The sequence below is a fragment of the Streptomyces sp. NPDC002817 genome, from assembly GCF_053592055.1.
The window spans coordinates 1-224,967 of sequence record NZ_JBSFUY010000009.1; the positions used below are offsets into that span (position 1 = coordinate 1).

A 224,967-nucleotide genomic window follows, 5' to 3' on the forward strand; every position below is an offset into this window, starting at 1 on the left:
CCCCGATCTTCGACCTCGTCGACTACGGCGTCGTCGGCGACCTCTTCGACGTCGTCCCCGCCCTCACCGAGGAGATCAACACCCGCAAGGGCTGACGTGGTTGCACCGAGGGGGTGGCTGCGGCATCCGTCAGCCACCCCCGGGCGGTGATCTCGGCGGACGGGCGAATCCCCTGCCCGGGAACGTACGCGACAAGAACCGCCGTCTCGACACGCTGGACTCCATGGTCGCCGTCCCCTCCCGGCCGGCGCTCACGGCCGGGAGGTCGCGATGCGCTGCGCGCGCGACGTCCCGTGACGTGTCAGTACGATCTGGGCAGTCCCAGCACGTGCTGGGACACGTAGTTGAGCACCATCTCCTGGCTGACCGGGGCGAGCCGCAGCAGCCGGGACTCTCGGAAGTACCGCTCGACGTGGTACTCACGGGCGTAGCCCATGCCTCCCAGGGTCTGCACGGCGCGGTCGGTGGCCTGGAAGCCCGCGTCGGCGCACAGGAACTTGGCCATGTTGGCCTCGCGTCCGCACGTCAGGCCCCGGTCGTAGCGCCAGGCCGCGTTGCGGGCCATGAGCCGGGCCGCGTCGAGCCGGGTGAGGGCCTCGGCGAGAGGGAAGGCGATGCCCTGGTTCTGGCCGATGGGGCGGCCGAAGACGACGCGGTCGCGGGCGTAGCGGGTCGCGGCGTCCAGTGCCGCCCTGCCGAGGCCGAGGGCTTCGTGGGCGAGCAGGATGCGCTCCGGGTTGAGCCCGTCGAGCAGACAGCGGAAGCCCTCGCCCTCCTCGCCGATGCGCGCGCCCACCGGGACGCGCAGTCCGTCGATGAAGATCTCGTTGGACGCCACGGCGTTGCGGCCCATCTTGGGGATCGGCCGGATGTCCATGGCCGTGCGGTCGACGTCGACAAGGAAGACGGAGATGCCCTTGGTCGGTTTGTCGACCTCCTCGCGCGGGGTGGTGCGGGCGAGCAGGACCATCTTCTGGGAGTCGCCGGCCTTGGTGATCCAGATCTTGCGGCCGTCGATCACATAGTGGTCGCCGTCACGGCGGGCGAACGTGGTGATGCTGGTGGTGTCGGTGCCGGCGTCGGGTTCGGTGACACCGAAGCAGACGTGCAGGTCGCCCGAGGCGGCGTGCGGCAGGACCTCGCGGCGGAGTTCCTCGCTGCCGTGCCTGGCCAGGACGTTGAGGCCGAAGATGGTGAGGTGCATGGTGCTGCAACCGTTCATGCCGGCGCCTGAGGCCGCCACCTCTTCGAGCAGCAGCGAGGCCTCCAGGACGCCGAGTCCTCCCCCGCCGTACTCCTCGGGGACGGCGATGCCCAGCCAGCCGGCCTTGGCGAAGGCGTCGTAGAAGCTCCAGGGGAACTCCGCGCGCTCGTCCCGTTCGGCCCAGTACTCGGGACCGAAGGAAGCGGCGAGTTCGCGGACGCCCGCCTGGATGTCCTCCTGTTGCTCGGTGAGCTCGAAATCCACGGACGCTCCCTGGAGAATGAGGTTTCCCTGTAAGTAGAATATCGTTCGCGCTCGTCGAGAAAGGAAGACCTCGTCTTGAACATCGCGATGTTGCTCGACATGGCCGCGGTCGGCGATCCGGACCGGGTCGCGGTCGGACCGCGCGACTCCGGTATGACCTGTGCGCGGCTCCGACGGGCCGCCTCGGGGGTCGCGACCGTCGTCCACCGCACCGGCGCCCGGGAGTTGGTGTTCGCGGGGGTCAACGGACCTGCCCTCACCGTGCTGTTGTTCGGTGCCGCGCTGGCGGGTGTGCCGCTGGTTCCGGTCAACTACCGGCTTTCGGCGGAGGCGTTGGCCGGTCTGCTCAAGCACACCGAGCGACCTCTGGTGATCGCCGACGAAGCGCTGGGCGAGGCGTTCCCGGGGCTCGAGGTCCGTACCCCCGAAGCCCTTGTGACCCAGGGGCTGGCGGCGGAGCCGGCCGAGGGCCTGGAGGCGGACGCGGACGACCCTGCCGTGCTGCTGTTCACGAGCGGGACGACTGCCGCACCGAAGGCGGCGGTGCTGCGTCATCGGCATCTGAGCAGTTACGTCCTGCAGACCGTGGAGTTCGGCTCCGCGTCCCCGGACGACGCCGTGCTGGCCAGTGTCCCGCCGTACCACGTGGCGGGCGTCGGATCCGTGCTCAGCAACCTCTACGCGGGGCGGCGCATGGTGCATCTCGGCACCTTCGAACCCGGGGCCTGGCTGCGGCTGGTGCGCTGCGAAGGGGTCACGTCCGCCATGGTCGTACCGACCATGCTGGCCCGTGTCGTCGAGCATCTGGACGGGCGGCCGGCCGAGGTTCCGACGCTGCGGTCGCTGGCGTACGGCGGGGCCCGGATGCCGCACACCGTGCTGGAGGCCGCCCTGCGGACCTTCCCGGACACCGGGTTCACCAACGCCTACGGCCTGACCGAGACCAGTTCGACCATCGCGCTGCTGGGCCCCGAGGACCACCGGGCCGCCCTGTCCTCCGCCGATCCGGCGGTGCGGGCACGACTGCGGTCGGCCGGGCGCATGGTGCCGGGGGTGGAGGCGGAGATCCGGGACGCTTCGGGTGCCGCCCGACCTGCCGGTGTGGCGGGCGAGTTGTGGGTGCGCGGGCCGCAGGTGTCCGGGGAGTACAGGGGGGACGCCGCGCTCCCGGCGGCGGACGGCTGGTTCCACACCCGCGATCTCGCCCACTTCGACGACGCCGGCTATCTGTTCATCGAGGGCCGCGCCGACGACACCATCATCCGGGGCGGGGAGAACATCGCCCCGGCGGAGGTCGAGGACGTGCTGCTGCGGCACACCGCCGTGCGCGAGGCCGCGGTGGTCGGGGTGCCGGACGAGGAATGGGGCGAGCGGATCGCCGCGTTCGTGGTCACCCACGCGGGGGCGACCGTCGACGCGGAAGCGCTGCGCGCCTGGGTGCGCGCCCGTCTACGGGGCTCCAAGACACCGGACGTGGTCGTCTTCCGCGACGAACTCCCGTACAGCCCCACCGGAAAGCTCCTGAGGCGCCGGCTGCCGACGACGCTACCGAAAGGCTGATCGCCCATGACCTCCTTCACGGAACTCCATGACCTGACCGGCAAGGTGGCCGTGGTCACCGGCGGGTCGCGCGGCATCGGCCGGGCCATCGTGCAGACCCTCGCGGAGGCCGGCGCCGATGTCGTCGTCGCCTCCCGCAAGGCCGAGGCGTGCCGGGCGGTGGCCGAGGAGGTGCGGGCGTCCACCGGACGGCGGGCGGTGGGCGTCGCCTGCCATGTGGGCCGGTGGGACGACTGCGAGCGGCTGGTCGCCGAGACGATCGAGGAGTTCGGCGGGCTCGACGTGCTGGTCAACAACGCGGGCATGTCGCCGCTGTACGAGAGCCTCGACACGGTCAGCGAGGAGCTCTACGACAAGACCCTCGCGGTGAATCTGAAGGGACCGTTCCGGCTCGCGGTACTGGCCGCCAAGCACATGGCGGAGCACGGGGGCGGGTCCGTGATCAACATCGGCACCGCGGGGTCGCTGCTGGCGAGCGTCCACGAACTGCCGTACGTCTGCGCCAAGGCGGGCCTCAACGCCCTCACCATCGGTCTCGCGGAGGCCTACGCACCCAAGGTCCGGGTCAACGCGATCCTTCCGGGGCCGGTCCGCACCGGTGCGCACCAGGAGTGGGAGGCGGCGGACTTCGACGCGTCGTTCGTGCCGCTGGGGCGGCTGGGGCGCCCGGACGACGTGGCGCCGCTGGCGTTGCACTTCGCCAGCGGCGCCTCGAGCTTTACGACCGGAGCAATGGTGCGGGTGGATGGGGGGATCACTCGCAAAGTGTGAGTGGGGGCTCTGCGCGACGGCGGCCGCGGGTTCGTTGTGGCCGGTCGCGCGGTTCCCCGCGCCCCTAAGGCCGGTACACGTGACCGCCCTTCATCACGAACCGGACGTCTTCGGTCACTCCGATGTCCGTCAGAGGGTTGCCCGGGACTGCTATCACATCAGCCAGTAGGCCCGGCTCCAAGCGGCCGCGGTCATCCGCGTCTATGAGGTCTGCTGCTGTCGTCGTGGCCGCGCGGATGGCTGCCAGGGGGGTCATCCCGCGATCCACCAACGCGATCAGCTCCTTCGCTCCCCTGCCGTGCGGGACCGCCGGGGCGTCCGTGCCGCAGGCTATGCGGACGCCGCGTTCGATGGCGCGGCTGATCGTCGCCTTGGCGCGGGGGAACACGTCGGCGGCCTTGGCCTGGAGTTCGGGTGCTGCTTCGGAGACGTCCATGCCGTCGGCCATGTACGTGGTGGCCACCAGGAACGTGCCCCGCTCCACCATCAGGTCCAGGACCTCGTCGCTCGCCAGGAAGCCGTGCTCGATGCAGTCGACGCCCGCGTCCAGCGCGGCCCGGACCGCCTGGTCGCCCATGCAGTGGGCCGCCACCTTCAGACCGGCCCGGTGCGCCTCGTCGGCTATCGCCCGCAGTTCCTCGGCGGAGTACTGCTGGGCGCCGGCCGGGCCCGTGTGGGACATGACGCCGTTGGACGCGCACACCTTGATGACCCGGGCGCCGTGCTTGATCTGGTAGCGGACCGCCTTGCGCACCTCGTCGACGCCGTTGGCGATCCCCTCCTCGACGGTGAGGGGCATGATGTGCGGGGCGAACGCCTGGAACATCGTCGGGTCCAGGTGACCGCCGGTCGGGGTGATGGCGTGGCCCGCGGGGACGACCCGCGGCCCCTCGATCCAGCCGAGGTCGATCGCCTTCTTGAGGGCCACGTCCAGCAACAGCCCACCCGTCTGCACGAACAGACCGAGGTTCCGTACGGTCGTGAAGCCCGATCGGAGCGTCCGGCGGGCGTTGGCCACGGCACGGAGGGTGCGTACGGCCGGGTCGTCCTGGACCGCGTTCAGGGGGCTGCGGTGGTCGGGGCCGCCGAGCAGGAGGTTGACCTCCATGTCCATCAGGCCCGGCAGGAGCGTCAGGTCGCCGAGGTCGATCTCCACGGCGTCCTCGGGGACCGTCGTCGGGGCGATCGCGGTGATGCGGTCGCCCTCGATCAACAGGTCACCCGGCTCGACGAGTTCACCCTTGTCGACGTCGAGCATCCGGGCGCTGCGGAGACGGACGGGTGGCTGAGGGGTGCGGGGGCGTGGCATCAGACGGCCGGCTCGACCACGGCGTCGATGCTCGCGGGTCCGGTGTCGGGGACCTTGGGCTGACGCCATGCCTCCACCGAGAAGGCGACGGTCACCAGCGCGCAGAACAGCCACAGCAGACGCTTGTCCGGCTCGGAGATGTCCCGCATCGACACGTTCCGGAGATACTCCGTGCCGTCCTTCAGCAGCGGGAACGCCGTGTCGTAGAAGGCGTCGAGCTCATCCATGGTGGAGGCGATCCGCTTGGCGTAGCGGGCCTTCTCGGTCGGTACCGCCCAGTCGGCGAACGGCTCCAGGGCTGCGAACTCGGGCGGGAAGACGGCAGTGGGCATGGTCGGTCTCCTCAAGACGCGGTGCGCTGCTCGTGGTCGCTGACGTACTGGCGGGCGGTCTGGTGCAGATGCCGGAGCAGGACTTCCTGGTCGTTGAGCGGGAACTCCCGCACCGCGCGCGACTCGAGCATCGTCTGCGTCGCCTCCAGGGTGTTGCCGTCCTGCAGGCCGTACTCCTTGAACGAGACGACGGCCAGCTCCTGCTGGAGGCGCTGGAAGGCGTTCTCCGGGGGGACGAAGTAGCAGGTCGCCTCGAAGATGTGGGTGTTGTGGGCGGTCGGCCAGTAGTGGTACGTGAGCACCCAGTTGGGCCGCCAGACCAGCAGCATGAAGTTGGGGAAGAAGACGAAGGAGTCCATGCCCCAGCGCTTGTCGCGGGTCGGGTTGATGGCCGGCGGCAGGTCCGCCGTCTCGATACCGATGTCCGGTGCCTCCCACGGGCCGAACAGACCGCTGCGCAGGGCGCCTTCGATGGGCTTGACCATCGCGCGGTCGTGCGGCGGGGCGATGCCGCCCCAGGAGGAGACCATGCTGTGCGGGCCGTCGATGTCGTAGTGCAGCGCCTCGTAGCCGTACTTCTGGATCTTGCGGGCCTCGTCGGAGGTGTACTGGCCCGCGTGCAGGATCGGCGCGTGGTAGAACTCGGCGAACGCGTCGATGAAGAGCTTCCAGTTGGCGCCGATCTCGGCCCGGTACTTGTGGGCCTGCGTCATCTTGTGGAACGGATAGCCCTCGATGCCGTGGGCGAACTCGCCGAGGTACTCCCGGAGCGGGGTGGTGTTCTCGGGGTCGAGGTTCACGAAGACGAACCCCTCCCACACCTCCGCCTGCACCTGCTTCAGCCCGTACCGCGACTTGTCGAGGTCGAAGAACTCCTGCTCCTGCTGGACGAAGGCGAGCTTGCCCTCCAGGTCGTAGCGCCAGGCGTGGTACTTGCAGGTGAACTGGCGGCAGACCCCGCTGGTCTCCTCGCGCGGGAAGTCGTTCCACACGAGCTTGTTGCCGCGGTGCCGGCACACGTTGTGGAAGGCGCGCACCTCGTCGTCCGTGCCGCGGGCGACGATGACCGAGGTGCGGGCCGCGTCCAGCTCCTTGGTGAAGAAGCTGCCCCGCTTGGGGAGTTGCTCGACACGGCCGACGTTCAGCCAGGTCCGCCGGAAGATCGCGTCCCGCTCGCGTTCGTAGTGCTCGGGCGAGATCGAGTCCTCGTAACTGACCGGCTCCGTGCCGATCTTGAGGTGCTCGGTCCAGCTGCCCGCTTCGGGCTTCTTGAAGTGCGCCATGGGGTCTGGTCCTCCAGTCGGCTGTACGGAGAGAGTGATAATCTCAGTCTCTCCGTATGAGAATGCTATTCTCGCCTGCGTCGGAGCGTCAAGAACCCTCCACGTACGGATAGATCCGGGTGAAGTCGGCACCCGGCTCGACCTGCGCGAACCGCTCCCACACCGCCCCGACCGCGTCCCCGATCGCCCCCGGGCCGGCGCCCGCCTCCCGCAGATAGAGCTGTACGTCCTTGCACATCAGGGAGTTGGCGAAGCCGGCGGCGTAGCGGCCGGTCAGGACATGGCGGGGGAACTTGTCCTCGGTGGCGGCACTGCGGCCGCTCGATCCGTTCAGCACCTCGAGCATGGTGGCCATGTCGAGGCCGGCCGCCAGTCCGAAGGCCACGGCCTCACTGGTGGCGGCGAGGGTCGTCGCGGACAGGAAGTTGTTGGCGAGCTTGAGCGCCTGGGCCATGCCGGGGCGCGCGCCGACCCGGTGACGGCGGTCGCTCAGACCGGCCAGTACCTCGTCGACCTGGGCGCAGTCGTCGTCGGAGCCCGCGTACATCACGGTGAGGGTGCGGGCCCGCGCTCCGGCGACGCCACCCGACACCGGGGCGTCGACATAGCCCACCTCCTGCTCGGCGAGCAGTCCGGCCAGGGCCCGGGCCGCGCTCACGCCGACGGTCGAGGTGTCCACGACGTGGCGGACACGTCGGCCCTCGGCGGCGAGGAGCTCGCGGGCGACCTGCTCGCAGGCGGTGCCGTCGGGCAGGCTGAGCACCAGCGCATCGGCACCGCGGGCGACTTCGGCCACGCCAGGGGCGTAGGCGGCCCCTTCGGGTGCGCGCCGCGGGCCGAGGGCGTCGTGGGCCACCACGTCATGGCCCGCGGCGACGAGGTTCGCGGCCAGGACGCCGCCCATGTTGCCGAGGCCCACGAACCCGACGGTCACCTCTGCCTCCGTACGGCCGCGACGACCCGGCGGGCGGAACTCCCCGCCGGTACACCGGCGTAGGCGGCGATCTGGAACAGCAGCTCGTCGACCTCGGCGTCCGTCACGCCGGCACGGGGGGCGCTCTCCGCGTGGATGCGGAACTCCTCCATACGGCCGAGTGCGGCGGTCATCGCCAGGACGAGGAGGCTGCGATCACGCGAGCTCAGGCCACCGCGGGTCCAGACTCCCCACGCCGTCGCGGTGAGGTAGTCCTGGAACTCGCCGGCCACGGGGTCGGGGTCGGCGTTGGCGCCGTCGACATAGGCGTCGCCGAGCACCGCACGACGCATACCGCGGGCGGCGCTCAGCGCCTCGGACTCTTCCATGGGTCTCCCTGGATCGCCGTATGAGAATGCCGCTCTCAAAAACGTACATCCAAGATTCCAGCAAATGGAGAATTGTGCTACCGTCCCTCGACGTCAGGGCCCTGACCGACAGAGAGCCGAGCAGACGTGGACGACTTCGAGGCGATCGACTTCTTCCGGGACGAGGCTCTCGTCGCGGACCCCTATCCCTACTTCGAGGCGCTGCGCGGGCGGTGTCCCGTGCAGCGCGAGAGCCATCACGACGTGGTGATGGTGACCGGGTACGAAGAGGCGTTGCAGGTCTACAACGACACCGACGCCTTCTCCGCCTGCGTCTCCGTCAGCGGCCCCTTCCCGGGCTTCCCGGTGCCGCTGGAGGGCGACGACATCAGCGGGCTCATCGAGCGGCACCGCCACGAGCTCCCGATGAGCGACCAGCTGCCCACCCTCGATCCGCCCACGCACACGGACCACCGTGCGCTGCTGATGCGGCTGATCACGCCGAAGCGCCTCAAGGAGAACGAGGCGTCCATGTGGCACCTCGCCGACGGCCTCCTGGACACGTATCTCGCCCCGGGCGAAGGGGAGTTCATCGGCGGATTCGCCGGACCCTTCACCCTGCTGGTCATCGCCGACCTGCTCGGCGTGCCCGAGGAGGACCGCCGTGAGTTCATGGCGAAGCTCCAGCGGCGGCCGCAGGACGAGGCCGGGATCGGCAGCACGGGCGACGACACCATGGGCCACTCCCCGCTGGAGTATCTGTACGGCCGCTTCACGACGTACGTCGAGGAACGCCGCCGCGAACCCCGCGCGGACGTGCTGACGGGTCTGGCCACCGCGACCTTCCCGGACGGCTCGACACCCGAGGTCGCCGACGTGGTCCGGGTCGCCGCCAACCTTTTCGCGGCCGGCCAGGAGACCACCGTCCGCCTGCTCAGCGCGGCACTGCGACTGATCGCCGAACAGCCCGACCTGCAACGGCTGTTGCGTGCCGAACGCGACCGCATCCCGAACTTCATCGAGGAGACCCTGCGCATCGAGAGCCCGGTCAAGGGCGACTTCCGGCTGTCGAAGGCGGCGACGACGGTCGGCGGCGTCCAACTCCCGGCGGGCACCACGGTGATGGTGCTCAACGGCGCCGCGAACCGCGATCCGCGCCAGTTCGAGGACCCGGCCGCGTTCGACATCACCCGGACGAACGTACGGCGGCACATGGCCTTCGGCCGCGGCGTCCACGCCTGCCCGGGCGCCCCGCTGGCCCGCGCCGAGGCCCGGGTGACCATCGAACGGCTCCTGGACCGCACCTCCGACATCCGGGTCTCGGAGCGTGCGCACGGCCCGGCCGACGCCCGCCGCTACCAGTACGTCCCGACCTTCATCCTGCGCGGACTCACCCACCTCGGCCTGGAGTGGAGCGAGGCCCGATGAAGGTCACCGTGGACGACGACCGCTGCCGGGGACACGGAGTGTGCTGCTCGCTCTGCCCCGAGGTGTTCGACATCGGCGACGACGGCTACGCCGTGGTCGAGACCCCGGACGTCCCCGCCGAGTGCGAGGACGTCGTGCGCTCCGCCGCCGGGATGTGTCCCGAGCGTGCCATCACCGTCAGCTGACTTCGAGCGTCGAGGAGAGCCATGCCGAAGGCGTACGTCATCGTGACCGAGGCCATCAAGGACCCGGCCGGCATGGCCGCGTACGGCCGCGCCGCAGGGCCCACGCTGGCCGCGAGCGGGGCCGCCGTGCTGGCCGCCGACCCCTCGCCGCAGGTCCTCGAGGGCGAGTGGCACGGTGACCGGACCGTCGTCCTCGAATTCGCGTCGGTGGAAGCGGCCCGCGCCTGGTACGAGTCGCCCGCGTACGAGAAGGCGAAGCCGCTGCGGCAGGCGGCCGCCGAGTCCCACGCCGTGATCGTGACCGGCTTCGTCATGCCCGGCGCGTAGCCAGGGCCGCGCACACCCCGCCGTCCACGAGCACGTCCACGCCGGTCAGGAACGACGCCTCGTCGGACAGCAGGAAGGCGACGACGGAGGCGAGTTCCTCGGGGCGGCCCTCGCGGCCGAGCGCCGAGCCGTCCACGAGGGCCTTCATCGAGGGGTGATGCTCCGCCTCCTGCCGTCCCTGCGGGGTGGCGACGATGCCTGGAGAAACCGAGCAGACGCGGGCGCCGACGGGGCCGACGCGCATCGCTTCCCGCTGGACGAAGCGGTGCACTCCGCGCTTGGCCCAGGAGTAGGCGACGCCGGAGTCCTCGACGGCCGGGCCGAGGGCGGCCTGGAGGCGGTCCAGGAAGTCTGAGGCGAGCGGGTCCGCCACTGCCGCGTCCGCCGCCGGATTCGGCTCCGGGATGCCGATGTGTGCCGCCATCGAGGCGAAGCACACCGACGCCGTCCCGGCGGTGGCGAGCGGGCGCAGTGCCTCGGCCAGCCGGGCCGTGCCGACGAGGTCCACGGTGAGGATGCGGCGCCAGTCGGCCATGGTCGGCGAGATACCGGCGGCGTGGGCGACGGCCCGGAGCGTGCCGAGCTCGGAGGCCCGAGTCGCGAGACGCGCGAGCCCCTCGCGGTCGGTGATGTCGAGGGCGTACGGCTCGACTGCCGCGCCCTGTCCCGAGAGCGCGTCGGCCGCCTCGGTCACCGTCTTCTCGTCCAGGTCGACGAGGAGCAGCCGGTCCACCGTTCCGGTGAGCCGTCGTGCGCACTCCAGCCCCATGCCGCGTCCCGCCCCGGTGACGATCCCCACCGTCGTCATGACGCCGCCCCTCCGTTCCCCCAGAACTGCTCCAGCACCGGCTGGAGTTCACGGCTCACCAGCTCGACGAGCGGTCCGGCACCACTGCGATGGAAGGCCCAGTACGGAGTCCCGTCGGGCCGCTTCCCGACGGCCTCGGCCTCGTAGCCGTGCCGGGCGAGCTCGGCGGAGTCGGCGGCCACATCGTCGGACCAGTAGCCGAGGTGATGGACGCCCGCACCAGGGGCCCACAGGGTGCCCGGGATGCTCCGCACGAGCTCCAGGCGGGGTGTGGTCGTGGAGTACAGGTTCTTCAGGTCGAGCACGGTGTCGCCGGCCGGCAGGGTCACCTTGACTTCCGCGCCCGTCTCGGCGCACCACTCGTAGCCGAACACGGCCGACAGCTCGGCCGCCGCGGCGGCGAGGTCCTCGACGACGATCCCGATGTGGAACTGGTCGGCGGCCTTCACGGGCCCACCTCCTGATCGACGGTACGGAACAGAAACCGTGTGATGTGGTCGACGTCGGCCGCCGTGGGCCGCTCCCGTCGCCACAGGTGGTCCGCGAGCCGGCCCACGGTCGCGTGGGCGGCCAGGGACGCGTCCAGGTCCGGGTCGGTGCTGCCGAGTTCGGCGTACGGCTCCCGAAGCGGCGTCGCCAGCAGGCCGGCGGCGGTCGGGGGTCCCGCGAGGAAGCCCTCGGCCACCGTGCCGGCGTTCCACATCACGGCGAGCGTCGTCGCCGCCGTGTCCTCGTCCATGGCCTGGGAGAGGACACCCTCGACCCAGCGGCGCACCTTCTCCCGGGGCGTGGACTCCTTGGCCATCTGGTGGGCGATGTAGCCGCACAGCCGCTCGGCGCCGTCCTCCATGAGCGCGGCGACCAGGGCGTCCTTCGAGCGGAAGTGCCGGTAGAACGCCTCGTTCGACAGTCCGGCCGCCGCCACGATGTCCGCGACCCGCGGCCGCGAGGCCGTGCCGCAGGCGCGCATCACCTCCAGTGCCGCGTCGAGGAGCGAGCGCACCTCGGTCGCGTAGTGGGCTCCCCGACTCACCAGCGCACGCTGCGCGATGCGGTCGGCAACGCTGTTCCGTGAAAAGGGAATTGTGTTCTCGTTCATGAGAACGCTATTCTGACAGCCGCCGGAAGGAGACACAATGTCGTGGGACTTCGAAACCGAACCCGAATTTCAGGCACAGCTCGACTGGGCGGACCGCTTCGTGCGGGAGGAGGTCGAACCCCTTGATCTCCTGTGGGACGGCCTGCAGTTCACCCCGCCCGACGAGAACCTCCGCCGGGTCCTGGACCCGCTGAAGAAGGAAGTGCGCGCCCATGGACTGTGGGCGACCCACCTCGGCCCCGAGCTGGGCGGCGAGGGACACGGACAGGTCAAGCTCTGCCTGCTCAACGAGATCCTGGGCCGCGCCTCCTGGGCCCCGATCGTCTTCGGCTGCCAGGCCCCGGACACGGGGAACGCCGAGATTCTCGCCCACTACGGCACCGAGGCGCAGAAGGAGCGGTATCTGCGGCCGTTGCTGGAGGGCGAGATCTTCTCCTGCTACTCGATGACCGAGCCGCAGGCGGGCGCCGACCCGAAGGAGTTCACGACCCGGGCGGTGCGGGACGGTGCGGACTGGGTCGTCGACGGCTGGAAGTACTTCTCGTCCAACGCCAGGACGGCCGCGTTCTTCATCGTCATGGCGGTGACGGACCCCGAGGGCGACCCGTACAAGAGCATGTCGATGTTCCTGGTCCCGGCCGGCACCCCCGGCATCGTCATCGAGCGGAACGTCGCTCTCGCCGGTGAGCCGCAGGAGCGCGGCTCGCACGCGCTCGTGCGCTACGAGGGCGTACGGGTCCCGGCGGACGCGCTGCTCGGTGGCGAGGGACAGGCCTTCGTGATCGCCCAGACGCGGCTCGGCGGCGGGCGCATCCACCACGCGATGCGGACGATCGGGCTGGCGGGCAAGGCCTTCGACATGATGTGCGAGCGGGCCCTGAGCCGGCACACCCAGGGCAGTGTGCTGGCGGACAAGCAGTTCGTGCAGGGGCACATAGCCGACTCGTGGGCACAGCTCCAGCAGTTCCGACTGGCCGTGCTGCACACCGCGTGGAAGATCGACAAGTACAACGACTACCGCAAGGTCCGCAAGGACATCGCGATGGTCAAGGTGCTGCTGCCGGGCGTCCTGCACGACATCGCGCACCGCGCCATCCAGGTCCACGGCGCCCTCGGTGTGAGCGGCGACATGCCCCTGTTCCGGATGCTGCTGGGCGCGAGCGTCCTCGGTATCGCCGACGGACCGACCGAGGTGCACAAGGTGACGGTGGCCCGGCAGGTGCTGCGCGACCACGAGCCGAGCGACGATCTGTGGCCCAGCGCCTACCTGCCCAGGCGCGTCGAGGCGGCACGCGCGAAATACGCCGACTTCCTGGAGGCCTGATGATCGACGTCGAGCGCCTGGCGGGCTGGCTGGACGAGTCCGGGCTGCCCGGGAAGGGCGAGCCGATCGAGCACCGTTACGTCTCCGGCGGCGCCCAGAACGAGATCTACGAGATCCGCCGCGGCGAGCTCCACTGCGCCCTGCGCATCCCGCCGACCACCGCGCCGGCCGCCCGCGACGAGGGCATCTTCCGGGAATGGCGGATCATCGAGGCGCTGAACGGCACGGACGTCCCGCACACCGAGGCGATCGCCGTCTGCGCGGACCCGTCCGTCCTGGGCCGCACCTTCTATCTCATGGAGTTCGTCGACGGCTGGTCGCCGATGAACGTGGGACGGGGCTGGCCGGCCCCCTTCGACTCGGACCTGGCGGCCCGGGCGGGGCTGGCGTACGCCATGGCGGAGGGGGTGGCCCTGCTGTCCCGGGTGGACTGGAAGGCGAGGGGCCTGGCCGACCTCGGCCGCCCCGACGGCTTCCACGAACGCCAAGTCGACCGCTGGACGCGCTACTTGGAACGGGTCAAGGGACGCGAGCTGCCCGGATTCGAGGTCGCGGCGGGCTGGCTGCGCGCCCACGAACCGCTCGACTACGTCCCCGGCCTCATGCACGGCGACTACCAGTTCGCCAACGTCATGTACCGCCACGGCGCCCCCGCCCGCCTCGCCGCCATCGTCGACTGGGAGATGGGCACGGTGGGCGACCCCAAACTGGACCTCGCCTGGATGCTCCGCGGCTGGCCCGAGAACACGAACGCCCCCGAGGCGGCGACGGCGTCGTACGTCGACCTGACCGGCATGCCCTCCCGTGACGCCCTGATCCAGCACTACTCCGCGGTCTCGGGCCGCCAGGTCGACGACATGGACTACTACGACGTCCTGGCCCAGTGGAAGCTCGGCGTGGTCCTGGAGCAGGGGTTCCAACGGGCCGGGGACAACGAGAAGTTGCAGGCGTTCGGGCCGATGGTGCTGGACCTGATGAGGAGCGCGGCCGATCTGGCGGAGACGACGCGCTACGGGGCCTGACGTATCGGCCTATAGGGTGCCGCCATGATCGTTGACGAAGACGGGGTGAGGATGCCGCGTCTGCGGCTGAGGGATGTGGTGCGGCGCGGCGCCCTGTTCGGACTGGGTGCCGCCGCCGTGCTCACCGTCGGGATGCTGTTCATCGCGGACAACCACGACCGCACGGAGTTCCTGTCGGTCGTAGGAGGAATCTCCCTGGTCCTCGCCCTGGTCCAGCTTGTCTTCGGGGCGCTTCTCTGGGCGGTCGCCGGCGGTGATGTCCGGCGCTGGCGGGACGCCAAGACGGTCACACGCCAGACCGGCGCCGTGTCCATCATGGCGCCGACCTGTGTGCGCCTGGGCATGGCCGGGCTGATCCTCGCCCCGATCGCGATCGGCCTCTACAACCTGGTGGACCAGGCCGCATACGACAGCTGGCTCCACGGCCGGTGATCCTCACAGCCCCAGCGACTTCGCGATGATCACCTTCATCACCTCGCTGGTGCCCGCGTAGATGCGGGTGATGCGGGCGTCGGCGTACAGGCGGGAGATCGGGTACTCCGCCATATAGCCGTAGCCGCCGAAGAGTTGGAGGCAGCGGTCGACGGCGCGGGCCTGCATCTCCGTGCAGAAGAGCTTCACCCTCGCGGCGTCCGCGCCGGACAGTTCGCCCGCGACGAGTCCGAGGACCGCGCGGTCCAGCATGGCTTGGGCGGCCTCGATCTCGGCGGAGACGGCGGCGAGTTCGAACTTCGTGTTCTGGAAGGAGGCCACCGGCTTCCCGAAGACCTCGCGCTCCCTGACGTACTCGATCGTCGTGTCCAGCGCCGCACGAGCCTGGGCGACCGAGCCCACCGCCACCGTCATCCGTTCCTGCGGGAGGTTGTGACCGAGGTGGCCGAAGGCCGCGCCCTCCTCCCCCAGCCGGTTGGCCACCGGGACGCGTACGTCGTCGAAGGCCAGCTCGACGGTGTCCTGGACCTTGATGCCCATCTTGTCCAGGACCCGGCCGCGGGTGAAGCCGGGCATACCGTCCTCCACGACCAGCAGGGTCAGGCCCGCCCGGCGGTCACCGGGGTCGGTCGAGGTGCGGGCGACGACGATGACCAGGTCGGCGAGCAGGCCGCCGGTGATGAAGGTCTTCGACCCGTTGAGGACGTACGTCTCGCCGGCGCGTACCGCCGTCGTGCGGATGCCGGCCAGGTCCGAACCCGTTCCCGGTTCGGTCATGGCGATGGCCGTCAGCAGTTTCCCCGCCGCCAGACCGGGCAGCCAGCGGGCGCGCTGTGCGTCATCGGCGTAGGCCAGGAAGTACGGCAGGATCACGTCGAGTTGGGTGCGGACGGTGCCGAGGGTCACCAGGGCACGGGCGGCCTCCTCCTGGAGCACCACGTTGTAGCGGTAGTCGTCGCGACCCGCTCCTCCGTACTCCTCCGGGATCGCCATGCCCAGCACGCCCAGGGAGCCCAGCTGTTCGAAGAACGAGCGCGGCAGGCGACCGTCCTGCTCCCATGCCGCGTACCGCGGTACCACCTCCCTGGCCACGAACTCCCGTACCAGCTTGCGGAAGTCCTCATGGTCGCCGTCGAAGACATCGCGCCGCATCACACCCCCAGGAGTTCGAGAACCGTGGCGTTGGCCGTGCCGCCGCCCTCGCACATGGTCTGCAGGCCGTAGCCGATGCCGTGGGCGCGCATGTGGTGAATCATGCGGGTCGCCAGCACGGCGCCGGACGCGCCGAGGGGGTGGCCCAGCGCGATGGCGCCCCCGAGCGGGTTCATGAGGGCCGGATCCGCGCCCGTCTCGGCCAGCCAGGCGAGCGGGATCGGCGCGAAGGCCTCGTTCACCTCGAAGACACCGACGTCGGCCAGGCCTACGCCTGCCTTGCGGAGCACCTTCTCCGTCGCGGGAATCGGCCCGGTGAGCATCAGCACCGGGTCGGCACCCACGACCGCTCCCGCGCGGTAGCGCACCAGAGGGGGCAGCCCCAGTTCCCGCGCCTTCTGCGGTGTCGTCACCAGGAGTGCCGCCGCGCCGTCGGAGATCCGGGAGGAGTTGCCGGCGTGGATCACCCCGTCGTCGCGGAAGGCGGGCTTCAGCGCGGCCAGCTTCGCGACGGTACTGTCCCGTCGTACGCCTTCGTCCGCCCCGGTCGACTCCACGGGCGTGATCTGCGCGTCGAAGGCACCCAGGTCCTGTGCGGCCGCGGCCCGTTCGTGCGACAGCACGGCGTACTCGTCGAGCCGCGTCCGCGGGAATCCCCACTTCTCCGCGATCCTCTCCGCGGAGATCCCCTGGTTGAACGAGAAGTCGCGATAACGGGCGAGGACCTTCGGCCCGTACGGCGTCCCCGTCGCCCGCGCCGCGCCCAGCGGCACCCGGCTCATCACCTCGACCCCGCCCGCGACCACCACGTCCTGCTGGCCGGACATGACCGCCTGCGCGGCGAAGTCGAGAGCCTGCTGGCTCGAACCGCACGCCCGGTTGACCGTCGTGCCCGGGATCGACTCGGGCCAGCCGGCCGCCAGGACCGCATAGCGGCCGATGTTGCTCGACTGGTCTCCCACCTGGGAGACACAGCCCCACACGACGTCGTCCACGACGGCCGGATCGATGCCGGTCCGCTCGACGAGCGCTTGCAGGACCACGGCGGAGAGGTCGGCCGCGTGCATGCCGGACAGGCCGCCGTCGCGCCTGCCGACCGGTGTGCGGACGGCCTCGACGATCACTGCTTCGCGCATGAAGGGTCCTCCGAGGGTCGGTGCCGGCGGCCGGTGAAGCGCGGTTCGCGTTTCTCCGCGAACGCCGCGTACGCCTCCGGTACGTCGGTGGTGGCGAAGTTGACCGCCTGTGCGCGGGCCTCCCCGGCGAGCGCCTCGCGCAGGGTGCGGCCGGTCCCCTCGTCGAGGAGGGCCTTGGTCTGGGCGAGGGCCACGGGCGGGCCGGCGGCCAGCCGGTCGGCGAGGTCGGTGACGTACTCGTCGATCCGCTCGCCCGGCACGACCCAGGTGACGAGGTTCAGCGACCGTGCCTCCTCCGCGTCGATCATGTCGGCCAGCAGCGCGAGCCGTTTCGCCTGTTGCAGTCCCGCGAGCTTCGGCAGCAGCCAGGTGCCGCCGCAGTCCGGGGAGAGCCCGCGGCGCGTGAAGATCTGTGAGAAGCGGGCCTGCGGGGTGGCCACGACCAGGTCGCAGCCGAGGGCCAGGTTCCAGCCCGCGCCGACGGCCACGCCGTCGACCTTGGCGATCGTCGGGATCGGCAACTCGTGCAGGAGAAGGGCGACTTCGTTGAGGGCGCGGAGTTTGTCGAGCGGGTGCCTGGTGTCCACGGTCCTCAGGTCGGCGCCCGAGCAGAAGGCTCCCCCGGCACCGGTGAGGACGAGAGCCCGCACACCGTCGTCGGCCGCTCGGGTGAGCGCGTCCCGCAGGGCGCCCCACAGCTCGGGGTTGATCGCGTTCTTGCGGTGCGGCCGGTTCAGGGTGAGGGTCCGTACGCCTCCGGTGTCACTCGACAGCAGTACGGTCACCCGGTGATCTCCCCTTCTGTCAGGCCGAGTTCGGCGAGCACCTTCACCGTGTGCTCGCCGAGGCCCGGGACGGCCCCCATGGGCGGGTCGTACCCGGCGATGACCGGCGGCGGCAGGAGGGCGGGGATCGGACCGCCCGGGGTGTCGACGGTGCGCCAGCGGTCGCGGGCGGCCAGGTGCGGGTGGGCGAGGACGTCGCGCGGCGTGTTGTAGCGGGAGTTGCCGATGCCGGCCTCGTCCGCGCGCCGCTGGACGCGGGCCAGGTCGTGCCGGGCGCACCAGGCGCCGATCGCACTGTCGAGCAGTCCGCGGTGGGCCACCCGACCGGGGTTGGTGCGCAGCCGCTCGTCGTCCGCCAGGTCGGGACGGTGCAGCAGGTCCCGGGCCAGGCGCTGCCATTCGCGGTCGTTCGTGGTGCCGAGGACGACCGTCTGTCCGTCCGCCGTGCGGTAGGCGCCGTACGGGGCGACGGCGGGCGAGCCGAGACCGATCGGCTGCTGCTCCATGCCCGAGTGGCGGGTGTAGGTGAGCGGATACCCCATGAGCTCGGTCATGGTGTCGAAGAGGCTCACGGCGACGGCACCGCCGCGACCGCCCCGACGCTCCCCCGCGTACAGCAGGGCCACGATGGACAGTGCCGTGTACAGCCCGGTGCTCGCGTCCGCGATGGGCGGGCCCGGCTTGGCCGGGGCGCCGGGGTGTCCGGTGATCGCGCAGACTCCCGACTCGGCCTGGACGAGAAGGTCGTAGGCGCGTTTGTGGGAGAGCGGGCCGCCCTGGCCGTAGCCGTCGATCTCGACCGCGATCAGGTCGGGGTGGCGGGTTTCCAGGTCGTCGGGGGCGAGGCCGAGCTTGGCCGTGGTTCCGGGGGTGAGGTTGGAGACGAGGACGTCGGCGCGGTCGAGCAGCCGGTGCAGGACCGCCATCCCCGCCTCGGACTTGAGGTCCAGCGTCACGGACTCCTTGCCGCGGTTGACCCAGACGAAGTGTGCGGCCTGGCCGTTCACGACGTTGTCGATGTGCCGGGCGGAGTCGCCGCCGTCCGGGTTCTCCACCTTGATCACCCGGGCGCCGAGGTCGCACAGCACCCGGGTGCACAGCGGGGCGGAGACGGCCTGTTCCAGCGCCACCACCGTGACCCCGGACAGCGGCCCCTTCCGTTGCGGGGAACGCATCAGATCACCAGGCCGCCGTCGACCGGCAGCACCTGCCCCGTGACGAAGGAGGCCGCGTCCGAGGCCAGGAACACGAAGGCACCGGCGACCTCCTCGGGCTCGGCCCAGCGGCCCAGCGGGATACGGGCCAGCATGGTCGCGGCGAACTTCTCGTGGGTGCGGATCGTCTCGGTCATCACGGTGGCGGCCAGCGGCGCCAGGGCGTTGACCTTGATCTGCTTACGGGCCAGCTCCCTCGCCAGGGACTTGGTCATGCCGATGACCGCGGCCTTGGCGGCGGAGTAGTCGACCTGGCCGAGCGTGCCGGTCAGGCCCGCCGACGAGGTGACGTTGATGATGCGTCCGGTGCCGTCGACGGGCAGGTACGGGAGCGCGGCCTGGGAGCAGGTGAAGGTGCCGAGGACATGGATGTCGAGGAGTCGGCGGAAGCTCTTCTCGTCCAGATCCGCGAACATGGCCGGCGCGGTGATGCCGGCGTTGTTCACCAGGATGTGCAACCGGCCGTCCGAGAGTGAAGCCGCCTTGGCCACGGCGGCGTCGGCCGCGCCCCGGTCCCGTACGTCCAGCGTCGCGCTGTCCGCCGTACCGCCCGCGGCCGTGATCTTCCCGGCGACGGCCGCGGCGGCGGAACCGTCCACGTCGGTGACGAGGACGGCGGCGCCCGCCTCGGCGAGGGCGTGGGCGACCGCCGCGCCGATGCCGCCCGCCGCTCCCGTCACCAGCGCCGAGCGGCCCGTGAGGTCGAAGAGTCCCGTCACTGGGCGGCCGCCGCGGCCGCCGCGCGGGCCTTGGACCGGAACGACGCCAACTTCTCGGCGGGCTCGACGAGTTGGTGGCTGCGCGGGCGCACGCTGACGTCGTGGCCCTCGGCCGCCTGGCGCAGTGCGCCCACCGTGGCCCGCTCGCGCGGGATGTGCGCGAAGGGGTCGAAGGAGTACCAGCGCATCGCGTTCTCGTATGTGATCTTCGAGGCGTCGGAGTCGGGGACGTCGCAGGACTCCAGGACGTCGTGGAGCTGTTCCGGCGCGTCCGGCCACAGGGAGTCGCTGTGCGGGTAGTCGCCCTCCCAGCAGATGTTGTCGATGCCGATCTCGTGACGCAGCCGTACGCCGAGCTTGTCGGTGATGAAGCAGGTCAGGAAGTGCTCGCGGAAGACGTCGGAGGGGAGCTTGCCGCCGAAGTCCTGGAGGGTCCACGTCGAGTGCATCTCGTACGTGCGGTCCAGGCGCTCCAGGAAGTACGGGATCCATCCCGTGCCGCCCTCCGACAGGGCGATCTTCAGGTCGGGGAAGTCCTTGACCGGGCGGGACCACACCAGGTCGGCGGCGGCCGAGACGATGTTCATCGGCTGGAGCGTGATCATCACGTCGGGAGGCGAGTCGGCGGCGGGGATCGCGAGACGGCCCGACGACCCGATGTGCACGGACATCACGGTGTTCGTGTCGGACAGGGCCCGCCACAGCGGATTCCAGTAGTCGTCGTGGAAGCTCGGGTAGCCGAGCACGGCCGGGTTCTCCGTGAAGGTCAGCGAGTGGCAGCCCTTCTCGGCGACCCGGCGGACCTCGGCCGCGCACAGTTCGGCGTCCCAGATGGCGGGCAGCGCCATGGGGATGAAGCGACCGGGGTAGGCGCCGCACCACTCGTCGATGTGCCAGTCGTTGTACGCCCGGACCAGGGCGAGCGAGAAGTCCGTGTCCTCGGTGGCGAAGAGGCGGGCCGAGAAGCCGGGGAAGGAGGGGAAGTTCATCTGGGCGAGGACACCGCCCGCGTTCATGTCCTTGATCCGCTCGTGGACGTCGTAGCAGCCGGGCCGGATCTCGTCGAGGCCCTGCGGTTCGACGCCGTACTCCTCCTTGGGGCGGCCGGCGACCGCGTTCAGCGCGGAGTTGGTGATCGTGACACCCCTGAACTGCCAGACATCGGTGCCGTCGTCGCGGTGCACGAGTTGGGGGGCGTCCTTGCGGTACCGCTCCGGGAGGTGGTTCACGAACATGTCGGGCGGCTCGATGATGTGGTCGTCGACGCTGATCAGGATCATGTCGTCCTTGAGCATCTGCCGTGCCTTTCGGTCTTCAGTCGGAGGCCGGGAGGGGTTTGGCGGCCTTGAGGGTCATGGGGACGCCGTCGCTGGCGAGTTCACCGACGCCGGCGCTGGTGCAGAGGAGTTCGAGAGTGCCGCCGGCGTCGACGTAGCGCTTGCCGAGGAGGATGTCCGGCTCGGCGTTCGTGGCGGGCGCGGGCGGTGCCGTGGCCGCGGGGATCATCGGGGTGCCGCCGCAGGTGATCTCCGGGCGCCGGTCCGCGGGAGCACGGACGACAACCACCTTCGTGGTGCTCTGCGCGCCCGCCAGCTGGTCACCGGGGCGCAGCGTCGGTGCTGGTGAGGTCATGGTTCGGATCCCTTTCACACAGGCGGTCGGCGAGCACGGCGAGGTCGTGGGACTGGCGGGCCATCCAGAACCGCAGGAAGCCGGTGAGCGAGTGGCGCAGGAACAGCGCGGCGCCGACGACGGTCGCGGCGATGCCGCCGAGGCCCAGGGCGAGGCCGTCGCGCTGGTCGAGGGGGTTCTGGGTGTTGTGGGTGACGAAGTAGGCCGACAGTGCGAGCACCAGCCCTACGACCATCAGGGCGCCGCCGACGCGGAGCCACAGGGCGGAACGGGCGGCGGCCGGGTCGGGGACCCTGAGCTCGGCGAGTTCGCGGACGAAGCGATCCGCACGGGAGTCGTTACGTGGCTCGGTGGGTGTCATGCGGAACTCCCCAGGTAGAGGGCGGACAGTTCGTCGCGCAGGCCGTCGTCCGGGCTGCCCTGGCGTCGGACCCGGCCGCGTACGAGGACGGCGGCGTGGTCGGCGATGCCGAGGACGGCCGCCGCGAACTGCTCGACGACCAGGACCGCCACGCCCTGGCGGGCGATCTCGGCGACCTGTTCGTAGAGGCGGGAGACGACCAACGGAGCCAGTCCCATGGACAGTTCGTCGAGGAGCAGGACGGCGGGGTCGGTGGCCAGTCCGCGGGCGAGGGCGAGCATCTGCTGCTCGCCGCCGGAGAGGGTGCCGGCCGCCTGCCCGGCGCGCTGGGCGAGGACCGGGAAGCGGCCGAACGCGGTCTCCTCGATCTCCTCGCGGCCACGGCCGGTGAAGGTCATCATCAGGAGGTTGTCGCGGACCGACAGGTTGGGGAACACCCCACGCCCCTCGGGGATGAGACAGATGCCCGCCCGGGCGAGGTCGCGCGGATCGGCTCCGGTCATGTCCCGTCCGCCGAGCAGGAGTTCGCCGGAGAGTGCGGGATGGATTCCGGCGGCGACCCGCAACGTGGTCGTCTTCCCGGCGCCGTTGGGGCCGAGCAGCGCCACGACCTGGCCCGCCGCGACGGCCAGGTCCACTCCGTGCAGGACGGTGATGCCCTCGTGGGCGGCGCGTACGGCGCGCAGTTCCAGCAGGGTGTTCACGCGTCCCCCAGATAGGCCGCCAGCACGGTCTCGTCGGCGCGGATCACCTCGGGCGGCCCCACGGCGATGACCTTGCCGAGGTCGAGCACGTACACCTCGTCGCACACGCCCATCACCAGTCCCATGTCGTGCTCGACGAGGACGACGGCCGTCCCGTCGTCGGCGAGCGAGCGCAGCAGGGCCGCGAACCGCTCGGTCTCCTCGCCGTCCTGTCCGGCGGCGGGTTCGTCGAGGAGCAGCAGGCCGGGGCGTACGGCGAGGGCGCGGCCGACCTCGACCAGGCGGGCCACTCCGGTGGGCAGGGTGTCGGCGCTCGCGTCGGCGATGCCGGTGAGGCCGAGGCGTCCGAGGATGCCGTCGGCGCAGGCGTGGGCCCGTCTGCGGTCGGGGCCGAGTTCCGCGGCGACGAGGAGGTTGTCTCGGACGCTCAACCGGCCGAAGAGTTCCAGGCGTTGGAAGGTGCGGGCCAGTCCGTGCCGGGAGCGACGGGCCGGGCCGAGACGGGTGACGTCCCGGCCGTCGAGGACGACCTTGCCCGTGGCGGGCCTGCGCAGCCCGGACACCACGTCGAACAGGGTGCTCTTCCCGGCCCCGTTGGGTCCGATGAGGCCGGTGACTTGGCCGCGTTCGGCTTGGAGGCCTACGCCGTCCAGGGCGCGGTTGCCGCCGAAGGCGACGGTCACTCCGCTAACGTCCAGCAGTGGCACGGGCCAGCACCTCCCCGTCCTGAGGGCGCCAGGGACGCCGTACGCCCCACCACTCGACCGGCACGTCCGGCTCGGTCCGCGGGGTGTGGCGGGCGGCCGCGTACCCGCGCAGGGCGTATGCCAGGGCCAGTGAACCGAGCAGGAACGTCCAGCCGTTGATGACGTCGGTGAGCCGCAGCGCCCAGCCCGGTGTCAGCCCGCCGAGCAGCGCGGGCAGGGCGATCCGGTCCCGGCCGAGCGGCTCCCATTCCTGGCGGAACCTGGTGATGATGCCCTGGGGGCTGTGGCCGAGGCCCATGCCGGCCAGGGCGGGCAGGACGCTGACGATGTTCTGGGTCCAGGAGGCCAGGCCGATCAGGAGGTTCGGGCCGACGAAGGCCGTGCCGGCGAACAGGCCGTTGCCCACCGCGCCGAGGCCGCCGATCACGGCGACCAGGAAGATGGGCAGTCCGGCGACGAGGCTGAACTGCTCGGCGGTGATGGACCGTTGCTGCATGCCGTAGAGCGCGCCGCCGAGTCCTGCGATGCCCGCCGACAGGGAGAACACCAGCACCTTGGTGATCAGGAGGTTGCCGCCGAGCGTCGCGTACGCCGCCTCGCTGTCCCGCAGCGCGATCAGCCGGCGCCCGAATCCGCTGCGGCGCAGACGGCCGACGCCGAGGGAGGCGAGGCCCAGACAGACCGCGGCCAGGATCATCAACTCGGCCTCGGAGTCGAGTCGTAGGCCGAAGAGGCCGGGGCCCGCCATCTCCACCGATCCCTGGTCGAAGAGCGCGATCCGCACGCCGAGCACCTCGAAGGAGGGCAGGGTGAAGATCCAGCGGTCGAGGACCACCGCGAACGCCGCGGTCCCCAGGGCGAGATACACGCCGGAGAAGCGGAGTGCGGGTATCGCGATCAGCGCGCCGGCCGCCGCCGACACGGCGATCGCGGCCGCCAGCGCCCACAACTCGCCGTGTGCGCCGAGGTGTCCCCAGACGACGGCGCCGATGCCGGCCATGCTCAGCTGGCACAGGGAGATCTGTCCGGCGTACCCGGCCAGGGGGATGTAGGAGAGGGCGACGATGCCCAGGGAGAAGATCGGGCCGTAGGTGACGAGGTCCGCCTCGCCCAGGGTGGTGGCGAGGACGACCGCGAACGCGACGGTCGCCAGCGCGAAGACCGCCGTGCCGCGCAGGGTCGGGGCGGGTACCTGGACGAGTCGGTGGCCCCGGCCGCGCAGACGGGGATGGCGAAAGACGAGCAACGCCAGGAAGAGGAGGAGGGCGGGGGCCGCGAGGCGCAGGCCCGGCAGGTAGTCGTTCTGCGGGAGGTAGCCGGTGAGGTAGCTTTCCAGGCAGCCGACGACGATGGCGCCGACGAAGGTCAGGGGGAGGCTGCGGAGCCTGCCGAAGACGGCGGCGGTGTAGGCGCTGACGATGAGGAGGGAGAGCTGGGAGGCGTCGAGGGCGACGGTCGGGGCGATCAATATGCCGCCGACAGCGGCGAGTTGGGTGCCGAGGATCCAGGCGGCGCGGCTGGCCCGGACCGGGTCGGCTCCGGTCAGCTGCACCAGTGCGCGGTCGTCGACCGTGGCGCGCATCTCGGCGCCGGTGCGGGTGCGGTTGAGGAGGAACCACAGGCCCGCCGCGACGGCCACGGCGACGGTCATGGTGAGTGCCTGGTGCCAGGTGACGGTGGCGGGGCCGAGGTGGAAGGGCTTCCGGTCGGCGAAGAAGACCCCCAGCGGGCGCGGGACGTTGGGGTCCCAGATCCAGCGGGCGGCGGCGATGGCGCCACTGAGCAGCGCCACTGTCATCACCAGCCGTTCGGCCTCGCCGAGGCGCTGCACGGGCCGCATCAGGACCCGTTCCACGGCGAGGCCGAAGCCCGGGGCCAGCACCAGGAGCACCAGCGCCAGGGCGACCGGGACCGGCCAGCCCCAGCCGACGGTGAACTGCCAGTAGCAGAACGCCGCCAGCATGCCCGCCGCCCCGTGCGCGAAGTTGAACACGCCGGTGGTGACGTAGGTGAGGACCAGGCCGCTGCTGATCACCGCGTAGATGGCCGCGGTGCTCAGGCCGACGATCCCGAAGGTGAGGAACTGTTCCATCAGTTCACGTCACTTCACATCGCTCATGCTCTTGCCGACGTCGGCCAGGGTCAGGGGCTTGCCGTAGTCGCCCTTGAACTTGTAGGCGGGGGCGTCACAGCGGTAGGCGCCGTCGGTCGGACCGAAGTCGGCGGGCTGCCAGCCCTTGGAGGTGGCCTTCTCGATGTTGAAGCAGGTCAGTGCGGCATCCGAGGTGGTCAGGTCGACCGGGGCGAGCAGTCCGCCGCCCGTCCAGGTGGACTCCTTGCGGGCCGCCTCGTAGACGCAGGTACGGGTGAGGTCGTCGCCGCAGCTCTTGGCGGACTTGGCGAACAGCAGCCAGGACGCGAAGCCGCGTACCGCCGGCAGGGTGACCTGGGCCTTCGGGGCGTACTGCTTGAAGAGGGCGACGACCTGCTCGGTGGCGGGGTTGTCGGCGGCCTTCTCCAGCGGGTGCACGCCGCTGAGGTCGGCCAGGTTGTTCTGGAGGTCGAGGGACTTGCCCGCGAGTTGGAGGAAGGCGGGGCCGTAGGAGTTGTTGTTGGCGTCGATCCAGTCGAGCTTGTAGTTCATGCCGGTCAGGACCTGTTCCAGCTTGGCCAGGCTGACGAAGTCGCCGTTGAAGACGAGGCCCTTGACGCCCTTGCTCTTGATGGCCTGGGCATAGGGCGTCCAGTCGGACACCCCCTGGGCTGGGTAGAGGTCCTTGTAGATGATCTTCGCGCCGGCGGCCCGGAGACCTTCCTGCGACTCGGCGTTGATGACCTTGGTGACCGGAACGTCGCCGCCGATGGTGCCGATGGCGTCCGCGGAGCCCGGATAGCCCTCCTTCAGGAGCCATTCGTAGTAGCCCGCGTAGCGGTTGTAGGACGCGCCGCCGGTCGCGTTGAGCTGCAGGTCGGATCCGTTGTTCTGGATCTGGCTCACCTGGCCGGGGAAGTCGGGCAGGGTGCACTCCAGCCGGTCCTTGACGCCGAGGGCGTCCAGGGCCGCGCCGCCGCCGACGAGCGCGAAGTCCTCCTTGCAGGCCTCCAGCATGCGCTGGCGGACCTCCATCAGCTTGGAGTCGCGGGTGGTGGCGACGAGCTTGCGGCCGTTGATGCCGCCGGCCTCGTTGCACCAGGAGGTGAACACCTTCGCGGCGTCCACGAACTCGGACTTCTTGGTGAAACCGATGTCGGAGAAGACTCCGAGCTTGATCTCGTCGGCGGTGACACCCTGTGCGGGCGCGCTCTTCGCCGTGCCGGATCCGCAGACGCCCTTCAGATCGCCGAAGTCGCCGGAGGCCGCCTGCTGTGCGGCCTTGGTGGGGGCGCCGTCGCCGCTGTCGGACTCACCGGCGTCGTCGTGACCGCCGCATCCGGCCACGGCGAGCAGAGCGGCCGCCAGCAGGGCGGCGGGGATTGCCTGGACTTTCACGAGGTTTCCTCCTCGGTGCCGTCCCCGGCTACTTGGCCGGGACGCCGAATGTCTTGAGCTCGAGGAACTCCTCCAGCCCCGCCACACCCATCTCCCGTCCGATGCCGGACTGCTTGAAGCCGCCGAACGGGGCGTCGGGGCCGAAGAACATGCCCCCGTTGATGCTGAAACTGCCGCTGCGGATCCGACGCGCGACCGCGATCGCCCGGTCGTCGTCGGCGCCGAGCACCGCTCCGGACAGGCCGTACACCGAGTCGTTGGCGATCCGTACGGCGTGGTCCTCGTCGTCGTAGGGGATGACCACCAGGACGGGTCCGAAGATCTCCTCCTGGGCGATCTCGGAGCCGGGATCGACGTCGGTGAGCAGCGTCGGTTCGTAGAAGAAGCCCTCGCGCTCAGCGGGCCGGCCGCCGGTGACCAGGCGGGCCCCGGCGGTGACGGCGCGCTCGACCAGGCCGTGCACCGTGGTCCGCTGCCGTTCGCTGATCAGGGGTCCCATGTGGGTGGCGGGGTCCGTCGGGTCGCCGTAGGTCACCCGGGCGAGCATGGCGGCGACCAGCCGGACCGCCTCGTCGTGGCGGGCGCGCGGGACCAGGAGCCGTGAGGTGATCCCGCAGCCCTGGCCCGCGTGGGTGCAGACGGTGAAGGCGGCGAACATCGCGGCCTGGGCGAGGTCGGCGTCGTCGAGCACGAGCATCGCCGACTTGCCGCCGAGTTCCAGGAACACCTTCTTCAGCGTGGCCGAGGCGGCCGCCATGATGGCCCTGCCGACCGGGGTCGACCCGGTGAAGCTGATCATGTCGACGTCGGGGTGAGTGGTGAGCAGCTCACCGGTCTCGGGCCGTGACGAGGTGAGGACGTTGACGACCCCGGCGGGGATGTCGGTCTCCTCGGCGATGATCCGGCCGAGGGCGAGTGTGGTCCACGGGGTGTCGGGGGCGCCCTTGAGGACGATCGTGCAGCCGGCTGCGAGGGCCGGGGCGAGCTTGGCGAGGGCGAGCTGGTTGGGGAAGTTGTACGGCAGGATCGCGGCGACCACTCCGGCCGCCTCCTTCTCCACCCAGCGGCGGTGCGGCCGGCCCCGGCTCTCCACCAAGGCGAGTTCTTCGCGGAACTCGTAGCGTTCCAGGAGGTCTGCGTACCACTTGACCAGCTCGATCGGCTCGTCGAGCTGGGTGCCGTGGGTCAGCGAGCGGGGTGCGCCCACCTCCGCGATGGTCAGCTCGCGCAGCTCCTCGCGGTGCTCGATCAGCGCCTGGTACAGCTGGCGCAGACAGCGCAGTCGCAGCTCGCGGTCGCGCATCCAGTCGGTGGTGTCGAACGCCCGGCGGGCCGCGGCGACGGCCGCCTCGACATGTGCGGCCTGTGCGTCGGACGCCGTGCCCAGCACCTTTCCGGTGGACGGATCGACGGTCTCGAAGCTGTGTCCCGCGTGGACGAGTTCACCGTCGATCAACAGCCGGTCCTCATGGAAAAGACTCACGGCTCCCCATCTCTTCCGGGTGACGCGGGGTCCTGCTTGCCACGGCCCCGCCTGCGGTGGAAAGTAGCTTCTCACTAGAAGAGAAGCAACCATCCGTGCACGAGAATTAGGCATTCATCGAAGAGCGGGAGGAATCATGCCCGGTCAACGCAGGGGCACGAAGATCGCCATGACGGACGAGGAGCGGAACGCCTTCCTGCGCGCCCAGCCGGTGTGCCGGGTCGCGACGGCGGGGCCGGGCGGCCGCCCGCACACGAGCGCGCTCTGGTTCGTCTGGGACGGGACGGCATTGTGGCTCAACTCCCTGACAAAGAGCCGACGATGGGCTGACATCGGCAAGAATCCCGACATCAGCGTGCTCGTCGACGACGGAGGCTTCGACTTCCTGCGGCTGCGCGGAGTGGAACTGACGGGAAGTGCCCAGGTCGTGGGCGAGACACCCCGCAGAGGCGAGCCACTGGACGAACTCTCCGCCCCCGAGCGGTTGTTCGCGGACAAGTACGCGGGCGGGCGTGCCTTCCAGTACGACGGGCGGCACGCATGGCTCAGGATCCGGCCCGAGAACGTCGTCAGTTGGGACTTCGCCAAGCTGCGCACCTGACGGTTGACGCCCTCACCACCGACATGGAAACCTTCAGGTCGCATGGAGAGAATGTCATTCTCTCCTCGGCCCAAGGGAGTTACGGATGCGCCTTCCCCCGCTGCCGGACGAGGAGTGGGACAACCGCACGCGCGAGGCGCTGTCCGCGCTCCTCCCCAGGAGGATGCGCAACGAGCACGACGCCGGCCCGGCGATGTCCAGGCTGGCCCGCCATCCCGATCTGACGGAGGCGTTCCTCTCCTTCAGCACCTACATCCTGTTCCGCTCGACGCTGCCGCCCCGGGTGCGCGAACTGGCGACACTACGCGTGGCCGGGCGCAGGAACTGCGCGTACGAGTGGGCCCACCACGTGAAGCTGGCGCGGGAGGCGGGGCTGACGGAGGCCGGGATCGAGGCGGCGGGCCGGGGCAAGGCGGACGAGCCCCTGGACAGCCTGGTCCTGACCGCGGTCGACGAACTGGAGGACCACTCCCGTCTGTCCGACCGCACCTGGGAGGCGCTCTCCGAGCACCTCGACGAACGCCAGCGGATGGACCTGGTGTTCACGGTCGGGACGTACGCCGTGCTGGCGATGGCGTTCAACACGTTCGGCGTAGAGCCCGTCGCGGAGGAGAACGGCCATGACCACTGACGACCTCGTGGAGATCCAGCAGCTCCTGGCCCGCTACGCGGTGACCATCACCCGGGGCGACATCGACGCACTGCTCACGGTCTTCACCCCCGACGGCACCTACAGCGCCTTCGGCGACACCTATCCCCTCACGGAGTTCCCGGCGCTGGTGGCGGCCGCCCCCAAGGGACTGTTCCTCACCGGGACACCGGTCGTCGAGGAGACGGACGGCGACACGGCGAAGGGCACCCAGCCCCTCTGCTTCGTCGACCACGCCACCCACGACCTGCGGATCGGCTACTACGACGACACGTACGCGCGCACACCGGAGGGCTGGCGGCTGCGGACGCGTGCCATGACGTTCATCCGCCGCAGCGGCGCCCACGACTCGGGCCGCCCGCACGCCTTCGACCGCCCGGCCGTATGAGCGCCCACGCGACCGTGGCGGAGTTCCGCTCCGCCCTCCAGGACTGGCTCGCGGAACACGACCTCTCCCCCGGCCCCGACCACTCCCTGGACGCGCAGGTCGCCCAGCTCGGCCGGGTCCGCGGGGCCCTGTTCGACGCGGGGTGGATGCGCTACGGCTGGCCCGCCGAGGTGAGGGGGCTCGGCGGGCCGGCCGTGTTCCGGGCGGTGCTCGGCGAGGAGGTCGCCACCCGCGGCCTCGCCGAGCCCGGTATCTACTCGATGGTCGAGGTCCTCGTCCCGACGCTGATGTCGTACGCGTCTCCCGAACTGGCCGCCGAAATGGTCCCGTTGCTGCTGAGCGGCCGTGAACAGTGGTGCCAGGGCTTCTCCGAACCGGGTTCGGGCAGCGACCTGGCGTCCCTGACCACCCGGGCGGCCCGCCGGGACGACGGCACCTGGGTGGTGAACGGCCAGAAGGTCTGGACGAGCCTCGCCCAGTACGCGGCCCGCTGCGTCCTCCTCACCCGCACCGCACCCGGCCACGGCGGCATCACCGCCTTCTTCGTCGACATGGACACCCCGGGCGTCACGGTCCGGCCACTGCGCACGATGCACGGCGCCGACGAGTTCGCCGAGGTGTTCTTCGACGACGTCACCGTCCCGGCGGACCGGATGCTCGGCCGCCCCGGGGACGGCTGGCGGCTGGCCATGGACCTGCTCCCGCACGAGCGCTCGACGTGCTTCTGGCACCGGGTGGCCCATCTCTACACCCGCCTCGACCGGCTGTTGGAGGAGACGGCGGAGCGGGACGACACGGCGCTGGGCTCCGCGTACCTCGCCCTCCACACGATCCGCTGCCGCTCCCACGCGACTCAGCGGCGGCTCGCCGAGGGGGCCCGGCTCGGTCCGGAGACCTCGGTGGACAAGGTGCTCCTGGCCACGGCGGAACAGCGACTGTTCGACACCGCGCGGGACCTGCTGCCGGGGGTACTGGAGCTCGGCGACTCGGCCTGGCGCACCGAGTACCTGTACGCACGGGCGGCCACGATCTACGGCGGTACGGCCGAGATCCAACGGAACATCATCGCCCGCCGGCTGCTCGACCTCGGGAAGGAGTGAGGCATGGACGCGGCCGAGGTGGAACTGCTCACCGGGACACTGCGCAGGACGATGACGACGACACCCTCGGGGCCCGCGCTGGACGCCGCACTGGCGGAACTGGGTTGGCATGAACTGCTGGCGGAGTACCCGGAGTCGGCGATCCGGACGGTGTTCGGCCTGCTCGGCGAGACGGGGGCGCACGCCTCGTCGCTCAACGACGTGATGGGTGGCGGTACTCCGGCGTTGCCGTACGCCGGTGGGGCGTGGGTGGTGTGGTCGCCCACCGGACCGGGGACGGCTCTCGACCCCGAACTGCCCTTGCTGACAGTCCCGCCGGGGCGGCCCCTCCCTCTCGCCGCCGGGCACCGCGCCCTCGGCTGGTGGCTGGTGGGCACGGGGCGGGCCATGTTGACCCTCGCCAGGGTCCACGCCCTGGACCGCGTCCAGTTCGACCGTCCCCTCGCCTCCTTCCAGGCGGTCCGCCATCGCCTCGCCGAGACCCTGGTCGGCTTGGAGGGAGCGGAGGCCACACTGCTCGCCGCCACCGACCCGTTCGGCTCCCTCCTGGCGAAGGCCGCGGCCGGCGAGGCGGCGCTGACAGCGGCCCGGCACTGCCAGCAGGTGCTCGGGGGAATCGGCTTCACGGCTGAGCATCCCTTGCATCGGCACGTGCGCCGATCCCTCGTCCTGGACGGACTGCTGTGCAGCGCACGGGAGTTGACGCGGGAGGCGGGGGCCAGGCTGCGAGCGGAGGGGTCGGCGCCGAGACTGGTGCACCTCTAAAGATGTGATGATCAAGGACATGAGCGAACGACCACTCTCCCGGCTGTGGGAGGAGCACATGCGCGCACCGTTCCCTGCCGGCTTCCGCGGTGTGGACATCGAAGGGGTGGAGCTGATCCTGCTCGACGCGGATGTCGCCGGGCTCGTCCAACAGGAGCTCGACAGCGGGCTCGATCACAGAGGTGTCGAGATCCTCTGGTGGTGCATCGCGGGCCTCGACAAGGTCCTGCCCCTGATCGCCGACGACTACTGCACGTCCTACTACACGCACCTGCGGACGATGGCCGGAGTCGTGGCAGAGCGATACACCCCCAGCGCGACCTAGCGCAGCTTCTCCTTCATCTCGTCCAGCTTCGCCAGAATCGGATAACCGCTGACGCTCAGCGCATTGCCGTGTCCGGTCTGATGCACATCGAAGACGGACTGGACGGCGGCGTAGAACCCCTGAACGTCCAACGTCTGGTTCACGGCCCGCTTGGCCTGCCGAAGCCCGAACGCCGGCATCTTCGCGATCTGCTCGGCGAGTTCACGAGTCTCCGCGTCCAGCTGATCCCGGGGAACAACCCGGTTGACCATGCCGACCCGCTCCGCCTCCTCGGCGGTCAGCGGACGGCCCGTGAACAGGATCTCCTTCGCCTTCCTGGCACCCAGCTCCCAGGTGTGACCGTGGTACTCGACACCCCCGATTCCCATGGTCACCACCGGATCCGAGAACAACGCGTCTTCCGCCGCGACGATCAGATCGCAAGGCCAGCACAGCATCAGCCCACCCGCGATACAGCGCCCCTGCACGGCGGCGATCGACGGCTTCGGCACGTTCCGCCAGCGCAGCGTGTAGTCGAGGTACCGACGATTCTCGGCCCGGTAGATCCACTCCAGGGTGATCTCGTTCGGGGCGGGCCAGCGGTCCTTGAGGTCGTGCCCGGCGGAGAAGTGCCTGCCCTCGGCGCGCAGGACCACGACCTTCACGTCCTCGTCCTCCGCGGCCCGCGTCCACGCCGCGTCGAGCTCGTCGAGGAGGGCCATGTTCTGGGCGTTGGCGACCTCGGGGCGGTTCAGGGTGAGGGTCGCGATGCGGTCCTTCACCTCGTACAGGATGTGCACGGCGACTCCTCAGCGTCGGGGCAGGCCGAGCACGCGCTCGGCGATGATGGTGCGCTGGATCTCGGACGTACCGCCGGCGATGGTCGCGCCGAAGCTGCGGGCGTAGCGGTGGAACCAGCTGGCGAAGTTGTCGTCGTAGGTCATGTGGTACGCCGGTGCCGTGGTCGCCGGGTGGATCAGACCGTCGGGACCGGCCGCCTCCAGGACCTTCTCCAGGGCGCGTTGGGAGGCCTCTGAGCCGAAGACCTTCAGTACGGACAGGGCCGGTACGTCCTGTTCGCCGCGGGCGGCGCGGGACAGGGCGGCCGAGCCCAGCAGGCGCAGCGCCTGGAGGTCCATGACGAGGGTGGCGTACCAGTCCTTCTCCAGCGGCCCCGAGGGCCGGAAGTCCCGCACGATGTCGCCGAGCCGTTCGGCCTCGCTCACCCACATCAGGGTGCGCTCGTGGCCGAGCGAGCCGTTGGCCACCCGCCAGCCCTCGTTGAGCGGGCCGACGAGGTTCTCCGCCGGAACGCGGACGTCCTCGAAGAAGACCTCGTTGAAGTCCTTGTCCTCCGGGTTGGTGTACGAGGCGAAGGGGCGGCGGGTCAGGCCGGGGCTGTCGGTGGGGATCAGCAGGACGCTGATCCCCTTGTGCTTGGGGGCGTCCGGTTCGGTGCGGACGAAGGTCAGCAGGATGTCGGCGTCGTGGGCGCCGGAGGTCCACACCTTCTGGCCGTTGACCAGGAAGTGGTCGCCCTTCGGTTCGGCTCGGGTGCGCAGGGAGGCGAGGTCGGAGCCGGCGCCGGGTTCGCTCATGCCGAGGGCGGCGGTGAGTTCGGCGCGCAGGATCGGCACGGCCCAGCGCCGTTTCTGCTCCTCGGTGCCGAAGGTGAGCAGGGAGGCGGCGATGATGCCGACGCCCTGCGGGTTGAAGCTGTGGAAGACGCGGCGCCGGGACAGCTCCGCCATGTGGACGTACTGCTGGAGCACGGTGGCGTTGCGGCCGCCGTACTCCGGTGGGTTGCCCGGCAGCAGCCAGCCCTCGTCGAACTGGAGCCGCTGCCAGCGCCGGGCCCAGTCGGGGAGGTGCCCCGTGGAGCGGGACCGCTCGCCGGCCTCCGCCTCGGTGGGGAGATGGGCCTCCAGGAACGCCGCGAACTCGGCGCGGAAGGCCTCGACGTCGGTGTCAAAGGTCAGTCGCATGGCACTCCTCGGCTATCAGCGCCCGGTGTTCGGCGGCGCCGCCGAGCAGCAGCTCGCCCGCCTTGGCCCGTTTGATCGCGAACTGCAGGTCGTTCTCCCAGGTGTGTCCCATCGCCCCGAACAACTGCACGGCGTTGCGGAACACCAGGGCCTGGCATTCGCCCGCCGCCGCCTTGGCCATCGCGGAGGCCAGCCGGCGCCGGGGGTCGTCCTCGGCGATCGTCAGTGCCGCGAAGTAGCCGAGGGCGCGGGCCCGCTCGACAGCCACGTGCATGTCGGCCGCCTTGTGCTGCACCGCCTGGAACGAGCCGATGGGGGCGCCGAACTGGTGCCGGGTGCGGGCATGGTCGAGGACCAGGTCGAGGGCGCGCCGGCAGGCGCCGACCATGGTCAGGGCCAGACCGGTCAGGGCGTGGTGGCGGGCGCGTTCGGGGTCGGCGGCGCTGCGGCTGCGGGCGGGCACGCGTACGTGGTCGAACAGGACGTCGGCGATGTGCAGAACGGGGTCGAAGACGGCGGACCGTACGGCGGTCACGGCGGTGGCGGGTACGACGAAGACTCCTCCCGCGGTCACCACGGCCAGCTGCTCGGCCCGGTCGCCGTCCAGTACATGACGTCCGACGCCTTCCAGAACCCAGTCGCCGTTCTCGGCGCGGGCGGTGACGCCGCCGTACACGGCGGTGCCCGACCGTGCCGGTTCGGCGAGGTCCGGTGCGAGGGGGGCGAACTGGGTCGTCGTCGCGAGGTAGGGCGTGGGGTCGGTGGCGCGGCCCAGCTCCTCCAGGACGATCGCCAGCTCGACGGCGTCGGCGGGGTCGGTCAGTTCGGTCCAGCCGAGATCGGTGTAGACCCGCCACAGGGGTTCCGGGTCGGCGCCTTCGTCGGCGATTCGGCGGATCAGGGCCGGTGGGCACTCCTTCAGTACGGCCTTGTGCACGGTGTCCTGCCACAGCCGCTGCTCGGCGTCGAACTCCAACAGCATGGGGCCTCCCCTGCCCGTGTACCGGCACATCGCGATGTCGCGGCGAGAATAACATTCTCGCTCAGAGAAATTAAGAGTCTCGTCAGAGGGAGAGGAGGCGTCCGACCTGGCCGGTAGGCCTGTTGTCGCTACACTGCAGTAAAGTTCTCCCCATGGCACAGAAGGCGGACCAGCCCTTGAGCACCCCCACCGAAGAGCCGGCCTGGAAGCAGCGCGCGGTCGAGCGTTCCACCCAGGCGGCCAAGCGCCGGGCCGAGCAGCGGGTGGAGCGGTTCCTCGAAGCGGCCCAGGCGATCATGGCGGAGAAGGGGACGACCGACTTCACCGTGCAGGAGGTCGTCGACCGCTCCAAGCAGTCACTGCGCAGCTTCTACCAGCACTTCGACGGCAAGCACGAGCTGCTGCTCGCCCTGTTCGAAGACGCCATGAGCAAGTCGGCGGAGCAGTTGCGCACCGCCGCGGCCGAGCACTCGAACCCGCTGGACCGGCTCAAGGTCGCCGTGCAGACCCTGTTCGAGAACTCCTGCCCCGACCCGGCCGCGAAGCGCCCGCTCTTCACCGACTTCGCACTGCGTCTGCTGGTCTCGCACCCCAACGAGATGCGGGTCGCGAACGCACCGCTGCTCGCCCTGCTCACCGAGCTGATGACGGACCTCGAGGAGGCCGGCCTGCTGCGCGAGGGCTTCAAGCCCCGCCGGGTGGCGGCCCTCACCATGCAGACCGTCATGTTCAACGCGCAGTCCAGCGGCCAGACGGGCTCCCACCCGATCACCGCCGACGAGATCTGGGACTTCTGCGCGAAGGGGTTCACGCTCAGCTGAGTCGCCCCCCAGGGCCGCAGAGCCGCGGCGAGAACAGCATTCTCATCACAGGAAATCTCCCTTACTCTCGCTGGCATGCCCCTTGCCACGAGTGAACTCTGGGACGACCTGCTCTCCTGCCTCGACCTGCGCACTTCCCCGGGCGGCACGGTGTACGAGGCCCGGAACCAGCGACTGGGCCACCACCGGCTGTTCGGCGGCCAGTTGCTCGCCCAGTCCGTCCGGGCGGCCCGGCTGAGTTGCCCGGACAAGGCCGTCAAGTCACTGCACGCCCTCTTCCCACGGGCGGGACGGCCCGAGGAATCCGTCCGCTACGAGGTGGAGCGCCACCATGAGGGCGCCACCTTCGCCACACTGACGGTCGTGGCCCGGCAGACGCACGGCGTCGTCGCCACCGCCTCCGTCTCCCTCCACGCCACCGAGGACGGGCCCGCCCACCAGGCCGGCCAGCCGGTCCCGGCCGTCCTGGGCCCCGAGCACCGGATCGAGCTCCATCCGCTCCCCTGGGAGACCCGCACCACCGCCGACCTGGACTCTCCCGACACGGGCCCGCCCGAGCTCGACCTCTGGATGCGCACCCCGTCGGCCGACACCGAACTGGCCCCGGCGCTCACGGCGTACGCCACCGATCTGACCCTCGTCGGAACGGCACTGCGCCCGCTGGAGGGCCTCGGCCAACGCGACGCGCAGAAGGCGTTCACGTCCGCCGTCACCTCGCACACGGTGTGGTTCCACCGCCCCTTCCGCGCCGACGACTGGCTGCTGCTGCGCCAGCACAGCCCGGTCCTCGCCCACGGCCGCTGCTTCGGCCGGGGCGACGTCTTCACGAAGGACGGCTCGCTGGTCGCCTCCTACGCCCAGGAAGCCCTGCTGCGTCTGGCCCGGGGGGCGGCATGAGTCCGTACCGCGTCGTCCAGTGGGCCACCGGAACCATCGGTAGCCGCTCGCTGCGGGCCGTCGTCGAGCACCCCGACCTGTCGCTGGCCGGGGTGTACGTCCACTCGGCCGGCAAAGCGGGGCTGGACGCGGGCGAGTTGTGCGGTCTCACGACGACCGGGGTGAGCGCCACGCGGGACGTCGGGCACATCGTGGATCTCGGGGCGGACTGCGTGCTGTACATGCCGCTCGTGTGCGAGCTGGACGCTGTGTGCCGGCTGCTGGAGTCGGGGGCGAACATCGTCACCACGCGCGGGGAGTTCCACCATCCGGGGAGCATGGACCCCGTCGTACGCAAGCGTGTGGAGGCCGCCTGCGAGCGGGGCGGAACCTCGATCCACAGCACCGGCAGCAGCCCCGGGTTCATCACCGAGGCGGTGCCGCTCGTGCTGACCTCGATCGCGCGGCGGGTCGAGAGGGTGATGATCGACGAGTACGCCGATCTGTCCCGACGTCCGTCGCCGGACCTGCTGTTCGGGGTGATGGGGTTCGGTGTCGCGCCCGCCGAGTTCGACGAGGCGCGGCTGTCGCGGGCCCGGACGAGCTTCGGGCCGTCGCTGCGGCTGGTCGCGGACGCGCTGTCGTTGCCGCTGGACTCCCTTGAAGCCGGCGGGGAGTTGGCGACGGCCCGGCGCCGGGTGCGGATCGCCGCGGGCGAGTTGGCGGCGGGGACGGTGGCCGCGCAGCGTCTGACGGTGTCCGGCATCCACGCGGGCCGTCCGCTCCTGCGGTTCCGCGCGACCTGGTACTGCACCACCGACCTCGAACCGGCCTGGGATCCGCACGACACCGGCTGGCACGTCACGGTCGACGGTGACGCGCCGCTCGACGTCGGCATCCGGCTGCCGGTGCCGCTGGACCGGATGGCGGAGGTGTCGCCGTCGTACACGGCCAACCGGGCGGTGAACGCGGTGCCGTTCGTGTGCGCGGCGCAGCCCGGGATCCGTACGACGGCGGACCTGCCGCAGATCACGGCGACCCTCAGCTGACCTCCACGACCATCGCGGAGCCCATCCCACCGCCCGCGCACATGGATGCCACGCCGATCCCGCCGCCGCGCCGCCGCAGTTCATGGACGAGGGTGACCAGCATGCGGGCGCCGGTGGCGGCGACGGGGTGGCCGAGGGAGCAGCCGCTGCCGTTGACGTTGACCGTTTCCGGGTCGAGGTCGAGGAGGCGGACGGCGGCGACGGTCACCGAGGCGAAGGCTTCGTTGATCTCGAACAGGTCGACGTCGGAGGTGGTGAGGCCCGCGCGGGACAGCGCCTTGGGGATCGCCTTCACCGGGGAGAGGCCGGTCTCGGCGGGATCGACGCCGACGGACGCCCAGGAGCGCACGGTCGCCAGGGCGGGCAGTCCCTCGCCTGCCGCGACCACCTCGCTCGCGACCACCAGGGCGGCGGCGCCGTCGTTCCCACCGCAGGCGTTGCCCGCGGTGATGCTGAAACCCTCGATCTCCGGATGCAGCGGCTTGAGCGCGGCGAGCTTCTGCGACGAGGTGTCCCTGCGCGGGTGTTCGTCGACCGAGAAGAGCCCGTGCGGGGTCTGGATGGGGACGATCTCGGCGTCGAAACGCCCCTCGTCGATGGCGCGCACGGCGTTGCGGTGCGAGCGCAGCGCCCACGCGTCCATCTCCGCACGGGAGACGCCGGCCCGCTGGGCCACGTTCCAGCCGATGCAGACCGACATGTCGGCGTTGGGCGCGTCCGGCCGGTCGGGGTGGGTGGGCGGCATCCACGGATCGGCCCACTCCCCGTCGACCCGGAAGCGCGACCTCGGCGCCGTGGACGCCGAGTTGACCCCTCCAGCGACGACCAGCCCGTCCATCCCCGCCCGCACACTCCCGGCCGCGCCCGCCACGGCCTCCAGGCCCGCCGCGCAGTGCCGGTTGCAGGCCGCGCCGGGAACGGAGGTGAGCCCCGCGGTCAGCGCGGCGTGACGGGCGATGACGCCGCCGCCGTAGAGGCCCTCGCCGAGGATCACGTCGTCGACGCGGTCCGGGTCGAGCCCTTGCGCCGCGGCGCCGACGATGTGGTGGGCCAGGTCGAAGGCGGTGGTGTCGCGCAGGGTGCCCTTGACCGCGGTGCCGACGGGGGTGCGCAGGGCGGACACGATGACTGCCTCGGGCATGGACGCCTCCAACTCGGTCACACCAACAGGTGAGAATGATACTCTCGCAAAACTAGAACATGACTCGCAAGGGAGCTGTCGTGCAGATAGCGGGGTCGTCCGCGGTCGTGGTCGGCGGAGCGGGAGGGCTGGGCGAGGCGACGGTCCGCCGGCTCCACGGGGCGGGTGCGGCGGTCGTCGTCGCGGACCTCGCCGACGACAGGGGCAAGGCCCTGGAGAAGGAGCTGGGAGTGCGCTACGTGCGGACCGACGCCACCAGCGAGGACGACGTGCGCGCGGCCGTCGGGGCGGCGGAGGCGCTCGGCCCGCTGCGGATCTCGGTGGACACCCACGGCGGTCCCGCGAGCGGCGGCCGGCTGATCGGCCGGGACGGCGAGCCGCTGGACCTGGCCGGGTTCCGGCAGACCGTCGACATCTATCTGACCGGCGTCTTCAACGTGCTGCGTCTGACCGCCGCCGCCATGGCCCGGCACGAGCCCGTCGACGAGGACGGCGCCCGCGGTGTCGTCGTCAACACGGCGTCGATCGCCGCGTACGAGGGCCAGACCGGCCAGCTCCCCTACGCCGCCGCCAAGGGCGGGGTGGCCGCCATGACCCTGGTCGCCGCCCGCGACCTGTCCCCCCTCGGCATCCGCGTCGTCACGATCGCACCCGGCACCTTCCTGACTCCTGCCTACGGCAAGGCCGGTGACCAGCTGGAGGCGTACTGGGGGCCGCAGGTCCCCCATCCCCGGCGCATGGGACGCTCCCCCGAGTTCGCGTCCCTCGTCCAGCACATCTGCGAGAACGACTACCTCAACGGCGAAGTCGTCCGCCTCGACGGGGCGTTGAGGTTCCCTCCGAAGTGAGCCGCCACCGCTCTGACTAGAGTGGTGATCATGCGTATGAAGATCGTTGCGGCAGCAAGTCTCGTCGGCCTGATGGCCACGGGATGTGCCGACGGGGGAACGGACTCCACCGACGCCGAGCCGTCGCCGGCGGGCACCCTGCTGCCCCAGAAACTGACGAAACCGAAATCCGACCCGGACCTGGAGCCGACGCCTTCGCCCGCCGCGGACGCGTCCTTCGCCGAGCAGTTGGAGTACGAACTCCGCCTCAGAACACTGAAGATGGCGCAGGCCGAGGGGAAGACCACGGTCGAGTGCCCCGACCTGGCGTCCACGAAGGGCCAGCAGGCGACCTGCAAGGCCACGTACGACGGCCTGAAGCTCGACTGGTACGTGTCGATCGGCGACAACGCCGCCTGGTCCGACGACTACGTGCAGTACGAGGCGACCCCCAGCTCGGGCATCCTCACCCGGGACGGGGTCGCGAGGCTTCTCTTCGGCAACTACCAGAGCCTCGACTACGCGCTCTGCAACGACATCCCCGAGGCGGTGCTGTCGCCCCTCGACACGCAGTCCGAGTACAAGTGCGAGACCGTCTCCCAGGGCAAGAAGCCCTTCGGGTACGCCGGTACCTCGCTGCGGGCCACGGACGCGGGACCGCGCGCCTACTGACCGGTCAGCCGCGCGAGGGTCGAGCGGAAGTCCTCCGTCCGGAAGGACTGTTCCTCGGCCGTCGTCGCGAAGTCGATGGTCGCGAGGACCGCCCGTTCCAGGTGCAGGTTGAGAAGCCTTTTGGTGCTCTCGACGGCCTGCCTGGGCAGTCCCGCGATCCGCTTCGCGCAGGCCGTCGCCTCGGCCAGGGGGTCGGCCACCACATGGTTCGCGAGGCCCATGGCCACGGCCTTCCCGGCCGGGATACGGGCGCCGGTCAGGGCGTACTCCTTGGCGAGGAGCAGGCTGGTGTGCAGGGGCCAGGTGAGCGGGCCGCCGTCGGCGGCGACGAGGCCGACCTGGACGTGCGGGTCGCACAGATAGGCGGACTCGGCGATGTAGACGGTGTCGCTCAGGGCGACGAGGCTGCACCCCAGGCCCACGGCGGGCCCGTTGACGGCGGCGACGACCGGAACCCGGCAGCGGACCATGCCGAGGACGATGTCCCGGCCGTGCGCGATGGTGCGGGCGCGCAGGTCCGCGTCCTGCCGGATCTCGTCGAGATAGGCGAAGTCGCCGCCCGCCGAGAACGCCTTGCCCGCGCCGGTGAGCACGGCAGCGCGGGCGTCGCGGTCCTCGCCCAGGCGGGGCCACAGCCGGGCGAGGCCGGTGTGGAGCGAGTCGTCGACGGCGTTGAGGGCGTCGGGCCGGTTCAGGGTGATGATCCGCAGCGGGCCGTCCGCCCGGACCTGGATCTCCTCCGGCATGCCGTACAGGTTCTCCGTCACGTCAGGCTCCCAGTCCGAGGATGCGCGAGGCGATGATGTTCTTCTGGATCTGCGAGGTGCCGCCCATGACGCTCTGCGCCCGGCTGTAGAGGTACGCGTTCAGCAGCTCCGGGTCCCCGGTGCCGCCGACCGCGAGGGCCGCGTGCCCGACCGTCTGTTCCGTCCAGGTCATCAGCAGCTTGTCCAACGACCCCTGCGGGCCGTGCGAGACCCCGTCCAGCCGCTCGGACAGCCGCCGCCGTACATGCAGGCGCAGCATCTCCGTCTCCACGACGGCCCAGGCCAGCTCCGGTGGCGCGGCGCCCGGCGTGCGGGCGGCGAGTTCGCGCACGAGCTTGCCGTACCGGGCCGAGAAGCCCAGCGTCGCGGGCTCCCGCTCATGCCCCACGACCGTCATGGCGAGCGCCCAGCCCTCGCCGGGCGCTCCGACCATCTGGTCCGCGGGCACGGTCGCGCCGTCGAAGAGAACCTGCCCGAACTCCTTGGTCACCCCGCTCATCATCGTCAACGGGCGCTGCTCGATGCCGGGTTGGTCCATGGCGATCACGAACGCCGAGAGGCCCCTGTGCCGGGGTACGTCCGGGTCGGTACGGGCGAGAAGCAGGCACCAGTCGGCGACGTCGGAGTAGCTGGTCCAGATCTTGTGGCCGCGCACGACGTAGGTGTCGCCGTCGCGGGTGGCGGTCGTGGTCAGGGACGCGAGGTCGGACCCGGCACCGGGTTCGCTGAAGCCCTGGCACCAGCGCTCGGTGCCGTCGATCATGCCGGGCAGGAACCGGCGGCACAGCTCCTCGCCGCCGTGCCGGCCCAGGCCCTGTACGAGGTAGCCGAGGCTGGGGCGGGCCGGGGTCCCGGCGCGGGCCAGTTCCTCGTCCAGGATGACGTCGTAGACGGGCGGCAGTTCCTGACCGCCGTACGCCTTGGGCCAGGACAGTCCGAAGAAGCCGGCCGCATGGAGCGCCCGGTGCCAGTCCCCCTGCCGCGCCCAGTACGCGTCGCCCGAGGTCGGGAACTCCCCGGCCCGCTCGGTCAGCCAGGTCCGCAGCCGTTCCCGGAAGGCGGCCTCCTGCGGGGAGTCACGAAAGTCCACGGTCGATCTCCTCCAGGCGTACGGGGAACAGCTCGGTGGACGCCAGGGCGCGGCGCAGATGGACGTGGGCGAGGCACTCCCAGGTGTTGCCGATGCCGCCGTGCACCTGGATCGCCGTCTCGCAGACGGTGCGGGCGGCGCGGGCGCAGTAGAGCTTCGCGATCCGGGCCGCCCTGATCGCCTCTTCGGGCGTGAGCTCGTCGACCGCCCAGGCCGCGTGCCGCAGCACGCTCACCGATCCCTCGATCGAGGCCAGTCCCTCGGCGAGCAGATGGGCCACGGCCTGGTAGGTGCCGATCGGCCTGCCGTACTGCTCACGCAGCTTGGCGTGGGCGACGGCGAGCGTGTGGGCCCCGCGGGCCGTGCCGACCAGGTCGGCGGTGGTGGCCACGAGGGCCAACGCCCGTCGGCGGGCGGCGGTTCCGGCGGTCAGGGTGCCGATCGGTTCCGGCGGGCCGGTGACGGAGGCGTGATGGCGCGTGAGGTCGGCGCCCGGGACCAGGGGGCCGATGCCGACGGCCAGCACACGGCCCTCTTCGACGAAGACACCCTTCCGCAGGCCCCGCGCGTCCCGCGCCCGGCCGTCCACGACGACGGTGGCCGCCGAGAGCCCCGGGGCCAGGTCGTCGGCGAGTACGGGACCCAGCAGCGGTACGTCGACCAGGCCTCGCCCGAACTCCTCTACCACCAGGGCGACTTCGACCCCCGACGCCCCGTCCGAGCGCAGGGTCCGCCAGCCGGTGGCCTCGACGGCCTTCTCCAGCCGCGCGATCCGGTCGCCGTCGTCCAGGTCGAGGACGGAGCCGGGACCGAGGTCGTCGGCCAACCGGGCTGCCGCTGCGCGCAGTTGACGTTGTTCAGCTGTCAGACGTACATCCATGGCGCTCCTTGAGGACCCGGCGCAGGACCTTGCCGGACGGCAGGCGGGGGATCTCGGGCACGAACTCCACATGGGTCGGCCGTTTGTAGGAGGCGAGCCGCGCGCCGACCAGTTCGATGAGCTCGGCCGCCTCCACCGGGCGGGTCGTCCGTACGGCCGCGACGACGGCCTCTCCGTCGGCCGGGTCGGGGACGCCGAACACCGCGCAGTCGGCGACCGCGGGATGGCCGTGCAGCACGGCCTCCACCTCCGCGGGCGCGACCTGGAACGCCCGCACTTTGATCATCTCCTTGGAGCGGTCGGTGAGCCGCAGCCAGCCGTCGGCGTCGAGACTGCCGACGTCCCCGGTCCGGTACCAGCCGTCGTGCAGCGCTTCCGCCGTCGCCTCGGCGGGCAGATAGCCGGCCATCAGGGAGTCGGAGCGCACCTCGATCTCGCCGCTCACCCCCGGCCCGACCGGTCTCCCGGTCTCCAGGGAGACCACCCGCGCGCTCACCCCCGGCACGGGCCGTCCCGGGGTGTCCAGGCGTGCCCCGTCGAGCGGGTTGCAGGCGATGACGGGCAGTTCGCTGGCCCCGTAGGCGGGCACCCAGCCGACCCCGGTGCGCCGGGTGACGGTCTCGGCGACGCTCGGGGTGACCGGTGTGGCGCCCCACATGATGTAGCGGAGCGACGACAGGTCGTACGACTCCAGCCGCGGGTGCGAGGCGATGGCGAGTGCGATGGGGGCGACGGCCATCTCGACGGTGATGCGGTCGAGTTCGATGTGCCGGAGCAGCCGGTCGAGGTCGAAGCGGCGATGCAGCCGCAGCCAGGCGCCCGCCTCCAGGGCGGTGACGATGTTGAGCAGGCCGAGGATGTGCGAGGGGGGTGTGGCGATCTGGATGCGGTCCCGTGACGTCAGTCGCAGGGCGTCCCGCCAGTGCCGCACGGCGGCGGCGAGGGATGCGTGGGTGTGCCGTACGGCCTTGGGCATCCCGGTCGTGCCGGAGCTGAACACCAGGACGGCGTCGGCCTGTTCGGGGGGTCGCGCGAAGGAGCCCGGCCCGGGCGGGATCGGTTCGTCCAGGTGCCGCATCGGCATCAGTTCCGCCAGCACCGGATGGTCACCCACGGCGTGCGTCGCCCCGGTGATCTCCAGGGCGTGTTCCACCTCGCCCCGCTTCCAGGCCGGACTGAGCAGCACGACCGCCGCGCCGAGCCGCCACACGGCCCGCACCGCGACCACGAACTCGGGCCGGTTGGACGACATGAGCGCGACCCGCTCCCCGGCCCGCACGCCTCGCCGCTCCAACTCGCCGGCCAGACCGTCGGCGAGGCCCTCCAGTGCGGCCAGGGTGTACTCCCGGTCCTCGAAGACCAGCGCGGCCCGTTCGCTCATCTTTCGTCCCCGCCTGTTGAGAGGGTCCCATCTACTTGATGAGAATAGTATTCTCGCAGCGATAGAACCTTGATACCAGAGCCCGAGGAGGGTCGTCCATGGCGAGCCCCGCCCTGTTCCGGCGCGCGACCGTCGTCAAGATCGTCCACGAGACCCCCGACGCCCGGACCTTCGTCCTCGACCCGCACGACGGCCCGTTCGCCTACCGGGCAGGGCAGTTCTGTGTCTTCCGGGTCCGGGTCGACGGCAAGGACCTGCTGCGCTCCTACTCGATGTCGAGCGCTCCGGAGACGGACGCCGAGCTGATGACGACGGTCAAGCGCGTCCCCGGCGGCAAGGTCTCCAACTGGCTGCACGACCATGTCGGCGAGGGCGACGAGGTCGAACTCACCCAGCCGCGAGGCCTGTTCTGTCTGCGCCCGGCCGAGACACCGCTGCTCGGCTTCAGCGGCGGCAGCGGCATCACCCCGATCCTCTCCCTGGCCAAGAGCGCGCTGGCCGCGACCCGCCGGCCGGTGCGGCTGCTGTGCGCCGACCGGGACCGGGCGTCGGCGATCTTCGACGCGGCGCTGGCGGAGCTGGCCGCGGAGTTCCCGGGCCGGCTGACCGTCGTACGGCATCTCGATGCCGAGCGGGGGCTCCTCGACGCGGACGCGATACGGGAGTTCGTCGGTGCGGACGGCGGTGCGGACGCGTATGTGTGCGGGCCCGAGCCCTTCATGGAGCTGGTGGAGACGGTGCTGCCGGGGCCGGGCCGGGTGTTCAGCGAGCGGTTCGGCAGCGTCCCCGAGCCGCCGCCCGTGGCACACCCCGTGGATGACGGCACCGTCACCATCGTCCTCGGCGCCAAGCGCGCCACCGTCCCCAAGCGACCGAACGAGACGCTTCTGCAGAGCGCCCGGCGGGCGGGCCTCACTCCGCCCTTCTCCTGCGAGGCGGGCAACTGCGCCACCTGCATGGCCAGGATCACCGAGGGCAGCGCCACCATGCGTGTGAACGACGCCCTGGCGGAGGACGAGGTGGCCGAGGGCTATGTCCTCACCTGCCAGGGCGTGCCCGACGAGGGATCAGTCACCGTCCACTACGAGTGAGCCCAGCTCGGGCGGCGGACCGTAGGCGGGCTCGTATCCGGCGATCCTGATGGGACTGCCGACCAGCCTGAAGTCGCCGGCCCGCACGATCACCTCGGGTGTCGCCTCCAGGGCCTCGGGCAGCGTGCGGACGGCCGCCGCCGCGATGCCGAGCGGCCGCAGCCGGGCCTCCCAGCCCTCGGCGGTGTCGGAGCTCAGCGCCCGCGTGACGACGTCGAGGACCTCGTCCCGCCGCTCCGCCCGCTCCGCCATCGTCGGGAAGCCCTCGACACCGGTCTCCGCGGCGAAGGACTTCCAGAAACCGTCGTGCGTGATGAACAGCGCCAAGTGGCCCGCCGCCGTGGGGAAAAGCTGGGCCGGCACGTAGTACGAGTGCGCGCCGAAGGGCAGTCGGCGCGGCTCGACCCCGTCGTTGAGATAGGCGGAAGCCCGGTAGTTGAGCTGGGACAGCATCACGTCCCGCAGCGCCACGTCGACCTGCCCGCCGCGACCGGACACGATCTGGGCGAGCAGGCCCAACGCGGCCGTCAGGGCGGCGGAGTTGTCGACCGAGGAGTACCCGGGCAGGGTCGGCGGACCGTCGGGGTCGCCGGTGAGGGCGGCGACGCCGGTGGCGGCCTGGATGACGTAGTCGAAGGCCGGGTCGTCCCCGGCGTCCAGGCCGTAGCCGGTGACGGCCACGCAGACGATCCGCTCGTTGTAGCGGCGCAGACGGTCGTACGTCAGCCCCAGCCGTCGTATGGCCGACGGCTTGAGGTTGACCAGCAGGGCGTGCGCGTCGGCCGCCAACTCGCCCAGGCGTTCCTGCCCTTGGTCCGTGGTGAGGTCGAGGCAGATGCTGCGCTTGCCGCGGTTGATGCTGGCGAAGTAGGCGTCGCCGACCTGCCGCGACAGGTCCCCGCCGGGCGGCTCGACCTTGGTGACGTCGGCGCCGAGGTCGGCGAGGACCATGGTGGCGAACGGGCCCGCGAGGATGTGACCGACTTCGAGGACGCGCAGGCCTGCGAGGGGGCCGGGGGTCACCTGAACTCCGCCGCGAGGTTCGCGATCATCTCCCGGGTCCGGCGCTTGGAGGCGACGAGTTCGTCGCGGCCCTCGCCGATCGGCAGCAGGCGTACGGAGAGGTCGGTGACGCCGGCGTCCGCGAAACGCCGGAAGCGCCGGAGGACAGCCGTCTCGTCGCCCGCCGCGCACAGGTCGCCGACGTCCCTGGCGTCGCCGTGGTCCAGCAGCCGCTGGTAGTTGGGCGAGATCTCGGCCTCGCCCAGGATCCGGTTGGCGCGCTCGCGGGCGGCGTCGACCTCGGACGGGGCGCACAGACACACCGGGATGCCGGCGACGACGCGGGGGGCCGGGCGTCCGGCGCTCTCGGCGGCCTTCGTGATGCGCGGGACGACATGGTCGGCGACGGCACGTTCGTCGGCCATCCACAGCACGGTTCCGTCGGCACGCTCCCCGGCGAGGGCCAGCATGACCGGGCCGAGGGCGGCGAGGAGGATCGGCAGCGGGGCCACGGGGGCGAGGTCGAGGGGGTTGTGGACGGTGAAGGTGCGGTTCTCGACGTCGACGGGGCCGGGTCCGCGCCATGCCGCATCGAGGACGTCCAGGTAGTCGCGGGTGAGGCCGGCCGGGCGGGCGTAGGGCAGGCCGAGCATGTCCTGGATGATCCAGTGGTGCGAGGGGCCGACGCCGAGCGCGAGCCGTCCGCCGGTGGCCGCCTGGGCGGAGAGGGCCTGACGGGCCAGGGCGACGGGGTGCTGGGCCTGGAGGGGGACGACGGCGGTGCCCAGCTCGATCCGGGTGGTCCGGGCCCCCATCAGCGTCACCGCGGTCAACGCGTCGAAGTCCGTGGGGACCTGGGGGATCCAGGCCGTGTCCAACCCGGCCGACTCGGCCCACTCCACATCCGCGAGCATCCGCGCGGCCTTGCGCGCCGAATCCCCCCGCTCGGGCCCGATCATGACTCCGATCCGCACGTTGCCTCCAGGTGTCAGGGCGAGGTGAGGGCGCGTACGTCCGCCACCACGACGTCAAGGGGTGTGCCGGTGGGGAACACGGCAGCGGCGCCGGCGGCTTTCAGGCGCGGCACGTCCACTGGCGGGATGGTCCCGCCGACGACGACCGTGATGTCCCCGGCGTCCGCGGCCCGCAGGCCCTCCACGGTCCTGGCGGTCAGCGCCAGATGCGCGCCGGAGAGCATGCTGAGGCCGACCATCGCGACGTCCTCCTGGACGGCGGTCGCCACGATGTCCTCGACCTTCTGCCGGATGCCGGTGAAGACGACCTCGAACCCGGCGTCGCGCAGCGCCCGCGCGACGATCTTGGCGCCTCGGTCGTGGCCGTCGAGGCCGGGCTTGGCGATGAGGATCCGGGTGCCCATCAGAACACCACCGGCTGCTGGAACTCGCCCCACACGTCCTTGAGGGCGGTGACCATCTCCCCCACCGTGCAATAGGCGTTGGCACAGTCGACGAGCGGTCCCATGAGGTTGTCGGTGCCCTCGGCGGCGCGCTCGAGGGCGGCCAGGCGAGCGCGGACGGCGGCCGGATCACGCTCGGCCTTGACCCGGGCGAGCCGTTCCAGCTGTGTCGCGCGGCCCTTGGCGTCGAGTTCGTAGGTGGCGACGTCGGGGGCGGGCTCGTCCTCGTCGACGTACCGGTTGACGCCGATGACGGGCCGTTCGCCCGCCTCGACCGCCCGATGGACACGGTAGGCCTCGTCCGCGATGAGCCCTTGCAGATAGCCGTCCTCGATCGCCCGGACCATGCCGCCGTGCCGCTCCAGATCCGCCATGATCTCGACGATCCGCTCCTCGGTCGCGTCGGTGAGCGCCTCGACGAAGTACGAGCCGCCGAGCGGGTCCGCGACCCGGGCGACGCCGGTCTCGTGGGCGAGGATCTGCTGGGTGCGCAGGGCGAGCGTGGCCGACTCCTCGCTGGGCAGCGCGAAGGGCTCGTCCCAGGCGGCCGTGAACATCGACTGGACACCACCGAGTACCGAGGCCAGCGCCTCGTAGGCGACCCGCACGGTGTTGTTGCGGGCCTGCGGCGCGTACAGCGAGGCACCGCCCGCGACACAGCCGAACCGGAACATCGCCGCCTTGTCGGAGCTCGCCCCGTAGCGCTCGCGGACGATGGTCGCCCAACGCCTGCGTCCCGCCCGGTACTTGGCGACCTCCTCGAAGAACTCGCCGTGCGTGTAGAAGAAGAAGGAGACCTGCGGGGCGAACTGGTCGATCGTCATGCGTCCGCGTTCCAGCACGGTGTCGCAGTACGTCACGCCGTCGGCGAGCGTGAACGCCATCTCCTGCACGGCGTTGGCCCCGGCGTCGCGGAAGTGCGCGCCGGCGACGGAGATCGCGTTGAACCGCGGCACCTCGGCCGCGCAGAACTCGATGGTGTCGGCGATCAGCCTGAGCGACGGCTCCGGCGGCCAGATCCAGGTCCCGCGGGAGGCGTACTCCTTGAGGATGTCGTTCTGGATGGTCCCGGTCAGCTTCGCCCGCGGCACGCCCCGGCGCTCGGCGGCGGCCACATAGAAGGCGAGCAGGATCGCCGCCGTCCCGTTGATGGTGAAGCTGGTGCTGATCCGGTCCAACGGAATGCCCTCGAAGAGCACCTCGGCGTCGGCGAGGGTGTCCACGGCGACACCGACCCGCCCGACCTCCTCGCTCACCTCGGGGTCGTCGGAGTCGTAACCGCACTGCGTGGGCAGGTCCAGGGCCACCGACAGTCCGGTACCACCCTGCTCCAGCAGATACCGGTAGCGGCGGTTGGACTCCTCCGCGGTGCCGAACCCCGAGTACTGCCTGAGTGTCCACAGCCGACCCCGGTAGCCGGAGGCGTAGTTGCCGCGCGTGAACGGGAAGTCCCCGGGTTCCGGCGGCTCGACGACCCGGTCCGCCGGTCCGTAGACCGGCTTGAGCGGGATGCCGGACGAGGTCTGGGCGAAGTCATTCATCGTACGGATACGCTACTTGCACAAAATGAGAATGCCAATACCACTACGGAGAATAGGATCCCGTCTACGCTCACCGCATGGAACAGCTGGACCTCGACGACTGGCACACCGCAGATCCGACGCGCGTCGCGGAGGCCGCCGCCCGGGTGGCCGACTCCCTCCCGCTCACCATCGGGATCGCGACGCGGCGGCCGCCGGAGCGGTTGAGGCCGCTGGTCCAGGCTCTGACGCTGACACTCACCGGCCCACAAGCGGACGCCCCCGACCTTGAGTCGGTCCCCGTGGCGGACCCGTGGAAGGCCTACGCCGAACTGGCCGAGGTCGGCGACCGCCGCCCGCAGGCCACCGTGACGCTGGGCCGGCTCCTGCGGCAGACCCCCTCGCTCGGCACCCTCGACGGGCTGGCCGCGGAGGCGGCGGCCTACTCGATGCTGTTGGGCGGGACGGAGTTCGCCGCCTGGCTCGCCGAACGGGGCCCGCGGGCGGCGGCCGCCGACGGCGAGTGCGTCCGGCTGTCCCGGGACGGCGCCAGGCTGTCGATCCTGCTGGACCGCCCCGAGCGGCGGAACGCGTTCGCCTTCCGGATGCGTGAGGAGCTCTACGACGCCCTTGAGGTCGCCGCCCTCGACGACACGGTCGAGGAGGTGGAACTCACCGGCGCGGGACCGGTGTTCTGCAGCGGAGGCGACCTGGCCGAGTTCGGCACCGCCCGCGATCTCGTGGCCGCGTATCTGGTACGGCTCGACCGGGCACCGTGGCGGCTCGTCGACCGCCTCAGGGACCGGGTCACGGTACGCGTGCGGGGCGCCGCCGTGGGCGCCGGCATCGAGATGGCCGCGTTCGCCGGGCGCGTGGTGGCCTCCCCTGGCGCCTTCTTCCAGCTGCCGGAGGTGGAGATGGGGCTGGTGCCCGGCGCGGGCGGCACGGTGAGTGTGCCGCGGCGGATCGGGCGGTGGCGGGCGGCGTGGCTGATGCTGAGCGGCGCCCGGTTGGATGCCGGGACCGCCTTGCGGTGGGGGCTGGTGGACGAGGTCGACGACCATGAGCGGTGACGTGCTGCTGCGGGGCGTGTCGGTGCGGTCGTGGCAGGGGCGCCCGGTCGACTGCCGGGTCCGTGGGGGTGTCGTGACGGAGATCGGCCCTCGACTGCCTCCGGGGGACGACGAGTTGGTCGTACGAGGTGATGGTGGCGCTCTGCTTCCGGGGCTGGCCGACCACCATCTGCACCTGACGGCCATGGCGGCGCGGGAGTCGTCGCTCGACGTGTCCGGTGTCTCCCGCGACGGTCTGGCCGAGGCGATCGCGCGGGCCGTACCGGGCGAGGACGGGTGGGTGCGGGCCGTCGGGTACGACGAGGTCGTCCACGGCGAGCTCGACCGGGATGTCCTCGACGCCTGGAACCGGGTGCTGCCGGTGCGGGTGCAGCATCGTTCCGGTGCGCTGTGGGTGGTCAACTCGGCGGGGCTGGAACGGCTCGGGGACACGGGTGTCGAGCGCGGGCTGCTGTGGCGCGCCGATGCCTGGCTGCGCGAGCGGCTCGGCGCCCGTCCGCCGTCCCTGCGGGCGGTGGGCGCACGGCTGGCCGCCCTCGGGGTCACCCATCTCGCGGACGCCACCCCGGACGAGGGGGCCGCCGAGGTCGTGGCAGACGCGGTACGGCGGGGCGAACTCCTCCAGCACGTCATGGTGATGGCCGCCGGCAGCGGCCCGGTGGATCATCCCCGGCTGAGCGTCGGCCCGGTGAAGCTGGTGGTCGCGGACCACGCGCTCCCCGACATCGGCGACCTCACCGAGCGCATACGGCGGGCCCACGCCGCCGGTCGCCCGGTCGCCGTGCACTGCGTGACCCGCGTGGCCCTCGCCCTGACCCTGGCCGCGCTGGACGGGGCCGGCGTCCTGCGGGGCGACCGCGTCGAGCACTGTGCCGTCGCCGACGCCTCCCTGGCCGAGGAGTTGGCGGTGCGCGGGATCACGGTGGTCACCCAACCGACGCTGGTGGCCCGGCGCGGTGACGACTACTGGGACCGCGTCGAGCCCGAGGACCGGCCGGACCTGTGGCCGTACGCCGGTCTGCTGCGGGCGGGCGTACGGGTGGCGGCGAGCAGCGACGCGCCGTACGGGGATCCCGACCCCTGGGCCTGTCTGCGTGCGGCGGCGGAGCGGCTCACTCCCTCCGGGCGGGTGCTCGGCCCCGGTGAGCGCGTCCCGGCCGCCACGGTCCTGAGCGGCCTGCTGTCCCCGCTGCTCGATCCGGGCGGCCCGCCGCGGCGCGTCGCACCGGGGCAGCCCGCCGACCTCGTGCTTCTGGACCGGCCGCTGAGCGAGGCCCTGCGCGCGCCCGACGCCGGGCAGGTGCGCGCCACGTTCATCGCGGGGCGGATCGCGCACGGATGAGGGCGTTGTCGGCGCCCGTCTCGGCTGCGGGGCCCGCCGCGTCAGGTGGCCGCGGCGGGCAGACCTGCTGCGTCCGGCCGAGCAGCGGGCAGCTGACGGTCCACCCGTCGCCGCCGTCCGGTCGTACCGGATGCGGGCCGTGCTCCGTCTCCCGCGCCCCGGCGAAGGCGGCGGCCACATCGCGCATCGAGACGTCGATCAGCTCCCCGCCGCCCCGGGCCAGGGCCGTGAAGGCGCCCAGTGCGGCGGCCACTCCCGTGAGCGGGTCGGCGATCGCGTCGCCGCAGAACACCGGGCCGTGGTCCGACCGCGCCACCAGTGCGCCGGCCACCGCGGCGTCGTCACCGAAGGCGACCCGGTCGGGATGCCCGCGGCCGTACCCGGTGATGGCGACCCACACCTTGCCCGCACGATGGTCGAGGCGCTCGGCGGCCAGCCCCAGCTGCGCGAGCGCACGGGGCCGGGACGCCTCGATCACGACGTCCGCCTCACCGACCAACTCCCTCAGCGCCGCGCGTCCTTCGGTCGTGGTGAAGTCGACGGCGACGCTCTCGTGCCCGGCGTGCAGCCAGTCGTAGAACCGCCGGTTCCCGGCCCGGGCGCCGTCGGGGCGCCGGGTGCTCTCGACCTTGACCACGCGGGCGCCGGCCCGCCCGAGCAGTTGGGCGCACAGGGGGCCGGCCCAGAGGGAGGAGAGGTCGACGACGAGGGTGCCGTCGGGCTTCGGGGCCTTGGCGGGTGCGGCGATGCGGGAGGCGCGGTACGGAGTGTCGACCGGTGCGCCCCGCTCGGCCGGGAGTGCGGCGGCGGGGACCCCGAACATGCGGATGCGCGTGACGAGTTCGCGGGCCTTGGTGGTGCGGGCGGCGGTGGCGAGGTCGTCCCACGGGGCGTGGACGTCGGGGCGGCCGAGGATCGCGGGGAGGAGGTCGAGGTCGTCGGGGCGGGCCAGGGTCACGGCACACCATCCGTCGGCGGTCGGCAGCAGGCGGGTTCCGCCACCCGCGGAGGTACGGCCGTGCCGGGTCAGGCCCATGGCGCCGGCTCGGGCGCCGAGGAGGAGCGCCGGGTCGATGTCGACGGGGAGCGCGCCGCGGATCCGGTTCAGCAGGTGCATCAGCCCGCCGGGCGCGAGGAGGGGCGGGCCGTCCGCCTCGCCGGTGAGCGCCATGGCGCCGGACGCGGCCCAGTCGAGGTGCGGACATTCGGGGCCGGCGAAGCTGCCGGGGCTCCGCCTCACGGCCCCGGCGGCACGGGCCCGCCACTGCCCTCTCTCATCGCACCCTCCACCGACTTCCGGTCGTCCGACTGCGGTTCGGCAGGACGATAATGGCACCCCATGCCGAAAGGAAGAGTGGCGACCGGTGGACGCGAGGCCCGAGCCGAGGCTGATCCTGGAGTTCGGCTTCCGGGCGCGCTCCGCGCGGCACGAGAAGCGGCTCGGTACGAACTCGCCCTCTTCGACGAACCGCCGCCCGGGACGTGAGCGCACCGCTCTCAGGGGCGCGAGCCGCGCTGATCGAGCCTCTTCAGGGCGGTCTCGCCCCACTTGAGGTTCGACCGTTCGAAGGCCATGCCGCCGAGCAGGGTGAGGTAGGGCCCGATGCGGTCGGCCTCGGCGAAGTACTCGTCCTCGGTGCGGCCGGCCAGCATGCGCTCCCGCATCCGTTCGTACCGGGCCAGCTTGGCGGTGGACCGCTCCACGCGCTCGACGATCGCGGTCCGTACAGCGTCGGCGTCACCGATGTCGACGCACTGGACCTTGACCATCAGCTCGTCGCGGATGGCGGTCGGCTTCGCGGGCACGTCGGCGATGTACGCGCGCAGGATCTCCAGACCGGCGTCGGTGAGGGAGAACAGGCGCTTGTTGGGGCGGCGTTCCTGCTGGACCACGCGGGCGCGGACGAGGCCCTCGGCCTCCATGCGCTCCAGCTCGCGGTAGAGCTGCTGCGGGGTGGCCATCCAGAAGTTGGCGACGGAGGCCTCGAAGCCCTTGGCGAGGTCGTATCCGGAGGCCTCGCCCTCCAGGAGGGCGGCCATCACCGCGTTGCGCAGAGCCATGGGCTCAACCTAATTGATTAGTCAATGGGGTGCATAGTCGCAGGCCGGGGCATCGAAAGCAGCTCGGGCCGCTTGGCCCGCCGGCCGTCGCCGGACGACCGGCCACGGACCCGCCGTACGAGCCAGGGGCCGAGGAAGGAGCCGACCCAGCGCAACTCGCCGCCGATGGCCCGCAGGCCGGAGGCCGCCCGTGGGTCGGCGGGCAGCGGGCGGGTCCAACCGTCGTCGCTGCCCGGCAGGTCGAGGGCGTCGGCCACGGCGGCGGCGATCCGGGCATGGCCGAGCGGGCCGGCGTGCAGCCGGTCGGGGCTCCACAGGCGCGGGTCGGTCACGACCGGATGGTGGGCGGTCTCGGCGACCACGACTCCGTGCCGGGCGGCGGCCTGTCGGATGCGGTCGTTGAGGGCGATGATCCGGGGGCCGATCGGGCGGGCCAGCGGGGTGATCCGGGCGACGTCGGGGAAGGTCACCGTCGCCACGCGGGCGCCCTGCGCGGTGAGGGCGGCGAACATCGCCTCCAGGTGCGCGGCCACCTCGTCGGCGTCGAACCGGGGCCGCAGCAGGTCGTTGACCCCGGCGACGACCGTGGCGAGGCCGGGCTCCAACGCGAGGGCGGGCGCGAGCTGTTCGTGCCGCACCTGCCCGGCGAGACGGCCGCGCACGGCGAGGTTGGCGTAGAGGAGCTCCGGTGTGTCCCGGGCGAGGTGCTCGGCGAGCCGGTCGGCCCATCCGCGCAGTCCCCGTACGTCGTCGCCGTCGCCGCACCCTTCGGTCTGGCTGTCGCCGAGGGCGACGTACCGCAGGGGTCCGTTCTCCGTCATGGCCGATCGCCTCACTTAGCCAAATAGACACCTACTAACATTGTTGACTATAGCCGCGCGGCCGTCACATCCCAAGGGCCGAGAACGACCCCAGAACCGCTTGCCCGTCCGCGGGGATGGTGGATGCAATGTCCGGCATGATCACCTCGGTGCACCCACCCCGGCGAGACGGACCGTCCGTCCGGATCGGCGTCCTCGTTCCGCTCACTCGCCCTGGCTGGGTCGAGGCGGGCCGGCACGTGCTCGCGGGCCTCGAACTGGCCGCTCGGGAAGTCGACGAGACCGGCGGGATCGCCGGCAGACCCCTGGAACTGGTGGTCCGGGACACCGCGGCCGATCCGGAGAAAGCCGCGGCGGCCGTGGACGAGTTGGCTCGCCTGGGTGTGGCCGCCCTGGCCGGGGAGTACCACAGCGTCGTCGCGCGGGCCGCCGCCGGCCGTGCCGACGCCCTCGGGGTGCCGTTCCTGTGCTCGTCGGCGGTGCTCGACGCGCTCACGGAACGGCCGACGGACTGGGTCGCACGCCTCTCGCCGCCGCAGTCCCGTGGCTGGCGGATCTACGCGGACTTCCTCCTCGGCGCGGGCCACAGCCGTGTCGCCGTGGCGACGCAGCCGAGTGTCTACTGGGCATCCGGGACCCGCATCCTGCGGGACCACCTCGCCGAGCGCGGCGGCACCGTCACCGAGATCGACATGAGCGCGCTCGCCCCGGCGGCGGTGTGCGACGCGCTCGTCGAGCAGCGCGCGACAGCCCTCCTTCTCCTGGTCGGACACCCGGAGCCGGCCGTCCCGATCGTCGAGTCCGTCCGCCGCGACCGACGTCTCGCCGAGGTCCTGATCGGTGCGCCGGCCGGGCAGCCGGAGTCGGCCGAATGGGCGGAGCTGCTGGGCGAGGACGGCGCCGGGGTCCCGTTCCTGCGCTATCTGCCCGATCGCCTCACCCCGCTCGGTGCGCAAGTCGAGACGGCCCTTCGCGAACGGCTGGGCGAGGCGCCCTCCTTCGTGGCCTTCGAGGGCTACGACACGGTCGCCGTCCTCGCCGATCTGCTGCGTACTCACGGCACGGACCGGGCGCGCATCGCCGGATCCTGGCCGCGCGTCGCGGTCGAGGGCACCCGCGGGCGGATCGGGTTCTCCCGCATGCCGGGCATCGGAGTGTGGCAGTGGGCCTCGCCACCGGTCCAGGTCGTCGATCGCGATCCGGCGGAACCCGGCCGCTTTCGCATCCTGCACACGGGCTGAGGGTGCGAGGCCGTACGAGCGGAGAGAGCCGGGCCGTACAGGTGGAGAGGGCAGGGCCACACGGGCTGAAAGCGCAGGGCGGCGCCCCGTCGAGGAGCGCCGCCCGCGTCCTGCCTAGGCGGCGTGCTCGTGCTCCACGACCGCCGACCGTCCCGCGAGCAGCAGTCCGCCGGCGACCAGCCCCGAGGCGAGCCCCAGGACGCCGACGGCGGTGGCCAGGCTCCCGACCACGGACTCCAGCCCGATCAGGATCAGCGGGCACACGAACTCACCGAAGAAGAAGGCCGCCGTCCACAGTCCGGTACCGCGCCCGCGGTCGGCGTACTCCAGCCTCGACATCGCGACGGTGAGCAGGGACGGCAACAGGACGCCCGTACCGAGGCAGTTGAGCACCGCGCCCGCGATCAACAGCACGGGACCGCTCGCCAGCGCCATGACCACGAACCCGGTGCCGCACAGCGCGAACACCACGGGCAGCCGGCTCACGGGGGTGCCCGGCAGCCTGGTGAACGCGATCGACCCGGCCACCGTGGCGGCACTGGCGAGGGCGGTGGCCAGGCCGATGACGCCGGTGGAGGTGATGCCCAGATCGTCGAGCAGATAGGCCGTTTCGACGGGCACGGTGTAGAAGACCATGGCACCGAACACCGTCAGCGCGCAGATGCCGGCCAGCCGTCGCACGGGGAACGGGCGTGAGTCGGTGGTGCGTTCTTCGGAGGCGTCGTCCTGGCGGAGCCTGGGCAGGGCGGTCGCCATGAGGGGGGCCAGCAGCAGGCCGACCGCGTAGATCCAGAAGGGTGCGCGCCAGCCCGCCGAGCCGGCCGCGCCGCCGATCACGAAGAACGCGGTGGCGGAGGCGGAGGCGCACATGGTCTGCAGGGCGAGATAGCGGTCCCGGACACGGCCCGTGTAGTAGTCGCCGATCAGTGTGGTGCAGCAGGTCATGATCGCGGCCTCGGTGATGCCGACCAGGACCCGCGAGGCGACGATCGCGCCGAGCGAGTCGAGCCAGAGCGGGGCGGTGCCGAAGAGCGCGTACAGCACGGTCGCCACGACCAGCAGGCGTCTGCGGCCCAGCCGGTCGACGATGACGCCCGCGAAGGGTGCCAGCAGGGCGAGCGCCAGCGCCGGGACGGTCAGGACCACGGGGACGAGCGTCTTGGCACCGGGCACCGAGTCGAAGTGGTCCTGCATCTTCGGCAGCACGGGGGCGATCAGGACCGCGCCGAGGACGGGCAGACAGCTGCCGGCCATCAGGAGAGGGGCGCGCAGGGGGACGGATCCGGGCATGGCGGGGCTCCACGTAAGGGGGCAGGAGGTGCGGCGACTGCGCACCGGAGACGCTGCGCCCGAGCGGCGGGCGTCAGGAACTGCCCCGACTATGAACCGGCGCGCCCACCACGCCTACCCCTCAGCCGATCGATCTCCCGGATCGGGATCATCCACCGGCTGGATGCCCTGCTCCTGGGCCGCCTCGACGTCGTGTCCCGTCACCGAGGCCCCGACGCGTGCCGCCGTCTCGCGCAGCCACATGTGTGCGGCGTCGTGGGTGTGCACCGGATGCCACCACAGGGCTTCCTGGAGAGGCACGGACTCGTAGGGCGCCTCCATGATCCGCACGGGGGCCACGCCGCGCAGCCGCTCGGCGAGGAGCGCCTGGACCAGGGCGATACGACGGGTCCCTGCGACCAGGAACGGCAGCACCGTGAAGCTGTCGACGGACACCTCGACCTTGGGTTCGATGCCGAGCATGCCGAGCTGGCGGACCGCCGGGGCGTCGTAGGTGCGCTGGTACGTCACCCAGGGCAGCCGCGCCACATCGTCCCGGGTGAGCCGCTCGCCCACGTCCGGATGGTCGTCGGCGACCAGGAAGACCCACTGGTCCCGGTAGAGCTCGGTGGTGGGGAAGCCGCTGATGATGCCGTGCGGCATGAGCAGTCCGTCGGTGGTGCTCAGCAGGGTCCCGGTCTGCTCGACGATGCCGGGCGGGGTCTGGACGAAGCGCAGCCGGATACCGGGGGCCTCCTGGTGGACCGTACGGGCGAGTTCGGCGCCGAAGACGGCGACCGCGTAGTCGGAGGACACGATCGTGAACTCCCGCTCCTCGACCGCCGGATCGAAGTCCGCCTGGCTGGTGAAGAGGCGTTCCAGCAGATCGCAGGCGGTGGAGGTGCGGTCGAGGAGGACCTGGCCGAGCGCGGTCAGCTCGTAGTGGCCGCCGACGCGGGAGAGCAGGTCGTCGTCGAAGTGGCGGCGCAGCCGGGCCAGGGACGCGCTCATCGCGGGCTGGCTCAGACCGACCCGGCGCCCGGCGCGGGTGACGTTGCGTTCCTCCAGAAGGGCACGCAGGGCGACCACGAGGTTGAGATCGAGGCTGGCCAGGTTCATCGCGCGCCCTTCGGTTGTCATAACTCGCATGGATGATCCGCATCCACGGAATCGATTTCCCAGATTACGAGAGCAGGGCCCAGATTAGTCACATCGCCATCAGGAGGACACGCCCGTGAAATCTGCAGCCTTCTCCGGACCGTTCGCACTCGGTACCTTCTCCGCCTCTGACCAGGCCTCTTTCCCCGGCCTCCTGGTCCCCGAGGGGCGGGTGCTGGACCTTCGGACGGCTCTCGACGAGCCCGTCCTGACGACCCGTTCGGTCTTCGAGCGCTGGACCGAGCTGCTCCCCCGCCTGCACGAGCTGGCGGCGGACCCGAAGGGCGACCGCCGGCCCTTGGAGGGCCTGCGCGTCCACGCTCCCGTCGAGCCCCGCCAGGTCTTCCAGTCCGGCGCCAACTACCGGCAGCACGTGATCGACCTGGAGGTCGCCCACCGCTCCCCCGACGATCCGCGCACGGTCGAGGAGGCGCGGGCCGAGATCGCCGAGATCATGGATCGCCGGGCCGCCGAGGACCTGCCGTACGTCTTCATCGGGCTGCCGAGCGCGATCACCGGCCCGTACGACGACGTCGTGCTCCCGTCCTGGGCGGAACAGCCGGACTGGGAACTGGAGTTGGCGGCCGTGATCTCCCGGCCCGCCTACCGGGTGTCCGTCGAGGAGGCCTTGGAGTACGTCGCCGGGTACACCATCGCCAACGACCTCACCGACCGCGCCACCGTCTTCCGCCGGGACATGAAGGCCATCGGCACGGACTGGCTGCGCTCCAAGAACGCGCCCGGCTTCACCCCGCTCGGCCCGTGGATCGTGCCGGCCGGTTCGCTCTCCGACCCCGGTGACCTGCGGGTCACGCTCCGGCTGAACGGCGAGACGATGCAGGACGAGTCGACCAAGGACATGCTCTTCGGCGTCGCGCGGATCGTGTCGTACACCTCCCGGACCGTTCAACTCCTCCCCGGTGACCTGGTGTTGACGGGCTCCCCGGCCGGAAACGGCATGCACTGGGGCCGGTTGCTGCGGGACGGCGACGTGATGGACGGGTCGATCACGGGTCTGGGCGCCCAGCGCACGCGCTGTACCGCGGAGGTGCCACGGTGACGCTCGACCGGACCGACCCCGAGGGCGCGATCGCCGAGGCCGCCAAGGCGTACTCCAACTGGGGGCGTTGGGGCGAGGACGACGTGCTCGGCACGCTCAACTTCCTCGACGAGGCCAAGCGGCGCGAGGGTGCCGCGCTCGTCCGGCGCGGCGTGAGTTTCTCCCTCTCGCAGTCCTTCGACATGAACGGCCCGCAGAAGGGCTGGCGGCGGCGCACCAACCCCGTGCACACCATGCTCGACACCGGCACCGACGCGGCCCTCGGCAACCAGGGCTTCCCTCATGGCATCGGCGGCGCCGACGACGTGATCGCGATGCCGTTGCAGTGCTCGACGCAGTGGGACGGGCTCGGGCACATCTTCGACCACGGCGATGCCTGGAACGGACGGCGGGCCGAGAAGGTCGTCACCTCCGACGGTGACCTCGTCACCGGCATCGAGCACATGGCACCGCATGTCGCCGGCCGGGGCGTGCTCCTCGATGTGGGCCAGGTGATCGGCACGGACGGCGAGTTGCCCGACGGTTTCGCCGTCACCGAGGAGCACCTGACCGCGACCGCCGAGGCCCACGGCGTGAGTGTCGGCCGCGGTGACATCGTCGCCGTCCGCACCGGACGCCTCGCCCGGGCCCGGCGCGAGGGCTGGGGCGACTACGCGGGCGGCGGCTCCGCCGGACTGTCGTTCACCACGGCCGGCTGGCTGCACCGCACCGAGATCGCCGCGATCGCCACCGACACCTGGGGCTTCGAGGTACGGCCCAACGAGTTCGAGCATGCCTTCCAGCCGCTGCACCAGGTCGCCATCCCGCACATCGGCCTGCTGATCGGCGAGATGTGGGACCTCGACACGCTCGCCGCCGACTGTGCGGCGGACGGTGTGTACGAGTTCTGGCTCACCGCCGCGCCCCTGCCCATCACCGGGGCCGTCGGCTCCCCGGTCAACCCGATCGCCGTCAAGTAACCGGCGGAACAAGGGAGTTCCCCATGAGCACACCTCGCAGAGTCCTCGTCATAGGCGGCGGTGCCTCCGGCAACGCGGTGACGATCCTGCTGCGCCGCGCCGGCCTCGCCGTGGAGCTGATCGAGGCGAGGCCGGACTGGAACGCCACCACCGGCTCCGGCATCACCCTCCAGGGCAACGCCCTGCGCGTGCTGCGCGAACTCGGCGTGTGGGACGAGGTGTCGGCCTCCGGGTACGCCTTCGGCTCGCTCGGCGTGACCATCCCCGACGGCACCGTGATCCACGAGAACGAGGACATCCGCACCGGCGGCGAGGACCTGCCCGCCACGCTCGGCATGCAGCGGCCCCGGCTCCAGCAGATCCTCATCGACGCGGTCCGCGCCTGCGGAGCCACGGTCCGGCTGGGCACCACGGCCGGGACCCTGGAGCAGGACGCCGACGGTGTCTCGGTGCGCTTCAGCGACGACACGACCGGCCGCTACGACCTGGTGATCGCCGCCGACGGTCTGAACTCCACCACGCGCGCCGCGATCGGCATCGCCGACAGACCGGAGCCGACCGGCATGGCCATCTGGCGCACGCCGGCCCCGCGCCCGGGGGGCGTCACCCGCACCGACCTCGCCTACGGCGGCCCGGCCTACATCGCCGGCTACTGCCCGACCAGCGAGAACACCATCTACGCGTACGTCGTCGAGGCCAACCGCGACCGTGCCTCGATCCCACCGGAGACCTACGCCGACGAGATGCGCCGGCTCGCGCGGGCGTACGGCGGTGTCTGGCCGGAGATCGTCGAGCACATCACGGACCCGGCGAAGGTCAACTACACGTGGTTCGACAAGCTGCTGGTGGAGGGCTCCTGGCATCGCGGCCGGGTCGTCCTCGTCGGCGACGCCGCCCACTGCTGCCCGCCCACCATCGCCCAGGGCGCGGCCCAGTCCCTGGAGGACGCCTCCGTCCTCGCGGAGCTGCTCACGAGCGGGCGTGACTGGGACGACGACCTCTTCCAGGCCTACTACGAGCGCCGCATTCCCCGGGTGCGGACCGTCGTCGAGGCGTCCCTGCAGATCGGGCAGTGGCAGCTGGACGGCGTCCGTGACGCCGACGTGCCCGGGCTGATCGGCCGCACGATGACCATCCTCAAGGAACTGCCGTGACCGCACCCACCGTCGACATGCACGCCCACCTCCTGGTCCCCGAGGTCGAGGAGACCGTCGCCGGTCTCCCCGGCCTGGCCGAGGCCAAGGCGCTGGACGCCCGCCGCAACGGCGCCGCGTCCCTCGCGGTCAGCGGCCCGATGGTCCGCTCCATCGTCCCGAAGGCGACCGACGTCTCCGTGCGGCTGGCCACGATGGACGCCCAGGGCGTGGACGTCCAGCTGGTCAGCCCCTCCCCCTCGCACTACCACTACTGGGCGGACGAGGAGACGGCCGAGAAGGTGTACCGCCTCGCCAACGAGGCGACGGCCGCGCACTGCGCGCAGGCACCCGACCGGCTCCGCGGGCTGGGCATCGTCCCGCTGCAACATCCCGGACAGGCGGTGCGTGCCCTCGCCCACGCCCTGGACCAGGGCCTGTCGGGAGTGGAGATCTCGTCCCACGCCCCCGGCAGGGAACTCTCCGACCCGGCCTACGCCCCCCTGTGGGCCCTGGCCGAGACGACCGGCGCGATCCTCTTCCTGCACCCCTTCGGCTGCACCCTCGACGAGCGCCTGGACCGGTGGTACCTGTCCAACGTCGTCGGCCAGCCCGCGGAGAACGCCGTCGCGCTCTCGCACCTCATCTTCTCCGGGGTGCTGGACCGCCACCCCGGCCTCAAAGTCGTCGCCGCGCACGGCGGCGGCTATCTGCCCACCCACATCGGCCGCTCCGACCACGCCTGGTCGGCCCGCTCCGACGCGGGCACCGGCTGCGCACACCTGCCCAGCAGCTACCTCAGGCGGATCTGGTTCGACTCCCTCGTCCACGACCCGCACGTGCTCCGGGAGTTGATCCGGGTCGCCGGCGCCGACCGAGTGGTGCTCGGCTCCGACTTCCCCTTCGACATGGGTACCGAGGACCCCGTCGGCGCCCTGCGCGCGGCCCGGCTCTCCGACCCCGACTTCCACGCAGTACGGGGCGGCAACGCCGCCGCCCTCCTCCGGAAGGACTGACCTCATGCGTCTGCTCACCCACCTGCGGCACGTCGACCTCGCCGTGCCCGACTACGACAAGCAGCTCGACTTCTACGCCGGCGTCTGGGGCCTGACCAAGGTCGCCGAGGACTCCGGGATCTCCTTCCTGGCCGCCGAGGGCTCGCCGGAGCAGTACGTCGTGCGGCTGCGCAAGGCCGAGGAGAAGCGCCTGGACCTGGTCTCGTACGGGTCCGCTTCCGTGGCCGACGTGGACACCCTCGCCGAGGAACTGCTCGCGGGCGGCGTGCCGTTGATCTCCCAGCCCGGCAAGGTCGACACACCCGGTGGCGGGTACGGCTTCCGCTTCTTCGACGTCGACGGCCGCACCATCGAGGTCTCGGCGGACGTCGAGGTCCGGCAGCACCGCAGGATCGAGGAGAAGGAGGCGATCCCGGTCAAGCTGTCGCACGTCGTCCTCAACTCCCCCGATCTCAACGTCACCCGTGAGTGGTACGAGCGCCACCTGGGCTTCCGGCTCTCCGACACCCTCATGCACCCGCGCATGGGCGAGGCCATGCACTTCATGCGGATCAGCAACCAGCACCACTCCATGGCCATCGCTCAGGGCCCGCACACCGCCCTGCACCACGTCTCCTTCGAGATGCGCGGCATCGACGAGTACCTGCGCGGCTCCGGCCGGGTGATCCGGGCCGGCCACACAAAGCTCTGGGGCCCGGGCCGGCACACCGCGGGCGACAACACCTTCACGTACTTCCTGGACCCGCACGGCAACACGGTCGAGTACACGACGGAGTTGGAGCTGCTGGACGAGGACACCTGGCACCCGCACGTCTACGACTTCTCCCAGCCCGAGATCGCCGACCAGTGGGGCACCGCCAACCCGATGAACGAACTGGTCGCCAAGGAGTCGTTCAACGACGTCGACCGCGGCGTGTTCGTCGCCCCGCCGGTGTGAGGTCCGCGTGCGTATAGCCACCTATCTCCACGAAGGCCGCCGTCGGGTCGGTGTCGTCGAGGACACCGTCGTACGTCATCTGCCCGACGGCACCTCACCGGTCGAGGCCGCGTTCGGCGTGCGCCCGGCCGGAACCGCCGTGCCGCTGGCCGACGTACGCCTGCTGGCACCTCTCCAGCCCCCCACCGTCCGGGACTTCGTCACCTTCGAGGAACACGTCGAGGGCGTACGGCGCTCGATCGACGGCGACGCCGGGGTACCGGAGGCCTGGTACGACGGCCCGACGTTCTACTTCACCAACCCCTACGCGGTCATCGGGCCCTACGACGACGTGCCCGTGCCCCCGGGTTCGCGGGTCCTGGACTTCGAGCTGGAGGTCGCCGCGGTCATCGGCCGCGAGGGCCGGGACCTCACGCCCGAGCAGGCCCGGGACCACATCGTCGGCTACACGATCCTCAACGACTGGTCCGCCCGCGATCTGCAGTCCCGTGAGATGCAGGTCAACCTCGGCCCCTGCAAGGGCAAGGACACGGCCGCCACGCTCGGGCCCTACCTGGTGACCGCCGACGAGTTGGAGCCGTACCGGGACACCGACGGGTTCCTGCGGCTGTCCCTGACGGCCTCCGTGAACGGTGAGGTCATCGGCGAGGACCTGCTCTCCAACATGAGTTGGACCTTCGAGGAGATGGCCGCCTACGCCTCACGCGGCACCGTCGTCCGCCCCGGTGACGTCCTCGGCTCGGGCACCTGCGGCAACGGCGGCTGTCTGGCGGAACTCTGGGGCGTGAAGGGCCGCCAGGACCCGCCGCCGCTCAAGCCCGGCGACACCGTGACGCTCACCGTCGAGGGCATCGGCACCGTCTCCAACACCGTGGTCGCCGGTGTCGACCGGGTGCCGCTGCCGACCGGCCGTCGCCGCGCCCGGGAGCGGCCGTGAAGCGGCTGAAGGCCAAGGTGGTGGTCGTCACCGGCGCCGCTCGCGGCCAGGGCGCCGCCGAGGCCGAGACCCTCACCCGGGAGGGCGCCCGGGTCGTCGCCACCGACGTCACGGACGCCCCGGGCTGTCGCCGCCTCGACGTCACCAGCGACGAGGACTCGGCCGAACTCGCCGCGGAACTGCGGGAGTCGTACGGTCAGATCCACGGCCTGGTCAACAACGCGGGCATCGCCGCCGAGCGGCCGTGGCCGCGCGCGCCGCCGTCACGGCTTGCGGCCCACACCCCCGAAGTCGTCGACCTCCGGCCCTTCGCTCCCGGCGGGCCCCGGGCGCCAGCGGGACACCGAGACCACCCCGGGGTCGACCAGCTCCAGGCCGTCGAAGAAGCGGGCCAGCTCCTCGGGGCTCCGGTTGACCCGCGGGTTGTCGCCCGCCTCGTTCCACTGCTCGATCATGGTGCGCATGGCCTCGGGGTCGAGCACCTCGGTGTCGTCGCAGAGCACGACGTGGCTTCCGGAGGGCAGCGCCTCGACCAGGCGCCCGACGATGTCGTACGCCTGGTCGTCGACGATGTGGGCGGTGATCCCCAGCAGCACGAGCGCGATGGGCTGGGTGAAGTCCAGCGTCTCGGCGGCGGTCCGCAGGATGCCCTCGGGGTCGCGGATGTCGGCGTCGATATAGGCGGTCACGCCCTCGGGCGAGCTGGTGAGCAGCGCCTCTGCGTGGGCGAGCACGACGGGGTCGTTGTCGACGTAGACGATTCGGGTCTCCGGGGCGATCCGCTGGGCGACCTCGTGGGTGTTGTCGGCGGTGGGCAGGCCCGTGCCGACATCCAGGAACTGGCGTATGCCCACCTCGCGGACGAGGTGTTCCACCGTACGGACGAGGAAGGCCCGCTGGGCCCGGGCTATGTCGAGGATCTGCGGGTTCGCCTCGACGATCTGGTCGCCGACGAGGCGGTCTATCTCGTAGCAGTCCTTGCCGCCCAGCCAGTAGTTCCAGATCCGGGCGGAGTGGGGCACGTCGCTGTTGATGAGCTTGGCGTCAAGTGGCATGCGAACTCCCGGAGTTGATCTGATCTGGCCTCACCTCACCGCCTGCCGGTACGGCACGTCAAGCGCTGCCCGGAAACGACCGGGTCGGGAGTGCGGGCCACGCATCAATGGCACACTCTCGAGCATCAACCCAAGTTGCACATCGATGGGCAATCAGCTGTCCGAGGTGTCGGCGCCGGTGGGCCCTGATGGCGCTCTGTCTGAGCCTGCTGATCGTCGTCATGGCGAACACGTCGCTGATCGTGGCCGCCCTCGACATGGCCCCGCACCTGGTCGGCGGACAGCTGCCGCACGACGCGCTGGAGACGGCCAAGGACTCGGTGGGCGGCGGCCTCGGGGGCGCGGAGCAGGTCGCCAGGGCCCCGGGTGCCACTCCGCAGCAGGCGCAGGCCGTGCTCGACGCCGTGCACGATTCCTTCGCCCACGGCGTCGCCCGGACCAGTCTCGTCGGCGGGATCGTCCTGGCCGCCGGCATGCTGATCGTCCTCGCGGTCCTGCCGGGCCGGCGCGGACGGCCGGACGGAGCCGCAGGAGACGCGGACCGCGCCGGAGGAGCGGGCGGGCACCCGAGGGGACACCCGGCACCGTCCTGTTCCGCCGTCGCCCGCTGATCGCCGCTCCCGGGCGATCGATACGCTGCGACCGTGGGGAACAGGACCGAGACAGCCTGCCGGATCTGCGGATACGACGACTCCGACGCACTGTTCGACCAGCACGGCGTTCCGCAGTACGTCATCTGCCCATGCTGCGGCAACGAGTCCGGCATCGGCGACGACTCCGTCTCACAGGTGCGCGAACTGCGCGGGCTCCGGGTCGCCACCGGTGCCCGGTGGGCCGAGCCCGGGATGAGGCCGGACGACTGGGATGTGCTGCGGCAGATGACCGCCGTCCCACCACCGTGGCGCTGACACCGCCGGGCACCCGGTGACTCCCGGGCTCACGAGCGTGACTCCCGGCTCACGAGCGGCTCAGGTGAGCGGTGAACCGGGCTCGCCGGGCCGGATGCGGCCGCGCCAGGCACCGGACTCGCCGCCGCGGTGCTCGATGTAGTCCTTGAAGCGCCGCATGTCTCCCTTGATACGGCGGTCGAGCACACCCAGCATGTCCGCGCTCTTCTCGGCGACACCGCTGGGCTCGACGTCCATCGTGAGCTCCACGCGCGTGTGCGTCGGGTCCAGCTCCTGGAACCTGACCGTGCCGCGCTGGCGGACGTCGCCCTCGACGACACGCCAGGTGATCCGGTCGTCCGGGAGCTGGTCGACGATCTCGGTGTCGAACTCGCGCCGCACCCCGCCGATCTTCGTCGTCCAGTGGTTGTGCTTGTCGTCGAGCTGCCGCACCTCCTCGACGCCCTCCATGAACTGCGGGAACTCCTCGAACTGCGTCCACTGGTTGTAGGCGGTGTGGACGGGGACCTCGACGTCCACCGATTCCTTTACCGTGCTCATCAGCTCTCCTCCTCAACTCTCGTCGTCCGCCCCGGGTACCCAGCGGAAACGGAGCGAAGACCGCCGGTGCGTATGAGTGCTCAGAGGCTGTGACTTCCACGGTCGGTGCCCGGCTGCGGATGCTGCCGCCCGCCGTGGTACCGCTGAGCGCGTCTGGCGTCGGCGGCGACCGGGGAGCCCGTACGGACCGTGCTGCCCTGCAAGGCCACGGAATGGGGCTGGCGGGACGCGACGACGGTCTTCGAGCCGCTGGAGCAGCACGGTTTCGCGCCTCGGCACGAGAGCGAGGCCGTCGTGCTGGGCAACTGTCCGTTCCACACGCCGGCCCGCGACCACACCGGGACGGTGCGCGGCATGAACCTCCACCTGCTGTGCCGGGAACCCGCCGCCCGACCCGCCTCTGGAATCCGGCCTCACGGTCGACGTCGACGTCGACGTCGTCGGTGGCGGCATCGCGGGCCTCGGCACCGCCTGGGAACTGGCCCGCGCCGGCCTCACCGGCGTACGCGCGCCTGTCGTGTGGGCCCGCCTTCGACGGGGCACTCGGGACCGCGGGCGGCCGTCCGGGCCGCCGTGTTCAGGGAGGTGAAGGACATGGGCCATGGTGGGAACGTCATCGACGAGCTGATGACCGATCATCGGGAGGTCGAGGAGCTCTTCGGCCGGATCGACGGTCTCGCGCCCGGTGACAAGGACCGCAAGCTCTACGCCGACCAGGTCACGATGGAACTGGTGCGGCACTCCGTGGCCGAGGAGGCCTATCTCTATCCGGCCGTGCGCGAGCACGTGGCGGACGGGGACGCCCTGGCCGACCAGGAGATCGAGGACCATGCCCGGGCCGAGCGGCTCATGAAGGAGCTGGAGGGCTGCGACGCCGGGGATCCCGAATTCGACCGGCTCATGACGATGCTGATGACCGAGATCCGCTCGCATCTGGCCGACGAGGAGCAGAACCTCTTCCCCAGGCTCCGCGCGTCCTGTCCCCCCGAGGCCCTCGACGCCCTGGGTGACAAGGTCCGCCAGGCCAAGAAGGTCGCCCCCACCCGCCCGCACCCCTCCACACCGAGCACGCCCCCGGCCAACAAGCTGCTGGCACCGGGCGTCGGGATGATCGACCGGCTGCGCGACACCCTGACCGGACGCGGCAAGAAGGACTGACCCGCCCGGGACGGCCCCTTGGGGCGGCGGGCCTGCCCTTGCCGGGCGTGTCCTCACGAGCCCTGAGTCTGGACGCCTCGGCCGGCGGGATCAACCGGGCCTCGGTCGGGCCGACATGCGCCAGGGCGAGCCCGGGGACGATGGAGCCGGCCTCCGTGCCGAGCACGCCGCCGAGGACGGCCCGCAGACGGTTCTTCACGCACGCGAACACGTACGCGAGGCCCTCGCGCCGGGTGCCCGGAGCATGGGAACCGCCACGATCGCCGCGTGCTCAGGGGGCAGCTCGGAGGGGCCGCTCCGCGAGTCGCCGGCCCACCGACCCCGCCGTCGATGACGTGCCCCGTCGGCCGCTACCCGGACGCCGCCCGCCTGCCAACACACGCGCGCCGCCACCGAGGTCGCCCACGGTGCCTGGCGCCGCGGCATCCGGTTCGTCCCGGACGGCCTGTGCACGAAGGCGCCGGCGGTCATGAGCCGCCCCGGTCAGCCCTCCTCGGCCGACGGGAGCGCGGTGGGACGAGCCAGGCCCGCCGTCCACTTCTCCTCGATCCGGCCGACCTTCCACACCAGCCAGGCCACCGCCCACGTGGCGAAGAACAGTGCCACGACGACGTAGCCGATGATGTTGAGGTCGAGGCCGGAGACCCGGTCCCAGAACGGGCCGTGCAGGTCGGCCTGTTCGGCGATGAGGCCGAGCAGTTCGACCGTGCCGATGAGGAGCGCGACGGCGACGGACAGTCCGGTGATGGTGAGGTTGTAGTAGACCTTGCGGACCGGCTTGGAGAACGCCCAGCCGTAGGCGAAGTTCATGAACGAGCCGTCGATCGTGTCCAGCAGGGACATACCGGCCGCGAACAGGACCGGCAGACACAGGATCGCGTACCAGGGCAGCCCGGAGGCGGCGCCCGAGCCGGCCAGCACGAGCAGCGCGATCTCGGTCGCCGTGTCGAAGCCGAGGCCGAAGAGAAGACCCAGCGGGTACATCTGCCACGGCTCGGTGATCGACTTCATCAGACGGCCCAGCAGGCGGTTCATGAAGCCCCGGTTGTTGAGCTGCTCCTCCAGGGCGGCCTCGTCGAAGTGGCCGGTGCGCATCTGCCGGAAGACCTTCCAGATTCCGGCCATGATCACCATGTTGATGATCGCGATGAGGTACAGGAAGGTCCCGGAGACGGTGGTGCCGATCCAGCCGGTGACGCTGTGCAGTGCGGAGCCGTCGTCCGCGACCGGTCCGGCCAGCGCCTTCACCCCGAGCGAGAGCAGGAAGGCGAGCGCGAAGACGATACTGGAGTGGCCGAGCGAGAACCAGAAGCCCACCGACAGCGGCCGCTTCCCCTCGCTCATCAGCTTCCGGGTGGTGTTGTCGATCGCGGCGATGTGGTCGGCGTCGAAGGCGTGCCGCATACCGAGGGTGTAGGCGGTGACACCGATGCCGATCCCGAAGCTCTTCGCCCCCAGGCTGTAGTGCTCCGGCGCGACGATCACCACCAGCGTGAACCAGCCGATGACATGCAGCGCCAGGATGAACGCGGCCATCCCGCCGAGACTCGCCCACTCCTTCCGGGTCATCGAGGTGCGGATGCGGTGAGCGGTGGTCATGGGGGCGCGGGCCTTACTCGTCGACGAACGGCCGTCTTCAGCCGCGCCCCCCAGGCTTCTGCGAATGATGTGCAGGTACAACCAGACAGCGGCAAAGCCCGCGTCAGGTTTCAGCCGCCACCCACGTCAAGTATTGGCAATGATTTTCACATGGATCGGATTCGGCCATACTTCTGACATTCATTTTCATCTAGCGTGGCGTGTGTCCCCTTGCTCCACCCCCTCGCGGAGGATCCATGTCCACGTTCCCGTCCCGGCGCCTGGCCGCCCTGATCACCGGCGCCTCGCTGGTCGTCCTGGCAGGCTGCGGCAGCTCGTCGGACTCCGACAGCGGCGGGAGCGCCTCGCAGAGCCCGGCCGCCGCCTCCGCGATACCGGTCGTGACCTCGACGAACGTCTACGGCGACATCGTCGGGCAGATAGGCGGAACGAAGGTCGATGTCACCTCGATCATCAGCGACCCGGACCAGGACCCGCACTCCTACGAGGCCAACACCCAGAACCAGCTGGCCCTGTCGAAGGCCAAGGTCGTCGTCGAGAACGGCGGCGGCTACGACGACTTCGTGGACCGGATGCTGAAGAGCGGCAACTCCTCCGCCGAGGTCGTCAACGCCGTCAGGATCTCCGGCAAGACCGCGCCGCAGGGCGGCGAGCTCAACGAGCACGTCTGGTACGACTTCCCCACCGTCTCCAAGATCGCCGACAGCATCGCCGCCGCCCTCGGCAAGGCCGACCCGGACGACGCGGCCGGCTTCACCAAGAACGCCGAGGCCTTCAAAGCGAAGCTCCAGCCGCTGGAGGCGAAGGAGGCGCAGATCAAGAAGGAGCACGGCGGTGAGGCCGTGGCCATCACCGAGCCCGTGCCGCTGTACATGATCGAGGCGAGCGGGCTGAAGAACGCGACGCCCGCGGAGTTCAGCGAGTCCATCGAGGAAGGCAGCGACGTCTCCCCCAAGGTCCTCCAGGCCGCGCTGGCACTGTTCTCCGGCAAGAAGGTCGAGGCGCTGGTCTACAACGCGCAGACCTCCGGCCCGCAGACCGAGAAGGCCGAGGCCGCGGCCAAGGCGGCCGGCATCCCCGTCGTCCCGGTGACCGAGACCCTGCCCAGCGGCAAGGACTACCTCGGCTGGATGACCTCCAACGTCGACGCGCTCGCGGGCGCGCTGGACAAGTGAGGGGCCCAGGCCGGATCCCGGCGCAGGGCGGAACCGGTGCGGTCATCAGCCTGCGCGGGGCCGCCCTGTCGTACGGCGAGCGGGTCCTCTGGAGCGACCTCGAACTCGACATACGGCCCGGCGAGTTCGTGGCCGTGCTCGGGCCGAACGGGGCCGGCAAGACCAGCTTCGTCAAGGCCCTGCTGGGCCGGCAGCCCCTGTCCGCCGGGACGCTGACCGTCCTGGGCCGCTCTCCCCGCGAGGCGGCACGGCAGCTCGGATACGTACCCCAGCAGGCGGAGTTGTCGGCGCAGGCCATGCTGCGCGCCCGCGACCTCGTACGCTTCGGCATCGACGGGCACCGCTTCGGACCACGGCTGCGCACAACCGCCGTCCGCCGCAGGGTCGACGAGATCCTCGAGTCGGTCGGGGCGTCGGCGTACGCGGATGTCCCGCTCGGCATGCTGTCCGGCGGAGAACGCCAACGCGTGCGCATCGCGCAGGCGTTGGCGACCGATCCGCGGATCCTGCTGTGCGACGAACCGCTGCTCTCGCTCGACCTGCACCACCAGCGGGCCGTCACCGAACTGGTCGACGCCCGCCGCCGTTCGCACGGCACGGCCGTGGTCTTCGTGACCCACGAGATCAATCCGGTGCTCGGCCTGGTGGACCGGGTGGTGTACCTGGCCCGGGCAGGTCACCGAGTCGGTGCGCCGGAGGACGTCCTGACCTCCGCGGCCCTGTCGGAGCTGTACGGCACACGGGTCGACGTCGTCCGTGTCCAGGGGCGGGTCGTGGTCGTCGGTGCCCCCGACGAGACGGCCGCGCCGCCTCATCACAGCCCTGAGATCCAGGAGGTGCGCTCATGACGGCCGACGGGGTCTGGCAGCAGATCTTCAGCTTCGACAACTACGGCGAACTCCTCGCGCTGGTCCGCAACTCGCTCGTCGCCGGAGCCGCCCTCGGACTGGTCGGCGGTCTCGCCGGGGTCTTCGTCATGATGCGTGACCTGCCGTTCGCGGTGCACGGCATCAGCGAGTTGTCCTTCGCGGGGGCGTCGGCGGCACTGTTGCTCGACGCGAACATCGTGGTGGGCTCGATCGTCGGCTCGCTGCTCGCGGCCGGCACGATCGGGGTCCTGGGGGCTCGGGCGCGGGACCGCAACTCGGTGATCGGCATCATCATGCCGTTCGGGCTCGGGTTGGGCGTGCTCTTCCTCGCCCTCTACAAAGGGCGGGCGGCCAACAAGTTCGGTCTGCTGACCGGGCAGATCGTCGCGGTCGACACCCCGCAGATGGCCTGGCTGCTGGGCACTTCGGCGCTGGTCGTGGTCGCGCTGGCGGTCATGTGGCGGCCGCTGTCCTTCGCCAGCGCCGACCCGGACGTCGCCGAGGCACGGGGGGTGCCGGTGCGCGCGCTGTCGTTCGCGTTCATGCTCGTGCTGGGGCTCGCGGTGGCCCTGTCGGTGCAGGCCGTCGGTGCACTGCTGGTCCTGAGCCTCGTCGTCACGCCGGCCGCGGCCGCCGCTCGCGTCACGGCGTCGCCGGTGCTGCTCCCCGCGCTGAGCGTGCTGTTCGCGGTCCTCTCGATCGAGGGCGGCATCCTGCTCGCGCTCGGCAGCTCCATCCCGATCAGTCCCTATGTCACCACCGTGTCGTTCACGATCTACGTCGTCTGCCGCGTGACGGGCAGGCGGCGCGAACGCCGGTGGGGAGCGCGCGGGACGGCCCTGGCCTCCTAGGCGTCGGCCGCGCAAGGTACTTCCATGTCAGGGGCGGTCCCGCGGGACCGCCCCTTCGGGCATCGCCCAGGACCGGCCCGTCGTACCGGTCGCCGGCAGGCCGCTGACCACGAGCGTCGCCGGCGATTCCGCCGTGGCCGTGAGCTGTTCCGGTGAGGCGGCCTCGGGCCGCCCGACAGCTCCTACGCCGCCCCCATCATGCCGCCGCTGATCGTCGCCGGCCGCGGCGGGGCGTTCAGGACCGTGGTGTGACCAGGCCCGCGTCGTACGCCACGATCACCGCCTGGATGCGGTCGCGCGCCCCGACCTTGGCGAGCACCCGGCTGACGTGCTTCTTCACCGTGGACTCGGTGAGCCTCAGCCGCTCGGCGATCTCCGTGTTGGTCCAGCCCCGGCCGATGGCGACCAGCACCTCGTGCTCGCGTCCGCTGAGCGCGGCGACGCGCGGGTCCGGGGCGGCGGTGGGCGGCGGGGCGACCTGATGGACGTAGGTGTCCAGCAGACGTCTGGTCAGGCTGGGGGCGACGACCGCGTCGCCCGTCGCGACGGCGTGGATACCGGCGATGAGTTCCTCGGGCCGGGCGTCCTTGAGCAGGAAACCGCTGGCTCCCGCGCGCAGGCCCGCGTAGGCGTACTCGTCGAGGTCGAAGGTGGTGACGATGAGGACGCGGGTGCGGCCGCCGGCGGCGACGATGCGGCGGGTGGCCTCGATGCCGTCCATGCCGGGCATCCGGACGTCCATCAGGACGACGTCGGGGCGCAGTTCGGCGGCCATGCGCACCGCCTCGGCGCCGTGTTCGGCCTCGCCGAGGGGGGTCATGCCGGGGGTGCCGGTCAGCAGCATGCGGAAGCCGAGGCGCTGCAGGGGCTGGTCGTCGGCGATGAGGACGGTGGTCATGAGACGCGCTCCCCGGGTTCGGGCCTGGCCGGGGCGTCGAGCAGGACGTCCACGACCCAGCCACCGGTGCCGTCGCGCGGCCCGATGGTGACGACCCCGCCGTACAGCGCGGCCCGCTGCCGGATGCCGACGACACCGTGTCCGGGCTCGGTCGCCGGCCGCGGGCCTTCTCCGTGCCGTGGCCCGCTGTCGGTCACCCGGACATGGACTCCACCGTCCTCCACGGCGACGGTCACCTCCGCCGCGGCTCCCGCACCGGCGTGCTTGAGCGTGTTGGTGAGGGCTTCCTGGACGATGCGGTACACGGTCAGCTGAACGCCGTCGCCGAGCGCGGCCGGATCGCCGCCCGTGCGGTACGTGACCTTCAGTCCCGCCGCGCGGACGCGCGTGAGCAGCGCGTCCAGGTCTTTGATGCCGGGCAGCGGGCTGAGCGAGGCGTCCTCCGGCTGGTCCCGCAGAACGCCGAGGGTGCGCCGGAGCTCGCCCATCGCCTGCCGCCCGGTGTCGCCGATGAGGCGCAGGGCTTCCACGGGTTCCCGCCCACCGTGTGCGGCGAGGGTGGCGGCGCCGTCGGCGAGGCCGACCATGACGGAGAGGTTGTGGCCGACGATGTCGTGCATCTCGCGGGCCACGCGCGAGCGTTCGGTGGCGGCCATGAGGCGCTCGCGCTGCTCCCGCTCGATCTCCAGCCGCTCGGCCCGGTCCTCCAGCGCCGCCATGTAGAGCCGGCGCGTGCGGAAGGTCAGGCCCAGGGTCACCGCGGCCGTCGTGGTGCCCAGCAGGAAGAACAGGCCGACCAGCGGCCGGTCCACCGGCACCAGGACACAGACGGCCAGGGTCGTCTCCAGGACGATCAGTCCGGCCGCCCAGGCGAGCGTGCGCAGCGAGCCGCGCAACGCCAGGCTGTAGAGGGCGACGAGCAGGCTGACTCCGGCCTGTTGCCAGATCCCCAGCGACCACTGGACCAGTGAGATCAGCGAGATCACGAAGAAGGCGACGGCCGGCGCCCTGCGCCGCCACCACAGCGGCAGGACGAGGGCGATCGCGCCGACTGCCATCCCCCAGGTCGGCACGTCGGACCCCTGCCGGGCTCCGCCGAACGGGCCCTCGTCGCCGCCGGTGAACACATCGGGCAGGCTGACGGCGGCCACGGCCAGGACCACGACGGTGTCGAACAGCCAGGGATGACGTCGGTCCAGGCCCTGCTGGCGCCGCTGCCCGCGCAGCAGCCGGCCCAGCACCGGGTGCGCCCATGCGGCGTCGAGCCCGGAGGACGGTGACACCACCGCCTTCGGGCCCTGGTCCGTCTGCCGGGCTCTCATGCGTCCCATTGTCGGGTCTGCGTCGATCAGACGTCGGTCCGCGCCAGCCGGTACGCCGCACCGGCGAGCGTCAGCGCCACCCACCCGACGAAGACCGCGAGGCCCGCCCCCGGGCTGAGGGAGTCCGAGGCCTCGTGCAGGGCGTAGACGGCACTGCCGGCGTTGCCCGGCAGGTACGGCGTGACGGTGTCCTCCCAGGAGTCGGGCAGCAGAGTGGCCAGGCCGCCCAGGATGAGCAGTACGCCGACCAGGATGGCGATGCCTCCGGCGGTGGACCGCACCAGCGCGCCCAGGGCCACGCCCCACACGGCCACCAGGCCGAGGTAGAGGCCGGCACCCACGAGGCTGCGCAGCACACCGTCGTCACCGAGGGACAGTGCGATCTTCTCGCCGTCCAGGCCCAGACCGCCCAGCGTGAAGGCGGCCAGTGCGGCCACGGTCGTGATGACGAGGGCGACGGCCCCGAAGACGGCGCTCTTCGACCACAGCACCGGCAGTCGCCTGGGCACCGCTGCCAGGGTGGAGCGGATCATGCCGGTGCTGTACTCGCCCGCGGAGACCAGCACGCCGAGCACTCCGATCGCCAGCGAGGCGAAGGTCAGTCCGGTCAGGGCCAGGCTGACGGCGTCACTGGCACCGCCGCCGCCCGGTCCGGGCGGACCGTCGCCCGCGACCGCGTCGGGGCTGTAGGTGGCGGAGGCGATCGCGCCGATGGCGACGAGCAGGAGCAGGGCGACGCCCAGGGTGATCCAACTGGAGCGCAGCGACCAGAACTTGGCCCATTCGGCGCGCAGGACACGCGGGCCGGTGACCTTGTAGGGAGGGCGTACGACGGAGAGGGTCGGGGCGGTCATCAGCCGGCCTTCCGGGCGGTCTCGGCCGGGGCGCTCTGGTACTCGACCTCGTCACGGGTGAGCTCCATGAACGCCTCCTCCAAGGAGACGGACTGGGGGGTGAGTTCGTACAGCGGCACACCGTGCCGTGCGGCGATGAGGCCGATCTCGCGGGAGCCGCGTCCGGAGACCAGCAGTTCCTCCGTGGCGCCGGAGGAGATGAGGACGTCCGGTCCGGCCAGCAGCGCTCGCAGTCTCGCCGGCTCGGCGGTGGCGACCTTCACTCCGCCGCCCCCGGCCTCCCGGGTGAAGTCGTCGACGGTGGTGTCCGCGAGCAGCCGGCCCCGGCCGATGATCACCAGGTGGTCGGCGATCAGTGCGGTCTCGCTCATCAGGTGCGAGGAGAGCATCACGGCCCTGCCCTCGTCGGCCAGGTTGCGCAGCAGGTTGCGTACCCACAGCACGCCTTCCGGGTCGAGGCCGTTGACGGGTTCGTCGAGCATGACGACGGCCGGATCTCCGAGCAGGGCGGCGGCGATGCCGAGCCGCTGGCCCATGCCGAGCGAGAAGGCGCCGACGCGCTTTCCGGCCACGCTGGTCAGCCCGGCCAGCTCGATGACCTCGTCGACCCGGCGGCGCGGGATGCCGTGGGTGTGGGCCAGGGCCATGAGGTGGCCGACGGCCGAGCGGCCCGGGTGGACCGACTTGGCCTCCAGCAGGGCGCCGATCTCCTGGAGCGGTGCGGAGTGTTCCGCGTAGCGGCGGCCGTTGACGGTGGCCGTGCCGGTGGTCGGCGCGTCCAGACCGATGACCATGCGCATGGTCGTGGATTTTCCGGCGCCGTTGGGGCCGAGGAATCCGGTGACCTCGCCGGGCTTGACGGTGAAGCTCAGTCCGTCGACGGCTGTCTTGTCCCCGTACCGCTTGGTCAGGTCGCGTACTTCGATCATCGGGAGTCGTCTTTCGCGTCGCACCGCCACGGCGGACCCGTGACGTCTCTCCTCACTCACGCTAGGGGCGCCCTCGTTCCCGTCTCTGGGCCCGCGGATGTCACTTCGTGCCGCCACTGGTACCGCGGTACCAACGGCAGGTCAGCCTGGAGGATGACCTCGCCGGGACGCGCGGGATGCCCGGGGTGCCGGGGGTGCCCGGAACCGGCCGACCTGCGCGGAATCCTTTCTTCGTCGCGTGTGGCGTAAGTATGGTGATCTCGTGAAGGCACTCCTGTCGTCCGGTGGCTCAGGTACCCGTCCGCGCCCCATCACCCGTATGCCGGCCGAGCACCCCGTGCCGGTCGCGGTCCGGATCTCGTCGTGACGAACCCTTCCCTCTGCACCCACCCTGGTGGGGCGACGCTTCCAGCTCTGTTCGAGAAGAGAGGCCCATCCCGATGAGTTCCAGGATCCAGCCGACCGCCCAGGTCGACGAGACGGCCACGATCGGCGACGGGACGACGGTCTGGGACCTGGCCCAGGTTCGGGAGGACGCCCGGCTGGGCAGCGGGTGCATCGTGGGCCGGGGGGCGTATGTCGGCCCGGGCGTGCGGATCGGCGACAACGTCAAGCTCCAGAACTACGCGCTGGTCTACGAACCAGCGGTGCTCGCCGACGGGGTGTTCGTCGGCCCCGCGGCGGTCTTCACCAACGACTACTTCCCGCGCTCGGTGGACCCGGAGGGCCGGCTGAAGCGCGGCGGCGACTGGGAGGCCGTGGCGGTGGTGGTGGCCGAGGGGGCGTCGATCGGGGCCCGTTCGGTGTGTGTGGCGCCGGTGCACATCGGCCGCTGGGCGCTCGTCGCGGCGGGCGCCGTGGTGACCCGGGACGTGCCCGACTTCGCGCTCGTGGCCGGCGTTCCGGCGCGCCGGATCGGCTGGGTCGGCCGGGCCGGCGTACGACTGGCCGCGCGGGAGGGCGAGTCGGGCGTGTGGGAGTGTCCCGAGACGGGCGAACTGTTCGACGAGAAGGACGGCGAGCTCGTCGAACGCTCGTGACTCCCGTTCCCGTTGTTCCCTAAAAACGCAAATCATCGAACATCTACAGGCATAACGTGTGTGCGATCTGTGCAGACCGAGCACAATGGGCACACGAACCAGTAGTGCCCAGGGGGGGTTACGGGGTGGGGACACCTATGCCTGCTGCCAGGAGCGACGACCACTCCGGCGCCTGACGTCCACCTTCTTCCGCCGTATGGCCATCCGTGCCAGCGGCGATCCCAGTCTGCACAAAACAGGACCCACAGGGGGGTTGGTGTGCCCAAAAGATGACCAACACACGCCTGGCGGCACTCGGTCATGAGGAACCGCCACTGCTCTCGCTCGCCCAACGGCTTCTGTCGGTAGCCGAGTTGGGGCTCCCGGAGATGCTGCTCCCGGGTGGTGAAGCCTTCTCCTTCACCATGTCCGGGCGCAAAGCCTCCGACGGTTCCTGGACCCTGGACCGGCGCGGGACCAGCACCCGGTACGCGGCCATCACCGCGCTGGGAGTCGAGTTCCTCCCCGAGGACCGCCAGCGCGCGGTGCTCGCGGGACGCACCGCCCAGGAGTTCACGGGTCTGCTGATCGAGTCGCTGCCCGCGGTGACCAATCTCGGTGACGCGGCGCTCATCGCCTGGGCCGCCGCCGAGACCGGGCACCCCAAACTGTCCGACGCCCTCGCACGGGTCGAGGCCCTGGACGAGGAGGGCCGGCCCCAGTACACCGTCGAGGCCGCATGGGTGCTGTCCGCGCTCGCGGCCGCTCGCGGCACGGTCGACGTGGAGAGACGTTTCACCTCCGCCCGCGACCGTCTGCTGCGGGCCCGCATCGGCGACAGCCCGCTGTTCCCGCACGCCACCGGCCCCGGCCTGGTGCCCTGGTACCGGGCACATGTGGCCTGCTTCGCCGACCAGACGTACCCGCTGCAGGCCCTGGCCCGCGCCCACGCCAGCGACGACCAGGGCGGCGACCCGGAGGCCCTCGCCGCGTCCGAGGCGTGCGCGAAGCGCATCTGCGAGCTTCAGGGCGACGGCGGGCAGTGGTGGTGGCACTACGACGCGCGCACCGGCGCCGTCGTGGAGGGCTATCCGGTCTACAGCGTCCACCAGCACGCGATGGCACCGACCGCCCTGTTCGACCTCACCGACGCCGGCGGCAGCGACTTCGGCGCGGCGATCCGCAAGGGCCTGCGCTGGATGTCGGACGTACCCGAACTGGGCGCCGGCCATGAGCCGTTGATCCTCGACGAGCTCGGCGCCACCTGGCGCAAGGTCTACCGGGGCGACCCGAAGAAGGCCGTACGCGCCGCCCGGGGCCTCGGCACCCGGGTCGTACCGGGCCTGCGGCTGAAGCCCCTGGACCGGGTGTACCGCCCCCTGTCCGTGGACCGCGAGTGCCGCCCGTACGAGTTCGGCTGGATGCTCCACGCCTGGCAGGGGGGCCGGATATGAGCGAGCGCCGGACCCTGTTCGGGGTCGAGCTGGACCCGCTGACCATGGACGAGACCGTGCAGCGCTGCCTCGACGCGGTCCGGGACGGCCGCCAGCTGGAGATCGGGGTGGTCAACGCCGCGAAGCTGGTGAACATGCGGCGCGACCCCAGGCTCGCCGAGGCCGTGTCCGGGTGCGATCTCGTCGTCGCCGACGGACAGGCCGTGGTCTGGGCCGGCCGGGTGCTGCGCGCCCCGCTGCCGGAGCGGGTGGCCGGGATCGACCTCTTCCTGCGGCTGCTGGGCGAGGCGGAGTCGGCGGGCATCTCGGTGTACTTCCTCGGCGCCAGGCAGGAGGTGCTGGAGGAGATGCTGCGCCGGGTGGCCGTCCGCTTCCCCGGTCTCAAGGTCGCCGGCAGCCGCAACGGCTACTTCGACGACTGCCAGCAGGAAGCCATCGCGGACACCATCGCGCACAGCGGCGCCCAGATGCTCTTCCTTGGCATGACCTCGCCGAAGAAGGAGATCTTCACCGCCGCCCACGGCGCGCGCACCGGCGCCCGGGTCGTGCACGGCGTCGGTGGCTCCTTCGACATCCTGGCCGGGATCACCAAGCGGGCCCCCGCCGCCTGGCAGCGGATGGGGCTCGAGTGGCTCTACCGCACGCTGCAGGAGCCGCGGCGCCTGGGCCGGCGCTATCTCACCACCAATGCCGCCTTCGTCCTCATGACGGCGCGCGAGTTCATCCGGCTCTCCCCGCAGGCCGCTTCCGCGAACAGGAGTCACTGATGCGTGTCGTCGTGGTTGGACAGGGATACGTCGGCCTGCCGCTGGCCATCCGCGCCGCCGAGGTCGGACACGAGGTGATCGGCTACGACGTCGACGCCCGGCGGATCAAGAGCCTGGCCGCCGGCGAGTCCTTCGTCGAGGACGTCTCCTCCGAGCGGATCCGCGCGGCGCTGGACAACGGCACCTACAGACCGAGCGAATCGGCCCGCGACTGCGGCGGGTTCGACATCGCCGTCGTGACCGTCCCGACCCCGCTGCACGAGGGCACCCCCGACCTGCGGTACATCAAGGAGTCGGCGGTCACCCTCGCCCGCTATCTGCGCCCCGGGGCCACCGTCGTCCTGGAGTCGACCACCTATCCCGGTACCACCCAGGAGCTGTTCGGCCCGCTCCTGGAGGACGGTTCGGGCCTGGCCGCGGGCGCCGACTTCCACCTCGGCTACAGCCCGGAGCGCATCGACCCCGGCAACGCCGTCTGGGGCTTCCAGGAGACCCCGAAGGTCGTCTCCGGCGTCGACGCCGCCTCCCTCAAGGCAGTTCAGGACTTCTACGCCGAACTCGTCGACACCACCGTGCCGGTGAGCTCGCCCAAAGAGGCCGAACTCGCCAAGCTCCTGGAGAACACCTTCCGTCATGTGAACATCGCCCTGGTCAACGAGATCGCGATGTTCGCCCACCACCTGGACATCGACGTCTGGCAGGCCATCGAGGCCGCCTCCAGCAAGCCGTTCGGCTTCATGAAGTTCACGCCCGGACCGGGCGTCGGCGGTCACTGCCTGCCGATCGACCCCTCGTACCTGTCCTGGCGGGTGCAGCGCGAACTCGGCCAGAGCTTCCGGTTCGTGGAGCTGGCCAACGACATCAACAACCACATGCCCGAGTACGTGGCGCGCCGCATCAGCGACCTGTTCAACGCCAGACGCCGTTCGGTGAACGGCTCGCGCATCCTGCTGCTCGGCCTGGCGTACAAGAAGAACACCGGCGACGCCCGGGAGTCGCCCGCCCTGCGCATCTCCCAACTGCTGCTCGACATGGGGGCCCAGGTCAGGGCGGCGGACCCGCATGTGGTCGAGAGTCTGCCGGTGGACACCCGCCTGGTGCGGGTCGAGCCCACCCCGGAGGAGCTGTCGGCCGCCGATGTGGTGGTCCTGCTCACCGACCATGACGGCTTCGACTACGAACTCGTCGCCGAACACGCTCCCCTGGTCCTGGACTGCCGCCGCCGGCTGCCGTCGGCACCCACGATCGAGGTGCTCTGAACCATGCCGCGCATCGTCTGCGTCGCCGGGGCCCGCCCCAACTACATGAAGATCAAACCGGTGATGGACGCCCTGGAGAGCCGGGGCGCCGAGGTCGTCCTCGTCCACACCGGCCAGCACTACGACCCGGCGATGAACGACGTGTTCTTCGCCGACCTCGGCATCCGGCCGCCCGACCGCTTCCTCGGGGTCGGCTCGGGCAGCCACGCCGAACAGACCGGCCGGGTGATGACCGCCTTCGAACCGCTCCTGGACGAGGTGAAGCCGGACATCGTCGTGGTGGTCGGCGACATCAACTCCACGCTGGCCTGCGCCCTGGTCACCGCCAAGGCCGGGCCGCTGCTCGCCCATGTCGAGGCCGGTCTGCGCAGCCGCGACTGGGGCATGCCCGAGGAGGTCAACCGCGTCGCCACCGACCGCGTCAGCGACTACCTCCTGGCCCCCTCGCCGGACGCGGTCGAGAACCTGCGCGCGGAAGGGTACCGGGAGGACCAGATCCACCTCGTCGGCAACGTCATGATCGACACGCTGCTGACCAACCTGGAGCGGGCCAGGGCCTCGGACATCCTCGACCGATACGGCCTGACCAGAGGCGAGTTCGGCCTGGTCACCCTGCACCGACCCGCCAACGTCGACGACCCCGAGGTCCTCGCCGGGCTCCTGAAGGCCCTGGGCGAGATCGCCGGCCGCTGCCCGCTCCTGCTGCCCGTGCACCCGCGGGCGGCGGAGCGGCTTGCCGAGATCGGTGTCCCCGGGGGCATCAGGCTCGTACCGCCCGCCGGATACCTGGACTTCATCGCCCTGCAGGACTCCGCGCGGGTCGTGCTGACCGACTCGGGCGGGGTGCAGGAGGAGACCACCGCGCTGGGCGTGCCGTGTGTGACCCTGCGCGACAACACCGAGCGGCCCATCACCGTCGAGCAGGGCACCAACGCGCTGGCCGGCCGGGATCCGGCACGCATCGTGGCCACGGTGAACCGCGTACTGGACGCGCCTCCCGCGCCGCGCCGGCCCGAACTCTGGGACGGCCGCGCGAGCGACCGCATCGCCGAGGTGCTGCTGGCCGGAGGCACCGCGAACACCCGCCCCAGACCCACTGATCAGCCGAGACCCGGTGACCCATCACTCCCCATATGATCCGCCTGAAACATATGCTCGTCGAACATCTGGTCGCTAGGGGGGACCGTCATGGATCTCGCTGAGATCTTCCGGGTCATGCGCAGGCGTTGGTACATCCTGCTGCCCGGGCTGCTGCTGACCGTGGGCCTGACGGTCGCCGTGACGCTGGTGGTTCCCGTCACGTACCAGTCGCAGAGCACGGTGATCCTGCTCAACTCCGAGAAGGCCACCGAGGCTTACGACGGCAACCCGTTCCTGAGCACCCAGACCTCGCTCACCGGCATGGCGGACAGCCTGGCCCGCAACCTCAACTCCGACGACTCCGTGCGCGAGCTCAAGTCCCGCGGCGCGACCGGCACGTTCGAGGCCAAGCTCGCCGACAACGCCCAGGGGCCGCTGATGTGGCTCACCGTCACGGGCACGGACCAGCGAGCCGTGCTGGCCTCGGACAAGATCCTCACCTCGTACGCGAACGAGCGGCTGGGGCAGTTCCAGGAGGACCAGTCGGTCGCCACGAAGGCCAGGATCCGGCTGACGACGATCGTCGCCCCGCAGCCGCCGGTGGCGCAGACCAAGACCCGGCTCGAGTACATGATCATGGCCGGAGGCCTGGGCCTGGTACTGACCCTGGTCGCCGTCTTCTACGTGGAGGCACGCCGCCGGTCGCACCCACGGGAGGCCGCGGAGTCGGTCGAAGCCTCGGAGCCGACGACCGAATCCCGCGCCCCCGCTCCCGCTCCGGCCTCCGAGGAGTCGGTCGTGGAGCAGACGATGGCGCTGCGCACACCGCCCGCCTGGGCACGGTCCGCCGGGAACAGACCTGCCGCGGAGACGAAAGCGGGGCGGTCCGCCGTCGTCATGGCACCCGCCGCCGAGCCGCTCGACGAGGAGTCGACCAGTGGACAGCGTTCGCACACCGGACAGCGGGACCGCTGAGCCGAGCGACACCCCCGCTCCTCCGGCTGCCGCCTCCCTCGGCAAGAAGGTCCGTTCGGCGGCCCGTTGGAGCTTGATCAACACCGTTGTCATGCGCCTGGGCAACTTCGCGACCGGCATCGTGCTGGCGCGCTTCGCCCTGGGCCCCGCCGAGTGGGGCGTGTACGGCATCGCCCAGACCGTGCTGCTGGTCCTGCTCTCCGCGAACGAGCTAGGTGTGAGCCTGGCCATCGTGCGCTGGGAGGGGGACCCACGGCGGTTCGCGCCGACCGTGCTGACCCTCAGTACCCTCTCCAGCGGCCTGCTGTACGTGGCACTGTTCGCGGCGGCACCGACGGTGGCGGACCTGCTCGGCTCGCCGGACGCCGCCGGCGTCCTGCGAGTGATGTGCCTGTGCGTGTTGATCGGCGGGGTGGCGGCGGTGCCCGCCCAGTTCCTCACCCGTGACTTCGCCCAGGGCAAGCGGATGATCATCGACGGACTCAACTTCGTGATCAGCACCTCGCTCACACTGCTCCTGGCCTTCCAGGGCTGGGGCGCGATGAGCTTCGCCTGGGGAGCCGTGACGGGGAACTTCGTGACGCTGATCGGCTGCTGCCTGGCCGCACCGGGCACCCTGAAGTACGGCTGGGACCCCGGGCAGGCCCGGGAACTCCTGAGGTTCGGGCTTCCGCTGGCAGGGGCGAGCCTTCTGGCCCTCGCGGTGGTCAACGTCGACACCATGGTGGTGGGCGCGACGCTGGGCAACGTGGCGCTGGGCTTCTACGTGCTCGCCTTCAACATCTCCGGCTGGCCGGTGCGGATCATCTCCGAGGCCGTGCGCCGGGTCTCCTTCGCCGGTTTCTCACGCCTCGCCGAGTCGCCCAAGGCGCTCGCCCAGGGCTTCAGCCGTGCCCTGGGCGTGGTGGTCACCGCCACCGTCCCGCTGTGCGTCCTGCTGGCCGGCCTCGCGGGACCGGCCATCGAGCTGATCTACGGCCGCCACTGGGCGCCCGCCGCCGCGGCACTGCCCTGGCTGATGGCCCTCGGTCTGATCCGTATCGGCAGCGAGCTCGCCTACGACTGTCTGATCGCGATCGGACAACGCCGCTCGCTCTTCATGGTGCAGGGCCTGTGGCTGGTGACCCTGATCCCGGTACTCCTCGTCGGCGCCCGCCTGAACGGCATCGTCGGCGCCGCCCAGGCCCATGTCCTGGTCGGCGGCGGCATCGTGGTGCCCGTGTTCCTGTACGCCCTCAGCCGTGGTGGTGTCGGTGTCGGCCTGATCGCCAGGGCCTGCGCGTGGCCCTTCCTCGGCGGGGCCGTGATGACCGCGATCATCCTCGGCCTGGAGCGCCCGTTCGGCGACGGTCCGTTCGCGCTGCTCGCCCTCAGCACGATCGCCCTGGCCGGCTACACGCTGTGCGTCCTGCCCAGCCGCGACTTCCTGCGCGGCGTTCGCAGCGGCGACCGGCCCCAGCGCGGCCGCCACCGGTCCACCGCACCGGTCGGCCCACCCAACAGGACTTGAGGTGAACCCGATGTCACGGCGCATCAGCCGTAACTCGCTCACGGGACTGCTGTTCGCGGCCTTGGTGGCCGTCTTGTGCGCGGCCTGCTCGGGCTCGGGCTCGGACCGGGCCGCGTCGTCGAAGTGCCCGGGGGACGGGCCGACCTGTCGTACGAGCGGGTCCCCGGCATCGCCGGGCACCGCCGCGTCGACCGCCGTCGGCAAGGCGACGGACCGCCCTGCCGCCTCGCCCTCCCCCTCGTCCTCCCCGACGAAGAAGCCCACCGCGACCGCGAGCGCCGGCGGCGCGTCCGGCGCCCCCGCGTCCAGGGTCGACTGCGCCTCACCCGGCGCCTGTGGGTTCCCCGACGCCGACACCACCGGTCCGCGGATCGCCCTCAAGCCCAAGAAGACCGGGTACTGGGCGATCCGTACCGACGGCCTCGTCATCCGGGGCCAGGACATCACCGGCTCGCTCGACATCTACGCGAACAACGTCACCGTCATCGACTCCAAGATCACCTCGGACAGCTGGTGGGGCATCAACCTGCGCCCCGGCTTCAGCGGCCTGAAGGTCCTGCACTCGGAGATCACAGCCGTCCCCGGCAAGGGGCCGGACAACGGCGGCGTGGACTACGCGGTGTCGAACATGGGGGGCAGCTCCATCGAGGTCGGCTGGTGCGACGTCTCGGTGTTCGGCGACGCCCTCTCCATGGGACAGGGCAATCTGCACGACAACTACGTGCACGACATCGAGCCGTTCATCAACCTGGGCGGCGAGTGGCAGCACACCAACACGGTGATCAGCGGCGGCGGCAACACCGGCCATCTGATCATCCGCCACAACACCCTCCTCAACGCGACCAGCCTCAAGCAGGGCGCCTCGGGAAGCATCGGCCTGTTCGCGGACACCGGGGTGGTCCGCAACGTCACCGTCGACGACAACTGGATCGCCGGCGGCGCGTACGCCCTGTACGGCGGTTCCACGGGCGCCACCGGGATCAAGGTCACCGACAACATCTTCTCGACCGAGTACCACCCCGCGTCCGGTGGATACGGCGTGGTCGCGCACTGGAACCACAGCGGCGCCGGGAACGTGTGGCGCAACAACCGGCTGTCCGACGGCCGCCTGGTCAAGCCGGAGCCCGCCTCGTGAGCGCGGTCGTGCGCCGGGTCGCGCGGGCGCCCTGGACGCTGCTGAAGGCGGTGTTCGGCTGGCTGGTGCTCTTCGAAGCCAGGAACAAGGTCCTGCTGGCCCCCTCCGCGGTGCGGCTGCGCCGGATCGAGGACGCCGAGACCAGACGGCTGGCCGCCGCCCTGCCGGCACCGCCCTCGGCGCTGGTCGCCACCGTCATCGCCACCCACCGACGCCCCGAGGCACTGCGTGCCGCGGTGCGCTCGGCCCTGGACCAGACCGTCCGCGACCAGGTCGTCATCGTGGTCGACGACGGCGCCGGACTGCCCGGACTCCCCGACGACCCCAGGCTGTTCGCCGTCTCGCTGGCGCACAACACCGCGGTGGCCGGCGTCGTGCGCAACGTGGGCATCCGCCTCACCCGCTCCCGGTACGTGGCGTTCCTGGACGACGACAACCTCTGGGAACCCGACCACCTGGAACGGGCGTTGGCGGTCCTGGACTCCCCCGCCGGGCCCGACGGCGTCTACACGGCACTGCGCCGCGTCCTGCCCGACGGCACCGAGAACGACGTCCTGTCGGTGCCCTACGACCGGCGCCACGCAGCCCGCGAGGCCTTCCTGGACACCAACGCCTTCGTCGCCCGCCGCAATCGCTCCCTGCACTTCAGCCGGCTGCGCCGCACGCCGGAGGTGCTGCCCCGCGAGGACTGGGAGCTGATCCGCCGGTACGGCCGCCGGTACCGGGTGCGCCATGTGCCGCACCCGACCGTCCGATACCTGATGAACCCGGCCAGCTTCTACACGCAGTGGCGACAGCCCAGTTGAGCGCTTGCACCTTCTACCCAGACACTCCGCTCCGACCACAGGTGGTTGATCCGATGCCCCGATCCCGGGCCCTCAGAAACAAGTTCGTCGACGCGCCCGGCTCCCTGGGCGAACGCATGCGCGTCGCCCGCTGGGAGCGGTTCCGGCGCTGCTTCCCCGGCATCGAGAACATGAGCGTCGTGGACCTGGGCGGCACGGCCGACATGTGGCTGCGCGCACCGGTGCGCGCCAAGCACGTCCACCTGATCAACCTGGAGGAACATCCCTCCGAGGTGCCCGACTGGATCACCACCGAGGTCGCCGACGTCACCGACCCGCGGGTGGCCGCCGAACTGAGCGCCAAGGGCGGCTACGACCTGGTGTTCTCCAACTCGACCATCGAGCACGTGGGCGGCCACAGCCAGCGGCGGAAGTTCGTCGCCGCCGTCGAGCAACTGGCCCCGCTGCACTGGATCCAGACCCCCTACCGCTACTTCCCCGTCGAGCCGCACTTCGTGGCACCCGGTTTCCAGTTCCTGCCGCTGGCCGCCAGGGCCCGCCTCGTACGGCGCTGGCCGCTGGTGCACAGCCGCCCCGACAGCCCGGAGTCGGCGATGAACGCGGTGATCAACATCGAGCTGCTGACCCGCACCGAAATGCGCTACCTGTTCCCCGACTCGGTGCTCCTCAGCGAGCGGGTGCTCGGTGCCCCGAAGTCGCTCATCGCCGTACGGACGGAGCGCTGATGCTGAACAACCTCGTCAACAGACATGACGCGGACCGGCTGCTGCGCAAGGTGCGGAAGCTGGACCTGGACCCGGTGCTGGCCAAACTCCGGGTGCGCGGCGGCGCGCGCGTGGTCCAGCACTGGTCCCAGGTCGACCCGTCACTGACCGAGTGGTGGGCGATACCGGCGGTCGTCAAGCGGTGGAACCTGCTGATGACCGGCGACGCGGACACGTCGTTTCCCCAGTACGTGGCCGCCAAGCACTTCGCGCCGCGTACCGATCTGCGCGGCCTGTCCCTCGGGTGCGGCACCGGCGGCAACGAGCTGCTCTGGGCGAGGACCGGCGCGTTCTCCCTCCTGGAGGGCGTGGACGTGGCGCAGCAGCGGATCGACTTCGCCACCCGGGCCGCCGCCGAGGAGGGCCTCTCCGACGTCCTGCGTTTCCGGGTCACCGACGTCAACCGAATGGCCGCCGACGGGGAACGCTTCGACGTGCTGCTGGGTCTGCAGTCGCTGCACCACTTCGACAACCTCGACGAGACGCTGCCGCGGCTGTCCCGACTGATCGAGCCCGATGGGACATTCGTGGTCGACGAGTTCGTCGGCCCGACCCGGTTCCAGTGGACCGACGGCCAACTGGACGCGGCGAACGCTCTGTTGGCTCAGCTCCCCGAGGAGCGGCGGCGGCTGGCCGACGGGCGGGTCAAGCGGCGTGTGGTGCGGCCGAGCAGGCTGTCGATGGTGCTGGACGATCCCTCCGAGGCGGTCGACGCGGCGGCGTTGCTGCCGGGGTTGCGGCGTGAGTTCGATGTCGTCGAGGAGCGGCCGTACGGGGGGACGGTGTTGCACATCGCGTTCTCGGGGATCGCGCACAACTTCCGGGATCAGGAGCCGGAGACGTTGGCGTTGCTGGAGCGGTGCTTTGCTGCGGAGGACGCTGCGCTGCCGGAGGTGGGGCACGACTTCGTCGCCATGGTGTGCCGGCCGCGGAGTGTGGACTGAGGGGGTGCCGCGGTCTGCTCGTTGTCGGCTGCGGCGCCGTTGTGGCTGGTCGCGCAGTTCCCCGCGCCCCGGGCGGCGATCCGGCGGGCGCTCGCTATCAAGGGCCCGGCGTCCTGCGCAGGCTGCCCGGCCGGGCGAGGGCCGCGGCAGCCGCTCGGCTGGCCTTGCGGCCCAGCGCTGCGCGTGACGTTTCGCGGAGCAGGACCGCTGTGCGGAAGGCTGCCGTGGCCAAGGCGCCGTGGCGTTGGCGGTACAAGCGGACCCGGTTGAGGGTGAGGAGGGTCCACAGGCGGGGGGACACCTGGGAGTCGCCTCCCAGGTGGACGGCCTCGGCCGTCGGGTCCAACTGCGTGGCGTGTCCCCTGTCCCTCGCCCGCAGGCAGTACTCGGTCTCCTCCGAGTAGAGGAAGAAGGACTCGTCCCACGGGCCGCACGCGGCCAGGCAGTCCGCCGATATCGCCATGAGCGCGCCGGTCGCCCAGTCCGCGCGGGTGGGGTGCCGGTAGGCGGCGGGGTCGGTGACGAGTTCACTCAGGGCGGGGAAGCGTCCGGCCCGGGTGTTGCCTATCACGGCCTCACCGAGGGCCCGGAGCACGGTGGACTCACGGCGCAGTGAGCGGTGGGGCGTGTCGCTGCCCTCTTCGTACAGGAGGGGTACGGCGATGCCGACGCCGTCGCCGAGGTTGTCGACGAGGCGCTTGGCGCAGCCCTGCCGCATCCGGATGTCGGGATTGCAGATCAGCACGGCGCTGTACTCGCCGGCCGCTCCCAGTGCCGCGTTGATCCCGGCCGCGTACCCGGCGTTGCGGCCGGTCTGGACGATCGTGGTGTCCGGCGCCAGCTCCCGCAGCACGTCGACGGTGTCGTCGGCGGAGTCGTTGTCGGCCACGACCAGCCGCCAGTCGAGGCCGGCCATGCCCTCGGGAAGTGCGGCGACGAACCCGGGGAGCACCGAGGCGCTGTTCCAGGTGACGACGATGACGGCGACGGGGCTCATCGGGACTCCACGAGTTCAGGGAGCTGGGCTTCGGACGGCTTACGGGGAGCGGGGGCCTCGGCGGCGACCGCCGCCGCTGCGGCCTCGCGGCGGACGAAGCCGAGGTAGCTGCCGCCGGCCCCCAGGGTCAGGAAGAACATCCCGGCGTACATGGGGAAGCTGAGCGCGTCGAAGGTGGCGCTGATGACCAGCGCGACCAGCGCCGAGGCGAGGAACGCCTGCCCGAGTTCGCGGTCAGAGTCGGTGCGGGCGAGGCGGCGGATGGTGCCGCCGGTGTGTATTCCGGTGATGAACAGGGCGAGCAGCGCGACCAGCCCCACGATGCCCATCTCGGCCAGGGTCAGCATGTACTGGTTGTCCGTGAAGAAGTACAGGTCGGGCGTGAAGGTCCCGAATCCCCGCCCGAACCATGGGTGTTCGTCGAGGTAGGGGACGATCGCGCTGTACTTCACGGTGCGTGCCTGGGTGCTGCTGTCGGAGCCGGACAGGAAGCTCGCGAACAGGTTGGTGATGGTTCCGATCAGTCCCGGAATGATCACCTTGAAGCCGGCGACCGACCCCATGATGATGGCGATGGCGGCCCAGCGCCGCTGCGGCTTCCAGCGGGGCACCATCACCAGGATCACGATGAGTGCGCCGATGATGGACGTCCTGGACACCGTCAGCGGCAGCGCGCCCGCCATGATCGCCACCGGGGCCCAGCGGCGCAGCGCGCCGGCGTGCCGGCGTACCGGATCGAACGCCTGGTGGACGGCGAAGGGAACGAGGATGGCCAGCATCCCGCCGAACTCCAGCGGATGGGCCGTGGTCGAGCGCGGCCGGGTGAAGGAGCCGCGGTCCATGGCGCTGATCCCCGCGGTGCTCGACTGGAGGCCGGGGATGTGGATGGAGTCGGCGATGTTGGTCGCGGCGAAGAAGTCGTAGTAGCCGATGAGGGCGACCACCGTGCCCAGGACGACGAGTCGGCGCATCAGGGTCTCCAGCCGGCTGCGTTCCTGGATGCCGGCCGATGCCAGCACCACCAGCGCCACCCAGACCCCGAGCCCGATGAGCCCGCGGTCGGCCCCGAGGACCTCCTCGTGCGTGCTGTTGCGGGTCGCGTCGGCGATGTAGGACAGCAGCACCGCCACGGCGAGCAGGCACATCGCCACGCGCGGCAGCCTGGTGCCCTCGGCCGGACGGATGCGGCCGCCGAGCCAGGTCGCGAGGTACCAGAGAAGTCCCAGCAGGGCGAAGACGTTGGCCGGGGTGCCGACGCCGCCGAGCGCGGGCAGGGTGAGGTTCGACGGGACGAAGAAGGCCAGCGCCAGATAGCCGGTGAGGATCGTCGTGGCGTCCAGTCTCCGTGTCAGCAGGCCCTTGGGCGCCCGCTCCGGGGGCTTGGCGCGATGGCGCCGGGGGAGGTATCCCTCCCGGGCCCGTCCCCGGCGGCGGACCACCGCGACGCCTTCGGCCAGGATGGACAGCAGGAACGCGCTGACGACGCCGACGATGACGACCGACGCGATGTTCTGGTACCGGGCTTTCGGCTGCGAGACCGGGGTCTGGGGCAGCACGACCGGCGCGGCCTGCACGAGGTACCCGGTCGGCACCTTGGACGCGGCCTGCAGGGCCTTGAGCTGCTCCCCGGTGAACTTGGTGAGCGTGGTGGTCTCCTGGAGCACCTTCTCCCGGTCGGTTCCGGTGACGCTCAGGGTGAGCAGCGGGCTGTCGGCGGCCGGTGCGAATCCGACCGTGTACCGGTCCGTGACGCCTCGGGAGTGCAGTTCCTTGGCCGAGTCGCTCGACTGGAGCGTCCTGATCAGTACGTCGGCCGTGACGACCAGTGAACCGCCCGCGTTCGAGATGGGGTTGCCGAAGGTCGGCGCCAACTCGGCGACCGCCGTGGAGTCCAGCAGTGTGACGGAGCTCTGCGACTGGTAGGAGACCGGGACGGTCCGGTACAGATAGCCGCCCGCGAGAAGGCTGAGCAGGGTGAGGGGCACCATGAAGTACCAGCGCCTGCACATGATCGCCCAGATGTCGCCCAGGCTCATGAGAACTCTCCCCGGTGTGATTCGGTAGCGGCCCGCCCCGGCGCCTGCGAGGATCGAGGCCGACGGAAGGAATCCCTGTGTCGCCTCGTGACGTCGCCGAAGCGCTGCTCCGCCGCTGGTACGTGTTGGTGCTCGCGCTCCTGCTGACGGCTGCCGGAGCCTATCCGGTGCTCCGCCCGACCCCGGAGTACCTGAGTTCGGCGGTGGTCGTCCTCAAGCCTCCGGCGACGGGCAACCAGCCGAACCAGCTGACGAATCTGCAGCCGCCGCTCGCCACGCTCTCGTACGGCGTCATCCAGCAACTCGAATCGCCCGGCGGACGCGAGGAGTTGTCCTCCGCCGGCGTCCACGGCACCTATCAGCTGATCCCGCGCAACAGCGGCACCAGCGCGACGCCCCGCTATCTGATCCCCTCGGTGCAGGTACAGGCTCGCGGGGGCGATCCCGCCGCGGCCGACACCGCGGTCCGCCGGATCATCGACGTCTACGCCGGGCATGTGGCGGACGTCCAGGAGGCGCAGGGGATCGCGCCGGAGTCGCGGATCAACGCATCGGTCCTGGTCACCCCGAGCGCCGCCCAGGTCCAGGGCACCAAGAGCCGCGCGCTGGCCGGTACGGCCCTGCTGGGCGGGCTCGCCGGGATCCTCGGCGCGCTGTGGTTCGACCGGTACGCGCTGCGTCGTAGGGGCAGGCAGGAGTCCTCCCCGGAACCGCTTCCCCACGTCGGCGGGGTTCCGGTGGCGGGCTGAGCCGCCGGGCGGTGGGCCGGGGCGGCCGGTCGCGGCCCTCGGGTCGGACATGGTCATCAGATACCGCGGCGCTTCCAGGACTCCCACCACAGCCACTCCCGCCCGCGCTCGGCCACGGCCGACCACACCAGCGGTTGCAGATACGGCATCGTCTTCGCTCCGATCCGCTGTCTCAGGCGTAGCGCGCGGTACTCGGGCAGCCGCGCGTAGCCCGGCAGGCACTCCTGCGCGAAGGCCACGAGTTCGTCGACCGGGACGACGTCGGTGCGCCCCCGGTCGTAGGCGCGGTAGGCGCGGCGCAGCGCGAAGCGGGCGAGGCGGGTGTGCACGGAGCCGGCCAGTCGGTCGGCCTGCGGCAGCAGGTCGGAGCATTTGTCGAGCACGGAGTCGTACGCCACCAGGCGCTGGCGGAGGTCGTCGAGCTGACCGCCGAAGTCGGTGGTGGACATGTTGTTGCCGTGGACGCGGTAGTAGGCCTGGTCGGCGCCGCGTACGTGGCCGACGTCGGCGCGGGCCGCGAGCCGCATCCACATCTCGATGTCGCCGGCGTGCGGAAGCGCGGGGTCGTAGCCGCCCACCTCACGCTGGAGGCTGGTGCGGACGACGACCTCGGGCGAGGTGATGCAGCCGGTGCCTTCGCGGAACCGGCGCTCCAGCCACCAGTGCCCGGGGTAGACGACCGAACCGGTGCCGCTGGTGCGGGCCTTGGGCAGCGGGCCGCCGTGCTGGAAGCGCAGGGGACGGCCGTAGGCGAACCCCGCCTCCGGATGGGCGTCGAGGAGCGCGGCGGCGCGTACCAGTGCGCCGGGGACCAGGCGGTCGTCGGCGGAGAGCAGTGCCACGTAGTCACCGTCGGCCCACTCGAGGAGGCCCTCGTTGTAGGTGGCGATGTGGCCCTTGTTGGTCTCGTGGACGCGGACCTCGATCCGCGGGTCGGAGGCCGCCAGCTTGCGCGCGGTCTCCGCCGAGTCGTCGGGCGAGGCGTCGTCGATGATGAGGACCCGGACGTCGACGCCCTCCTGCTCGTCCAGGACGCTGCTGACGCAGTCGGCGAGGAAGTCGCCGTACTTGTAGCAGGGGATCACGACACTGACGGTGGACATCGGTGATGAGGCCAATCCCCGGTGCCGGCCTCCGCGGAGGCCGGCACCGGTGCGCACTAGTGCTTCTTACGGACGGTCTTGCTGGTCAGGGTCCAGTCACGGGACTTCACCGTGTGGTGCTTCTTGTCCCGGGCCGTGACCGTGATCTTGAACCGCGTGCCGTCCGGCAGCGGGGCGGACAGATGGACGGACACCTTGTGGGTGGCCCGGTCGTAGTTGAGGACGGCCTTGACGTGGAGCTTCCTGGCGACCGCCGCCTTGGCGCCCGGCAGGATGGTCACCGTCGCCTTCACCGACCCGACCTTCGTCGCGCTGGGCAGCGTCGTGACGAGCGGGTGCGCCGCGTCGGCGGTGCGCGCCAGCAAGGAGGCGGTCTCCTCCGACGTGGTGCCCGACGTCAGCGACCCGGACGGGTCCTCGGCGGTGAAGAGCGGCCCGACCCAGTAGTTCGCGGATCCGTAGGAACCGTTGGGGAAGGCCACGTCACTGCCGTACCGGTAGAGCCCGTTGCGGGCCGTGCTGATGTCGGCGGTGGCGGTCAGCGGATACGACTTGTGGGCCGACGCGAAGTAGCCGCCGTCCACCGCGTAGTTGCCGTTCGGCGCGTGGTAGGAGACGACGTACGCGGTGTCCGCGCTGATCGCCACCGGGGTGGCGAAGGTCATCGTCTGCCAGCCGGAGGCGGACTCGCTGGTGAAGGTCCCGGAGGCGAGGAGCGTGCCGTCGGTGGACCAGAGGCTGCCCGTGTGGGTGCCCGTGTTGGTCGCTCCCTTGTAGAAGGTGACACCGGTGACCCAGCCGCTCGCCGAGGACTGGAACCGGGTTCCCAGTTCGAGGGAGTTGGGGTCGTCGGTGACGGCGGTCCTGGCCGGCACGGTGTTGGAGTTCCACAGTGTGCAGGGGCAGGTGACCGCGGGCGGGGAGGAGCTGGTGGTGAACGTCCAGGTCACCGGGGCCGCCATGGCGTTGCCCCACAGGTCCTCGACCTGGACGGAGGCGGTGTAGGTGGTGTGCAGCTCCAGTTCCGTCGACGGGGTGAAGGTCGCCTTGTTCGCCGCGGGCAGCGTCTTGGCGCCCGGCACGGTGTTGCCGTTCGGGTCCTTCACCGTGAACGTCAGCGTGTCGCCGTCGATGGCGTGGTCGAAGACGGCCGACACCGGTGTGGTGATCGCCGCGCCGGTGGCCCCCGAGGTCGGGGACGTCGAGGTGACGGCGGGCGGGGTCGTACTGGCCGTCGCGGTGTCCAGCACCACGTCCACCCAGTAGTTGCTGCCCGAGGACGCCGAGGACGGGAAGGCGCTGGTGGAGCTGTAGCGGTAGACGCCGTTGCCACCGTCGGTGCCGGACTTCAGAGCCGTGAGCGGGGCCAGCCCTGCGGAGTTGTTCGAGAAGTAGCCGCCGTCGTAGGAGTAGCCGCCGTTGGGGGCGAAGTACGAGGCGACATAGGTGGTGTTGGCCTTGACGGTCACCGGGGTGGCGAAGTTCAGCTGCTGCCAGCCGGAGGCCGTCTCGTTGGTGAAGGTGCCGGTGGCCAGGCGGGTGCCGGAGGCGCTCCACAGGCTGCCGGTGTGGGTGCCGGTGTTGGCGGGTGACTTGTAGAAACGGACACCGGTGATCGAACCGGCCACCGTGGTACGGATCTTGACGCCGAGCTCGAGCGGACCGGCGTCGCCCGCGTTGAGGGTGCCGGGGACGGCCGTGGCCGGCCAGATGGTGCAGGGGCAGGCCTGGGGGCCGACCGTCAGCGGGATGGTGGTGACGGCGCCGATGTTGACGCTGTCGTCCACCGCGCGCACCTTGATGGACGCCGTGCCCGGTGTCGTCGGCGTCCAGCTGTAGGTCCAGGACGTCAGTCCGGTGGCGGCGTTCCAGGTGGTTCCGCCGTCGGTGGAGACCTCCGTGCGGGCCACCACTCCCCCGCCGGAGTCGCTGGCGGTGCCGCTGATGGTGACCGGCTTCAGCGCCGGGACGGTGGTCCCGGAGGCCGGGCTGGACACGGTGATGGTCGGGCCGGTGGTGTCGGTGGAGGCCGTGGCGGAGGTGAGGTTGCTCTGCAGGTTCTTCGGCTGGACGCCCATGTCGGCGAGGACGTTCACGGTCGCCTGCTGCATGCGGACGTCCTCGGTGACCACGACGTCGTCGGGGTCGTACGTCGGCAGGTTGGTCAGACCCCACGACCACTGCACGGTGCCCGCCCCGAACACCAGGGCCCCGGAGTCCTGGTCGCGGAACTCGACGAGATTGTGCGTCGCCGTCCCGTTGCCGTACATGTTGCCCCAGTCCAGGCGGTACTTGCCGTCGTCGATGTCCACCGTCGTGGACGACAGATGGATCGCGCCGGCGGGCCTGGTGCTGTTGACGATGTCGCTGTCCCACTCGTAGCCGAGGGTGCCCGTCGGGAACGTGGCGGTCTGGCTCGACGTGAGGTTCGCGATGGAGGTGTTGCGCCACATCCGGTTCTTGCCGTACGAGCCGGGGACCGTGATCGCGTCGGCGCGGTAGCCGTTCACCGTGAACATGGAGCCGGTGAGGATGTTCGGCGGCTGGTAGTCCATGCCGTACTGGGTGCTGGTCGGGTCCATCCAGGTGCCGGTCCATTGACCGCTGGGGTCGGCGATGCCGTTGCCCTGCACCATCTTCGTCATCTTGTAGCAGGTCAGGGTGCGGTTCGAGGTGCTGGTGCCGTCGATGCTCGGGGTGAGCCGCGTCTTCCAGAAGACCTCGTTGCCGCTGAAGTAGGCCTGCCGCACGCCGGCCTTCCGGGCCGCCAGGACGTTGTCGTACTGGCTCTGTGTCCAGTACTCGTCATGCCCTGAGGACAGATAGACGTCGTGGTTCTCCAGCAGGGTGTCACCACGGGTCGACACGTCCACGCCGGACAGATAGCTGACGTCGTAGCCGTTGCGTTCCAGCCACGACAGCATCATGAACTCGGAGCCGTAGATGCCGTTGTCACCGCCGATGTCCAGCGGCCGGTTGTAACTGACCTCGTAGGCACGGCCGTCCGGCGCCGGCCCGGTGCCTCCGTAGAGGTCCTGACCGCCGTAGTCGTTGTACGCCTGCCAGGTCTGGTCGCTGGTCTGCACGACGATGTCGGAGGTGCTGGAGTCCTTGCGGACGACGAACGGGTACGGCATCAGGCCGTCGCCGTCCGTCTGTGTCAGGTTCGCGATGTACAGGCCGGACACGGCGTCGCTGGGCACGGTCCAGTTCACGGTCACGGGCCAGTTGCCGCAGTCGACCAGGCCGGTACTCGCCTTGGTGGTGCAACTGGCGGCGTTGGTCGTGTAGTTGGCCGGATAGGTCACGGCGGCCTGGGCCGCGGTCGACATCAGGCGCGCGCCGTCGCCGCCGTACCAGCCCAGTCGGTAGATCTCCACGCGGTACGTGACCGGCGACTGGATCTTGAACTGGACGGTGTCACCGGCCTGGACGCTCTCCTTGGTGGTGAACCCCTTGATGTCACCGTAGGAGTTGGGCGAGTACCAGTCGGACATCGGGCTGCCCGTCTTGGAGTTCTCGCAGACGACGGCGTTCGACCCTGTTCCGCAGGGATCGGACACCGCCGCCTGGGCGGGTACGGCCTGCGGGAGCACCGCCCATATCAATGCTGCTGCGACGGCGAGGCGCCCGCCCCGGAGCCGTCTGCCCCATCTGTTCATGTGTACCTCTCAGCGGTGCTGTGCAGGAGCGCCCCGTGACGTGGGGGTGGAGCGTGTTCGGGAGCCGGTCAGCCGCGGAGCGCGTGGGCGAGGGTGTCCACGACTCGTTGCTGCTGGTCGGCGGTGAGGTGCGGGTGGAGCGGAAGCGACAGGATCCGGTCCGCCGTCGTCTCGGCGTTGGGGAAGTCGCCCCGGGCGTGGCCGAGATGGCGGTACGCCGGTGTGAGGTGGACCGGGGCGGGATAGTGCACTCCGGCACCGATGCCCTCGGCGTTGAGCTTGCCGACGATGTCGTCGCGGTCCGCGCCGGCGACCTGGACGACGTACAGGTGCCAGACATGGACGTTGCCCGTGTCCGTCGTCGGGAGCACCACCTGGCCGCCGGCCGCCAGGTCGGCGAGGAGCGTGTCGTAACGGGCCGCGGCCGCCCGCCGGGCGGCGTTGCCGTCCGCCAGCCGGGCGAGCTTCGCCCGCAGGACGACGGCCTGGAGCCCGTCCAGCCGGCTGTTGAACCCCGGGACGTCGTGGCGGTACTTGGCGACGCCGCCGTGGTTCGCGATCGCGCGCACCAGGTCGGCCTGTTCGCCGTCTTCGGTCAGCACCGCGCCCGCGTCGCCGTAGGCGCCGAGGTTCTTGCCCGGGTAGAAGCTGGTGGCCGCGATCAGGCCGCTGCCCGGTGACCGGCCGTCGCGGGTGGCGCCCTGGCACTGGGCGGCGTCCTCGACGATCCGAACGTGACCGGGCAGCCGGCCGGACAGGGCCGTCACGTCGGCCATCTGGCCGTAGAGGTGCACGGGGACGATCGCACGGGTGGCCGGACCGACGGCGTCCAGTGCCGCCTGGGGGTCGAGCAGATAGGTGTCGGGCAGGCAGTCCGCGAGGACCGGTGTCGCACCCGTCCTGGCCACCGCGCCGGCGGTGGCGATGAAGGTGTTGGCGGGTACGACGACCTCGTCGCCGGGCCCGACTCCGCTGACGCGCAGGGCGAGTTCGAGGGCGTCGGTGCCGTTGGCGACGCCCACGCAGTGCGCGACCGAGCCGAAGTCGGCGTACTCGCGCTCGAAGTGGCGGACCTCGTCGCCGCCGACGAACGCGGTGTTGGCCAGGACCCGTTCGAATCCGGTCCGTACCTCGTCGGCGACGTCCTCGTGGGCCGCTTTGAGGTCCACCAGCGGAATCTGGTTCATGTCAGTGGTCCCCCCACTGTTCGTGGCGCGAGCCCTGCTCGCGTCGCAGTTCGTCGAGCGCGGGCGCCTCGGCCGCGCGAAGTCGTCGGGCCGGGCTCCCCACCCAGACCTCACCCGGCGGAACGTCGCCGAGCACGCTGCTCCCCATCCCGATCTGGGACCAGGCACCGACCGTCGTGCCCTCCCTGACCAGAGCCCCGGAGCCGACATAGGCGCCCCGCTCCAGCCGTACGCCCCCGCCGAGACGGACTCCGGAGGTGAGCGTGGCGTAGTCCTCGACCACGTCGTCATGGGTGAGGATCACATGCGGCATCACCGCGACCTGCGCGCCCACCCTGACGGCAGCGGTCAGGACGCAGTGCGCGAGCAGGACCGAGCCGGGGCCGACCTCGGAGGTCGCCGACACCACCGCCGTCGGATGGACCACGGTGGCGTAGCGGTCCGTGGGCAGGCCCAGTCGGCGGACCAGCCGGGCGCGGGCCGCGTAGTCCCGGGGGTTGCCGACGCAGATCACCACGCGGGCCTCGGGCAGACCGCGGACCAGGTCGCAGTCGCCGAGGACGGGAACACCGTCGACTTCCGTGCCGTGCAGGGCGGGGTTGTCGTCGAGGTGTCCGAGCAGCTTGAGTTCGCCCGCGTCGTGTACGGCCTGTGCGGTCTCCCGGGCGAAGCCGCCCGCGCCGATGATCACCAGTTCGTTCATCTACGGGCCTGCTCGCGCAGGGCCGCCACCACACGGTCCTGTTGGGCCTCGGTCATCGTGTGGAACAGCGGCAGGATCAGTGAGTCCCGGGTGATCCGCTCCGTGACCGGCAGCGGCACGCGGGGGTGGCCCGCGTAGGCGGGTTCGAGATGCGAGGCCATGATCCCGCGCCGGGCGGAGACACCGGCCCCGGCGAGCGCGGCGAGCAGGTCGTCCCGGCCGACGGGGAAGTCCCCGTCCAACAGCACCCAGTAGGACTGGAAGTTGCTCTGCCCGTGCGCGGGGTCGCGCACGGGGGTGAGGCCGGAGACGTCCCGCAGCAACTCGTCGTAGCGGGCCGCCAGTTCGCGGCGGCGCGCGATCATCGCGTCGAGTTTGCCGAGCTGGACCAGACCGATCGCGGCCTGGACGTCCGTCATCCGGTAGTTGTAGCCGACCTCGAGGTAGCTCTCCAGGACCGGCTTGTCGCTCGCATGGCGGTCCGCCGCGGAGGCGTTCATGCCGTGCTCGCGCAGCCGGCGCAGCCGTGCCGCCCACTCGGCGTCGTCGGTGGTGACCATGCCGCCCTCGCCGGTGGTGACGAGCTTGCGGGGGTGGAAGGACCACGCGGCGATCAGCGCGCCGTGTCCGACGGGCTTGCCGCCGACGGTGGAGCCGATGGCGCAGGCCGCGTCCTCCACGAGGGGAAGGTCCCAGTCGGCGCAGGCTGCGCGCAGGGCGTGCACATCGGCCGGTACGCCGCCCTGGTGGACGGCGAGCACGGCTCTGGTGCGAGGGGTGCGGACCGCGTCGACGGTGGCCGGGGTGAGGTTGCCGGTGGCCGGGTCGACGTCCGCGAACACCGGCTCGGCGCCGACGTACCGTACGGCGTTGGCGGTGGCGATGAACGACAGCGAGGGCACCACGACCTCGTCGCCGGGGCCGAGGCCGAGCGCGACGAGCGACAGGTGCAGGGCGGTGGTGCACGAGCTGACCGCGACGGCGTGCTCGGCACCCACCCGCTCCGCGAAGGCCCGCTCGAACTCGGCGACCCGGGGGCCCTGGGCGACCCATCCGGACAGCACCGCGTCGGAGGCGGCCTTGGCCTCCTCCTCGCCGAGCCAGGGGATCATCACGGGGATGCGGTCGGTGCTCACTGGGCCGCCTCCCGCTCCGCGCGCCACCACTCCACCAGGTCCTTGAGCCCCGTACGCAGATCGATCTGCGCCGTGAACCCGAGCCGCTCGGCGGCCTGCGAGGTGTCCGCGAGCCGCCGGCTCACCCCGTTGACGGCGCGGGCGGGTCCGTGCACCGGCTCCAGACCGGACGCGCCCATCGCCTCCAGCAGACCGTCGGCGAGTTCGCGCAGCGAGGTCTCCGTACCGGACGCGACGTTGAACACCTCGTCGGTGAGATCCGACTCGGCGGCCAGCACATTGGCCCTGGCGATGTCGCGGACGTCGACGAAGTCCATGGTCTGGGTGCCGTCGCCGAGGATCAGCGGCGGCTCGCCCGACTCGATGCGCTCCATCCAGCGGATGAGCACCTCGGTGTAGAGGCCGTGGATGTCCATCCGCGGGCCGTAGACGTTGAAGTAGCGCAGCGCCACGTAGTCCAGGCCGTACATGGCGTGGAAGCTGCGCAGCATGCCCTCGTTGAAGGCCTTCGCGGCGCCGTAGAACGTGTCGTTGTTGTACGCGTGGTGGCGCTCGGTCGTCGGGAAGGCCTCGGCCATGCCGTAGACGGACGCCGACGACGAGGCGACGACCTTGGTGACGCCGGCCGCGGCCGCCGCCTCCAGAACGTTGAACGTGCCGTCGACCAGCACCTCGTTGGCGAGCCGGGGCTCCTCCGCGCACTGGGTGATACGGATCGCGGCGAGGTGGAACACCAGGTCGGCGCCCTCGGTGACCTTCTTCACGGTGTCGATGTCCCGGATGTCGCCCTCGACGACCTCCACGACACCGCTGGGCAGGGCCCGGGCGAGGTTGGCCCGCCGTCCGCGCACGAAGTTGTCCAGCACCACGATCTCGCGGGCGCCGCCTTCGGCCAGGAGGTCGACGAGGTTGGAGCCGATGGTGCCCGCTCCCCCGGTGACCAGGATCTTCTTGCCTCGTACGCTGCTCAACTGCACTTCCTTCTCACCGGGCTTCTCAAGGAATGTCTCCATGCGTGCGGACGGTCAGTGGCCGGTGCGCAGACCGACGACCGCACCGCGGAACTCCAGGCTGCGGGAGGCCGCTTCGAGGATGTCCAGCACCCTGAGGCCGGCCCGGCCGTCGGTCAGCGGCGCCCGGCGCTGGCGGATCGCGTCGCCGAACTCGTCGACCATGCTGCGCAGCGCCTCCTTCTCGCCGATGGCGGGGGCGACCATGTCGCCGGAGCGGTACGAGACGAGCATGTCCCGGCGTTCGTCCGCGCCGATCTCCTGGGGCGAGGCCAGGTCCACGCCCCGGTCGAAGATCGCCACGCGCTGGGCGGGGTTGAGGTCGTCCCAGACCAGGGTGCGCTTGGAGCCGCCCACCATGGTGGTCCGCACCTTGGTCGGCGACAGCCAGTTGACGTGCACGTGGGCGATGGCACCCGTGTTGAGCGTGAGCGTCAGATAGGCCACGCAGGCCTGTCCTGCGCCGATCGGGTCGGCCCCGTGGGCGGCGACGGCGACCGGCTCGACGGTGTCGGGGAGGATGAAGTCCAGGATCGACAGATCGTGCGGGGCCAGGTCCCACAGGACGTCGATGTCCTTCTGGACGAGCCCCAGGTTGATCCGGACGGAGTCGACGAAGTGGATCTCGCCGAGTTCGCCGGAGCGGACCAGCTCCCGGATGCGGCCCACCGCGGGCGTGTAGCAGTAGGTGTGGTCGCACATCAGGGTCAGCCCGCGCTCCTCCGCCTCGGTCACCAGGCGCAGCCCGTCGGCGTAGGTCGCCGCGAGGGGCTTCTCCACGAGGACGTGCTTCCCGGCGCGCAGGGCGGCCAGGGCGATGTCGAGGTGGGTGCCGGCGGGTGTGGCCACGGCGACGGCGTCGACGGAGGGGTCGGCGAGGACGGCCGCGTAGTCCGCGGTGGGTTGGACGGTCGAGTAGCCGCCGAGGACCCGCTGGGCCCGCTCCACGTCGAGGTCGCACAGCCAGCGCAGCCTGAAGCGCTCGCTGGCCTGGAAGTTACGGACGAGGTTGGGACCCCAGTAGCCGGCCCCGACGACTGCGACTCCCAACGGCTCCGCGGTCTCGGTCACTTGGTTCCTCTTCTTCCGGTCCATCAGTAGGCCCCCGTTCCGCGCACCACCGCGGAGCCGGTGCGCGCCAGGATCGACAGGTCCAGGCCCATCGACCAGTTGTCCACGTATCCGAGATCGAGCCGGACCGCCTCGTCCCAGGGCAGATCGGAGCGGCCGCTCACCTGCCACAGCCCGGTGAGGCCGGGTTTCACGAGCAGCCGCCGCTTGACCTCCGAGGGGTACTCCTCCACCTCCTCGGGCAGGGACGGGCGGGGGCCGACGAGCGACATGTGGCCGCCGATCACATTGAGCAGCTGCGGCAGTTCGTCGAGCGAGGTGCGGCGCAGGAAGGAACCGACCCGGGTGATCCGCGGGTCTTCCTTCACCTTGAACAGCAGTCCGTCGCTGTTCTGGTTGAGGTGTTCCAACTCGGCCCGCAGGGCCTCCGAGTCGGGTCGCATCGTGCGGAACTTGAACATGGTGAAGTGATCGCCGAACCGGCCCACCCGCTGTTGTCTGAAGAGTGCGGGGCCGGAGCTGTCCAGCCGGACGATCAGGGCGATCGCCAGCATGGGCAGGGCGAGGAGGAGCAGGAGCAGCGCCGCGAGCGCGCGGTCCAGGAGTTCCTTGGGCAGCCGGGAGACCCGGGAGAGGTTCGGCGCCTGGATCCGCATCAGCGGCACCCCGTTGGTGGGCCGCACGGTCAGCCGGGCGGCGGAGACGTCGGCCAGCACGGGGGCCAGCAGGAAGTCGACGCCCTGCACGGCGGCCGTCCAGGAGATGCGGCGCAGTACGGAGGCGTCGTACTCGGGCGCGGGCAGCACGACGACGGTGCCGATGCCCAGGGCCCGGATGACGTCGTCCATGGTGTCGACCCCGCCGAGGACCGGGAGCCCCAGCCTGCGGATCTCCGCCGCGTTCTGCGGGTCGCTCAGACACACCCCGGCGGCCTGCAGTTCCTGGACTCCGCCGCGCCGCAGCACGGCGACCAGTTCCACGATGCCGTGCGACGGACCGACCAGGAGCGTCGCGCTCCCGCCCCGCTCCCGGGCCCATCGCCGGTGCAGCCGGCGGCGCAGGGTGTACCGGACCAGCAGGGCGAGAGCGGCGGCCGGCACTGCGGCCATGGTCATGTCATGGAAGAGGCCCGGGTCGTGGGTGAACGTCCAGTGCGCGACGGCGGCCAGTGCCGGCAGCGCGACAGCGCCCCGGAGCACGCGCCGGTACTCCTCGGTCCCCAGCCCCAAGGCCCTGCGGTCGTAGGACCGGTGGGCCGCCATGGCCGCGAGCCACACCGGGGGCAGCACCAGGGCCACCGCCCAGCGGCCGTACACCGCGTGGATCACCAGGGCCGCGACGACGGCCGCGAGGCCGTCCGCGACCAGCAGGACTATCCGGTACTTCTGTTCCCAAGGTCTTCGGCGGCCTTGTGGAGTCCTGCGTTCCACATCCAGTTGCTCATGCGTGACCTCAATGGTCATGCGCCCCCCACCACGTGCGCGGTTACCCCTGACCGAACACCGATGTGCCCCCGGCACAACGGCAGATGAAAGAAAGAAGCCTCAGCGGTTCCCCAACCGCCGCATGTCCCCTACATGTTGGCCTGTGCCTCGCGGCCTCGCATTCCCCACCCAAACCGGCTCGGCGGCCCTCAATCTAGACCACCGGACACAGTCACGGGAACAGTTGGACGAAACACACATCGCATTAGTGACATCGACTGCATACTGCCCAGGTGACGAGCATCGTGATCCCGGCCCACAACGAAGCGCAAGTCATCGCCCGGCTACTGGATTCACTTCTGGCCGATTCCGAATCCCGCGAGGACGAAACCGACATCGTGGTCGTATGCAATGGCTGCACGGACGACACCGCGCGGATCGCGGCCGCCCGCGGCCCACGTGTGCGGGTGGTCGAGATCCCCGTCCCGTCCAAGCACGCCGCCCTGCGGGCAGGTGACGATCACGCACTCGGCTTCCCCCGCGTCTACGTGGACGCCGACGTCGTGATCACGGGAGCCGATGTACGAGCACTGACCGAACCCCTGGACGACGGTGCCTCGGGCATCCTCGCCACCGCGCCCGAACGGCGGATCCCCCTGGACGGCTGCGCCTGGCGGGTGCGGGCCTACTACCGGGTGTGGCAGCAACTGCCGGTCGTGCGCGAGGGGTTGTTCGGCCGGGGTGTCATCGCGGTCTCCAAGGCCGGACACGCCCGGATCGCCGCACTGCCGCCGCTGATGGCGGACGACCTGGCGGCGTCGCTGGCGTTCGCCCCCGCGGAGCGGCTCGTGGTCGGCGCGGCCGGAGTCGTCGTCCGTCCGCCGCGTACCTGGCCGGATCTGATCAATCGGCGGATCCGGGCAGCGGTCTCCACCACCCAGGTCGAGCAGCACCGGGGACCGGAGGAGGCCACCGCCCGCACGAGCAAGGCGGATCTCACAGCCCTGCTCCGCAGGGAGCCGAAGCTCCTCCCGGCGGTCCTGGTCTTCGTCGCCGCGGCGGTCGTCGCCCGGCGCAAGGCCAAGAAGGCCGTCAGGGCCCGGGACTTCGGCACCTGGCTGCGGGACGAGAGCAGCCGGCAGAACTGAACGCAGCACCTGGAGTCCTGGACATGTACCTCACCGACCGCTCCGCACCCGCCGGGGCGGACACCGAGCGGGGCCGAAGACGCGGCCTGCGGCCCAAGGTCGCCCCGGTCGTGCTCGTGCTGGGCACGGTCAGCCTGATCACCGACATCTCCTCGGAGATGGTCACCGCCGTCCTGCCGCTCTACCTCGTCACCACGCTCGGCTTCAGTCCACTGGGATTCGGCGCCCTCGACGGTGTCTACAACGGTGTCAGCGCGCTGGTCCAGCTCACCGGCGGTCACCTCGCCGACCGCGTCCGCAACCACAAGCTGATCGCCGGGCTCGGATACGGCCTGTCCGCGCTGTGCAAACCGCTGCTCCTGCTCACGAGCAGCATCGGCGCGCTCGGCACGGTCCTCGCCCTGGACCGCACCGGCAAGGGCCTGCGCACCGCCCCGCGCGACGCGATGATCTCCCTGTCCACACCCTCCGACCGCCAGGGCCGGGCCTTCGGCATCCACCGGGCGATGGACACCACCGGCGCGATGCTCGGCCCGCTGGCGGCGTTCCTCATCCTGAACGCGGCGGCCGACGGCTACGACGCCGTGTTCGGGGTGAGCGCGTGCGTGGCCGTGCTCGGCGTGGTCGTCCTGGTGCTGTTCGTGCCGGGCAGACGGCAGGACACTCGGCCCGACGCGGCGGACGCACGGCTGGACACGGCGCCCGACAGCGCAGCCACACGGCTGGACGCCCCGCGCGACGGCGCGGCCACGCGGCAGGACATCGCGCCGCCCAGGGCGGGCACAGGCCAGGACACTCCGCCCGCTGGAGCGGGCGCGCCGCAGGGCAGGCCACCCGTCCGCGTCCGCGAGGCGCTCGCCCTGCTCCGTCTGCCGCGGCTGCGGGCCCTCGCCGGCTGTGCCGCGCTGCTCGGCCTGACCACCGTCAGCGACGCCTTCGTCTACCTGCTCCTGCAACGGCGCGCGGGCCTCGCCGAGGAGTGGTTCCCGCTGCTGCCCCTGGGCACCGCCGTCGTCTTCCTGCTGCTGGCCGTACCCCTCGGCGCGCTGGCCGACCGGGTCGGACGGCACACCGTGTTCCTCGCCGGGCACATGGCCCTGCTCACCGCCTACGCGCTACTGCTGTGGGCCCCGGCCACACCCGCCCTGCCCTTCCTCGTCCTCGCCCTGCACGGCGTGTTCTACGCCGCCACCGACGGGGTGCTGCCCGCCGCCCTGGCCGCCACGGTGCCCGAGCATCTGCGCGCCAGCGGTCTCGCCATCGTCGGCACCAGTCAGGCGCTGGCCCGGTTCTGCTGCTCGCTGGGGTTCGGCGCCGCCTGGACCATGTGGGGCTACGGCCCGGCGCTGGCCGGCTCCGCGGTCGGGCTGCTGTGCTGCGCGGTCGTCGCGGGCCTGGTGCTGAGGCCGACGGGCGGCACCCGATGACCACCACGGCGAAGGGGGACCCGATGACGACTCCAGCGAAGAGGAACCAGATGACACCGCTCCGCCGCCGCCTGATCGTCCTCGTCACGGCGGTGCTGCTGCTCGCGGGGCTGGGGACCGGCATGGTCCTGCGCGCCGCCGACCGCGCGGACCGGGCCGACCGGCCGCAGGCGGGCGGCCCCGCCGTCAGCGGGGGCAAGGTGACGCTCGGCCAGAAGGACCGGCTGATGTTCGTCAACGCGGCCGCCGGCCCGCACCGCACCGCGGTCGCCTCGGTCCCGTCCACCGAGCCCGAGAGCGGTCGGACCGCCTCGGATCTGAAGTGCGCGCGCTTCTACGCGGCCGCCGGCACGGGCGTCTGCCTCCAGTCCGACACCGGCATCCTCAAGCAGAACAACCGGGCCCTGCTCCTGGACGCCGACCTCCGTACCCGGCACACCTACTCGCTCGCGGGCACCCCCAGCCGGGCCCGGGTCTCCCCCAGCGGCCGCTTCGTCGCCTGGACCGTCTTCGTCTCCGGCGAGTCCTACGCGTCCGCGTTCTTCTCCACCAGGACCTCGATCCTGGACACCCGCACCATGAAGCTGATCCCCAGCCTGGAGACGTTCGCCATCGATCTGGACGGCAGGTCCTACAAGGCGGCGGACGTCAACTTCTGGGGTGTCACCTTCGCCGAGGACGACGACACCTTCTACGCGACCCTGAACACGGACAACAAGACCTACCTGGTGCGCGGTTCGGTCTCCCGGCAGGCGGTGACCACCCTGATCGAGAACGTGGAGTGCCCGTCCCTCTCCCCCGACGGAACCCGGGTCGCCTTCAAGAAGCGTGTGCTGTCCCGTACCGACCTCTGGCGCGAATACGTCCTCGATCTGCGCACCCTGAAGGAGACGCCCCTGGCCGAACGCCACAGCGTCGACGACCAGGCCACCTGGCTGGACGACAAGACCGTCGCCTACGCGCTGCCCGCCGAAGGCAAGGTAGGCGCCAGCGACCTGTGGAGCGTGCCCGCGAACGGCACGGGCACGCCCCGTCTGCTGATCGCCGGTGCCTCTTCCCCGGCGCCGCTCTAGCTCCCGGGGCTCAGGCCCAGGCGGTCACCGGGGTGAAGGAGCTGTCCGTCCGGAAGAGATCGGTGCCGTTCGAACGCTCCACCCGCAGCTGGTAGTTGTAGTGGCGCAGGTAGTACCCGGGGTAGTTGTACGACTCGAAGCGGATCGAGCCGCTCGTGCTCCCCGTGCGGGCGACGAACGTCGCGTCCTTGGCGAACGTCGACGTGCCGTCGTTCGCGTCGAAGCGGGCGCGGAAGTCCCAGTGGCGCAGGTAGTTGCCGGAGGAGTCGCGGAACGAGTAGCCGTTGGAGTCGGCGAGGCCGGCCACGACGGTGAAGGTCGACGCCGTCTTCTCGGCGGTGGTGCTGGAGCTGGTCACCACCGGGAGGTTGAGCAGGGAGGACTGCGTCTGCCAGTAGCGGGTGGAGTAGTTGGCCGACTGGAAGGAGCGCGTGACGTTCTTCGCCAGGCTCGGGCCGCCCGTCACCGTCTCCTTGATCACCGTGAAGTGACGGGCCGTACCGGAGACCACGGGCAGGGCCGCGGGGGCGGACCAGGTCGCGAAGGTGTCGTAGCTGTCGCTGTAGTAGTAGTTGCCGTCGCCGTAGCCGTCGAAGAAGAGCCGCCAGGCGCCGTTGTCGAGCTGGACGAGCGCCGGGCCCTCGCGGTAGCTGCCCCAGCCGGCCCAGTCGCCGGTCCTGGAGATCGTGTAGGGGCCGGTCAGCGAGGAGGCCGTCGCGTACTCGATGTACTTGGTCGTCTCGTTCTTCGTGAACGCGTGGTAGGTCGAGCCGATCTTCACGAGGAACGTGTCGATGTGGTTCGCGCCGATGCCGGAGAGGGCCACCGGTGAACTCCACGCGGTGAGTGCGGAGTTCGTCGCCTTCAGCAGATACGGCGTGAAGATCCACTCGTCGCTGGTGACCGAGCAGGACACGATGACGTTCACACTGCCGTCGCTGTCGACGAACCACTCCGGCGCCCACGCCCGGGACAGGTTGGTGATCGGGACCGTGTAGTCGTACAGGAAGGTCCAGTTGACCCGGTCGGAGCTGCGGGCGAAGCCGATCGTGGTGCTGGCGTCCTGCCAGGTGTGGGTGGTGTAGGTGATGTAGTAGTAGCCGTTGGTGTGCTTGAAGATGCTGGCGTCGCGGATTCTGTTGCTCGGCGGGGTGTAGGCCGAGGACTTCAGCAGCCGGAAGTCGAGGGCGTCGTCCGACTGGTAGACGTTGACCGTGCCGTCGTTGCTGTTGAGGAACGGCACGATGGTGTAGCGGGTCGCGGAGCCGCTCGGCGGGGCGGCGGCGAAGGCCGCGCCGGGCAGGCCGCCCATCAGCACGGCCGAGACGGGCAGGGCCGCCATCGCACGCAGCAGGGTACGACGGGACGGTGCGGGGGGTCGTGTGGTCACGGGCGGCTCTCCCTCGGACAAACAAACAACGCGGCTCTGGTGTCCGACATGCCGAACAAGGTTCGGAAAGTCGATCAGAAGGTAGGGGCGAGGCCGAATCGCGTCAATGCTTTGCGCACGACCTGGTGAGCCCTGTGGGACAGCTGTGCCGCGCACCGGACTTCCGCCCCCGCCGCGAGCGTTCCGGGACAGCGCTTCCACAGGTTACCGTTCGGTAGACAACGCGCTCCCAAGGCGGAGGGGTTCACATGGCGCTCGACCGTGCCGCAGGCCTGGCGGAGTCGGCCCGCGCCCTGGCCGACGGGGAGGTGACCTCCCGGGCCCTCGTGGAGCAGGCCCTGGAGCGGATCGCCACCAGCCAGGGGTCCCTCAACGCCTTCCGGGTCGTCCGGGCCGAGGCCGCGCTCGCCGAGGCGGACGCGGCGGACAGGGAACTCGCCGCCGGAGTGCGCAGGCCGCTGCTCGGTGTACCCGTCGCCGTCAAGGACGACATGGACGTGGCGGGCGAGCCGACCGCGTTCGGCTGCCGGGGAGAGTTCCCTGCGGTGGCTCAGGACGGGGAAGCCGTACGACGGTTGCGGGCGGCCGGCGCAGTCGTCGTCGGCAAGACCAACACCTGCGAGTTCGGGCAGTGGCCCTTCACCGAGGGACCCGCCTTCGGCGCCACCCGCAATCCGTGGAGCGCCGAGCACACCCCGGGCGGTTCCTCGGGCGGCTCGGCCGCCGCCGTCGCCGCCGGCCTGGTACCGGCCGCGCTCGGTTCGGACGGCGCCGGATCGGTGCGCATCCCGGCCTCCTGGACCCATCTCATCGGCATCAAGCCCCAGCGCGGCCGCATCTCCACCTGGCCGCGCGGCGAGTCCTTCCAGGGCATCACCGTCAACGGCACCCTGGCCCGCACGGTCACCGACGCCGCACTCCTGCTGGACGCGGCGAGCGGCAACCACGACCTCGACCCGCACCGGCCGCCCGCCATCGACGCCTGCGGCGCCGTCGGACGCGACCCCGGCAGGCTGCGCATCGCGCTCGCCCTGAATCCGCCGTTCACCGCGCTGCCCGCACGGCTCCGGCCCGAGGTACGGGCGAAGGTCGTCGAACTCGCCGAGAAACTCGCCGCGTTGGGGCACACCGTCGAGGAGGCCGACCCCCCGTACGGGCAGATCGGGCTCACCTTCATCCCACGCGCCACGGTCGGCCTCGCCGAGCGGGTCGGCGAGGCCCCCTTCCCCGCACTGCTCGACCGGCGCACCCGGGACGCCGCCCGCCTCGGCCGACTGCTCGGCGGGGCACCGCTGCGGGCGGCGCGGCGGGCCGAGGCGGTCCTGCACCGTCGTATCGGCGGATTCCTCACGTCGTACGACGTGATCCTCGCGCCGACCACGGCCGCTCCCCCGCCGCGCATCGGCTCGATGCTGAAGCTGGGCGGGCTGGCCACCGACCGCGCCATGATCGCCGCCTGTCCCTTCGCCTGGCCGTGGAACGTGCTGGGCTGGCCCGGTGTCAACGTCCCCGCCGGATTCGTCGGCCAAGGGCTGCCCGTCGGGGCGCAGTTGCTCGGTCCGGCGAACAGCGAGCCGCTGTTGATCTCGCTGGCCGCGCAGTTGGAGGCGGAGCTGCGCTGGCACGAGGCGTGGCCGCCGGTGCGGGAGATCGCGACGGATTCCCCGGCCGCGTGACGGCGTTCGGCCCTTACCCTGTGACCATGGACGATGCGTCGATGGTCGGGCTCATGGGTCGGGTCACCGGAACGGTGGGGCCCGGGCTCGTCGGCGAGGTGATCGTCCGCGTGCGGGGCGGCGCCGAGCACTTTCTCGCCTACGCGGCGACCGGCACGGACCGTATCGAGCGGGGCACCGTGGTGATGGTGGTGGAGTACCAGGCGCCGAGGACCGTCTACGTCCAGGCGGCGTACGACAGTTGAGCATGCTCCACCGCAGGTGAGAGCGGTATGCGTCAAGGTTGTGACAAGGATCCGCAAGGGTCTGTACCCCGGCCTCGGCGAGGCGCACACTCCCTTCGTTCGGTGCCGAAAGGGCACCATCCAAAGGGGGCGAATGCCGATGGTCGTCGGCGTCGTTGCGGGGGTCGCGGTAGTGGCCGTCCTCGCGTTGATCGGTGTGTTCAAGATGATGTGGCGCGTGGCCGAGCCCAATGAGGCGCTCATCATCTCCGGCTCCAAGCACAAGACCGAGGGCCTCGAGGAAGGCATGGGGTTCCGCATCGTCACGGGGCGCGGCACGCTGGTGCTGCCCGGTGTGCAGGCGGTGCGCAAGCTCTCGCTGGATCTCAACGAGACCGAGCTGCACGTGGATTGCGTGACCCACCAGGGCATTCCGCTCAAGGTCCGGGGCGTGGTCATCTTCAAGGTGGGCGACGACTTCGTGTCGATCGCCAACGCGGGGCGCCGTTTCCTGGACCAGCAGAAGCTGATGTCGGAGCGGGTGCACAACGTGTTCGCCGGTCATCTGCGGTCCATCGTCGGCGGGTTGACCGTCGAGGAGATGATCCGCGACCGGGAGAAGCTCACCGGGCAGACCCGGGCCGCCTGCGGCACGGAGATGGAGAAGCTGGGCCTCATCGTCGACTCCCTGCAGATCCATGAGATCGAGGACCCGACCGGGTACATCCAGAACCTGGCGATGCCGCACGCGGCGGCCGTCCAGCGGGACGCGCGCATCGCGCAGGCGGAGGCGAACCGGCTGGCCACGGAGGCCGAGCAGAAGTCGTTCGCACGGATGGCGGAGGCCACCCGGGACAGCGAGATCCTCCAGGCCGGCTATCAGGCCGAGCGGGACAAGGCGGGTGCGAAGGCGCGCCAGGCCGGTCCGCTCGCGGACGCCGCGGCCCGGCAGGAGGTCGTCGTCCAGGAGACCCGGATCGCCGAACTCGAGGCGAACCGGCGGGAGCAGCAGCTCCAGGCGGACGTCCGCAAGCCGGCGGACGCCCAGGCCTACGAGAAGCGCACGCTCGCCGAGGCCGAGCGTGACGCGCGGATCTCCGCGGCCCAGGCCAAGGCGAAGGAGACGGAGCTGGCTGCGGCGGCCGAGGCGACCCGGGTCAAGACGGCCGCGGGTGCCGAGGCCGAGGCGACCAAGGCCCGGGGTACGGCCATGGCGGCGTCGACCCGGGCCACCGGTGAGGCGGAGGCCGCTGCGGCTCAGGCCAGGGGTCTGGCACAGGCCGAGGCGACGAAGGCCAAGGGTCTCGCCGAGGCGGAGGCCATCAAGGCACGGGCCGCCGCTCTCGCCGAGAACCAGGAGGCGGTGGTCGCGCAGCAACTCGCCGAGAACTGGCCGGAGATCGTCAGGGCGGGCGCGTCCGCGTTCGGCAGCGTCGACAACATGGTGGTGCTCAACGGGGCCGACGGCATGGCGGACATGCTCGCCAAGGCGCTCACCATGGGCGGCACCGGGCTGGGGCTGGCACGTCAGCTGCTGGCGTCCATGAACCAGAACGGCCAGGAACCGGCGGGCACTTCGTCCCTCAACGGGATCGCGACGCCGCCGCCGGTTCAGAAGGTGCCGATGGACGACAAGTGACCCGTCACGTCCGATCACGGGGGCAGCCTCTAAGGTGCCCCCGTGACTGCGTTTACCGATGAGAACGTCCCCGGCCGCTTCGGCCGCACCGCGACCGCCGAGGCCGACGTCCGCGAGGTGGGCCGGGTGCGCACCGAGTACTCACCCGCGCACGACGGCGACCCCGACCCGGGCGAGATCGTGTGGACCTGGGTGCCTTATGAGGAGAACGACGGACGCGGCAAGGACCGGCCCGTGCTCGTGGTCGCCCGCGAGGCGGCCGGAACGTTCCTCGCCGTGCAGCTGTCCAGCAAGCGCCACGACGGCGACCGGGAGTGGGTGGCGATCGGCAGCGGCCCCTGGGACCGCACCGGCCGGGACTCCTGGGTGGACGTCGACCGCGTCCTGCGCCTGCACGAGGACGGTATGCGCCGGGAGGCCTGTGCGCTGGACCGGATGCGGTTCAACCTGGTCAGGCAGCGGTTGCACGAGCGCTACGGCTGGACCTGAAAGGTCTTCTCGAAAGCGCCCCGCACCACGTGGCCGGGCGTGCGGTCCAGCACCCCGAACACCACGTGCTCGAAGGCCGCCGCGAACCGCCCGGCCGGCCCCAGCAGTGCGTGGAACGCCCCCGCCACCTGCATGGGGTCGTTCTGGAACACCCCGCAGCCCCACGCGCCGAGCACCAGCCGCCGGTACCCCGCGGCCGCCGCCACCTCCAGCACCCGCTCGGCACGCACCGCCAGGGCGTGCGGCAGCTCGGCCGTGCGCTGCGGCACCGTGCGCCGTACGACGCCCGCGTTCGGCGCGGCGGCGGTCAGAAAGCCGGCGGCGTACGGCTCGTCCAGCAGACGGCCGCGGTCGTCCCGGAACACGGGCACGGCCGGTGAGTGGATGACACGGTCCGTGTAGAACGCGTCGCGGTGGGCGCGGTGATGGTCGTAGAAGTCCCTGGCCTCCCGTACGCAGACGTACAGCGCGCTGGCTCGGCACAGGGCCTCTTCCTGGGCCTGGGCGCCGTTGAGATAGCCACCGCCCGGGTTGCGGGCCGAGGCGAAGTTCAGGACCGCCGGGACACCGCCGAGCCGACGGGCGGCCTCCAGGCTGCTCTCGCCCGTGACCTCGACGAGCGTGTCGCCGGGCGGGAACTCCGGCACGGGCACGGGATCCGGCCCGTACATCCGCGTACCGGCCCGTGCGGCCTCGGTCCGCGCGGCGATGGGCACCTCCCGTCCGTCGGAGGCGCGATAGAACCCCGCCTCGACGATCTGCTCCGTCTGCTGTGCGATGCCACGCAGGCGCGCGCTCATGGCGTCACCCCCGTGGGCGCCGTGAACGCGCGCCGTGCGCGCTCCCCCGTCGTGCTCATGCAGGCATCGTGGGCGATGCTGGTCATACGGTGCAACGGAGTTTCCCGGCCTCGAAACACCCAGCAAACACCTAGAAAACGGAGATCGTCAGCCCTGATTACGACGATATGCACTCTTGTGCGATTCGCCGCGAGGGTTTTGGGTGGGACGAGTTATGCCGGTCCGGCCAACATCATCCAGGCCGGCGGCATGGTGGAATCTCAGGAGGATCCCGACATGTCCGATTCGGTTACCGACTGTAGCGACTGTATGGAGCCCCGCACCGCTCTGTCCGCCGCCGAGGTGGAGGCCCTCGTCCGGGGCATCTGCTTCAAGACCGGACCGCCCCGCACCGTCGGGGTCGAGGTGGAATGGCTCGTCCACGAGCTGCGCCTGCCGCAGCTCCCCGTCACACCCGAACGGCTCGAAGCGGCCTACGCCGCACTGCGGACCGTTCCTCTGAACTCTGCGCTCACCGTCGAGCCCGGCGGCCAGCTGGAGCTGAGCTCCCTGCCCGCCGCCTCCCTGACGGAGTGCATCGCCACCGTCTCCGCCGACCTCGACGCCGTCCGCGCGACGCTCGCCGGGCACGGTCTCGGCCTCGTCGGCGTCGGCCACGACCCCTGGCACTCACCCCGCCGGTATCTGCGCGAACCCCGCTACGACGCGATGGAAGCCTGCCTCGACCGTACGGGCCCGGCCGGCCGCGCCATGATGTGCACCTCCGCCTCCGTGCAGGTGTGCCTGGACGCGGGCTACGAGGAGCCAGGGCCGCTCGGGCACGGGCGGCGCTGGTGGCTGGCCCACCAGCTGGGCCCGGTCCTGGTCGCCGCGTTCGCCAACTCCCCGCTGGCCGGCCGCGAGCCCACCGGCTGGGTCTCCACCCGCCAGCTGCTGTGGATGGAGATCGGCGCGGGCCGCGCGGGCGCTCCCCCGCTGGACGGGGACCCGCGCGAGGCGTGGGCGCGGCACGTGCTCGACGCCCCGGTGATGTGCATCCGCCAGGACGGCCGCGCCTGGGACGTCCCGGACGCCATGACCTTCCGCGACTGGACCCGCTCCGCGACACCGAGGCCGCCGACCCGCGAGGACCTCGACTACCACCTCACCACGCTGTTCCCGCCGGTCAGACCGCGCGGCCACCTCGAGCTGCGCATGATCGACGCCCAGCCCGGCGACGACGGCTGGATCGTGCCGCTCGCCGTGACGACGGCGCTGTTCGACGACCCCGAGGCCGCCGAGACCGCGTACCGCGCGGTGAAGCCGCTGGCCGAGCGGGCGCTGGGGCTGCCCGCCCCGCACAACCCGCTGTGGCTCGACGCGGCCCGCACCGGCCTCGCCGACCCGGAACTGCACGACGTGGCCGTCCAGTGCTTCACGGCCGCCCTCGACGCCCTGCCCCGGCTCGGCGCGACCGCCGAGGTCACGGGCGCCGTCGCGGCGTACCTGGAGCGGTACGTCCTCCAGGGCCGCTGCCCCGCCGACGATCTGCTGGACCGGTTGCACGGGAAGGACCTCCACCGATGACCGACGACGCCGAGACGCTCCGCGTCCGGGCGCTGCTCACCCTCACCACGGCGCGCGACCGCACGACGCTGCTGACCAGCTGTGTCGAGGACCCCGACCTCACCGCCCAGCACTCGCCGCTGATGTCCCCGCTGGTGTGGGACCTCGCGCACATCGGCAACCAGGAGGAGCTCTGGCTGCTGCGGGGTGTCGCAGGGCGGGAGGCGATGCGGCCCGAGATCGACGGCCTCTACGACGCCTTCGAGCACCCGCGCGCGGAACGGCCGAAGCTGCCGCTGCTCCCGCCCGACGAGGCCCGGCGGTACGCGGCGGAGGTGCGCGGCCGGGTCCTGGACCTGCTGGAGGGGACCGCGTTCCACGGCACGCGGCTCACCGAGGCGGGGTTCGTCTTCGGGATGATCGCCCAGCACGAACAGCAGCACGACGAGACGATGCTGATCACCCATCAGCTCCGCACGGGCCCCCAGGCCCTGACCGCCCCCGACCCGGCCCCCGCGCCCCTCCACACCGGTCCGGCCGAAGTCCTGGTTCCCGGCGGCCCGTTCATGATGGGCACCTCCGACGAGCCGTGGGCGCTGGACAACGAACGCCCGGCGCACCGGCGGGAGGTGGCGCCGTTCTACATCGACACCGCTCCGGTCACCAACGAGGCATACCAGGAGTTCATCGAGGACGGCGGCTACTGGCTCGACCGATGGTGGGCACCGGCCGGCTGGGACTACATCCGGCAGCACGACATCGACGCCCCGCTGTTCTGGCGGCGCGACGGCAACCAGTGGCTGCGCCGCCGCTTCGGCGTCACCGAGATCGTGCCGCCCGACGAGCCCGTGGTGCACGTGAGCTGGTACGAGGCCGACGCGTACGCCCGCTGGGCCAGGCGGCGGCTGCCCACCGAGGCCGAGTGGGAGAAGGCCGCCCGCCACGACCCCACCACGGACCGCTCGATGCGCTACCCGTGGGGTGACGCCGACCCGGCGCCCGAGCACGCCAACCTCGGCCAGCGGCATCTGCGCCCGGCCCCGGCGGGCAGCTATCCGGAGGGTGAATCCCCGCTCGGTGTACGGCAGTTGATCGGCGACGTGTGGGAGTGGACGGCGAGCGACTTCCAGCCGTACCCGGGCTTCGAGGCGTTCCCGTACAAGGAGTACTCGGAGGTGTTCTTCGGCCCCGAGCACAAGGTGCTGCGCGGCGGTTCGTTCGCCGTCGACGCGGTGGCCTGCCGGGGCACGTTCCGCAACTGGGACTACCCGATCCGGCGCCAGATCTTCTCCGGGTTCCGCACCGCCCGTTCCGCGGAGGGCGTCTGATGTGCCGTCACCTGGCGTATCTGGGCGACGAGGAGCCGCTCGGGCGGCTCCTCACGGAGCCCCCGCACAGCCTGTACCGCCAGTCCTGGGCACCCCGGCACCAGCGCTACGGCACCGTCAACGCCGATGGTTTCGGGGTCGGTTGGTACGCCGAGGGCGACCCGGCGCCGGCCCGCTACCGCCGGGCCGGGCCCATCTGGGCGGACCAGTCCTTCGCGGACCTGGCCCGAGTGGTACGGACCGGTGCGCTGATGGCGGCTGTCAGGGACGCGACCCTGGCGGGCGCGGACGGCGAGGCCGCGGCGGCGCCGTTCGCCGGCGGCCCCTGGCTGTTCAGCCACAACGGCGCGGTCAAGGGCTGGCCGCGCTCCCTGGCACCGCTGACCCAGACCCTGCCCGCCGCCGACCTGCTGTCCATGGAGGCCCGCAACGACTCGGCGTTCGTCTGGGCCCTGGTCCTCGCCCGCCTCCGCGCCGGCGACGACGAGAGCCAGGCACTGGCCGACACGGTCCTGGAGGTCGCCGAGGCGGCCCCCGGCTCCCGCCTCAACCTCCTCCTCGCCAACGGCGAGACCATCACCGCGACCACCTGGGGCGACACCCTCTGGTACCTGACGTGCTCCCGCGGCACGGTCGTCGCTTCCGAGCCCTACGACGACGATCCGCACTGGCAGAAGGTCCCCGACCGCACCCTGCTCGCGGCGAGCCGCACGGACGTGCTGCTCACCCCGCTGAAGGAGCCGAGTGAAGCCGCCTCGGCCATCGCACCGTCGAAGGAGCCCCGTACGTGAGCCCGTTCCTTCTCACCCGCACCCTGCCCGAGGACGCCACCGAGGCCGCCCTGCGCGCCGACGTCCTGCGCGGCCTGACCCGCACCCCGAAGACTCTGCCGCCGAAGTGGTTCTACGACGCCCACGGCAGCGAACTCTTCGACCGGATCACGGAGTTGCCCGAGTACTACCCGACCCGCGCCGAGCGGGAGATCCTCGTCGCCCGGGCCGCCGAGATCGCGGCGGCTTCCGGTGCCCGCACCCTCGTCGAACTGGGCTCCGGCTCCTCGGAGAAGACGCGGTACGTCATCGACGCGCTGAGCGACCTGCACACGTACGTGCCCGTCGACGTCAGCGAGAGCGCCCTCACGCAGGCCGGGCACGCACTGATCGCGGAGCGGCCGGGGCTGAACGTGCACGCCCTGATCGCCGACTTCACGACCGAGCTCGCCCTGCCCGGGGCACCCGGCCCCCGGCTGGTGGCGTTCCTCGGCGGCACGATCGGCAATCTGCTGCCGGCCGAGCGGGCGGAGTTCTTCGGCTCGGTCCGCGCCCTGCTCTCCCCCGGCGACGCCCTGCTGCTCGGCACGGACCTCGTCAAGGACGAGAAGGTGCTGGTCAGGGCGTACGACGACGCGGCCGGGGTGACGGCGGCGTTCAACAAGAACGTCCTGACCGTCGTCGACCGGGAGCTGGGTGCCGACTTCGATCCCCGCGCCTTCGACCATGTGGCGCTCTGGGACGCGGAGAACGAGTGGATCGAGATGCGGCTGCGCTCCCGTACCGCTCAGACCGTGAAGATCCCCGCGCTGGACCTCGCCATCGACTTCGCGGCGGGCGAGGAGCTGCACACCGAGGTGTCAGCGAAGTTCCGCAAGGAGGGTGTGCGGGCCGAACTGTCCGCCGCCGGCCTGGAACTGGCCCACTGGTGGACGGACGAACAAGGCCGGTTCGCGCTGTCGCTGAGCACGGTGCGGTGACGGACGGCTCGCGCTCCGCCGCCACCTGGGGCACGGTGGAGCCATGACGAATCACACCTATCGGGTGACCGAGATCGTCGGCACCTCGCCCGACGGCGTCGACCAGGCCATCCGCAACGGCATCGGCCGTGCCTCAGAGACCCTCCGGAACCTCGACTGGTTCGAGGTGACCCAGGTGCGGGGGCAGATCGAGGACGGACAGGTCGCGCACTGGCAGGTGGGCCTGAAGGTGGGCTTCCGCCTGGACGAGTCGGACTAGCGACACCGGCTCAGGTCCGCCCCTCCCGCTCCTGCGCGGTTCTCAGCGCGGCGGAGGGGGCGGTCCAGCGCGCCCGTACGACGGTGAATCCGGCCCGTTCGGCGTCCTCGCAGACCAGTTCGTCGTCGTCCACCAGCACCCGGATCTCTCGGGTACGGGCGAGCCGACGGAGGGTCTCCAGCTTGGTGCGCCGGGCGGGCCTGCGGTCGTTGTCGCGCCGCATGTGGACACGGCCCTCGGGAAGTCCCTGGGCGGCGAGCCAGTCGAGCGTGTCCTGTCGGCAGCGCTCGGGCCGACCGGTGAGATAGACGACCTCGCACTCCTCGGCGCTCTCCAGGACCAGGGCGATGCCCTGCGCGAGGGGCGGGTCCTGGGGCGCGGCGGCGAAGAAGCCGTCCCAGTCGCGGGGCTTGCGCTCCAGGAAGCGCTGCCGGTGGGCCGTGTCCGCGAGGGTGTTGTCCAGGTCGAACACGGCGAGGGGCGGTCTGCTGCTGTCGGTCACGCGCTCCACCCTAGAACCCGGCAACCTTCTCGCGCCGTGCGCCGACTCCTCTGCGACATGGCACGCAGGCGGAGGCGGGAGGCCCCATGCGGAACACGGCGATCTGGTCGGCAGTGGTCGCGGGCGCGGCGACGGCATCGGTACTGGGCCTGGCGGGCGAGGCGTCCGGCGCGCCGAGAACCCCGGTAGCGGCCACGAACGGGAGCGACTCGGCAGCCGGCACGCTCGCACAGCCGCCGCGGACCCCGCGGAAGGCGCTGGACCCGGCGGCACAACGGGGCGAGCGCAGGGGCCAGGTCCTGAAGGAGCGGCCTTAATTGTTAATGGGATCCATTTTCATGTAGCGTCCTCGGTGCTCGCTGTCCCACCGAGGAGGTCCCTGTCATGGCTGTCCCCAAGCGGAAGATGTCCCGCAGCAACACCCGCCACCGCCGCGCGCAGTGGAAGGCGGCCACCCCGTCGCTGGTGCCCGTCACGATCGACGGCGTGGCGCACCTCGTACCGCAGAACCTCGTCAAGGCCTACCAGCGCGGCCTGCTGCGTCCCGAGGGCTGAGCCCCGATGCCCTACGACCGTCTGCCGGTCACCGTCCTGTCCGGGTTCCTCGGGGCGGGCAAGACCACGCTGCTCAACCATGTCCTGGCCAACCGCGAGGGCCTGCGGGTCGCCGTGATCGTCAATGACATGAGCGAGGTCAACATCGACGCCGCGCTGGTGCGGGGCGGCGAGGCCGCGCTGTCGCGGACCGAGGAACGCCTGGTCGAGATGACCAACGGCTGCATCTGCTGCACCCTCCGGGACGACCTGCTGGAGGAGGTGGACCGGCTGGCCCGGGAGGGCCGCTTCGACCACCTGCTCATCGAGTCGTCGGGCATCTCGGAACCGATGCCCGTCGCGGCCACCTTCGCGTTCGCCCGCGACGACGGGGCCACGCTCGGGGACGTGGCCCGTCTGGACACCATGGTCACGGTCGTCGACGCGGCCAACTTCCTGCCCGAGCTGGACAGCGGCGACGAACTGGCCGAGCGGGGGCTGGCCCCCTTCGAGGACGACGAGCGCACGGTCAGCGATCTGCTGGTCGACCAGATCGAGTTCGCGGACGTCATCGTCCTCAACAAACTCGACCTGGTGGACACGGACGCCGCGGCCCGACTGCGGGCGGCGTTGCACCGGCTGAACCCCGTCGCCCGGATCGTCGACGCACGCCACGCTCGCGTGAACCTCCGACACGTCCTGGGCACCGGCCTGTTCGACCTGGAACGCGCACAACAGGCGCCGGGCTGGGTCCGGGAACTCAACGGCGAGCACGTCCCCGAGACCGAGGAGTACGGCGTCTCCTCCACGGTCTTCCGCTCCGAACTCCCCTTCCACCCCGCCCGGTTGTGGACGTTCGTGACGGAACATCTGGACGGCGGCGCGTACGGCCGCGTCCTCCGCTCCAAGGGCTTCTTCACCCTGGCCAGCCGCCCCCACGTCACCGGCCTGTGGTCCCAGGCCGGCTCGGTGGCCCGCTTCGAACCGTCGGCGGCGCGCGACGACGAGGCGCCCCACGCACAGGAACTGGTCTTCATCGGCACCCAGTTGGAGGCCGCGCGACTCCACAGCGCCCTCGCGGCCTGCCTCATGGACCCGGAGGAGAGCGTCCCGGACGTCGACCCCTTCCCGGCCTGGGACACGTACGGCATCGAGGACACCTGCGAGCACGAGCACGCCGTATCCGCCCAGGAACACGCCGTGTCCGCATCCTGACACCGGGTGACGCCGGGAATGTCACGGCGTCCCCGGCGTTGAACCCCCTGTGACCCACCTGACCGCCGCCACCCGCTTCTCGGTCCTCGACCGTTCCCGCACCCGTGAGGGCCACTCGAACGCCGAGGCGCTGCGCGACACCGTACGGTTCGCGCAGGAGCTGGAGGGGCTCGGATATCACCGGTTCTGGGTCTCGGAGCACCACGGGGTACCCGGCGTCGCCGGTTCCGCCCCGACCGTACTGGCCGCCGCCGTGGCCGGAGCCACACGGACGATCCGGGTAGGGACGGGCGGCGTGATGCTGCCCAATCACCGGCCGCTGGTCGTGGCCGAACAGTTCGGCGTCCTGGAGTCCCTCTTCCCCGGCCGCATCGACATGGGGCTGGGCCGCTCGGTCGGCTTCACGGACGGCGTACGCAAGGCGCTGGGCCGAGGCAAGGACGACGCCGACGACTTCGCCGGCCAGCTCGACGAACTGCTCGGCTGGTTCCGCGGCACCTCCCCGACCGGTGTGCACGCGCGCCCTGCGGAGGGCCTGACCGTGCCGCCGTTCGTCCTCGCGATGGGCGAGGGCGCCGCGATCGCGGCCCGCGCGGGCCTGCCCATGGTCATCGGCGACCTTCGCAGCCGCGACAGGATGCAGCGCGGCATCGACCACTACCGCACCCACTTCCGCCCCTCCCCCTGGGCGCCGGAACCGTACGTCGTGATCTCCGGCACGATCGCGGTCGCCGCCACCCCCGAGGACGCCCGCCGCCTCCTGATCCCGGAGGCCTGGTCCATGGCCCACTCCCGCACCCACGGCACCTTCCCGCCCCTGCCGGCCGCCGACCGCGTCGAGGCACTCACCATGACCGCCAAGGAGCGCGACCTCTACGAGTCCGGCCTCACCGGCCACATCGCCGGCACCGAGGACCAGGTGGCGCACGAGCTGGAGACGGTGCTGAAGGAGACGGGCGCGCAGGAGGTGCTCGTCACCACCAGCAGCCACGACCGTGACGCGCTGCTGGACTCCTACCGACGGCTGGCCTCGATCGTCTCCGACTAGAGTTCCCCCTCATGCACCACCCACATGACCCGTATGTCCGAGTCCGCGGCGCCCGAGAGCACAACCTCAAGGGTGTGGACGTCGACATCCCGCGGGACGTGCTGGCCGTGTTCACCGGGGTCTCCGGGTCCGGGAAGTCGTCGCTGGCGTTCGGGACGATCTATGCCGAGGCGCAGCGGCGGTACTTCGAGTCCGTCGCGCCGTACGCGCGCAGGCTGATCCATCAGGTGGGGGCGCCGAAGGTCGGGGAGATCACCGGGCTGCCGCCCGCGGTGTCGCTGCAGCAGCGTCGTTCGGCTCCGACGTCCCGTTCGTCCGTCGGGACGGTCACCAGCCTCTCGAACTCCTTGCGGATGCTGTTCTCCCGGGCCGGTGACTACCCTCCGGGGGCCGACCGGCTCGACTCGGACGCCTTCTCGCCCAATACGGCGGCGGGGGCGTGCCCGGAGTGTCATGGGCTGGGGCAGGTGCACCGCACGACCGAGGAGTTGCTGGTCCCCGATCCGTCGCTGTCGATCCGGGAGGGCGCGATCGCGGCGTGGCCGGGCGCCTGGCAGGGGAAGAACCTGCGGGACATCCTGGACGCGCTGGGGTACGACGTGGACCGGGCGTGGCGCGAGCTGCCCGCCGAGGCTCGGGAGTGGATCCTGTTCACCGACGAGCAGCCGGTCGTCACGGTGCATCCGGTGCGGGACGCGGACCGCATCCAACGGCCCTACCAGGGCACGTACATGAGCGCCCGGCGCTATGTGATGAAGACCTTCTCGGACTCCAGGAGCCCGACGCTGCGGACGAAGGCGGAGCGGTTCCTCAGCAGCGCGCCCTGCCCTGCGTGCGGCGGCAGCCGGCTACGGCCGGAGGCGCTCGCGGTGACCTTCGCGGGACGGACGATCGCCGAGCTGGCGGCGCTGCCGCTGACGCGGCTCATGGGCCACCTGCTCGCCGTGGACGAGACCACCCGTGTCCTCACCGACGACCTCGAGTCCCGTATCGCACCCGTCCTCGAACTCGGCCTCGGCTACCTCAGCCTCGACCGCTCCACCCCCACCCTCTCCGCCGGTGAGCTGCAACGACTACGGCTGGCGACCCAGCTGCGCTCCGGACTGTTCGGAGTGGTGTACGTCCTCGACGAGCCGTCTGCAGGACTGCACCCGGCGGACACCGAGGCGCTGCTGACGGTGCTGGAGCGGCTGAAGGCGGCCGGCAACTCGGTGTTCGTGGTGGAGCACCACCTCGACGTGGTGCGCGGCGCGGACTGGCTGGTGGACGTGGGTCCGCGGGCCGGTGAGCACGGCGGCGAGGTGCTGCACAGCGGTCCCGTGGCGGAACTGACCGCGGTCGAGGGGTCCGAGACGGCGCGTTTCCTCTTCGGCCGCTCCCCCGCCGCCGTACGTGAAGTGCGCGCCCCCAGAGGGCAGTTGAAGATCGGCCCGGTCACCCGGCACAACCTGCGCGGGGTGACGGCGGAGTTCCCGCTGGGTGCCTTCACGGCGGTGACGGGCGTCTCCGGGTCCGGGAAGTCCACGCTCATCGGGGAGATCACCGAGGAGTCGGCGGGCGTGGGACGGCTCGTCTCGGTCGACCAGCGGCCGATCGGCCGGACCCCGCGCTCCAACCTGGCCACCTACACGGGCCTCTTCGACGTCGTACGCAAGGAGTTCGCGGCCACGGACCAGGCGCGGTCACGCGGCTTCGGTGTCGGCCGGTTCTCCTTCAACGTGGCCGGGGGACGCTGCGAGACCTGTCAGGGCGAGGGTTTCGTCAGCGTCGAGCTGCTGTTCCTGCCGAGCACGTACGCGCCGTGCCCGGACTGCGGCGGGGCCCGCTACAACGCCGAGACGCTCGAAGTGACGTACCGGGGGCGGAACATCACCCAGGTACTGGACCTGACGGTGGAGTCCGCGGCGGAGTTCTTCGCCGACACCCCCGCCGTCGCCCGCAGCCTCGGCACGCTCCTGGACGTGGGCCTCGGCTATCTGCGCCTGGGCCAGCCCGCCACCGAACTATCCGGCGGCGAGGCCCAACGCATCAAGCTGGCCAGCGAGTTGCAGCGTGGGCGCCGCGGCCACACCCTCTACCTCCTCGACGAGCCGACCACCGGCCTCCACCCGGCCGACGTCGAGGTGCTGATGCGCCGGCTCCACGGACTCGTCGACGCCGGGCACACCGTCATCGTCGTCGAGCACGACATGTCCGTCGTCGCGGACGCGGACTGGGTGATCGACCTGGGACCGGGCGGCGGGGACGCGGGCGGCCGCATCGTGGCGACGGGACCGCCCACGGAGGTGGCCCGGGCGAAGGACAGCGCCACGGCGGCGTATCTGGCCGCGGCGATCCGGTCACCGGGCGCCCCCGCCGACGGCCGGCGCGGCTAGTCGTTCGGCTGGGTGAAGCGGATGCTGTTGCCGAAGGGGTCGCGTACGCCGCAGTCGATGCCGTACGGGCGCTCGGTGGGTTCGTCGGTGATCTCGACGCCGCGGCCGCGCAGGGTCTCGCACGTCTTGCGGCAGTCGTCGGTGCTGAAGATGAGGTGGCCGCCCATGGCGCCCTTGGTGAGAAGGTCGCGGACCTGCGCCGCCGTCTCCTCGGACAGCGCCGGCTGCCCCGGCCGCTCCAGCAGGATCTGCCGGTCCGGGTGGCCCGGGACGTTGACGGTGAGCCAGCGCATGAAGCCGAGGTCGGCGTCGGTGTGGACCTCCAGGCCGAGCTTGCCGACGTAGAAGTCGAGGGCCTCGTCCTGGTCGAGGACGTAGATCTGTGAGTGTGTGATGGCGGTGAACATGCGCTTCACGCTACCGAGCGGGCCGGACGAAAACTTATCCAAAACTGCTCAGTCGGCCGAGGCCCTCGGCCGGGTCCACGCCTTCGTGAAGCACGTCGGTACGGCGATCGCGGAGGTCTGCTTGCGGTACGTCCTCGGTGACCGGCCGACGATGTCGCGGAAGGTGCGGCTGAAGGTCCCCGGGCTGCCGAAGCCGACCGCGAAGCAGATGTCGGTCACGCTGCGGTCGGTCTCCCGCAACAGGAACATCGCCCGCTCGACGCGGCGCCGCTGGAGATAGCGGTGCGGTGTCTCGCCGAACGTGGCGCGGAAGGTGCGGGTGAAGTGCGCCGGGGACACATGGGCGATCCGGGCCAGGGCCGGGACGTCCAGCGGCTGCGCGTAGGCGCGGTCCATGGCGTCCCGGGCCCGCAGCATGCGGCGGTTGGTCTCTTCTGCGGCGCGGCTCACACCGCCATCACATCACCTGCGCGACCAGCGCCGAGTGGATCCAGCCGGGTCGGTGCGAGGTCGCGGGCTGGGCGGCCAGGGCGAGCGACCGGCGGTCGGCGTGGCTGCCGGGCGGGATGACGTCCCGTACCTCCACCTCGGCCACCAGCCCCCGCGCCGACACCACCCGCCACACCGAGGCGAGCAGGGTGTCCTCGCCGACGAAGGCGGGCGCGGTACTGGCCGTGCCGCCGTCGAGCCGGTAGCGCAGCCGCACCGGCTGGACGGGGACTCCGGCGTCCAGGGCGGCCTGGAAGACGGCCCGGCGAAAGGTGCCCTGGGCGCGTCCGCACCAGGTGCTGCCCTCGGGGAAGACCGCGACCGCCTGCCCGCCGCGGAGCCCCTGTGCGATCCGGGCGACCGTGTCCGGAAGGGCGCGCAGCCGGTCCCGCTCGATGAACAGCGCGGCCCGGGCCACCACCGCGCCCGCCACCGGCCACTGTCGGATCTCGGTCTTGGCGACCATCCGGGCCGGGCGCACAGCGGCGAGCAGCGGGATGTCCAGCCAGGAGATGTGGTTGGCGACCAGGAGCAGTCCGCCGGTGGGCGCGGCGGCGCCGGTGACACGGACCCGGACCCCCGCGGCCCGTACGATCCACCGGCACCACCGCCTCACCGACTCGGCGGGGATCAGCCCGCCGAGCGGCGACAGCACGACCCCGGCGAGCACCAGGACCATGACCGCCGCCAGGCGCAGCACGGCGCGCGGTACCGCCGTGCCGGACCCCGTCGGCTCCACACACGCCCCGGGGGTGCAGGGCGCGCTGGGCAGCCAGACGCTCATCAGGCCGGTACGAGGGAGAGGAAGTGCCGCAGATAGCGCGGGTTGACCCGGCGCATCGACAGCAGCACGTACAGGTCGGCGACCCCGAAGTCCGGGTCGTGGGCGGGCTCCCCGCAGACCCAGGCGCCGAGGCGGAGATAGCCGCGCAGCAGGGCGGGCAGCTCACCGCGGCCGGCGGCGGGCTGTCCCGGGCCCCAGGGCAGCAGCGGGCGCACGCGGTACTCCTCCGGCGCCAGGTGCTTGTCCCGCACCCGCTCCCAGGTCGCCGACGCCAGCGCACCGCCGTCCGCGAGCGGGATCGAGCAGCAGCCGGCCAGCCACTCGTGGCCGCGGTCGAGCATGTAGCGGGCGATGCCGGCCCAGATGAGCCCGATGACGGCGCCGTCCCGGTGGTCGGGGTGCACGCAGGAGCGGCCGACCTCGACGAGGCCGGGTCGCAGGGCGTCGATGCGGGACAGGTCGAACTCGCTCTCCGAGTACAGCCGTCCGGCCACCGCGGCCCGCTCCGGCGGCAGCAGTCGATAGGTGCCGACGACCTGGCCGGTGCGGGTGTCGGTGACGAGCAGGTGGTCGCAGTAGGCGTCGAAGGGGTCGAGGTCATGGCCCGGCTGCGGGGAGGACAGCAGGGCGCCCATCTCCCCGGCGAACACGTCGTGGCGCAGCCGCTGGGCGGCGCGTACGCCGGACTCGTCGCGGGCGAGGGTGACGGTGTAGCGGGTGGGAGCGGCGGAGAGAAGAGGGGAGTCGAGAGCGGATACGGCGGTCATGGCTCACTCCAGGTCACGGGCCGGTTCGGGGACGGCACCCGGTGGGCCGGTGGATCCGGCCCGCACCCTCTGTTCTTCCTACGCCGATTGGCGTGGACGTGACCGGTTCCGGGAGTGCTGATGTGGGGAGGTTGAACGGCTCGGGCCGGATGTCGGGGGTGCCGGGCTCCGTCGACGGGCCGGTGTCGGACAGATGGCCGACGGGGGGCAACCCCCGGCACCTCAGGACCGTCTCCCTTCCGGAACCGATCACGAGGGACGGAGGCGCACGCGTGGCGGACGTGTCGGCGCAGGCGCTGGACGCATTGCCGTGGGAGCGGTTGGTGGCGGTGTATCCGACCGCGTCGGCCGAGGAGGTGCACCGGGTACTGCGCCACCTCCTCCACAGCGGTCCGGCCTCGACCGGGGACGACTGCTCGCCGCTGTTCTCCGCCCTCGCACTTGAGGAGCGCGGTGTCGGCTCGGCGGCCACGGCCACCCTGCCGTTCATCGTCGCGCTCGCCGCCGACCCCCGCACGGGCGCACGGGCGACGCTCGTGGAACTGCTGGGCAGCCTGGCCTGGTGTGCGGAGCAGTGTGCGCCGCACCTGGTGGACCCGGGCTGGCCGAGGGCCTGGGATCGGGAGCGCGCGGCGGTCCAGTCCCTGCTCACCGACCCGGATCCGGTGGTACGACGGCAGGCCGTGCCCCTCGCGGAGGGTTCCGCCCGGCTGCTGGAGCGGTGGCGGGCCGAACAGGATCTGTCGGTACGTCTGCCCGTGCTGTTCGCGCTGGGCGGGCTCTCCCAGGACACCGAGGTCCGCGCGGTCCTGGCCGAGGCACTCCGCGACGACGATCCCGTCGTACGACTCGCGGCCGTGCACGCCGCCTCGGAGACGGACCCCGGGATCGCGCTGCGGGAACGGGAGCGACTGCTGGCGGCCCTCGTCGACCCCGCCGTACGGTCACGCCGGGAGGCAGTCTGGTACAGGCCGGACGTGGAGTACCCGTACACCCGCGAGGATGTCGCCTTCTGGACAGCCGCCCTGTTCGAGGACACGCCCGCCGAGGCGACCGCGTTCCTGGCCCGGCTGGCCGCGGCGGCGGACCCAGCCGAGGACACCGACCTGCTGCGGGCCGTGCTGGATCACTCCTGGCAGCTGCTGACCCGTCGGCGGTCCGTCGAACCCGCGCTGGTCCCGCTCGCCGCCGGTCTCCTGGACCACCCCGACCCCGCCGTACGCTATCGGGCCGTCCATCTCCTCGCCGCTCTCGGACCCGGGGCCGCCGCACACGCCGACCGGCTCGCCGCGCTGCTCGACGACCCGGGCGAGGACGAGTTCCTGGAGGGCACCGTCGGCGAGCAGGCCCGCTGGGCGCTGGCCCGGATGGACGACGCGCGGGCGCTGCCGGGCCTGGTGGAGGGACTGTGTGCGACATGGCGCGGGCGCCACGGCCGGGGCTACGCCATCAGCGACCCGCGCAGCCCCGACCTCGCGGACGTCCTGGGCCCGCTCCGGGCTCACGCGGACACCCTCCTGCCGACGCTGCGGAAGGAGCTGCGGCGGGAACTGACCGACCCCGGCCTGCCCGGCTCGGTGCTGGCCGACCTCCTGGCGACGCTCAAGGTCTGGGGAACGGCCGCGCTGCCCGCGCTGCCGGAGGTCACGGCCTACGTGGCGGACCGCTTCCGTTGGCACGAGGCCGCCGAGGCGCTGGCTGCGATGGGCCCCGCTGCCGTCTCCGCCGCGCCCGCGATACGCGAGCGGATGGCCCTCCAACCACCGGAGAACCGCCGGTGGTTGCACTGGGTGCTCTGGCGCATCGGCGGCGCGGACCCGGCCGACGCGCTGCGGGCGCTCGGGGAGACTCTGCCGAAGCCGGGCGAGCCGCCGTACTTCCCGTTCGTTCAGCTCGCCGACTTCGGCCTCCGGGCCGCACCGTACGCCGATGAGCTGCGGCGCATTCTGGCGGAGGCCGAGAACGTCTTCGGGGTGAACGTGGCCACGGCCCTGTGGACGGTGACGGAGGAACCCGAGCCCGCCCGCCCGCTCCTGGAGGAGCAGGTTCTCGCGTTCGCCTCGGGCGGCCACGAGCTCTACGGACTGTTCCACTCCGCGTTGCGGACGCTGATCCGCTTCCGCGCGATCGGCCCGACGGTACGGGAGGCCCTGCGGGCCCTGCGCGACCAGGACCGCCGAATCTCGGCGTACGGCGACTATCGCGCGATCCTCCAGGACGAGGAGTTCCGCGAGCTGATCGACGAGGCGCTGGCCCTGTGAACTCGGCGGGACCGGGGATGAGCACCACGCCCGGTCCCGCCCGTCCGCGCTGGACGGCGAACGGTCGGTGAGGGGCGCTACCGCTTCGCCACCTTGCGCGTCGCCCGCAGCCATTCCCTGTTCATGCCGGTGATGGAGACGAGGGGGATGCCCTTGGGGCAGGCGGTCGCGCATTCGCCGGTCAACGTGCAGCCTCCGAAGCCCTCTTCGTCCATCTGCGCCACCATGTCCAGCACCCGCGTCTCCCGCTCCGGCGCGCCCTGCGGCAGCACGTTGAGATGGTTGACCTTGGCCGAAGTGAAGAGCATCGCCGCCCCGTTGGGGCAGGCGGCGACGCAGGCCCCGCAGCCGATGCACTCCGCGTGCTCGAACGCGAAGTCCGCATCCGGCTTCGGCACCGGCGTGGCGTGGGCTTCCGGTGCGGCGCCGGTGGGTGCGGTGATGTAGCCGCCGGCCTGGATGATCCGGTCGAACGCGGTGCGGTCGACGACCAGGTCCTTGATCACCGGGAACGCCGAGGCCCGCCACGGCTCGATGTCGATCGTGTCGCCGTCCTGGAAAGACCGCATGTGCAGCTGACATGTCGTGGTGCGTTCCGGGCCGTGCGCGTCGCCGTTGATGACCAGCGAGCACGCACCGCAGATCCCCTCACGGCAGTCATGATCGAAGGCGACCGGATCCTCGCCCCGGAGAATGAGTTCTTCGTTGAGGGTGTCGAGCATCTCCAGGAACGACATGTCCGAGGAGATGCCGTCCACCTCGTAGGTGGACATGGCGCCGTCGGCGTCGGCGTTCTTCTGCCGCCAGACGCGCAGGGTGAGCTTCATGCGTAGCTCCGCTGGGTGGGGTGGACGTACTCGAAGACCAGGTCTTCCTTGTGCAGAACGGGGGCATCACCGGTGCCGGTGAACTCCCAGGCGGCCGCGTAGGCGAACTCCTCGTCCCGGCGGGCCGCCTCCCCCTCCGGGGTCTGGGACTCCTCACGGAAGTGACCGCCGCAGGACTCGGCGCGGTGCAGCGCGTCCAGGCACATCAGCTCGGCGAGCTCCAGGTAGTCGACGACGCGGTTCGCCTTCTCCAGCGACTGGTTGAACTCCTCACCGGTGCCGGGGACCTTGATGCGGCGCCAGAACTCCTCCCGGATCTGCGGGATGCGCTCCAGGGCCTTGCGCAGACCGGAATCGGTGCGGGCCATGCCGCAGAACTCCCACATCAGTTCGCCGACTTCGCGGTGGAAGGAGTCGGGGGTGCGGTCGCCGTCCACGGACAGCAGCAGGTTCAGCCGGTCCTCGGTCTCCGCCAGCACCTCCTGCACGACGGGGTGTTCGGTGGTCACCGCGTCCTGGTGGGGGTTGCGGGCGAGGTAGTCGTTGATGGTGGCCGGCAGGACGAAGTACCCGTCCGCCAGACCCTGCATCAGCGCCGAGGCACCGAGCCGGTTCGCCCCGTGGTCGGAGAAGTTGGCCTCGCCGACCGCGAACAGCCCGGGAATGGTGGTCTGGAGGTCGTAGTCGACCCACAGCCCGCCCATCGTGTAGTGCACGGCGGGGTAGATCCGCATCGGCACCGCATACGGATCCTCGTCGGTGATCCGCTGGTACATGTCGAAGAGGTTGCCGTATCTGGCCTCGACCGCCTGGCGCCCCATCCTCGCGATGGCATCGGCGAAGTCGAGATAAACGCCCTGGCCACCCGGGCCTACCCCCCTGCCCTCGTCGCAGACGTTCTTCGCGGCGCGGGAGGCGATGTCCCGCGGAACGAGGTTGCCGAACGACGGGTAGATGCGCTCCAGGTAGTAGTCGCGCTCGTCCTCGGGGATCTGGTTCGCGGGACGGGTGTCGCCCTTGGCCTTCGGCACCCAGATCCGGCCGTCGTTGCGCAACGACTCGCTCATCAACGTCAGCTTCGACTGGTGATCGCCGGTGCGCGGAATACAGGTCGGGTGGATCTGCGTGAAGCAGGGGTTGGCGAAATACGCGCCACGCCGGTGCGCCCGCCACACCGCGGTGGCATTCGAGTTCATGGCGTTGGTCGACAGATAGAAGACATTGCCGTAGCCACCGCTGGCGAGGACGACGGCATCGGCGAAGTAGGTGTCGGTCTTCCCCGTGACGAGGTCCCTGGCGACGATCCCCCGCGCCTTCCCGTCGACGACGATCAGATCCAGCATTTCGGTACGCGGATGCATCTCGATGTTCCCGGTGGCGATCTGCCGGCTCAGCGCCTGGTACGCGCCCAGCAGCAACTGCTGACCCGTCTGCCCGCGGGCGTAGAACGTCCGCGACACCTGCACACCACCGAACGACCGCGTGTCCAGCAGACCGCCGTATTCCCGTGCGAACGGCACGCCTTGGGCGACGCACTGGTCGATGATCTCGACCGAGATCTGCGCAAGGCGGTGCACGTTCGACTCCCGCGCCCGGAAATCCCCGCCCTTCACCGTGTCGTAGAACAGCCGATGAATCGAGTCACCGTCATTCCGGTAGTTCTTCGCCGCGTTGATACCACCCTGCGCGGCAATCGAATGCGCCCGCCGAGGCGAATCCTGATAGCAGAACTGCACGACGTGGTAGCCCTGTTCGGCAAGTGTGGCACCCGCGGAACCACCCGCAAGACCGGTACCGACAACAATGACCGTGTGCTTGCGCCGGTTCGCCGGATTCACCAGCTTGGCCTCGAAACGGCGCTTGTCCCAGCGCTCGTCGACGGGTCCGGCAGGGGCCTTGCCGTCGACGACCGGCTCACCGGTCCCATAGTCCACGAAGGTAGTCATGTTCAGCTCACCACTCCGGTCATGACACCCACGGGTACGGCGAGGAAGCCGACCGTGAGCAGCAGCGCGAGGATGTCGGCCGTGGCCTTGAGGGCTCGGTCACGGGTGCGGTTGCCGGCGCCGAGGGTCTGGGCGGCGCTCCAGAAGCCGTGCCGGATGTGCAGGCCCAAGGCCAGTACCGCCAGGATGTAGATGACGTTGCCGTACCAGGTGGAGAAGGTGTCCACGACGTTCTGGTACGGCCGCCCCTCCTGGAAACCGCCCGGGTGCACGGTGCCGGTCGTCAGGTCCAGCAGATGCCAGACGATGAACAGACCGAGGATGTTCCCGCCCCAGCGCATGGTCCGCGTCGCATAGCCGGCCCGCGGCTTCTTGTGCACGTACTTCGTCGGGCGCGCCTTGATGTCACGGCGGCTGAGCTGGTACGCCGAGGTCGCGTGGGCGATCACCGCGACCACCAGCACCACCCGGATCAGCCACAGCGTCCACTCGTAGTGCATGAAGGGCTCGCCGAGCGTGCGCAACCAGTGCGCGTAGTGGTTGAACTCGCCCGGCCCGAAGAAGATCTTCAGGTTGCCGATCATGTGGACGACCAGGTACATCAGCATGATCAGCCCACTGACCGCCATCACGGTCTTCTTGCCGACGGAGCTGTCCCACACCGTGCGTGCCATGGACGGTCGTCGGTCCGTCCGCGTTGCCAGAGCCATGACTCAAGACGCTAGGGCCCAGGAGCCTGATCGGTCCAAGACATGGTCCGGCTTGATTCGATAGTCAGCGGCTATCGTACGAGGATGCAGTTCCAGCAGCTCCAGTACTTCGTGGCGGTCGCGGAGACCCGGCACTTCACCCGGGCGGCCGACCTCGTCCATGTCGCGCAGCCCTCCCTGTCCCAGCAGATCAAGGCGTTGGAGCGGGAGCTCGGTGCGGATCTGTTCCTGCGGGCCCGGGGCAACATCACGCTCACCGACGCGGGCGAGGCCCTGCTGCCGCTGGCCCGGCGGATCCTCGCCGACGCGGACACGGCCCGGCACGAGGTGCAGGAGCTGGTGCAGCTGCGCAGCGGCCGGGTGCGCCTCGGCGCGACGCCGAGCCTGTGCACCGGTCTGCTGCCGGACGTGCTGCGCGCCTTCCACGACCGCTATCCCGGCATCCGCCTGATGATCGAGGAGGGCGGCTCGCACGATCTCGTACGGGAACTGGCCCGCGGCGCCCTCGACCTCGCGCTGGTCGTCCTCCCGCTGCCGACGCCCTCACCGGCCCTGACGACGGTGGAGCTGCTGCGGGAGGACCTGGTGGTGGTGTCGTCCCCGGAGGCGCCCAAGCCGGGCGACGGCCGGCGCACCGTACGCATCGCCGACCTGGAGGGCGAGCGTCTGGTGATGTTCCGGCACGGCTACGACCTGCGTGAACTGACGGTCGCCGCATGCCGCTCCGAGGGCTTCGAGCCCGACTTCGCGGTGGAGGGCGGCGAGATGGACGCGGTCCTGGGCTTCGTCCGGGCGGGGCTGGGTGTGGCGGTCGTACCGCGTATGGTGGCCGCGCGTTCGGGACGGGGGCTACGGGTCACACCGCTGGCCCGGCCGGGGCTGCACCGGACCATCGCGCTGGCCCACCGCAGCGACGTGGCCCCGCCGCGGGCGGCACGGGAGTTGCAGCGTATGTTGCTGGAACGCTGAGACGGAGGGGCCGTTGGATCCGAGTTTCCGGCCGGGTGATGTGCTGCGGGTGAGCTGCCCGGACACCCCGGCCACGGTGGCGTGCGTCTCCAGGCACGACATCTCCCTGAACTGGCCCTGGTGGCAGCGGGACCCCGACTGCGGGATCCACTGGACCGGTGGCGTGGTCCTGCCCTTCAGCACCACGCCCGGCAGCCGCTCCCTCTTCCGTACCGATCCGCCGCCGGACCGGCTCACCGCCGGCGACACCTGCACGGTCGGGATCCCCTCGGCCGTCGTGCACGTCATCCGGGTCGACCGCTTCGACCCGCCGCTGGAGACGGGATGGCTGCCCCGCCCCACCATGGCGGTGACGGTCCTGGAGGCCGGGGTGGCCCGCGACCCGGAGCCGGGGGAGTTCGACGAGCAGGGCGAGGAGTTCCACCCCGAGGACGACATCCCCTTCGTCCTCGAACTCCTGCTGCGCCCCTACGCGTTCCTCGAACCCGGCGACGAGATCGCGGACGCGGCGGGGCGGGCCTGGCGCTTCGACGGGCCGTGGGAGTGGTGGCCCTTCGACAGGGCGGAGCCGGGCACCCCCGTGTGGCCGTTGACCCTGCTCGCCCGGGACGGCGGCCCGCTCGCGCCCGACGCGCCGGATCCGGTCGCGCGGGCCACCGCGACCGGCTCGCATGCGGCGGAGGCGGCGCGGTGGCAGGCGCTGGCGCGGGTGCGGCCGCCCGACGCCGCGGGGCCGTGACGGCTCACCTCGTCCCGCGTCGCCGTACGGCCGTGGTGGCTCAGCCCGTCGCGTCCACCAGCGCCAGCTCGTGCAGTCGCTCCGGCGGACCCGGCCGGGCGTAGTACCAGCCCTGGGCCGTGTCGCAGCCCAGTATCCGCAGCTGTTCGGCCTGGGCGCCCGTCTCCACGCCCTCGACCGTGACCGCGAGGTCGAGACTGTGGGCGAGGGAGACGATCCCCTCGACGATCTTGAGGTCGACGGGGTCCGCCGGGAACTGCTGCATGCTCTGGGTGAAGGAGCGGTCCAGTTTGAGGACGCTCACCGGGAGGCGGCGCAGGTTGGCGAGGTTGGAGTAGCCGGTGCCGAAGTCGTCCAGGGCGATGTCGACGCCCATCTCGGCCAGCCGGCGCAGCGGCTTCAGCAGATCGTCGTCCGCACCGATCAGCGCCGACTCGGTGACCTCCAGGCACAGCGCGTCCGGCTCCACACCCGCGCGCTCCAGGATGTCCACCGTGTCCTGCACCAGGCCGGGGTGGGTGAGCTGGCACGGCGAGAGATTGACGTTGATGCGGAGCGGACCGGCTTCCTCGTGACGCTCTCGCCAGGCGCGGGCCTGGCGGACCGACTGCTCCAGGACCCAGCGGCCCAACGGGACGATCAGGCCCGTGTGTTCGGCGAGCGGGATGAAGCGGTCCGGGCCCAGGACGCCGTGCTGCGGATGCAGCCAGCGCACCAACGCCTCCGCGCCGCGCACGCTGCCGTCGCCGAGGTGCACCAGCGGCTGGTACTCGATGAAGAACTCGCCGCGCTCCAAAGCCGTCGGCAGAGCGGTGGTCAGACCGTGGCGGGTGATCGCGCGGGCGTCCGCCTCCGCGTCGGCGAGCTCGAAGCGGTTGCCGCCCGACGCCTTGGCCCGGTACATCGTGATGTCCGCGCTGCGCAGCACCTCCGCAGCGCTGCGCTCCCCCGCCGGGCCCTCGACGATGCCGATGCTGCCGCGCACGGTCAGGTCACGGCCGTCGACACTGATCGGGGCGAGCAGCGCGTGCATGATCCGCGAGGCCAGCTCGTCGACCTCGCGCTCGGTGTCGGTCCCCGTCGTCAGCGCGACGAACTCGTCACCGCCCAGACGGGCGACCATCTCGCCGGGCGCGGTCGTGCAGGACTGCAGCCGGTCGGCGACCTCGACGAGCAGCCGGTCGCCGGCCGCGTGGCCGAGGCTGTCGTTGATGGTCTTGAAGCCGTCCAGGTCGAGGTAGCACAGGCCGAAGCGCTGGCCCGCGCCGGCGCCCAGCGCCTTCTCCAGCCGTTCGAAGAAGAACGTGCGGTTCGGCAGGCCCGTGAGAGCGTCGTGCGTGGCCTCGTAGCGCAGCCGCAGGTTGAGCAGCCGGCGCTCGGTGGTGTCCTCCATCAGCGCGAGCTGGTACTGCGGGTTGCCGTCCGCGTCGCGGAGCAGGGAGACGGTCAGGTTGGTCCACAGGACCGTTCCGTCAGGGCGGGAGAACGCCTTCTCCAGGTGGTAGTGCTCTCGCTCGCCGCGGACGAGTTCGTCGTAGAGGGTCCACGTCTGGGGCGCGTCCTCGGGGTGCGTCCACTCCATGACGTTGCGGCCGCGCATCATCTGCTCGTTGATGCCGAACATGCGCAGCAGCGCCTCGTTGACCTGGAGGATGTTGCCCTCCAGGTCGGCCATGCCGATCCCTATGGCGGCGCCCTCGAAGACCGCGCGGAAGCGGGCCTCGCTCGCGTGCAGCGCCTGCGCCACCACGCCCTGCGCCTTCAACGCGGCCGCCGAGATGGCCTCCTGCTCGGCCAGGGTCCGCTCGCGCAGTGCCGAGGCGAACCCGGCGGCCATGGCGTGCTGCAGCCGCGAGGCGCGCACCCGCAGGTCCTCCTGGTCGCCGTCGCCGCCGCAGTACAGCACGAGGTAGGCGTCGACGCAGTCCAGTGTCCGGCTGAGCGCCTCCGGGTCGGTGCAGTGGACCGCGACGAGCGCGGCGCCGAGCGCGCGGCCCTCGTTCGCGTCGAAGGTCCTCGCCCGCAGCGCCTCGCTCAACCGGCGGGCCAGCGGCAGGAGTTGTTCCTCGAACTCGGGCCGGGTCGAGGACGTCGTGGTCACCGGGAAGACGGCCCGGCTCCAGATCGTCGCGAACCGGCGCAGTCTGCCCTCCGGCCCGTCCGGCTCGGCGATCACGCGGTACGCCCCACGCCGGCGAACCCGGAAAAGGCCCAGGGATCCTCGTCGTCGGGGTCCCAGGTCTCCGACTCCGGCCGCCATTGCGGCATCGGCACCAGTCCCGGTTCCACCATGTCGTACCCCTCGAAGAACCGCGCGATGTCCTCGCGCGACCGCATGATCAGCGGGTTGCGGATGTCCTTGTACACGTCGACCGTGCCGACGGCCCGCTCGGCCGGCAGCGGGATTCCCTCGTAGGAGGCATGAGTGAGCACCAGCAGACTGCCGGGCGCGAGCGCGTCACGCAGCTCGGCCACCGCACTGTACGGGTCGTCCTCGTCTTCCACGAAGTGCAGTATGGCAACGAGAAGCAGGGCCACCGGCCGGTTCAGGTCGATCAGTTGCTGAACTTCGGCGCTCGCGAGGATCTCCTGGGGCTTGCGAAGGTCCGCGGCGACGACGCCCGCGTCCGCGTTGTCCCTCAGGACGGCCTCGCTGTGGGCGACCGCCACCGGGTCGTGGTCGACGTAGACGACCCGGGCGCCGGGACTGGCGGACTGGGCCACCTCGTGGACGTTGCCGAAGGTCGGGATGCCCGAACCGATGTCCAGGAACTGGGTGATGCCCTGGCCCGCCGCGAAGCGCACCGCGCGGCGCATGAACGCCCGGTTCGCCTGCATGATCTTGGGGAGTCCCGGCATGAACTCCATCGCCTTGCGGGCCGCCTCGCGGTCGACCTCGAAGTTGTGCGAACCGCCCAGGTAGAAGTCGTAGATCCGCGAAACGCTAGGCACCGAGATGTCGATGCTCCGTGGGGCCCAGGCGGGACGCTCCATCTATCTCTCCAAGGCGTAGGCGATCCGGTGTTCGAGCTGAGGCTACTGATCGCCTGCCAAAGGAGCGAGCGGAACCGGAAATTGACCGTCCGTTCCCGGTCACTGCCTGCGGCACGTGCCGGGTTGACCATGCCCAAGTCCCGCTGAAACAAGGCAAAACGGCCCGCCCCCTGCGTGCGGTGCGCAGGGGGCGGGCCGGTGGACCGCGCGCGGTGCGTGCTGTCCGGACTCCGCTGTCGCCTCGGACCTCCCTTCCGCGGTTCGGTTCTTACGGGTGGGGCTGTTCGGCCCCGGGGAGAAGACCTACTTCTTGATCGGCTTGCCGTCGGGTGCCACGACGTACCACGTGCCGCCGACGCCCTGACCGTTGGTGTCCCCGGGCTCCTTGTCCTGCGCGAAGGTGTAGATGGGCCAGCAGTCGATGGTCTGCTGCTTGACCCCGTCGGGCCGGGTGAAGCTCATCAGGCCCTTCTTCTCGATGCCCTTGGTGTCGTCGGCCTCCACCGGTGCGACGGCCGGCCACTTCTCGAGGCAGGCTCCTTCGCACTTCGAGATCGGGTCCGGCCAGGCCACGTCCTTGATGAAGCGGTAGACCGTCATGCCGTTCTTGTCGACGACGATCTCGCCCAGGTTCGGGTCCTGGCGGGTGGACAGCCCGGGCAGGTCGGCCGCCTCGGCGCCGCCCCCGCCTCCGCCTCCGCCACCGGCCTTCTTGCCGTCGGAGGCCAGCGCGTACCACTTGCCACCCACACCCTGACCGTTGACGTCCCCGGCGTTGACGTCCTTCACATAGCGGTAGGCCGGCCAGCCGCCGACCGTCAGCTGCTTGCTGCCGTCGGAGCGGGTGACCTCGCCGAGCAGCGACTTGTCGATGCCGTCGCCGGCCGTGGCGTCGTCCGCGGGCACGGGCGGCCAGGTCTTCGCGCAGTCGCCGTCACAGCTGGACTTCGGCGGCTCGGCGGTGTCCGTGTCGAAGCGGTAGAGGGTCAGCCCGCCGCTGTCCGTCAGCACCTTGCCGAGCTCGGGGTTGGTGACGACGGCCAGCTTGCCCGCGGGAGCGGCCGGGGCCGCCGCGGATGCCGAGGGGCTCGCGGTCCCGTTGCCCAGGCCGGACCCGATGCCGGTGCCCGCACTGCCGTAGCCACCGGCCGCGGCCGTCGCGCCGACGTTCTGGCTGCTCGCGGACGGCGCTGCTTCCTGGCCGCACGCCGTCGTCAGCGCCAGCACCGCCGCAGCGCTCGCCACGAGCGATGCACTCCGCCAGGAGGTCTTCATCGTCAACTCCCCAAATTCGTACGGGTGTTGCAGCGCCCTTTTGCGCCGCCGCACGGCCATGAGTACGGACGGAAGTGGCTGTTGTGTTCAGCGGAGACACATTTTTCTTTTGGGAGCCTGTGACGCGGGCCGATCACTCGTTCGGGGCAATCCATCGGTACCCGGGAGCGGGACAGCGCGTTCTCGGTTCATGATCTCCGTCGTGCAGCGACCCGAATCGACTCAATACGCCCCGACCATACGGGTGTTGTTGCTCTTGACACTGACATGGCTGGCCGTCGGCGTACCGGTGAACACGGCGGCGGCCGACGCCTGCGCGTCCGCCTCGACCGGGCCGGACGGAATCAAGGCGGTGGCGGTCGCCGGAAGCCTCACCTGGCCGACGCCCCCGTCCTGCCCGACGCCTTCGCCGAGCCCCACGCCCACCCCGACACCCACCCCGGTCCCGACATGCCCACCCGAACCGTCACCGACGCCACCCCCGCCACCGCCACCGCCACCGAAGCGCACACCGACACCGACACCCACGCCGCCACCGCCACCGCCACCGGAGCCGGCTCCTCCCGCCCCACGGCCGGCGGCACCCCAGCCACAGCCGACTCCCAGCCCTCCCCCCACACCAAGCCCGACTCCGACCCCGACCCCCACACCGCCGGCCGAACCGGCCCCGGCTCCCGCCGCGGCCCCCGTGCACTATCCGGCCTACAAAGCCCCGGCACCCCGGCAGGCCCCCCGCGGCGGCACGTCGCCGCTCACCTTCGTCCTGCTCATCACGGTGCCCGCGCTGGTCGCCGTCGCCGCACTGCGTCCGCGCTGATCCCTGGAGGCACCCCTTGCCGGAATGGCTTGTTCTCACCCTCGCGATGCTGGCCGCCTGTGGCGTGGTGGTCGTCATCTCCGTCGTCCGCCACAACGCGGCGGCCCAGGACGAGGACCCCAGCGAGACCCCGGACGTCATCGAGTACATGACGATGTGGATCGGCGTGGTGTACGCCATCGTCCTGGGCCTGGCCATCGCGGGCGTCTGGGAGGGCCGCAGCGCCGCCCAGGACCACGTCCAGGCGGAGGCCGTGGCCCTGCACGAGATCTCGGAGCGTGTACGGGTCTACCCGGCCGACGCCCGTGACCGTATTCGGGACGATGTCAACGCCTATGTCGGACACGTGGTGAACACCGAGTGGAAGGCGATGGCCGACAACGGCAAGGCCACCCAGCGGGGCGCCGACCTCCTCGAGCAGATCCGCCACGACGTCACCGACTACGAGCCGAGGACGGACTTCCAGGCCCAGGCCTACCAGCCGCTCGTCGACCAGGTGGCCGCTGCCGACCAGGCGCGCACCGCCCGTATCAACTCGATGGGGGCGACGATGCCGGGCGTGGTGTGGTTCGGGCTGATCGGCGGGGCGGTCGTCACCATCGGCATGGTCCTGGCCCTGCAGATCCGGCGTACGGCGCGCGAGCTGATCCTCGCCGGGATCTTCTCCGCGCTGATCGCCTTCCTGCTCTTCCTGATCTGGGACTTCGACGCGCCCTACAGCCGGGGCATCACGGCATCGGCGGAACCGTTCCTGAACCTCTTCCCGGACGCCAGGTCCTGACGCGCCCTCACCCCGCCTGCCACCGGGGGACGGCCGCCACGCCGTCACCGTCCCCCGACCGGCCCACATCTGTGCCCCATTCGCCCGACAGCGTTCGCGCACATGTGCGTACCTTCCTAGCGTTCCGGTCATCGAGGTGCATTTCTGGCGCAAGCGGAAAAGGTCCGCTGCTGCTCCTCGGGGACCCGGAGGATTCACCATGCGCGCGATACGCGTAGCTTCGGCCGCTCTGCTGGGCGTCAGTGCCCTCGCCCTCGCCGCACCGGCCGCCGTCGCCCAGGGCGACAACATCACGCCGTTCGGCTTCAGCGTCCTGCCCTCGACCGTCGCGGCGGGCGGCCAGGTCACTCTGCAACTGGACCGGGACAAGGGCGGCTGCGTCGGGTCCGCGACGGTCAGCTCGGGGGTGTTCGACACGATCTCCATCCCGGGCCACCGCTCGTCCGCGACGGCGGTGGTCGACTGGGACGCCAAACCGGGCGCCACGTACAAGGTGACGTTCTCCTGCGACGGGGTCAGCGGTTCGACACAGCTGACCATCGCCACCGGCCGCACGAACCCCACGCCCTACCCGTACCCCAACCAGGGTGTGCACGCCGGTGAGGGCGGCACGATCGCCGGGTTCGACCTCAAGGAGATCGGACTCGGTGCCGCGCTCATCGCGGGCTCGGTCGGGGCGGCGTACTACTTCTCGCGCCGCCGCACCGGCGAGGACGGCACCTGACCGCTCCCCCGGACAGGCCTTCGCCCCGGAACCCTTCCCAGGGTCCGGGGCGAAGGCCTGTGTACGTGCGCGCAGCTGTGTCCGAAGGGGAGATCAGATGCGCTTCTCCGAGCGGCGGCGCATCCAGAACACCCCGCCGCCGATGGCGGCCGCGGCCACGAGCCCGCCGCCGATCGCCATGTCCGTCGGGGTCGCACCGTTCGTGCTGCTGCCGCCGAGGCCACCGCGGACACCACCGATGACGGTGAAGGCGTCATCCCTGGTGAGCGGGTTCCGGCCGTTGGTGCAGTTGACCGTGATGGAGTACAGGCCCGGGTTGGCGGTCGAGCTGACGGTGGCGGTGCCCCTGGCCGGGTTGCCAGGGGTAAGGGTCACCGGAGCGGTGAACGCCGGCGAGGTGGCGGTGCCGCCGCCGGCGCAGTTGTCGACGGTGATCGTCAACTGGCCACCGCGGGCGATGACGCTGGGCAGGGCGACGATGTTGCTCGGGCTGACGGCGCTGCCCGAACCGCCCGGCATCCCGTCGCGCGCTACGGCGACGGGGGCGGCGAGTCCGAGGGCGGCGACCGCGGCGACAGAGGCCGCCAGGGCACGGGTGGTACGCATGTGATCCTCCGCGGAAGACGCCCCGGGAACGGTCCCCGGTGGATCGGCGAGAAAGCGCCTCCCAGAACGACCCTCAGATGCCGTGCACGCGGGCGCATTTCGGCAATGGTCCGTACTGGTGAGAGGACACGCCGAGCGACAAGCGCACAATCGGATATTGCCGCAGGTCACAGACCGTCAGAAAATTCCTGCCGTCGGCAACTCGGATGGCGCACCCACGGCGAGGGGGCCACCCGTTCGCTTCTGTCGCGTCGCCGGTTCCGCCCTCCGTACTTAGCGTTCTCGTATGCGCGAATGACGGGGCGACGGTCGCGTCGAGAGGGGTAGTCGAATGTCTGCGTCCGAGCTGGCCGAACTGGCCGAGGAGGAGGAGCGGCGGAAGAAGCGCGCTCCTTGGGGCGTGATAGCGCTTGTTCTGCTGACCGGCCTCGCTCTCATTCGGAACGGTTCGGGAGAGTTCGATGTGGGTCCGCCGCAGCCGGCGACCGCCGCTGCGGCGGACAGCCGTGTTCCCGGCACCTTCGCCGGATCGGCGACACCACAGCCGTTCTCCGAGCCCGACCGCATCAGGATCCCGGCGATCCAGGTCGACGCGCCGGTCATGCCCGTCGGCCTGGACGCCGACGGCTGGGTGGGCGCGCCGCCGCCGGAGGACCCGAACCTGGCCGGCTGGTTCACCGGCGCGGTCTCTCCCGGTGAGAAGGGCACCGCCATCCTCGTGGGCCATGTCGACAACAAACTGGGCCCCGCCGTGTTCTACGGACTCGGGGCCCTGAAGAAGGGAAATCGCGTCGAGGTGCAGCGCAAGGACGGAAAGACGGCCGTGTTCGAGATCTACGGCATCGAGGTCTTCGAGAAGAACAACTTCCCGGGCGACCGCGTCTACGGCTCCAAGGGCACACCGGAATTGCGCGTCATCACCTGTGGCGGAGGTTTCTCGAAGCAGAACGGTTACGCGGGGAATGTCGTCACGTTCGCCCGCCTGGTCGAGGTCCGCTGAGCGTCCCCGACCGGGCGGGCCGATCCGGTGCTATGCGTAATGCCGTCTCGGGACGGTGACGTGATAGCCGGAGTCCAGGAGTTGCGGCAGATAGTCGCGCAGCGCCCGGACGCTCTGGGAGCGGTCGCCCCCGGCGTCGTGCGAGAGCACCACGACGCCGGGGGCGGCGCCGTTCTCGACCCGGCCGACGATGGTGCGGGCCGCGGGGGCGGTCCAGTCGAGGGTGTCCACCGTCCAGGCGAGGGGTTCCATGCCGAGTTCCGCGCCGAGCTGGAAGGCGGCACGGTTCCAGGCGCCGTAGGGCGCGCGGAACCACTGGGGGCGTTCGCCGTACGCCTCCTCGATGACGTCGCAGGTGCGTTCCATCTCGGAGCGGATGCGACCCCGGCTCAACCGGGTGAGCAGGGGGTGGGACCAGGTGTGGTTGCCGACGACATGCCCCTCGTCGGACATGCGGGTCAGCAGGTCCTTGTTGTCGACCGCCATCTCGCCGCACACGAAGAACATCGCGCGGACGTCGTACTCCGCCAGGGTGTCCAGGATGTCGGGGGTGTAGCGGGGATCGGGCCCGTCGTCGAAGGTCAGCACCATGGTGCGGCCGCGCCCGGACACCCGTAGCAGCGGCTCGTGGCGCACCAGGGTGCGGCGGGGGGCGGTGCGCGGTGGGCCGTAGCCGGTCAGGGGCTGGAGGCGGTAGGCGGACGGCTTGAGCGGGCGGCGCGCCGGGGGGCCCGCGGCGGGGAGCACGGGCCGCTTCGGGGTGTCGCCGGTGCCGGCCGCGAACAGTCCGGCCGTGCCGGCCGCGCCGACAGCGGCGGCGCCGGCGAGCAGGGCCCGGCGTCGCGAGAGCAGCCGTGTGAGGAACTGATCCTTCGTCATGACTCATCAGTCGCCCCAACCATGGCCGACGCACCAGGACTACACCGGTGCGGCGGCAGGAAAGCACCCGCCCGGCCTATGGCGGACCGTCAGCGGCGGCGCACCAGCGGGAACGGCAGCGTCTCCCGGATCGTCAGGCCGGTGAGGAACATGACGAGCCGGTCGACGCCGATGCCGAGGCCCCCGGTGGGCGGCATCGCGTACTCGAGGGCGTCGAGGAAGTCCTCGTCGAGCTCCATCGCCTCGGGGTCTCCCCCGGCGGCGAGCAGGGACTGGGCGGTGAGGCGGCGGCGCTGCTCGACGGGGTCGGTGAGCTCGGAGTAGGCGGTGCCGAGTTCGGTGCCGAAGGCGACGAGGTCCCAGCGTTCGGCGAGCCTCGGGTCCTCCCGGTGCTGGCGGGTGAGCGGGGAGACGTCGGTCGGGAAGTCCTTGTAGAAGGTGGGCAGTCGGGTCTTCTCCTCGACGAGCCGCTCGTACATCTCCAGGACGACGTCGCCGCGGCCGTCGTCGCCGGTGTACGGCACGCCCACGCGGTCGCAGTGCCGGTGCAGCCGCACCAGTTCCGTGTCGGCGTCGATCTCCTCCCCCAGTGCCTCCGAGATGGCGCCGTAGACGGTCTTGACCGGCCAGACTCCGGAGATGTCGTACTCGGTGCCGTCCTTGCGGGCGACCGGCGAGCCGAAGGCCGCGGTGGCGGCGCCCTGGACGAGTTCGCGGGTGAGGTCGAGCATGACGTCGTAGTCGGCGAAGGCCTGGTAGGCCTCCAGCATCGTGAACTCGGGGTTGTGCTTGTAGGAGACGCCCTCGTTGCGGAAGGTGCGGCCCATCTCGAAGACCTTCTCCAGGCCGCCGACGCACAGCCGTTTCAGGTACAGCTCGGGGGCGATGCGCAGATACAGGTCGAGGTCGTAGGCGTTGATGTGGGTGGTGAAGGGGCGGGCGTTGGCGCCGCCGTGGATCTGCTGGAGCATCGGGGTCTCGACCTCGAGGTAGCCGCGGCTCAACAGGCCCTGACGCAGGGCCTGCACCGCGGTGGAGCGGGCGCGGACGACTTCGCGGGCGGCCGGGCTGGAGACGAGGTCGAGATAGCGCGTGCGGACCTTGGCCTCGGGGTCGGTCAGGCCGCGGCGTTTGTCGGGGAGCGGGCGCAGGCACTTGCCGGTGAGCTGCCAGGAGGTGACGAAGACGGTGGGTTCGCCCTTGTCGCTGGCGCCGGCCGTGCCCGTCGCGGTGATGTGGTCGCCGATGTCGATGTCGGTGCGGAAGCCGTCGAGGCCGCCGCGGTCGCGGGTCAGGGCGAGTTGATGGTCGCCGGACCAGTCCCGCAGGGTGACGAAGACGATGCCGCCGAGATCCCGCACCCGCATGACCCGGCCCGCGACGGTGACCTCTTCGCCCTCGCGGACCTCGGCGAGGGTGTGGGTGCGCTGCGGGATGCCGACGGGGTAGGGGTCGATGCCCTCGGCGCGCAGCCGGTCCAGCTTCTGGTGCCGGATGCGGGCCTGTTCGGGCAGGCCCGCATCCGGGCCGGCTGCCCCGGCCTCGTCCCCTCCGTCGAGGCCGAGCGCCGACAGCGACGGCAGGCCCTCGGTGGTGGCCGGCCGAGGCTGGGCCTTCGGGTGCCCCTTTCCCCAGAGTTTGCGCAGTGACGGTACGGAGACGAAGCCCTCGGCGATCCCGGAGGCGAGGCCGATGCGGGCGAGGGCGCCGGTCTCGCCGTAGCAGATGAAGCGCGGGTACCACTCGGGGCGGTACTTGGCGTTGGAGCGGTAGAGGGCCTCCAGCTGCCACCACTTGGAGAAGAACAGCAGCAGTCGGCGCCAGAGGCGGAGCACCGGTCCGGCGCCGATGCGGGCGCCCTCCTCGAAGACCGAGCGGAAGACGGCGAAGTTGAGGGAGATCCGGCGGACGCCGGACTTGGGTGCCACCGCGCACAGTTCGGCGACCATGAACTCCATGACGCCGTTGGGTGCGCTGCGGTCACGGCGCATCAGGTCCAGGGAGACGCCGTCGGTGCCCCAGGGCACGAAGGACAGCAGGGCGAGCAGCTTGCCGTCCTCGTCGAGGGCTTCCACGAGGAGACAGTCGCCGTCGGCGGGGTCGCCGAGGCGGTCCAGGGCCATGGAGAAGCCGCGTTCGGTCTCGGTGTCGCGCCAGGCGTCGGCCTTGTCGACGACCTCCTCCATCTCCGCGTCGGTGAGGGCGGCGTGGCGGCGGATGCGGCAGTGGGCGCCGGTGCGGCGGACCCGGTTCACGGCCTGCCGGGTGACCCGCATGTCGCGGCCGCCCAGGTCGAAGTCGGCCACGTTCAGGATCGCCTCGTCGCCGAGTTGGAGTGCGCCGAGTCCGGCGCGGGCGTAGGCCTTGGCGCCGTCCTCGGAGGCGCCCATCGCGGCGGGCGCCCAGGCGTGTCGGCGGGCCGCGTCGAGCCAGGCGGCGATGGCGTGCGGCCAGGCCTCGCGGTCGCCCACGGGGTCGCCGCTGGCGAGACAGACGCCGGCCTCGACGCGGTAGGTGACGGCGGCCTTGCCGCTGGGCGAGAAGACGACGGCCTTGTCGCGCCGGGTGGCGAAGTAGCCGAGGGAGTCCTTCTCGCCGTAGGCCTTCAGCAGCGCCCTGATACGGGCCTCCTCGTCGCCGTGGAGGGACGCCTCCATGCGCTGGGAGCGGAAGAGGGTGGCGGCGGCGTTGAGGAGGGCGAGGGCGCCGAACAGGCCGAGGAGGAAGAACAGGGCGCGGGGCGGTGCGCCGTCGAAGGAGCGGCCGGAGACCAGGCCGCCGCAGACCCGGTTGGCGGCCCACAGCAGGCGCTGGCCGCGCGGCAGCGTGCCGGGGAAGAGCTCGACCAGGCCCCAGCCGGCCAGGATGCCCAGGACGAGGCCGGCCAGCAGGACCAGGACCGCCCGTCGGACGGCGGCGCGGCGGGAGGCGCCGTAGAACTCCCCGCGGGCGACGACGAGGAGGGCCAGAGCGAGTCCGCACACGACGAGGGAGGGGATGGAGTCGGCGTACAGGCCGACGGCCACGCCCAGGGCGTCGACGAGGACGAGCAGGCCCAGGTAGACGACGACCAGCCACCAGGCGACCTTCTTGCGGGCGGCGGTGGCGCCGGCGAGCAGGAAGAGGAAGACGGCGTAGGCGAGGTTGGCGCTGACCGGAACGATCAGCAGGTCGAGGAGGCGGACGACGGGGCGGAGGAGGCTGCGCAGCGGCGGGATGAAGGCGAGCAGCAGGCACAGCAGTCCGAGGGCGCCGAAGAAGGCCGCGAAGGCTTCCGGCACCCTGCTGAGGAGGCCGCTGCCGGGCCGTCGTGTCGGGCCCGTGGTGTCCTTCGCCGGTACGGCCTCGACGGTGGCACTCATGTTCCGACTGTAGGAACAGCCGGGCCGTACCGCCCGTCGGGAGGCCCCGCCCGGCGGCGGGACCTGGGGATTCCGATAGCCTCCAGCCGTGACGGAACAGCACTCGCACCGGTTCGAGCGGGGCACGGACGGGCCGAAGGTCATCGTCGTCGGAGTGGACGGCTCCGACTCCTCCTTCCGAGCGGCGGCGTACGCCGGCGGCCTGGCCCGCCGCCAGCACGCTCTCCTCGCGGTCGTGTACGTGCAGCCGGTGATGACGGCGGGCGCGGCGCTCGGGGCACCGGTCGCGGAGACGACCGACGAGATCGCCGAGGATCTGGTCGCCCAGATCCGGGAGGCGACCGAGCGCACCAAGGGGATATTCGATGTGCGGTGGGAGTTCCACACGTTCCGCGGGGACCCCTACGGCGGCCTGGTGCGGGCCGCGGACGAACTCAAGGCGGACGCCGTGGTGGTGGGCGCTTCCGAACAGGCCGGTCACCGGATCGTCGGCTCGGTCGCGGTGCGGCTGGTGAAGGCCGGACGGTGGCCGGTGACCGTGGTCCCGTAGACCCGTTCAGAGGGTGCGGAGGAAGTCGAGCAGGATCTCGTTGAACCGCTCGGGCCTCTCCATGTGCGGGTAGTGCCCGACGCCCTCGATGGTCACGGAGCGGCCGTCGGGCACGGTGTGCGCGAGCCGGTCCGCCATGGCTATCGCGTCGGAGGCGTCGAGGGCTCCGTGCACGGCGAGGACCGGGACCTCGATCTTCGGGACCCGTGACCAGGGATCGGCCAAGGGCGTGAGCCAGTCCGTCTCGCCGGCCGTGTGCTTGGAGACGGTGTGCGCCGCCATCTCCCGCAGCCGTCGCACGACGTCCGGGGCGATGTCGTCGACCGTGCGGTGCGGTCCGGCCGCGTTCCGTCCGAAGGCCTCGACCCAGCCGTCGAGGTCGCCCGCGGCCAGCATGCGGGCCGACTCGCCCGCGCGCTCCAGCGTCCACGGATCGGCGTACTCGAAGGCGCTGGTTGCGGCGCCGCAGACGACCACCGCTCGGACCAGCTCGGGGTACTCCAGCACGGTGTCGGTCACCACCGCCGAGCCCATGCACAGACCGACCAGGACCGCGGGTCCGGCGTCGAGGTGGCGCAGCAGACCACCGAGGTCGTCGGCCCAGCGGAACGGCTTGCTCGCGTTGGCGGAGAAGCCATGACCGCGCACGTCGGGTGCGACGACCCGGAAGCCGGCGGCGGCCAACGCCGGTATCTGCTCGTCGAAGACACGGTGGTCGGCGAACCCCGAGTGCACCAGCACCACGACGTCCCCGGTGCCCAGGTCGCGATAGGCGAGGTCACCGTCGGTGGACGTGTAGTAGCTCAGTTCAGAAGCGACTGTCATGACAACCAAGGTGTCATCTTCTGGCGGCTTTGACAACTCAGGTGTCACAATGGCGGCGTGAACGACATCGACGAACCCCTCCCGCCCGACGAGCTCGGCCACCGTGTCAGCGAGGTGTTCGACCTGGTCGGCGCGCTCTACCGGCGCGGCCTGCGCAAGCTCGAACAGGGCGAGGAGGTCGAGGGGGTCTCCGTCGGGGTGCGTTCCGTGCTCGTCCTGCTGCACAGATACGGGCCCATGACGGTGCCTCAGATGGGCCGGATCATGGCGCTGACCCGGCAGTTCGTGCAGCGGATGGCCAACGAGGCGAGGGACCGCGGCTGGGCGGAGGCCACGCCCAACCCCGCGCACCAGCGGTCCTCGCTCATTCGCATCACGGGGGACGGCGAGGCCGTGATCACCGCGATCCTCGCTCGCGAGCACGCCCTGAACCGGCAGGTCGGCGGCGATCTGACCGGGGCCGAGCTCAAGGCGTGCGCGCGCGTGCTGAAGGAGATGCTGCGGACGTTCGACCACGTGGACGTGGACTGACCGCCGGTTTCTCCCCCTTCACTACTGCCCCATCGTCAGACCGTCCTTCGCCGCACCCCGGCTCAGCACCACCTCCCGGATGCGGTCGCGCACGCCGGTCAGCTCGGCGCCTGCCGCGATCACCTCGTTGAGGTTCAGCACCCGGCCGGCGTCGACGTCGAACAGCTGCGGGATGAACTCGGCCTTCCTCACCTCCCAGCGGCCGCCCGGCTTCACCGGCGCGACGAAGGTGAAGCGGCCGATGGTGGACTGGTTGCCGCGCGGATCCTGCGCGCCCTGGTGGTTGAACATCTCGCCGGCGACCTGGTCACCCATGCCGTAGACCACCCAGGTGCCGTTCACCTTCTCGTACGCCTGCGGGACATGGGCATGGGTGCCGAGGATCAGGTCGATGTCGGGGCGGCCTCCCGTACGGGCGGCGGTGAGGGAGCGCGCCAGTGTGAGCTGGCGGTCGTCGGGGGCGTCCTGCCATTCGGTGCCCCAGTGCACGGACACGACGACCACGTCGGCACCCGCCTGCCGGGCGCCGCGGGCGTCCGCGAGGATCTTGCCCTCGTCGATGAGGTTGACGGCCCAGGGCTGCCCCTGCGGCAGGGGGTAGCCGTTGGTGTCGTAGGTGTACGCGAGGTGGGCGACCTTCACGGGGCCCGCGCGCAGGACCGTGACCGTCCGCGCCTCGGCCTCGGTGCGTGCGCTGCCGGCGTGCCGTACGCCCTGGCGGTCGAGGGCGTCGAGGGTGCGGCTGATGCCCTGGGCGCCGTCGTCGAGGCTGTGGTTGGAGGCGGTGGAGCAGCCGTCGTAGCCGGTGGCGGCGAGGCCCTCGGCGACTTCGGGCGGGGATTTGAAGGCGGGGTATCCGGTGTAGTCGCCGTCGGCGCCGTAGACGGTCTCCATGTGACACAGCGCCAGATCGGCGCGGGAGACCACCGGTTCGACACCGGACAGCATCGGGCGGAAGTCGTAGCCGGTGCCGCCCGCGTCGAAGCGGGCGCGGTCGATGATGGAGCTGTGCGGGAGGACGTCGCCGGAGGCGACGAGTGTGAAGCCGCGGGACCCGTCGGCGGACGGGGCCGGACGGCCGGGGCGTTCGGGAGGTTCGTGGTCCTGGGCCTGGCAGGCGGCGCCCGCGGCCAGGAGGGCCGTGAGGGCCAGGGCCACCTGTCGTCTGCGTGCAATCATCAGCTCACCCCACTGTGATCATATTTACGCACAATACGTACGAAGATGAGCACCGCCGCAAACTGCCCGGGCACGTTCATTCGCCCTATGGGCGATGCGGAGGGAACCGTTCGTCGTACCGTTCGTCGACGCGATCGACCGTCCGCCGCAGATCCGGGTACGTGCCCTGTCCCTCACCCGCACGCTGCGATGCCATACGGCCATGACGGCCGGAACCACGCTCACGAACGGGACGACCGCCGAGCACGAGCTCGCCGCACTGCAGCGCGAGCACGGCCGGCCTCTCTTCGCGCTACTGCTCCGGCTGTGCGACGGAGACCGCCAGCGCGCCGAGGACCTCGTCCAGGAGACCCTCGTACGGGCCTGGCAGCACCCCGAGGCGCTGCGGGCCGACGACTTCGATTCCGTACGACCCTGGCTGCTGACCGTGGGACGGCGGCTGGCGATAGACGCCCGGCGGGCCCGGCAGGCGCGTCCGCCGGAGGTCGGGGACGCGATCCTGGAGAACGCGCGGGTCTGTGCCGATCACGCCGAGCGGGCGGCGGCGACCCTCGATGTGCGCGAGGCTGTGAAGACACTCACTCCGGAGCACCGTGAAGTCCTGGTGCTGGTGTATTTCCAGGGGGCGAGTGTGGCGGAGGCCGCGGCAGCGCTCGGGATTCCGCCCGGTACCGTGAAGTCCCGCGCGTACTACGCGCTGCGCGCCCTGCGCCGGGTCCTTCCCGGATATGCGGCCGACCTGCGCTGAAACCCATGTTGCGGCAAAGCCTTCGCAAAGCGCCTTGCTGAGGACCATGGTTGAGTAATCGGCTGTCTTCATCCGTGTTCCGCACTGGGGCCCGGCAACGGGCGACGCGCACGCACCGGAGGAAGGCAGGAAGGGATGCTGCACAGAGGTCAAGAGAGCACGGACGGCGCCGGCGGCGGTGAACTCACCGTCCCCATGGCCTGGTTGTACGCCGAGTACATCGCCGACGAGCTGCTGCGGACCGGCGATCTGATGCCGCCGACGTCCTTCGAGTTCCGCGCCGGGCGCGACGCCCTGGCGCTGACCATCTTCCTGTCCGACACCGACGGCGAGCTGTCCGGCATCCGGGTCGTCTCCCAGCTGGAGACCTGGCTGTCACTGACGGCGTACGACCAGCCGTGGCAGGACTGGGTACGCGAGCGGATGGCGGGGCTCGCGGCCGAGGCCATCGAATCCGGGGCTCCCGCACCTGACTTGGACCTGGCCGAGGCGGCCTGGCAATGGTTGGAGGAGACCGAACTCCTCGCCCCGGACCTCAACGCGGTGCCCGGCGGCGGTTCGGGCATCGGCGACGACGAGGGCCCGCAGGTGTGGACGAAGGCCTGGCAGCTCGGGCTGCCGCTCGGGCATCTCGCCATCCACCTGTTCTAAGCCATGCACAGCCTCGGGGTTCCGGCCGCGCACGGTGTCGGAGGGGACGGTCCCGGACTTTTTTCGAACGGGACCAATCCTCGTGTTTGGCCGCTCCGAATCCAATGGTTGCGATTCTGTGCGGGGCTTGAGTGATTCGACGGTCCGCTGCGTACGGGTGGGAGCAAGGAGTAACCCCACCCACACCCAACGGCACGAGGATTCCGCATGAGGTCCCAGGAGAGGCATCGCGACGTCGCCGCGTACGCGCTCGGCGTGCTGGACGAGGCGGACGCCTTCCGCTTCGAGGATCACCTCATGGAGTGCCCTCGGTGCGCGGCGCACGTCACCGAATTCGGCCCCATAACCCGTCAGCTGATGCTGTACCGGCGCTCCACCCCGCAGTTCGTGAGTCCGCTGGCCAAGCCCGGCCCCCGGATGCTGGACCGGCTGCTCTCCGAGGTGGGGGCGCGCCATCGGTCCGGACGCAGGCGGTTCCTGTGCGCCGTGGCGGCGACCGTCGCGTTCGCGGTGGCCGGACCCGGGATCGTGGTCGTCGCCGGCGGCGGGGACAAGGCCCAGCAGATCGAGGCGACCGACGCACGGTCCGGGGTATGGGCCCAGGTCACGGCCGCGGACGAGACCGCGGGCACCCAGGTGGAGCTGAAGGTGAAGGACGGGGCGGGCCCCCGCACCTGTCTCCTGGTGATCGTCGGCCACGACGGCACCGAGGAGACGGTCACCACCTGGAACGTCCCGCGCCACGACGCCCGTGAGCTCATCATGAACGGCGCCTCGTCCTACCACCCCGACCAGATCGCCCGTTACGAGGTCCGCACCACCGACGGCGAGCACCTGGTGACACTCAACTCCGGCTGAGGGCGAACGCGGAGCACGGTCCCGGCGTCTCAGGAGCGACAACCGTTCGGTCCTGGGGGAACACATGCGTACACGCGTCGCACGAACTGCCGGTCTATTGGTTCCGTTCGCACTGCTCCTCGCCGGCTGCGGCAGCGAACACGGCTCACGCGCCCAGAGCGACGAGTCCAGGTCCCGGGCCCAGAAGGTGGCCGACGCCTGGGACGGTTCACGGGCGGCCGAGGTGTGGCGCAAGGGGTACTACCCGATGGCGGACGTGGTCCAGCTGCCCGACAACGCCTTCCGCAACACCGCCGACAAGATGGCCTACGGGGCACAGCACTTCGTCCTCGACGGTGAACTGCCCACCACCTCGCCCGAGAAGGGCAGGGTCCAGTGGCGGAGCGGCGGTTCGCTCACCCTTCCCCTCATGGACGCGCGGCAGGCGTACGACAGTGTGGCCCGCGGCGGCGACGACGGGCCGCATCTGACCGTGACCGAGGCGAAGTTGGGAAAGACGACCCTGGTCACCAGCCGGGGTCCGGCCACCGTCCCGGCCTGGCTGTTCACGCTGAAGGGGTACGACACCCCGCTCAAGCGCGTCGCGATCGAGCCCTCGGAGCTTCCCAAGTCCCCGATCGGACCCGCCCGGGAGACTCCCACGGACTCCCAGATGCCGCTGGAGCAGTTCATCAAGACCAGCGCGGACGGCAAGTCCGTCACCGTCCTCGCGGGCCATGGAGCCTGCGACGACGGGCCCGCGGTGCGCGCCCTGGAGACCGACGGCAGCGTGGTGCTGTCCGCGGCGATCGTCGGAACGGACGACGGTCCGTGCACCTCCAACCTGCTCATGGACAACGTGACCGTGAAGCTGGAACGCAAGCTCGGCGAACGGGTCCTCCTCGACGCGTTCACGGGCGCGCCGGTGGCGTACGGGCGCCAGACCGAACACGGCTGACGCGCTACTTGAGCAGCCTCGACATCCTGCGGTCCGCCAGGGGCTTTCCGCCCGTCTGGCAGGTCGGGCAGTACTGGAGGGAGGAGTCGCTGAAGGAGACCTCGCGGACGGTGTCGCCGCACACGGGACAGGGCTCGCCGGTGCGGCCGTGGACACGCAGACCGCTCTTCTTCTCGGCCTTCAGCCGCCCGGCCGCCACACCGCGGGAGCGTTCGACCGCCTCTGTCAGGGTGCCTCTCAAGGCCTCGTACAGACGTCCCGTCTCCTCCGGGGTGAGGGAGGCGGCCAGTTTGAAGGGGGACATCTTCGCCGCGTGGAGGATCTCGTCGCTGTAGGCGTTGCCGACTCCGGCGATCAGACTCTGGTCGCGCAGGGCGCCCTTGAGCCGGCGGCGTTCGTCCTTCAGCAGGTCCGCGAACCGCCGCTCGTCGAAGTCGGCCGCGAGCGGGTCGGGGCCCAGCCGGGCCACGCCCGGGACGTCCTGGGGGTCCTGGACGACGTACACGGCGAGGCGCTTCTGTGTGCCCGCCTCGGTCAGGTCGAAGCCGGCGCCCGTCTCCAGGGCCACCCGCAGGGCGAGGGGGCCCTTGCCGGGGCGGGGCGGTCCGTCGGGGAGCCGGTCCTTCCAGTGCAGCCAGCCGGCGCGGGCCAGATGGGTCACGAAGTGCGGACCGCCGTCGGTGACGAGGTCCAGGAACTTGCCGTGCCGGTGCACCGCGGTGACCTCGTGGCCCTCCACCGCGGTGAGCGGAGGGTCGTACGTCTTCAGGACACTGATCGCCACGGGCAGCACCCGCACGATCTCGTGGCCGACCAGGTTCTCGGTCAGGAAGTCCTTGAGCGCTTCGACCTCGGGGAGTTCCGGCATACGTCCAGAGTGCCACCAGGGACCGGAGTGCTCAGCTCCGTTCCCGCACCACGAACTCGCACCACACGCACTTGCCGCTGCCCCGCGCCTCCACGCCCCACACGTCGGTGAGCAGGTCGACCAGGAGCAGGCCCCGCCCCGAGACCCCCGACTCCCCCGCCTCTCGGCGGCGCGGCAGGGCGCTGGAGGAGTCCTCGACCTCGACACGGAGGCGGCGGTCGGAGCCGGCCAGGACCCGCAGGGTGACGATGGCGGAGCCCTCGGTGTGCATGAGGGCGTTGGTGACCAGCTCGTCGGCGACCAGCTCGATCTCGTCGGCCCGGTCCCGGGCGCCCCAGGCCCGGACCGCCGCGCGGATCATGTGCCGGGCCTCGGCCAGCGCCTCCGGATCGCCCGAGGCGACGTGCTGCTGGAGGCGGCCGCCTGACTGCGGGGCGTCCAGACCCCGGCGGCGCAGCAGGAGCAGGGCCACGTCGTCGTCGCCGCCGCGTTCCTCGGCCACGTCGATCAGCCGGTCGGCGAGGTCGCGGACGTCCGCGGGGCCGGAGGTGATGAGGGCGGTGAGGGTCTGCATGCCGTCGTCGAGGTCGGCGCCGGGCGTCTCGACCAGGCCGTCGGTGCACAGCATCAGCGTGTTCCCGGGGTCGAGCTCGACCGTGCCGACGGGGTACTCCAGGCGCCCGAACTCGGCGGACAGACCGAGCGGCAGCCCGCCCTCGACGGGGACACGGCGGCAGCTGCCGTCGGCCTGCCGTACGAGGGGGTCGATATGCCCGGCCCGGACGACCTGGACGACTCCGGTGGCGAGGTCGGCCTCGGCGTACAGGCAGGTCGCGAAGCGGTCGGTGTCCAGTTCGTGCAGGAAGACGGAGGCGCGGGCCATCACGGCGGCGGGGGTGTGCCCCTCGGCGGCGTAGGCGCGCAGAACGATCCGCAGCTGGCCCATGACCGCGGCGGCGTGGGTGTCGTGGCCCTGGACGTCGCCGATGACGGCGCCGACCCGGCCGCCGGGCAGCGGGATGAGGTCGTACCAGTCGCCGCCGATGTCCCGGCCGAAGGCGGCCGAGCGGTAGCGGACGGCGACGTCGGCGCCGCGCACGCTGGGGATGGTGCGCGGCAGCATGGCCTGCTGGAGCCCGCTGGCGAGGTCTTTCTCCTGCTCGTAGAACATGGCCCGTTGCAGGCTCTGCGCGATGCTGGAGCCCAGCGCGACGAGGACGTTGCGGTCCTCGGGCGAGAAGCCGCGCCGGTCGCTGTAGAGCAGTCCCATGGCACCGATGGGCCGGGCCTGGGCGATCAGCGGGAGGTAGGCGGCCGAGGTGATGCTCAGGTCGGTGATGTGCGGCCACAGCAGCGGATAGCTCTCGGCGAACTCCTGCGGCGACTCGATGAAGCGCGGGGTCAGGGTGCGCACGACCTCGCTCATCGGGTACGGCTCGTCGATGCGGGTGACGTCGGTGCCCGGGACGAAGCTGCCCGCGGGGCCCTCCGCGACCAGCCGGATCCGGCCGGCCTCGACCAGCCCCATGACCAGGCTGGTGGCGCCGAGGTGGGTGAGGCCGTGGGTGTCCTTGAGGACGTCGATCACGTCGTCGACGGTGCGGGCGTACGCGAGGGCCGCCGTGGTCAGCTGGACGACGTTGGTCTGCTCCTGCCGGGCCTCGTCCCGGCTGGCCTGTCTGCGGCGGTCCTCGATGTCCTGGATCTCCTGGGTGGCGTCACGGACGATGCCGACGATGCGGCGCGGGCGGCCCGTCTCGTCGCGCCGGATGTAGCCCTGGGTGTGGGTCCAGCGCAGTGAACCGTTGCGGCAGCGGATGCGGAAGTAGGTGCCGTAGTTCTCGCTGCCGTCCTTCATGGCCTGGGAGACCAGCGCGTCGAGCCGGTAGGCCTCCGGGGACGGGACCCGGATCGCGAGGGTCTCGGGGTGGCCGTCGTATTCGTCGGGGCGCAGGTCGAAGACCTCGTGAGCCTGGGCATCCATGTGGAACAGACCGGTGTCCAGGTCCCAGTCGAAGCTGCCCATGCGGTTGAGCGCCAGGATCGGGTCCGGGTGGGCGGGCCAGTCGTCCGGGAGTGACAGGGCGCTCGCTCCCCGATCAACCATGGGCCCACCTTGCCAGGGTTTGTCTGATTCTTCGACTGGTAGGGACCGACGCGTGGAGGTCAGCCGCCGAATACGCCGGTGGGGCTGTCGAAGATGCTGTCGGTCGCCGGCGGCTCGTCGGGACTGTCGGGGATCAGGCCGCCGCCGTCGGGGACGTCGGGGGCGTCCGGGACGGTCTCCGGACCGACCTCCTCCTCCGTGACCGACGGGTCCTCGACCGTGGGCCCGTCGGGCACGGTCGCGGTCGGAGGTGTCGCCGTGACCGTGGCGGCGGGGCAGGCGGGGTCCTCGGTGGTGGGAGTGCCGGTCACGGGGAGGCCCGGGGTGGTGGTGACGGTCGGGGTGACGCAGTCGGTCGCCGGACTGTCCGGCGCGGAGCTCTCCTCGCTCGGAGAGGCGCTCTCACCGGCGCTCGGGCCGACGCTCAGATCTGCGCTCGCGTCCGTACCCGGACTCGCGTCGGGCCGGCTCTCCGGCGCGCCGGACTCACTCCTGGACGGGCTCGGCGGATGCGTCGATGTCGGCGCCAACGGCTGCGGACGCGGTACGACGTGGTCGTGCCGGGTGTCGTGCCCGCAGCGCCGCTCGATCCAGGTGTTGTCGACGATGTCGATGATCGTGATGTGGGTGATCACCCGGGGCGCCGGGGCCACCACGACCGCCTCGCCGTGCCGGTAGCCGGACCACGGCCGCCCACTGGTGACCGTGCCGCCGCTCGTCGCCCGCGCCGGCGTGAGCGGGTTGCCGCAGGCACAGCGGACCCGCGGCACACCCCGGGTGTCGACGAGGACCGCGGTGCCGCTCTGGAGGACGGACTGGTAGGTGGTGGAGCCCCCGTCCCGGTAGCCGTGGTTGGTGACACGGGTGTCGGCGCGCAGCACGACCGAGGTCAGCGAGCGCAGATACGACGGGATCGAGCCCTGGGAGATGCCCTCGACCTGCGCGAAGGCCCGCCCCTTGGCCCGGTCCGCCGTGAGATGACCGATCTGCCGGTTCACGTCACAGCTGCCGGACCCGACGGTGCCGCCGTACAGGCCGGGCGTACCGCCGGAGATCGACCGCGCGCCCGACTGTGCCGGTTGCCGCGTTCGGGTGACGGGCGAGGGTGTGGCCGTCGAGGTCTGCGTCGAGTCCGTGAAGGGGTCGGGACCCGGGGCCGCGACGGGCTGGAGAAGGAGTTCTCCGCTGGAATTCGTGGTCTCGTCGCCGGAGCCGACGCAGCCGACGGCGATCAGTGCCGTCGAGAGCGCGCAGGCCGTGACGAAGGTTCCGGTGGATGGACGCACCGTGCTCTCCCGCCTCAAGCCGGGCAGTTCGTCACCATTGTCTGCTTCACTCACTTGGGTTACGCAAGCGGAGGCGCGGTACACGGAGCGTGACACAGGGTTCCGGCGCGACAATGGGCGGAGGAGCACTCGCCGTGGACTGGTTCACCGCACCCGACTACTGGCTGAGCCGGCTGGTCTTCCAGCGGGCCCTGGCCGGCGTGTACCTCGTCGCGTTCCTGACGGCGGCCCTGCAGTTCCGGGCGCTGCTCGGCGCGCGCGGCATGCTGCCCATCCCCCGCCATGTCCAGCGGATCCCGTTCAAGGCGGCACCGAGCCTGTTCCAACTGCACTACTCGGACCGCTTCTTCGCGGCCTGCGCCTGGTCGGGCTGCGCGATCTCGGCGGCACTGCTGGCCGGCCTCGACTCACAACTGCCGTTGTGGGGCGGCATGGTGCTGTGGCTGGTGCCGTGGGTGCTGTATCTGTCGATCGTCAACGTCGGCCAGACCTGGTACAGCTTCGGCTGGGAGTCCCTGCTCCTGGAGGTCGGCTTCCTCGCCGTGTTCCTCGGCAACGACGAAGTGGCCCCGCCGATCGTCGTGCTGTTCCTGCTGCGCTGGATCCTGTTCCGGGTGGAGTTCGGCGCGGGGCTGATCAAGATGCGCGGCGACGCGTGCTGGCGGAAGCTGACCTGCCTGGACTACCACCACGAGACCCAGCCGATGCCGGGCCCGCTGAGCTGGTTCTTCCACCATCTCCCCCGCCCGCTGCACCGGGCCGAGGTGGCGGCGAACCACTTCACCCAACTCGTCGTCCCCGTCCTGCTGTTCACCCCGCAGCCGATCGCCACGGCGGCCGCGTCCCTGATGATCGTCACCCAGCTGTGGCTGGTCCTGTCGGGCAACTTCTCCTGGCTGAACTGGATCACGATCGTGCTCGCGGTCTCGGCGCTGGAGCTCCCGGGCGACCCGCCTTCCCCGCCCGCCGCCCCGCTCTGGTACGAGATCGTGGTCCTGACCGTCGCCGCGCTGATCGCGTACCTCAGCTACCACCCGGTGACGAACATGATCTCCCGCCGCCAGATCATGAACCGCTCCTTCGACCCGCTCCATCTGGTCAACACCTACGGGGCGTTCGGCAGTGTCAGCCGGTTCCGGTACGAGGTGGTGGTCGAGGGCACAGCCGACGAGGTGCCGCGCGAGGACTCGGACTGGCGGGAGTACGAGTTCAAGGGCAAGCCCGGCGACCCAAGGCACTGGCCGCGTCAGTTCGCGCCGTACCATCTGCGCCTGGACTGGCTGATGTGGTTCGCAGCGCTGTCCCCGTCCTACGCCGGTCCATGGTTCGCCGCCTTCGTGGAACGGCTCCTGGAGAACGACCGCGACACCCTCAAGCTGCTGCGCCGCTCCCCCTTCCCGCCCGACGCCCCGCCCCGCTACATCCGCGCCCGCCTCTTCCGCTACCAGTACACGAGCTGGCGCGAGCTGCGGGAGACGGGCGCCTGCTGGGAGCGGACGTATGTGCGGGAGTATCTGCCGCCGACCAGGCTGGCGGGGGTGACTCAGAGGTCGTAGACCCTGGTGGCGGTCGTCCCGAAGATCCGCCGGTCATGGGAGCCGACCAGTTCCTCCGCCGCGTCCAGGACTTGGGCGTACGTCGCCGCCAGGCCGCACACCGGCCAGTCCGAGCCGAACATCAGACGGTCCGGGCCGAAGGCGTCCAGGACGACGTCGGCGTACGGGCGCAGGTCGTCGACGGTCCAGCCGGCGGGGTCGGCCTCGGTGACCATGCCGGAGAGCTTGCAGACCGTGTTGGGGTGCGCGGCGAGGGCGCGGAGGCCGGCGGCCCACGGTTCGAGGGTGCCGGAGGCGATGGGGGGCTTGCCCACGTGGTCCAGGACGAAGGTGAGCTGGGGCAGGGCGGCGGCCGCCTCGACGCAGGCGGGCAGTTGGCGGGGCAGGACGAGGAGGTCGTAGACGAGGCCCGCCGCGGCCACGGCGGCGAGACCTCGGCGTACGTCCGCCCGCAGCAACCACTCCGGGTCGGGCTCGCCCTGGACCTGGTGGCGGATGCCCTTGAGGTACCGGCCGCCGGGGAGTTCCCCGAGGCGGGCCAGTTCGTCGGCGATGTCGGGACGGGTGAGATCGGTCCAGCCGACGACCCCGGCGATCAGGTCGTGTTCGGCGGCCAGCGCCAGGAACTCCGGGGTCTCCTCGGCGACGGTGATCGTCTGGACGAGGACCGTCCGGTCCACGCCGGCTGCCGCTGCCTCGGGGGCCAGGTCCGCGACGGTGAAGTCCCGCCGGATCGGGCTGTCCTCGGCGATCCAGTCCTGGTCACGCACCGACAGGTCCCAGACGTGGTGGTGCGCGTCGACCGTCACGGCAGCTCCCACACGACGGGCAGGCCGGCGGCCGAGCCCTCGTCGGAGTAGTCGTGCACGACGTCGAGGAGCTCGGCCATGCGGGCCTGCCAGGCGACGTTGACCGGCAGTTTCTCCAGTTCGGCGAGGAGCCGGCCGTAGTCCTCGCACTCCAGGACGTGGAAGAGGTCGGTGCCGCTGCGCCAGATGGTCCAGGAGGTGGCGCCGGCGGCGCGGATCGCGTCGGTGAGTTCCTTCGGGACCTCGCGGTGGGCCGCGTCGTACTCGGCGATGCGGTCGGCGCGGACCTTGGTGTGCAGGGCGACTCTCATGACGGCTCCTCCACCGGCAGGAATCCGGTGTCCCTGAGCTCCTGCCAGAACTCCGGTGGCACCGCGGTCTCGAACTGGTCCGCACAGTCGTGGACTTCGGCGGCCGAGCGGGCGCCGACGAGGACGCTGGTCACCGCCGGGTGGGCCGCGCAGAAGGCCAGGGCCGCGGCCCGCAGGGTGGTGCCGTGACGCTCGGCGACGGACTTCAGGCGCAGGGCCCGGTCCAGCAACTCGGGCGGTGCGCCGGCGTAGTCGTACGTCGCTCCCGGGCGCGGGTCGGCCAGCAGGCCGGAGTTGAAGGCGCCGCCGACGACGACGGAGGTGCCGCGCGCCACGGCCGCGGGCAGCAGGTCGGTCAGCGCGCTCTGGTCCAGCAGTGTGTAGCGGCCCGCGCACAGCACCACGTCCACGTCGGTGTCGCGCACGAAGCGGGTGAGCATCGCCGTCTGGTTCATGCCCGCGCCGATCGCACCGACCACGCCCTCCGCGCGGAGCTTCTCCAGGGCCGGGTAGCCCTCCCGGAAGGCCGCTTCGGCGTGGTCGTCGGGGTCGTGGAGGTAGACCACGTCGACGCGGTCGAGGCCGAGCCGTTCCAGACTGGCGTCCAGGGTGCGTCGGATGCCGTCCTCGGTGAAGTCCCAGACGCGGCGGTGTGTGGCGGGGACCGCGAAGCCGTCCGCGAGGTCGTCACCGCCGCCGGCCCACGGTTCCAGGCGGCGGCCGACCTTCGTCGAGATCGTGTACTCCTCGCGCGGGTGCTCGCGCAGGGCCGCGCCGAGGCGGCGTTCGGAGAGGCCGATGCCGTAGTGGGGTGCGGTGTCGTAGTAGCGGATGCCTCGCTGCCAGGCGGCGGACACGGCCTCGTACGCCTGCTCGTCGGTGACCTCGGCGAAGAGGTTGCCGATGCCGGCGGCCCCGAAGCCCAGGCCGCCCGGGGTCCTGGGGGCCCTCCTCACTGGCCCGCCGGGCGCAGTCGCAGGCCGTGCATGCCGCCGTCGACCGCGAGGGAGGTGCCGGTGGTCGCGCCGGACAGCGGGCTCGCCAGATAGGCGATGGCGCCCGCGACCTCGTCCGCCGAGACGAGACGGCCGCTGGGCTGACGGGCCTCCAGGGCGGCGCGCTCGGCGGCCGGGTCGGGGGCCTTGTCGAGGAGGCGGCCGATCCAGGGCGTGTCGGCGGTGCCGGGGTTGACGCAGTTGACGCGGATGCCCTCGCGGACGTGGTCGGCGGCCATCGCGAGGGTGAGGGAGTGCACGGCGCCCTTGGTCGCGCTGTAGAGGGCGCGTTGCGGAAGGCCCGCGGTGGCGGCGATGGAGCAGGTGTTGACGATGGCCGCATGCGTGGACCGGCGCAGGTGGGGCAGGGCGGCACGGGCGGCGCGGACCATGCCGACGACGTTGACGTCCAGGACGCGGTGCCACTCGGCGTCGTCGTTGTCCTCGACGGTGCCCTGGGCGCCGATACCCGCGTTGTTGACCAGTATGTCGAGGCCGCCGAGCTCCGCGACGGCGGCGGCGACCGCCTCGCGCACCGAGGCGTCGTCGGTGACGTCGGCCTTGAAGCCGAGCAGCGGCTCCGCCACCGAGGAGGGGTTCAGGTCGAGGACGGCGACCCGGGCGCCGCGTGCGGCCAGGAGTTCGGCGGTGGACCGGCCGATGCCGGAGGCGCCGCCGGTCACCAGGGCTTTCAGCCCCTCGAAGTCACTCATGCCGCATGCCCCTTCTTGCCCGAGGTCTCGAGGTCGGCGGCCCAGAAGGCGCCGTCCGGGAATGTGTACCGCGCGATCGACTCGGCCTTCATGGCGGCCGAGAAGCCCGGTGCGGTGGGTGTCATGTAGTGGCCCTCCCTGATCACCACCGGGTCGAGGAAGTGGTCGTGCAGATGGTCGACGTACTCGATGACCCGGTCCTCGGTGGTACCGGTGACCGCCACGTAGTCGAACATCGACAGGTGCTGGACAAGTTCGCACAGACCGACGCCGCCCGCGTGGGGGCACACCGGTACGCCGAACTTGGCGGCGAGCAGCAGGATCGCGAGGTTCTCGTGGACACCGCCGACGCGGGCCGCGTCGATCTGGACGATGTCGAGGGCGCCGGCCTGGAGGAGCTGCTTGAAGACGACGCGGTTCTGGACGTGCTCGCCGGTGGCCACCTTCACCGGGGCGACGGCCTGGCGGATCGCCGCGTGGCCGAGGATGTCGTCGGGGCTGGTGGGCTCCTCGATCCAGTAGGGGTCGAACTCGGCAAGCGCCTTGGTCCAGCGGATCGCGTCGTCGACGTCCCAGCGCTGGTTGGCGTCGATGGCGATACGGACGTCGGGTCCGACGACCTGGCGGGCGACACGGCAGCGCCGTACGTCGTCGTCGAGGTCCGCGCCGACCTTCAGCTTGATCTGCCGGAAGCCGTCGGCCACGGCCTGGGTGGCGAGCCGGGTGAGCTTCTCGTCGCCGTAGCCGAGCCAGCCGGGGGAGGTCGTGTAGGCGGGATAGCCGCGCTCCAGCAGCCTGGCCGTGCGCTCCTCGGCGCCCTCCCTGCCCTTGCGGAGGATCTCCAGCGCCTCTTGAGGGGTGAGGACGTCCGTGAGGTAGCGGAAGTCGATCTGGGCGACCAGCCACTCGGGGTCGGCGTCGGCGAGCAGTCGCCACAGCGGCTTGTCGGCGCGCTTGGCGGCCAGGTCCCACACGGCGTTCATGACGGCGCCGATCGCCATGTGCATCACGCCCTTCTCGGGGCCGAGCCAGCGCAGCTGGCTGTCGCCGATCAGGTCGCGGTTGAGGGTCCCCGGGTCGGCGCAGAGCTCCTCGACGTCCCGGCCGATCACGTGGTGCCTGAGCGCGTGGACGGCGGCCACCTGGACCTCGTTGCCCCGCCCGATGGTGAAGCTGAAACCGTGCCCCTCGTGCCCGTCGGTCCCGTCGGTGCGCAGGACGACGTACGCGGCCGAGTAGTCGGGGTCCGGGTTCATCGCGTCGGAGCCGTCGAGCTCGCGCGAGGTCGGGAAACGGATGTCATGGGTGTCGAGCGCGATGATGCGAACAGGGGGGCCGGGGGTCGGTGACACTGAGGGCCTCTCGGTCGGGGTCGTGGGAACAGGCAGGTCAGTCCTGGGCGCGGCCGGTCGTCACCCGGGCGATGATCAGGGCGAGCAGGATGATTCCGCCGTAGATGGCCTGGATCCAGAAGGACGGCACCTGGGCCAGGGTGAGCAGGTTCTGGACGACGCCGAGGAGGAGTACGCCGGTCAGGGCGCCGAACATGGTGCCCTTGCCGCCGTCGAGGCTGATGCCGCCGATCACCGCGGCCGCGAAGACGGTGAAGATCATGTTGTTGCCCTGGTTGGCGCTGATCGCGCCCACGTACCCGGTCTGCATGATCCCGCCGACCGCGGCCAGCGTGCCCGCGACCACGAACACGCCGAGCATCACGCGTTCGACGCGGATACCGGCGGCGCGGGCCGCGTCGGCGTTGCCGCCGATGGCGTACAGGGCGCGGCCGATGCGGTGGTACTTCAGGACGAGTCCGGCGACCGCGAAGGCGATCGCCGCGACCCACACGGACATCGGGACGGTCAGGAAGGTGGTGGTCGCCAGGGAGTAGAAGCTGTCGGGCATCCCGAACAGCGTCTTGCCCTTGGTCGCGCCGACCAGCAGTCCGCGCAGCACGATCAGCATCGCGAGCGTCACGATGAACGCGTTGAGCTTGAACTTGACGACGAGGATGCCGTTGAAGGCGCCGACGGCGGCCCCCACCAGGAGCACCGCGAACAGGGCGAGCGCGGCCGGGAGTTCGGTGCCCCAGCCGGACTGGGCGGCCGGCAGCACCAGCAACGCGCCCACGGCGGGCGCGATACCGACGACGGACTCCAGGGACAGGTCGAACTTGCCGGTGATCAGCACCAGCGACTCGGCCAGCACGACCATGGCGAGTGCGGCGGAGGCGCCGAGGATCGAGATCAGGTTGCGTTCGGTGAGGAACGAGTCGTTGACGATCGTGCCCAGCACCATGAGCACCAACAGGGCGGGCACGAGAGCCAGTTCGCGGGCTCGGCGGAGCAGGACCGTACGGGCCACCCGCGCCTCGGGTACGCGCGGCAGCTTCACCGGCGGCGCCTTGGTGTCAGCCATGTTGGTCCACTCCTTCTATGGAGGCGATCAGCTCGTGGTCGCGCCAGCCCGCCGGGTGCTCGGCGACCACGCGGCCGTGGAAGAGGACGAGGACGCGGTCGCAGCGGCGCAGGTCGTCGAGTTCGTCGGAGACGACGAGTACCGCGGTGCCGTCCTCGCGGGCGGTGTCCACGCGGGCCAGGAGGGATTCCTTGGACTTCACGTCGACGCCCGCGGTGGGGTTGATGAGCACCAGCAGGCGGGGGTCGGAGGCCAGGGCGCGGGCCATGACGACCTTCTGCGCGTTGCCGCCGGACAGGTCGGACACCGGCTGGTCGGGGCCCTCGGTGTGGATGTCGAGACGCTCGATCAGCTCGGTGGCGAAGCCGCGCTTGCGGTCGCTGCCGACGAAGCCGAAGCGGCCGAGCCGGTCCAGGACGGTCATGGTGGCGTTGTCGCCGATGGTCATGCCGAACACCAGGCCCTGGCCGTGCCGGTCGCGCGGGACGCAGCCGACGCCGGCTTCCAGAGATCGGTGCACGTCCCCGAACGGCAGCTGCTCGCCGTCGAGTCGGGCTGTGCCGCCGGTGGGCGTGTGCAGTCCCGTGAACGACTCGGCGAGCTCGGTCTTGCCGCTGCCGCTGATGCCGGCGAGCCCGACGACCTCGCCGCGGCGGACGCTCAGGTCGACGTCCCGGTAGGCGGCCGAGGTGAGGCCGCGCGCTTCCAGGACGACGGGTGCGGTGGGGTCGACGTCCCTCACCGCCACGGTCTGCTCGGCGATGGTCTCTCCGGCCATGGCCTCGACGAGGGCCGCGCGGGGCATGTGGGCCACGGGTGCCGTGGTGATCCAGCGGGCGTCCCGCAGGACCGTGACGGTCTGGCAGACCTCGTAGACCTCCTGGAGATGGTGGGAGATGAAGAGGAACGTGACGCCGTTCTCCTGCAGGGCCCGCATCCGGGCGAAGAGCCGCTCGATCTCCCGCTTGTCGAGCTGGGCGGTCGGTTCGTCGAGGACGATGAAGCGTGCTCCGAAGCTCAACGCCCGGGCGATCTCCACCATTTGGCGGTCCTCGACCTTGAGGTCGGCGGTGCGTGCCTCCGGGTCGACGCGCACGTCCCAGGTGTCGAGGAGTGCCGCGGCCTCTTCCCTGAGGCGGCGCCAGCTGATGAAACGGCCTTTGAGTGGCTGCCGGTTGATGAACAGGTTCTCGGCGACGGTGAGTTCGGGGACGACGGTCGGCTTCTGGTAGACGCAGGCGACCTTGCGGCGCCAGGCGTCCCGGTCGGCGAGCGCGGGTGCGGGCTCGCCGTCGAAGCGGACCTCGCCCTCGTCGGGCGCCTGGAGGCCGGTGAGCACGGTGACCAGGGTCGACTTGCCGGCGCCGTTGCGGCCGACGAGGGCGTGGGACTCGCCGGGCAGGACGGTGAGCCTGCCGTCGGCGAGCGCGGTGGTGGGGCCGTAGCGCTTGACGATGCCGCGGGCCTCGACGAGGGGGGTGCCGGCTTGGCTGCTCATCCGACCGTGTTGCCCCACAGCTCGGGGTCGTCGACATTCTCCTTGGTGACCAGCGGGGCGGGCAGCTGGTCCTCGAGGATGCCGCTGGGCAGCTTGACGATGGTGGAGTCGTGGTCCGTCGGGCCGGGCTGGAACGTCTTCCCCTGCATCGCCGCCTTGATGTAGTACATGCCGTACTTGGCGTACAGGTCGGCGGGCTGGGAGACGGTGGCGTCGATCTCGCCCTTGCGGATGGCGTCGTACTCCTGCGGGATGCCGTCGTTGGAGACGATCGTGATGTGGCGGGATTGCCCGGCCTTCTTCAGCATCCCCTTCGACTTCAGGGTCTGCAGGGTCGGCGCGAGGTAGACGCCGCCGGCCTGCATGTAGATGCCCTTGATGTCGGGGTTGGCGTTGAGGAGGGTGTCCAGCTTGGAGGCCGCGGTGTCGGACTCCCACTTGGCGGGGATCTCCAGCACCTTCAGCTCGGGAAAGTTCTTCTTCACACAGGCGCGGAACGCCTCCGAGCGGTCCCGGCCGTTGACCGAGGCGAGGTCACCCATGATCTGCACGACCTTGCCGGAGGGGATCTGCTTGCCGAGGTAGTCGCAGGCCTTCTCGCCGTAGGCGACGTTGTTCGCGCGGACGACCATGGCGACCTTGCCCTTGTCGGGCGCGACGTCGACGGCGACCACGGGGACGCCCTTGCGTTCGGCCTGGTCGAGGCCGGCCTCGATGGCGGCGCTGTCCAGCGGGGCGACGACCAGGCCCTCGACACCCTGGTTGAGCTGGTTGTTGATGTCGGTGATCTGCTGCGAGGGGTCGCTGTTGGAGTTGACGGTCTTCAGCGCGTCCACGTCCTCGGACTTCGCCATCTTCGGGACGTAGTCGTTGTACGACTGCCAGAACGGCGAGGTGAGCAGGGGCAGGATCACCCCGACCTTGCCGGTGCCGTCCCCTTTCCCGCCGCCGGCCGAGTCGGCGTTGTCCTTGGTGCTCCCGCACGCGCCGAGCACGAGCGAGGCGACCGCGGCCGCTGCCACCGCGCCGACCATCCGGGACCTGTTCCGCTTTCGCACTGTCCTGCAGGGCATCTCACGGCTCCTCGTTGAGCGTGTTCGAGCAGATGACCGCATACTTATCAGACCACTCAGCCGAAAGAACACCCTCCGACGGCGAGTTTTCCGGAGTTTGGGCCGTAGTGGTCGGACCACATCCGTGGCTAGACTTCCGCCACCTGGTGAGTGGAGGAATGGCGTGGCCGACGAGACCGCCCCGCAGAAGGGCACCGTGACCCAGCGCGCCATCGACCAGATCAAGGCGATGATCGGCGAGGGACGCCTGGAGCCGGGGCAGCGACTGCCCACCGAGCGGGATCTCGCGGTCCAGCTCGGCATCTCCCGCAGCTCGATGCGCGAGGCGATCCGCGCGCTCACGGTGCTGGGGGTGCTCGAGGCGCGGCACGGGTCGGGCATCTACGTCACACAGCTGGAGGCCGGCGATCTGCTGGAGACGTTCGGCGTGGTCGCCGATCTGTCCCGGGGGCCGCGTCTGGTGGAACTCCTCGAGGTGCGCCGCATCCTGGAGTCGACGGCGACGGCACTGGCGGCGGCGCGGATCACGCCGGACCAGCTGGCCGAGGTCGAGAAGCATCTGACCGCGATGAACACCACGGAGGACCCCGAGGAGATCCTCGCCCACGACATCGCCTTCCACCGCGAGATCGCGACGGCCGCGGGCAACGAGACCATGGCGGCGATTCTGGACGGCCTCTCGTCTCGCACCTTCCGCGCCCGCGTGTGGCGCGGCTACCAGGAGGAGGGCGCGTTCGCGCGGACGCGGCGCGAGCACGCGGCGATCCACCGGGCGCTGCTGGCGCGTGATCCGGAGGCGGCGCGGGCCGCGGCGGCTGCGCATGTGGGGGAAGTGGAACAGTGGCTCAAGAGCCAGCTCGGGACCTAGCCGGGGAGCGTCCGTACCTGCGCCTCCGGCAGCTTGCTCCACCAGTGGCCGTAGCGGCTGTAGACGTTCGGCTCCCGGTCGGCCAGTAGCGCGCCGAGCGAACGGGCCTCCTCGGCCAGGCCCTCCCATGCCGCACGCGGCAGGTCGTGGAAGGCCGTCGCCTCGATGCCGCCCTCGACCGGCCGCCACACCCCGGCCACGTAGCCGTCGACCAGCAGTGTCGGCAGTACGTCGCCGTTGGTGCGGGTCACCAGGCGGCGGTAGCCGGGCGGGATCACCCGACTGCGGTCGTGATGGGCGAGCAGGGTGCTGTCCCACATCGCCATCAGGCGGGGCGGGGCCGGGGTGTCGGCGGGTGGACGCGGGCCGCCGGGGACGTCGTACACCTTCGTGCCCTCCGGACCCTCCAGTTCCTCCACCGCCTCGCCCAGCGCGCGCAGCGCCGTCCGGACCCGCGCCCGCTGCACCGTGGCGAACTGCGCCACGTCCGCGACCGAGGCGGGCCCGAAGCCTTCCAGGTATCGCAGGGTGAGGGCCTGCAACGCCTTCTCCTGCGGCGCCGGTTCGCCGGTGAAGCGTCCCTCGGCGGCCGCGACGTACGCCGGCGCGTACTCGAAGGACCACGGCCCGCCCGTCGGCACATGCACCAGCGGCGCGTACGACCGCAGCCCCCACCACGCCCCGTCCTTCTTCTCCGCGCCCACCCGTTCCGCGAGCCACGCCGTCATGTCGCCGTTCGACCGGGGCAGCCCGGCGAACTCCAGCAGCCCCGGCTCCAGTTCGGCCGCGTCCGCCGGTGTGAGCCCGGCGGCGGCGAAGCGGTGGCCGAACCGGGAGGCGTACAGCGTCGGCCGCATCGCCTCCCGGACCATCCGGTAGTCGTCGCGGTGGACGGCGTGCAGGGTGATCCGGAGCAGGGTCGCCTTGACGAGAGTGCGGTCGGCGAAGGCGGCGTCCAGGTCGGCCGGTGCGAAGCCGTCGATCCGGTTCCACAGCGCGAGATACGGCGACGCCGGCTGTTGCGCCTGGAGCGCCAGAAGCCGCCGGACCGCTTCGGCGACCCCCGACGGCTCCCGGCGCAACAGCAGCTGACGGGCGAGCGTGGCCCGGTTGAGTTCCCGCGCGGTGATCGTCACGTCCCGGATTGTGCCCTCTGGAACCGGAGCGTCACCAGCTCGAACGGACGCAGCCGCAGCGCCACCCGCCTGCCGTCACGCTCCACCGCTTCGTCGGCCAGCGGCCGCTCCAGCAGATCCGTGGCCGCGACGTCCACGACCTCGAAGCCCGCCGTGAGCGTCGCCCTGGCCCGGCCCCCGTGCGCCTCGTGCAGCCGCACCACGACGTCCCCGCTCCCGTCGTCGGCCAGCTTCACCGCTGTGATCACGACCGCGTCCTCGTCGACCGTCACCAGCGGCGCCACCGCGACGGCCCCGGTCACCCGCCGTTCCGGCAGGTTGATCCGCCACCCCTCGCGCACCGCGTCCCCGATGGACGCCCCGGGAATCAGCGCGTGCCGGAAGCGGTGGACGCCCTGGTCGGTCTCGGGGTCGGGGAAGCGGGGGGCGCGCAGCAGGGAGACGCGGACTGTCGTCGTCGTACCCCTGTCGCCCTCGGTGCGGACCGTGCGGGTCACGTCGTGGCCGTACGTCGAGTCGTTGGTGAGGGCGACGCCCCAGCCCGGTTCCTCCAGGTGGACGAAGCGGTGGTTGCAGGCCTCGAACTTGGCCGCCTCCCAGCTGGTGTTGGTGTGGGTGGGGCGGTGGAAGTGTCCGAACTGGGTCTCCGAGGCATAGCGTTCGGCGTGCACGTCCAGGGGGAAGGTCAGCTTCAGGAACTTCTCCGTCTCGTGCCAGTCCACCTCGGTGTCCAGCAGCAGCCTCCGCTGCCCGGGCGCGAGTGACAGCACCTGGGTGACGCGCGACGAGCCGAAGGACCGTACGATCCGGACGCCTTCGCCTTCGGGGGCGATCTCGTCCGCGTCGGTCAGGTCCGTCACCGTGTTGCGGTAGAACTCGTCGACGTCCCACGCGTCCCACATGTTCGGGAAGTCCGGGTGGAGTTGGAGGAGGTTGGCCGCGGCGCCCGGGGCGACGGTCTCACGGTCCGCCTCGATGTCGTACGCGGAGACGACGAGTCCCTGGGCGTCGATCTCGATCCGCAGCAGGCCGTTGTCCAGGACGAAGCCGCCCGAGGGGCGCGGGGTGAGGTGGGTGCGGCCCTCGGCGGCAGGTGTGCTCGCGCCGCCCGCGGGGACGCCGTCGCGGGTGTGTGGGGCCGAGTTGAACACCAGCTCCCGTACGCCCTCTCCGGCCAGGGCGTGTTGGGCCGCCTCGATGATCGCGGTCAGTTCCCCGGCGATCCGCTCGTACGTCCGCCGCGCCTCGCGATGGACCCAGGCGATCGACGAACCCGGCAGGATGTCGTGGAACTGGTGGAGCAGCACCGTCTTCCAGATCCGGTCCAACTCCTCGTACGGGTAAGGGACTCCGGCGCGTACGGCGCCCGTCGCCGCCCACAGCTCCGCCTCGCGCAGGAGGTGTTCGCTGCGCCGGTTGCCCTGCTTGGTCTTCGCCTGGCTGGTGAGGGTGGCGCGGTGGAGTTCGAGGTAGAGCTCGCCGACCCAGACGGGGGCGTCGGGGTATTCGGACTCGGCCTTCTCGAAGAACTCCGCGGGGGTCTCCCAGACCACGGTCGCCGAGCCTTCGAGGTCGCGCAGTCGGGCCGCCTTCGCGACCATCTCGCGTGTCGTGCCGCCTCCGCCGTCACCCCAGCCGGTCGGGGCGAGGGAGTGCCGGGCGACCCCCTTGTCCTTGAAGTTGCGGGCCGCGTGGGCGATTTCGCTGCCCTTCATGGAGCAGTTGTAGGTGTCGACGGGCGGGAAGTGCGTGAAGATCCGGGTGCCGTCGATGCCCTCCCAACGGAAGGTGTGGTGCGGGAACTTGTTCGTCTGCGACCAGGAGATCTTCTGCGTCAGAAGCCACTTGGAGCCCGCGGCCTTGATGATCTGCGGGAGTCCGGCGGCGAAGCCGAAGGTGTCCGGCAGCCACGCCTCGTCGTTCTCGATGCCGAACTCGTCGAGGAAGAACCGCTTGCCGTGCACGAACTGACGGGCCATCGCCTCCGAGCCCGGCATGTTGGTGTCCGACTCCACCCACATACCGCCGGCCGGCACGAACCGCCCGTCGGCCACCGCCTTCTTCACCCGCGCCCACACCTCGGGCCGGTGCTCCTTCACCCAGGCCCACTGCTGGGCCTGGGACATGGCGAAGACGAACTCCGGCTCGTCGTCCAGAAGGGCGGTCATGTTGGAGGTCGTACGGGCCACCTTCCGTACCGTCTCCCGCAGCGGCCACAGCCACGCCGAGTCGATGTGGGCATGGCCGACGGCGCTGATGCGGTGGGCGGAAGGTACGGCGGGTTCCGACAGCACCGTCTCCAGGCGTACCCGCGCCTGCGCGGCGGTGCCGTTCACGTCCTGGAGGTCGATCGCGTCCAGCGCCTTCTCCAGCGCCCGCACGATCTCCCAGCGGCGGGCGGAGTCCATGGGCAGCTCGTGCATCAGCTCGCCGAGCACCTCCAGGTCGAGGACGAGCTGCCACACCGTCTCGTCGAAGACGGCGAGGTCCATGCGGGTGAGTGTGTACTGGGGCTCGCTGCCCGCCGTCTCCTTGTCGCCCAACTGCGTGGGCAGGAAGGGGTGGTAGTCGAGGATGACGGGGTTGGAGGCGGCCTCGATGTGCAGTCGCACCTCCTCGCCGCCCTCGACGGGCGTGCCGATCCTGACCCACTGGTTGCGCGGGTTGAGGCCCTTCACCGGGGTGCCGTCGGGCCGGTACACCAGGCCCTCGCACTGGAATCCGGGCATGTTCTCGTCGAAGCCGAGGTCCAGCAGGGCCTCGACGGTCCGGCCGGCCCATGCCCCGGGGACGGTCCCGGTGACCCGGAACCAACTGGTCCCCCAGGGAGCACCCCACCGGGCGCCGACCTCGATCGGCTCGGGCTCGGCCGCCAACCCCTCGGCGACCGGCACGGGTTCACCGGGGGCGTTCCACACCGCCACCTCCAGCGGCACGGACTCGGGGTACACGGCGGGGCGGATGCGCTCGTCGAGGACGCGCTTGAGACGGGCCTCGACCAGACGGCGGTCGTCATGCATGCGGGGTGCTCCCAGGCTGAGGGGGGATGGTTACCAGGTGCGGGTGACGGTGGCCGGAGCCGACGACGTGTACGGCTCCCCCACGGAACGCGGTTCGAACCGTGCCGTCCGCTCACCCTGTCCGGACCGGAGGCCGTCGAGGAAGTACGCCTTCCGGCAGGTGAGGAGGGTGCGTCCGGTGGGGTTCACGAGCGGGTGCCTCCTTGTGGGGTGCGGAGTGCCTGGTCGGACGTGACGACTTCGGTGATGCCGCGCGCGGTGAGGTGATCGCCGTCCGCGGCCCGGGTGTCGAGGACCGTGGTGGGCCGTGCCCCGTCGGCGACGAGCCGGAAGAAGGCGTCGTAGACCGGCCCGCCGGGTGCGCACAGCGAGCGCCTGGACGGGTGGGCGGGGACGACGAGTGCCGTGGTGCGGGGTGCCGGGGCGGATCTGTGCCCGCCGGCCGCCTCGGCCAGCACCCTGGCGATGTCCTTGGGCCGGCGGTCGTTGGTCAGCAGGCCGAGCCCGTATTCGAGCGCGGGGAAGTCGGCGAGGTCCCGCGACACGTCGTGCGAGCACCACCAGGTGATGCCCCACAGGTCGGGGCAGTCCAGGGCGTTCGCGACGGTCGCCTCGGTGAAGGCGGCGGCGTGCTCGGACGGGACGAGGGGCGCGGGTGCGCCGACCTCCTGGAGCCAGACGGGGCGGTGCGGGTCGTCGGCCCATGCCTTGCTCAGCTCGACGAGGTACGCGGCGTGGTGCTCGGTCGGCACGGAGGCACGGCCGTGGCGCTGGGCGGTGCCGTTGAAGACCCAGGAGTGCACGGCCGTGACGGCACCCAGGCGGGCGGCCTGCGCCGGGGTGAACGGCTGGTCGTCCTGGTACCAGGTCGCGTCGTACTCGGCGTGCAGATGCAGCCTGCCGGGAGCGCCCTCCTCACAGGCGGCCAGCAGACGGACGAGCCAGGCGTCGATCTGGTCGGAGGTGGCCCGGTCCGGGTCCGGATGAGGGCCCGCAGAGAACTGGTTGACCTCGTTGCCCAGGGTCATGCCGATGAAGTTGGGCCGGTCGGCCAGAGCCGCGGCGAGCGTGCGCAGGTAGGCCGCCTGGCCCTCGACGACCTCCGGGTCGGTGAAGAGGTTGCGCCGGTGCCAGGTCCGGGTCCAGGCCGGCAGGAAGTCGAAGCTGCTCAAGTGCCCTTGCAGACCGTCCACGTTGACGTCGAGTCCCCGTTCGGCGGCGGCGTCGGCCAGCCGCACGAGGTCCGCGACGGCCCGCTCGCGGATCAGGGTGCGGTTGGGCTGGAAGTACGGCCACAGCGGGAAGACCCGGATGTGGTCCAGGCCCAGCGCGGCGATCGAGTCGAGGTCGGCGCGGACGGAGTCGAGGTCGAAGTCGAGCCAGTGGTGGAACCACCCTTCGCTGGGGGTGTAGTTGACGCCGAAGCGCACGGCAGCAGGCATGCGGTAGTCCTTGAACTCGGTGGCGAGGTCAGCCCTGTTCAGCCCTTGACCGCTCCCTCGCCGACCCCGCGGAAGAAATACCGCTGGAGGCAGGCGAAGAGGGCGATCAGCGGTGCCACGGCGATGACGGTGCCCGCGGCGACGAGGCGTTCGTCGTTGGCGAAGGTGCCGTGCAGATAGTTCAGGCCGATGGTGAGCGTGAACTTGGACGGGTCGCTCAGCACGATGAGCGGCCACAGGAAGTCGTCCCAGGCGCCCATGAAGGCGAAGATCGCGACGACCGCGAGAGTGCCCTTCACCGACGGCACGGCGATGCGCAGGAACCGCTGCCAGACGTTGGCGCCGTCGACGTAGGCCGCCTCCTCGATCTCGTACGGCAGATTGAGGAAGGCGTTGCGCATCAGCAGGACGTTCATGGCGCCGATGCAGCCCGGCAGGACCACACCGATCAGGGTGTTGTTGAGGCCGAGCTCCCGCATGGTGGTGAACTGGGCGATGATGATGCCCTCCACGGGCACGAGCATCGCCAGGATGAAGGCCAGGGTGGCGGCGCGGCGGCCCCGGTAGCGCAGCCGGGCCAGCGCGTAGCCGGCGAGGGCCGAACCGACGCAGTTGGCGGCCACGTTGGCGGTGGCGACCTTCAGCGAGTTCCACGCGTAGTCCCACACGGGGATGGTGTCGGCGACCCGCTCGTAGTTGTGCACGGTCGCGTGCTCTGGGAGGAACGTCGGCGGGGAGCTGTAGATGTCCTCGGTGGGGCCCTTCAGCGAGGTCGACAGCTGCCAGAGGAACGGGCCGACGGTCAGGGCGAGTACGGCGAGCAACAGCACGTACCGCAGGGCGAGTTCCCACCCCCGTACGCGACGGCCGTGCTCGTCGGTGACGCGGGGTTCGCTCGCCGCGGGAGCGGGACGGACCTTCTCGATGACGCTCATGACTCGTCCCTCCGGTCCGCGCGCAGCACTAGCAGCATCAGCGCGACGGTGACGACGAAGACGACGACCGAGATGGCTGAGGCATAGCCGACCCGGCCGGTCAGACCCATACCGGTGCGTTGGACGAGCATGACGAGCGTCGTGTCCTCGCCGGCCGGACCACCGCTCGGTCCCGCCATGAGATAGACCTCGGAGAACACCTTGAAGGCGGCCACCGACGACAGCGCCCCGACCAGCACCATGGTCGACCGGACGGCGGGCACCGTGACCGAGAAGAAGCGCCGCACGGCTCCCGCGCCGTCCACGGAGGCGGCCTCGTGGAGTTCACGCGGCACGTTCGCCAGCGCCGCCAGGTAAATGATCATGTAGTAGCCGAGGCCCTTCCAGACCGTGACGGCCATGGCGCTCAGCAGGAGCAGCCACTGGTCGCTGAGGAAGCCGACCCGGCCGACGCCGATGGTCTCCAGCAGGGAGTTCACCAGACCGCGCTCGTCGAGCAGCCACACCCAGATCAGTCCGACCACGACGATCGACGCGACGACCGGGGTGTAGAAGGCGGACCGGAAGAAGGTGATGCCGGGGATGTTCTTCTGCACGAGCAGCGCGAGCAGCAGGGGCAGGATCACGAGCGCGGGAACGACGCCGAGGACGTAGAGCGTGCTGTTGCGCAGTCCGATCCAGAACATGTCGTCGTGCAGCAGCTCACGGAAGTTGGCGAGTCCGACGAACTTGCCGGGGATGAGGGTGCGGCGGTCGGTGAAGGCGTTGACCAGCGTCGACACGAACGGGTACAGGATGAACGCGCCGATGATCAGCAGGCCGGGTGCGGCGAACAGCCAGGGACTGGTCGGCAGTTGGCGCCGCACCTCGCGCACCCGGGACAGAGCGGAAGCCATCGCGCGCTAGCCCTGCTGCTGGAGCAGTGTGTCGCAGGCCTTGACAGCGTTGTCGAGGGCTTCCTTCGGGCTCTCCTTGCCCTGCAGCGCCTTCGCGACCTCGTTGCGCAGCGCCGTCTTCATCTGCTCGCTGAACAGCACCGGTGTGTAATTGACGGCGCTCTTCAGCGACTTGGCGGCGGCGATCCGCACCCGTGTCTCGTCGGTGCCGTCCTCCTTGGTGAAGTACGGGTCGTCGAGCGAGCCGGCGGTGCTCGGGAAGATGGCGACCTGCTTGGCGAAGGACATCTGGTGGGCGGCGTCGGTGACGTAGTGCGCGAAGGCGACCGCGGCGGGCTTCCTCTTGGTCTGCGCGTTGACCATCACGCCCATCACGTACATGTTGACGTGGCCGGTGCTGGTGATCTGGTCGGTGATCCCGATGTTCTTGTACAGGTTGGGCGCCTGCTTCTTGAAGTTGCCGAGGTCGAGGGCGCTGCCGGGGTTCATGGCGACGGCCCCGGTGAGGAACTTCTTGCCGGAGGACTCGGGGGTGGCGGTCAGCGCCTGCGGGTCGAGGGCCTTCGCGTCGTACAACTCCTTGTACTTGGTGAGGAGTTCGACGCCCTTCGCGTCGTTGAAGGCGAAGGCGGTGCCCTCCTTGTTCATGAGCTCGACGCCGTAGCGGCCGAAGTCCTCGACGGTGGGCACGTTGGCGAGGGTGGCGACCTTGCCGTCGGTCTTGTCGGCCAGCGCGAGGGCGTCGGTGAAGAGTTCGTCGTACGTCTTCGGCGGCTGGTCGGGGTCGAGGCCCGCGTCCTCGAACAGGGCCTTGTTGTAGAAGAGCGGCCCGGTGTTGAGGTACCAGGGGAAGGCGTACGTACCGGTCGTCCCAGGTATCTGGTGGCTGGCCCAGGCCCCCTCCAGATACTCCTTCTTGTACTTCGCGGCGGCCTTGTCCAGGTCGAGTGCCAGGCCGGCCTTGGCGAGCGGGGCGACGAGGTCCGGGGAGACGTTGACGACGTCGGGCAGAGTGCCGCCGGCGGCGTCGGCGCTGATCTTGTCGGCGTATCCCTCGGCGGGCTGGTCGATCCACTTCACCTCGGTGCCGGGGTACTCCTTCTCGAAGTCGGCGATGACTCCCTCGAAGTAGTCCTTGAAATTGGCCCTGAGGTTCCAGGTCTGGAAGGTGATGTCGCCCTCGATCTTGCCGGAGGCGTCGGTCGAGGAGCCGTCGTCGCTCCCCGAGCCGCAGGCGCTCAGCGGCAGGACGAGGCAGACGGCGGCGGCGACGAGGGCTCTGCGGGAAACGGACACGGCGGAACGGCCTCCTTGTGCAGCGGGGTCGGTGCGGCGGGGTTGGCCAACGACGGAGACCTTGCACGCCGGTTCCCAGGCCCGTCAATGGAGCCGGCCGAGCTAATTTCTTTAGTTACTAATACGCATTAGGATCGTCCAGCTGAACCGCATTAGCTTGACCTCGCTGAACCGCATTAGTGCATACTGGCCGGAAATCCACCGCAGGAATGGGGAAACACCGTGTCAGGCAAGCGCTCGCCCGCGCGTCGGCCGACGATGAAGGACATCGCGCGGCACGCCGGGGTCTCCCAGAGCGCCGTCTCCTTCGCGCTGAACGGCCGCCCCGGTGTCTCGGACGACACCCGCGAACGGGTGCGCCAGGTCGCCGAGGAGCTCGGCTGGCGGCCCAGCACCGCGGCCCGGGCACTGTCCGGCGAGGGCGCGGCCACGGTCGGCTTCGTGCTCGCCCGCCCCGCGGACACCCTGGGTGTGGACTCGTTCTTCCTCCAGCTCGTCTCCGGCATCCAGGAGGTGCTGGCGGAACGTCATCTCGGGCTGCTGTTCCAGGTGGTGGAGGACGTCGACGACGAGTGCGCGGTGTACCGGCGCTGGTGGGCCGAGCACCGGGTGGACGGGGTGCTGGTGGTCGACCCGCGCACCGCCGACCCGCGCCCGGACCTCCTCGACGAACTGGGCCTGCCCGCCGTGGTGATCGGCGGCGCGCCGGACGAGCGGCACCCCGGTCTGTCGACGGTGTGGGCGGACGACGCGGGTGCGATGGCCTCGGTGGTGGACGGCCTGTACGCCCTCGGCCACCGCCGGATCGTGCACATCGCGGGGCTGCCGGGACTCGCCCACACCGAGCGCCGGATGCGGACGCTGCGCGCCGAGGCCGAGCGGCGTGGGCTGACCGGGGTCGAGTCGGTGACCACCGACTACTCGGACGCGGAGGGCGCGGCCGTCACCCGCCGGGTCCTGGAGGCCGCCGATCCGCCGACCGCGCTGATCTACGACAACGACGTGATGGCCGTCGCCGGTGCCGCCGCCGCGACCGGGCTCGGCCGCCGTGTGCCGGCGGACGTGTCGGTGGTGTCCTGGGAGGACTCGGCGCTGTGTCGCATGGTCAAGCCGTGGCTGTCCGCGCTGTCCCGGGACAGCGTGGAGTTCGGCCGTACGGCGGCCCGGGAGCTGACCGCGCTGCTGGACGGGGGGCCCGCGCGGACCGTACGGGTGCCGGTGCCGCGGTTGATCGAGCGGGACAGTACGGGGCCGGCGCGGGGAGTCTGAGACACGAAGTGGCTGACAGGCCGGGTGGCTGATCCAATCGGCGGCCGAGAAGACCAGTGGCCGAGCCACTCGGTAGCCGAGAAGCCCAGTGGCCGATCCACTTCTCGCGCTCGTGCGGTGCGGTCCGGGCCGCCGCAAACGGGCCCGTCCCCTTGCGCGCCCTCCGGGAGATAATGGGCCGCATGCGAGTACGGGGAACGGCCTGTGCCGCCGCCGGGCTGACGCTGGTCGTCGCGATCGGCTGCACCGGGGGCGACGACGAGGCTGCGCCGGCACCGAAGAAAACCTCCGCGTCGGCCCAGCCCCCCACGACCACACCCGTGCCCTCCCCCAGCAGGACGCCCGTCAATCCGGTCTCCCTGCCCGCCCTCATGGAGAAGAAGCACCGGGGCTCCGACCTCCGGCTGGGCACCGTCCTGGCCCGCACCGACGCCTACACCAGCTACCGGGTGACGTACGAGTCGAACGGTCTGACGATCTCCGGGCTCATGAACATCCCCCGCGGCAAGGGCCCCTTCCCGGCGCTGGTGCTGGCGCACGGCTACATCGACCCCGCCGTGTACACGACCGGCCGGGGGCTCGCCCGCGAGCAGGACCTCCTGGCCCGCAACGGCTACGTCGTCCTGCATACCGACTACCGCAATCACGCGGCCTCGGACGACGACCCGAACAGCGACATCAACCTGCGCCTCGGCTACACCGAGGACGTCATCGGCGCCGCGCTCGCGCTGCGCGACTCCGGGCGCCCGGAGATCGACGGCGACCGGCTCGGGCTGCTCGGCCGCTCGATGGGCGGCGGCGTCGTGTACAACACCCTGGTCGTGGCGCCGGGCCTGTTCGACGCGGCGGTCGCCTTCGCGCCGGTCAGCTCCCGCCCGGACGAGAACATCGACCAGTTCCAGCGCTCGGCAGACGACCCGCTCGTCGCCGAGATCGACGCCAAGTACGGCACACCCGAGGAGAATCCGACGTTCTGGCGGGAGGTCTCGCCCCGCACCTATGTGGACCGGGTGACCGAACCGCTGCTGATCCACCACGGCACCGCGGACGACACCTGCCCGATCGTCTGGTCGGAACGGATGGCCGCCGCCCTGAGCGGAGCAGGCAAACGCGTCGAGCTCCGCAAGTACCAGGGCGAGGGCCACACCTTCTACCCGCGGTGGCCGGCCTCCATGGACGCCACGATGGACTTCTTCTCCCGGCATCTGCGGTGACCCGGCGGGCGGCCACCAGGTCGCCGACGCCCTGGTGGCCGCCCTGTCCGAGTACCCTCAGAGCCGCGACCTGTACAGGCCGAACTCCGTTATCCGTACGGCACTTCGGGACCCGGTGACCCGCACCCGCCACCGGCGGGCCCGCACCGGAACCGGCAGCAGCAGGATCCGGCTCGCCCCGACCGTCCCGGCCCGGGTCACCTCCGTCCAGGCTCCGTCGCGCAGCGCCTCCACCACGAAGCTCTCGACCTGCTGACCGTGCGCGATGTCCTCGGCCAGCCGGAACCGGTCCACCTCGCGGGCGGTGCCGAGGTCGACGGTCACCAGGCCGGGTGCCACGGTCGTACGGGCGCCGCGCGCCAGGTCCTCGGGCAGCTCCCGGTCGATGCGGTCCCGGAACTCACGAAGTCGGGTCACGTCCGCGGCTGGCAGCAACCCGTCCGTGTCCGGCGGGATGTTGAGCAGGAGCACCGAGTTGCGCCCGACGGACCCGAAGTAGATGTCCGTCAACCGGTCCACGCTCTTGGGTTGTTGGTCGGCATGGTAGAACCAGCCGTCCCGGATGGACACATCGCACTCCGCGGGCCACCACTGGAGGTAGTCGGTGGTGGGTTGTGCCCGCACCAGCGCGGCACGGCTGCCCTGGTCGGCGGTGTCGTAGGACAGTGCCCAGTCGGTGCGCCCGTACTGGTTCTCCTTGACCGGCACGACACTCCACTCGTCCTCGCGCGCCAGCCCGCTCTCGTTGCCGACCCAGCGCAGGTCGGGGCCGGTGACGGCGATCGCCGCGTCCGGAGCGAGCGCCCGCACCAGGGTGTACCAGCTGTCCCAGTCGTAGCTCTCCACCTTGTCCGGCGGGATACGGCCCTGAGCGCCGTCGAACCACACCTCGTCGACCGGCCCGTATTCGGTGAGGACCTCGTAGAGCTGGTTGAGCATGTGGGCGCCGTAGTCGGTGGCGTCCAGCGTGTACGTCCGCGCGGGTGTGCGGTCGTCGCCCTCGACAGGCGTGGGGATGGTGCGCGTGGAGCGGGCGCTGCCGTTGGCGTAGACGCCGTCCAGGTACTGGTTCTCGTCGGCGGGCGAGATGTAGACGCCGACCTTGATGCCGTGCCGCCTCATGGAGTCGGCGAAGGAGCGCAGTACGTCACCCTGCCCGTCGCGCCAGCTGCTGGAGGCGACGGTGTGGTCGGAGTAGCGGGAGGGGTAGAGGACGAAGCCGTCGTGGTGCTTGACGGTGAGGATGGCCAGCTTGAAGCCACCGTCGCGCAGGGCCCTGGCCCACTGGTCGGTGTCCAGGCCGGCGGGCTGGAAGACGTCCGGGTCCTCGTCCCCCGTCCCCCATTCCAGGCCGGTGAAGGTGTTGACGCCGAAGTGCAGGAACGCGGTGCGCTCCAGGGCCTGCCAGGCGATCTGGCGTGGGGTGGGCCGGACTTGGGACGCCTTGCGCACCAGGTCCTCGGCCGTGTCGTCGGGGCTGACGGGGATGCGGTGGGCGGGTTCGGCCGGAAGGGGGGCTCCGGCGGCGGACGTCGGGGTGAGGCCGGTCGCGAGGAACGCGGAGACCGAGCCGGCGACGAAGGTGCGTCTGGAGACGGTCATGGAGGTGGGGCTCCTCAGGTCAGCTGCCATACGGCGGGCGGGTGCTGGTCGGGCGGGTACTGCACGATCCGGCCGTTCGTCACGCTCATGGCCATCTGCGTGATGGCGTTGACGAGGCGGTATCCGTCCCCGGCACGCTGCAACTCCCAGCGTTGCAGCGTGTTCGCGGTGGCGCAGGTGTCCCAGGTGGCCTCGACGCCGGGCTGGAGCGGGACGTTGAGCGTCAGCTTGCCGCCGCTCACGGCCAGGCAGCCGGCCGGGCCGCGCAGGGTCACATAGCCGTCCGGTGTGCGCGCCACGTCGGCGTCGAAGGACACGCCGTCCGCCTGGAAGGTGTACGTCCCGTCCGCCACCGGCGGCTTCGTCGGGTCCCGCCATCCCGGCGCGTGCCCGACAGCCGTACCGCGCGCGGTGAACTCGGTGTACGTGGCGTCCGGATGCGGGGCGCCCCAGGTGGCCTGGGCGATGTGGCGCAGGGCGGGCCAGAGCCGTACCGCGACCTCGTTCTCGGTCTCCCCGCGCCCGTTGTCCGGCCAGAGGCTGATCTTGGCGCCGGTGATGCCCTCGGCGGAGGTGAGCTTCTCGCCCTCGAAGCTGCGCGGGTCCCAACTCTGGTCGTACAGGCCCTCGGTGTCGCTGTGGAAGCCGCCGCGGACGAGGTAGAGGGCATAGGCCGCGTTCATCAGCGGATAGCCCTGGGCGATGATCCGGCTGGGCTTCACCGTCACGTTCAGCCAGTGCTCGACGGTCGTGCCGGCCGTCACCGGGACGGTGTTGGCGCCGGTGAGCCCGTCGTTCCAGATGCGCAGCTTCTTGCCCTTGCCCGCCGCGTAGGTGTGGACGCGGTTGACGAAGTCGATGAAGGCGTCCTGCGGGGTGGCGCCGGAACCGTACCTGTCCTGCGCGTACTTGAGGATCTGCGGGTACTTGGCGAAGTCGGATCCGAGCATGTACTCGTCGGCGCCCATGTGCCAGGCCGGGGCCTTGAAGACCTGGGCGTACTCGTCGATCAGGCCGGTGTAGTAGTCGAATGCGGCGGGCTGGGTGATGTCGAGCCGCGAGGGCTGCTTGTCGCCGTCGGCGTCGGTGAGCTGGAGATCGGGGCGGTTCTCGATCCACGGGTCCATGTGCCCCGGGGAGTTGATCTCCGGGATGATCTCGACGTGGTACTTCTCGCCGAGGGCGACGAGCTGCCGGATCTCGTCCTTGGTGTAGTAGCCCCAGGTGTTCGCCTCGGGGTGGGCGTCGCTCTTCACCTTCAGTTCGAGGAGCAGCTGGTTGAGCTTGTTGTACGCCATCTCCCGGACGAGGTTCTCCAGCCAGGGCAGGGAGATGTGGACGTAGCAGGCGCAGACGCCGACGCCGCGTTCCTTGTAGCGGGGCACGTCCACCGTGCGTCCGGCGGGGATCCTGTCGTCCTGGGCGAGGAGTTGGAGGAGGGTCCGGGTGCCGTGGAAGGCACCGGTCTCGGTGGCACCGGTCACCGACAGCCGCTTTCCGGACCGGAGTTCGTAGCCCTCGGCTCCGAGCGACTTCCGGGACGGCAGAACGTCGACAACGATGTCCCCGGCACGCGCCGCGCCACCGACGACCGGCACGGTGCCGTGTCCGGCATCCCGGAGATCGTCGGCGAGGGTGTCGGCGACCCTGCGCTCGGCCGGACCGTCCGCCACGAGGCGGGTACCGGGTCCGAAGTCGTAACGGCCGGATTCCGGTGTCCAGTTGCTCAGTGCGGGCACCGTGACCGGCGGTCGGGTCCCCTCCTGGGCGACCGCCGGGACCGGCGCCAGGAGCAGGGCCAGTGCGGCTGCGACGCCCAGGATCTGACGTCTCGGAAACGTTCTCACGAGCGACTCCCATTCATCGGATGACTGATGATTGGACTGCCCCCAGAGACTGTCAATGGGACGAGAAGTCAGCCAAGTTGAGCCATTGATCGGATGACCTGGGCTTCTTCGGATGCCCGGTCGCGAAAAGTCCAAGAACACCGGCGCGAATGTCCAAGGCGGCCCTCCGCCCGCCCGAAGGCCTGGCCCGGGCCCGGCCCCCTCTCGACGTGACGCCCGAGCAGAGGCACAGTTCTCCCTACGTACTCGCCAGTACCCCCGAGGAGCACCCGTGACCAGCTGGATCGGCCGGACCGCCGCCGAGATCGCCGCCGCCGTGCAGGAGAAGCGGGCCACACCCCGTGAGGTGGTGGCCGAGCACCTCGCCCGGATCGAGCGGCTCGACGGCCGTATCGGGGCCTTCCGGACGGTACGGGCGGAGGCCGCACTCGCCGAGGCGGACGAGGTGGGCGCCCGCGCCGACCTGGCCGAGCTGCCCCTCGCGGGTGTGCCGATCGCCGTCAAGGACAACCTCGCCGTACGCGGCGAGTCCAAGCGCGTCGGCTCCGCGGCCACACCGGACACCCCCTCCACCGAGGACCATGTCACGGTGGCCCGGCTGCGGGCGGCGGGCGCGGTGGTCGTGGGTCTGACCAACGTGCCGGAGCTGTGCGTCTTCGGTACGACGGAGGGCGTGCACGGCACCGCCCGCAACCCCTGGGACACCTCGCGCACCGCGGGCGGCTCCTCGGGCGGCAGCGCGGCCGCGGTCGCCGCGGGCCTGGTGCCGATCGCGCTGGGCAACGACGGCATGGGCTCCCTGCGCATCCCGGCGGCCAACTGCGGCCTCGTCACCATCAAGCCCGGCCACGGCGTGGTCCCGGCGGGCGTCAGCGACGGCGACTGGTTCGGTATGTCCGAGAACGGGCCCCTGGCCACGACGGTCGAGGACGCCCGGCTGATGCTGGACATCCTGGCGGACACGGAGCCGGCGTCCCCGTCCGCGGCCGCGACGCACACCATCGCGCTCTCCCTGCGCAGCCCGATCGCCGGCATCGCCATCACCAAGCCGTACACGGCCGCCGCCCGGGAGGCCGCCGGAGTCCTGATGAAGGCGGGCCACCAGGTCCGCCGCGCCGACCCGTCCTACCCGATGTCGCTGAGCTTCACCTCGCTCGCCCACTGGACGGCCGGCACCTCCGAGGACGCCCAGGGCCTGGACCCGCGACGGCTGACGCGCCGCACCCGGGTCCACGCGGCGGTGGGCCGCCGCTTCGTGAAGGGGGTGCGCACCGGCGCGAGCCGCGACGCACTGCGCCGCCGCCTGGAGCCGTTCTTCGAGGAGTACGACGTCCTGCTCACCCCGGCCCTGGCCCGCCGCTCCCCCAAGTCGGTGCCCTGGCACGAGCGGGGCTGGCTCCGCAACGTCCTCGCCAACACCAACTACTCGCCGCTCACCCCGCCCTGGAACCTCACCGGCTGGCCCGCGATGTCCGTCCCCTTCGGCAAGCTCCCGTCCGGCGCCCCCACCGCCGTGCAACTGGTGGGACGGCCGGGCTCGGAGGCGGTACTGCTGGAGGTCGCGGAGCAGCTGGAGAAGCTGCACCCGTGGGAGCGGACGGCACCGCTGGACTGAGCCGGGTCAGCCCCAGCCGGGCGGCAGGAGGTCCCAGGAACTGCGGCCGAGCCACTCTCCGAAGGTGACGGGGCGGGCGCCACGCATGTGGTCGAGGGAGAGCGGCACGATCAGATCGCAGGTGGCCCGCCCGTCCCACCAAACGGTGTCGGCGAGCGGGCCGGTCAGCGCCAGGAGCGTGGCGAAGCCGCAGCCGTGCTCCTGGACGACGATCGCGCCGGCTGTCCTGCGGTCCTCGAACGCTCCGCACTCGTCGTCCCACGCCTGCCAGGCGGCCTGATGGGCGCCGGCGTCGGCGAAGTCCTCGGCACGCGGCTCACGGCCGCTGAGCTGGTCGTCCTCGACGACGTAGGTGTCGGGGTGCGGAAAGGGAACGGCGAGCAGCTCGCGCGCCGCACGGGAGTTGTTCTCCCACCACCAGCCCTGTTCCGTCCGCGCCAGCCGGGAGACGGTCCCGCCCGCACCCGCCTCCAGCAGATACGCGCGGTACTCGGCAGCGAACGAGACACCCAACTCCCGCTCGGCCGCGGCCACCTCGGTCGCACTCAGAGGCGGTGTCTCCACCTAGAGCGCCTTGTACATCACGTGCAGCCCCACCAGCCCCTGCCGCGGATGCTCATACGCGTCCGGCACCGTGCCCAGCACGGTGAAGCCGAGGGAGGTCCACAGGGCGACGGCCGGGTTCGTCTCGACGACGGCGTTGAAGACCATGCCGCGGTACCCGTCGGACTTGGCGGCGGTCAGGACATGCTCGGCGAGGGCGCGGCCGACGCCCCGGCCCGTGTGGTCGGGGTCGACCATGAAGCCCGCGTTGGCCACGTGGGCGGCGGGGCCGCCGTAGTTGGGGGTGGTGTAGGCGGAGGCAACCACGGCGCCGGCCTCGTCCTCGACGACGTACACGCGCTTGGCCGGACTCATCCACAGCGCCCGTGCCGCCTCCTCGGAGGTGTCCGGATCCCAGGCGTAGGTCTCCCCCGCGGCGACGATCCGGTGCCAGAAAGGCCAGATCCGCGGCCAGTCGTCGGCCGCGGCTTCTCTGATCAGCATGGGCGTGAGTCTGGCACGCCCATGCTGACGGCGATCGCGACGGGGCTCAGTCCACGCTGGGCAGGATGTGGGGCTCGGCCAGGTCGTCCTCGTATCCCGCGAGACGGATGGGGGCGGAGCGCGCCCACACGTCGAGGCTGCCGAGCTGTCCGGGCCTGCGGCCCGCTCGCTCGGGGCGTTCCTTGGGCCGTTGATCGCGATTCGTCTTCTCCGGTGTCACCGCGCACTCCTTATGTGTCGGGTCACCCTCGGGGCATACCGGTCAGTGTGCGATCTGTCACCGGACGCCCGCTCGGGTCTGAGTCGAGAACAGCTCGGACGCGGTGGCGCCGGTCACTCATGTCAGAACAGGCCGTGGTGATCGGCTGCCCCAGGACGGACGGTGGGTGTGGGTGGGACCCCGTACTGCTGTCCGTCCGCTACAGATTAACCAAATGAGCGGAGGCCCGCTCGATGGGGCTGAAAACAAGGGGTAACTTTCCCAAGTCGCCTGTGTGCACTCAGTCCTACTATGTGCTGGTTTGCCATCTGATGCCCCGTCGAGACATCACCCGTTCGGCCTACGTCGGCGATCGCGCCTTCGAGGACCCCGACAGCGCAGTTCAAGTCCCGTTGGCCGAATCGCAAGGCGGCCATGATCTGCTGACGGACGGCAACGGCTTGTCCGGCGGGAGGACTGGCGCATGGAGCTGCGCAGTGTCGAAGAGCTGATGGATCTGCTGTACGCCTGCCGGCATCAGCACGCGCTGCGGACCGCCGCACTGCTGCGCCGCGGCCGGCCCGCCGACAAGGAGCTTCAGGTGGCGGGGCTGGTGCACGGCGTCGGGCAGCTGCTGTGCCCGGGCGACGAGACCTTGCGGGCCGAGCGCGCGGCCGAAGCCGTGCGGCCCCTGCTGGGCGAGCGGGTCTTCCACCTCGTACGCCGACACGGTCGCGTCGGCGACGACGATCTGATGCGCCTGCGGCTGGCGGACGAGGAGAGCCGGACCGCGGGCTTCGACGCCGGGGTCCTGGAGGACTGGCGCACCGTCCTGGAACTGGTGGCGGCCAGGAACTCCCGTCTCGGGGCTGTCGACTGACGGTCCGTCATGAGACGGTACGCCGATGACGTCGCCGTACGGACTTCAGGGCAGGGCCGCGATCGTCACCGGCGGCACGCGCGGCATCGGGCGGGCGGTCGCCGGGCAACTGGCCTCGGCGGGCGCGCTGGTGTGCGTGACCGCGCGCGACGCGGCGGAGGTGCGGCGGGTCGCCGCCGAGCTGGACGGCGTCGGCGTGGCGGGGAGTGTGGCGGATCCGGCACATCTGGACGAGGTCGTCCGGCTCGCCCTGGGCACGTTCGGCCGGATCGACGTCGTCGTCAACAACGCGGCGACCAACCAGCCGTACGGCCCGCTCATGGACGCCGATCCGCAGGCCTGGCGCGAGGCCTTCCTCGTCAACGTGGAGGCGCCGCTGCGGCTGGTGCAGGGCGCATGGCGGGCGTGGATGCGGGAGCACGGCGGTGCGGTCGTCAACATCTGCACGGAAGGCGCGGAACACGTGGGCCCGCAGATCGGTGCCTACGGAACGAGCAAGGCGGCTCTGCTCCACCTCACCCGACAGCTCGCGGGCGAGCTCGCCCCGCGGGTGCGGGTCAACTCCGTCTCCCCCGGTCTCGTCCGCACGGAGATGGCCCGTTTCGTGTGGGAGCCGGGCGAGGACGAGCTCGCGGCGGGGCTGCCGCTCGGACGGATCGGGGAGCCGGAGGACGTGGCCCGGGCCGTCGTGTGGCTGGCCTCGGACGCGGCGGAGTGGGTGACCGGGGCGGACCTGCTGGTGGACGGGGGGACACGGGTGCGGGCCGCGTCCTCCTCCGGGGCGTACGCGGTGCACGAGCGGCTGCGCTCGCAGGTGCCGGGAGCCGGCTGAGTGCGCGTGCCCGAGATCAAAGCGGTTACGCGGTTGCCCTCCGACCGGGCGACAGGCCCGCGGGCCTGCGTGGGATCGAACCAGAAGAACGCGTGACCATCGCACCGGGCACACCGGCGCTCCACCGTCACGGTAGAGCGCCGGCGCCCGGGCCCGCGAGCGAATAAGGGCCTACCACTTGCCTGGCGCGTAGTCCTTCATGAAGACGCCGTACAGGTCCTCGCCCGCCTCACCGCGCACGACCGGGTCGTAGACGCGGGCCGCGCCGTCGACCAGGTCGAGGGGGGCGTGGAAGCCCTCCTCCGCGAGGCGCAGCTTGTCGTAGTGGGGGCGCTCGTCGGTGATCCAGCCGGTGTCGACGGAGGTCATGAGGATGCCGTCGCTCTGGAACATCTCCTGGGCGCTGGTCCGGGTGACCATGTTCATCGCGGCCTTGGCGGCGTTGGTGTTCGGGTGGCCCGCACCCTTGTAGCCGCGGCCGAAGACACCTTCCATCGCCGAGACGTTGACGACGTAGGCACGGCCGCTCGCCGCCTCCTTCGCCGCTGCGGCCATCGCCGGCCGGAGCTTGCTGATGAGGATGAACGGCGCCGTGTAGTTGCACAGCTGGGTCTCGAGGAGCTCCACCGGGGAGATCTGCTCGATGGTCTGCACCCAGGTGTTGGTGTCGACGACGTCCGGGACGAGACCGCCGGCGTCGATGGCGGTGCCGTCCAGGTGCCGGGCGACGCTGGCGTTGCCGGCGACCAGGGCGAGGTCGGCGACCTGCTGGGCGTCGAGACCGCTGATGCCGACCGGCAGCGCGGCGAGGCCGTCCACGGCGCCGGAGCCGAAGGCGCCGATGACATGGTGGGCGGGCAGTTCACCGGCGGGCAGCGGGGCGCTCTCGCCGTCGACCAGCGCGGCGTACGCCGAGGGCAGGCGGCGTACGGTCTGCGTGGCGTTGTTGATCAGGATGTCCAGCGGGCCCGCCTCGGCGACCTGGTCGGCGAGGGCCACGGCCTGGGCCGGGTCGCGCAGGTCGATGCCGACGACCTCCAGGCGGTGGATCCAGTCCGCGGAGTCGTCCATGGCCTTGAAGCGGCGGATGGCGTCCTTGGGGAAGCGCGTGGTGATCGTGGTGTGCGCGCCGTCACGCAGCAGCCTGAGCGCGATGTACATGCCGATCTTGGCGCGGCCGCCGGTGAGCAGGGCGCGCTTGCCGGTGAGGTCGGCGCGGACGTCGCGCTTGTCCCGGTTCAGGGCGGCGCAGTCCGGACAGAGCTGGTGGTAGAAGTAGTCGACTTCCACGTACCGGGTCTTGCAGGTGTAGCAGGAGCGCGGGCGCTGGAGTATCCCCGCGATCCTCCCGGCCTCGGTGACCGACGACGGCAGGATGCCCTCGGTCTCGTCGTCGATGCGCTGGGCGGAGCCGGTCGCCGTGGACTCCGTGACCGTCTTGTCGTGGGCGGTCTTGGCGGCCCGGCGCTCCTGGCGACGGCGCTGCTTGACGGTGCGGTAGACGCCGGCGGTGGCCCGGCGCACGGCGATCGCGTCCGGGTGGTCGACCTCCAGCTTGTCCAGCTCGTCGAGCACGCCGAGGCAGACGGCCAGTCGCTCCGGGTCGATGCCGGGGCCGTGGACGACCTCGTCGCCGGGCTCGTGGACGACCTCGTCCGTGGTCGCCGGGCCTTCCTCTGTCACCGTCATCGCGCTGCCGTTTCCTTGGCTCACCGTGCGGCGCTCCGACCGCGTCCGCTTTCGAACAGGGAATTCTACGGAGCGCCGGGCCGGTCCTCCAAAAACCGGGACGGTCAAGCCTCGCAGGCGGTGATGAGCGTCTCGACCTCCTCGGTGATGGCCTTGGCCAGGACGTCGAGGTCCGGCACCGCCTCGGCGTCGGCGACGAGGCCGTAGTGGACCCGCCCCCGGTACGTCGAGACCGCGACCGCGAGGGACTGACCGCGGGCCAGCGGCGCGAAGGGGAAGACCTCCGTGACCTGATGGCCGCCGAGCTTCAGACCGATGCTCGGCAGGGGGACGCTGGTGACGAGGATGTCGAACCAGAGCCGGGCGGCCTGGCTGACCAGCGGTCCGCCGAGGCGGTGCCCCAGCGCGGGGACGTGGTCGGCGAGCAGGGCGACCGCGCCCGCGCCACGGTTGGGCCCCGCGTCCTTGTTGCGGTCCATCGCCGTGCGGACCGTGTCGAGGCGGGCGAGCGGGTCGGGGTCGTCGACCGGGAGCCGTATCAGGTAGCCGGAGAGCCGGTTGCCCTGTGGGTGCGCGGTGCGCGGGCGGCGCTTGGAGACCGGGATCAGGGCGCGGGGTGCGACGCCCTCGCTGCCGTCGCCGCGCTCGTCCAGCCAGCGGCGCAGGGCGCCGGCGACGACCGCGATCAGGACGTCGTTGACGGTGCCGCCCTGGGCCTTGCGCACCCGGTGCACGTCGTCGAGGTCGACGACGACTCCTGCGGTACGGCGGGTTCCGCTCGGCTCGGAGGTCAGCGCGGACGACGAGCGCACCCCGACGGTGGACAGGGCGACGGACGCGCCGATGTCGAGGGCGCGGCCCACGTCGGAGACGGTGCCCTTGATGAACCCCGGCAGCTTGCGTACGTCGGGGAAGAAGCCCTTCGCGGGCTCCTCGGGACGCGGCTTGCGGGCCGGCAGGTCCATCGGGTCGAGGATGGCGGCCGCGAGGGTCAGCGCGCGCAGTCCGTCGGCCAGGGCGTGGTGGAACTTGAAGAGCACGGCGAAGGAGAAGCCGTCCTCCCCGGGGAGCACATGGGCCTCCCACGGCGGCCTGCCCCGCTCCAGCGGACGCTCCATGAGCCGCCCGGCCGCGGCCTGGAAGTCGGCGGTGGGCGCGTGCAGCCGGACATGGTCCAGGGGGTCGAAGTCGGGGGCGGGCTCTCGCGTGGCGCCCCCGAAGGCCAGCGGCTGCCAGACGTCCCGGATCCGCATCCGCAGCCCCGGCACCGCCGCCGCCCGTGCGGCGAGCAGGTCGGCCGCGTGGGCGCCCGCGGCGGGCGAGTGGGCCGAGAAGACGCCGAGGGCGCCCAGGTGCATGGGGTGTTCCGGGGACTCGATGTTCCAGAAAGCCAGGTCGAGAGGGGCGAGCAGGTCAGAAGTCAATGGCTTGCCTCGCGTCGACGACGGGTGAGCAAGCAGTCAATCGCCCGCACGTGATTACGGTCAAGTACGATCAAGCTACGCACAGTTAACAGCAGATTAAGTCCAGCCATGGGCGCCCCAGCAGCCACAGGGGCGCCCCTCACTGTGTCTCAGGACACCTGCTGGCCCTTCCCGAGCGCGATCACGCCACCCTTGGAGACGGTGTAGAGCTCCGCGTCCCGCTCCGGATTCACCCCGATCGTCGCACCCGGCGGCACCTCGACGTTCTTGTCGAGGACGGCGCCGCGCACCACCGCGCCCCGGCCTATGCGGACGTTGTCGTGCAGGATCGAGCCCTGGACCACCGCCCCCGGGTCCACCCTGACGCCCGGCGACAGAATCGACCGCGTGACCTGGCCGCGGATCAGGCACCCCGCACTGATGATCGACTCGCTGGCCATGCCGCCCGCGTTGAACCGGGCCGGGGAGAGCTGGCCGGAGTGGGTGTAGATGGGCCACTGCCGGTTGTAGAGGTTGAACGCGGGGCGCTCGGCGATGAGGTCCATATGGGCGTCGTAGTAGGCGTCCAGGGTGCCGACGTCACGCCAGTAGCCCTGGTCGCGGGTCGTCTCACCGGGCACGTGGTTGAGGCTGAAGTCGTACAGCTGCGCCTCACCCCGGTCGGTGAGCTGGGGCAGGATCGAGCCGCCCATGTCGTGCACCGAGTCCTCGTCCTCGGCGTCCCGCTGCAGCGCCTCTATCAGCGCCTTGGTGGTGAAGATGTAGTTGCCCATCGAGGCGAAGACGCACTCCGGGTCGTCCGCGAGACCGGGCGGGTCGGCGGGCTTCTCCAGGAACCGCTCCACGGTCAGCCCGTCCGACCCCGGCGTGATCACACCGAACTGCGAGGACTCCGAGCGCGGCACCCGGATGCCGGCCACCGTCACCCCCGCCCCGCTCTCGATGTGCTGGGTGAGCATCTGCCGCGGGTCCATCCGGTACACGTGGTCGGCGCCGAACACCACGACGTACTCGGGCTCCTCGTCGTGCACGAGGTTCAGCGACTGCAGGATGGCGTCGGCGCTGCCCAGGTACCAGCGCGGGCCGAGCCGCTGCTGGGCCGGGACCGGGGTGACGTAGTTGCCGAGCAGGCTCGACATCCGCCAGGTGGTGGTGATGTGCCGGTCCAGCGAGTGCGACTTGTACTGCGTCAGGACGCAGATGCGCAGGATGTCGCCGTTCACGAGGTTGGAGAGGACGAAATCGACCAGGCGATACGTTCCTCCGAAAGTGACCGCTGGTTTCGCGCGGTCCGCGGTCAGGGGCATCAGGCGTTTGCCTTCTCCACCCGCCAATACGATTCCGAGCACCGAAGGTCCGCCACGCCGCATGGCCGCTCCCCTCACCCTGGTTGATCCATGCCTGCCCTGGACCGGTGTCTAGTACGCCTGTTTGAGGATCTCCTCATAGAGCCGCACCGTCCGCCGCGCCACCGCGTCCCAGCCGAACTCGCCCACGGCGCGCTCCCGTCCGGCCTCGCCCATCCGCCGGGCCCCCTCCGGATCACCGAGGACCGAGTCCAGCGCACGTGCCAGCGCGGGCTCGAAATCGTCGTCCACCGGGACGAGCACGCCGGTCTTGCCGTCGTCGACGACCTCCGGGATGCCACCGATCCGCGAGGCCACCACGGGGGTTCCGCACGCCATGGCCTCCAGGTTGACGATGCCGAGAGGTTCGTACACCGAAGGGCAGACGAACACGGCGGCGTGTGTGAGGAGTTGGATCACATCCGGACGCGGCAGCATCTGCGGGATCCAGTGGACGCCCTCGCGGACGCTGCTCAGCTCCTGGAACAGCTCGCGGAACTCTCGGTCGATCTCCGGGGTGTCGGGCGCTCCGGCGCACAGCACGACCTGTGCGGCCGGGTCGATGTCCCGTACCGCGCGCAGCAGATGGGGCACGCCCTTCTGCCGGGTGATGCGGCCGACGAAGAGCACGAAGGGCCTGTCCGGGTCGACGCCGATGCGGGTGAGGGCCTCGGTGCCGTGGTCGGGCCGGTAGAGCGCGGTGTCGATGCCGTTGTGCACGACGTGCACCCGGGCCGGGTCCAGGGCCGGATAGCAGGCGAGAATGTCCTCGCGCATGGCTCCCGACACGGCGATCACCGCGTCGGCGGCCTCGATCGCGGTGCGCTCGGCCCAGCTCGACAGGGCGTACCCGCCGCCGAGTTGCTCGGCCTTCCAGGGGCGCAGCGGCTCCAGCGAGTGCGCGGTCATCACGTGCGGGATGCCGTACAGCAGCTTGCCGAGGTGGCCGGCCAGGTTGGCGTACCAGGTGTGCGAGTGCACGAGTTCGCGGCCTGCGAGGCCCGCGGTCATCGCAAGGTCCACGGAGAAGGTGCGCAGCGCGTCGTTGGCGGTGTCCAGCACGGGCCAGGAGCGATGGCGCACGACGCCCTCGGCGCGGCCCTCGCCCCAGCAGTGCACGTCGAGGTCGATCAGGGAGCTCAACTCCCGGGCGAGGAACTCGACATGGACGCCCGCGCCGCCGTACACGTCCGGCGGGTACTCCCGGGTCAGCAGTCCCACTCGCACCCGGAACCCCCTGTTCTCAGCGGCTGGTTGTTCCTCATGGTCACCCAGATGCGGCGCCCGGGGAAGACCGCGGGGGCCGTGTGAAGCAACAGTCGCCGCAGACACCCCCGCCGGGCACGCGGTAGTAGAGGCAGCAGCTGCGGCGCCGCAGGGTGCCCGCGTCGAGCGTGCCGGCGAGACCGGGGTGGGCGAGGAGTCCGGTGACCAGGGCGCGGGTGCGGGCGGCGGCCTCGGGGCGGTCGTTCGCCCGCGCCCATCCCGCCAGCTGCCGGGCGGCCCCGGCCAGCGCGGAGGCCGCATTGCCGCGCAGCAGTCCGGCCGCGACCCGGTACCGGGTGTGCAGCGCCTCCCCCAGCGGTGCGAGGTGGCCCTCCAGTACGGCCTCCGCGAGGCTCGCGGCGTCCCCGGGCAGCGGGCGGACCTCGGTGAGCCACAGGTCGTCGGGGGCGCTGCCGTCGGCGTCCCAGCGCACGAGCCGGGCGTCCAGGTCGGGGATGCGGCCGTACAGGACGGCACAGCCGAGCGCCGCCGACCACAGCCGGGACGCGAGTCCCTGGTGGGCGATCGAGGCGGCGATGCGCAACTCGGGGGCGCCCAGCAGGCCGGCGACCTTCCGAATACGGAAAGTCATGGAATTTCCATAAACATCATACTTTTCGTCTTCGTACGCCTGGGCGAGCGTCGGCAGTGTTGAACGCGGCGCTGCGCCCGTGCGTAGGAGAAAGAAGCCGCCGAGCGGGCGGAGCGCGGCGAGATCGGCGTCGAGGTCCACGAGGAGCAGTAGTACCAAGGCCCCTAGGGGGTGTCCCCAGGAGGGCTCTGCGTGGTGTCACCCACCTTGGGGAGGACCCACCCTCCGTAGTACTCCATCGGCAGTAGGACCCATTGCCTGCTCAGGTACGACGACGGGAATGGCTTTTCGCGGCATCGTGTTGCACATGGAAGCCGACCGTTCGCCGCGCCGGGGCCGTCGCCCCTGCCTCACGCAGAGGAGCAGCTCATGAGCGCCCTCGCGTTGTCCGTGGTCCTGTCGCTCGTTTCCGCCGTCGCGTACGCCGGTGGGGCGATCGTCCAGGAGCAGGTCGCGGTGTCCTCCCCCGAGCAGCAGTTCGCGCCCCTGCGGCGGGCGAGCTGGTGGGCGGCGGTCGCGCTGAACGGCCTCGGCGGACTGCTGCACGTGGTGGCGCTGGCGTACGGCCCGCTGAGCCTGGTGCAGCCGCTGGGCGCCCTGACCATCGTGTTCGCCCTGCCGATGGCGGCACTGTTCGTGCGCCGCAGGGCCGGAGCGACGGCCTGGCGCGGCGCGATCATGTCGACCGTGGGTCTGGCCGGTCTGCTCTCCCTGGTCGGCACGTCCGACGCACAGTCGCTGGACACGACGCAGCGGGTGGCCGTCGCCACGGCCACCGGCCTCGCCGTCGTCGCGCTGATGATCGCGGGCCGGGCGGCCCACCGGCACCCGGCGGTGCGCAGCATCCTGCTCGCCACCGGGTCCGGCATCGCGTTCGGCATGTCCTCGGTGTTCACCAAGACCGTCGCGGTCGACTGGACCGGCGGTGTGTCGACGGCGGACGTTCCCTCCCTGGCCGTGATCGGCGTCCTGGCCACGGCCGGTGTGCTGCTCTCCCAGGCCTCTTATCGCGGTGCGGGTCTCGCGGCCCCGCTGGCCACCCTCACGGTCGTGAACCCGGTGGCCGCGGCCGCGGTCGGCATCACGATGTTCGGCGAGACCTTCCGCTACGGCACCACGGGCACCGTGCTCGCCCTGGGCTGCGCCGTGGTGGCGGCGGGCGGTCTGATCCTGCTGACGACCGAGCGGCTCGCACGCACCGAGACGCAGCCGCAGCCCGAGCCGGCCGCGGCGCTGCCCGAGCCCGCCGCGAGGGTGAGCGTGCCGACCGCCAGGGTGAACGTGCCGGAGCCCGCCTCCGCCCAGCAGCTGCTGGCCGGCCTGGCCGAGTCCGTCACCGCCGAGGAACTGCTCGCCGGCCTCCCCGAGCAGTCGGCGGTCCGGGAGGAGGTCCTGGTCCCGGCGCCGGAGTCGGTCCAGGACGTCGCCCCGCAGGACCCCGACGACTCACCGGTCTTCCTCTACGGCCCGCTCTACGGCGCGTCGTACGTCCCGATGCGGGTCCCCGACCGCCATCGCATGCGGGTCAAATCCTGACCGCACGCGATGCGCACGCGACCATGTCCCCGACAGAGCTCAGAGCCTGACACCGCCCGTCCGCAGATACGCGACCGGATCGATGTCGGTGCCGAAGCCGGGACCCGACCGCACTTCGAAGTGCAGATGCGGGCCCGTGCTGTTGCCCGTGGACCCGGAGCGGCCGATCCGCTGGCCGGCGCCGACGCCCTGTCCGCTCTTCACGGAGATCGCCGACAGATGCGCGTACTGGGTGTACCTGCCGTCCCCGTGCCGGATCACCACCTGGTAGCCGAACGAGCCGGCCCACCCGGAACTGACCACCCGCCCCGCCGCGACCGCCTTCACGGAGGTGCCGGTGGGCACGGCGAAGTCGACGCCGGTGTGATAGCCCTTCGACCAGGACGAACCCGCCTTGTGGTACGGCGTTCCCGTGGGGGCGTCGACCGGGGCCACGAGGGAACGACTCGTCTCCCTCGCCTCCTCCGTGTCCGAAGCGGACTTCTCCGACGTCGACTTGGAGGACGTCCCGGTGGTCGTCGTCACCGCCTTGCCGCGCAGACTGAGCCGCTGCCCCGGCAGGATGAGATCGGGATCGGCCCCGATGGTCTTCCGGTTCGCGGCGTAGAGCCGCTGCCAGCCGCCCTTGACGTCCTCCCGGTCGGCGATGCCGGAGAGGCTGTCGCCGTGGACCACGGTGTACATCTCGGCCGTCCCGGCCCGGGACTGGGGCGTGGTCTGCGGCTGTACGTCCTGGACGGAGCTCTTGGTGGACCCCGCGGGGTGGATGTCCGGGGTGTCGCCCCCGCGGGTGAGCCCGGCCTCGACCGAGCACACCGGCCAGGCTCCCGGCCCCTGCCCGTCCAGCACCTTCTCCGCCACGGCGATCTGCTCGTCCTTGGTGGCGAGATCGGCCCGCGGCGCGTACCGCGTACCGCCGAACGCCTCCCAGGTGGACTGGGCGAACTGCAGCCCGCCGTAGTACCCGTTGCCGGTGTTGATGCTCCAGTTGTTGGTCGACTCGCACGCGGCGACCTTGTTCCAGGTGTCCACGTCGGCCGCCTGGGCCGTACCGGCACCGATGAGCGGCATCGCCATTCCGGCACCGCCCGCCGTGACCGTGAGCGATGCGCGGTTGATCCTGTTCGGCTGATACCGGCGGTGCCGGCCGCGTACGGCCATGGAGCTCCCCCTCGACATTCGTCAGGAGGGCCAAAAGTAAGCGCCCCGAACAGGCCATGACAAGACGGCAATCGGCCGCCCTGCACCGCGAACGACCAGGAACGCGCCGCACTTTCACCACGGCTGAGGCGGATGGGGCCCTCGTCCGTATCTGCGTACGTCACGCCGAGCACCCCGGACATGCGCTCGGCGTAGCGGCAAGTCAGGATGGTCGGTGGGGCGATACTGACGTGCACGACCGGCACCACCGATACCGGATCCTTTAGGAGCCAACCGAATGAGCAATACAGCCCAGATCGGCGTCACGGGACTCGCGGTCATGGGCCGCAATCTCGCCCGGAACTTCGCACGCAACGGCTACACGGTCGCGTTGCACAACCGGACCGCGGCGCGTACGCACGCCCTGGTCGAGGAGTTCGGGAACGAGGGCGACTTCATCGCGGCGGACACCGCCAAGGAGTTCGTGGCGGCACTGGAGCGGCCGCGGCGGCTGGTCATCATGGTCAAGGCGGGCGATCCGACGGACGCGGTGATCGACGAGTTCGCACCGCTCCTGGAGCCCGGCGACATGATCATCGACGGTGGCAACGCGCACTTCGCGGACACCCGCCGCCGTGAGAAGGCACTGCGCGAGCAGGGCATCCACTTCGTCGGCATGGGCGTCTCCGGCGGCGAGGAAGGTGCGCTCAACGGGCCGAGCATCATGCCGGGCGGCCCGAGGGAGTCGTACGACTCGCTCGGACCCATGCTGGAGAAGATCTCCGCCAAGGCGGTCGACGGTGCGCCCTGTGTGACGCACGTCGGTCCGGACGGCGCGGGGCACTTCGTGAAGATGGTGCACAACGGCATCGAGTACGCCGACATGCAGCTGATCGGCGAGGCGTACCAGCTGCTCCGCGATGTCGCCGGGTACTCGCCCGCGCAGATCGCGGACATCTTCCGGACCTGGAACACGGGCCGGCTGGACTCCTACCTGATCGAGATCACCGCCGAGGTGCTGTCCCACGTGGACGCTGCGACCGGCAAGCCCTTCGTGGACGTGGTCGTGGACCAGGCGGAGCAGAAGGGCACGGGGCGGTGGACGGTACAGATCGCCCTCGACCTCGGCGTCCCGGTCTCCGGCATCGCCGAGGCGGTCTTCGCTCGCTCGCTGTCCGGGCACGCCGAGCTGCGGGAGGCCTCGCGGGGGCTGGCGGGGCCCCAGGCGACCGCGCTGGGCGAGGCGGAGGCCGGCGCGTTCGCCGACCGGGTCGAGCAGGCGCTGTACGCCTCGAAGATCGTGTCGTACACGCAGGGCTTCCACGAGATCGCGGCCGCTCGTGAGGAGTACGAGTGGGACATCGACCTCGGTGCGGTGTCGGCCATCTGGCGTGGTGGATGCATCATCCGCGCCGCGTTCCTGGACCGGATCCGGGCCGCGTACGACACGCGGGCCGATCTGCCGAGTCTGCTGTCCGACGAGACGTTCGCCCGGGAGATCGCCGACGCGCAGGACGACTGGCGTGAGGTGATCGTCGCGGCGACCCGGCAGGGGGTGCCCACGCCGGGGTTCTCGGCGGCGCTGGCGTACTACGACGGGCTGCGTTCCGAGCGGTTGCCCGCGGCGCTGACGCAGGGGCAGCGGGACTTCTTCGGAGCCCACACGTACCGGAGGGTGGACCAGGAGGGGTCGTTCCACACGCTGTGGGGTGGGGACCGGTCCGAGGTGTCCGCGTAGCGCCTGGCGGACGAAGTGCTTCGGTACGAGGGCGGGCGCGGGGAACCGGTGGGTTGATCGCGCAGTTCCCCGCGCCCCTCAGCCTCGTTTCACTCAGCTGAGCGGAGGGCCTGGCTCCGGGTTCGGTACCGGCTCCGGGGGGACCGGGGACGGTGCGGGGTCGGGAGTCGGGGTCGGGCCCGGTGTCGGAGGGGTCGGCTGCGGCGGGGGGTCCGGGTAGGGGCCCGGCGTCGGGCCCGGGTGGACGGGGTCCGGGAACGGGTTGGTCATCGTGTCCTCCAGCCAGTGGTGACGTCGGCTCTGGACTACTCCCCCGCGTACCCGGCGTCCGCCGCCCCAGTCACCCGGATGGACCGCTTCAGAAGCGCCCGGGGTGGGCGGCCAGCCAGCCCTTCGCCGCGCGGAGCAGCTCGGGGCCGGCGGGCGGGGCCTCCTCGGGGTGGCGTTCGGCCCACTTGACGACGTAGGGGCAGAGCGGGGCCACCACGATGCCCTCGCGCTCGGCGGTGGCGTAGAGCTCGCGGGCCAGGGAGCCCGCGATGCCCTTTCCCTCGTGGGCCGGTTCCACGATCGTGTGGACGGGGACCAGGGCGCGCTCGGGCGATTCGAGGACGAAGTACTCGATGCGGCCCACGACTTCACCGTCGCCGAGGGCCTCCAGGCGGCCGGCCGGGCGGTCGTCGCGGATCTCGATGTCGCTCATGGGCACGCTCCTGGTCGAAAGCCGTACGGGGATCAGGCCGGTACCGACTGCGGGCCGCGCTCCTGGTCCGAGCCCGGCACCGGCTCCGACGGATCCGCGCCCAGGGCCACGATCCGGTTGTCGCGGTCCACGTGCACGACCCTCGGTTCCAGCACCCGCGCCTCGGCATCGGTCACTTGAGCGTAACTGATGATGATCACCAGGTCGTCGGGGTGGACCAGATGCGCGGCGGCCCCGTTGATACCGATCACTCCGGAGCCGCGCTCGCCCTCGATGACGTACGTCTCCAGGCGGGCGCCGTTGGTGATGTCGACGATGTGCACGAGCTCGCCGGGCAGCAGGTCGGCGGCGTCGAGGAGGTCCGCGTCGATGGTCACCGATCCCACGTAGTGCAGGTCGGCCTGGGTGACGGTGGCGCGGTGGATCTTGGACTTGAACATGGTACGAAACATGAAGAAGCTCCCGTTCGGTCTGCTCCCTGCCTGCTGTGCAGGTCAAGGGCGGTGGCGGAAGCGTACAACCCTTCGCATACTCCCCGAAGCTGTCCGCGACCTTCTCCATGAGGCCGCCGTCGACGACTCCCGGGTTCCATCCGAAGACGGGACACTCGCCGTCCTCGTCGGGCCGGGACGTGTCGAGTACGGCCAACAACCACACGTGGTCGAGCAGGACCACCATCAGTTCCCGCGGCATGTCGACCTCGGCCCTGGCGTCGAGGGTCTCGGTCACGGATCCCGGCAGCACGTCTCCGGCGGCTTCGGTCCGGTAGACGCCGAGGAACTGTGTGGGCGGTACGTCCCACGTGCCGAACTCCTCGATCAGGAGCCGGTACGACGGCGGGAACGTGAGACCCATCTCGCGCTCGGCCCGGGCGATGGTCTCGGAGCGCAGCCCCGACCGTGGGACGCACTGTCCTGGTTGGCACGCACCAGGTCGATGACCTGGCGACTCGCTTCCGTGCCCGTCATTCGCCGCGGTCCTCCGCCCGGAGTGATCAGTGATGCGGACGGCTCCGGTGGTGACGCCGGCCGGCACGGCCGGGCGCGCCGGCGTCGCACCGGGCCGTCAGCTACGTCGGCCGATCGGCTCAGCCGCCGCTCTTGCGCCGGAACGAGCGCTGACTCGAAGCCGGGCCGTGGGCCGCACGCACCTTCGACGCGTCGGGGTTGGCGGCGACGTCGGCGGCGTCCGCCTGGACACCGCGCTTGCGGTCCAGGGCTTCGCGGAACTTGCGCTTGAGGTCGTAGTTGCCGTCCTCGTCCGGCGTCAGAGGGGACGTCTCGGCGGCAGCCGGCTCCGAACCTTCCGGGGATGCGGGCTCTGCGGTCATGGTGACCTCCTGGGTTCGGGGTGGGGAAGCACAGCTTGTCATGCCGGGCGCGGTGCGGGGCGCCGGGTCCCGGCCACGCACCGGGACCCCCGCCACCGTGATGTTCCGCCGGGCCGCCTCACTCCAGGCCGGTGGGCCTCCGTGACGCCGCCATCGCCTCGTCCACGTCCGTCAGCGGCCGCAGCCGGTAGGTGTAGGCGTAGTCGCGGTCGGCGAACAGCTTGTACTCGTCGTGGGTGTGCGCGCCCCAGCTGTTGTCGCCGCCGACGCCCATCTGGTGGTGGCTCAGACGCAGGACGACCTCCTTGCGCGGGGTGAGCTGGTAGTCGTGGCGGGCGCCGACCGAGAGGTCCTCCGGGGTGAAGTGGGAGGCGTTGACCTCCAGGAGCGGTTCGCCGGTGACGAGCAGCCCGGGGCCGTCGCCGCCGGTGAGGGCGATCCAGCGGACGTCGGTCCTGTTGCCGCTCTCCTGGGGGCGCAGATAGGAGGTCCGCTGGCCGGTGACGGTGCCCGAGTACAGGCCGACGTCGGTGGCGTTGTTGCGGTCCCAGTGGTTCTCTTCGGGCCCACGGCCGTAGTAGCGCAGCTTCTCCAGACGGGCGGGCAGGAACAGCAGGGTTCCCACCTCCGGGATGTACGGCAGCGAGGAGGCGCCCGGGTGCAGGGTGTTGTCGACCTTGATCTCGCCGTTCCCGAAGACCGTGTACGTGGTGGTGTACGTCGACTCGGTGGTGGTGGGCAGGGTGCCGGCGACCTCGATCACGACGGCCTTGTCGTCCAGGGTGCTGACGACGACGTCCGTGACCTTGCGGTCGGTGCCGGCGTCGCGCCAGGTCTGGTTGCGGGTGTGCTGGCCGTTGCCGTGGTCGTTGTCGGTGGGGGCCCGCCAGAAGTTGGGTGCGGGGCCGGAGGAGATCAGCTCGGCGCGCCCGGTCCGGTACGAGGTGATGACGCCTGTCGTCTTGTCGACGGTGACGGAGAAGCCCTTGCCCGTGACGGTGACCGCCCCGTCGGTGTCCTTGTGGCTGAGCGCCGGGACGCGGGCCGGCGGCAGCGGTGTCACGGCGGGGCTGTCGGAGTCGACGGCGAGTTGCTGCCGGGCCACCTCGAAGCCGGCCTTGGCCCACTTCGTGGTCTCCGTGGTGGTGAAGGACAGCCGCAGGAAGTACTCCGCGCCCGGGGCCGGGTCGTCCGGCACCTCGAAGGGCACGGTGATGTCCTTGCTCGACAGCGGTGCGAGGTCCAGCTGGGCCCGGCTCAGCCTGCCGCGCCGGACCGCCTTTCCGTCGGCGACGAGCTCCCATCGTCCGTCGAACTCGCGGAGGTTGGTGAAGAGGTACTCGTTGGTGAGGGTCACCGCCCCCGAACCGCCGGACGCCCAGGCCGCGTTGATGGCCTGGTAGATCTGCTTGACCTCGGCGGACTTGCCGGTGGGTCCGCGGTCGGCGGTGACGATGCCGTCGCCGGAGAAGGCCCCGTCGTTGGGGTTGTCGGCCCAGTCGCCGCCGTAGGCGTGGAACGTCCTGTCCCGGGGCCGCTTCTCGGTGAGGTCGACGGTGGCGGCGTCGAACCAGAACCGTACGCCGTCGTCACCGGGTCCCCGGCCGGCGGAGGCGATGTCGGCGGCGCTCAGCGCGCGGGCGTACACACGGGCCCGTCGGACGGTGCCGCTGAACTCCCGGGTGGGGTTGTCGACGTCGGTGGCCAGAGCCAGGGACGCCGTGTTGTTCGAGGGGCGCCGGGTGGTGGTGCGGGTGGCCCGTATCGCGCCGTCGACGTGGAGGGTCAGGGTGCCCGCGTCCGCGTCGAAGACGCCCGCGAGGTGGTGTTCGCGGCCGGTCCAGTCGGCCGGCAGCGCCCAGCTCACGCTGACCCACTGACCGCCGCCGTAGATGAAGAACTCCAGGTTCCTGTCCGTCTGCTTGAGGGCGTACTGGGTGTCGCCCTTGGCCAGGATCGGCTGGTGGTAGCCGGTCACATGCGGGGTGACCCAGGCTTCCAGGGTGAGGGAGCCGGTGAGGTCGAGGCTCGGGTCGCGGGCGAAGACGGTGCCGCCGGAGACGCCCTCGGCGCGGGTGAAGGTGCCGGCGGGGGCTTGGATCTCGCCGCGCAGGGAGGAGGGACCGGACTCTGTGAACTGCTTGCGCGTCGGAGTGGGCCATTCCAGTGCCTGGTCGGCGAAGTCCCAGATCCAGCCGCCCTGGAGGACGTCGTAGCGGCGGACGATGTCCCAGTACTTCTTGAAGTTGCCGTTGGAGTTCCCCATGCCGTGCGAGTACTCGATCATCACGTACGGCCGGGTGTCGTTGGTGTCCTTCGCACGCGCCTCGACGCGGGAGGGACTGTCGTACATCTCGGAGCGGATGTCGCTCATACCCGGGCGGTCGTCGCCCTCGTACTGGATGACCCGGGTGGTGTCGTACGACTTGATCCAGTCGTACATGGCGTTGAAGGTGCTGCCGCCGCCGGCCTCGTTGCCGAGCGACCAGATGACCACCGAGGCGTGGTTCTTGTCGCGGTGGACCATGTTGCGGGCGCGGTCCACGCAGGCCTCGGTCCAGTCGGCGTGGTTGCCGGGGTACTCGCCGCGGATGCCGTGGGTCTCGAGGTTGGTCTCGTCGACGAGGTACAGACCGTACTCGTCGGCGAGTTCGAGCCACTGCGGGTTGTTGGGGTAGTGCGAGGTGCGGACGCTGTTGATGTTCAGCCGCTTGATGATCTCGATGTCCTCGACCATGTCCGCGCGGGTGAGGGCCGAGCCGCGCACCGGGTGCATCTCGTGGCGGTTGGTGCCTCGGAAGGAGACCGGTTTGCCGTTGATGCGCATCAGGCCGTCCTTGAGCGCGAACTCGCGCAGGCCGACACGGTGGGAGAGGGTCTCGATCACCTTGCCCGCCGGGTCGCGCAGGCGGAGCACGGCGGTGTACAGGTCGGGGTGTTCGGCCGACCACAGGCGCGGCCGGGGCACGGCCTTCGTGGCCTGTACGGTCTCCTCCTTGCCGGAGTCGAGTGCGACGGCCTGCTGCAGCGGTCTGGGCCAGACCGGGTGCCCGCTCGGGTCGTACAGCTGGGTCTCGACGGAGTACCGGCCGCCGCCCTGGCCGCCGTAGTCCCGCACGCTCGCGGTGACCGACAGTTCCGCGGACCGGTAGTCGTCGCTCAGCGGGGTGTCCAGCCTGAAGTCGCGCAGGTGCACGGCGGGCGTGGAGTACAGGTGGACCGAGCGGAAGATGCCGCTCAGCCGGATCATGTCCTGGTCCTCGAGCCAGTCTCCGTCGGAGTAGCGGTAGACCTCGACCGCGATCTGGTTGGTGCCCGGCTTCAGGTGCGGGGTGATGTCGTACTCGGCGGGGTCGTAGGAGTCCTCGTGGTAGCCGACCAACTCCCCGTTGATCCAGACGTAGTGGGCGGACTTGACCCCCTCGAAGTGGAGGAAGGTCCGCCGGCCCTTCCAGTCGCGCGGGACCGTGAAGGTGCGGCGGTACTGGCCCACGGGGTTGTGGCGGGTCGGTGCGGCCGGCGGCCGCGCCTCCTCGCCCAGGCCGTTGGGGCCCCACCAGGGGTAGGTGATGTTGATGTAGATCGGGCGGTCGTAGCCGTGCAGTTGCCAGGCGGAGGGGACGGGGATGGTGTCCCAGTCGCTGTCGTCGACGTCCGTGCGGTGGAAGTCCTCGTCGCGGTCGTCGGGGCGGTCGGCGTACGCGAACTTCCACTTGCCGTCGAGGCTCATCCGGTACGGGGAGCGGGTGCGGTCCGCGGCCAGGGCCTGTCTCACGTCCGCGTACGGCATGAGGGTGGTGTGCGCCGGCTCGGAACCCAGCCGGAAGACGGCGATGTTGCCGTTCCACTCGGGAGTGGCCGCCGCGTCGGCGGCTCGTGCCGCGGTGACCGATCCGGGCAGGGCGAGCGCGCCGAGGACAGCGGCACCGCCCTCCAGCAGACGGCGGCGGCTGACGGGCGACACGGGAAAGTGCGACATGACCGTGGCCTTCCTCGGGACGACAGTGTGGGGGCACTGCTTGAGTGAGCGTCAGATCCTGTTCGGTGCTGTTGGGAAACCGAACGCACACTAGGTCGCCGGGCCCGAGCGAGGCAATGATGTTGTCGGTCTTTGTGTGAATCTGCGGGGTTGACGTGCCGCGTGCGACTGATCTATGCGGCCGTCTCGATCTCCGTGACGTCGCCCGGCCGCTCCTCGAACTGCGTCCGGTACAGCTCGGCGTACCGTCGGCCGGCCGCCAACAGCTCCTCGTGCGTGCCCCGTTCGACGATCCGCCCGCCCTCGACCACCAGGATCTGGTCGGCCGCCCGGACCGTGGACAGCCGGTGGGCGATGACGATCGCGGTCCGTCCTTCCAGAGCCTCGGTCAGCGCCTCCTGGACCGCCGCCTCCGAGGTGTTGTCCAGGTGGGCGGTGGCCTCGTCGAGGATGACGACGCGCTGGCGGGCCAGCAGCAGCCGGGCGATGGTCATGCGCTGGCGCTCGCCGCCGGAGAGGCGGTAGCCGCGCTCGCCGACCACTGTGTCGAGGCCGTCGGGGAGGGAGTCCACGAGAGCCTCCAGACGGGAGCGGCGCAGGGCGTCGCGGAGTTCGTCCTCGGTGGCCTCCGGGCGGGCCAGCAGCAGGTTGGCGCGGACCGTGTCGTGGAAGAGGTGGCCGTCCTGGGTGACCATGCCGAGGGTGGCGCGCAGCGAGCCCGCGGTCAGGTCGCGGACATCGGTGCCACCGATCCGCACGGCGCCCTCATCGACGTCGTACAGCCGCGGGAGCAGTCCGGCGATCGTCGACTTACCCGCGCCGGAGGAACCGACGAGTGCGATCGTCTGGCCCGGTTCGGCACGGAAGGAGATGCCCTTGAGGACCTCGTCGCCGCCGCGGGTGTCCAGGGAGGCGACCTCCTCCAGGGAGGCCAGGGAGACCTTGTCGGCGGACGGGTAGCCGAAGCGGACGTCGTCGAACTCGACCGCGACCGGCCCCTCGGGGGCGTCGAGAGCGTCCGGCTTCTCCTCGATCAGCGGCTTCAGGTCGAGCACCTCGAAGACCCGCTCGAAGCTGACCAGGGCGCTCATCACCTCGACGCGGGCTCCGGCCAGGGAGGTGAGCGGGGCGTACAGCCGGGTCAGCAGCAGGGCGAGGGAGACGACGGCGCCCGGCTCCAGGGTGCCGCGCAGGGCGAACCAGCCGCCGAGGCCGTAGACGAGGGCCAGCGCCAGGGCGGAGACCAGGGTGAGGGCGGTGATGAACACCGACTGCGCGGTGGCCGTGCGGACACCGATGTCGGCGACCCTGCGGGCGCGGGCCGCGAACTCCTCGGACTCCTGCTCGGGGCGGCCGAACAGCTTGATCAGCGTGGCGCCGGGCGCCGAGAAGCGCTCGGTCATACGGGTGCCCATCGCCGCGTTCAGCGCGGCCGCCTCCCGCTGCATACGGGCCATCCGGCGCCCCATCCGGCGGGCCGGGATCACGAAGACCGGCAGCAGGACCAGCGCGAGCAGGGTGATCTGCCAGGACAGGGTGAGCATGACGGCGAGGGTGAGCAGCAGGGTGACCAGGTTGCTGACGACTCCGGAGAGTGTGTTGCTGAACGCTCTCTGCGCACCGATGACGTCGTTGTTGAGTCGGGAGACCAGCGCTCCCGTACGTGTCCGTGTGAAGAACGCGACCGGCATGCGCTGCACATGATCGAAGACAGCCGTCCGCAGATCGAGGATGAGCCCCTCTCCGAGCGTCGACGACAGCCGTCGGCCGAGGATGCCCAGCGCCGCCTCGGCGACCGCGATGAGCGCGATGAGCAGGGCGAGTCGTACGACGGTGCCCTCGTCGTCGCCCGTCACGATCGCGTCCACGACGTGTCCGGCGAGCACCGGGGTCGCGACGGCGAGCAGCGCGGTCGCCACCCCCAGCGCCACGAACTGCGCGATGCGGGTGCGGTGCGGTCGGGCGAACGCGCCGATGCGGCGCAGCGTCGCGCGGGCGAAGGGCCGCGTCTCCTGCTCGGCGTGCATCACGCTCTGCAGCTGTGTCCAGGCTGTGGTTTCCATGCTCATGGGAGCGAACGTACGACCTCAAGCGTTGTTGAGGTCAACACCCCCTGGACGTCCGTCCCCAGGATGTCCATCCCCAGGACCTCTCCCCGCTCGAAGGATCCGATGACCGTACGCAATCCCCCGGCCGCCCTTCCGCAACCCGCAGTTGGCACGGCACGGAGAACCTCTGAGGACGTGAGCCCCCGTCGCGTCCCCGCCCGCAGGATCCGTCAGATCCTGTGCCTGCTTCCGCTTCTGCTCGTCGCGGTCGTCGCCGTGCAGCACCGCTCGGTCCTGTCCGAGGGCTTCGGCCATCTGGAGTCGGCCGAGTGGCCCTGGCTGCTGGTCGCGGTCTGCGCGACCTGTCTGACCTGGGTCGCCGCCGCCTGCACCCGTCAGGGCGCGGTCGTGGAGGGGCTGCCCAAACGGCGGCTGCTGGCCACCCAGTTCGCGGCCGGCGCGGCCAATCACCTGCTTCCCACCGGCCTGGGCGCGAGCGCGGTCAACCTCCGGTTCATGACGGTGTGCGGGCTACCCCTGGCCCGTTCCTCGGCCGCCCTCGCCCTGTATCTGCTGGCGGAGTCGATCGGCCGGCTGACCCTGCTGGCCGCGCTGCTGATCGCCTTCCCCGACGCGCTGAGCCTGGGCGCCCTCCTTCCCGAGGGCGCGCTCGGCGCGCTGCTGCCCGCCCTGGGTCTGGTGCTGCTCGTGGCGGCGGGCGTGCTCGTGTTCGTACGGCGGGTGCGTACGACCGTGACCTCGTTCCTGCGCACGGCGCTCTGCGAGGCACGCGAGGTGCACACCCGGCCCGCCCGGGCATGTGCCCTGTGGGGCGGTTCGCTCGCCTTCCCCGCGCTGCAGGCGGCCGGACTGGCCGCGGTGGGGCAGGCGTTGGCGCTGCCGGTGGCGCCGCTGCACATCGCGGTGGCGTATCTCGCGGCGACGGTCGCCGTCGCGCTGGTGCCGACGCCCGGCGGGATCGGCTCGGTGGAGGCGGCGCTGGTCGTGGCGCTGGTGGCGGCGGGCGGTCCGGCGGCCATCGCGACGGCCGTGGTGCTGGCGTACCGGATCATCACCGTGTGGCTTCCGCTGGTTCCTGGGGCGTTGACGCTCGGGGCCCTGGTACGAATGAAGGTCATCTGACTGAAGGCCGCCCGACCCGAAGGAGCCCGCGATGCCCGCCGTCCGGAGCGAACGCAACGGCCCCGTCACCACCGTCGTCCTGTCCCGCCCCGATGCACGCAACGCGGTCGACGGCCCGACGGCCGCCGCACTCGCCGCCGCATTCCGGGAGTTCGAGTCCGATGCCGAGGCGCGGGTGGCGGTGCTGTGGGGCGAGGGCGGCACGTTCTGTGCGGGTGCCGACCTCAAGGCGCTCGGCACCGGACGCGGCAACCAGGTCACCGAGGAGGGCGACGGCCCGATGGGGCCGACCCGGATGCGGCTGTCCAAGCCGGTGATCGCGGCGGTCGCCGGGCACGCCGTGGCCGGTGGGCTGGAGCTGGCGCTCTGGTGCGATCTGCGGGTCGCCGAGGAGGACGCGGTGTTCGGGGTGTTCTGCCGACGCTGGGGCGTCCCTCTGATCGACGGCGGTACGGTACGGCTCCCCCGGCTGATCGGCACGAGCCGCGCACTGGACATGATCCTGACGGGCCGGCCGGTGGCCGCTCCGGAGGCGTACGAGATGGGCCTCGCCAACCGCGTCGTCCCCACCGGGACCTCCCGTGCCGCGGCCGAGGAACTGGCCGCCGCCGTTGCGGAGTTCCCGCAGGCCTGTCTGCGCGCTGACCGGGCGTCGGTGCTGGACCAGGAGGGGTCGGACGAGACGGCGGCCCTGCGCGGTGAACTCGGCTACGGCATGGGTGTGTTGGCGGAGAGTCTGGAGGGCGCCGCCAGGTTCGCCTCCGGGGCGGGGCGGCACGGGTCGTTCAAGAACCCCTGAACGGTGACGGCCACCCGCGCACCGGCACGGGCGGCCTCGGCCGCGCTCTCCCCCGGGTGCAGCAGACCGCCGGCGGCGAAGACTCCGGGCCGCGAGGTCACGGAGGCCAGGGTCAGCCCTCCTCTGCGCGCCAGCTCGTCCTCGGGCACGAAGTCGCCGGTGAACACGACGGTGTCGCACGCCAGGACAGCCGTACGGCCGTCCCGGTGCCGGACGCGGACGCCGGACAGCCGTCCGTGGCCGAGGAGTTCGACGACTGCGGTCCCGGTGAGCAGGGGGACGCGTCGGCGAAGGCGGGCGTCCTGGGCCCGGAGTCGGGTGGTCCGCGCCCGGTCCGACTCCGTGACCATGGCGACGACGTCGGCTCCGGCGGCCCGTACGGTGTCGACTGCCGAGTACGAGACGCCTTCCGCGCCGACGATCACCGCCCGCGTCCCGATCCGCTGCCCGTACAGGTGCACGGCCTGCTGAAGTTCACCGGTGGTGTAGACGCCGGCCGGCCGGGTCCCCGGCACCAGGCGTGCGGCGCGCGGGCGTTCGCGGGCGCCGGTGGCCAGGATCACGGCCCGCGCCTCGACGGTCTCGGGGCCGTCCCGGCCGACGGTGGCGAGCGCGAGCGGGCCGTGGGGCGGGCCCGCCCAGTCGAGCACGCTCACTCCGGTCCGTACGACCGCCCCGGTCCGCATCGCGGCGTCCGCGAGCAGCCGCGCGTACGCGGGACCGGTCAGCGGACGCAGCCAGGTGCCGTAGCCACCGTGCGCGCAGTGCCGTGGCACTCCCCCGGCCCGCTGCTCCCGGTCCAGCACCTCGACCTTGCCGGCACCGCCGACGGCCAGGCGGGCTGCTGCGGCGAGGCCCGCGGGACCGGCGCCGACCACGAGGACGTCGACCTGACGCGTCACGTCCGGGCCTCCTCGAACAGCTCCCGCACGGCCGCCCCGCAGTAGAACCCCTGGCAGCGCCCCGACCGGGCCCGGGTGCGGCGGCGCAGCCCGTCGAGGCTGCCCGGCGGGACCGTACCGGCCAGGGCGTCGCGGATCTCGCCGCGGGAGACGCGTTCGCAGTGGCAGACGAGGGTGCCGTACTCCGGGTCGGCGGCGATGAGTTCGGGACGCCGGTAGGGGCGGGGGAAGGCTTCGCCGAGGTTGGGCATGTGCACGGGGGCCAGGTCGCGCATGGGGCCCACGTCGAGCCCGTTCTCGGCGAGTTGTCCGACGACATGTCCCGCGATGGCGAGCGAGGCGGTCAGCCCGGTCGAGCGGATGCCGCCCACCGTCACGTAGGACTGTTCCGGGTGGACGTGGATGCGGTAGTCGTCGTGCTCGGTGGCGGCGCGCAGTCCGGCGTAGACGGCGGTGACCTCCTCGTCGAGCAGTGCGGGCAGGATGCGGCGGCCCTTCTCGCGCAACTGGGACAGGCCTTCGGCGGAGGACTGCGTGGCCCGCTTGTCGTCGAGGTCCTCGGCGGTGGGGCCGAGGAGGACGTTGCCGTACACGGTGGGTGCCACCAGGACGCCCTTGCCGAGGGCCGTCGGGACGGGCAGGAGGATGTGCCGGACCAGGCTCCGGGCGAACTTGTCGAAGACGATGAGCTGGCCGCGGCGCGGGGCGACGGTGAAGTCGTGGTGGCCGAGCCGCCGGTCGAGGGTGTCGGCGTCGAGACCGGCCGCGTTGATCACCCAACGGGCGTGGAGGGCGCCCCGCGTCGTGACCTGGACGCCTTGTTCCACTTGTTCCACCCGGCAGTCGAGGTGCAGGTGCACCCCGTGCCGGACGGCCTGCGTGGCGTAGGCCAGGGTCGTCGTCCAGGGGTCGATGATGCTCTCGCCGGGGACCTCCAGAGCCCCCAGCGCACCGGGGCCCAGGTGCGGCTCGCGCTCGTACACTTCGGCCGCGCCGAGCAGCCGGGACTCCTTGTAGTCGTTGCGCTCGGCCTTCTCCGCGAGGCGGGGCAGCGCGGCGAGCTGTTCCTCGTCCCAGGCGACGAGAAGGGCGCCGACCGGCTCGACGGCGATGCCCGACTCGGCTGCGAATGCCGCCAGTTGGCGGGAGCCCTCGCGGACGAGCCGCGCCTCCAGCGAGCCGGGGACCGCGTCGAAGCCGGTGTGCAGGATCGCCGTGTTGGCCTTCGAGCTGCCCTGGCCCACGTCGTTCTGTGCCTCCACGAGCGCGACGCGCAACTGCGGGTAGCGGGCGAGCTCGCGGGCGATGGCACAGCCGACCACTCCGGCGCCGACGATCGCCACGTCGTACGTCGTGGCAGGCAGCGGTCCGGCCGTGGTGACCGTCATACGGGTGTCCGGTCGAGCAGTGCGGCGACCTCGGTGCGGAAGCCGGCGCGGCGCTCGGCGGCCTCGTCGCCGGTGATGCGCGGCTCGTAGACGGCGGCCGGCTTCCGGTCGGGCAGCGCTTCGGCGACCGTCAGGTCGGGCTCTGCGCCCAGCCGGGCCAGGGCGCCGACGCCGAGCGCGGTGGCGTCGGGCAGGGCGGACACCTCGACGGGGCGTTGCAGCAGGTCGGCCTGGGTCTGCATGAGCAGGGCGGAGCGGGTGAGGCCCCCGTCGACACGCAGGGCGGTGAAGGGCGCGCCGAGGTCGGTGCCGGCCGCGTCGGCGAGCTCGGCGACCTGGGCGGCGATGCCCTCGCACAGAGCGCGCACGATGTGTCCGGGACCCGTGTCGAGGCCGAGCCCGGTGAGCGATCCACGCAGGTCGCCGCGCCACCAGGGGGCGGCGAGTCCGGCCAGTGCGGGGACGAAGGTGACGCCGGCGCTGTCGGGCACCGTGGCGCCCACGGCGTCGAGGTCGGCGGCGCCCTTGATGACACCGAGGTCGGTGAGCCAGCGCACGGCGGACGCGGCCGTGTACACCTGGCCGTCGAGGCAGTAGCTCGCCCGTCCGCCGAGCCGCCAGGCGACACAGCTGACCAGCCCGGAGGTGCCGTGTCTCGGGGTGTCCCCGGTGTGCGCGAGGAGGAAGGCCCCGGTGCCGTAGGTGCACTTGGCGCCGCCGGGTGCGGTGATGCGCTGGGCGAGCAGGGCGGCCTGCTGGTCGACGGCGAGGCCGGTGAGCGGGATCTCGGCCCCGAACTCCTTGGTCACGGCGATCTGTTGGGCGTTGTCGACGACCTTGGGGAGCCGTTCGTCGGCGAGTCCGTACAGGTCGAGGGCGCGCGGTGACCAGCGGGCGCGGTCGAGGTCGAGGAGCTGGGTGCGCCCTGCGGTCGCGGCGTCGGTGACGTAGGCGCCGGTGAGACGGTGGACGAGCCAGGCGTCGGTGGTGGTGACGACGCCCTCACGGGTGCGGTGGCAGCGTATCCAGGCCATCTTGGGCGCGGCGAAGTACGGGTCGAGGGGCAGGCCGGTCAGTTCACGCAACTCGTCGGCGTACGGGGTGAGTTCCTCGCACACCGACTCGGCACGGCGGTCCTGCCAGACGAGCGCCTCGGTGAGCGGACGGCCGGTGTCGGGATCCCAGGCGAGCACGGTCTCGCCCTGGTTGGCGAGGCCCAGCGCCACGACGGGTTCGCGCGCCTCGGCCAGCGCGCGGCGGCCGGCGTCGACGACCGAGGCGTACAGCTCCTCGGGGTCGACCTCGACCAGGCCGCCGGGCAGATGGCGCGGCCGCACCTCGGCGAAGCCGGTGCCGATGACACCGCGTTCGGGGCAGACGACGAGGGCCTTGGTGCCGGATGTGCCCTGATCGACAGCGAGCACCGGACCTGTCATCGAGCCCTCCCCGGGGCGTGTCTTCGGATCATTCCTCGGCGATCACCGTGCGACAGCCTGCCGTCGTCCGACACATCGCGTCAAGCGAGGCTGACTGTGAGTCAACCATCCGGCCCCGCAAAGGAGTTCGAAAAGATCGGGAAACCGGAGGAGATGCGGAACCCCCACCTCTATAGTGACCGCCGCGACCGACGTGAGCTCCTCAACTGCCGCCCAGAGGAGGGCTGTTGTTACTCCACCCTGCCGTCAGAATCCGCCCGCTGCCCGGGGCGGGAGGTTGATGGCCAGAGAAGGAGCACGCCCCGCCTACGATCCCGCAGGCCACGACACCGCGTTGCGCGCCACCCTCCAGGAGTTACGCACGGGGCGCTGGATGTCGATGCGCCGGATCCTCACGGAGACCACGGCCTGGTGGCAGTGGACCCAGCGCACCCAGGTCCTCGCCACCGCGGCCGCCGGCACCGACGTGGTGCGCGCCTGGCTCGAGGAGGAACCGCACAGCGTCCCGGCCACGGTGATGCACGCCAGGGTCGCCGTGGAACGGGCGCTGCGGGCGCACCGCGAGGGCCACGCGCACACCCTCGACCTGTGGCACGAGGCCTGGCGGGCGAGCCACACCGCGACCCGGGTCGCCCCGCCGGACCCCGTCCCCTGGGTGTGTCTGCTGGCGCTGGCCCGGCTCGACCGGGAGCGGCAGTGGGCCGAGCACCGGGTGGCACCGCCCGGTCCGATGCTGCCGCCGGGCCCGTGGGGGCTGCTCGCCGAGGCCGACAAGCGCGACCCGTACAACCGCGAGGCCCACCACCGGATGCTCCAGTTCCTCTACGAGCACGGCACCTCGGGGCGGCTCGCGGAGGCCGCCGGCTACGCGCACTGGGCCACCGACACCGCTCCCCCCGGCTCCGCGCTGCACGTCCTGCCGCTCTACGTCCGGGTCGAGCGCTACCGCCGCTCCGGCGGCCGCGACGCCGCACTCGACCTGCACTGGGTCGCCGAGGACGCCACCCGCGAGGCCCAGCGCGCGCTGTACGCCTGGTTCGAGCAGACCTTCACCGCCGAGCGCTCCCTGCTGGACCTGAACCATGTCGCCCACGCCCTGTGGGGCGCCCTCCAGTTCACCGACGCGACGCGGGTGTTCGAGGCGCTCGGCCCCTACTGGACGCCCCTGCCCTGGGCGTACCGCACCCCCGATCAGGGCGACGTCGCCCAGGCCGTGGAGATCTTCCTCCAGGCCCGGGCGCGCTGCCGCCCCGCGTGATCCACGACCAGTCACGGAGGTACGTATGTCCCGCACCACCGACGGCCGCCCACCGCGCGACGAGGAGCAGCGCCTGCGCGAGCTCGGCTACCGGCCGGTCCTCGCCCGCCGCATGGGCGGCTTCGGCAACTTCGCGATCAGCTTCTCGGTGATCTCGATCCTGTCCGGCTGCATGACCCTGTACGGCTTCGGGCTCGGCGCCGGCGGTCCCGCGGTGATGCTGTGGGGCTGGGCCGGGGTCGGTCTGTTCGTCCTGTGCGTGGGCCTCGCGCTCGCCGAGGTCACCAGCGCGTATCCGACATCCGGCGCGCTCTACTACATGGCGGACCGGCTCGGCGGCCGCCGCTGGGGCTGGTACACGGGTTGGCTGAATCTGCTCGGTCTGCTGGGTGCGATCGCCGGCATCGACTATGGCGCGGCACTCTTCGCGGGCGCGTTCGCCAATCTCCAGTGGGGCTTCGAGCCGACGCCGGAGAAGACGATGCTCATCTTCGTCGTGATCCTGCTGCTGCACGCCGTACTGAACCTCTTCGGCGTGCGCCTGGTCAGCGTGCTCAACTCCATCAGCGTGTGGTGGCACCTGGCGGGCGTCGCCCTCATCGTCGGCGCGCTGGCGATCGTCCCGGACCACCATCAGTCGCCGTCCTTCGTCTTCACCGAGTTCGTCAACGACACCGGCTGGTCGAGTCCCTTGTACGTGGCGGCGATCGGCCTGCTCCTGGCCCAGTACACCTTCTCCGGCTACGACGCCTCCGCCCATCTGTCCGAGGAGACCTCCAACGCCTCCGTGTCGGCCGCGAAGGGCATCGTCCGCTCCATCTGGGTCTCCTGGATAGCGGGCTTCGTCCTCCTCGCCGGTCTCACCTTCGCCATCCAGGACTACGACGCCACCCGGGCCACCGACACCGGGGTGCCGCCCGCGCAGATCCTGCTGGACGGCCTCGGCACGGACGGCGCGAGCGCGCTCCTCGTCGTGGTGATCGTCGCCCAGTTGTTCTGCGGCAACGCCGAAGTCGCCGCCGCCAGCCGGATGGTGTTCGCGTTCAGCCGGGACGGGGCGCTGCCGGGCTCGGCCCTGTGGCGCAAGGTCAGCAGCCGCACCCAGACCCCGGTCGCGGCCGTGTGGCTGTCGGTCTCGGTGGCCGGCCTCCTCGCCCTGCCGTCCCTGTACTCGGCGACGGCGTACGGCGCGGTCACCGCCATCAACGTCATCGGCATCACCCCCGCCTACGCCATCCCCGTACTGCTGCGGCTGCGCGCGGGCGACCGGTTCCAGCCGGGCCCCTGGAGCCTGGGCCGGTGGAGCAAACCCGTCGGATGGATCGCGGTGGTGTGGGTGGCGTTCGTCACGGTGCTCTTCTGTCTGCCGCAGTCCTCGCCGGTGACGGTCGACACGATGAACTACGCGTCCGTCGCCCTCGCCGTCGTACTCGTCCTCGCCACCGTGTGGTGGTACGCCGCCCGCCGTTCGTACGGGACGCCGACCACTGCGGCGTACGGCTCCGACCGTGACCAGGCGGAACTGGCCGAGGGAATCGTCTGAGCAGGGGCATCCGCCCCCAGGCCGTCTACGAACTCCTGTGCCGGATACGGCAGGATGAGCGGTCGCGCCCGTCGTGGCGCCTTCACGGCCCGCGCGGTCGCTCATCCAGCACTTTCGAACAGGTGGCAACGTGACAGCATTTCAACGGGATCTCACCATGGACGACCTGGTCGTCCCCGGAATCGCCGTGGTCGCGGGCCTGGTTGCCGCGTTCCTGCTGCGGATCCTGCTCAAGTGGCTGGGCAAGCACGCCGACCGCACGAAATGGAGCGGCGACGACGTCATCGTGGCCGCGCTGCGGACGGTGGTGCCCGCGGCGGCGATCGCGGGCGGCATCGCCGTCGCCGCGGCGGCGCTGCCGCTGACGAGGACGACCCAGCGCACCACCAACCAGGTCCTGACCGTCCTGCTGATCTTCGTGGTCACGGTGGCGGCGGCCCGGCTGGTCGCCAGCCTGATGCGGACGGTCACCCAGTCCCGCCCCGGCGTCGCCGGCTCGGCCACGATCTTCGTCAACATCACCCGCGTGCTGGTCCTCGCGATCGGCTTCCTGGTGGTGCTCCAGACCCTGGGCGTCTCCATAGCGCCGATGCTCACCGCCCTCGGCGTCGGTGGTCTGGCGGTCGCGCTCGCCCTGCAGGACACCCTCGCCAACCTCTTCGCGGGCATCCACATCCTCGCCTCCAAGACCGTCCAGCCCGGTGACTACATCCGGCTGAGCAGCGGCGAGGAGGGCTATGTCGAGGACATCAACTGGCGTCAGACGACGGTTCGGGCGCTCTCCAACAACCTCGTCGTCATCCCCAACGGGGAGCTCGCGAAGTCGAACATGACCAACTTCATGCGCCCCGAGCAGCAGTTGACGATCCTGGTCCAGGTCGGCGTCGGCTACGACAGCGACCTGGACCACGTCGAGCGGGTGACCATCGAGGTCGTCGCCGAGGTGATGACCGAGATCACCGGCGCGGTCCCCGACCACGAGCCGCTGGTCCGCTTCCACACCTTCGGCGACTCCCGGATCGGCCTCACGGTCATCCTGGGCGTCGGCGAGTTCAGCGACCAGTTCCGCATCAAGCACGAGTTCATCAAGCGCCTGCACAAGCGCTATCGCGCGGAGGGCATCCGCATCCCGGCGCCGACGCGCACGGTGGCTCTTCAGCAGGGCGCCGTGGTGATCCCGCAGCAGCGGGGTGCCGAGGAGGCGGGCGAAGTGACCTCCGCCCGCCTCGACTGAGCTGCTCGGTGCCGATCGCCTTACAGAGTGGCCGAGTTGTCGTGATAGCCGCTGCTCGGCCTGGCCTGCGGTTGGCGCAGGGCCGAACTCACCGGCGTCACGGTCCAGTCGGGGTGGCCGGGCATCCGCGGGGTCTTCGTGCCGTAGAGCCAGTCCCGCAGGAACCCTGACCGGTCGGTGCCGGAGACCTCCGAGGCGACGGCGATGTAGTCGTCCGTCGTCGCGGAGGAGTTGCGGAAGCGCTCCAGGAAGGTCCGCTCGACGCAGGTGAAGACGGTCTCGCCGACCAGTTGGCGCAGCGCGTACAGGACGAGGACGCCGCCCAGGTAGCGCTGACTGTCGAAGAGGTTGGCCGCGTTGGGCGACGCGACCGGGCCCGAGCTCTTGCGCCACTGGTCGCCGCGCGCGTACGTGTCCTTCATCCGGGCTTCCATGGTGACCAGCCCGAGGGAGTCGGTCCAGCCCCGCTCGTAGCGGTACAGCAGCCCGTAGAAGTCGGCGTGGCCCTCGTTGAGCCACAGGTCGGACCAGGTGGCGGGGCTGACGCTGTTGCCGAAGTAGGAGTGGACCAGCTCGTGCATCATGTGCGAGCCGATCTTCGACTCGGCCTGGAGCAGGTAGTTCGGCTTGTACAGCGTGAGGGTCTGGGTCTCCAGACCCGTGAAGTCGAAGGCGTCCGAGGCGTCGTTGTTGCACGGCAGGAGGCCGTACGTCTCGAACGGGTACGCCCCGAGCCGCTGCTCGATCCAGCTCACCAGGTTCGGGGTGAGCGAGAGCGCGGGCTCCAGGGCGGCGGCCCGGGCGGTGGGGACGACGTCCCGGAGCGGCAGCCCGTTCGGTCCGGGCCGGTCCTTGATCACGTAGTCGCCGACCGTGATCTGCACGAGCTCGGTGGCCATCGGCTCGCGGGAGCGGTACGTGTACGCGCTGCGGCCGTCCCCGAGCTCCTCGGTGCCCACCAGGCCGCCGCTCGCGACGCCGCGCAGGCCCGCCGGGACGGTGATGCGGAAGGTGAAGTCCGCCTTGTCCGCCGGGTGGTCGTTGCAGGGGAAGACGGTGTGCGCCGAGTCCGGCTGGGGACAGACCGCGAAGCCGTCCGGGGTGGGGACCCAGGCGGTGTGCGCGAGGGTGCGGCGCGGGTCCGCGGAGTAGGCCACGGTGACGTCCACCGGAATGTCCGTGGCCGGCGGCTCGGCGGGGGTGATCCGCAGCTTCTCGCCCGCCTGCTCGAAGGCGGCCGCGGCACCGGCCACGGTCACGGTGCGTATGTCCAGGCCGAGGGCGTCGAGCGAGAGGCGGCTCAGGTCCTGGGTGGGGGTGATCGACAGGGTCGCCGTCGCGTCGACGAGCTTGGTCGTGGCGTCGTACGCGAGGTCGAGGTGGTACGCCGAGACACGGTAGCCGTCGTTGCCGAGGCTCGGGAAGACGGCGTCGCCGAGGGTCTCCGGGCCCGGGGTGCCGGTCTCGGGGGCCGCGAGTGCCGGGGATGCCACGCTCAGTACCGCCGCGGTGCCGAGCAGAGCGGCAGGGGCCGTCACTCTGGTGCGATATCTCATGGTCCGCTTTCGTTCGGGCGGCCGGCTGGTCGGGTCCGGCCGTCGGAAGACGTGTGATCAACATGCATGACCGCAAGATCAGACGCTTCGAACGGCGCTGCGGATGCGCCGCTTCTCGGACAGCGTGCCCGGACCCCTGTCGAGCCTCGGACGTTCAGGAGATATCTTGATGTCGAGCAATGTTGCAGACGTGGAGCGGAGCACCCGGTGACTGACTCGACCATCATCTATACGCACACTGACGAGGCCCCGGCCCTGGCGACGTATTCCTTCCTGCCGGTGGTCCAGGCGTACGCCTCGCAGGCGGGTGTCGCCGTGGAGACGCGGGACATCTCGCTGGCCGGGCGCATCATCTCGGTGTTCCCGGAGTACCTGACCGAGGACCAGCGCATCCCGGACGCCCTGCACGAGCTGGGCGAACTGGCGAAGACGCCCGAGGCGAACATCATCAAGCTGCCGAACATCTCGGCGTCCATCCCGCAGCTCAAGGCCGCGGTCGCCGAGCTGCAGGCGCAGGGCTACGCGCTGCCGGCCTACCCCGACGACCCGAAGACCGACGAGGAGCGGGACATCCAGGCCCGCTACGACAAGATCAAGGGTTCCGCCGTGAACCCGGTCCTGCGTGAGGGAAACTCCGACCGTCGCGCCCCCGCGTCGGTCAAGAACTACGCCAAGACCCACCCGCACCGCATGGGCGCCTGGTCGTCGGACTCGAAGACCAACGTCGCCACCATGGGGCAGAACGACTTCCGCTCCACCGAGAAGTCCGTCGTGATCTCCGAGGCCGGCGCACTGAAGATCGAGCTGGTCGCCGAGGACGGCGCCACCACGGTCCTGCGTGAGTCGGTACCGGTCCTCGCGGGCGAGGTCGTCGACGCGTCCGTGCTGCACGTGGCCGCGCTGCGGGAGTTCCTCACCGCGCAGATCGCCGAGGCCAAGGCCCAGGGCGTGCTGTTCTCCGTGCACCTGAAGGCCACGATGATGAAGGTCTCCGACCCGATCATCTTCGGTCACGTGGTCCGCGCGTTCTTCCCGAAGACCTTCGCGCAGTACGGCGCCGCGCTCGCCGCGGCCGGCCTGACCCCGAACGACGGTCTGGGCGGCATCCACAAGGGCCTGGAGTCCCTGCCGGAGGGTGCCGCGATCAAGGCGTCCTTCGACGCCGAGCTCGCCGAGGGCCCGGCCCTGGCCATGGTCGACTCCGACAAGGGCATCACCAACCTGCACGTGCCGTCCGACGTCATCGTCGACGCCTCGATGCCGGCCATGATCCGCACCTCCGGCCACATGTGGGGCCCGGACGGCCAGGAGGCCGACACCCTCGCGGTGCTGCCGGACTCCTCCTACGCCGGTGTCTACCAGGTCGTCGTCGACGACTGCCGCGCCAACGGCGCCTACGACCCGTCGACGATGGGCTCGGTCCCGAACGTCGGCCTCATGGCGCAGAAGGCCGAGGAGTACGGCTCCCACGACAAGACCTTCGAGATCAAGGCTGCCGGTACGGTCCGCCTGGTCGACCAGGCCGGCAACGTCCTCATCGAGCAGCCGGTCGCCGAGGGCGACATCTTCCGTGCCTGCCAGACCAAGGACGCCCCGATCAAGGACTGGGTGAAGCTCGCCGTCACCCGCGCCCGCGCCACCGGCAACCCGGCCGTCTTCTGGCTGGACGAGACCCGCGCGCACGACGCCAACCTGATCGCCAAGGTCAACGCGTACCTGCCGGAGCACGACACCGAGGGCCTGGACATCCGGATCCTCGCCCCGGTCGACGCGACGAAGCTCTCGGTGGAGCGCATCCGCCGCGGCGAGGACACCATCTCGGTCACCGGCAACGTGCTGCGCGACTACCTCACCGACCTCTTCCCCATCCTGGAGCTGGGCACCAGCGCCAAGATGCTGTCGGTCGTCCCGCTGATGGCGGGCGGCGGCCTCTTCGAGACGGGCGCCGGCGGCTCCGCGCCCAAGCACGTCCAGCAGCTGGTCAAGGAGAACTACCTGCGCTGGGACTCCCTCGGTGAGTTCTTCGCGCTGGTCCCGTCCCTGGAGCAGTACGCGGCGGCCACCGACAACCCGAAGGCCAAGGTCCTCGCCGACACCCTCGACCGCGCCACGGCGACCTTCCTCAACGAGGACAAGTCCCCGACCCGTCGTGTCGGCGGCATCGACAACCGCGGCAGCCACTTCTTCCTGTCCCTGTACTGGGCTCAGGAGCTGGCCGCGCAGACCGAGGACGCGGACCTGGCGAAGGCCTTCGCGGCGCTCGCCGAGACCCTCGCCGCGAACGAGCAGACGATCGTCGCCGAGCTGAACGCCGTCCAGGGCAAGCCGGCCGACATCGGCGGCTACTACCAGCCCGACCCGGCCAAGGCCGCGAAGATCATGCGCCCGTCCACGACGTGGAACGACGCGCTGGCGTCGCTTAGCTGACGCAAGCAGTCCGTGCGGTTCCGCCCCGGTCGGGTTCTCCCGGCCGGGGCGGAGCCGTGTCCGGAGGGCGGCCGTGTGTCCAGCCGGGCCTCGCCGTACGACAAAGAGACTTCCGTGACGCAATTGCGTGAGCCAAATGTCTCAGCCCAACTCCCCGCGGGTACAAGCACCTTGAAGGCGAGGCACACTTGCTTCGAGCAATACTCCACAGCATCGATTGCGAGGGGTGAAGCAATGGCCACGGCCGGGGGACCCACGGTACGGCGGCGTCAGCTCGGCGCGGAGCTGCGGCGTCTGCGCGAGCAGGCCGGCAGGCGGATCGAGGACGTCGCCACCCATCTCGAGTGCTCCATGTCGAAGATCAGCCGGGTGGAGACGGGACAGGCCCCCATCAAGGCTCGGGACGTGCGCGACCTGCTCGAGTGGTACGGCGTCGCCGATCCGCTGCGCATCGAGACCGTGATGCAGATCCACAAGGACGCCCAGCAGCAGGGCTGGTGGGCGCACTACGGGGATGTGCTCCCCTCGGGCATGGCCACCTATGCGGGTCTGGAGGCCGACGCCCGCGTCCTGAGGTCGTACGAGTCGATGGTGGTGCACGGCCTGCTCCAGACCGAGGACTACGCCCGTGCGGTGATCGCCCCGCTGCCGTACAACCAGCCGCACGAGACGGACCAGTTGGTGCGGTTCCGCAAGGAACGCCAGGCCCTGCTCACCCGGCAGCCCGACCCCCTGGAACTGTGGGTGGTGCTGGAGGAGAGCGCGTTGCGCCGACCGGTGGGGGGCAAGGACGTGATGACGGCACAACTGAAGTACCTCGCGGAGGCGGCGGCCATGCCGAACGTCACCCTCCAGATCATGCCGCTCGCGAAGGGCGCGCACGCCGCCCTGTCCGGCGCCTTCTCCCTGCTGGAGTTCGAGCCCCACACGCCTACAGTCGTCTACGTCAACTCCATGGCCGGCAACGTCTATCTGGAGAAGGAGCGCGACGTCCGCACCTTCATCCAGACGTTCGACCTGCTGCGGGCGGCGGCTCCGGATCCGCAGGAGGCGCTCGCCCTGCTGGAACAGCTCACAAGGGAGATACAGAACTCATGAACAAGCAGAACGGCCGGCGCCCGCCGCGGGTCGGTCTCGAGAACGCCGTGTGGCACAGGAGCAGCTACAGCACGGGCAACGGGGCATGCGTCGAGATCACCTTCGTCGAGGAGGTGGTGGCGGTCCGGGACTCCAAGGACACGGACCGGCCGGCCCTCGCCTTCTCGCCACGCGGGTGGCGCGCGTTTCTCGAAACGGCCACCGAAGGCCGCCCGCACCAACGCTGAGAGACCGGCCAGGGGGGCTGACCGTGTACGACGTCCTATCCACCCAACCCGTCGCGTCCGATCCCTTCTACGCGGCGGAGACCTTCTGGGCCGCGGCCGGGGTCGCCGCCACCGTGGTCCTGGGATGGTGCGGGATCTGGGCCGTGTTCCGCACGGCATACCCCCGACGTCGGCTCACCTGCACGGTCAGCCACGACCCGCTGGTCCGCGGCCCCGTCGACGGCAGCCTGGAGATCAGCCACAACGGCACCCCCCTGACCGACCCGCACGTGGTCACGGTGGTGCTCACCAACTCGGGGCGGCGGGACATAGCGAGCAGCGCCTTCGACCGCAGCGAGCCGTTCCGCGTGCGGCTGGGCGTCCCCTACGCCGAGCTGCTGAGCACCGAGTCCCGGCCCGGTGACGCCCAGGCACCCCCGGCCCGGATACGCGGCGCCGAGCTGCGCATAGGCCCCGGACGCCTCGGCTCGGGAACGACGATCACCTACCGCCTCCTCGTCGACACGGTCCCCACCCACGACTTCCGGCACTCCCTGCTCGACGTAAGAGTCCAGTGCACGACCGCGTCGACCCCGCGCGGTCTGTCCCGCACGGTGCCGATGGTGCGGCCCTGAGGCCTCCGCGCACCTCACCAGTCCCGGGTGGCGATCAGCTCCTCGACATCCACGTCCGTGAAACCGTAGGCCTGCGCCACGAACCAGAACTCCTCGGCTATCGCCTCACGCGCGACGGTCTCGATGTCGAAGTCCTCGCCCTCAAGGCCGTTGAACTCCTCGGTGGCCGCCTGCGTCAGCACATACAGCGCGGCCAGATCGGCGGGCCGCTCCGCCTCGATCCGCTCGCACAGGCGCAACAGGATCTCCCTGCCCCGGTCCAGCGCGTGGTCGGGGTAGTAGTCGTCCTCGTAGAGCGCCTTGAGGAAGGGGTGCGCGGTCACCTGCGAGTTGCTGATGTTCATGCTGTGATCGTGCACCACACCACTGACAACGCCCCCGGAGCCGCCGCATGACCTCTGCCGAACCGTCTTTCGAGCTGGTGCCCGGCGCCCAGGGATCCCCCGTGATCCTGCACGTGCCGCACTCGGCGCGGGAGACGCCCGCCGAGGTGCGTGCGGGGATCGTGCTGGAGGACGCCGCGCTGGAGCGGGAGCTGGACCACATCGTCGACGCGCACACCGCGGAACTCGCCGCTCAGGCGGCCGGGGCGTCGCGAGTGGCTCCGTGGCGGTTCGTGAACCGGCTCTCCCGGCTGGTCGTCGACCCCGAGCGCTTCCCGGACGAGCGGGAGGAGATGCTCGCCGTCGGGATGGGCGCCGTGTACACCCGGACGACCCGACGCACGCCGCTGCGGCCCGAGGGCTTCGACCCCGAGCCGTTGATCGCGCGGTACTTCCGGCCGTACGCGCAGGCCATGACCGATGCCGTGACCCAGCGGCTCGCCGCCGCGGGTCGGGCCGTGATCGTCGACGTGCATTCCTACCCCAGCGCACCGCTCCCCTACGAGTTGCACGGCGAGGGGCCGAGGCCGCCCGTCTGTCTCGGGACCGACTCCTTCCACACCCCTCCCGAGCTGGTCGAAGCCGCTCGGGAGGCGTTCGCGGGCTGTGGGGGGATCGGGCTGGACAGTCCGTTCAGCGGGACGTATGTGCCGTTGGAGTTCTACGGCCGGGATCCCCGGGTGTCCGCGCTGATGGTGGAGATCCGGCGGGACACGTACATGAGCGAACCCGGCGGGCCCGCCGGCCCCGGGCTCCGGACTCTGGCGTCGGCCCTCGCCGCTCTCGTCGACGCCGTCACCCGCTGACCTCCGGCTGGAGCACTCCCGCGCGACAGCGCACCACAGGGCCGGTGAGGCTGGGGGCATGACCGAGGAGACCAGCACGCTGACCGGCCAGGACCTGCCCGACGTACGGGACTGGCCCACCCTCGACCTCGACGGCACCGAGTTCGATCCGATCCTTGCCGACCTCATGCGGGAAGGGCCACTGACCCGCATCCGGCTGCCGTTCGGCGAGGGCTGGGCATGGCTGGCCACCCGCTACCAGGACGTCAGGGCGATCACCAACGATCCGCGCTTCAGCCGCACCGCGGGGATGACCCGTCAGGTCACCCGGATCGCCCCGCACTTCAGCCCCCAGCCGGGCTCCCCCGCGTGGGCCGACCAGCCCGATCACAACCGGCTGCGCAGGACGGTGGCCGGCGCGTTCACCGTGAGCGCGATGAAGCGGCTGCGCCCTCGCGCGCAGGAGATCCTGGATCCGCTGGTCGAAGGTGTCCTACGGGACGGGCCGCCCGCCGATCTCGTCGAGCGGGTGCTGGAGCCCTTCCCGGTCGCCGTGATCTGCGAGGTCATGGGGGTGCCCGCCGCCGACCGGGAGCGGATGCACGCCTGGGCGGCGCAGATCGTCTCCACCAAGGGCGGGGCCGAGGCCTCCGCGGAGGCCAAGAAGGGCATGTTCGGCTGGATCGCGGACACCGTCCGGACCCGCGCCCACAGTGCGGGTGACGACGTGTACTCGCTGATCGGCGCGGCCGTGCGGCGGGGCGAGATCAGCGAGGCGGAGGCGGTCGGGCTGGCCGCGCCGTTGCAGATCGGCGGCGAGGCCGTCACCCACAACTGCGGTCAGATGCTGTATCTGCTGCTCACGCGCCCCGAGTTGCTGGAGCGGATGCGGGAACGGCCCGCGGAGCGCGGACCCGTCCTCGACGAACTGCTCCGCTACATCCCGCACCGCTCCTCGGTCGGCCTGGCCCGGATCGCCCTGGAGGACGTCGACCTGCACGGGGTGCGGATCGGGGCGGGCGAGGCGGTCTACGTCTCCTACCTCGCCGCCAACCGCGACCCCGACGTCTTCCCGTCCCCCGACCGGATCGACGCCGACCGCGACCCCAACCCGCACCTGTCCTTCGGCAACGGCGTGCACTACTGCACCGGCGCCGTCCTCGCCCGGCTGCAGATCGAGCTGCTGGTCGACACCCTGCTCGACCGGCTGCCCGGTCTGCGCCTCGCGATCCCGGCCGACCAGGTCGTCTGGCGCCGCAGGACGATGATCCGCGGACCCCGGACGCTCCCCGTGACCTGGTAGGCCGACCCTCGCAGAGGGCTCAGACCCGCAGCCACTCCGTGACCACGACGTCCCCGCCCGCCCGCAGCCGCAGCGCGAAGGGGCCGACGGGCGGCGCGTCGCCGGTGAAGCGACCCATGTCGTCGGTGACCAGGGGTGCGGCCCCCTGCGGACCGGTGAGCACCTCGATCAGGGCCTGCTGGGGCGGGAGCACCTGTCCCAGCAGTTCCTGTCCGGTCACCTCGACGTCGACGGTGACCTCACCCGCGCGGAAGGTCAGCATCCGCGGTGCGTCGACGGCTCCCCGCACGGGGATGGCGTCCACCACCGAGTCGAAGGTCAGCTCGGCGATGCGGGCGTCCATGTCGTGCAACGCGTAGGCCGCCACGGCCATCTCCCGCAGCTGGGCCGGTACCGGATCGAGGATCGAGGCGGCCCTGCGGAGCTCCTCCTCCAGCAGATCGACGTCGAACTCCTCGCCGTCGTGGGCCTCTTCGTCGAAGTCGTCGTGCACGGTGTTCACACCGCCCCCCTTGCTTCCATGCGTGCCCGCAGCCGGCGCAGACAGCGCTGGCGCAGGGGTCCGATGCTGCCCACGGCGATGCCCAGAGCGGAGGAGACCTCCTGGTAGCTGGGCGGCGGTGAGGCCATCAGGATGCGCAGCAACTGCCGGCAGCGGTCGCCGAGTTCCTCGAACTCCTGCCACAGATGACGGATCCGCTCGCTCTGCACGGCCGCCTCCTCGGAGTCGAGCAGAGACTGCTCCGGGGTGCGGTCCTCGCTGACCCGGTCGAGCAGCTGCGGATCGTCCGTGGGCGTCAGTCGCCTTAAGCTCTTGAGCACCTTCAGGCACTCGTGCCGTGCGGTGCTCGCCAGCCACGAGCCGGCCTTCTGCGGTTCACGGATCCGGCCGAGATGCTGGGCGAAGCGGAACCACACCGTCTGGTACACCTCGTGTGCGTCGGCGTCGGACAGCCGGTGCGCGCGCACGACGGACCACACCAGTGGGCTCAGCCCTTCCACGAGCGCCTTCCAGGCCGCAGCGTCACCGTCGACGGCGGACTGGACCAGCGCGCCGACATCTGCTCGGTCCACGGCCCCACCCCTCGTGTACGGCATGTCATCGTACGCCGTGACGGGGGCGAGTTCGGCCTTCACAGTTGTACAGCCGTACTCGGGCGCCAGGTCGGCGGAATGAGCGCGGTGACGTGCGCCCCTCGCACCTCCGCGAACTCGGTGTTGGCCGCGATCAGTTGCTGCCGGGCGGCCCGCGGGTCGCCTTCCTTGTTGGCGTTCATGTACGCGGCCACCATGCCGGCGGCGGCAGGGGTGGCGAAGGAGGTGCCGCTCCAGTGCGCGAAGCCGTCGAACATCACCTGGTCCGGCTTGGCGGGGGTACCGTCGTCGCTCAACACGCCCGCGTGACGGGGGTGTTGGCAGGTGCACAGGTAGCTGAAGTGGAAGCGGCAGGCCTCGTACGTGGAGTGCTGGTACACGTACGGGATCGGTGCGTCGAAGCCGGTGAGGGTGCTGGTGAGGCGCTCGCCGGGGGCGTAGGCGTTGACCCAGGAGCCGTGGTTGCTGAAGCAGGCGCCGTGGTCGCCGTCGGTGCGCAGCGCGCCGATCGACAGGACCGAGCCCGCGTAGTCGGGCAGCGAGGCGTAGGCGGCGGGCCAGAACGGCGTGGCGCTGGCGTTGTTGCCGGCCGCGGCGACCAACAGGGTCCGCTGCTGCCGGAGTTCCCGCATGAAGGCGTCCACGCCGAGCAGGCCGTCGGTGCGGCCGTTGGAGGTGCCCGCGGACAGGCTGATGATGTCGGGCCAGCCGCCCTCGTCGACGGCGGCGAACAGGGCCTCGCCGAAGTCGGATTCGAGGATGGCACCGGCGTCGTTGAGGGTGTTGCGCACGGTGATGTTCGTGTTGGGCGCGATGGCCGCGAGTATCCCGGCGATGAAGGTGCCGTGGCCGACGTACTGGAGCAGGTTGCCGTGCTCGTCGGTCTCGTTGCCGTGCAGGTCGCCCTGGACGTGGCCCAGCAGCGGGACCAGCTGGTGGTCA

213 protein-coding genes and 3 pseudogenes (1 of these 216 only partly in view) are annotated in these 224,967 nt (G+C 71.1%); 98 read left to right on the top strand and 118 right to left on the bottom strand.

Translation table 11 applies throughout. From position 1 onward, the window contains the following. Positions 1-301 precede the first annotated feature (301 nt). On the bottom strand, positions 302-1,468 hold the full coding sequence (locus ACWD3I_RS18945) for an acyl-CoA dehydrogenase family protein (protein WP_365399228.1): 1,167 nt from the start codon (positions 1,466-1,468) through the stop codon (positions 302-304). Positions 1,469-1,543: 75 nt separating this feature from the next. Between ACWD3I_RS18945 and ACWD3I_RS18950 the strand changes: the two genes are divergently transcribed. Together ACWD3I_RS18950 and ACWD3I_RS18955 are read left to right on the top strand one after the other, a co-directional pair. Beyond that, the gene (locus ACWD3I_RS18950; RefSeq protein WP_365399225.1) at positions 1,544-3,028 is read left to right on the top strand and encodes a class I adenylate-forming enzyme family protein; all 1,485 of its coding nucleotides are present in this window, start codon (positions 1,544-1,546) and stop codon (positions 3,026-3,028) included. 6 nt (positions 3,029-3,034) lie between these two features. Next, the gene (locus ACWD3I_RS18955) at positions 3,035-3,799 is read left to right on the top strand and encodes an SDR family NAD(P)-dependent oxidoreductase (RefSeq protein ID WP_365399223.1); all 765 of its coding nucleotides are present in this window, start codon (positions 3,035-3,037) and stop codon (positions 3,797-3,799) included. Positions 3,800-3,863: 64 nt separating this feature from the next. On the opposite strand, the gene ACWD3I_RS18960 is transcribed toward ACWD3I_RS18955, so the two are convergent. The 5 genes from ACWD3I_RS18960 to ACWD3I_RS18980 form a co-directional block, all read right to left on the bottom strand. Then, the gene (locus ACWD3I_RS18960; protein WP_365399220.1) at positions 3,864-5,108 is read right to left on the bottom strand and encodes a metal-dependent hydrolase family protein; all 1,245 of its coding nucleotides are present in this window, start codon (positions 5,106-5,108) and stop codon (positions 3,864-3,866) included. Continuing rightward, the gene (locus tag ACWD3I_RS18965; RefSeq protein ID WP_365399217.1) at positions 5,108-5,440 is read right to left on the bottom strand and encodes a hypothetical protein; all 333 of its coding nucleotides are present in this window, start codon (positions 5,438-5,440) and stop codon (positions 5,108-5,110) included. The genes ACWD3I_RS18960 and ACWD3I_RS18965 overlap by 1 nt, the downstream gene beginning before the upstream one ends. A gap of 11 nt (positions 5,441-5,451) precedes the next feature. After that, positions 5,452-6,723 (bottom strand): aromatic ring-hydroxylating oxygenase subunit alpha, encoded by a 1,272-nt coding sequence (locus tag ACWD3I_RS18970; protein ID WP_365399214.1) that lies wholly within the window; start codon positions 6,721-6,723, stop codon positions 5,452-5,454. An 88-nt stretch (positions 6,724-6,811) separates the two neighbouring features. After that, positions 6,812-7,657 carry an NAD(P)-dependent oxidoreductase gene (locus tag ACWD3I_RS18975; protein WP_365399211.1) on the bottom strand — a complete coding sequence of 282 codons (846 nt, stop codon included), beginning with the start codon at positions 7,655-7,657 and terminating at the stop codon, positions 6,812-6,814. Further along, complete coding sequence (locus tag ACWD3I_RS18980; protein WP_365399208.1) at positions 7,654-8,025, bottom strand: carboxymuconolactone decarboxylase family protein; 372 nt, start codon at positions 8,023-8,025, stop codon at positions 7,654-7,656. Before ACWD3I_RS18980 ends, ACWD3I_RS18975 begins: the two co-directional genes overlap by 4 nt. Before the next feature lie 126 nt (positions 8,026-8,151). On the opposite strand from ACWD3I_RS18980, the gene ACWD3I_RS18985 reads away from it, so the two are divergent. From ACWD3I_RS18985 to ACWD3I_RS18995, 3 genes are read left to right on the top strand one after another with little or no spacing between them, the layout of a single operon-like run. Further along, complete coding sequence (locus ACWD3I_RS18985; protein WP_365399205.1) at positions 8,152-9,432, top strand: cytochrome P450; 1,281 nt, start codon at positions 8,152-8,154, stop codon at positions 9,430-9,432. Next, positions 9,429-9,617, top strand: a complete 189-nt coding sequence (locus ACWD3I_RS18990; protein WP_365399202.1) for a ferredoxin — start codon at positions 9,429-9,431, stop codon at positions 9,615-9,617. Before ACWD3I_RS18985 ends, ACWD3I_RS18990 begins: the two co-directional genes overlap by 4 nt. Positions 9,618-9,638: 21 nt before the next feature. After that, complete coding sequence (locus ACWD3I_RS18995; protein ID WP_365399199.1) at positions 9,639-9,944, top strand: DUF1330 domain-containing protein; 306 nt, start codon at positions 9,639-9,641, stop codon at positions 9,942-9,944. Here the strand turns inward: ACWD3I_RS18995 and ACWD3I_RS19000 are convergent. The 3 genes from ACWD3I_RS19000 to ACWD3I_RS19010 are packed head-to-tail and all read right to left on the bottom strand — an operon-like array spanning position 9,928 to position 11,785. Beyond that, a complete protein-coding gene (locus tag ACWD3I_RS19000; RefSeq protein WP_365399197.1) occupies positions 9,928-10,752 on the bottom strand; it encodes an SDR family oxidoreductase in 825 nt (274 codons plus the stop codon). The two genes, ACWD3I_RS18995 and ACWD3I_RS19000, sit on opposite strands and share 17 nt — an antisense overlap. After that, positions 10,749-11,201 carry a VOC family protein gene (locus ACWD3I_RS19005; protein WP_365399195.1) on the bottom strand — a complete coding sequence of 151 codons (453 nt, stop codon included), beginning with the start codon at positions 11,199-11,201 and terminating at the stop codon, positions 10,749-10,751. The genes ACWD3I_RS19000 and ACWD3I_RS19005 overlap by 4 nt, the downstream gene beginning before the upstream one ends. Next, positions 11,198-11,785: a TetR/AcrR family transcriptional regulator gene (locus tag ACWD3I_RS19010; RefSeq protein WP_365399192.1), complete on the bottom strand. Its 588-nt coding sequence runs from the start codon at positions 11,783-11,785 to the stop codon at positions 11,198-11,200. Before ACWD3I_RS19010 ends, ACWD3I_RS19005 begins: the two co-directional genes overlap by 4 nt. Before the next feature lie 103 nt (positions 11,786-11,888). Here ACWD3I_RS19010 and ACWD3I_RS19015 point away from each other — a divergent pair, with 103 nt between their 5' ends. Genes ACWD3I_RS19015 through ACWD3I_RS19025 form a run of 3 tightly spaced genes read left to right on the top strand, consistent with a single transcriptional unit; the run spans position 11,889 to position 14,629 of the window. Continuing rightward, a complete protein-coding gene (locus ACWD3I_RS19015) occupies positions 11,889-13,175 on the top strand; it encodes an acyl-CoA dehydrogenase family protein (protein ID WP_365399189.1) in 1,287 nt (428 codons plus the stop codon). Next, a complete protein-coding gene (locus ACWD3I_RS19020) occupies positions 13,175-14,197 on the top strand; it encodes a phosphotransferase family protein (RefSeq protein ID WP_365399186.1) in 1,023 nt (340 codons plus the stop codon). The genes ACWD3I_RS19015 and ACWD3I_RS19020 overlap by 1 nt, the downstream gene beginning before the upstream one ends. Before the next feature lie 24 nt (positions 14,198-14,221). Next, positions 14,222-14,629, top strand: a complete 408-nt coding sequence (locus tag ACWD3I_RS19025; protein ID WP_365399183.1) for a DUF6336 family protein — start codon at positions 14,222-14,224, stop codon at positions 14,627-14,629. Between the two features lie 3 nt (positions 14,630-14,632). Here ACWD3I_RS19025 and ACWD3I_RS19030 read toward each other — a convergent pair whose 3' ends face one another. From ACWD3I_RS19030 to ACWD3I_RS19090, 13 genes are read right to left on the bottom strand one after another with little or no spacing between them, the layout of a single operon-like run. Further along, on the bottom strand, positions 14,633-15,781 hold the full coding sequence (locus ACWD3I_RS19030; protein ID WP_365399180.1) for an acyl-CoA dehydrogenase family protein: 1,149 nt from the start codon (positions 15,779-15,781) through the stop codon (positions 14,633-14,635). Continuing rightward, positions 15,781-16,917: a thiolase family protein gene (locus ACWD3I_RS19035; RefSeq protein WP_365399178.1), complete on the bottom strand. Its 1,137-nt coding sequence runs from the start codon at positions 16,915-16,917 to the stop codon at positions 15,781-15,783. The genes ACWD3I_RS19030 and ACWD3I_RS19035 overlap by 1 nt, the downstream gene beginning before the upstream one ends. Beyond that, the gene (locus ACWD3I_RS19040) at positions 16,902-17,702 is read right to left on the bottom strand and encodes an enoyl-CoA hydratase/isomerase family protein (RefSeq protein ID WP_365399175.1); all 801 of its coding nucleotides are present in this window, start codon (positions 17,700-17,702) and stop codon (positions 16,902-16,904) included. The genes ACWD3I_RS19035 and ACWD3I_RS19040 overlap by 16 nt, the downstream gene beginning before the upstream one ends. Continuing rightward, on the bottom strand, positions 17,699-18,877 hold the full coding sequence (locus tag ACWD3I_RS19045) for a CaiB/BaiF CoA transferase family protein (protein WP_365399172.1): 1,179 nt from the start codon (positions 18,875-18,877) through the stop codon (positions 17,699-17,701). Before ACWD3I_RS19045 ends, ACWD3I_RS19040 begins: the two co-directional genes overlap by 4 nt. Next, positions 18,877-19,635 carry an SDR family NAD(P)-dependent oxidoreductase gene (locus ACWD3I_RS19050; protein WP_365399169.1) on the bottom strand — a complete coding sequence of 253 codons (759 nt, stop codon included), beginning with the start codon at positions 19,633-19,635 and terminating at the stop codon, positions 18,877-18,879. Before ACWD3I_RS19050 ends, ACWD3I_RS19045 begins: the two co-directional genes overlap by 1 nt. Then, the gene (locus ACWD3I_RS19055; protein WP_365399166.1) at positions 19,632-20,930 is read right to left on the bottom strand and encodes an amidohydrolase family protein; all 1,299 of its coding nucleotides are present in this window, start codon (positions 20,928-20,930) and stop codon (positions 19,632-19,634) included. Before ACWD3I_RS19055 ends, ACWD3I_RS19050 begins: the two co-directional genes overlap by 4 nt. 19 nt (positions 20,931-20,949) lie before the next feature. Continuing rightward, a complete protein-coding gene (locus ACWD3I_RS19060; RefSeq protein ID WP_365399163.1) occupies positions 20,950-21,267 on the bottom strand; it encodes a hypothetical protein in 318 nt (105 codons plus the stop codon). Continuing rightward, positions 21,233-21,628 (bottom strand): hypothetical protein, encoded by a 396-nt coding sequence (locus tag ACWD3I_RS19065; protein WP_365399160.1) that lies wholly within the window; start codon positions 21,626-21,628, stop codon positions 21,233-21,235. The genes ACWD3I_RS19060 and ACWD3I_RS19065 overlap by 35 nt, the downstream gene beginning before the upstream one ends. After that, positions 21,625-22,332 carry an ABC transporter ATP-binding protein gene (locus ACWD3I_RS19070; RefSeq protein ID WP_365399157.1) on the bottom strand — a complete coding sequence of 236 codons (708 nt, stop codon included), beginning with the start codon at positions 22,330-22,332 and terminating at the stop codon, positions 21,625-21,627. The genes ACWD3I_RS19065 and ACWD3I_RS19070 overlap by 4 nt, the downstream gene beginning before the upstream one ends. Then, positions 22,329-23,039, bottom strand: a complete 711-nt coding sequence (locus ACWD3I_RS19075; RefSeq protein WP_365399154.1) for an ABC transporter ATP-binding protein — start codon at positions 23,037-23,039, stop codon at positions 22,329-22,331. The genes ACWD3I_RS19070 and ACWD3I_RS19075 overlap by 4 nt, the downstream gene beginning before the upstream one ends. Then, a complete protein-coding gene (locus tag ACWD3I_RS19080; protein ID WP_365399152.1) occupies positions 23,020-25,131 on the bottom strand; it encodes a branched-chain amino acid ABC transporter permease in 2,112 nt (703 codons plus the stop codon). Before ACWD3I_RS19080 ends, ACWD3I_RS19075 begins: the two co-directional genes overlap by 20 nt. A gap of 9 nt (positions 25,132-25,140) precedes the next feature. Further along, entirely contained in the window at positions 25,141-26,529 is a 1,389-nt protein-coding gene (locus ACWD3I_RS19085) for an ABC transporter substrate-binding protein (protein ID WP_365399149.1), read from the bottom strand. Positions 26,530-26,557: 28 nt separating this feature from the next. After that, positions 26,558-28,012: an aldehyde dehydrogenase family protein gene (locus tag ACWD3I_RS19090; protein ID WP_365399146.1), complete on the bottom strand. Its 1,455-nt coding sequence runs from the start codon at positions 28,010-28,012 to the stop codon at positions 26,558-26,560. Between the two features lie 136 nt (positions 28,013-28,148). Between ACWD3I_RS19090 and ACWD3I_RS19095 the strand changes: the two genes are divergently transcribed. From ACWD3I_RS19095 to ACWD3I_RS19120, 6 genes are all read left to right on the top strand, one after another. Further along, positions 28,149-28,613 (top strand): pyridoxamine 5'-phosphate oxidase family protein, encoded by a 465-nt coding sequence (locus tag ACWD3I_RS19095; protein ID WP_365399144.1) that lies wholly within the window; start codon positions 28,149-28,151, stop codon positions 28,611-28,613. A gap of 85 nt (positions 28,614-28,698) precedes the next feature. Continuing rightward, positions 28,699-29,244, top strand: a complete 546-nt coding sequence (locus ACWD3I_RS19100) for a carboxymuconolactone decarboxylase family protein (protein WP_365399141.1) — start codon at positions 28,699-28,701, stop codon at positions 29,242-29,244. Further along, positions 29,234-29,650 (top strand): nuclear transport factor 2 family protein, encoded by a 417-nt coding sequence (locus ACWD3I_RS19105; RefSeq protein ID WP_365399139.1) that lies wholly within the window; start codon positions 29,234-29,236, stop codon positions 29,648-29,650. Before ACWD3I_RS19100 ends, ACWD3I_RS19105 begins: the two co-directional genes overlap by 11 nt. Continuing rightward, positions 29,647-30,750 (top strand): acyl-CoA dehydrogenase family protein, encoded by a 1,104-nt coding sequence (locus ACWD3I_RS19110; RefSeq protein ID WP_365399136.1) that lies wholly within the window; start codon positions 29,647-29,649, stop codon positions 30,748-30,750. Before ACWD3I_RS19105 ends, ACWD3I_RS19110 begins: the two co-directional genes overlap by 4 nt. 3 nt (positions 30,751-30,753) lie before the next feature. Next, positions 30,754-31,515 (top strand): acyl-CoA dehydrogenase family protein, encoded by a 762-nt coding sequence (locus ACWD3I_RS19115; RefSeq protein ID WP_365399133.1) that lies wholly within the window; start codon positions 30,754-30,756, stop codon positions 31,513-31,515. 19 nt (positions 31,516-31,534) lie between these two features. After that, entirely contained in the window at positions 31,535-31,840 is a 306-nt protein-coding gene (locus ACWD3I_RS19120; RefSeq protein WP_365399130.1) for a hypothetical protein, read from the top strand. Here ACWD3I_RS19120 and ACWD3I_RS19125 read toward each other — a convergent pair. The 3 genes from ACWD3I_RS19125 to ACWD3I_RS19135 are packed head-to-tail and all read right to left on the bottom strand — an operon-like array spanning position 31,837 to position 34,786. Beyond that, entirely contained in the window at positions 31,837-32,619 is a 783-nt protein-coding gene (locus tag ACWD3I_RS19125) for an enoyl-CoA hydratase (protein ID WP_365399127.1), read from the bottom strand. The two genes, ACWD3I_RS19120 and ACWD3I_RS19125, sit on opposite strands and share 4 nt — an antisense overlap. A gap of 9 nt (positions 32,620-32,628) precedes the next feature. Beyond that, on the bottom strand, positions 32,629-33,804 hold the full coding sequence (locus tag ACWD3I_RS19130) for an acyl-CoA dehydrogenase family protein (RefSeq protein WP_365399124.1): 1,176 nt from the start codon (positions 33,802-33,804) through the stop codon (positions 32,629-32,631). Continuing rightward, a complete protein-coding gene (locus ACWD3I_RS19135; RefSeq protein WP_365399122.1) occupies positions 33,788-34,786 on the bottom strand; it encodes an acyl-CoA dehydrogenase family protein in 999 nt (332 codons plus the stop codon). The genes ACWD3I_RS19130 and ACWD3I_RS19135 overlap by 17 nt, the downstream gene beginning before the upstream one ends. A gap of 152 nt (positions 34,787-34,938) precedes the next feature. Here ACWD3I_RS19135 and ACWD3I_RS19140 point away from each other — a divergent pair, with 152 nt between their 5' ends. The 3 genes from ACWD3I_RS19140 (at position 34,939) to ACWD3I_RS19150 (ending at position 37,532) form a co-directional block, all read left to right on the top strand. Further along, the gene (locus ACWD3I_RS19140) at positions 34,939-35,607 is read left to right on the top strand and encodes a TetR/AcrR family transcriptional regulator (protein WP_365399119.1); all 669 of its coding nucleotides are present in this window, start codon (positions 34,939-34,941) and stop codon (positions 35,605-35,607) included. 75 nt (positions 35,608-35,682) lie between these two features. After that, on the top strand, positions 35,683-36,504 hold the full coding sequence (locus ACWD3I_RS19145) for an acyl-CoA thioesterase (protein ID WP_365399116.1): 822 nt from the start codon (positions 35,683-35,685) through the stop codon (positions 36,502-36,504). Further along, entirely contained in the window at positions 36,501-37,532 is a 1,032-nt protein-coding gene (locus ACWD3I_RS19150) for an NAD(P)H-dependent amine dehydrogenase family protein (protein ID WP_365399114.1), read from the top strand. Before ACWD3I_RS19145 ends, ACWD3I_RS19150 begins: the two co-directional genes overlap by 4 nt. On the opposite strand, the gene ACWD3I_RS19155 is transcribed toward ACWD3I_RS19150, so the two are convergent. Beyond that, the gene (locus tag ACWD3I_RS19155; protein WP_365399112.1) at positions 37,525-38,673 is read right to left on the bottom strand and encodes a thiolase family protein; all 1,149 of its coding nucleotides are present in this window, start codon (positions 38,671-38,673) and stop codon (positions 37,525-37,527) included. The two genes, ACWD3I_RS19150 and ACWD3I_RS19155, sit on opposite strands and share 8 nt — an antisense overlap. An 80-nt stretch (positions 38,674-38,753) precedes the next feature. Here ACWD3I_RS19155 and ACWD3I_RS19160 point away from each other — a divergent pair, with 80 nt between their 5' ends. Further along, on the top strand, positions 38,754-39,521 hold the full coding sequence (locus ACWD3I_RS19160; RefSeq protein ID WP_365399236.1) for an SDR family NAD(P)-dependent oxidoreductase: 768 nt from the start codon (positions 38,754-38,756) through the stop codon (positions 39,519-39,521). Between the two features lie 30 nt (positions 39,522-39,551). Further along, positions 39,552-40,172, top strand: coding sequence for a hypothetical protein (locus tag ACWD3I_RS19165; RefSeq protein WP_365399109.1), 621 nt, complete (start codon positions 39,552-39,554; stop codon positions 40,170-40,172). On the opposite strand, the gene ACWD3I_RS19170 is transcribed toward ACWD3I_RS19165, so the two are convergent. The 4 genes from ACWD3I_RS19170 to ACWD3I_RS19185 are packed head-to-tail and all read right to left on the bottom strand — an operon-like array spanning position 40,166 to position 44,353. Next, positions 40,166-40,939 carry an enoyl-CoA hydratase/isomerase family protein gene (locus tag ACWD3I_RS19170; protein ID WP_365399106.1) on the bottom strand — a complete coding sequence of 258 codons (774 nt, stop codon included), beginning with the start codon at positions 40,937-40,939 and terminating at the stop codon, positions 40,166-40,168. The two genes, ACWD3I_RS19165 and ACWD3I_RS19170, sit on opposite strands and share 7 nt — an antisense overlap. Position 40,940: 1 nt before the next feature. Then, positions 40,941-42,029 carry an acyl-CoA dehydrogenase family protein gene (locus tag ACWD3I_RS19175; protein ID WP_365399104.1) on the bottom strand — a complete coding sequence of 363 codons (1,089 nt, stop codon included), beginning with the start codon at positions 42,027-42,029 and terminating at the stop codon, positions 40,941-40,943. After that, positions 42,016-42,909, bottom strand: coding sequence for an acyl-CoA dehydrogenase family protein (locus ACWD3I_RS19180; RefSeq protein WP_365399101.1), 894 nt, complete (start codon positions 42,907-42,909; stop codon positions 42,016-42,018). Before ACWD3I_RS19180 ends, ACWD3I_RS19175 begins: the two co-directional genes overlap by 14 nt. Continuing rightward, complete coding sequence (locus ACWD3I_RS19185) at positions 42,887-44,353, bottom strand: class I adenylate-forming enzyme family protein (protein ID WP_451084131.1); 1,467 nt, start codon at positions 44,351-44,353, stop codon at positions 42,887-42,889. The genes ACWD3I_RS19180 and ACWD3I_RS19185 overlap by 23 nt, the downstream gene beginning before the upstream one ends. A gap of 35 nt (positions 44,354-44,388) precedes the next feature. On the opposite strand from ACWD3I_RS19185, the gene ACWD3I_RS19190 reads away from it, so the two are divergent. Continuing rightward, on the top strand, positions 44,389-45,381 hold the full coding sequence (locus ACWD3I_RS19190; RefSeq protein ID WP_365399098.1) for a ferredoxin--NADP reductase: 993 nt from the start codon (positions 44,389-44,391) through the stop codon (positions 45,379-45,381). Here the strand turns inward: ACWD3I_RS19190 and ACWD3I_RS19195 are convergent. Genes ACWD3I_RS19195 through ACWD3I_RS19210 form a run of 4 tightly spaced genes read right to left on the bottom strand, consistent with a single transcriptional unit; the run spans position 45,358 to position 49,341 of the window. Beyond that, a complete protein-coding gene (locus tag ACWD3I_RS19195; RefSeq protein ID WP_365399095.1) occupies positions 45,358-46,404 on the bottom strand; it encodes a CaiB/BaiF CoA transferase family protein in 1,047 nt (348 codons plus the stop codon). The genes ACWD3I_RS19190 and ACWD3I_RS19195 overlap by 24 nt on opposite strands. After that, positions 46,401-47,357: an LLM class F420-dependent oxidoreductase gene (locus tag ACWD3I_RS19200; RefSeq protein ID WP_365399092.1), complete on the bottom strand. Its 957-nt coding sequence runs from the start codon at positions 47,355-47,357 to the stop codon at positions 46,401-46,403. Before ACWD3I_RS19200 ends, ACWD3I_RS19195 begins: the two co-directional genes overlap by 4 nt. Before the next feature lie 14 nt (positions 47,358-47,371). After that, the gene (locus ACWD3I_RS19205; protein ID WP_365399089.1) at positions 47,372-47,761 is read right to left on the bottom strand and encodes a cobalamin B12-binding domain-containing protein; all 390 of its coding nucleotides are present in this window, start codon (positions 47,759-47,761) and stop codon (positions 47,372-47,374) included. Further along, positions 47,761-49,341 carry a methylmalonyl-CoA mutase family protein gene (locus ACWD3I_RS19210; RefSeq protein WP_365399086.1) on the bottom strand — a complete coding sequence of 527 codons (1,581 nt, stop codon included), beginning with the start codon at positions 49,339-49,341 and terminating at the stop codon, positions 47,761-47,763. Before ACWD3I_RS19210 ends, ACWD3I_RS19205 begins: the two co-directional genes overlap by 1 nt. A 77-nt stretch (positions 49,342-49,418) precedes the next feature. Here ACWD3I_RS19210 and ACWD3I_RS19215 point away from each other — a divergent pair, with 77 nt between their 5' ends. Both ACWD3I_RS19215 and ACWD3I_RS19220 read left to right on the top strand, forming a co-directional pair. Continuing rightward, positions 49,419-50,393: an enoyl-CoA hydratase/isomerase family protein gene (locus ACWD3I_RS19215; protein WP_365399083.1), complete on the top strand. Its 975-nt coding sequence runs from the start codon at positions 49,419-49,421 to the stop codon at positions 50,391-50,393. Then, positions 50,383-51,735, top strand: a complete 1,353-nt coding sequence (locus ACWD3I_RS19220; protein ID WP_365399080.1) for an amidohydrolase family protein — start codon at positions 50,383-50,385, stop codon at positions 51,733-51,735. Before ACWD3I_RS19215 ends, ACWD3I_RS19220 begins: the two co-directional genes overlap by 11 nt. Here ACWD3I_RS19220 and ACWD3I_RS19225 read toward each other — a convergent pair. From ACWD3I_RS19225 to ACWD3I_RS19235, 3 genes are all read right to left on the bottom strand, one after another. Then, a complete protein-coding gene (locus ACWD3I_RS19225; protein WP_365399077.1) occupies positions 51,707-52,975 on the bottom strand; it encodes a CoA transferase in 1,269 nt (422 codons plus the stop codon). The genes ACWD3I_RS19220 and ACWD3I_RS19225 overlap by 29 nt on opposite strands. Positions 52,976-53,232: 257 nt before the next feature. Then, positions 53,233-53,796, bottom strand: a complete 564-nt coding sequence (locus ACWD3I_RS19230) for a PadR family transcriptional regulator (RefSeq protein ID WP_365399074.1) — start codon at positions 53,794-53,796, stop codon at positions 53,233-53,235. Positions 53,797-53,813: 17 nt separating this feature from the next. Continuing rightward, positions 53,814-54,617, bottom strand: coding sequence for an SGNH/GDSL hydrolase family protein (locus ACWD3I_RS19235; protein WP_365399072.1), 804 nt, complete (start codon positions 54,615-54,617; stop codon positions 53,814-53,816). A gap of 128 nt (positions 54,618-54,745) precedes the next feature. Between ACWD3I_RS19235 and ACWD3I_RS19240 the strand changes: the two genes are divergently transcribed. Further along, a complete protein-coding gene (locus tag ACWD3I_RS19240) occupies positions 54,746-55,858 on the top strand; it encodes an ABC transporter substrate-binding protein (RefSeq protein ID WP_365399069.1) in 1,113 nt (370 codons plus the stop codon). Between the two features lie 114 nt (positions 55,859-55,972). On the opposite strand, the gene ACWD3I_RS19245 is transcribed toward ACWD3I_RS19240, so the two are convergent. Continuing rightward, the gene (locus ACWD3I_RS19245) at positions 55,973-57,148 is read right to left on the bottom strand and encodes an MFS transporter (protein WP_365399066.1); all 1,176 of its coding nucleotides are present in this window, start codon (positions 57,146-57,148) and stop codon (positions 55,973-55,975) included. 114 nt (positions 57,149-57,262) lie between these two features. Then, positions 57,263-58,246, bottom strand: a complete 984-nt coding sequence (locus ACWD3I_RS19250) for a LysR family transcriptional regulator (protein WP_365399063.1) — start codon at positions 58,244-58,246, stop codon at positions 57,263-57,265. A gap of 115 nt (positions 58,247-58,361) precedes the next feature. On the opposite strand from ACWD3I_RS19250, the gene ACWD3I_RS19255 reads away from it, so the two are divergent. From ACWD3I_RS19255 to ACWD3I_RS19285, 7 genes and pseudogenes are all read left to right on the top strand, one after another. Then, the gene (locus ACWD3I_RS19255; protein ID WP_365399059.1) at positions 58,362-59,345 is read left to right on the top strand and encodes a fumarylacetoacetate hydrolase family protein; all 984 of its coding nucleotides are present in this window, start codon (positions 58,362-58,364) and stop codon (positions 59,343-59,345) included. Beyond that, positions 59,342-60,304, top strand: a complete 963-nt coding sequence (locus ACWD3I_RS19260; protein WP_365399056.1) for a cyclase family protein — start codon at positions 59,342-59,344, stop codon at positions 60,302-60,304. Before ACWD3I_RS19255 ends, ACWD3I_RS19260 begins: the two co-directional genes overlap by 4 nt. Before the next feature lie 23 nt (positions 60,305-60,327). Beyond that, positions 60,328-61,458 (top strand): FAD-dependent oxidoreductase, encoded by a 1,131-nt coding sequence (locus ACWD3I_RS19265; RefSeq protein ID WP_365399053.1) that lies wholly within the window; start codon positions 60,328-60,330, stop codon positions 61,456-61,458. Beyond that, positions 61,455-62,453, top strand: coding sequence for an amidohydrolase family protein (locus ACWD3I_RS19270; protein ID WP_451084118.1), 999 nt, complete (start codon positions 61,455-61,457; stop codon positions 62,451-62,453). Before ACWD3I_RS19265 ends, ACWD3I_RS19270 begins: the two co-directional genes overlap by 4 nt. Positions 62,454-62,457: 4 nt before the next feature. After that, positions 62,458-63,390 carry a VOC family protein gene (locus tag ACWD3I_RS19275; protein WP_365399050.1) on the top strand — a complete coding sequence of 311 codons (933 nt, stop codon included), beginning with the start codon at positions 62,458-62,460 and terminating at the stop codon, positions 63,388-63,390. A gap of 7 nt (positions 63,391-63,397) precedes the next feature. Next, positions 63,398-64,327, top strand: a complete 930-nt coding sequence (locus tag ACWD3I_RS19280) for a fumarylacetoacetate hydrolase family protein (protein WP_365399047.1) — start codon at positions 63,398-63,400, stop codon at positions 64,325-64,327. Next, a pseudogene (locus tag ACWD3I_RS19285) lies at positions 64,324-64,602 on the top strand (SDR family NAD(P)-dependent oxidoreductase); the annotation flags it as partial. The gene ACWD3I_RS19280 and the pseudogene ACWD3I_RS19285, both read left to right, overlap by 4 nt. On the opposite strand, the gene ACWD3I_RS19290 reads toward ACWD3I_RS19285, so the two are convergent. Continuing rightward, positions 64,591-65,382, bottom strand: a complete 792-nt coding sequence (locus ACWD3I_RS19290) for an SAM-dependent methyltransferase (RefSeq protein WP_365399044.1) — start codon at positions 65,380-65,382, stop codon at positions 64,591-64,593. The pseudogene ACWD3I_RS19285 and the gene ACWD3I_RS19290 sit on opposite strands and share 12 nt — an antisense overlap. Before the next feature lie 107 nt (positions 65,383-65,489). Between ACWD3I_RS19290 and ACWD3I_RS19295 the strand changes: the two genes are divergently transcribed. Next, positions 65,490-65,993: a hypothetical protein gene (locus ACWD3I_RS19295; RefSeq protein WP_451084119.1), complete on the top strand. Its 504-nt coding sequence runs from the start codon at positions 65,490-65,492 to the stop codon at positions 65,991-65,993. 33 nt (positions 65,994-66,026) lie between these two features. After that, positions 66,027-66,290, top strand: a complete 264-nt coding sequence (locus ACWD3I_RS19300) for a hypothetical protein (protein ID WP_365399041.1) — start codon at positions 66,027-66,029, stop codon at positions 66,288-66,290. Between the two features lie 60 nt (positions 66,291-66,350). Here the strand turns inward: ACWD3I_RS19300 and ACWD3I_RS19305 are convergent, their stop codons facing one another. After that, the gene (locus ACWD3I_RS19305) at positions 66,351-66,830 is read right to left on the bottom strand and encodes an SRPBCC family protein (RefSeq protein ID WP_365399038.1); all 480 of its coding nucleotides are present in this window, start codon (positions 66,828-66,830) and stop codon (positions 66,351-66,353) included. A 594-nt stretch (positions 66,831-67,424) separates the two neighbouring features. Between ACWD3I_RS19305 and ACWD3I_RS19310 the strand changes: the two genes are divergently transcribed. Further along, positions 67,425-67,988 carry a hemerythrin domain-containing protein gene (locus ACWD3I_RS19310; protein ID WP_365399035.1) on the top strand — a complete coding sequence of 188 codons (564 nt, stop codon included), beginning with the start codon at positions 67,425-67,427 and terminating at the stop codon, positions 67,986-67,988. A 483-nt stretch (positions 67,989-68,471) separates the two neighbouring features. On the opposite strand, the gene ACWD3I_RS19315 is transcribed toward ACWD3I_RS19310, so the two are convergent. Beyond that, positions 68,472-69,587 carry a Nickel transporter NicT gene (locus ACWD3I_RS19315; RefSeq protein ID WP_365399032.1) on the bottom strand — a complete coding sequence of 372 codons (1,116 nt, stop codon included), beginning with the start codon at positions 69,585-69,587 and terminating at the stop codon, positions 68,472-68,474. Positions 69,588-69,823: 236 nt separating this feature from the next. Between ACWD3I_RS19315 and ACWD3I_RS19320 the strand changes: the two genes are divergently transcribed. From ACWD3I_RS19320 to ACWD3I_RS19330, 3 genes are read left to right on the top strand one after another with little or no spacing between them, the layout of a single operon-like run. Further along, a complete protein-coding gene (locus ACWD3I_RS19320) occupies positions 69,824-70,762 on the top strand; it encodes a metal ABC transporter solute-binding protein, Zn/Mn family (protein WP_365399030.1) in 939 nt (312 codons plus the stop codon). After that, complete coding sequence (locus ACWD3I_RS19325) at positions 70,759-71,610, top strand: metal ABC transporter ATP-binding protein (RefSeq protein ID WP_365399027.1); 852 nt, start codon at positions 70,759-70,761, stop codon at positions 71,608-71,610. The genes ACWD3I_RS19320 and ACWD3I_RS19325 overlap by 4 nt, the downstream gene beginning before the upstream one ends. Continuing rightward, complete coding sequence (locus ACWD3I_RS19330; RefSeq protein WP_365399024.1) at positions 71,607-72,482, top strand: metal ABC transporter permease; 876 nt, start codon at positions 71,607-71,609, stop codon at positions 72,480-72,482. The genes ACWD3I_RS19325 and ACWD3I_RS19330 overlap by 4 nt, the downstream gene beginning before the upstream one ends. Before the next feature lie 235 nt (positions 72,483-72,717). Here ACWD3I_RS19330 and ACWD3I_RS19335 read toward each other — a convergent pair whose 3' ends face one another. The 4 genes from ACWD3I_RS19335 to ACWD3I_RS19350 are packed head-to-tail and all read right to left on the bottom strand — an operon-like array spanning position 72,718 to position 76,485. Beyond that, entirely contained in the window at positions 72,718-73,380 is a 663-nt protein-coding gene (locus ACWD3I_RS19335) for a response regulator transcription factor (protein WP_365399021.1), read from the bottom strand. Then, positions 73,377-74,702: a sensor histidine kinase gene (locus ACWD3I_RS19340; RefSeq protein WP_365399018.1), complete on the bottom strand. Its 1,326-nt coding sequence runs from the start codon at positions 74,700-74,702 to the stop codon at positions 73,377-73,379. Before ACWD3I_RS19340 ends, ACWD3I_RS19335 begins: the two co-directional genes overlap by 4 nt. A gap of 26 nt (positions 74,703-74,728) precedes the next feature. Next, positions 74,729-75,556 (bottom strand): ABC transporter permease, encoded by an 828-nt coding sequence (locus tag ACWD3I_RS19345; protein ID WP_365399015.1) that lies wholly within the window; start codon positions 75,554-75,556, stop codon positions 74,729-74,731. Next, positions 75,556-76,485: an ABC transporter ATP-binding protein gene (locus tag ACWD3I_RS19350; protein ID WP_365399012.1), complete on the bottom strand. Its 930-nt coding sequence runs from the start codon at positions 76,483-76,485 to the stop codon at positions 75,556-75,558. The genes ACWD3I_RS19345 and ACWD3I_RS19350 overlap by 1 nt, the downstream gene beginning before the upstream one ends. A 440-nt stretch (positions 76,486-76,925) precedes the next feature. Here ACWD3I_RS19350 and ACWD3I_RS19355 point away from each other — a divergent pair, with 440 nt between their 5' ends. The 11 genes from ACWD3I_RS19355 to ACWD3I_RS19405 all read left to right on the top strand — a co-directional run bounded on the left by ACWD3I_RS19355 (position 76,926) and on the right by ACWD3I_RS19405 (position 88,198). Next, the gene (locus ACWD3I_RS19355) at positions 76,926-77,525 is read left to right on the top strand and encodes an acyltransferase (RefSeq protein WP_365399009.1); all 600 of its coding nucleotides are present in this window, start codon (positions 76,926-76,928) and stop codon (positions 77,523-77,525) included. A 269-nt stretch (positions 77,526-77,794) separates the two neighbouring features. Then, positions 77,795-78,958: a hypothetical protein gene (locus tag ACWD3I_RS19360; protein ID WP_365399006.1), complete on the top strand. Its 1,164-nt coding sequence runs from the start codon at positions 77,795-77,797 to the stop codon at positions 78,956-78,958. After that, positions 78,955-79,725, top strand: a complete 771-nt coding sequence (locus ACWD3I_RS19365) for a WecB/TagA/CpsF family glycosyltransferase (RefSeq protein ID WP_365399003.1) — start codon at positions 78,955-78,957, stop codon at positions 79,723-79,725. Before ACWD3I_RS19360 ends, ACWD3I_RS19365 begins: the two co-directional genes overlap by 4 nt. Further along, positions 79,725-80,984 (top strand): nucleotide sugar dehydrogenase, encoded by a 1,260-nt coding sequence (locus ACWD3I_RS19370; RefSeq protein WP_365399000.1) that lies wholly within the window; start codon positions 79,725-79,727, stop codon positions 80,982-80,984. Before ACWD3I_RS19365 ends, ACWD3I_RS19370 begins: the two co-directional genes overlap by 1 nt. Before the next feature lie 3 nt (positions 80,985-80,987). Beyond that, entirely contained in the window at positions 80,988-82,121 is a 1,134-nt protein-coding gene (wecB, locus tag ACWD3I_RS19375) for a non-hydrolyzing UDP-N-acetylglucosamine 2-epimerase (RefSeq protein WP_365398997.1), read from the top strand. Positions 82,122-82,172: 51 nt separating this feature from the next. Further along, positions 82,173-83,039, top strand: a complete 867-nt coding sequence (locus tag ACWD3I_RS19380; protein WP_365398994.1) for a Wzz/FepE/Etk N-terminal domain-containing protein — start codon at positions 82,173-82,175, stop codon at positions 83,037-83,039. Then, positions 83,002-84,549, top strand: coding sequence for an oligosaccharide flippase family protein (locus ACWD3I_RS19385; protein WP_451084120.1), 1,548 nt, complete (start codon positions 83,002-83,004; stop codon positions 84,547-84,549). Before ACWD3I_RS19380 ends, ACWD3I_RS19385 begins: the two co-directional genes overlap by 38 nt. Before the next feature lie 10 nt (positions 84,550-84,559). Then, entirely contained in the window at positions 84,560-85,684 is a 1,125-nt protein-coding gene (locus ACWD3I_RS19390; RefSeq protein ID WP_365410959.1) for a right-handed parallel beta-helix repeat-containing protein, read from the top strand. Continuing rightward, positions 85,681-86,490, top strand: coding sequence for a glycosyltransferase family 2 protein (locus ACWD3I_RS19395; RefSeq protein WP_365410956.1), 810 nt, complete (start codon positions 85,681-85,683; stop codon positions 86,488-86,490). Before ACWD3I_RS19390 ends, ACWD3I_RS19395 begins: the two co-directional genes overlap by 4 nt. Before the next feature lie 53 nt (positions 86,491-86,543). Beyond that, positions 86,544-87,215, top strand: coding sequence for a class I SAM-dependent methyltransferase (locus ACWD3I_RS19400; protein ID WP_365410953.1), 672 nt, complete (start codon positions 86,544-86,546; stop codon positions 87,213-87,215). Next, on the top strand, positions 87,215-88,198 hold the full coding sequence (locus tag ACWD3I_RS19405) for a class I SAM-dependent methyltransferase (protein WP_365410950.1): 984 nt from the start codon (positions 87,215-87,217) through the stop codon (positions 88,196-88,198). The genes ACWD3I_RS19400 and ACWD3I_RS19405 overlap by 1 nt, the downstream gene beginning before the upstream one ends. A gap of 97 nt (positions 88,199-88,295) precedes the next feature. Here the strand turns inward: ACWD3I_RS19405 and ACWD3I_RS19410 are convergent, their stop codons facing one another. Both ACWD3I_RS19410 and ACWD3I_RS19415 read right to left on the bottom strand, forming a co-directional pair. Further along, the gene (locus ACWD3I_RS19410; RefSeq protein WP_365410947.1) at positions 88,296-89,195 is read right to left on the bottom strand and encodes a glycosyltransferase family 2 protein; all 900 of its coding nucleotides are present in this window, start codon (positions 89,193-89,195) and stop codon (positions 88,296-88,298) included. Beyond that, positions 89,192-91,231, bottom strand: a complete 2,040-nt coding sequence (locus ACWD3I_RS19415; RefSeq protein ID WP_365410944.1) for an O-antigen ligase family protein — start codon at positions 91,229-91,231, stop codon at positions 89,192-89,194. The genes ACWD3I_RS19410 and ACWD3I_RS19415 overlap by 4 nt, the downstream gene beginning before the upstream one ends. Before the next feature lie 77 nt (positions 91,232-91,308). On the opposite strand from ACWD3I_RS19415, the gene ACWD3I_RS19420 reads away from it, so the two are divergent. Further along, positions 91,309-91,980 carry a hypothetical protein gene (locus ACWD3I_RS19420; RefSeq protein WP_365410941.1) on the top strand — a complete coding sequence of 224 codons (672 nt, stop codon included), beginning with the start codon at positions 91,309-91,311 and terminating at the stop codon, positions 91,978-91,980. Positions 91,981-92,036: 56 nt separating this feature from the next. Here the strand turns inward: ACWD3I_RS19420 and ACWD3I_RS19425 are convergent, their stop codons facing one another. From ACWD3I_RS19425 to ACWD3I_RS19460, 8 genes are all read right to left on the bottom strand, one after another. Then, the gene (locus ACWD3I_RS19425) at positions 92,037-93,083 is read right to left on the bottom strand and encodes a glycosyltransferase family 2 protein (protein WP_365410938.1); all 1,047 of its coding nucleotides are present in this window, start codon (positions 93,081-93,083) and stop codon (positions 92,037-92,039) included. A 56-nt stretch (positions 93,084-93,139) separates the two neighbouring features. Beyond that, positions 93,140-96,745: a DUF4082 domain-containing protein gene (locus tag ACWD3I_RS19430; protein ID WP_365410935.1), complete on the bottom strand. Its 3,606-nt coding sequence runs from the start codon at positions 96,743-96,745 to the stop codon at positions 93,140-93,142. Between the two features lie 68 nt (positions 96,746-96,813). Beyond that, entirely contained in the window at positions 96,814-97,932 is a 1,119-nt protein-coding gene (locus ACWD3I_RS19435; protein ID WP_365410932.1) for a DegT/DnrJ/EryC1/StrS family aminotransferase, read from the bottom strand. 1 nt (position 97,933) lies between these two features. Further along, on the bottom strand, positions 97,934-98,635 hold the full coding sequence (locus tag ACWD3I_RS19440) for an acetyltransferase (protein WP_365410929.1): 702 nt from the start codon (positions 98,633-98,635) through the stop codon (positions 97,934-97,936). Beyond that, positions 98,632-99,771 carry a DegT/DnrJ/EryC1/StrS family aminotransferase gene (locus ACWD3I_RS19445; protein ID WP_365410926.1) on the bottom strand — a complete coding sequence of 380 codons (1,140 nt, stop codon included), beginning with the start codon at positions 99,769-99,771 and terminating at the stop codon, positions 98,632-98,634. The genes ACWD3I_RS19440 and ACWD3I_RS19445 overlap by 4 nt, the downstream gene beginning before the upstream one ends. Next, complete coding sequence (locus ACWD3I_RS19450; RefSeq protein ID WP_365410923.1) at positions 99,768-100,784, bottom strand: NAD-dependent epimerase/dehydratase family protein; 1,017 nt, start codon at positions 100,782-100,784, stop codon at positions 99,768-99,770. The genes ACWD3I_RS19445 and ACWD3I_RS19450 overlap by 4 nt, the downstream gene beginning before the upstream one ends. Positions 100,785-100,796: 12 nt before the next feature. Next, positions 100,797-101,852, bottom strand: a complete 1,056-nt coding sequence (locus tag ACWD3I_RS19455; protein ID WP_365410920.1) for a Gfo/Idh/MocA family protein — start codon at positions 101,850-101,852, stop codon at positions 100,797-100,799. 23 nt (positions 101,853-101,875) lie between these two features. Then, a complete protein-coding gene (locus tag ACWD3I_RS19460) occupies positions 101,876-103,315 on the bottom strand; it encodes an exopolysaccharide biosynthesis polyprenyl glycosylphosphotransferase (RefSeq protein ID WP_365410917.1) in 1,440 nt (479 codons plus the stop codon). 254 nt (positions 103,316-103,569) lie between these two features. Between ACWD3I_RS19460 and ACWD3I_RS19465 the strand changes: the two genes are divergently transcribed. From ACWD3I_RS19465 to ACWD3I_RS19475, 3 genes are read left to right on the top strand one after another with little or no spacing between them, the layout of a single operon-like run. Next, positions 103,570-104,424, top strand: coding sequence for a glycosyltransferase family 2 protein (locus ACWD3I_RS19465; RefSeq protein ID WP_365410914.1), 855 nt, complete (start codon positions 103,570-103,572; stop codon positions 104,422-104,424). A 23-nt stretch (positions 104,425-104,447) separates the two neighbouring features. Beyond that, complete coding sequence (locus tag ACWD3I_RS19470) at positions 104,448-105,851, top strand: MFS transporter (RefSeq protein WP_365410911.1); 1,404 nt, start codon at positions 104,448-104,450, stop codon at positions 105,849-105,851. Between the two features lie 23 nt (positions 105,852-105,874). Next, complete coding sequence (locus ACWD3I_RS19475; protein ID WP_451084121.1) at positions 105,875-106,924, top strand: TolB-like translocation protein; 1,050 nt, start codon at positions 105,875-105,877, stop codon at positions 106,922-106,924. Positions 106,925-106,934: 10 nt separating this feature from the next. On the opposite strand, the gene ACWD3I_RS19480 is transcribed toward ACWD3I_RS19475, so the two are convergent. After that, positions 106,935-108,314 carry a glycoside hydrolase family 43 protein gene (locus ACWD3I_RS19480; RefSeq protein WP_451084122.1) on the bottom strand — a complete coding sequence of 460 codons (1,380 nt, stop codon included), beginning with the start codon at positions 108,312-108,314 and terminating at the stop codon, positions 106,935-106,937. Positions 108,315-108,562: 248 nt separating this feature from the next. On the opposite strand from ACWD3I_RS19480, the gene ACWD3I_RS19485 reads away from it, so the two are divergent. The 4 genes from ACWD3I_RS19485 (at position 108,563) to ACWD3I_RS19500 (ending at position 112,342) form a co-directional block, all read left to right on the top strand. After that, positions 108,563-109,990, top strand: coding sequence for an amidase (locus ACWD3I_RS19485; RefSeq protein ID WP_451084123.1), 1,428 nt, complete (start codon positions 108,563-108,565; stop codon positions 109,988-109,990). A 26-nt stretch (positions 109,991-110,016) separates the two neighbouring features. Continuing rightward, positions 110,017-110,235 (top strand): hypothetical protein, encoded by a 219-nt coding sequence (locus ACWD3I_RS19490; protein ID WP_171139045.1) that lies wholly within the window; start codon positions 110,017-110,019, stop codon positions 110,233-110,235. Between the two features lie 133 nt (positions 110,236-110,368). Further along, positions 110,369-111,853: an SPFH domain-containing protein gene (locus ACWD3I_RS19495; RefSeq protein WP_365409662.1), complete on the top strand. Its 1,485-nt coding sequence runs from the start codon at positions 110,369-110,371 to the stop codon at positions 111,851-111,853. A 42-nt stretch (positions 111,854-111,895) separates the two neighbouring features. Beyond that, positions 111,896-112,342 (top strand): type II toxin-antitoxin system PemK/MazF family toxin, encoded by a 447-nt coding sequence (locus tag ACWD3I_RS19500; RefSeq protein WP_365409659.1) that lies wholly within the window; start codon positions 111,896-111,898, stop codon positions 112,340-112,342. On the opposite strand, the gene ACWD3I_RS19505 is transcribed toward ACWD3I_RS19500, so the two are convergent. Beyond that, on the bottom strand, positions 112,327-113,142 hold the full coding sequence (locus ACWD3I_RS19505) for a TIGR02452 family protein (RefSeq protein ID WP_365409656.1): 816 nt from the start codon (positions 113,140-113,142) through the stop codon (positions 112,327-112,329). The genes ACWD3I_RS19500 and ACWD3I_RS19505 overlap by 16 nt on opposite strands. A 276-nt stretch (positions 113,143-113,418) precedes the next feature. Here ACWD3I_RS19505 and egtA point away from each other — a divergent pair, with 276 nt between their 5' ends. The 5 genes from egtA to ACWD3I_RS19530 are packed head-to-tail and all read left to right on the top strand — an operon-like array spanning position 113,419 to position 118,024. After that, positions 113,419-114,708: an ergothioneine biosynthesis glutamate--cysteine ligase EgtA gene (gene egtA / locus ACWD3I_RS19510; RefSeq protein ID WP_365409653.1), complete on the top strand. Its 1,290-nt coding sequence runs from the start codon at positions 113,419-113,421 to the stop codon at positions 114,706-114,708. Then, the gene (gene egtB, locus ACWD3I_RS19515; protein ID WP_365409650.1) at positions 114,705-116,015 is read left to right on the top strand and encodes an ergothioneine biosynthesis protein EgtB; all 1,311 of its coding nucleotides are present in this window, start codon (positions 114,705-114,707) and stop codon (positions 116,013-116,015) included. Before egtA ends, egtB begins: the two co-directional genes overlap by 4 nt. Then, positions 116,015-116,806, top strand: coding sequence for an ergothioneine biosynthesis protein EgtC (gene egtC, locus ACWD3I_RS19520; RefSeq protein WP_365409647.1), 792 nt, complete (start codon positions 116,015-116,017; stop codon positions 116,804-116,806). The genes egtB and egtC overlap by 1 nt, the downstream gene beginning before the upstream one ends. After that, positions 116,803-117,765 carry an L-histidine N(alpha)-methyltransferase gene (gene egtD / locus ACWD3I_RS19525; RefSeq protein WP_365409644.1) on the top strand — a complete coding sequence of 321 codons (963 nt, stop codon included), beginning with the start codon at positions 116,803-116,805 and terminating at the stop codon, positions 117,763-117,765. The genes egtC and egtD overlap by 4 nt, the downstream gene beginning before the upstream one ends. A 43-nt stretch (positions 117,766-117,808) precedes the next feature. Next, entirely contained in the window at positions 117,809-118,024 is a 216-nt protein-coding gene (locus tag ACWD3I_RS19530; protein WP_266885083.1) for a dodecin, read from the top strand. A 10-nt stretch (positions 118,025-118,034) separates the two neighbouring features. On the opposite strand, the gene ACWD3I_RS19535 is transcribed toward ACWD3I_RS19530, so the two are convergent. After that, complete coding sequence (locus ACWD3I_RS19535; protein ID WP_266885085.1) at positions 118,035-118,526, bottom strand: phosphatase domain-containing protein; 492 nt, start codon at positions 118,524-118,526, stop codon at positions 118,035-118,037. Positions 118,527-118,612: 86 nt separating this feature from the next. Here ACWD3I_RS19535 and ACWD3I_RS19540 point away from each other — a divergent pair, with 86 nt between their 5' ends. From ACWD3I_RS19540 to ACWD3I_RS19560, 5 genes are all read left to right on the top strand, one after another. Continuing rightward, a complete protein-coding gene (locus tag ACWD3I_RS19540) occupies positions 118,613-118,843 on the top strand; it encodes a hypothetical protein (protein ID WP_365409640.1) in 231 nt (76 codons plus the stop codon). A gap of 67 nt (positions 118,844-118,910) precedes the next feature. After that, positions 118,911-119,081 (top strand): 50S ribosomal protein L32, encoded by a 171-nt coding sequence (rpmF, locus tag ACWD3I_RS19545; protein WP_365409637.1) that lies wholly within the window; start codon positions 118,911-118,913, stop codon positions 119,079-119,081. 6 nt (positions 119,082-119,087) lie between these two features. Further along, on the top strand, positions 119,088-120,275 hold the full coding sequence (locus ACWD3I_RS19550; protein ID WP_365409634.1) for a GTP-binding protein: 1,188 nt from the start codon (positions 119,088-119,090) through the stop codon (positions 120,273-120,275). Positions 120,276-120,324: 49 nt separating this feature from the next. After that, positions 120,325-121,323: an LLM class flavin-dependent oxidoreductase gene (locus ACWD3I_RS19555; protein ID WP_365409631.1), complete on the top strand. Its 999-nt coding sequence runs from the start codon at positions 120,325-120,327 to the stop codon at positions 121,321-121,323. Positions 121,324-121,334: 11 nt separating this feature from the next. Beyond that, positions 121,335-123,698, top strand: coding sequence for an excinuclease ABC subunit UvrA (locus ACWD3I_RS19560; protein WP_365409628.1), 2,364 nt, complete (start codon positions 121,335-121,337; stop codon positions 123,696-123,698). Here the strand turns inward: ACWD3I_RS19560 and ACWD3I_RS19565 are convergent. The 4 genes from ACWD3I_RS19565 to ACWD3I_RS19580 are packed head-to-tail and all read right to left on the bottom strand — an operon-like array spanning position 123,695 to position 126,145. Further along, positions 123,695-124,105 (bottom strand): VOC family protein, encoded by a 411-nt coding sequence (locus tag ACWD3I_RS19565; RefSeq protein WP_351676509.1) that lies wholly within the window; start codon positions 124,103-124,105, stop codon positions 123,695-123,697. The two genes, ACWD3I_RS19560 and ACWD3I_RS19565, sit on opposite strands and share 4 nt — an antisense overlap. A gap of 48 nt (positions 124,106-124,153) precedes the next feature. Then, the gene (locus ACWD3I_RS19570) at positions 124,154-124,555 is read right to left on the bottom strand and encodes an AraC family transcriptional regulator (protein ID WP_365409625.1); all 402 of its coding nucleotides are present in this window, start codon (positions 124,553-124,555) and stop codon (positions 124,154-124,156) included. A 7-nt stretch (positions 124,556-124,562) separates the two neighbouring features. Next, positions 124,563-125,378: a lysophospholipid acyltransferase family protein gene (locus ACWD3I_RS19575; protein WP_365409622.1), complete on the bottom strand. Its 816-nt coding sequence runs from the start codon at positions 125,376-125,378 to the stop codon at positions 124,563-124,565. Continuing rightward, entirely contained in the window at positions 125,378-126,145 is a 768-nt protein-coding gene (locus ACWD3I_RS19580; RefSeq protein ID WP_365409619.1) for a GNAT family N-acetyltransferase, read from the bottom strand. Before ACWD3I_RS19580 ends, ACWD3I_RS19575 begins: the two co-directional genes overlap by 1 nt. A 272-nt stretch (positions 126,146-126,417) precedes the next feature. Between ACWD3I_RS19580 and ACWD3I_RS19585 the strand changes: the two genes are divergently transcribed. Further along, positions 126,418-128,406 carry a HEAT repeat domain-containing protein gene (locus ACWD3I_RS19585; protein WP_365409616.1) on the top strand — a complete coding sequence of 663 codons (1,989 nt, stop codon included), beginning with the start codon at positions 126,418-126,420 and terminating at the stop codon, positions 128,404-128,406. A gap of 77 nt (positions 128,407-128,483) precedes the next feature. Here ACWD3I_RS19585 and ACWD3I_RS19590 read toward each other — a convergent pair whose 3' ends face one another. The 3 genes from ACWD3I_RS19590 to ACWD3I_RS19600 are packed head-to-tail and all read right to left on the bottom strand — an operon-like array spanning position 128,484 to position 131,853. After that, positions 128,484-129,233, bottom strand: a complete 750-nt coding sequence (locus ACWD3I_RS19590) for a succinate dehydrogenase/fumarate reductase iron-sulfur subunit (RefSeq protein ID WP_365409613.1) — start codon at positions 129,231-129,233, stop codon at positions 128,484-128,486. After that, entirely contained in the window at positions 129,230-131,179 is a 1,950-nt protein-coding gene (locus tag ACWD3I_RS19595) for a fumarate reductase/succinate dehydrogenase flavoprotein subunit (RefSeq protein WP_365409610.1), read from the bottom strand. The genes ACWD3I_RS19590 and ACWD3I_RS19595 overlap by 4 nt, the downstream gene beginning before the upstream one ends. A gap of 2 nt (positions 131,180-131,181) precedes the next feature. Beyond that, entirely contained in the window at positions 131,182-131,853 is a 672-nt protein-coding gene (locus tag ACWD3I_RS19600; protein ID WP_365409607.1) for a succinate dehydrogenase, read from the bottom strand. A gap of 120 nt (positions 131,854-131,973) precedes the next feature. Here ACWD3I_RS19600 and ACWD3I_RS19605 point away from each other — a divergent pair, with 120 nt between their 5' ends. Beyond that, on the top strand, positions 131,974-132,858 hold the full coding sequence (locus ACWD3I_RS19605; protein WP_365409604.1) for a LysR family transcriptional regulator: 885 nt from the start codon (positions 131,974-131,976) through the stop codon (positions 132,856-132,858). A 13-nt stretch (positions 132,859-132,871) separates the two neighbouring features. Further along, complete coding sequence (locus tag ACWD3I_RS19610; RefSeq protein ID WP_365409601.1) at positions 132,872-133,597, top strand: hypothetical protein; 726 nt, start codon at positions 132,872-132,874, stop codon at positions 133,595-133,597. Positions 133,598-133,637: 40 nt separating this feature from the next. Here ACWD3I_RS19610 and ACWD3I_RS19615 read toward each other — a convergent pair whose 3' ends face one another. From ACWD3I_RS19615 to ACWD3I_RS19630, 4 genes are all read right to left on the bottom strand, one after another. Continuing rightward, positions 133,638-135,773, bottom strand: coding sequence for a putative bifunctional diguanylate cyclase/phosphodiesterase (locus tag ACWD3I_RS19615; RefSeq protein WP_365409598.1), 2,136 nt, complete (start codon positions 135,771-135,773; stop codon positions 133,638-133,640). Next, entirely contained in the window at positions 135,770-136,591 is an 822-nt protein-coding gene (locus ACWD3I_RS19620) for an SAM-dependent methyltransferase (RefSeq protein ID WP_365409595.1), read from the bottom strand. The genes ACWD3I_RS19615 and ACWD3I_RS19620 overlap by 4 nt, the downstream gene beginning before the upstream one ends. Before the next feature lie 303 nt (positions 136,592-136,894). After that, entirely contained in the window at positions 136,895-137,866 is a 972-nt protein-coding gene (locus ACWD3I_RS19625; protein ID WP_365409592.1) for an SCO0930 family lipoprotein, read from the bottom strand. A gap of 222 nt (positions 137,867-138,088) precedes the next feature. Then, the gene (locus ACWD3I_RS19630; protein ID WP_365409589.1) at positions 138,089-138,394 is read right to left on the bottom strand and encodes a hypothetical protein; all 306 of its coding nucleotides are present in this window, start codon (positions 138,392-138,394) and stop codon (positions 138,089-138,091) included. A gap of 160 nt (positions 138,395-138,554) precedes the next feature. Here ACWD3I_RS19630 and ACWD3I_RS19635 point away from each other — a divergent pair, with 160 nt between their 5' ends. The 3 genes from ACWD3I_RS19635 to ACWD3I_RS19645 all read left to right on the top strand — a co-directional run bounded on the left by ACWD3I_RS19635 (position 138,555) and on the right by ACWD3I_RS19645 (position 140,188). Further along, a complete protein-coding gene (locus tag ACWD3I_RS19635; RefSeq protein WP_365409586.1) occupies positions 138,555-138,683 on the top strand; it encodes a hypothetical protein in 129 nt (42 codons plus the stop codon). A gap of 16 nt (positions 138,684-138,699) precedes the next feature. Further along, the gene (locus ACWD3I_RS19640) at positions 138,700-139,464 is read left to right on the top strand and encodes a bestrophin-like domain (RefSeq protein ID WP_365409584.1); all 765 of its coding nucleotides are present in this window, start codon (positions 138,700-138,702) and stop codon (positions 139,462-139,464) included. 199 nt (positions 139,465-139,663) lie between these two features. After that, positions 139,664-140,188, top strand: a complete 525-nt coding sequence (locus ACWD3I_RS19645; protein ID WP_365409582.1) for a hypothetical protein — start codon at positions 139,664-139,666, stop codon at positions 140,186-140,188. Between the two features lie 93 nt (positions 140,189-140,281). On the opposite strand, the gene ACWD3I_RS19650 is transcribed toward ACWD3I_RS19645, so the two are convergent. Continuing rightward, complete coding sequence (locus ACWD3I_RS19650) at positions 140,282-140,794, bottom strand: hypothetical protein (RefSeq protein WP_365409579.1); 513 nt, start codon at positions 140,792-140,794, stop codon at positions 140,282-140,284. A 331-nt stretch (positions 140,795-141,125) separates the two neighbouring features. Between ACWD3I_RS19650 and ACWD3I_RS19655 the strand changes: the two genes are divergently transcribed. Next, positions 141,126-141,794, top strand: coding sequence for a class F sortase (locus tag ACWD3I_RS19655; RefSeq protein ID WP_266885131.1), 669 nt, complete (start codon positions 141,126-141,128; stop codon positions 141,792-141,794). Positions 141,795-141,824: 30 nt separating this feature from the next. Here the strand turns inward: ACWD3I_RS19655 and ACWD3I_RS19660 are convergent, their stop codons facing one another. Both ACWD3I_RS19660 and lysX read right to left on the bottom strand, forming a co-directional pair. Next, positions 141,825-142,673: a polysaccharide deacetylase family protein gene (locus tag ACWD3I_RS19660; protein WP_451084124.1), complete on the bottom strand. Its 849-nt coding sequence runs from the start codon at positions 142,671-142,673 to the stop codon at positions 141,825-141,827. 89 nt (positions 142,674-142,762) lie between these two features. Further along, positions 142,763-146,035, bottom strand: coding sequence for a bifunctional lysylphosphatidylglycerol synthetase/lysine--tRNA ligase LysX (gene lysX, locus ACWD3I_RS19665; RefSeq protein WP_365400682.1), 3,273 nt, complete (start codon positions 146,033-146,035; stop codon positions 142,763-142,765). Positions 146,036-146,123: 88 nt separating this feature from the next. On the opposite strand from lysX, the gene ACWD3I_RS19670 reads away from it, so the two are divergent. After that, positions 146,124-146,585, top strand: a complete 462-nt coding sequence (locus ACWD3I_RS19670) for a universal stress protein (RefSeq protein ID WP_365400685.1) — start codon at positions 146,124-146,126, stop codon at positions 146,583-146,585. A gap of 6 nt (positions 146,586-146,591) precedes the next feature. Here the strand turns inward: ACWD3I_RS19670 and ACWD3I_RS19675 are convergent, their stop codons facing one another. Further along, positions 146,592-147,410 carry an alpha/beta fold hydrolase gene (locus ACWD3I_RS19675; protein ID WP_365400688.1) on the bottom strand — a complete coding sequence of 273 codons (819 nt, stop codon included), beginning with the start codon at positions 147,408-147,410 and terminating at the stop codon, positions 146,592-146,594. A gap of 57 nt (positions 147,411-147,467) precedes the next feature. Between ACWD3I_RS19675 and ACWD3I_RS19680 the strand changes: the two genes are divergently transcribed. After that, a complete protein-coding gene (locus ACWD3I_RS19680) occupies positions 147,468-147,941 on the top strand; it encodes a MarR family winged helix-turn-helix transcriptional regulator (protein WP_365400691.1) in 474 nt (157 codons plus the stop codon). 21 nt (positions 147,942-147,962) lie between these two features. Here ACWD3I_RS19680 and ACWD3I_RS19685 read toward each other — a convergent pair whose 3' ends face one another. Next, positions 147,963-149,120, bottom strand: coding sequence for a CapA family protein (locus tag ACWD3I_RS19685; RefSeq protein WP_365400694.1), 1,158 nt, complete (start codon positions 149,118-149,120; stop codon positions 147,963-147,965). 202 nt (positions 149,121-149,322) lie between these two features. On the opposite strand from ACWD3I_RS19685, the gene ACWD3I_RS19690 reads away from it, so the two are divergent. The 4 genes from ACWD3I_RS19690 (at position 149,323) to ACWD3I_RS19705 (ending at position 152,314) form a co-directional block, all read left to right on the top strand. Next, positions 149,323-149,868, top strand: a complete 546-nt coding sequence (locus ACWD3I_RS19690; RefSeq protein ID WP_171146847.1) for a sigma-70 family RNA polymerase sigma factor — start codon at positions 149,323-149,325, stop codon at positions 149,866-149,868. A gap of 135 nt (positions 149,869-150,003) precedes the next feature. Next, positions 150,004-150,519 carry a hypothetical protein gene (locus ACWD3I_RS19695; RefSeq protein ID WP_266885145.1) on the top strand — a complete coding sequence of 172 codons (516 nt, stop codon included), beginning with the start codon at positions 150,004-150,006 and terminating at the stop codon, positions 150,517-150,519. A gap of 207 nt (positions 150,520-150,726) precedes the next feature. Then, complete coding sequence (locus ACWD3I_RS19700; protein WP_365400697.1) at positions 150,727-151,377, top strand: anti-sigma factor family protein; 651 nt, start codon at positions 150,727-150,729, stop codon at positions 151,375-151,377. Positions 151,378-151,474: 97 nt separating this feature from the next. Further along, on the top strand, positions 151,475-152,314 hold the full coding sequence (locus ACWD3I_RS19705; protein WP_365400700.1) for a hypothetical protein: 840 nt from the start codon (positions 151,475-151,477) through the stop codon (positions 152,312-152,314). 4 nt (positions 152,315-152,318) lie between these two features. Here ACWD3I_RS19705 and ACWD3I_RS19710 read toward each other — a convergent pair whose 3' ends face one another. Genes ACWD3I_RS19710 through ACWD3I_RS19720 form a run of 3 tightly spaced genes read right to left on the bottom strand, consistent with a single transcriptional unit; the run spans position 152,319 to position 156,575 of the window. Then, positions 152,319-153,182 (bottom strand): Fpg/Nei family DNA glycosylase, encoded by an 864-nt coding sequence (locus ACWD3I_RS19710; RefSeq protein WP_365400703.1) that lies wholly within the window; start codon positions 153,180-153,182, stop codon positions 152,319-152,321. A 31-nt stretch (positions 153,183-153,213) separates the two neighbouring features. Further along, positions 153,214-155,289, bottom strand: a complete 2,076-nt coding sequence (locus ACWD3I_RS19715; protein ID WP_365400706.1) for a SpoIIE family protein phosphatase — start codon at positions 155,287-155,289, stop codon at positions 153,214-153,216. Between the two features lie 59 nt (positions 155,290-155,348). Further along, positions 155,349-156,575 (bottom strand): DUF6777 domain-containing protein, encoded by a 1,227-nt coding sequence (locus tag ACWD3I_RS19720; protein WP_365400708.1) that lies wholly within the window; start codon positions 156,573-156,575, stop codon positions 155,349-155,351. Between the two features lie 134 nt (positions 156,576-156,709). On the opposite strand from ACWD3I_RS19720, the gene ACWD3I_RS19725 reads away from it, so the two are divergent. Continuing rightward, the gene (locus ACWD3I_RS19725) at positions 156,710-158,131 is read left to right on the top strand and encodes a lipase maturation factor family protein (protein WP_365400711.1); all 1,422 of its coding nucleotides are present in this window, start codon (positions 156,710-156,712) and stop codon (positions 158,129-158,131) included. Here ACWD3I_RS19725 and ACWD3I_RS19730 read toward each other — a convergent pair. From ACWD3I_RS19730 to ACWD3I_RS19765, 8 genes are read right to left on the bottom strand one after another with little or no spacing between them, the layout of a single operon-like run. Then, a complete protein-coding gene (locus ACWD3I_RS19730) occupies positions 158,119-158,940 on the bottom strand; it encodes an amidohydrolase family protein (RefSeq protein WP_365400714.1) in 822 nt (273 codons plus the stop codon). The genes ACWD3I_RS19725 and ACWD3I_RS19730 overlap by 13 nt on opposite strands. After that, on the bottom strand, positions 158,937-159,251 hold the full coding sequence (locus ACWD3I_RS19735; protein ID WP_266885161.1) for an L-rhamnose mutarotase: 315 nt from the start codon (positions 159,249-159,251) through the stop codon (positions 158,937-158,939). Before ACWD3I_RS19735 ends, ACWD3I_RS19730 begins: the two co-directional genes overlap by 4 nt. Then, entirely contained in the window at positions 159,248-160,207 is a 960-nt protein-coding gene (locus ACWD3I_RS19740) for an aldo/keto reductase (RefSeq protein ID WP_365400718.1), read from the bottom strand. Before ACWD3I_RS19740 ends, ACWD3I_RS19735 begins: the two co-directional genes overlap by 4 nt. Further along, positions 160,204-160,959 carry an SDR family NAD(P)-dependent oxidoreductase gene (locus ACWD3I_RS19745; protein WP_365400720.1) on the bottom strand — a complete coding sequence of 252 codons (756 nt, stop codon included), beginning with the start codon at positions 160,957-160,959 and terminating at the stop codon, positions 160,204-160,206. The genes ACWD3I_RS19740 and ACWD3I_RS19745 overlap by 4 nt, the downstream gene beginning before the upstream one ends. Next, positions 160,956-162,311, bottom strand: a complete 1,356-nt coding sequence (locus tag ACWD3I_RS19750; protein ID WP_365400723.1) for an L-fuconate dehydratase — start codon at positions 162,309-162,311, stop codon at positions 160,956-160,958. Before ACWD3I_RS19750 ends, ACWD3I_RS19745 begins: the two co-directional genes overlap by 4 nt. 37 nt (positions 162,312-162,348) lie before the next feature. After that, positions 162,349-163,374, bottom strand: coding sequence for an ABC transporter permease (locus tag ACWD3I_RS19755; RefSeq protein WP_365400726.1), 1,026 nt, complete (start codon positions 163,372-163,374; stop codon positions 162,349-162,351). Next, positions 163,367-164,872, bottom strand: a complete 1,506-nt coding sequence (locus ACWD3I_RS19760) for a sugar ABC transporter ATP-binding protein (protein ID WP_365400729.1) — start codon at positions 164,870-164,872, stop codon at positions 163,367-163,369. The genes ACWD3I_RS19755 and ACWD3I_RS19760 overlap by 8 nt, the downstream gene beginning before the upstream one ends. Next, the gene (locus ACWD3I_RS19765; protein ID WP_365400732.1) at positions 164,869-165,945 is read right to left on the bottom strand and encodes a sugar ABC transporter substrate-binding protein; all 1,077 of its coding nucleotides are present in this window, start codon (positions 165,943-165,945) and stop codon (positions 164,869-164,871) included. Before ACWD3I_RS19765 ends, ACWD3I_RS19760 begins: the two co-directional genes overlap by 4 nt. Before the next feature lie 163 nt (positions 165,946-166,108). Here ACWD3I_RS19765 and ACWD3I_RS19770 point away from each other — a divergent pair, with 163 nt between their 5' ends. Beyond that, the gene (locus ACWD3I_RS19770) at positions 166,109-166,813 is read left to right on the top strand and encodes a FadR/GntR family transcriptional regulator (protein ID WP_365400735.1); all 705 of its coding nucleotides are present in this window, start codon (positions 166,109-166,111) and stop codon (positions 166,811-166,813) included. On the opposite strand, the gene ACWD3I_RS19775 is transcribed toward ACWD3I_RS19770, so the two are convergent. Genes ACWD3I_RS19775 through ACWD3I_RS19805 form a run of 7 tightly spaced genes read right to left on the bottom strand, consistent with a single transcriptional unit; the run spans position 166,810 to position 175,538 of the window. Further along, the gene (locus tag ACWD3I_RS19775; RefSeq protein WP_365400738.1) at positions 166,810-167,949 is read right to left on the bottom strand and encodes a winged helix DNA-binding domain-containing protein; all 1,140 of its coding nucleotides are present in this window, start codon (positions 167,947-167,949) and stop codon (positions 166,810-166,812) included. The two genes, ACWD3I_RS19770 and ACWD3I_RS19775, sit on opposite strands and share 4 nt — an antisense overlap. Further along, on the bottom strand, positions 167,946-170,969 hold the full coding sequence (locus tag ACWD3I_RS19780; RefSeq protein ID WP_365400741.1) for an alpha-mannosidase: 3,024 nt from the start codon (positions 170,967-170,969) through the stop codon (positions 167,946-167,948). The genes ACWD3I_RS19775 and ACWD3I_RS19780 overlap by 4 nt, the downstream gene beginning before the upstream one ends. 30 nt (positions 170,970-170,999) lie before the next feature. Continuing rightward, on the bottom strand, positions 171,000-171,158 hold the full coding sequence (locus ACWD3I_RS19785; RefSeq protein WP_365400744.1) for a hypothetical protein: 159 nt from the start codon (positions 171,156-171,158) through the stop codon (positions 171,000-171,002). Further along, on the bottom strand, positions 171,155-172,411 hold the full coding sequence (locus ACWD3I_RS19790; protein WP_365400747.1) for a glycoside hydrolase 5 family protein: 1,257 nt from the start codon (positions 172,409-172,411) through the stop codon (positions 171,155-171,157). The genes ACWD3I_RS19785 and ACWD3I_RS19790 overlap by 4 nt, the downstream gene beginning before the upstream one ends. A 38-nt stretch (positions 172,412-172,449) precedes the next feature. Beyond that, positions 172,450-173,346: a carbohydrate ABC transporter permease gene (locus ACWD3I_RS19795; RefSeq protein ID WP_365400750.1), complete on the bottom strand. Its 897-nt coding sequence runs from the start codon at positions 173,344-173,346 to the stop codon at positions 172,450-172,452. Further along, the gene (locus ACWD3I_RS19800; RefSeq protein ID WP_365400753.1) at positions 173,343-174,242 is read right to left on the bottom strand and encodes a carbohydrate ABC transporter permease; all 900 of its coding nucleotides are present in this window, start codon (positions 174,240-174,242) and stop codon (positions 173,343-173,345) included. Before ACWD3I_RS19800 ends, ACWD3I_RS19795 begins: the two co-directional genes overlap by 4 nt. Before the next feature lie 6 nt (positions 174,243-174,248). Beyond that, a complete protein-coding gene (locus tag ACWD3I_RS19805) occupies positions 174,249-175,538 on the bottom strand; it encodes an ABC transporter substrate-binding protein (RefSeq protein ID WP_365400756.1) in 1,290 nt (429 codons plus the stop codon). Between the two features lie 258 nt (positions 175,539-175,796). Here ACWD3I_RS19805 and ACWD3I_RS19810 point away from each other — a divergent pair, with 258 nt between their 5' ends. Then, on the top strand, positions 175,797-176,807 hold the full coding sequence (locus ACWD3I_RS19810; protein WP_365400840.1) for a LacI family DNA-binding transcriptional regulator: 1,011 nt from the start codon (positions 175,797-175,799) through the stop codon (positions 176,805-176,807). Positions 176,808-176,989: 182 nt separating this feature from the next. Further along, on the top strand, positions 176,990-178,021 hold the full coding sequence (locus ACWD3I_RS19815) for an alpha/beta hydrolase family protein (protein ID WP_365400759.1): 1,032 nt from the start codon (positions 176,990-176,992) through the stop codon (positions 178,019-178,021). 57 nt (positions 178,022-178,078) lie between these two features. Here ACWD3I_RS19815 and ACWD3I_RS19820 read toward each other — a convergent pair whose 3' ends face one another. Both ACWD3I_RS19820 and ACWD3I_RS19825 read right to left on the bottom strand, forming a co-directional pair. Further along, positions 178,079-179,623, bottom strand: coding sequence for an alpha-L-fucosidase (locus tag ACWD3I_RS19820; protein WP_365400761.1), 1,545 nt, complete (start codon positions 179,621-179,623; stop codon positions 178,079-178,081). A gap of 14 nt (positions 179,624-179,637) precedes the next feature. Beyond that, a complete protein-coding gene (locus ACWD3I_RS19825) occupies positions 179,638-181,470 on the bottom strand; it encodes a family 20 glycosylhydrolase (RefSeq protein ID WP_365400764.1) in 1,833 nt (610 codons plus the stop codon). A 271-nt stretch (positions 181,471-181,741) separates the two neighbouring features. Between ACWD3I_RS19825 and ACWD3I_RS19830 the strand changes: the two genes are divergently transcribed. Further along, entirely contained in the window at positions 181,742-183,085 is a 1,344-nt protein-coding gene (locus ACWD3I_RS19830; RefSeq protein WP_365400767.1) for an amidase, read from the top strand. Positions 183,086-183,091: 6 nt separating this feature from the next. Here ACWD3I_RS19830 and ACWD3I_RS19835 read toward each other — a convergent pair whose 3' ends face one another. The 3 genes from ACWD3I_RS19835 to ACWD3I_RS19845 are packed head-to-tail and all read right to left on the bottom strand — an operon-like array spanning position 183,092 to position 184,352. Continuing rightward, positions 183,092-183,649, bottom strand: coding sequence for an SMI1/KNR4 family protein (locus ACWD3I_RS19835; RefSeq protein WP_365400770.1), 558 nt, complete (start codon positions 183,647-183,649; stop codon positions 183,092-183,094). Further along, positions 183,650-184,132, bottom strand: a complete 483-nt coding sequence (locus ACWD3I_RS19840; protein ID WP_365400773.1) for a GNAT family N-acetyltransferase — start codon at positions 184,130-184,132, stop codon at positions 183,650-183,652. It abuts the gene before it with no gap. A gap of 46 nt (positions 184,133-184,178) precedes the next feature. Further along, the gene (locus ACWD3I_RS19845) at positions 184,179-184,352 is read right to left on the bottom strand and encodes a hypothetical protein (protein WP_107080540.1); all 174 of its coding nucleotides are present in this window, start codon (positions 184,350-184,352) and stop codon (positions 184,179-184,181) included. Between the two features lie 463 nt (positions 184,353-184,815). Between ACWD3I_RS19845 and ACWD3I_RS19850 the strand changes: the two genes are divergently transcribed. Together ACWD3I_RS19850 and ACWD3I_RS19855 are read left to right on the top strand one after the other, a co-directional pair. Beyond that, entirely contained in the window at positions 184,816-185,211 is a 396-nt protein-coding gene (locus ACWD3I_RS19850; protein WP_365400777.1) for a hypothetical protein, read from the top strand. Positions 185,212-185,236: 25 nt separating this feature from the next. After that, positions 185,237-186,043: an SDR family oxidoreductase gene (locus ACWD3I_RS19855; protein ID WP_365400780.1), complete on the top strand. Its 807-nt coding sequence runs from the start codon at positions 185,237-185,239 to the stop codon at positions 186,041-186,043. Between the two features lie 171 nt (positions 186,044-186,214). On the opposite strand, the gene ACWD3I_RS19860 is transcribed toward ACWD3I_RS19855, so the two are convergent. From ACWD3I_RS19860 to ACWD3I_RS19880, 5 genes are all read right to left on the bottom strand, one after another. Continuing rightward, positions 186,215-187,732: an SDR family NAD(P)-dependent oxidoreductase gene (locus ACWD3I_RS19860; protein ID WP_365400783.1), complete on the bottom strand. Its 1,518-nt coding sequence runs from the start codon at positions 187,730-187,732 to the stop codon at positions 186,215-186,217. Positions 187,733-187,836: 104 nt separating this feature from the next. After that, a complete protein-coding gene (locus ACWD3I_RS19865) occupies positions 187,837-189,156 on the bottom strand; it encodes a wax ester/triacylglycerol synthase family O-acyltransferase (protein WP_365400785.1) in 1,320 nt (439 codons plus the stop codon). A gap of 149 nt (positions 189,157-189,305) precedes the next feature. Next, on the bottom strand, positions 189,306-190,526 hold the full coding sequence (gene glgC / locus ACWD3I_RS19870) for a glucose-1-phosphate adenylyltransferase (protein WP_365400788.1): 1,221 nt from the start codon (positions 190,524-190,526) through the stop codon (positions 189,306-189,308). A gap of 48 nt (positions 190,527-190,574) precedes the next feature. Then, positions 190,575-191,729 carry a glycogen synthase gene (glgA, locus tag ACWD3I_RS19875; RefSeq protein ID WP_365400790.1) on the bottom strand — a complete coding sequence of 385 codons (1,155 nt, stop codon included), beginning with the start codon at positions 191,727-191,729 and terminating at the stop codon, positions 190,575-190,577. A gap of 40 nt (positions 191,730-191,769) precedes the next feature. Beyond that, positions 191,770-192,519: a (2Fe-2S)-binding protein gene (locus ACWD3I_RS19880; RefSeq protein WP_365400793.1), complete on the bottom strand. Its 750-nt coding sequence runs from the start codon at positions 192,517-192,519 to the stop codon at positions 191,770-191,772. A 210-nt stretch (positions 192,520-192,729) separates the two neighbouring features. Between ACWD3I_RS19880 and ACWD3I_RS19885 the strand changes: the two genes are divergently transcribed. Next, complete coding sequence (locus ACWD3I_RS19885) at positions 192,730-193,896, top strand: DMT family transporter (RefSeq protein WP_365400796.1); 1,167 nt, start codon at positions 192,730-192,732, stop codon at positions 193,894-193,896. Between the two features lie 39 nt (positions 193,897-193,935). Here the strand turns inward: ACWD3I_RS19885 and ACWD3I_RS19890 are convergent, their stop codons facing one another. Further along, on the bottom strand, positions 193,936-195,057 hold the full coding sequence (locus ACWD3I_RS19890) for a transglycosylase family protein (protein ID WP_365400799.1): 1,122 nt from the start codon (positions 195,055-195,057) through the stop codon (positions 193,936-193,938). Between the two features lie 277 nt (positions 195,058-195,334). Here ACWD3I_RS19890 and gndA point away from each other — a divergent pair, with 277 nt between their 5' ends. After that, positions 195,335-196,774 (top strand): NADP-dependent phosphogluconate dehydrogenase, encoded by a 1,440-nt coding sequence (gene gndA, locus ACWD3I_RS19895; protein WP_365400802.1) that lies wholly within the window; start codon positions 195,335-195,337, stop codon positions 196,772-196,774. 358 nt (positions 196,775-197,132) lie between these two features. Here the strand turns inward: gndA and ACWD3I_RS19900 are convergent, their stop codons facing one another. The 6 genes and pseudogenes from ACWD3I_RS19900 to ACWD3I_RS19925 all read right to left on the bottom strand — a co-directional run bounded on the left by ACWD3I_RS19900 (position 197,133) and on the right by ACWD3I_RS19925 (position 204,849). Continuing rightward, complete coding sequence (locus ACWD3I_RS19900; RefSeq protein WP_266885222.1) at positions 197,133-197,477, bottom strand: GNAT family N-acetyltransferase; 345 nt, start codon at positions 197,475-197,477, stop codon at positions 197,133-197,135. 32 nt (positions 197,478-197,509) lie between these two features. Next, the gene (gene panD, locus ACWD3I_RS19905; RefSeq protein ID WP_365400805.1) at positions 197,510-197,929 is read right to left on the bottom strand and encodes an aspartate 1-decarboxylase; all 420 of its coding nucleotides are present in this window, start codon (positions 197,927-197,929) and stop codon (positions 197,510-197,512) included. 82 nt (positions 197,930-198,011) lie between these two features. Then, positions 198,012-198,512 (bottom strand): annotated as a pseudogene (locus tag ACWD3I_RS19910) (SMI1/KNR4 family protein); the annotation flags it as partial. Positions 198,513-198,564: 52 nt separating this feature from the next. Continuing rightward, a complete protein-coding gene (locus ACWD3I_RS19915; protein ID WP_365400808.1) occupies positions 198,565-198,807 on the bottom strand; it encodes a DUF5302 domain-containing protein in 243 nt (80 codons plus the stop codon). A 118-nt stretch (positions 198,808-198,925) separates the two neighbouring features. Then, positions 198,926-202,786, bottom strand: a complete 3,861-nt coding sequence (locus tag ACWD3I_RS19920; protein WP_365400811.1) for a glycoside hydrolase family 2 TIM barrel-domain containing protein — start codon at positions 202,784-202,786, stop codon at positions 198,926-198,928. Between the two features lie 173 nt (positions 202,787-202,959). After that, positions 202,960-204,849: an ABC transporter ATP-binding protein gene (locus tag ACWD3I_RS19925; protein ID WP_365400844.1), complete on the bottom strand. Its 1,890-nt coding sequence runs from the start codon at positions 204,847-204,849 to the stop codon at positions 202,960-202,962. A gap of 210 nt (positions 204,850-205,059) precedes the next feature. On the opposite strand from ACWD3I_RS19925, the gene ACWD3I_RS19930 reads away from it, so the two are divergent. Next, entirely contained in the window at positions 205,060-205,977 is a 918-nt protein-coding gene (locus ACWD3I_RS19930; protein ID WP_365400847.1) for a lysylphosphatidylglycerol synthase transmembrane domain-containing protein, read from the top strand. A 31-nt stretch (positions 205,978-206,008) separates the two neighbouring features. After that, positions 206,009-206,776: a crotonase/enoyl-CoA hydratase family protein gene (locus ACWD3I_RS19935; RefSeq protein ID WP_365400815.1), complete on the top strand. Its 768-nt coding sequence runs from the start codon at positions 206,009-206,011 to the stop codon at positions 206,774-206,776. Here the strand turns inward: ACWD3I_RS19935 and ACWD3I_RS19940 are convergent. The 3 genes and pseudogenes from ACWD3I_RS19940 to ACWD3I_RS19950 all read right to left on the bottom strand — a co-directional run. Then, a pseudogene (locus ACWD3I_RS19940) lies at positions 206,689-207,678 on the bottom strand (NAD(P)/FAD-dependent oxidoreductase); the annotation flags it as partial. The gene ACWD3I_RS19935 and the pseudogene ACWD3I_RS19940 overlap by 88 nt on opposite strands. After that, entirely contained in the window at positions 207,675-209,066 is a 1,392-nt protein-coding gene (locus ACWD3I_RS19945) for an FAD-dependent oxidoreductase (RefSeq protein WP_365400821.1), read from the bottom strand. The gene ACWD3I_RS19945 and the pseudogene ACWD3I_RS19940, both read right to left, overlap by 4 nt. Further along, the gene (locus ACWD3I_RS19950; protein WP_365400824.1) at positions 209,063-210,502 is read right to left on the bottom strand and encodes an FGGY family carbohydrate kinase; all 1,440 of its coding nucleotides are present in this window, start codon (positions 210,500-210,502) and stop codon (positions 209,063-209,065) included. Before ACWD3I_RS19950 ends, ACWD3I_RS19945 begins: the two co-directional genes overlap by 4 nt. Positions 210,503-210,782: 280 nt before the next feature. Between ACWD3I_RS19950 and ACWD3I_RS19955 the strand changes: the two genes are divergently transcribed. The 3 genes from ACWD3I_RS19955 (at position 210,783) to ACWD3I_RS19965 (ending at position 214,537) form a co-directional block, all read left to right on the top strand. Beyond that, positions 210,783-211,760, top strand: a complete 978-nt coding sequence (locus ACWD3I_RS19955) for a hypothetical protein (protein ID WP_365400827.1) — start codon at positions 210,783-210,785, stop codon at positions 211,758-211,760. Between the two features lie 25 nt (positions 211,761-211,785). After that, positions 211,786-213,303 (top strand): amino acid permease, encoded by a 1,518-nt coding sequence (locus ACWD3I_RS19960; RefSeq protein WP_365400830.1) that lies wholly within the window; start codon positions 211,786-211,788, stop codon positions 213,301-213,303. A gap of 157 nt (positions 213,304-213,460) precedes the next feature. Further along, positions 213,461-214,537, top strand: coding sequence for a mechanosensitive ion channel family protein (locus ACWD3I_RS19965; RefSeq protein ID WP_365400850.1), 1,077 nt, complete (start codon positions 213,461-213,463; stop codon positions 214,535-214,537). 20 nt (positions 214,538-214,557) lie between these two features. Here ACWD3I_RS19965 and ACWD3I_RS19970 read toward each other — a convergent pair whose 3' ends face one another. After that, positions 214,558-216,093, bottom strand: coding sequence for a M1 family metallopeptidase (locus ACWD3I_RS19970; RefSeq protein WP_365400833.1), 1,536 nt, complete (start codon positions 216,091-216,093; stop codon positions 214,558-214,560). A gap of 207 nt (positions 216,094-216,300) precedes the next feature. Here ACWD3I_RS19970 and ACWD3I_RS19975 point away from each other — a divergent pair, with 207 nt between their 5' ends. The 4 genes from ACWD3I_RS19975 to ACWD3I_RS19990 all read left to right on the top strand — a co-directional run bounded on the left by ACWD3I_RS19975 (position 216,301) and on the right by ACWD3I_RS19990 (position 220,459). Beyond that, positions 216,301-218,520 carry an NADP-dependent isocitrate dehydrogenase gene (locus ACWD3I_RS19975; protein WP_451084125.1) on the top strand — a complete coding sequence of 740 codons (2,220 nt, stop codon included), beginning with the start codon at positions 216,301-216,303 and terminating at the stop codon, positions 218,518-218,520. A 234-nt stretch (positions 218,521-218,754) separates the two neighbouring features. Continuing rightward, positions 218,755-219,618 carry a helix-turn-helix domain-containing protein gene (locus ACWD3I_RS19980; RefSeq protein WP_365405070.1) on the top strand — a complete coding sequence of 288 codons (864 nt, stop codon included), beginning with the start codon at positions 218,755-218,757 and terminating at the stop codon, positions 219,616-219,618. Next, entirely contained in the window at positions 219,615-219,845 is a 231-nt protein-coding gene (locus ACWD3I_RS19985; protein ID WP_365405073.1) for a DUF397 domain-containing protein, read from the top strand. The genes ACWD3I_RS19980 and ACWD3I_RS19985 overlap by 4 nt, the downstream gene beginning before the upstream one ends. A 23-nt stretch (positions 219,846-219,868) precedes the next feature. Beyond that, positions 219,869-220,459, top strand: coding sequence for a hypothetical protein (locus ACWD3I_RS19990; RefSeq protein ID WP_365405076.1), 591 nt, complete (start codon positions 219,869-219,871; stop codon positions 220,457-220,459). Between the two features lie 14 nt (positions 220,460-220,473). Here ACWD3I_RS19990 and ACWD3I_RS19995 read toward each other — a convergent pair whose 3' ends face one another. After that, positions 220,474-220,803: a DUF5713 family protein gene (locus ACWD3I_RS19995; RefSeq protein ID WP_365405078.1), complete on the bottom strand. Its 330-nt coding sequence runs from the start codon at positions 220,801-220,803 to the stop codon at positions 220,474-220,476. A gap of 47 nt (positions 220,804-220,850) precedes the next feature. Here ACWD3I_RS19995 and ACWD3I_RS20000 point away from each other — a divergent pair, with 47 nt between their 5' ends. After that, the gene (locus tag ACWD3I_RS20000; RefSeq protein WP_365405081.1) at positions 220,851-221,648 is read left to right on the top strand and encodes an N-formylglutamate amidohydrolase; all 798 of its coding nucleotides are present in this window, start codon (positions 220,851-220,853) and stop codon (positions 221,646-221,648) included. A gap of 58 nt (positions 221,649-221,706) precedes the next feature. After that, positions 221,707-222,930 (top strand): cytochrome P450, encoded by a 1,224-nt coding sequence (locus tag ACWD3I_RS20005; RefSeq protein WP_365405083.1) that lies wholly within the window; start codon positions 221,707-221,709, stop codon positions 222,928-222,930. Between the two features lie 19 nt (positions 222,931-222,949). Here the strand turns inward: ACWD3I_RS20005 and ACWD3I_RS20010 are convergent, their stop codons facing one another. The 3 genes in view from ACWD3I_RS20010 to ACWD3I_RS20020 are tightly spaced (at most 59 nt apart) and all read right to left on the bottom strand, a layout consistent with a single transcriptional unit that may run on beyond the window. Beyond that, positions 222,950-223,432 (bottom strand): hypothetical protein, encoded by a 483-nt coding sequence (locus ACWD3I_RS20010; RefSeq protein WP_451084126.1) that lies wholly within the window; start codon positions 223,430-223,432, stop codon positions 222,950-222,952. Further along, on the bottom strand, positions 223,429-224,004 hold the full coding sequence (locus ACWD3I_RS20015) for an RNA polymerase sigma factor (RefSeq protein ID WP_046257452.1): 576 nt from the start codon (positions 224,002-224,004) through the stop codon (positions 223,429-223,431). Before ACWD3I_RS20015 ends, ACWD3I_RS20010 begins: the two co-directional genes overlap by 4 nt. Before the next feature lie 59 nt (positions 224,005-224,063). Beyond that, positions 224,064-224,967, bottom strand: partial view of a S8/S53 family peptidase gene (locus tag ACWD3I_RS20020; RefSeq protein WP_365405086.1) — the 3' portion only. 515 nt of this gene lie beyond the right edge of the window; 904 of the gene's 1,419 nt are visible here — the last part of the coding sequence; its start codon lies off the right edge, out of view; it ends in the stop codon at positions 224,064-224,066.

Coding starts and splice junctions, on each gene's coding strand:
- ACWD3I_RS18955 (WP_365399223.1), top strand. CDS start 3,035: ATGACCTCCTTCACGGAACTCCATGACCTGACCGGCAAGGTGGCCGTG.
- ACWD3I_RS18960 (WP_365399220.1), bottom strand. CDS start 5,108: ATGCCACGCCCCCGCACCCCTCAGCCACCCGTCCGTCTCCGCAGCGCC.
- ACWD3I_RS18965 (WP_365399217.1), bottom strand. CDS start 5,440: ATGCCCACTGCCGTCTTCCCGCCCGAGTTCGCAGCCCTGGAGCCGTTC.
- ACWD3I_RS18970 (WP_365399214.1), bottom strand. CDS start 6,723: ATGGCGCACTTCAAGAAGCCCGAAGCGGGCAGCTGGACCGAGCACCTC.
- ACWD3I_RS18980 (WP_365399208.1), bottom strand. CDS start 8,025: ATGGAAGAGTCCGAGGCGCTGAGCGCCGCCCGCGGTATGCGTCGTGCG.
- ACWD3I_RS18990 (WP_365399202.1), top strand. CDS start 9,429: ATGAAGGTCACCGTGGACGACGACCGCTGCCGGGGACACGGAGTGTGC.
- ACWD3I_RS18995 (WP_365399199.1), top strand. CDS start 9,639: ATGCCGAAGGCGTACGTCATCGTGACCGAGGCCATCAAGGACCCGGCC.
- ACWD3I_RS19000 (WP_365399197.1), bottom strand. CDS start 10,752: ATGACGACGGTGGGGATCGTCACCGGGGCGGGACGCGGCATGGGGCTG.
- ACWD3I_RS19015 (WP_365399189.1), top strand. CDS start 11,889: ATGTCGTGGGACTTCGAAACCGAACCCGAATTTCAGGCACAGCTCGAC.
- ACWD3I_RS19020 (WP_365399186.1), top strand. CDS start 13,175: ATGATCGACGTCGAGCGCCTGGCGGGCTGGCTGGACGAGTCCGGGCTG.
- ACWD3I_RS19025 (WP_365399183.1), top strand. CDS start 14,222: ATGATCGTTGACGAAGACGGGGTGAGGATGCCGCGTCTGCGGCTGAGG.
- ACWD3I_RS19030 (WP_365399180.1), bottom strand. CDS start 15,781: ATGCGGCGCGATGTCTTCGACGGCGACCATGAGGACTTCCGCAAGCTG.
- ACWD3I_RS19035 (WP_365399178.1), bottom strand. CDS start 16,917: ATGCGCGAAGCAGTGATCGTCGAGGCCGTCCGCACACCGGTCGGCAGG.
- ACWD3I_RS19045 (WP_365399172.1), bottom strand. CDS start 18,877: ATGCGTTCCCCGCAACGGAAGGGGCCGCTGTCCGGGGTCACGGTGGTG.
- ACWD3I_RS19055 (WP_365399166.1), bottom strand. CDS start 20,930: ATGCTCAAGGACGACATGATCCTGATCAGCGTCGACGACCACATCATC.
- ACWD3I_RS19060 (WP_365399163.1), bottom strand. CDS start 21,267: ATGACCTCACCAGCACCGACGCTGCGCCCCGGTGACCAGCTGGCGGGC.
- ACWD3I_RS19065 (WP_365399160.1), bottom strand. CDS start 21,628: ATGACACCCACCGAGCCACGTAACGACTCCCGTGCGGATCGCTTCGTC.
- ACWD3I_RS19080 (WP_365399152.1), bottom strand. CDS start 25,131: ATGGAACAGTTCCTCACCTTCGGGATCGTCGGCCTGAGCACCGCGGCC.
- ACWD3I_RS19095 (WP_365399144.1), top strand. CDS start 28,149: ATGCCCGGTCAACGCAGGGGCACGAAGATCGCCATGACGGACGAGGAG.
- ACWD3I_RS19100 (WP_365399141.1), top strand. CDS start 28,699: ATGCGCCTTCCCCCGCTGCCGGACGAGGAGTGGGACAACCGCACGCGC.
- ACWD3I_RS19105 (WP_365399139.1), top strand. CDS start 29,234: ATGACCACTGACGACCTCGTGGAGATCCAGCAGCTCCTGGCCCGCTAC.
- ACWD3I_RS19110 (WP_365399136.1), top strand. CDS start 29,647: ATGAGCGCCCACGCGACCGTGGCGGAGTTCCGCTCCGCCCTCCAGGAC.
- ACWD3I_RS19115 (WP_365399133.1), top strand. CDS start 30,754: ATGGACGCGGCCGAGGTGGAACTGCTCACCGGGACACTGCGCAGGACG.
- ACWD3I_RS19120 (WP_365399130.1), top strand. CDS start 31,535: ATGAGCGAACGACCACTCTCCCGGCTGTGGGAGGAGCACATGCGCGCA.
- ACWD3I_RS19130 (WP_365399124.1), bottom strand. CDS start 33,804: ATGCGACTGACCTTTGACACCGACGTCGAGGCCTTCCGCGCCGAGTTC.
- ACWD3I_RS19135 (WP_365399122.1), bottom strand. CDS start 34,786: ATGCTGTTGGAGTTCGACGCCGAGCAGCGGCTGTGGCAGGACACCGTG.
- ACWD3I_RS19140 (WP_365399119.1), top strand. CDS start 34,939: ATGGCACAGAAGGCGGACCAGCCCTTGAGCACCCCCACCGAAGAGCCG.
- ACWD3I_RS19145 (WP_365399116.1), top strand. CDS start 35,683: ATGCCCCTTGCCACGAGTGAACTCTGGGACGACCTGCTCTCCTGCCTC.
- ACWD3I_RS19150 (WP_365399114.1), top strand. CDS start 36,501: ATGAGTCCGTACCGCGTCGTCCAGTGGGCCACCGGAACCATCGGTAGC.
- ACWD3I_RS19155 (WP_365399112.1), bottom strand. CDS start 38,673: ATGCCCGAGGCAGTCATCGTGTCCGCCCTGCGCACCCCCGTCGGCACC.
- ACWD3I_RS19165 (WP_365399109.1), top strand. CDS start 39,552: ATGCGTATGAAGATCGTTGCGGCAGCAAGTCTCGTCGGCCTGATGGCC.
- ACWD3I_RS19180 (WP_365399101.1), bottom strand. CDS start 42,909: ATGGATGTACGTCTGACAGCTGAACAACGTCAACTGCGCGCAGCGGCA.
- ACWD3I_RS19190 (WP_365399098.1), top strand. CDS start 44,389: ATGGCGAGCCCCGCCCTGTTCCGGCGCGCGACCGTCGTCAAGATCGTC.
- ACWD3I_RS19205 (WP_365399089.1), bottom strand. CDS start 47,761: ATGGGCACCCGGATCCTCATCGCCAAGCCCGGCCTCGACGGCCACGAC.
- ACWD3I_RS19210 (WP_365399086.1), bottom strand. CDS start 49,341: ATGAATGACTTCGCCCAGACCTCGTCCGGCATCCCGCTCAAGCCGGTC.
- ACWD3I_RS19215 (WP_365399083.1), top strand. CDS start 49,419: ATGGAACAGCTGGACCTCGACGACTGGCACACCGCAGATCCGACGCGC.
- ACWD3I_RS19220 (WP_365399080.1), top strand. CDS start 50,383: ATGAGCGGTGACGTGCTGCTGCGGGGCGTGTCGGTGCGGTCGTGGCAG.
- ACWD3I_RS19230 (WP_365399074.1), bottom strand. CDS start 53,796: ATGGCTCTGCGCAACGCGGTGATGGCCGCCCTCCTGGAGGGCGAGGCC.
- ACWD3I_RS19235 (WP_365399072.1), bottom strand. CDS start 54,617: ATGACGGAGAACGGACCCCTGCGGTACGTCGCCCTCGGCGACAGCCAG.
- ACWD3I_RS19240 (WP_365399069.1), top strand. CDS start 54,746: ATGTCCGGCATGATCACCTCGGTGCACCCACCCCGGCGAGACGGACCG.
- ACWD3I_RS19245 (WP_365399066.1), bottom strand. CDS start 57,148: ATGCCCGGATCCGTCCCCCTGCGCGCCCCTCTCCTGATGGCCGGCAGC.
- ACWD3I_RS19250 (WP_365399063.1), bottom strand. CDS start 58,246: ATGAACCTGGCCAGCCTCGATCTCAACCTCGTGGTCGCCCTGCGTGCC.
- ACWD3I_RS19265 (WP_365399053.1), top strand. CDS start 60,328: ATGAGCACACCTCGCAGAGTCCTCGTCATAGGCGGCGGTGCCTCCGGC.
- ACWD3I_RS19275 (WP_365399050.1), top strand. CDS start 62,458: ATGCGTCTGCTCACCCACCTGCGGCACGTCGACCTCGCCGTGCCCGAC.
- ACWD3I_RS19290 (WP_365399044.1), bottom strand. CDS start 65,382: ATGCCACTTGACGCCAAGCTCATCAACAGCGACGTGCCCCACTCCGCC.
- ACWD3I_RS19295 (WP_451084119.1), top strand. CDS start 65,490: ATGGCACACTCTCGAGCATCAACCCAAGTTGCACATCGATGGGCAATC.
- ACWD3I_RS19305 (WP_365399038.1), bottom strand. CDS start 66,830: ATGAGCACGGTAAAGGAATCGGTGGACGTCGAGGTCCCCGTCCACACC.
- ACWD3I_RS19310 (WP_365399035.1), top strand. CDS start 67,425: ATGGGCCATGGTGGGAACGTCATCGACGAGCTGATGACCGATCATCGG.
- ACWD3I_RS19315 (WP_365399032.1), bottom strand. CDS start 69,587: ATGACCACCGCTCACCGCATCCGCACCTCGATGACCCGGAAGGAGTGG.
- ACWD3I_RS19320 (WP_365399030.1), top strand. CDS start 69,824: ATGTCCACGTTCCCGTCCCGGCGCCTGGCCGCCCTGATCACCGGCGCC.
- ACWD3I_RS19330 (WP_365399024.1), top strand. CDS start 71,607: ATGACGGCCGACGGGGTCTGGCAGCAGATCTTCAGCTTCGACAACTAC.
- ACWD3I_RS19335 (WP_365399021.1), bottom strand. CDS start 73,380: ATGACCACCGTCCTCATCGCCGACGACCAGCCCCTGCAGCGCCTCGGC.
- ACWD3I_RS19340 (WP_365399018.1), bottom strand. CDS start 74,702: ATGAGAGCCCGGCAGACGGACCAGGGCCCGAAGGCGGTGGTGTCACCG.
- ACWD3I_RS19345 (WP_365399015.1), bottom strand. CDS start 75,556: ATGACCGCCCCGACCCTCTCCGTCGTACGCCCTCCCTACAAGGTCACC.
- ACWD3I_RS19350 (WP_365399012.1), bottom strand. CDS start 76,485: ATGATCGAAGTACGCGACCTGACCAAGCGGTACGGGGACAAGACAGCC.
- ACWD3I_RS19355 (WP_365399009.1), top strand. CDS start 76,926: ATGAGTTCCAGGATCCAGCCGACCGCCCAGGTCGACGAGACGGCCACG.
- ACWD3I_RS19360 (WP_365399006.1), top strand. CDS start 77,795: ATGACCAACACACGCCTGGCGGCACTCGGTCATGAGGAACCGCCACTG.
- ACWD3I_RS19365 (WP_365399003.1), top strand. CDS start 78,955: ATGAGCGAGCGCCGGACCCTGTTCGGGGTCGAGCTGGACCCGCTGACC.
- ACWD3I_RS19370 (WP_365399000.1), top strand. CDS start 79,725: ATGCGTGTCGTCGTGGTTGGACAGGGATACGTCGGCCTGCCGCTGGCC.
- wecB (WP_365398997.1), top strand. CDS start 80,988: ATGCCGCGCATCGTCTGCGTCGCCGGGGCCCGCCCCAACTACATGAAG.
- ACWD3I_RS19380 (WP_365398994.1), top strand. CDS start 82,173: ATGGATCTCGCTGAGATCTTCCGGGTCATGCGCAGGCGTTGGTACATC.
- ACWD3I_RS19390 (WP_365410959.1), top strand. CDS start 84,560: ATGTCACGGCGCATCAGCCGTAACTCGCTCACGGGACTGCTGTTCGCG.
- ACWD3I_RS19400 (WP_365410953.1), top strand. CDS start 86,544: ATGCCCCGATCCCGGGCCCTCAGAAACAAGTTCGTCGACGCGCCCGGC.
- ACWD3I_RS19405 (WP_365410950.1), top strand. CDS start 87,215: ATGCTGAACAACCTCGTCAACAGACATGACGCGGACCGGCTGCTGCGC.
- ACWD3I_RS19410 (WP_365410947.1), bottom strand. CDS start 89,195: ATGAGCCCCGTCGCCGTCATCGTCGTCACCTGGAACAGCGCCTCGGTG.
- ACWD3I_RS19415 (WP_365410944.1), bottom strand. CDS start 91,231: ATGAGCCTGGGCGACATCTGGGCGATCATGTGCAGGCGCTGGTACTTC.
- ACWD3I_RS19425 (WP_365410938.1), bottom strand. CDS start 93,083: ATGTCCACCGTCAGTGTCGTGATCCCCTGCTACAAGTACGGCGACTTC.
- ACWD3I_RS19430 (WP_365410935.1), bottom strand. CDS start 96,745: ATGAACAGATGGGGCAGACGGCTCCGGGGCGGGCGCCTCGCCGTCGCA.
- ACWD3I_RS19435 (WP_365410932.1), bottom strand. CDS start 97,932: ATGAACCAGATTCCGCTGGTGGACCTCAAAGCGGCCCACGAGGACGTC.
- ACWD3I_RS19440 (WP_365410929.1), bottom strand. CDS start 98,635: ATGAACGAACTGGTGATCATCGGCGCGGGCGGCTTCGCCCGGGAGACC.
- ACWD3I_RS19450 (WP_365410923.1), bottom strand. CDS start 100,784: ATGGAGACATTCCTTGAGAAGCCCGGTGAGAAGGAAGTGCAGTTGAGC.
- ACWD3I_RS19460 (WP_365410917.1), bottom strand. CDS start 103,315: ATGACCATTGAGGTCACGCATGAGCAACTGGATGTGGAACGCAGGACT.
- ACWD3I_RS19470 (WP_365410911.1), top strand. CDS start 104,448: ATGTACCTCACCGACCGCTCCGCACCCGCCGGGGCGGACACCGAGCGG.
- ACWD3I_RS19475 (WP_451084121.1), top strand. CDS start 105,875: ATGACGACTCCAGCGAAGAGGAACCAGATGACACCGCTCCGCCGCCGC.
- ACWD3I_RS19485 (WP_451084123.1), top strand. CDS start 108,563: ATGGCGCTCGACCGTGCCGCAGGCCTGGCGGAGTCGGCCCGCGCCCTG.
- ACWD3I_RS19490 (WP_171139045.1), top strand. CDS start 110,017: ATGGACGATGCGTCGATGGTCGGGCTCATGGGTCGGGTCACCGGAACG.
- ACWD3I_RS19495 (WP_365409662.1), top strand. CDS start 110,369: ATGCCGATGGTCGTCGGCGTCGTTGCGGGGGTCGCGGTAGTGGCCGTC.
- ACWD3I_RS19505 (WP_365409656.1), bottom strand. CDS start 113,142: ATGAGCGCGCGCCTGCGTGGCATCGCACAGCAGACGGAGCAGATCGTC.
- egtA (WP_365409653.1), top strand. CDS start 113,419: ATGTCCGATTCGGTTACCGACTGTAGCGACTGTATGGAGCCCCGCACC.
- egtB (WP_365409650.1), top strand. CDS start 114,705: ATGACCGACGACGCCGAGACGCTCCGCGTCCGGGCGCTGCTCACCCTC.
- egtC (WP_365409647.1), top strand. CDS start 116,015: ATGTGCCGTCACCTGGCGTATCTGGGCGACGAGGAGCCGCTCGGGCGG.
- ACWD3I_RS19530 (WP_266885083.1), top strand. CDS start 117,809: ATGACGAATCACACCTATCGGGTGACCGAGATCGTCGGCACCTCGCCC.
- ACWD3I_RS19540 (WP_365409640.1), top strand. CDS start 118,613: ATGCGGAACACGGCGATCTGGTCGGCAGTGGTCGCGGGCGCGGCGACG.
- rpmF (WP_365409637.1), top strand. CDS start 118,911: ATGGCTGTCCCCAAGCGGAAGATGTCCCGCAGCAACACCCGCCACCGC.
- ACWD3I_RS19550 (WP_365409634.1), top strand. CDS start 119,088: ATGCCCTACGACCGTCTGCCGGTCACCGTCCTGTCCGGGTTCCTCGGG.
- ACWD3I_RS19560 (WP_365409628.1), top strand. CDS start 121,335: ATGCACCACCCACATGACCCGTATGTCCGAGTCCGCGGCGCCCGAGAG.
- ACWD3I_RS19565 (WP_351676509.1), bottom strand. CDS start 124,105: ATGTTCACCGCCATCACACACTCACAGATCTACGTCCTCGACCAGGAC.
- ACWD3I_RS19575 (WP_365409622.1), bottom strand. CDS start 125,378: ATGAGCGTCTGGCTGCCCAGCGCGCCCTGCACCCCCGGGGCGTGTGTG.
- ACWD3I_RS19580 (WP_365409619.1), bottom strand. CDS start 126,145: ATGACCGCCGTATCCGCTCTCGACTCCCCTCTTCTCTCCGCCGCTCCC.
- ACWD3I_RS19590 (WP_365409613.1), bottom strand. CDS start 129,233: ATGAAGCTCACCCTGCGCGTCTGGCGGCAGAAGAACGCCGACGCCGAC.
- ACWD3I_RS19595 (WP_365409610.1), bottom strand. CDS start 131,179: ATGACTACCTTCGTGGACTATGGGACCGGTGAGCCGGTCGTCGACGGC.
- ACWD3I_RS19600 (WP_365409607.1), bottom strand. CDS start 131,853: ATGGCACGCACGGTGTGGGACAGCTCCGTCGGCAAGAAGACCGTGATG.
- ACWD3I_RS19605 (WP_365409604.1), top strand. CDS start 131,974: ATGCAGTTCCAGCAGCTCCAGTACTTCGTGGCGGTCGCGGAGACCCGG.
- ACWD3I_RS19620 (WP_365409595.1), bottom strand. CDS start 136,591: ATGGAGCGTCCCGCCTGGGCCCCACGGAGCATCGACATCTCGGTGCCT.
- ACWD3I_RS19625 (WP_365409592.1), bottom strand. CDS start 137,866: ATGAAGACCTCCTGGCGGAGTGCATCGCTCGTGGCGAGCGCTGCGGCG.
- ACWD3I_RS19645 (WP_365409582.1), top strand. CDS start 139,664: ATGCGCGCGATACGCGTAGCTTCGGCCGCTCTGCTGGGCGTCAGTGCC.
- ACWD3I_RS19650 (WP_365409579.1), bottom strand. CDS start 140,794: ATGCGTACCACCCGTGCCCTGGCGGCCTCTGTCGCCGCGGTCGCCGCC.
- ACWD3I_RS19655 (WP_266885131.1), top strand. CDS start 141,126: ATGTCTGCGTCCGAGCTGGCCGAACTGGCCGAGGAGGAGGAGCGGCGG.
- ACWD3I_RS19660 (WP_451084124.1), bottom strand. CDS start 142,673: ATGACGAAGGATCAGTTCCTCACACGGCTGCTCTCGCGACGCCGGGCC.
- lysX (WP_365400682.1), bottom strand. CDS start 146,035: ATGAGTGCCACCGTCGAGGCCGTACCGGCGAAGGACACCACGGGCCCG.
- ACWD3I_RS19675 (WP_365400688.1), bottom strand. CDS start 147,410: ATGACAGTCGCTTCTGAACTGAGCTACTACACGTCCACCGACGGTGAC.
- ACWD3I_RS19685 (WP_365400694.1), bottom strand. CDS start 149,120: ATGATTGCACGCAGACGACAGGTGGCCCTGGCCCTCACGGCCCTCCTG.
- ACWD3I_RS19690 (WP_171146847.1), top strand. CDS start 149,323: ATGACGGCCGGAACCACGCTCACGAACGGGACGACCGCCGAGCACGAG.
- ACWD3I_RS19695 (WP_266885145.1), top strand. CDS start 150,004: ATGCTGCACAGAGGTCAAGAGAGCACGGACGGCGCCGGCGGCGGTGAA.
- ACWD3I_RS19700 (WP_365400697.1), top strand. CDS start 150,727: ATGAGGTCCCAGGAGAGGCATCGCGACGTCGCCGCGTACGCGCTCGGC.
- ACWD3I_RS19710 (WP_365400703.1), bottom strand. CDS start 153,182: ATGCCGGAACTCCCCGAGGTCGAAGCGCTCAAGGACTTCCTGACCGAG.
- ACWD3I_RS19715 (WP_365400706.1), bottom strand. CDS start 155,289: ATGGTTGATCGGGGAGCGAGCGCCCTGTCACTCCCGGACGACTGGCCC.
- ACWD3I_RS19735 (WP_266885161.1), bottom strand. CDS start 159,251: ATGAGAGTCGCCCTGCACACCAAGGTCCGCGCCGACCGCATCGCCGAG.
- ACWD3I_RS19745 (WP_365400720.1), bottom strand. CDS start 160,959: ATGAGTGACTTCGAGGGGCTGAAAGCCCTGGTGACCGGCGGCGCCTCC.
- ACWD3I_RS19755 (WP_365400726.1), bottom strand. CDS start 163,374: ATGGCTGACACCAAGGCGCCGCCGGTGAAGCTGCCGCGCGTACCCGAG.
- ACWD3I_RS19760 (WP_365400729.1), bottom strand. CDS start 164,872: ATGAGCAGCCAAGCCGGCACCCCCCTCGTCGAGGCCCGCGGCATCGTC.
- ACWD3I_RS19765 (WP_365400732.1), bottom strand. CDS start 165,945: ATGCCCTGCAGGACAGTGCGAAAGCGGAACAGGTCCCGGATGGTCGGC.
- ACWD3I_RS19780 (WP_365400741.1), bottom strand. CDS start 170,969: ATGCATGACGACCGCCGTCTGGTCGAGGCCCGTCTCAAGCGCGTCCTC.
- ACWD3I_RS19790 (WP_365400747.1), bottom strand. CDS start 172,411: ATGCCTGCTGCCGTGCGCTTCGGCGTCAACTACACCCCCAGCGAAGGG.
- ACWD3I_RS19795 (WP_365400750.1), bottom strand. CDS start 173,346: ATGAGCGTCATCGAGAAGGTCCGTCCCGCTCCCGCGGCGAGCGAACCC.
- ACWD3I_RS19800 (WP_365400753.1), bottom strand. CDS start 174,242: ATGGCTTCCGCTCTGTCCCGGGTGCGCGAGGTGCGGCGCCAACTGCCG.
- ACWD3I_RS19810 (WP_365400840.1), top strand. CDS start 175,797: ATGAAGGACATCGCGCGGCACGCCGGGGTCTCCCAGAGCGCCGTCTCC.
- ACWD3I_RS19815 (WP_365400759.1), top strand. CDS start 176,990: ATGCGAGTACGGGGAACGGCCTGTGCCGCCGCCGGGCTGACGCTGGTC.
- ACWD3I_RS19820 (WP_365400761.1), bottom strand. CDS start 179,623: ATGACCGTCTCCAGACGCACCTTCGTCGCCGGCTCGGTCTCCGCGTTC.
- ACWD3I_RS19840 (WP_365400773.1), bottom strand. CDS start 184,132: ATGCTGATCAGAGAAGCCGCGGCCGACGACTGGCCGCGGATCTGGCCT.
- ACWD3I_RS19850 (WP_365400777.1), top strand. CDS start 184,816: ATGGAGCTGCGCAGTGTCGAAGAGCTGATGGATCTGCTGTACGCCTGC.
- ACWD3I_RS19855 (WP_365400780.1), top strand. CDS start 185,237: ATGACGTCGCCGTACGGACTTCAGGGCAGGGCCGCGATCGTCACCGGC.
- ACWD3I_RS19860 (WP_365400783.1), bottom strand. CDS start 187,732: ATGACGGTGACAGAGGAAGGCCCGGCGACCACGGACGAGGTCGTCCAC.
- glgC (WP_365400788.1), bottom strand. CDS start 190,526: ATGCGGCGTGGCGGACCTTCGGTGCTCGGAATCGTATTGGCGGGTGGA.
- ACWD3I_RS19885 (WP_365400796.1), top strand. CDS start 192,730: ATGAGCGCCCTCGCGTTGTCCGTGGTCCTGTCGCTCGTTTCCGCCGTC.
- ACWD3I_RS19890 (WP_365400799.1), bottom strand. CDS start 195,057: ATGGCCGTACGCGGCCGGCACCGCCGGTATCAGCCGAACAGGATCAAC.
- gndA (WP_365400802.1), top strand. CDS start 195,335: ATGAGCAATACAGCCCAGATCGGCGTCACGGGACTCGCGGTCATGGGC.
- ACWD3I_RS19900 (WP_266885222.1), bottom strand. CDS start 197,477: ATGAGCGACATCGAGATCCGCGACGACCGCCCGGCCGGCCGCCTGGAG.
- panD (WP_365400805.1), bottom strand. CDS start 197,929: ATGTTTCGTACCATGTTCAAGTCCAAGATCCACCGCGCCACCGTCACC.
- ACWD3I_RS19915 (WP_365400808.1), bottom strand. CDS start 198,807: ATGACCGCAGAGCCCGCATCCCCGGAAGGTTCGGAGCCGGCTGCCGCC.
- ACWD3I_RS19920 (WP_365400811.1), bottom strand. CDS start 202,786: ATGTCGCACTTTCCCGTGTCGCCCGTCAGCCGCCGCCGTCTGCTGGAG.
- ACWD3I_RS19925 (WP_365400844.1), bottom strand. CDS start 204,849: ATGGAAACCACAGCCTGGACACAGCTGCAGAGCGTGATGCACGCCGAG.
- ACWD3I_RS19935 (WP_365400815.1), top strand. CDS start 206,009: ATGCCCGCCGTCCGGAGCGAACGCAACGGCCCCGTCACCACCGTCGTC.
- ACWD3I_RS19945 (WP_365400821.1), bottom strand. CDS start 209,066: ATGACGGTCACCACGGCCGGACCGCTGCCTGCCACGACGTACGACGTG.
- ACWD3I_RS19950 (WP_365400824.1), bottom strand. CDS start 210,502: ATGACAGGTCCGGTGCTCGCTGTCGATCAGGGCACATCCGGCACCAAG.
- ACWD3I_RS19955 (WP_365400827.1), top strand. CDS start 210,783: ATGGCCAGAGAAGGAGCACGCCCCGCCTACGATCCCGCAGGCCACGAC.
- ACWD3I_RS19960 (WP_365400830.1), top strand. CDS start 211,786: ATGTCCCGCACCACCGACGGCCGCCCACCGCGCGACGAGGAGCAGCGC.
- ACWD3I_RS19965 (WP_365400850.1), top strand. CDS start 213,461: ATGGACGACCTGGTCGTCCCCGGAATCGCCGTGGTCGCGGGCCTGGTT.
- ACWD3I_RS19970 (WP_365400833.1), bottom strand. CDS start 216,093: ATGAGATATCGCACCAGAGTGACGGCCCCTGCCGCTCTGCTCGGCACC.
- ACWD3I_RS19980 (WP_365405070.1), top strand. CDS start 218,755: ATGGCCACGGCCGGGGGACCCACGGTACGGCGGCGTCAGCTCGGCGCG.
- ACWD3I_RS19985 (WP_365405073.1), top strand. CDS start 219,615: ATGAACAAGCAGAACGGCCGGCGCCCGCCGCGGGTCGGTCTCGAGAAC.
- ACWD3I_RS19995 (WP_365405078.1), bottom strand. CDS start 220,803: ATGAACATCAGCAACTCGCAGGTGACCGCGCACCCCTTCCTCAAGGCG.
- ACWD3I_RS20000 (WP_365405081.1), top strand. CDS start 220,851: ATGACCTCTGCCGAACCGTCTTTCGAGCTGGTGCCCGGCGCCCAGGGA.
- ACWD3I_RS20005 (WP_365405083.1), top strand. CDS start 221,707: ATGACCGAGGAGACCAGCACGCTGACCGGCCAGGACCTGCCCGACGTA.